Raw genomic sequence first — 227,527 nt, 5'->3', positions numbered from 1 at the left:
CACCGACCTGCTTCGCCGCGGCGCCGAGCTGGCTCGCCTGCGCCAGCGCCGCGCTCGCGCCGGATGGCAATGCCTGGGAAAGCGCGCCTTGCGCAACGCTCATCGCCTGGCCGGCCAAGGCCTGGCCGATGCCGCCGTTGGCGACCTGACCTGCGACACCCGCCAGTTGCGTCGCGCCCGAGACCGCGCTCATTGCGCCTTGCGGCAACGCGCTGGCAAGTGCACCCTGCGCAACGCTCATCGCCTGGCCGATGCCGCCCTGCGCAGCCTGTCCGGCGACGCCAGCCAGTTTCGTGGCCCCCGACACCGCGCCCATCGCGCCCGGCGGCAACAAGCCGCCCAGCTGCGACATGGCCGTCGCGGCCGCGTCGGCCGGCTGCGAAGGCTTCGCAGGCCATTGCGCCGTCTTGAATACGCTCGACGGATCGTATTGGTTGCGCGAATCCTCGCCGAACTGAACGTGTGCGGCGCCGGCAGGCAGGCCGCTCACGATCGTGTGCCCCCTCGCGTCGAGTGCGCCTTCGCGCAACACGCCGCCATTGGCATCCAGCACCGTGAACTTGCCACCCTTGAAGCCTTCGCCGTTCGCGTACTGGTGCAGCAACTCCAGTTGCCCCGGCTGATCCGGCCTCGGGCTCGGCAGCGGATACCCCATGCTCGCCGGCCCGCTGAACGTATGCGACGCGCCCTTCACGTCGATTTTCCCCGGCGCATGGATCTCGATCTGTCCACCCTTGATGCGGATGTATGCGCCGCCGCTCGTCAGCAGGATTTCCTGGTCGGCGGCAACATCGATCTTGTCGGTCGCCGACAGCACCTTGACCGTCTTCTGCGCGGTCACCTCGACGTTGTCCGACTGCGCCTGGATCTCGACCTTGCCCTTGCCCGCGAACAGCTTGATCCCCGCGTTCTGCACGAACAGGCTCAGCTTCTGGCCGATGCTCGCCAGCAACGACTTGCCGGCCGCGACATGCACGCTCTGCCCGCTCGCAACGTTCACATGATCGTTCGCGACCACGTGCACCGACTGCTGCGTCGACATCCCGATCCCGGACGGGCTGCCGAACAGCATCACCGGTTCCTTGAACGCGTTCGCGCTGCCGGTGCCGCCGCCCGCCGTGCGGCCGCCCGATGCGCTGCCCGACGCGCTGTCCTGCGTCGCATCGGTGAACGCGCGCATCGTGTCGTGCGCGTCCTTCAGGCTTTCCGCCTGGTGCTGTTCGCTCACGCCCGACAGCGACTCGACGAGGCTCTCGGCATTCACGAGCTGCTGCTGCGTTTCCTTTACGTCCAGCGGCTGGCTGTTCGGGGCCTTCGGGTGCGTGGTCACGTACAGGCCCTGGCTCGCGCGCACCGCACCGTATGCATCCGAGCGCAGGTCGAACCCGCTGCCGAGATACGACCCGCGCGAATTGCCGTTCTGGTCGATCAGGTAGCCGAGATGCAGCAGGCTGTTCGCGCTGCTGCTCATCAGCTGCACGCGGTTCTGGCCGGTCGCATCGTCCATCACGAGCTGGTTGTAGCCGCCGCCCGAATATTCCTTCGAGCGGTAGCCGGACAGAATCCCGTCGCTATGCCATTGCGGCTTGGTCGCGCCGTTGTACACGCGGCCGACGGCCAGCGGCCGGTCGCAATCGCCGCCGATGTAGTCGATCAGCACTTCCTCGCCGATGCGCGGCATGTGCACGCCGCCATAGCCGCCGCCGGAATCCGATTGCACGACGCGCACCCAGCACGACGCGTTCTCGTCGCCCGGGTTCACACGATCCCAGACGAACCGCACGCGGATGCGGTTCAGCTCGTCGGTGTAGACCTCCTCGCCCCGCGGCCCGACCACGATCGCCGTCTCGAGATGCATCTCCGGCTTGCGATGCTCGAACGGGCTGCGATACGGCACGCTCGCGCGCTGCGCTTCGACCTCGACGAGATAGAAACCCACCGAGCCGTCGCCATGCGGCACCTGAAGCGCAGACGCGCCTTGATACCTCGCACGGATGCGCTCAAGCTCTGGCCCCAGGCCATGTGGAAAGTGCGGACCGTCGCTCGACACCGGCAGGTTGTTCTCGATCCACCACGCCACTTCGATCGTCGCGAACTCGCGCTGGTCGGCCGGGTCGCGATCGTGCTCGGGATGGTCCGACAGCGTGAAGCGCCGCCCCGCGTCGATACCGCGCACGCCGCCCGCGGCGTGGAAGCGCTTCGCCTGCGACTCCCATTCCTCCATCCGGACCTTCGTCAGACGGTCGCCGCGCGACTGGTCGAGATAGGTATACGCGCCGGTGTACTCGTAGACCTCGAGCTGGTCCGGCAAGGCGCCTTGGCCCGCCATCGTCGGCACGTTGGTGCCTTTCGGGTTGGTGGATACCGATGGATTCTTGTAGTCGAACGTCCGGGTCGACAGCGTCACGCTTTGCAGCGTGCGGGTGCCCGACCATTGCGTGAACGCATCCGTCTCGCTCGAGGCGCCCGCGCGATAGAAGCGCACCGTCTCCGGCGACAGCGGCGCGCACGTCTGCAGGTTATCGGTGATCACGAGCGTATGCGACGTGCCGTCGCCCGCCTGTTCCCAGCAGGCGAACAGCCCTTCGCTCTCCATCAGCCGGTGCACGAAATCCCAGTCCGTCTCGCTCTGGCGCGTATACGAACGGCTCGGCAGCGGCTGCGACAGCGCGAAGCGGTATCGGCCCCGCGCTTCGGGGTGCATGTCCAGGACCTCGGAGATGATCTCGTCGACGTGCTTGTCGATCCAGATCTTCTGGTCGCGGCGAAACCGTAGCACGTGCATCCACGCGCGCAGTTCGATCTGGTAAGTCGTTATGCCACCGTTCGCGCCCAGCCGGCGCACGGTGTAGATGTAGCCGCTCACCGGCCGGTACGACTTGTCTGCCTGTTGAATCCAGAGCGTCGCCGGCTGGGCGATCAGCTTCTTCAGCTCGAGACCGCCATCCGTCGACATGACGTCGAGCGTGAATGAATAGTCTCGTCCGATTCGCGATCGCCCCACTGCCCGCTGGACGGCGAGTGCGTTCTCGCCGAGCGGGGTTGCGAGCTTGAGTAAACGGTCCTGCTGAATCAGGCCGCCACGAATCGCAGCGGCTATGTCCGGCATGTTCATATTGCGGCCCTTTTTATTTCAGCACCCTCGGATGGTGTCTGTTGCGCTATCGCGCGGAATTCTACAGTCGAATCAGGGCAGTAAGGTAACGCCGCGCGAATCGGCCAGCGGATTTATTTCAGGGCGTGAAAGGATGTGTCCGTGGCGTCGGGACATCGCGTGTCCGCGACGTGATGCCGGTGCCGCGCGATGGCGGTCCTCTTGGCTGAACCACAGCATTCCGCTTCTTCTATGCACCGCTCACAGTCGCCGCCCTGTGGTTATCCAATGGTTTTGAACCGATATGTATATAAACGTAGTAGTAGTTAACAAGCCGCGCGCCAATCTGTGGATAACTCCCCAAACCCCCTGAGAAATCAACACGCTGCCGGATTCATAACCCCCCGAGACTCGGGTGCAAAGTTCTGTGGAGCACAGAACAACTTTCGCCCCGGCTCACAGCCGCCACAGATATCCCGAATCGTTCCACTGTGAATCCAGAGGCTTGCAGGGCGGTTATCCAGAAGGAAATGTGGATAACCCCGCGGCACGGACGCGTCGCGCTGTGCACCCCCACACGCGCCCGCGAAAGAATTTTCACCAAACCCCTTGTGCTCCGCACAAAGCCTGCCTATAATCTGCGGCTTCTTAGGCTCGTAGCTCAGTTGGTTAGAGCACCACCTTGACATGGTGGGGGTCGTTGGTTCGAATCCAATCGAGCCTACCAACGCACAATCGAAGGGGTCCGGCAGTGTGCATCGCCCGCAGGCGAAGCGACTAGCCAATCGTATAAACGCCGCGCGACAGGTTCGCGCGGCGTTTTTTTTATTGCGCCTTCACTACGCCTTCACGCCGAACGCAGCGCATGCAGCCCCATCGCGAGCGCGTTGTACGGCATCTCCCCCGCCCCCATCCCGAAGTTCACGATGTTCGGCAGCGCATGCGGCCGGTTCAGCAGCGCATGCACGATCCGCTCGCACGCATGGCCGTCGCCGTACGGGTTGCTCGCATGCGCCATCTCGTCGTACGCGCGGTCGTTGCCGATCAGGCGCGACGCCTCGTCCACCAGGCGTTCCGCATCCGTGCCGACGAGCCGCGCATTGCCGGCCTGCACGGCCTCCGGCCGCTCGCACGTGTCGCGCGTGACGAGCACCGGCTTGCCGAGCGCCGGCGCCTCCTCCTGGATCCCGCACGAGTCGGTGATGATGAAGTGCGCGCGCGACATCAGGAACACGAACGACAGATACGCCTGCGGTTCGATCACGTGCAGGTTCGCAATCCCTTCGAGCAGCGCCTGCATCGGCTCGTCCACGCTCGATTCGCCATGCAGCGCATAGACGAACTGCACGTCGCGGTGCCGGCCCGCGAGGATCCGCAGCGCATGGCCGAAGCACGCGCGCATCTCGCCGGTGTAGAAGTGATGGCCGGACACCAGCACGAGGCGCCCGGTGCCGTCGACGAACGGATAGCGTGCGGCGATCGCGCGCGCGAACGCGTCGTCGCGCTCGAGGATGCGCCGCACGCCCTGCAGCGCGTCGATCAGCGTGTCGCCGCTCAGCACGACGCTGTCGGCCGGCACGCCCTCGCTGTACAGGTTGCGCCGCGCGCGCTCGGTCGGCGCGAAATGCCAGCTCGACACCGCATCGGTGATGCGGCGGTTCAGCTCCTCCGGCCACGGCGACCAGATGTCGCCGCTGCGCAGGCCCGCCTCGACGTGCGCGACCGGCAGATACCGGTAAAACGCCGCGAGGCTCACCATCAGCGTCGTGATGGTGTCGCCGTACACCACCACGCTATCCGGGTGCAGCCGGTCGAACAGGCCGCCGATCGCCTGCAGCAGGCCCGACGTCGAGTCGGCCTGCGCATGGCCGGCGTCCGTCAGGTTCAGCGTGTAGTCGGGCATCACGTCGAACAGCGCGAGCAACGGCTCGAAGGTCTCCCGGCGCCGCACGGTGACGCACACCTTCGCGTCGACGTTGCCGTGGGCCCGCAGCGCGCGCACGAGCGGCGCCATCCCGACCGCCTCCTGGCGCGTGCCGAATACAAACAGGAATTTCCGCATGTCGAACCTCGAATCGCTCCCTGATTCCGTTCGTCCAGGCGCGCGAGGCGAGCCCGCGCGCAAGCACGGGTGGATCGGCGGCGCAGTGCGGCCATGAGCTGCCGGGCCGCCGCCCGGTTGACAAGCGGCAACCGGCGGCCGGCAGGCCGCGCTGCGTTAAAGGCCGGGGCCGTTTCGTCGTGGGGGCATGCGCCGGCGAAGCGTCCTCGTGCCCGCCATCTCATTGCGAGTGGCAAGTCATGTCATTTGTCGTACCTCGTCATCCCATCGGGATCATCGGCCCAATGTGTCGCGGCGCCGCGAATGCGAGCGCGGGCTGCGTGCGGTGTATCGGATGCTGCAAGTTTCAAACCAGCCGCGCCGTGCCCGGCAACCGCGTCGCGTGGCGCGCGCGGGCGTCGTGCGGCCCGCACCGGAACGTTACACACGTGATACGGCGCAAGGCCGGCTGCATGCACCCGCGATGCATCGCGAAGCGCTACGCGCGCCGCCGCCGCCATCCGTGCCGGAAGGATGTGCGCACGTCTCATGCCTGCGCGCGACTCGCAGGGTCGACCGTTGCGCATGCATGGGGATTTTCCCCACGCCGGCGTATGTCGGCGGCGATGGTGCGGAAACGTTGCGTCGGTGAAACGGGCGCTGGTGCCCGTGTGGCGGCCGCTGCATGGAGACGGCGGGCAAGCGCTATTTGCAAACGCGCGGCGAATCGTCAGGCACGCCCATGCGCATGCGGCACGCCGATTGCGCATGCTTCGGCTGCACGACGGCCCGCCGTCGGCCGAAGGACATGCGCGCCGCGGCCCGTAAAACGCTGATACGCCGATGAATCAAAAACCTTTCACGCACACGGCCACGCACGCCGCGAACCCGCGCCTGCACCTTGCCGGACGGGGCGCGCCGCGCGATGGCTCGGCCTTTGCTTCCAATGAAACATGCCCCGTCCCGGCAGCGCGAACGACTAGCGGTACACATCGGGACGGCTATATGCAGTTGATACGAGGCCGGGAAACGGCGTGAGGGACCAGCATCCGCGGCGCCGCTGGCGGGAAACGGCGCCGCGAACCGATGCCTGCTCCGCCTGCTCCTCTTGAATCCTGTCCGTCCGCGACGGCGATCCTGGCGCGGACACGGGGACGAACGATGAAGGACTGCCGGGCGGGTTCGTTCTGCGTCGACGAGGTGTGGCTGCTCGCGCTCGCGTGCGCGCTGGCGCCATGCGATGCGGCGCTGGCGTGCCGCGCATGTCGCGACGTCGCGTTCCTGCCGACCTGCTCGGCTGCCTGGCTGTGGCTCGCGGCGCTGCTGCTCTGCGGGCGCGACGTGTGCCCGGTGTCGCGTTGCCCCGCCCTGTCCCTGCGCACCTGGCCGTTTCCGCCGCTCGTCGACCTGCCGGGCTCGCGCGCCGCGTCGGGCGTGCCGTGCCGCGAATGGCCCGTGTCGATCGTCCCTGCTCTCGCCTGCGTCATGCCGGCCACGCTGCCCGTACCGGTCGTCGACGACAGCCGCATCCGCGAGTCGCTGTCGCCGCCGCGCCGCGCGGCCGGCCAGTTCGACGGCACGCCGACGCATCGCATCGTGCGGCACGTGCCCGCAAGCCGCCGTCGCGCGGCCTTGCTCGCGTTCGGCCGCACCCGCCGAACCCGCCGCGCATCCACGCGCCGCACGCCCGCCCGGGCGCTGCCATGCAGCGCGCTCGCGTGCCTGCTGTCGCTGGATCTGGATGCGCCGCGCTCGCCGTGCGCGAGCCTCGGCATCGCGGCCGGCACGCTCACGCGGGTCACACGCGCACGCCGTATCGCCGCGCGCCAGCATCACGACGGCCGCGGCCGTCACGCCGGATTGTTTCGCTTGCGTGCCGAGCGCTCGTGCGCACGGCACCGGTCTTTTCACTGGAGGTAACGCGTCATGTGTGGCATCGTCGGCGCGGTCGCGCAACGGAACATCGTTCCGATCCTGATTGAAGGCTTACGCCGCCTCGAATACCGCGGCTACGATTCATGCGGCGTCGCGACTGTCGTCGACGGCATCGCGCGACGCGAACGCAGCGTGTCGCGCGTCGCGGATCTCGAGGCGCACGTGGAAAGCGCCGGGCTGTCCGGCAGCACGGGCATCGCGCACACGCGCTGGGCGACGCACGGCGCGCCGGCGACCTGCAACGCGCACCCGATCTTCTCGCGCGACGAGATCGCGCTCGTGCACAACGGCATCATCGAGAATCATGAAACGTTGCGTACGCAACTGTCTGACGAGCACTACGAGTTCGACGGCCAGACCGACACCGAGGTCGTCGCGCACCTGATCCACAGCAAGTACCGCGGCGACCTGCTCGCGGCGGTGCGCGACGCAACCACGCAGCTGCATGGCGCGTATGCGATCGCGGTGTTCAGCAAATCGGAGCCGCAGCGGCTCGTCGGCGCGCGGGTCGGCTCGCCGCTCGTGGTCGGGCTGAAGGACGGCGAATGCTTCGTCGCGTCGGACGCGCTCGCGCTCGCGGGCATCACCGACCGCTTCATCTTTCTCGAGGAAGGCGACATCGTCGAGCTGACGGCCGGCCATGCGCGCATCTTCGATCGCAACGGCGTGCAGGTCGAGCGGCCGGTGCAGACGGTCACGTCGGGCGACGGCGTGGTCGAGCTCGGCCCGTATCGCCATTTCATGCAGAAGGAGATCTTCGAGCAGCCGCACGCGGTGGCGGCGACGATTCCCGATGCGGGGCTGTTCGATCCCGCGGTGTTCGGGCCGGACGCGCGGCAGGTGTTCGAGCAGATCGACAACGTGCTGATCCTCGCGTGCGGCACGAGCCATTACTCGGGGCTCACCGCGCGCCGCTGGCTGGAGACGATCGCGCGGATGCCCGCGCACGTCGAGATCGCGAGCGAATACCGCTACAGCGATGCGCTCGCGATGCCGAACACGCTGGTGGTCGTGGTGTCGCAATCGGGCGAGACGGCCGACACGCTCGCGGCGCTGAAGTATGCGCAATCGCTCGGCCATCCGGACACGCTCGCGATCTGCAACGTGCCGACCAGCGCGATGATGCGGCAGACGGGCCTGCGGTTCCTCACGCGCGCGGGCCCGGAGATCGGCGTGGCGTCGACGAAAGCCTTCACGACGCAGCTCGTCGCGCTGTTCATCCTCGCGGTCACGCTCGGGCGGCTGCGCGGCTTCGTCGACGACGCGCAGCTCGCGCGCTACACGACGCAGCTGCGGCGCCTGCCGGACGCGCTCGCCGACGTGCTCGCGCTCGAGCCGCAGGTCGAACGCTGGGCGCAGGAATTCGCGCGCCACGAGAACGCGCTGTTCCTCGGCCGCGGGCTGCATTATCCGATCGCGCTGGAAGGGGCGCTGAAGCTGAAGGAGATCTCGTACATTCACGCCGAGGCGTATCCGGCGGGCGAGCTGAAGCACGGGCCGCTCGCGCTCGTCACGCACACGATGCCGGTCGCGACGATCGCGCCGAACGACATGCTGCTCGAGAAGCTGAAGTCGAACATGCAGGAGGTGAGGGCGCGCGGCGGGCAGCTGTACGTGTTCGCCGATGCCGATACGCGGATCGACAACGGCGACGGCATCTCGGTGCTGAGGATGCCGGACTATTACGGGCTGCTGTCGCCGATCCTGCACGTCGTGCCGCTGCAGTTGCTCGCGTATCACGCGGCGTGCGTGCGCGGCGCGGACATCGACAAGCCGAGGAATCTCGCGAAATCGGTGACGGTCGAGTAGGGGGAGGAGAGGGGAGCGGCGCCCGCCTGCGTGCGGGCGCGTCCGCTCAATGCAGGTGCTGCAGCTTGTCCGGGTTGCGCACCACGTAGATCGCCACGACCTTGCCGTCCTCGATCTCGAGCGCGGTGGTCTGCAGCTCGCCGTCCGCTTCCCGCGTAACGAAGCCGGGCAGGCCGTTGACGAAGCCCGCATGCACGAGCGTCGAACCGTGCTTGCTGAACAGCGCGGCCAGCGTTTCGTGCACCCGCATCACGGCTTCGAAGCCGAAGATCGGCCGATTCGCGGCCGGGCGCTTGCCGCCGCCGTCCGCGTGCAGGCTCACGTCCTCGGCCAGCAGCGCGCCGAGCACGCGCATGTCGCCGCTGCGCGACGCCGCGAAAAACGCCTCGGCGATCTCGACGCCGCGCTGTTTCTCCACCTTGAAGCGCGGCCGCGCGTCGCGCACGTGGGCGCGCGCCCGCGCGGCGAGCTGCCGGCATGCGGCCGGCTCGCGCCGGATGGTCGCGGCCACTTCGTCGAATTCCAGCCCGAACACGTCGTGCAGCAGGAACGCCGCGCGTTCGAGCGGCGACAGGCGCTCGAGCGCGAGCATCAGCGGCAGCGTGACGTCCTCCTGCGCGTCCTCCTCGACGACGGGATCGGGCAGCCACGGGCCGATGTAGGTCTCGCGCTGGTGCCGCGCGGACTTCAGCTGATCGAGGCACAGCCGCATCACCATGCGGCGCAGGAACGCCTCGGGCACGCGCACCTCGGCGCGCTCGACGTCCATCCAGCGGATGAACGCCTCCTGCACCATGTCCTCGGCATCGGCGACCGAGCCGAGCATCCGGTACGCGACGCGCACGAGCGTGCGGCGCAGCGGGTCGAAGCTCGCGGCCGCGTCCGCCGCCGGGTCGAGGTCCGTCATCAGGCGGCTGCCTGGGCAGCGGGGGCCTTCGCCGCGGCCGGTTCGACCCACATGCCGAAGCCGACGGCGAGCCGGTTCCAGCCATTGATCACGTTGATCATCAGCGTGAGTTTCACCTGTTCCTCCTCGGTAAAGTGCGCGTTGAGCGCCTCGTATGCGTCGGCATGCGTGTGGCCTTCGGAGAGCCGCGTCAGCGCATCGGTCCAGCCGAGCGCCGCGCGTTCGCGATCGGTGTAGCAGGGTGCCTCGCGCCACGCCGGCAGCAGGTACAGGCGTTGCTCGGTTTCGCCGTTCGCGCGCGCTTCGACGGTGTGCATGTTAATGCAGTTGGCGCACGCGTTGATCTGCGACGCGCGGATCTTGACCAGCTCGATCAGGGTCGGCTCGAGGCTCGCCTGCGCGGCGAGCGACGTGCTCATCCAGCTCTTCATCAGCGACGGGGCGGCGGCGAACGGGTCGAATTTAGCGGTCATGGTTCCATCTCCTGGGTTGGGTTCCGATGACATGACGAGCGAGCCCCCGCGTGTGTGACATTCACGTCAGATTTTTTTGCATGGGTGCTGTTCTTCGGACAAACCGGCGCGTCATGCGAGTGTCACGAGCGGTCTCGCCGCCTGCTTTCATTTTTCTTGCGATGCGGTTTCAGCCCACGCGCGGTTCGCGACATTCACATTTCTAGGCCATACTCCTCTGCACGGGCGGACGAAGCGATGCAACTTCGGCCGCCCGTCGCAGCATCGCAGGTCGCATCAGCCGCGCGCGTCGAGCGCGGGGCATCCTTTTCCGGCAACGCAGCGCAGCGCGACGTGGACGGTAAACCGATGAGCCTCCTTGCATCCCAGCTTCAGCGCCGCTATCGCGACGTGCGCGCGTGCAGCGTCGAACTGACGGCGACGCTGTCCGCCGAAGACCAGGCCGTGCAGTCGATGCCCGACACGAGCCCGACCAAGTGGCATCTCGCGCATACCACGTGGTTCTTCGAGACGGTCGTGCTGATGCGTCGCGTCGAGGGCTACGCGCCGTTCGACGACGCGTTCCAGTTTCTCTTCAACTCGTACTACGAATCGCTCGGCCCGCGCCATCCGCGGCCGCAGCGCGGGCTGCTGACGCGCCCGTCGCTCGACGAGGTGCGCGCGTACCGTCATTACGTCGACGAAGCGCTGCTGCGCGCGATTGCGAGCGCGGACGCGGCGCTGCTCGAAACGATCGCGCCGGAGATCGAGCTCGGCCTGCATCACGAGCAGCAGCACCAGGAGCTGATCGTCACCGACATGCTGCACGCGTTCTCATGCAATCCGCTGCTGCCGGCGTTCCGGCCGCGTGCCGGCGACGGTGGCGCCGCAGTGCACGACGAAGCCGCCGCGCCGCGCTGGCTGCGCCAGCCGGGCGGGCTCGTCGAGATCGGCCACGACGGCAACGGCTTCTCGTTCGACAACGAGCGGCCGCGGCACACGGCGCTCGTGCGGCCGTACGAGATCGCGGAGCGCCTCGTGACCAACGCGGACTTTGCCGCGTTCATCGCCGACGGCGGCTACGCGCGCCCCGAACTCTGGCTGTCGGACGGCTGGGCGACGGTGCTGCGCGACGGCTGGTGCGCACCCGCGTACTGGCTCGCGCGCGACGGCGCCGACGCCGCACGCGCCGTGCCGCCCGACACGCCGTTGCGTGCGTGGCAGGCGTTCGGGCTGCACGGCGTGGAGCCGCTCGCGCCTCATGCGCCGGTGTGCCACGTGAGCTTCTACGAAGCGGCCGCGTACGCGGAATGGGCGGGCGCGCGGTTGCCGACCGAATTCGAATGGGAGGCCGCGTACGGCGCGGACGGCATCCGGCAGATGACGGGCCACGTATGGCAGTGGACGCGCTCGTCGTACGAGCCGTATCCGGGCTTCCGGCCGCTCGCGGGCGTGGCCGCCGAATACAACGGGAAGTTCATGGTCGGCCAGCAGGTCCTGCGCGGCAGCAGCGTCGCGACGCCGCCGGGCCACGCGCGGCCGACGTACCGCAATTTCTTTCCGCCGGCCGCGCGCTGGCAATTCACGGGGGTGCGACTTGCGAGAGACGCCTGATCTGGCCGCCACGAGCGGCGGCCTGCAAGCAGCCCGCGACCCGCGGCCGAGCGCGTTCGAGCGCGACCTGATCGACGGGCTGTCGCGACGGCCGCGCAGCATCCCGCCGAAATACTTCTACGACGCGGCGGGCTCCGCGCTGTTCGACCGCATCTGCGCGCTGCCGGAGTACTACCCGACGCGCACCGAGCTCGGCATCCTGCGCGCGCATGCGACCGACATCGTGCGGCGCGTCGGCCCACACGCGGACATCGTCGAGTTCGGCGCGGGCTCGCTCGCGAAGATCCGCATCCTGCTCGACGCGTTTTCCGCGGAGCGCGCGCCGGCGCGCTACGTGCCGGTCGACATTTCCGCGGACTACCTGCACGGCGCGGCCGCGCGGCTGCGCGCCGCGTATCCGTGGCTCGACGTCGCGCCGCTCGCGGCCGACTACACGAAGGCCGAGCAGCTCGCCGCGCTGGCGGCCGAGCCGCGCCGCCGCATCGGCTTTTTTCCCGGCTCGACGATCGGCAACTTCTCGCCGGACGAAGCCGATGCGTTCCTGCGCGACGCGGCGCGGCTGCTGCGCGGCGGGGCCTTGCTGGTGGGCGCGGATCTCGTGAAGGACGAAGCGACGCTGCACGACGCGTACAACGACGCGCAGGGCGTGACCGCGGCCTTCAACCTGAACCTGCTCGCGCGCGCGAACGCCGAACTCGGCGCGGACTTCGACATCGACGCGTTCGCGCATCACGCGTTCTACGATTCACGCGAGCAGCGCATCGAGATGCATCTCGTCAGCATGCGCACGCAAACCGTGCGCGTGTGCGGCCGCACGTTCCGCTTCGAGGCCGGCGAGCGCATCCATACGGAGAACTCGTACAAGTTCACCATCGACGGTTTTCACGCGATCGCGCGGCGCGCGGGCTTCGAGCCCGACACCGTGTGGACCGACGACGCGCAGCTGTTCAGCGTGCACTGGCTGCGCAGCCCGGGCGACATTCGCGCGTGACGGCGTGCGGTGAGTGCCGACGCCGGCACGCATCGCGCACGACCGCTGCGGCGCCGTAAACACCCGTTACCAGTCTCGCAGACCGGTTTCACCTGTATCGACGACCCCGACCTACACTCCGAACCGTATTCACTGGAAGCACGTCGAGTGCAGGGAGTCGCGAGATGAACAAGAAACTTCTCGGTGCAGTTCTCGGTATCGCGGTACTGGCGGCGTCGGGCGCCGCGTCGGCGCACGTCGACGTCGCGGTCGGCATCGGCGTGCCGGGCGTCTACGCGGCACCGGCTCCGGTGTACGCGGCACCTGCCCCGGTGTATGCGGCGCCGCCGCCCGTCGCCTATGCGCCGCCGGTGGCGTACGCGCCGGTCGGCTATCGCTACGACGACTGGCGTGCCCGCGAATGGCGTGAACGCGCGTGGCGCCGCCATGAATGGCGCGAGCACGAGTGGCGTGAGCGTGCATGGCGCGATCGCGGCCGCTGGGACTGATCCCGCTGAGCGGTTCGCCAACCAACAACCGACGACGAGGAGCGTGAGCGCATGGTCACCACCCATCGACACATCAGGCAATGGGCGCTCGCCGCCGGCGTGGCGCTCGCCACGATCGGCAGCGCGCATGCGGTGGGCTGCATGAAGGGCGCGGTCGTCGGCGGCGTCGCCGGCCACTACGCGGGCCACCATGCGGTGGCCGGCGCGGTCGGCGGCTGCATCGTCGGCCATCACATGGCGAAGAAGCACGCGGAGGAACTCGCCGCGCAACGCCGGGCCGCCGCGCAGGGCACGCCGCCGGCGCAATGAGTCCGTCACCGTCGCACGGCTTCGCGCCGTGCGCATCGTTCGCGAGCGTCAGCCCGCATTCCGTCCCGGCGCGAACCCGCACATCGCGAGCGGCACGAGCACGATCGCCGCGCCGGTGAAGAACATCGCCGGCGCGCCGAAGCGCTGCCACACCCATCCCGCGATCACGCTCGCCAGCAGCATCGCCAACCCGGCCGCGAGATTGAACAGCCCGAACGCGGTGCCGCGCCATTCGGCCGGTGCGGTATCGGCGACCATCGCGGCGAGTATCCCCTGCGTGAACCCCATGTGCAGCCCCCACACCGCGACGCCGGTCAGCACCGTCGCGACGTCGGCGCGCGTGCCGAGCAGCAGGTCCGCGCCGATCAGCAGCGCCATGCCGATCGCGAGCAGCGCGCGCCGGTCGAGCCGGTCCGACACGACGCCGACCGGATATGCGGCGAGCGCATACGCGGCGCTCATCACGACCATCACCGACGGCACCCACGCGACGTCCATGCCGGTCTGCTGCGCGCGCAGCACGAGGAACGCCTCGCTGAAGCGCGCGAGCGTGAAGGTCGCGCCGATCGCGACGACGAACCAGTAGCGGCCGGAGAACGCGCGCAGCGCGCGCAGGTCGAGCGGCGAACGGAACGGGCGCGCGGCGCCTGCGCGCCCGGCCGCCGCGGCGTCGGGCTCGCGCACGCCGAACAGCAGCACCGCAAGCGTCGCGAACGCGGGGATCGACGCGAACCACAGCACCGTGCGGATCTGGTCCGCGAACGCGAACATCAGCGCGATCGCGAGCAGCGGGCCGCCGACCGCGCCGACGGTATCCATCGACTGCCGCAGCCCGAAGCACGCACCGCGAATCTCGGGCGGGGCGACATCGGCGACCAGCGCGTCGCGCGGCGCGCCGCGAATGCCCTTGCCGAAGCGGTCGACGAGGCGCGCGGCGATCACGAGGCCCGGCCCGTGCGCGAGCGGGAACAGCGGCTTGGTCAGCGCGGCGAGCCCGTAGCCGGCGAGCAGCAGCGCCTTGCGGCGGCCGAGCCAGTCGCTGAGCGCGCCGGAGAAGATCCGCACGAGCAGCGCGGTCGCTTCGGCCGCGCCCTCGAGCATGCCGAGCGCGGCGACGCTCATCCCCATCGTCGTCACGAGATAGACGGGCAGCAGCGCGTGCACGAGTTCCGACGACAGGTCCATCAGCAGGCTGACGAACCCCAGCGCCCACACGGTGCGGGGGATCGCGGGACGGGACGACACGGCGGTGCGCGATTCCATCGGAACTCCTTGACGCGCCGCATGGGGGCGCGGCCGGCTACGCCATCTTGAAGGTCGATCGACGGCATGGGGCCGGTACAGGGCAGATAGCACGAGTGTCGCGCGGGGCGGCATCCGTTTCAACAGCGGGCGACGCCTGAATTGGTCTGATAAATGGCCGCCCGATGCCGCGTTACGAATACTTACAACGCGCGATGGCCGCGCGCCGGCCCGTTCGTACAATGAATCATCTCAATGCGCTCCAAGGAGCACCACGATGAAACAACGACGCTTCCTGTCCGTGCTCGCAGCGGCATGTCTTGCGCTCGGCGCGGTATCGGCCCACGCGGCGGCAGGCGGTAATGGAGGAGGGAACGGCGGCGGTCACGGCGCGGGCGGCAGCGGCGGCAATGCCGGCGGCCTGTCGGGCGGCCACATGAGCGGCGAGGCGATGTCGAACTCGAACGGCATCCACGCCGGCGACCGCGACCACGGCCTGTCGCGCGCGGCCGACCGCTCCGGCACGATCGCCGGCCGCGCGGGCGTGCAGCCGGGCCACGGCCATGCGCATGGTCACACCGCGCACGCGACCACGCATACGAACCACGAGAAGCGCAACGCGTTCGGCCATACGCTTTAAACGGCCTGCGCGGATCGCAGAAGCGGAAAAGGCGCCCTCGGGCGCCTTTTCTCGTTCATGCATGCGCATTGCGCTCAGCAATTGCCTTTCTTGGCCTGTCCCGGCGGGCAGAAGCCGTTGCCGGGGCCGCCTTGCGGCGCAACCACCACCGGCGGGCCCGGCACGTAGACCGCGCATCCGCTCAATGCGCCCAGCACGCCGACAGCCGTCAGCAGCGTGATGACCTTCTTCTTCACTGCATTCTCCATGGTCGTTTGGGCAGGGCCGCGTGCGGCCCCGCCCGGTCAAGCCGTCAGAACGAGAAATTGACGTTCGTCTGGCTGGTCGTCGCGTTGACGTTCGTCGCCTGCGTCGCACCCGATGCCGCATCAGCCTCGATCGTGTACTGGCCGGCGGCCGCCGGCACCGCGGCCAGCGCGACCGGCAGCGCACCCGTGTAGGTCCCGACGATCGGCGCGGCGGTCGGCACCGACAGCGCGTAGAAGCCGGTATCCAGGTTCGCGTTGGCCGACGTGATCTCGTAAGCGTTTGCATTGATCGTCTGCAGCGCACGCACCAATGCGTTCGCGCTGGCCGTCACGGTGCCGCTGACGGTGCTCATCGCGGAAGCCGGCAGCGCGATCGGCACGTTCGACGTCGACACCGCGGTGCTCGTGTTCACGACCACCGGCACCGCGCGGACGATGCCCGACGCGACGTTGTTCTGCACGATCACGACGTCGTAGTTGCCCTGCGTCGAGCTCTGGATCAGCGGCGACAGCACGAACTTGCCGGTGCCGTCGGCGACGGTGCCGCGCACCACCTTGCCGCCCTGTTCGGCGTAGACGGTCGCGCCCGCTTCGGCCTGCGCGACGTAGCCGGTGATCGCGCCGCTCACCACCGTCGGCGTCGCGGTCACGACCGGCTTCAGCCCATACGTGCCGTTGCCGCGCTGCACGATCGACTTGCACGCGTTGAAGTCGAGCACGAGGTCGACGAGCGTGTTCGGCTGGACCGTGAACGGGCTGATGATCTTGTAGCCGCTTTGCGTCGCGCTCGGCGTCGCGAGCGGCTGTTCGCTGCCGCCGGTCGGCACGACCGAGTTCGCGAGCGTGTTGCCCTGGTTCTGCGCGAGCACGAGGCGAACCTGCTGGTACTGGCCGGCCGGCAGCGCGGTCTGGCCGAGGTCGGCGAGCGCGCCGTTGGTCAGCGACAGCAGGTCGATCTTCTGCGGCACCGGCAGCGAGACCGTCGACCAGCCGCCATCGTTGTCGCCGGCGTTCGAATTCATGTTGACGCGAACCTGGGACACGGTGACGTAGACGTGATCGAAGCCGCACGACGGCGCGTCGGTCATCGCGACGTGCAGCGTGCCGGTTTGGGTGCTGCTGCCGCCGCCATCGCCGCCGCCGCAGCCGACCAGCGCAAGCGAGAGCACGGACGCGCCGGCGAGCGCCTTAAGCAAGTTGTTCATGACAACCCCTCCTTCGGATTCTTGTGTGGGTGCCCGGAGCATAGTGCGAGCCCGGTGTTGCATCGCTTCGAATTTGCAACGAGGCGTAACGGCCGGGGACAACTGCTTGCGACGGCAAGCATTCCGGCCGCCGGATCGTGCGCGGCATCGGGCGGAAAAGGGAGGAGAGCGGGGAGAGCGGGGAGAACGGGCGGGTTGTTGCGATGCAGCATGAGGGCCGCCGGCGCGGCGCGAGCATCGGCCCGCGCCGCGCGGCCGGTCAGCCCGCGTCGGCCGCCTGCGCGGTGCGCGCGAACAGCGCGTCGACGCTGTGCGCCCGCACGTACCGCGCCGGCGTATCGCCGTCGGCGAGCGCGCGGAAATGCGCGTCGCCGCACGCGAGCTTCGCGCGTTCGTGCTCGCGCGGCGCGTCGTCGTCGGCGCTGCGCGGCGTATCGACGACGAAGTACAGGCGCGCGTCGCCGTCCTGTTCCGCGAGCACGGCCCAGTCGGGGTGATAGCTGCCGAGCGGCGTCGGCACGTCGAACCAGCGCGGCAGCTTCGCGTACAGCTTCACCGCGTCGTGCGCCTCGAGCGCATCGGCGAACGCGCGCTCGGCATCGGTCTCGCATACCACCGCTTCGTGAGTCGCCTTGCGCGCGTCCGTGCGCAGGTTGCGCAGGTAGCCCGTCAGCGCCTCGCTCTCGAACGATTCGAGCGCGTGCACGTGCCGGTCGCCGAGCTTGCGGTACGCAATGCCGCTAACGAGCGCGAGCCGCTTGCAGCGGTTGATCGCATCGGCCGCGAGCGCGATGAACTGCTGCGGGTTGAGCCGGAAATCGTCGAGCCGGCCGCTGTCCGCGAGGATCGTCGCGAGCGAGCGGCGCGTGAGCTGCGTGCGGTCCTGCAGCTCGGTGAGCAGGTCGGGCAGCAGCAGCGCGCCTTCGTCGATCAGCACCGTGCCGGCGCCCGCCACCTCGATCGCCTCGACGCCGGCCTTGCCGATGTCGATCTCGGCCTTGCGCCACTGCAGCCGCGCGCGCGCGACTTCGGGCGCGTCGCGCAGCGCGGCCGCGCAATCCTGCACGAGCTTCGCGTTGTCGAACTGCACGCGGTACACGGTGCGATGCTTGATGCGATCCCACAGCGCGCGGAACTCGCCGCCGAGCACCACCGCCTTGCCCGACGCGTCGCGGCGCAGCGCGATCTCGCGGCGCTCGTCCGCGTTGCGCACCGCGAAGCGGCCCGACAGCTTGCGCAGCGTCGCGACGACCGCCGCGCGCAGCGTCTCGAACGCGTCCGGCAGCACGAGCGCGCTTTGCCGCAGCGCGTCCTTCAGCCGGTCGAGCACCTTGCCCTGCGCGTCGATGTAGCCGTGCGCGTGCAGGTGGGCCCACAGCACGCGCGACAGCTCGATGCCGAGCGCATGCGCGGGGCCGTCGCCTTCGCGCACCGGCAGCGCCGCGAACTGGTGTTCCTCGACGATCCCGAAGCGGATGCCCGTGTCGGCCTCGATTTCCTTCTGCAGGTTCTCGGCGAAGCTCTCGTAGCGCTCGGTCGCGATCACGGTGAGCGTGTTCACGCCCGGGTCGCGCACCCGTTCGCCGTCCTGGTCGACCGCGAGCCGCAGCCCGCGGCCGAGCGTCTGGCGGCGCTCGCGTTCGGTCTGGATGTCGCGCAGCGTGCAGATCTGGAACACGTTCGGGTTGTCCCAGCCTTCCTTCAGCGCCGAGTGCGAGAAGATGAACTTCAGCGGCGTGTCGAACGACAGCAGCGCTTCCTTCTCGCGCATGATCAGCCCGTACGCGCGCTCGGCGTTCTCGCGGCTCGCGGCGCTGCTCTCGCTGGTGTCGGTCCAGCCGCCCTTGCGGTCGATCGAGAAGTAGCCGTTGTGCGCGGCTTCGATCTCGCGCGCGACGTCGACGCCGTCGAACAGCGCGCGATACGCGGGCACGCGCGCCGCGCGCGCGTATTCCTCTTCGAAGATCAGCGCGTAGTCGCCCTTCACTGGCGCGCCGTTCGCGTCGTATTTCCGGTAGCGCTCGACCGAATCGACGAAGAACAGCGACAGCACCTTCACGCCGCGCTCCGAGAGCCGCAGCTCCTTGTCGAGGTGCTCGCGGATCGTGCGGCGGATCATCTCGCGCTGCACGGCGAGCGTGTCGATGTCGCCGTACGCCTCGCCGAGCGACAGGAACGCCTCGCCGGCCGGATGGCGCAGCTCGAGGTATTCGGCGCCCTTGGCCGCCTGCACCTCGCCGATCCGCAGGCCCGCGTACAGCGCGCGCCTGGTCACGCGCTCGAGTTCGTCGCCGTCGGTCACGGACACGATCTGGCGCTTCACGCCGGCCGTGGTCGCGACGTCGAGCTCGACGCGCGCGCTGATCGCGCCGCGCCGGTTCGACACGCCGACGAGCCGCAGGTACGGCTTGTTGTGCGCATCCTCGACGATCGCCGACGCGATCTCGATCTGCTTGACGAGCTTGCGCTCGTACGCGTCGACCGCATCGAGCCGGTACACCATGTGGTGGCGGTCGACGTGCGTCGCCGAATAGCGCAGCGTGCACAGCGGGTCCATCGCCGCGAGCGCCTCGCGGCCGCGCCCCTCGAGGCCGCCGTCGACGCTCTGCGGCTCGTCGACGATCACGATCGGGCGCGTCGCGCGGATCAGGTCGATCGGCTTCTCGCCGCCGGTCTTCTCGCTGTCCTTGTACAGGTTGTTGACGTCGCGCTTGTTGATCGCGGCGACCGTCATCACCATGATCTGGATCGTCGCGCTCGCCGCGAAGTGGCGCACCTGGCCGAGCTTCGCGGAGTCGTACAGGAAGTAGTCGTACGGCACGCCCGCGTACAGGCCGCGGAAATGGTCCTCGGTGATCAAGAGCGTCTTGTGCACGCCTTCCTTGATCGCGACCGACGGCACGACGATCACGAACTTCGTGAAGCCGTAGCGGCGGTTCAGCTCGAACACCGTGCGCAGGTACACGTAGGTCTTGCCGGTGCCGGTCTCCATCTCGACCGTGAAATCGCGCGAGGCCGGGTCGCCCGACGGCGGCAGGCCGCCGCGCAGCTGCACGTCGGCGAGGTTGCGCGCCAGTGCGTCGTCGGTGATCGACAGCCGGTTGCCGACGCCGCGCTCCGACAGCGCGAAGCCGAGCGCCGCCTGCGCGGCGGCCGACGTGCCGGGTGCCGCGTTCGCGAGCACGCTGAAGTCGCCCTGGCACGCCTCCTGGCCGCGGAACAGGTCGCAGACGGCGTCGATCGCCTCGCGCTGGTAGTCCAGATCCGCTTCGAAATGCAGGCGCATCACAGGCTCCGCACGCGCTTCACGCCGTGCTGCTCGAGCAGCGCGGCGAGATTGAGCTTCGCGACGTCGTCGGCGAAGCCGCTGTCGCGGAACAGGCAGGTGACGTCGCGCGTCGTGCCGTGCGCGTCGAGCAGCGCGACGATCCCTTCGGCGAGCGGCTCGGCGTCGTCGCGCGTGACGCGCGCGTCGAAGCACGCAACCACCGTCTGGCCGATCAGGTGCACCGTCTTGCCGGCCACCGCGTGATGCGTGACCGGCGTGCACAGGTCGAGGCCGAGCTTCAGCGTCAGCTCCGCGAGCAGGTCGTCGTCGCTGCGGCCGGTCTTCACGTGCTCGACGGACGCGAAGAGGGCGTGATCGAAATCGTCGCGGCGCGGATCCCACTCGATCACGTTGGTCGTGTCGAGCCGGTACACGCGGAAGCCGAGATCGCCATAGCTTTCCGGATAGTCGCGCGCGACCTGCTGCGCGGCGCGGCGCAGGCGCTCCTTGGTCAGCTCGGCGAGCGTCGCGGGCTTCTTCAGCTTCGCGCAGAACTCGGCCGCGGCCTGCTGCGTCTTGTCGTGCTTGTCGAGCGGCTCGGGCAGCTGCACGAGCACGTAGCGGCGCGAGCCGCCGTCGGTCGCGTTCAGCTGCATCACCGCATGGCCGGTGGAGCCGGAGCCCGCGAAGCAGTCGACCACGATGTCGTCGACGCGCGTGCACCAGCCGATCACCGATGCCGCGAAATCGACCGGCTTCGGCTGCTCGAACGGCACGCCGAGCGCCTTCAGCAGCGCGTCGTCCGAACCGCCGAACGGCAGCACCGACGGCACGTTCTCGTACATGTTCTCGTCGAGGTAGTAGATCCGCTGCGGCTGCGTGGTTTCGTCCGCGCCGAACTCGATCAGGCCGCGCTCCAGCAGCGCCTGCATCGTCGCCGGCGGGTTGCGCCAGCCGCGCTCCGGCATCGCGCACGGCTTGCCGGTGACGGGGTGCACGAGCGGCACGAAGTATTCGTCCGGCGCCTTCTTCTTGTTCGGCCACGCCATCGACACGAGGCGGTACACGCGCCCGTCGGCCGACAGCCGGTCGTACATCAGCTCGCCGCCGGACAGGCCGGTCTGCGTCCGGACCCACGCGCGGTACTCTTGCGCGGCGTCCGCAGCGGTGCCGTTGCGGCGCACGAGGTCGTACGCGGCGTCGAGCATGCGCTGCGCGTTGCGCTTCGGGCGCTTGAGCGGGGTCGCTTCATGCAGCGCCTCCGCGTTGCGCGCGAACAGCACGAGCGATTCGTGCTGGTACGCGACGCCGCGCGCGTCGCCTTTCGGGTTGCGCTTGTCCCACACGGCCACGCCGAGCTCGTTCTCCTCGCCGAAGATCTCGCGCAGCATCAGCACCAGCGCATGCACCTCGTGCTCGTCGATGTGCACGGCGATCACGCCGGCGTCGGACAGCAGCGCGTGCGCGAGCTTCAGCCGCGGGTACATCATGTTCAGCCAGTCGGTGTGGAACCGGCCGTTCGCCTCGGTGTTGGTGCTGCGCTTCACGCCGCCTTCGGTCTGGCCGGTGACGGCCAGGTAGTGGCGCAGGCTGTCGCTGAAGTCGTCCGGGTAGACGAAATCGCTGCCGGTGTTGTACGGCGGATCGATGTAGACCAGCTTGACCTTGCCCGCGTAGCTCTTGTGCAGCAGCTTCATCACGTCGAGGTTGTCGCCCTCGATCACGAGGTGGCGGGTGTCGTCCCACGCGACGCTGTCGGCCGGGCAGGGCCGCAGCGTGCCGGTGGACGGCGTGAGCGCGGCCTGCCGCGCGCGGCGCTTGCCGTGCCAGTGGAAGCCGTATTTTTCGTCGGCATCGCCGACCGTGCGATCGCCGACCAGCGCCTTCAGCGCGTCGACGTCGACCGACGCGCCGTCAGGGCCTTCGGTCACGAGTTCGGGGAACAGCGCCTTCAGGCGCGCGACGTTGTCGGCGGTGAAATCCGTCGACATCGCCTGCGGGCTGGCCGCATCGAGTTTCTGCATCGTCCTTTTCCATCCTGGGCCCGTCCGCGCCGCGCCCGGGCGTCGGGCGCTGTCGCGGCGCCGGCGGCCGGGGAGGGGGCCGCCGCGGGCGAACCCGAAACGCTAGCGAGTCGGTCGGCGCAGGTCAAGCGCCCGATAGGCGCCGATGCACGCCGCAAACCGGCGGATCGGGCCGGATCGCCCGCCTGGCGGGCGCTGCGCGGCTTCGGGCCGGTGATGGGCCGGTTGTCGCACCGGGCGGCCGCGCGGGCCGATCCGCTGCGAGAAAAAAAGGGCACGGACGGCGCGGTGCGCCGGCATGCCCTGCATGGAGCCTCGGGAACGATGCACGCGGGCGGGCGCCCGCGCGGGGTCAGAAGCGGGTGCGGATGCCGGTCGTCAGCTCGAGCTGGTTGTTCGAGCCGAACGTCGACGACACCTTGTAGCCGCCGTGCAGCTTCATGTAGTCGCCGGCCAGGTAGACCTCGGTGCGCTTGCTCAGGTGGTAGAAGATCGAGCCGTAGATCGTCTCCTTGAAGCCGTTGCCGACGCCGTTGGTCAGGCTGAACGCGCCGAGGTTGGCGTTCGGCGTGAAGCCGTCCGCGTTGTACGCGGCGTTCTTGATGCGCATCTGCTGGTAGCCGAGCTCGTAGTCGAGCGGGCCCTGCGGCGCGAGCTTCATCGACACGGTCCACGCGTTGTCGTGACGCTGGCCGAGCGCGCCCTGGTCGCCGTTGTAGCGGAAGTAGCCCGCATTCAGGCGCACGATGCTGAACGTGTAGTTGCCGCCGGCCGAGAACGTCTGGTTCCGGAAGCCGTTGTGGTTCACGTGGCTGTAGAAGCCCGACACGTTGAACGGGCCGCCGTTGTAGCCGAGCGCGACCTGGTACGCGGAGCCGGTCGCGAAGCTGGTCGAGTTGCTGAACTGGTAGCCCGCGCTGGCGAAGATGCCGTTGCTGAACAGCTTCTTCCACGCGAGGCCGTTGTTGTAGCGCGTGCCGGTCGGGCCGGCCGCGTAGAAGATCATCTGCTTGAAGTTGTTCGAGTTGGTCCAGCCGCCTTCCTCGGTGGTCAGCTGCGCGGTGCCGTACGGGTCGCCGTAGATCGCCGCCGCGTCGCGCGCGATCGAGTTCTGGAAGCCGGCCGTCAGCTTGCCGAAGCGGTCGTCCTGGATGCCGACCCACGCGTCGCGGTCGAAGATCTGGCCTTCGTCTTCCATCTGGCCGTTCGCAACCACGAATTCGCTTTCGAGGCGGAAGATCACCTTGGTGCCGCCGCCGATGTCCTCGGCGCCGCGCAGGCCCCAGCGGCTGCCGCTGAACCACGGCTCGCCCTGGTTGCCCATGCCGATTACGTGCTTGCCGTTCGCATCCGCGTGCGTGCGGTAGGTCGGGAAGCTCAGGTCCATCAGGCCGTAGAGCTGCACGCTCGATTGCGCATGCGCCTGCGTCGCGGCGCACAGCCCCGCCGCGATGGAAAGGGCCAGGTATTTTCGTTTCAAGATCGTCTCCTCCGAGCTGCCGCATTGAAATTCGCTTGTTGGCAGTACCTAACGTATGCCGCGTCCTGCCGGCCCCTGCGAGATGACCGACGCCTAGCATCGTAGAGAGGGCAATCCTTCACGCCGCTTTCCCGGCCCGGCGAATCGGATCGGTGAAAACACCGAACGGCGGCGTCCTGACGAGTGCCGAATGCCGTGTGGGCAGGGGAGAGCAGGAACATCGGCGCCGCGTGCCGGGATCTGCGGCGTTTGCGTGAATACAACAGTGAGCGCGGTCGGCCCATGGCGATTGCGCGGACGTGCGAAAGCGCTGCCGCGCCGGCGGCAGGCCGTTGGGGGCGCGCGGCGTCAGCCCTGCGCGGCCTTCTCGCGCAGGATGTAGCCGAGCCCGCGCAGCGTGATGATCTCCGCCGTGCTGGGCGCGAGATGCTTGCGCAGCCGGTGGATGTAGATGTCGATCGCGTCCGCGCTCGGCTCGTCGTCGAGCGCGAACACGCTGTCCATCAGCCGCGCCTTCGATACGGTCTTGTTCTGCTGCAGCATCAGCGTCTCGAGGATCGCGTGCTCGCGGCGGCGCAGCGCGAGCGGCACGTCGTGGCAGCGGAATTCGCGCGTGCCGAACGCGTAGACGAGATCGCCGCACACCAGCTGCGTCGCGCCGACGCCCGCTTGCCGGCGGATCAGCGCGCGGATCCGCGCGACCAGCTCGCGCGACTCGAACGGCTTCACCACGTAATCGTCGGCGCCCGCGCCGAAGCAGTCGACCTTGTCGTCGACCGAGCCGTGCGCGGTCAGCATCAGCACCGGCACGTTGTCGTTGCGGCGCCGCAGGCGCGCAAGCACTTCCTTGCCGCTGATGCCCGGCAGCCGCATGTCGAGCAGCACTGCGTCGTAGCGCTCGGTCTTCAGCACCGCGTCCGCGCCTTCGCCGTCGCCGACGCTGTCGACCGCGAAATCCTCGCCGCGCAGCAGGTTCACGATCCAGTGCGCGAGTTCGGCGTTGTCTTCGACCAGCAGGAGTTTCATTGCAGCGTCTCTTCGAACTCTTCAAACATACGCAGGCAGCCGCACCGTCACGACGATCCCGCGGTTGCCGGGCCCCGGCGCGAGCGACGCCATCCCGCCGTGCGCCTGCGCGATCTCGCGCACGATCGCGAGGCCGAGGCCCGAGCCTTCGGTGTCGCTCGACACGCGGTAGAAGCGCTTGAACACGTGCGGGCGCGCCTCGGCCGGAATGCCCGGGCCGTTGTCGATCACGTCGAGCACGACGGTATCGCCGTCGCGGCGCGCGGCGACCGTCACGCAGCCGCCCGGCTGCGTATAGCGTACCGCGTTGTCGACGAGGTTCATCACGAGCGCCGTCAAGAGGCTCGCGCTGCCCGTCACGTCGAGCTGCTCGCCGAGGTCCGCGCCGAGGTCGATGTCGCGCCGCTGCGCGAGCACGATCGTTTCCTCGAACACGCTCGACACCACCGCGGCGAGATCGACGCGCTGGGTCAGCAGCGTCGGCGGCGTCGCCTCCGCGTGCGCGAGCAGCAGCAGCTTGTCGGTCACGTCGGCCATCTTGCGGCTGCTGCGCTGCATGCTGTCGAGCATCGCGCTCAGCTCCGGGTCGTCGCGCTCGCGCTGCTGCGCGTACTGGATCTGCGTGTCGAGCACCGCGATCGGCGTGCGCAGCTGGTGCGCGGCATCGGCGATGAAGCGCCGCTGCGTCGCCGTGTGCGTGTTCAGCCGCGCGATGCACTGGTTGATCGCGTCGACGATCGGCCGCAGCTCGTGCTGCAGCCGCTCGGGGCGGATCGGCTCCAGCTCCATCGGCCCGCGGTCGGCCACGTCGTCCTTCAGCTTCATCAGCGGCCGCAGCTCGAAGGTCAGGCCGAGATACACGAGCACGACTGCGAGCAGCAGCATCAGCGACAGGCGCACGAGCTGCGGCCGCCAGATCGTGTCGAGCATCGCGCCGCGCGAGCGCGTCGTCTTCGCGACCACGACCGTCACCGTCTCCACCTGGCCTTCGTTGTACAGCTGCCGGTCGTACGCGACCGCGCGCAGCGCGATGCCGTCGAGCGCCGTGCGGTACAGCGTCGGCTCGGCGCCATGCCGAGCGGGCAGGTCGAGCTCGGGATTGCCCGCGAGCAGCCGGCCGTGGCCGTCGATCACCTTGTAGAACACCGAATCGCGCGACGGCGATTCGAAAATCTCCAGCGCGGCGGGCGGCACGTCGGCCGCCAGGTAGCCGTTGCGCCACTCGACGTCCTCGCCGATCGTGCGCGCGGACGCGACGAGCGCGCTGTCCTGCACGAGGTCGGCGGTGCGCCGCGCGGTGTCGTACGACATCGCGCCCGCGATCAGCACGAACGCCGCGAGCGGCAGCAGCAGCCACCAGAGCAGCCGCCCGCGCAGGCTGTGCGTCATTCGTTCCCGCTCCTTTCCCTGAATGCCGAACCGCGCCGGGGCCGGGGCGGCCTCGGGCGCGGTCGGGGTCGAACGCGATCGTGCGGCGTTCAGAACGCGGCCGGCCGCCACTTCAGCAACCGCCTCTCGAGCCAGGTCAGCAGGTAGTCGGCGGCGAGCGCGACCACGGCCAGCACGATCATCGCCGCGAACACGCCGCTCGCGTTGAACGCGCCCTGCGCGGTGGAGATCAGCAGGCCGATGCCCTGCTTGGAGCCGAGGAACTCGCCGACCACCGCGCCGACCAGCGCGAAGCCGAAGCTCACGTGCAGGCTTGCGAGAATCCAGGAGAGCGCCGACGGAATCACGACCGACGTGGTGATCTGCCGGCGCGACGCGCCGAGGATCTGCGCGTTCGCGATCAGGTAGCGGTCCGCTTCGCGCACGCCCTGGAACGCGTTGCCGAACACGACGAAGAACACCATCACGACGGCCAGCGCGATCTTCGACGCCATGCCGAGGCCGAGCGCGATCACGAAGATCGAGCCGAGCACGACGCGCGGGATCGAGTTGGCGATCTGGATGTAGAGGCCGAACACGTCGGCCATCAGCTTGTTGCGGCCGAGCACGATCCCGCAGATCACGCCGGCCACCGAGCCGATCACGAAGCCGATCGTGGTTTCCTCGAGCGTCACCCACACCTGCGTGAGCAGCGGCCCCTGCGACGTGCCGTTGACGAACCAGTCCTGGAGCTGCGCGAAGATCAGCGTCGGCTGCGAGAAGAAGAACGGATCGATCCACTTGAGCCGCGCGGCGAGTTCCCAGCCGCCCAGCACGACGACGAGCACGGCGATCCGCAGCCCGATGATCAGTTGCCGGCGGCGGCGCAGCCGGGTTTGCGCGGCGCGCTGCGCGTCTTCCAGCGAGCCCGCGTTCATGGCGGAAGTGGGAAGCGTCATGTCGGTCATGCTCCTGTCCTTGCTCTGTCCTGTTGCTGTTGCTGCGTTCAGCCGATCTGCACTTCTTCGCGCAGGTCGTGCCAGATGTCCTTGGAAATCTCGATGAAATGCGGGTGATAGCGAATCTCCGACGTGACGCGCGGGCGCGGCAGGTCGATCTCGTACACGCGCTTGAGCGTCGCGGGGCGCGCGGTCAGCACGAACACGCGGTCGGCAAGCGCGATCGCCTCCTCGAGGTCGTGCGTGACGAACACCACCGAGCCCTTGTTCGCGGACCACAGCTGCAGCAGCTCGTCCTGCATCAGCGTGCGGGTCTGCATGTCGAGCGCGGAGAACGGCTCGTCCATCAGCAGGATTTCCGGCTGGTTGATGAAGGTCTGCGCGAGCGCGACGCGCTTCCTCATCCCGCCCGACAGCTGGTGCGGGTAGTGCTTCGTGAACTTGTCGAGGCCGACCTTGCGGATCCATTCCTCGGCCTGCCCGTACGCGACGTCCTTCGAGCGGCCGCGGAACAAGGGGCCCGCGGCGACGTTGTCGATCACGTTGCGCCACGGGAACACCGCGTCGGCCTGGAACACGAAGCCGATGCGCGGGTCGATCCCGTCGACCGGGCGGCCCATCACGCGCACTTCGCCCGACGCGGGCTTGAGCAGCCCGGTGATCAGGTTGAGCGTCGTCGACTTGCCGCAGCCGGTCGGCCCGACGATCGCGATGAACTCGCCGCGCGCGACGCTCATGCTGAAATCGCGCAGCGCGATGGTTGCCTTGCCTTCCGGCGAGATGAAGCGGCACGACACGTTGCGAAACTCGATCGCCGGTGTGCTCGGTGAAACTGCCTGGGTCATCGCATTCGTCCTGCGGGTGGAAGGCGCCGCCTGTGCAGGCCGCGCCGGGGCCGGTCAGCCGGGCCGGAACGGGGGAGCGCGGCGGCGGGATCGTCCGCCGCCGGCGCTTATTTCGCGCTCACGTACTCGTTGGTGTAGGTCCGCGCGAGGTCGATGTGCTTGCCCTTCACCGACGGGTTGAACGCCGACAGCACCTTCAGCACCGTCGCCGGGCCGTCGGCGGGCATCTTCGCGTCGGCGGTGTACATCGGCAGCGACGCCTTCAGCGCGCTCACGTACAGCGCCTTGTCCTTCTGGTAGTCGGCCGGCATCTTCGCGGCGATCTCCTCGGCGCTGTGCGTATGGATGAACTGCATCGTCTTCGCGAACGCATGCGCGAGCTTCGTCGCCTGCGCCTTGTGCGAATCCGCCCACGCGGACTGCACGTACAGGCTCGCGGCCGGATAGGTGCCGCCGAGCGCCGCGCGCGTGCCTTCGAGCGTGCGCAGGTCGACCAGCACCTTCGCGTCGCCCATCTTCTCGAGCGCGGACACGGTCGGCTCGGTCGTCATCCCGGCGTCGATCCGGCCCTGCTTGATCGCCGCGATGAAGCTCGCGTCGGCGCCCACCGGCAGCATCGTGTACTGCGTCGACGGCACGCCGTGCTGCAGCGCAAGGTATTGCGTGAGGAAACTCGTCGACGAGCCGAGGCCCGTCACGCCGAGCGTCTTGCCTTTCGCGTCGGCCATCGACTTGAAGGACGGCGCGGCCTTGGTCGACACCATTTCGACCTCGCCCGGCACCTGGCCGAACACGGCGATCGCCTTCACGTCCTTGCCCTTGCTCTGCAGGTCGATCGTGTGGTCGTAGAAGCCCACCACGCCCTGCACCGCGCCCGCGAGCAGCTCGTTCTCGGCGTCGACGCCGGCCGGCTGCGACAGCAGCTCGACGTCGAGCCCCTGTTCCTTGAAGTAGCCGAGCTCCTGCGTCAGGCGCGCCGGCAGGTAGATCAGCTTCGCGATGCCGCCCACCATGATCGTGATCTTGCCGCCGTCGTCGGCCGCGACGGCGGGGTGCGCGGCGAACGCGCAGGTCAGGCTGGCTGCAACGGCGAGGTGGCGCAGGATGGGTCGCATCGGGGTGTCTCCGGTCGTTATCGGTATGGCGCGGTCATTGCGCGCATCGTTGTAACGAGTATAGGGACGCGAAACCTTCCGCAACCTTTCGCGGACCCGTCATTCCTTTAGGGGTTTTCCAGCAATCCGGCAGCCGGCCCGGGCTGCCCGGCCTGCGACAGGCGGGCGGGCGCAAGGTCTGGCGATTAGGCACGATTTAGGATGCTGATCGGATTATTCGATCTGAAATAGGACAAGTTCCATAAAAATGAAACGCATCAAAGCGCGAATCTTGCCGATTTATTTTTTGAGATTTCTCGTTTGATATATTCGGGCAATGCATTTTCGGTTTGAGTCATTATTCATGCGCTTATCCATGAATAATCGCGCCTTCCTTCGATTCGCCCGCGCACGAACTCCGGAAAAGCAGGCTGCTCTCCCACCGGCGCCGTTGCACAAGGCGTCGCCGTATCGATGATCGACGAAGCATTTTTCAATTCGAGATATGAATGCAATATCCGTCGCCATTGCCGACGACCATCCCGTGGTACTGGAATTACTCGATCGCCTGCTGGAACGGACGCCGCCGTTTCGCGTCACGCATACATGCCGCAGCGGCACGGCATTGATCGCCGCGCTGATGCAGGCCCCGGTCGACATCGCCGTCGTCGATTATTCGATGAGCCGCGGCGAGCGCCCGCTCGACGGGCTTCCGCTGCTGCGCAAACTGCGCAGCGTCGCGCCGCGCACGCGGTGCGTGATGTTCACCGCGCAGTCGAACCCCAGCGTGCTCGCGGCGGCGCTCAGGCTCGGGGTGGTCGCGATCGTCAGCAAGGAAGACCCGATCGACGAGATCGTCCGCGCGTGCCGGCGGCTCGACACGTCCGGCGCCTGCTACCTGTCGCCGACGGTCCGCGCCACGTTCGAGCGCGGCGACGCGGGCCCGCCCGGGCAGGAATCGGCGCTCACGGCCCGGGAACTCGATGTCGTGCGGCTGTTCGCGTCCGGGCATACGCTGCAGGACATCGCGAAGCAGCTCGGCCGCTCGGTCAGCACCGTGTCGACGCAGAAGCACACGGCGATGCGCAAGCTGCAGGCCGATACGAACATCCACCTGATTCGCTATGCATACGAAAACGGCCTGATCTGATTGCGCCGCGCGCGTTGCGACGCATGCGCGTCAGCGCAGGCCCGCGACGACCCGGCCCATCGTATCGAGCCCCATGTCGAACAGCCGGCCGAAGAACGGCACCATGTTCGGCACCATCAGCTGCACGAGCAGCAGGCCGACCAGCATCGTGACCGGGAAGCCGACCTGGAAGATGCCGATCTGCGGCGCCGCGCGGTTCAGGATGCCGAGCGCGAGGTTCGCGATCAGCAGCGCCACGACCACCGGCAGCGCGAGCAGCAGCCCCATCTGGAATACCGCCGCGCCGGACGCGGCGAGCGTGCGCCAGCCGGGCGCGTGCAGCAGGTCGGCCGAGATCGGCAGCGTCTGGAACGACGCGGTGAGCGCGGCGAACACCTGCAGGTGGCCGTCGAACGCGAGGAAGGCGAGCAGCGCGACCGCGTTCAGGAAGCGGCCCATCACCGGCGTCGCGCCGTTCGAATGCGGATCGAAGAAGGTCGCGAAGCCGAGGCCCATCGACAGGCCGATCGCATCGCCCGCGGCCTGCGCGGCGGCGAACACGACCTGCATCGTGAAGCCCATCGCGACGCCGATCAGGAACTGCGTGACGATGATCCAGATGCCCTGCGCGGAAAACACCGTGGCGGCCGGCAGCGGCCCGAGCGTCGGCGCGACGACCAGCGCCATGAACGCGGCGAGGCCGACCTTCGCGCGCGCGGGCACCGACGGGTGGCCCGTCACCGGCGCGGTCGCGACCAGCGCGAGCATCCGCACGAACGGCCACAGGAAGGCCGTGAGCCAGACGTTGAGCTGCGCGTAGGTGACCGAGAACATCGCCGGAGTCGAGAAGCGGGCGCGCCGCTCAGCCCACGCCGAGCGTCGCGACGTGCAGCAGCGTCTGGCGCAGGTAGTCGAGCAGCGTCGTCATCATCCAGGGGCCGGCGATCACGAGCGTCGCCGCGACCGCGAGCAGCTTCGGGATGAACGACAGCGTCGATTCGTTGATCTGCGTCGCCGCCTGGAACAGGCTCACGACGAGGCCGACCGCCAGCGCGACGAGCAGCAGCGGCGCGGAAATCAGCAGGCCGATCATCATCGCCTGGTGGGCGAGCGTCATCACTTGTTCGGGCGTCATCGCACGCTCCCGGGGGTCAGGCGAAGCTCTGCGCGAGCGAGCCGAGCAGCAGCTGCCAGCCGTCGACGAGCACGAACAGCATCAGCTTGAACGGCAGCGACACGGTGGACGGCGACACCATCATCATCCCCATCGACATCAGCACGCTCGCGACCACCATGTCGATGATCAGGAACGGGATGAAGATCGTGAAGCCGATCTGGAAGCCCGTCTTCAGCTCGCTCGTGACGAACGCGGGCACCAGCAGCGACAGCGGCACGTCCTCCGGGCCCTGCATCGGCCCGGCCTTCGAGATCTTCGCGAACAGCGCGAGATCGGTCTCGCGGGTCTGCTTCAGCATGAAGGTCTTGAACGGCGCGACGCCGCGCTGCACCGCCTGCTCCATCGGCACGCTGCCGTCGGAGAACGGCTTGTAGCCGTCGTTGTACGCGCGGTCGAGCACCGGCGACATCACGAAGAAGGTGAGGAACATCGCGAGGCCGACCAGCACCTGGTTCGGCGGCGTCGACGCGGTGCCGATCGCCTGGCGCAGCAGCGACAGCACGATGATGATGCGCGTGAAGCTCGTCATCATCAGCAGCATCGCCGGCAGGAACGACAGCATCGTGAGCAGCAGCATCGTCTGCACGCTCAGCGAGTAGGTCGTGCCGCCGTTCGGGCCCGGGGCCGCGTTGAAGGCCGGCAGGCCCGCCTGCGCGCATGCGAGCGCGGGGGCTAGGCCGAGGATCAGCACGGGCGCGAGTTGCGCCGCGCGGCGCAGGAAGACGTGTTTCATCGAAGTGCGGTGTAGGGAAGAGGGCGCGCGGGCCGTGGCGGCGCTGGGCGCCGGGCGGGCGGCGTCGCGGCGCGGCGGCATGTCAGCGATCCTTGTCGCGCCCGAGGCGTTTCGCGGCTTCGCCCGCGAGCGCGCTGCGAAAGCGCTGGCCGAACGTGCCGTGCAGGCCGCCGCCGGCGGCGGACGGCGCGGCGCCCGCCGGGGCGTCCGCCGCCATGGCCGCGGCCGAGCCGGCCGGCAGCGTGTGCAGCAGCCGCACGTTGCCGGGCGCGACGCCGAGCACGAGCCAGGTGTCGCCGATCTCGACGATCGTCGCGCGCTCCTTCGTGCCGACCGCGACGCTCGACACGACCTTCAGCGGGCCGCCGCGCCCCGCCGGCTGGAAGCCGAAGCGGCGCGCGAGCCATGCGCAGCCGAACACGAGGCCGATCACGAGCGCGAGCCCGACGAGCGTCTGCAGCACCGCGCCGACGCCGAGCGACGGCGCGGCCGAGCCGACCACCACGCTCGACGCGATCTGGCCCGCGTGGTTCACCGCGTTCATGTCCGCGGCGGCGGCCGTGCCGGCGTGCAGCGCGACGGCGGCGGCGCAGGCCGCGAACGCGATCGCGCGGCGGCCGGACGGCGCGCAGGTCATCGATTCAGCTTCCGGATGCGCTCGGACGGCGTGATGATGTCCGTCAGGCGGATGCCGAACTTGTCGTTGACGACCACCACCTCGCCCTGCGCGATCAGGCAGCCGTTCACGAGCACGTCCATCGGCTCGCCGGCCATGCCGTCCAGCTCGACGACCGAGCCCTGCGCGAGCTGCAGCAGGTTGCGGATCGCGATCTTCGTGCGGCCGAGCTCCACGGTCATCTTGACCGGGATGTCGAGGATCATGTCGATGTCGTTGTGCGTCGCGTTCGACGCGGCCTTCGACAGCGGCTGGAACACGCCGGCGCCCGTCGCGCTGGCCGGCGCCGGCTGCTCGTTCTGCTCGGCGAGCGCGGCGGCCCAGTCGTCCAGGCCCTGTTCGCCGTCGGCGTCGGCCACGGCCACGGCAGCCGCCGCGGGGGCCGTCTCCACCAGCGCGGCGTCGGCGAGCGCTTGCGGGTCGAGCTCGGGTGTCGGATTCAGCTCACTCATATCCACCTTCCTTCAGTGCGTCGGCCGCGCTGATCATCTTCTGCACGCGCAACGCATATTGACCATTGAAAATCCCGTAACCGCATTCCATCACCGGCACGCCGTCGACCTTCGCGGTGATCGTGTCCTCGATCGCGAGCGGCAGCACGTCGCCTGCGCGCAGGTTGAGGATCTGCTCGAAGGTCACCGGAATCTCGGCGAGATTCGCGCTCAGCTCGACCTCGGCCGACTGCACCTGCTGCGACAGCACGCGCACCCAGCGGCGGTCGACTTCGAGCGCCTCGCCCTGGATCGGCGACGCGAGCACGTCGCGGATCGGCTCGACCATCGAGTACGGCATGCAGATGTGCAGCGTGCCGCCCGTCGGCCCGAACTCGATCGAGAACTGGGTGACGATGACGATTTCGTTCGGCGTCGCGACGTTCGCGAACTGCGTGTGCATTTCCGAGCGCACGAACTCGAACTGCAGCGGCCGCACGCTCTTCCATGCGGTCGTGTAATGCTCGAACACGAGGTTCAGCAGCTTGCCGATGATGCGCTGCTCGGTCGCCGTGAAATCCCGGCCCTCGACGCGCGTGTGGAAGCGCCCGTCGCCGCCGAACAGGTTGTCGACGACGAAGAACACGAGGTTCGGGTCGAACACGAACAGCGACGTGCCGCGCAGCGGCTTCACGTGCACCAGGTTCAGGTTCGTCGGGATCGGCAGGTTGCGGGTGAATTCGCTGTACTTCTGCACCTTCACCTGGCTGACGGAAATCTCCGCCGTGCGCCGCATGAAGTTGAAGATGCCGATGCGCAACAGCCGCGCGAAGCGGTCGTTGATGATCTCGAGGCCGGGCATCCGGCCGCGGACGATCCGCTCCTGCGTCGCGATGTTGTACGGGCGAACGCCGGCCGACTCGCGCTTGTCGTCATCCGCGTCGGCTTCGCCCGTGACGCCCTTGAGGAGTGCATCGACCTCCTCCTGGGACATGAACTCCGAGTGGCCCATCTGCGTTCCTTTGTCGGCGAGTTACTGAACGACGAACTCGGTGAACAGCACGTCGTCGACCTTCGCATGCTGGTTGCCCGGCTGCGTCGGCTGCTCGATCAGGCCCTTCAGCTCGCCGGCGAGCGCGCGCTTGCCGTCGGGCGTCGCGAGTTCCTCGGGACGCTTGTTGCTCAGCGCGAGCAGGATGCGGCTGCGGGTTTCCGGCATCCGCGCGGTCAACTGCTCCTGCGCCTTCGGGTCGGTGAGCTTCAGCGACAGGCCGACGCGCAGGTAGTGCTGGATGCCGTCGTCGGACTGCAGGTTCACGGTGAGCGGGTCGAGCGGGAAGAACACCGGCGCGGCCAGCGGCGGCGGCTCGACGGGCCCGCTCGCATGGCCGACGCCCTGCTTGCTCAGGAACACGTACATGCCGCCCGCGGCGGCAGCCGCCGCGCCGAGCGCGATGACGGCGAGAAGCGCGATGCGCTTGAGCTTGCCGGACGAAGCGGGCTTGTCGGCGGGCGGATTTGCGGTCGTGGAGGCCATGTGAATGCGTGCGTGGTGACTCGTAGCATGCATTGTTCGGCATCCGGCCCGAAGCCGATGGGCGGAAAAGAGGGGGGAATTGCGGCTATCTCAGGCGATTGTCGGGCGGGTGGCCCGGCCGGCGGCATGGAAACGGGGCATGATCGCCGCGGGCGGGCCGACGCCCGGGGCAGGGTGGCCGCACACCGCGCGGTGCGCGGCGGCGGCGCCTGATCAGATCGGCAGCAGCGACAGCAGCGGCGCGAGCAGCACCATCGCGACGCCCGCGATCATCATCGTCAGGCTCGACACGACGCCTTCCTCGCTGCCGATCTCGCGCGCCTTCGCGGTGCCGACCCCGTGCGCGGCCGCACCGAACAGCGCGCCGCGCGCGAGCCGCGTGCGCATCGGCACGAGCGCGAGCACGATTTCGCCGAGCAGCATCCCGCAGATGCCGGTCGCGATCACGAACAGCGCGGTGAGATCCTTCGGCGCATGGATCTTGTCGGAGACGGCCAGCGCGAACGGCGTCGACACCGAGCGGGTCATCAGCGAGCGCTGCAGCTCCGGCGACAGGTGCAGCAGCTTCGCGAGCAGCAGCGACCCGCACACGCCGGCGGCGATGCCCACCGCGACGCCGACCGACAGCGACAGCCAGTGGCGGCGGATCAGGTCGCGATAGTCGTAGATCGGCACCGCGAACGCGATCGTCGCCGGGCCGAGCAGCCACATCAGCCAGCGCGTGTCGCGGAAGTAGACCGAGTACGGGATGCCCGTCAGCGCGACGAGCGCGACCAGCACGCCGGGCACGAACACGAGCGGCGAGAACAGCAGCGTCTTCTTGTACGCGTAGAGCCGCTTCGACGCGAAGTACAGCGCGACCGTCAGCACGAAGCAGCCGACGGAGATCGCGGCATTCGTCTGGTCGGCGGACAGGTTCGACAGCAGCGCAAGCATCGCAGGCTCAGTGGGCGGACACGGTCGCGAGGCGCGCGCGGCGGCGTTCGGCGAACACGCGCTGCGCGGCGAGCCGGCGTTCGAGCTTCGCGGCGAGGTCGACGGCGACGGCTACCGCGACCATCACGAACGCGGTGCCGGCGAGCATGACCAGCGCGATGCGCCAGCCGTCCTCGCGGAACAGCCCGCCGTACTGGACGGCCGCGACGGCGGCCGGCACGAAGAACAGCAGCATGTCGGACAGCAGCCAGTTCGCGCCGTCCTTGACCCACGCCGGCGCGACGCGGCCCGAGAACAGCAGCACGAGCAGCACCGCGAGGCCGATCACGCCGGACGGCACCGGCAGCCCGACCGCACGCACGGCCCAGTCGACCGCCATCCACAGCACGCCGAGTGCGGCGGCCTGCAGCACGATCCGGCCCGTGCGCGCAACGTTGCCCGAAGCGGCGAGGTGGGCGGCGGTGGCGGTCGGTGTGGTCATGGCGGGCTCCCTGCATGTTTCATTGATGATGGGAGTATAGGGTTTCCCCTAACCATAAATAAAATGACTTGTCTCTATCCTTGTCATTCCAATTCGGAATTCGCTTTGTGTTCGCCGCACCAACCTGGGGAGTGATCGATGGAATTGCGCGCGCTGCGGTACTTCGTCGAGGTGGTCCGTCAGCAGAGCTTCACGGCGGCCGCCGACCGCCTGTTCGTCACGCAGCCGACCATCAGCAAGATGGTGAAGGCGCTCGAGGACGAGATCGGCTCGCCGCTGCTGCTGCGCGACGGCCGGCAGATGGTGCTGACCGACGCCGGGCGGATCGTGTTCCAGCGCGGCCAGGACGTGCTGGCCGCGCAGGCGCAGCTGCAGTCGGAGCTGAACGACCTCGGCACGCTCGGCCGCGGCGAGCTGACGATCGGCATCCCGCCGCTCGGCGGGTCGCTGTTCACGCCGATCATCGCCGCGTACAAGCAGCGCTACCCGAACATCGAGCTGAAGCTGTTCGAGCAGGGCGCGCGCATGATCGAGGCGGCGCTGATGTCGGGCGAGCTGGAGCTGGGCGGGCTGCTGGAGCCGGTCGATCCCGCCGTGTTCGACCGGCTGCCGATGGTGCGCGCGCCGCTGTGGCTGGTCGCGCCGCGCGAGTCGCGCTGGGAGGATCACGCGGCGGTGCCGCTCGCGGATCTCGCGCGCGAGTCGTTCGTGTTCTACGCGGAAAGCCTCGCGCTGCACGACGCAGTGCTCGACGCGTGCCGGCAGGTCGGCTTCACGCCGTCGATCGTGAGCCGCAGCGGCCACTGGGATTTCATGGCCGCGCTCGTGCACGCGGGCGTCGGCATCGCGCTGCTGCCCGAGCCGTATTGCCGGCGCCTCGACGTGGGGCAGTTCACGTGCCGGCCGATCGTCGAGCCGGAGATCACGTGGGCGATCGCGCTCGGCTGGCTGAAGAAGGGTTATCTGTCGCACGCGGCGCGTGCGTGGCTCGACGTCGCGCGGGCGACGCTGCCGGTCGCGCCGGTCGACGATCTCGCGTTCGGCGGGTTGCGGGCGCGGGAGTGAGGGGCGGGCGCGGCGCGCGATCAGACGTGCTGGACGGGGCCTGGATACCGGGCAACGGTGTAGTCGTGCGTGAGCAGGGTGACGCCCTCCGAAATCGCCTGCGCGATCAGCAGGCGATCGAACGGGTCGCGATGAACCGGCGGCAACTGCTCGACCGCGAGGACGTGTGTGCTGGTGATCGGCAGCTCCACATAGCCGGCGTCGAGCAGATTGCGGCGAAGGACATGTGGCTCGACCTGAAAATCGTCTCGATCCAGCCCGCGCTTGATGACGATCTCCCAGAGACTCACCACGCTGAAGAGCAGGGTATGGGCGGAATTCTCGATGAGCGCACGGGCGCGGCTCGGCAGCTCCGCCGCATCAGCGGCGGCCCAGAGGATCAAATGGGTGTCGAGCAGCAGTTTCACGCGTCGCCCTCGAACAGCTTCCGGATGTCGTCCCCGCCCATCGAGTCGAAATCGTTCGGAACGCTGATCTGTCCCTTCATGAAGCCAATCCGACTCGGCGGAGCCGGTTCCCGCGTATCGATCGGCACGACTTTGACAAGCGGCTTGCCGGCTTTTGCGATGACGAACGGCTCGCCGGCATGCACGGCCTCGTCGATCAGACGCGACAGGTTCGTTTTCGCTTCATGCATGTTGTAGGTCTGCATTGCACCCTCCAAATGAACTAAGTCCAGTTAAATCTTAGACTTAGTTTATTTGAGCAATGCGAGCCGCGCAATCATCCGGAAGATATAGGACACGCCCCGCGACGCCGCCCCACCCATCAATGCCCCATCGCCGGCCCCGCGCCCTTTCTCGGCTTCGTGATCCACACGAGCGCCGCGAGCGCGATGAACATGATCGCCGACAGATGGAAGAAGTCGTTGGTGGCCATCATGAAGCCCTGCTGCGTGACGATCTGGTTGAGCTGCGCGTTGGCCGTCTGCCCGACGATGCCGAGCTGCGACAGCGCGCCCTGGTAGTCGGTCGTGTTCTGCGCATAGACGCTCACCGATTCCGACAGCCGCGCGTGGTGGTAGATCGCGTCGTTCTCCCAGAACGTCGAGCTGGCCGCGGTGCCGATCGCGCCGGACAGCGTGCGCAGGAAGTTCGACAGCCCCGACGCGCTCGCGAGCCGGTCGTCGGAGATGCTCGACAGCGTGATCGTCGTCATCGGCACGAAGAAGCACGCCACGCCGATCCCCTGCACGAGGCGCGGCAGGATCACGTGGTTGAACGGCACGTCGAGCGTGAACGTCGAGTTCCAGATCGACACGCCGGCGAACACGATGAACGCGAAGCTCGCGACCATCCGCAGGTCGAGCCGGTGCATGTTGCGGCCGATCAGCGGCGACAGCACCAGCGCGAGCAGCCCGACCGGCGCGGTCGCGAGGCCGGCCTTGCCGGCCGTGTAGCCCATCACCGTCTGCAGCCACAGCGGGAAGATCACCACCGAGCCGAAGAACGCCATGAAGCCGAACGAGATGATCAGCGCGCCGAGCGCGAAGTTGCGGTCCTTGAAGAGCGTGAGGTCGACGACGGGCTCCTTCTCGGTCGCCTCCCACACTAGCATGAACGCGAGCGACACCACCGCGATCAGCGCGAGCGCGACGATGAACGACGAGCTGAACCAGTCGCGGTCCTTGCCGAGGTCGAGCATCATCTGCAGGCACGACACGCCGATCACGAGCAGCGCGAGGCCGACCGCGTCGATCCGCTGCTTGGTCGTCTTCGTCTCGCGGCCGCGCAGCAGGAAGTACGCGCAGGCCGCCGAAAAGATGCCGATCGGCAGGTTGATGTAGAAGATCCACGGCCACGTGTAGTTGTCGCTGATCCAGCCGCCCAATAACGGGCCGAAGATCGGCGCGACGATCACCGTCATCGCCCACAGCCCGAGCGCGAGCCCGCGCTTCGCGGGCGGGTAGCTGCGCATCAGGATCGTCTGCGACAGCGGCACCATCGGCCCCGACACGAGCCCCTGCAGGAGCCGGAACGCGATCAGCGTCTCGAAGTTGGTCGCAAAGCCGCACAGCGCCGACGCGATCGTAAACGCGAGCACCGACAGCGTGAAGAGGCGCACCTCGCCGACCCGCCGCGCGAGCCAGCCGGTGAGCGGCACTGCGATCGCGGACGCGACCGAGTACGACGAGATCACCCAGGTGCCCTCGCTCGTCGCGACGCCGAGGCTGCCCGAGATGGTCGGCACCGCGACGTTCGCGATCGACGTGTCGAGCACTTCCATGAAGGTGCCGAGCGCGAGCCCGATGGTGAGCAGCGCGAGCGTCCCGCCGGATAGCGGCGCGGGTTCGGCGGGACGGGAGGCGGGAGCGGCGGAAGCCGTGGTGGCGGACATCGGAATCTCCTAGGTCAGATCGCGCCCGGGCGCGGGCCGGCGGAATCGACCGGACGACGGGCGAACGGTGAAGCGTGACTTGTCATCATCTGCCCAGACAGACATATAAACGAACGTTTAACCCAGACATCGGCCCCTCCTGTATGTCAGCAGCCCGGTGCGCCGGGCGCGTCGCACGCGAGCGTGCCGGGGCCGTTCGCGATGAAGCGCTGCAGCAGGCCCGTGAGCAGCGCGAGCTCGTCGGCCGAGAAGCCGGCGAGCTGCGCGTTGAGCGCGGTCGCGATCACCGACGGCAGCGCGCGGGCCGCCTCGGCGCCGTGCGCCGTCAGCGACAGCTCGATCACGCGGCGGTCCCGCTCGCTGCGCGCCCGGGTGATGAAGCCCTTGCGCTCGAGGCGGTCGAGCAGCCGCGTCATCGAGCCGCTGTCGTACGACATCTTGCGCGACAGCTCGAACGGCGTGCGCGCGTAACCGCGCGACAGCAGCAGGATCACGCCGATCTGCTGCGCGGTCAGGTCGAGCGGCTCGAGCGCGCGGTCCATCCGCTCGACGAGCGCCTGGCGCGCCTTCGTCAGGTAGTAGCCGAGGCTCGTTTCCAGCTCGATGCTGGCGGGATCGTAAAGGCCGTCGTTCATTCGATTGCGCGTGCTGCAACAGTGTCTTGACGGAAAAACGCGCCCAGTATCTTGAAAATTGATTGCTTAGTCAATATTATTTCAGGCAACCAGTTACGACGTGCGCCTGCACTGCCGGAGACGATGTTCTGACCTGCCTTGCCCGCGTTGCCGGGCCCCCGAGGATGTTCGCGATGCTGTCCCTGAAAAATGCCGCCGGCGCACTGCGCCGCAACCTGACCGATACCGCTCACCATGTATTCTCCGGGCCGCACCGCGGCTGGAAGATCGCGCTGTACGTCGCGATGCTGGTGTTGCCGGGCGGATCGCTCGCGGCGCTCGGGTTCGCCTGGTTCGATCATCGCCGGCAGCGGGGCGCGAAGGGCGCGCGCCAGGGCGAACGCAAGGCCGCCGCCACGGAGCCGTCGTCATGGCGCGCGGCCGCCATCGAGCCCGCCCGCTGACGCCGGGCCGCGAGCGCGCGCCGCGGCCGGCGCACGCGATGCGTAATGCCCGGTAAACCGGCCCGCCGCGCCGGTAACACATTCCTGCCGCCGCGCGCCTTACCCTAACGGCTGCGCGGCTTTCCCGCCGTCAGTTACCATTTGTCCGCCTGCGGCCTGCCGGCCGCCCCACGCAGGTTCGCCAGCCGGCCTCGCGTCCAGACAGGAAACCACCATGCCGTACGCCCCCTCCCCACGCGAGCGCCGCCCGCTTGCCGCCGCCGTCGCCTTCGCGGCCGCCGTGCTGCTGGCCGGCTGCGCCGTCGGGCCCGACTATCACCGTCCCGACGCGCCGATGCCGGCCGCGTTCAAGGAAGCGCCCGCGGGCTGGAAGGTCGCGCAGCCGGCCGACCGCGCCGATCGCGGCGCGTGGTGGACCGTCTACGGCGACGCCGAGCTGAACACGCTGGTCGACCGGCTCAACGCGTCGAACCAGACCATCGCGCAATCGGCGGCCGCGTACCGGCAGGCGCGCGCGCTCGTCGACCAGGCGCGCGCCGCGTATTTCCCGACCGTCGGGCTCACCGCGTCGGGCTCGCGCGCCCGCACGCCGCGCTCGTCGCTGTCGTCCGGCTCGTCGTCGAGCGGCGGCGGCAGTTCCGGGTCGATCAGCAACAGCTACAGCGTCGGCCTCGACGCGTCGTGGGAGCCCGACCTGTGGGGCAAGGTGAGCCGCACGGTCGGCGCGCAGCGGGCGGGCGAAGCGGCGGCCGCGGCCGACCTCGCGAACGCGCGGCTGTCGCAGCAGGCGACGCTCGCGCAAACCTACTTCCAGCTGCGCACCGCCGATGCGCTGCAGAAGCTGCTCGACGACACCGTCGCGTCGTATCAGCGCGCGCTGCAGCTCACGCAGAACCAGTATGCGCAGGGCGTCGCCGCGCGCGCGGACGTGATCCAGGCGCAAACGCAGCTGCAGAGCGCACAGGCGGCGGCGATCGACAACGGCGTCGCGCGCGCGCAATACGAGCATGCGATCGCGACGCTGATCGGCGAGCCGGCGTCGACGTTCTCGCTGGCGCCGCTTCCGCTCACCGCCGAGCCGCCCGTCACGCCGGTCGACGTGCCGTCGGCGCTGCTCGAGCGCCGGCCCGACATCGCGGCGGCCGAACGCCGCGCGGCCGCGGCCAACGAACAGATCGGCGTCGCGATCTCGGCGTTCTTCCCGACGCTCACGCTGTCCGCGCAGGGCGGCGTGCAGAGCTCGGTGTGGTCGAACCTGTTCACGCTGCCGGCGCGCTTCTGGACGGTCGGCCCGCAGCTCGCGGCGACGCTGTTCGACGCGGGCCTGCGCGCCGCGCAAACGGACGCCGCGCGCGCGACCTACGACCAGGATGTCGCCGCGTACCGGCTCGCGGTGCTGACCGCGTTCCAGGACGTCGAGGACAACCTCGCGTCGCAACGCATCCTCGCGCAGGAAATCGACGTGCAGCGGCAGGCCGTGGACAGCGCCGAGCATGCGCTCGCGATCGTCACGAACCAGTACAAGGCGGGCACGGTCGGCTACCTGAACGTGCTGACCGCGCAGACCACCGCGTTCACCGCGCACCAGAAGCTCGCGACGATCTCCGGGCAGCGGATGGTGTCGTCGGTCGGGCTCGTGAAGGCGCTCGGCGGCGGCTGGGACGTGTCGCAGATGGCGCGCGAGACGGGCAGCGTGGCCGCGCCCGCGCCGGCAAGCGGCGCGATGCCCGTGGCGTCGGCCTCGTCGGCCGCACCGGCCGCGCAGAAATAGGCAGGGTGGGTGACGCGGCGTCAGCGCGCCGCATCACCGTAGATCAGCGACACCGACCCGTCGCCGATCGGGTGGCCGAGCAGGTTCAGCAGGCCCGCGAGGTTCGCGAGCTGCTCGGGCGCCGCATGCGCGGTGCCGCGAAACGATCCGCCGCCCGCGCCGAACGTGCCGTGCCCGTCGAGAAACAGCGGGCCCTTGGCCGTCGTCAGGTCGAGATCGGCGCCCGCGCCCTTCGCCTGCAGCACCGCGCGGTACGAGCCGAGCGGCTTCACGCGCGACACGCGCGAGCTCATCTCGTCGATCGTCACCGTCAACTGGCCGAACGCGTTGCTGCCGATCAGCCGCCAGTCGCTCCAGCCGAGCCGCACGTCGCCTTGCAGGTCGAGCGTGTTGAACGGCGTGCCGAGCCCGGCGAGCAGCGACGCGGGCACCGCCATCGCGCCCGCGGACAGCACCGCGCCGCGCCACGTCGCGTCGAGCGTGACCGGCTCGGGCATCGCTTCGGTCTGCCGCATCTTCATCTGCACGCGCCCGGTCAGCAGCGGCCAGAAGCCCGTCGTCCATTCGACCCGCCCCGGCAGCAGCGTCGCCGTGCTTTGATCCGCGCCCGGCGCGAGCATCAGCGCGCCCGAGCCGTGCCACACCGAGCCTTCCGGCTCGACGAGGTTCACGTGCCCGCTCGTCGCGCGCGCGAACTGCGGCGCGATCCACGCGGCGGGCGCGAGCGCGACGAGCGTGACGACGCTCGCGGCGCCGCCCGCCACGATCCACGGCAACGCGGCCACGAGCCGCTTCAACCCGGGCCTCATCGGCGCTCCGCCACCGGCCGCGTCATTTCTGCGTGGACGGCTGCATCACGGCCGTCAGGTCGACCTGGCCGTCGTCCTTCAGCGCACTCACGTGCGCCTCGCCGACCTGCACCTTGAACTGCTTGCGCGCGTCGTCGAGCCATTGGGTCCACGCCGGGAACGACACGTTCTTCATCTGGATCTGCACGCCGGTGCCGATCACCTGGGTCTGCGCGCCGGGCATCCCGTGGTCGGACAGCGACGCCGTCAGCGCATCCTTCAGCGCGACGCCGGTGGGCGCGACGCCCTGCGCGGCGGCCGCGAGCGAGCGCGCCTCGTTCGCCTGCGCGGTCATCTTCGCGAGTTCGTTGCGCATCGTCGGCAGCTCGCGCGTGATGCGCGCGCGGCCTTCCTGCGCGGGCGACCACAGCACCGAATACGCGATCGCGACGGCCAGCACGGCGCCGCCCCAGCCGAGCAGGTTCTTTTCCCGCGGGGTGCGCTCGCCCCAGAATTGCGCGAGGGTCTGGTTCAGTTCGGCCTTCATGAGGTCTGCTCCGAGAAACCCCGTCTTTCAGGGCGGGGAGTGAAAGGGGTGCGGCCAAGTGGCCGCTTCTCCAAGGCTTGCGGCTCATACGAGCCTATGACATGGTGTAGCGCATGGATATCAAGCGTGCCTACCGATTCCGGTTCTACCCGACGCCCGAGCAAGCAGCGATGCTTGCCCGGACATTCGGATGCGCGCGCTTTGTGTACAACCACATGCTGCGGATGCGAAACGATGCGTGGCAGCTGCGCCAGGAACGTATCGGTTATCACGCAACCTCCGCCGCGCTCACCGCGCTGAAGAAAACGCCAGAACATGGCTGGCTGAACGAAGTCAGCTCAGTACCGCTCCAGCAGGCGTTGCGCCATTTGCAGACGGCGTTCGCGAACTTCTTTGCCAAGCGCGCAAGGTATCCAAACTTCCGGCGCAAGGACGGTGCGCAATCGGCCGAGTACACGACGAGCGCGTTCAGATGGGATGGCACGTCGCTGAAGCTGGCGAAGATGGAGGCGCCGCTCGCGATCCGCTGGTCGCGCAGGATTCCGGCGGGAGCGAAGGTGACCACCGTCACGGTGTCGAAGGACGCCGCAGGCCGATACCACGTATCCCTGCTTTGCGACGACGTGGTTTGCGCAAAATCCGCCTCAACCGGCACGGTCGGTATCGACCTCGGGTTGACAGATTTTGTCGTTCTTTCGACCGGCGAGAAGATCGCTGCGCCGAATGCATTTCGCAAGAACGAAGCCAGGCTCGCCAAGCTGCAACGAAGGCTGGCAACGAAGCAAGCAGGCTCCGCCAATCGCAGGAAGGCGAGACTCAAAGTCGCACGCATGCACGCCCGGATAGCAGATTCCCGCAGGGATTTCCTGCACAGGCTATCGACCCGATTGATCAACGAAAACCAAGTGATCGCGATCGAAAGCCTTGCTGTCCGCCACATGCTGAAGAATCGACGACTTGCGAAATCGATCAGCGATGCCGGCTGGTCGGAATTCGTGCGGCAGCTGACGTACAAGGCCCAATGGTACGGCCGCACGTTAATTGGGATCGATCGCTGGCACCCCTCCAGCAAACGCTGCGCCGATTGCGGGCATACCGTCGCCAGCCTGCCGTTGAAGGTGCGATCGTGGAATTGTCCGGGATGCGGAAAGAACCACGATCGCGACGTCAACGCCGCACGCAACGTTTTGGCCGCCGGACTGGCGGTGTCAGCCCATGGAGAAAGCGTAATGCCCATGTCTCTTTGAGGCGATGTCGGGTTGCATTCGGTGAAGTGGGAATCTTCTTCCTTTAGGGAGGAGAGTAGTCAAGAGCGGCTCCGGATGGTCCATTTACCCGTGCTGCTGTCGACTTCGCCGGCGAGCCCGTTGCGCGCGAGGCGCTGCGTGAAGTCGGGATCGACCTTCACGGTGGGCTTGAAGCCGACGTCGAGCCGCCGGTCGTGATAGTCGAGCGACGCGATGCCGTTCAGCGGCAGCGTGCCCATCGAACGCGACAGCCCGCTCGCGAGCGCGAGGAAATCGTTCGGCGACAGCTCGCCCGCCGCGAGGCGCAGCTGGTCGAGCTGGCGCTGCATCTGCGCGGGCGGATCGAGCACCGTCGTGGTTTTCGGGAACGCGGACAGCAGCGTCTCGGTGATCTGCGCGGACAGCGCGTCGCGCTCCCGCGACAGCTTCCACCAGTGCAGGTTCATCCCGATCACCGCGACGCCGAGCGTCGCCGCGGCGATCGCGATCGGCACGCGCAGGCGCTTGAGCGTCGCGCGGTCGAAGCGCCACGGCTGCGACTCGAATTCGAACTGGCACAGATCGAAACGCTCGGCCGTCGCGCGGCGCGCGAACGTCTCGAACGGCAGCGGCGCCGCGCCCGGCAGCAGCGCTTCGGCGTCGGCCCCTTTGACCGACGCGAGGCGCGGCTCCGCGCCCGGCTCGCCGAGCTCGTACAGCTCGACCGGCGCACCGCCCGCGAGCGCGGCGAGCGTGCCGGCCGCGCGCTGCGCGGGCGCCGCGAAGCCTTCGCCCAGCGCACCGCGCGCGATCGCCAGCTCGAGACGCGGCGCGCCGGACGGGCCCGGCTGCGCGCCCGCTTCGACGAGGATCGGCTCGACCGACGCCGCGACGCCCAGCACCGCGGCCACCGCGGCCGGGCGCGCCGGCGGGGCGGCGTCGCCGTCCGCCGCGACGGCTTCCGCTTCGGCCCCGGGCGCCGGATCGGCCGCCACCGTGGTGGCGACCAGCGGCGACGGCAGGCAGCGCGTCGCGGGCACCGCGCTCAGGTGGCGGTGGCCGGCGGCGGTGAACGCGTCGCAGATCGTGCGGAACCACGCGCGATCGACGACCGCCAGCACGCGGCGCCCGTCGGGCAGCGGGGCCGGGTCGACCGCGATGTGGCAGCCTTGCGGATCCTGGATCAGCTGATCCTCGACGATGTTCGGCAGCGCCTGGCGCAGCTTCGGCCCCTTGAGGGGCGGCATCGTCGCGGCCAGCAGCAGCACGTCGCGCGCGGCGACCACCAGCACCGTCGCGGCCGCGCGCGGCAGCAGCGTGAGCGCGGCGCGGCCGGCGCGCTGGGTGTGGCCGCCCTTGTCGACGAGCATGAACGGCAGCTCGGGCCATTGCCATTCCTGCAACGGCACGGCGGGCTCGCGCGGCGGCAGTAAAACAATCAACGTGCTCAAGAGCTCCTCTCCCGGATGGCGTTGTTATAGCTGATCGCGGATGCGCACGACCCGCGTGGAGTGCGTGGTCGGATCACGATACACGAGCGAGGTGCGGTCGACCTCGGCGCGCTCGTGCTGGATCCGGCCGTGTACGACGAAATAGTTCGAATTGACGTCGATCAGCGTCGAATCGAGCTGGATGTTCGGCGGTGCGCCGGCGCCGCGCAGCGCGAGCGTCACGTCGCCGGTGTTGCGGAAGAACACGGTCTCGCGGCGCGACACGAGCGCCTGCGCGGACGCGACGCTCATCCCCGGCACCAGCGCCGCGATCACCTCGGCGGGCGCGGTGTTCATGTTCACGGGCGTCGTGGTCGGCAGCACCGTGACGAACGGGCGCAGCCGCTCGACCATTTCCGGCGTGACGCCGTCGACGTCGAGCAGGCTGTCGACGCTCGTCATCATCAGCGGCGCCGGCCCGCGGTCGCCGCCGGCGAGGCCCGGCTCGTCGGTGAAGGTCGACTGCGGGCCGGTGCCCGCTTCCGGCACCACCGGCACGCTCGCGGTGCCCGGCAGCGCCGCCATCTGGAAGCGCTGCGCCGAGTGCAGCAGGCCCGCGCGCACCTGCAGCGCGATCCGCTTCGCGAACGCGGCGTCGTAGCCGAGCGTCGTCAGCAGCCGCTGGAACACCTGCAGCTGCGCGCCGTTGAGCTGCAGCACGCCGGGCGCGGGCGTCGACACGAGGTTGCGCAGGTTGAACTTCGCCTGCGCGTCCTCGATCGAGCCGGACAGGTTGGTGTCCTGGCTGCCGCTGTTGTCGTTCATGCCGATCCGGCCCATGAAGTCGGACAGCTTCGTCTTCGCGATCGGCACGCCCCAGATGCCGCCGAGATAGGTGATGCCCGGCGCGGTGTCGCCTTCGGAGCGCAGGATCATCCGCGTCCAGTCGAGCGCGCCGCGCGCGACCCACTGCGCCTGCGCGATCGTGCGCTGGTTCTCGATGCGGCGGATCTGCACCTGCTGGCGCCACAGCATCCCCGACACGAGGATCGCCGACAGCGCGACCACCAGCAGCGCGGTGATGATCGCGGCGCCGCGTTGCCGGCGTGTGAAACGGGCGCGAGGGGAGCGAGGGGAGCGGGGGGCGGGCGCGCGCATCGTCATTCCCCGACGAGGAAGATGCGCGTCACCGGCACGCGCAGCGACGTCGCGCCGATGCTGACCTGCAGGCCCGTCACCGCGCGCGGCGGCGGCGCATTGCCGAGCTGCGGCACCTTGAGCGCGTCGTTGTTCTGCGCGAGCGCGTCGTCCGCCGTCTGCAGATTGGTGGTCCAGCCGACGCGCGGCACGTAGAGCTTCGCGTCGATCGCGCCGACGCCGCCCATCAGCGCGACCGAGCTCCAGCCGTCGACGTCCGATTCCTTCAATGTGTTGCGCAGCCGGTTCGCGTCGTCGATCGGCGGCGACGCATAGCGCACGACGCGGCCGCCCGCGATCCGGTAGCGGATCACCTGCAGCCGCGGCGCCGCGCCCGGCGCGTCGAATTCGCGCACGATCTGCAGCGTATTGCCCGCGACGCCGAGCGCCGGCTGGCCGGCCTCGTCGTCGGTCGCGGCGCGCCGCACGTCGATGCGCATCTGGTCGAACATCTGCGCGAAGATGCGCTCGTCCTCCATCGCGGCCGCGACCTTGTCGCGGCCGCGCATGATCTGGTCGAGCCCGCGCCACGCGAGCACGGCGACGACCGCGAGAATCGCGATCGCGATCATCAGCTCGATCAGCGTGAAGCCGCGCGCGCGCAAGCCGCCCGCCGTGAGCCGGGCCCGCGTCGCCGGGCGCCGCATCGGTGCGTCAGAGCGAGCGGCTGGTTTCATTCGCCACCACCGTGACCATCTGCGCGAGCTTGCCGGACAGCCCCGGCGCGCTCACCGACACTTCGACGCGCCGGAACACCGGGTTCGGCGTCGCGCTCACGCGCTGCGTGCAGACCAGCTGCACGTTGCCCTGCGAGCAATCGAAGCTCTGTTCGCCGATCGACGGCCACGCATGCGCGAGCCGCAGCTGCGCCAGCGCGTTGTCGGCGCTCCAGCCGGCCAGCAGCCGGCGGTGCAGGTCCGACGAGTTGGTCGCCATCGTGCCGACCGCGCGGATCGACGCGGCGAGCGCGACCGCGATGATCGCGAGCGCGACCAGCACCTCGATCATCGTGAAGCCGCGTGCGCGACGGGAGCCGGACGCCCGCGCGGAAAGAGAAGGGAAGGGGGGCCGTCGACGCATCGTCACTGCACCTCGTAGCGGCCGTTGCCGGTGCCGACGATCGTCACGCTGCCGGCGGCCGAGTGCAGCGTCACGCGCACCGGCGTGTCGATGCTCTCGGTGCCGAACACGACGCGGTTCACGTGCGTATCGGAACCCGGGTAGTCGATGTCGGCGCCCGTCACGCCGCCGTCCCAGTCGCGCGGGCGCAGCAGGTCGTCGCGCAGCGTGCGCCAGCCGTCGGCGGTATTCATGTCGAAGCGGAAGCCGCGCGCGGTCGGCAGCCATGCGATCGGGCGCGCGCGCACCTGCGCCTCGTCGCCCGCGGTCTCGAACAGCAGCGCGAGCCGCTGCGCCTCCTCGCGCAGGTCGGTGCGCGGGTTGCGCGTGAGCGACAGCGACGCGAGCGATACGAGCAGGCCCGCGATCACCAGCACGACGAGCATTTCGAGCAGCGTGAAGCCGCGTGCCCGCGCCGCGTGCCCGTGGAACGCACCGGCGCGGCGCCCGAAGCGGGAGGTCGTGCGGCTGGCTTGCATGGACAGGCGTCGCGCGTGGGGAGTGTCAGCGGCCGGTTACTGCCACGAACCGATGTCGGAATCGTTGCTTTCGCCGCCTTCCTTGCCGTCGGCGCCGTAGCTGAACACGTCGATCTCGCCGTGCACGCCCGGGTTCAGGTACTTGTACCCGTTGCCCCACGGATCGTTCGGCAGGCGCTCGAGGTAGCCGCCGTCCTTCCAGTTGTTCGGGATCGGATCGGTGGTCGGCTTCTGGATCAGCGCGTTCAGACCCTGGTCCTGCGACGGATAGCGGCCGTTGTCGAGACGGTACAGCTTGAGTGCCTGCATGATCGTGCCGATGTCCTGCTTCGCGGCGATGCGGCGCGCCTCGTCCGGGCGGCTCATGATCTTCGGCACGATCAGCGCCGCCAGGATCCCGAGGATCGCGACCACCACCATGATCTCGATCAGCGTGAAACCGCGCTGACGACGCACGGCCCCGTTGCGGCGAGTGATCCACGTTTGCATGACTGACTACCTCTTTCTAAAAAATATCGTCGATTGGGTGACGGTTCCGATACAACCGGGCCATCTCGCCCCGGTTTCCCCGGGGCGCGGAGCACGCATTGTAAGGTGCGCCCCGTCGAGGGCTTTCACTCAACGCAAATTTCACATACATCCGTACAATAGCGCGCATGAACGCGCTCTCGATCCGGATCCTCTCCCTCGCCCTCTTCGCAGCGCTGTGCGCGACGGCCACCTATTGGGTCGTCACGCTGTCGGCTCGCGAAGCGCCGCTTCCCGCCGCCGCCGCGCGGCCCCCGATCCGCACCGAGGACGCCGCGGCGTTGTTCGGCGGCCAGCTCGACAAGAATCCCGTACAGGACATCCATCTGTTCGGCATTCTCGCGCTGCAGCGCGGCGCCGCCGCGATCGTCGGCATCGGCGGCGAGCCGCCCCGCGCGGTGTCGCTCGGCACCGAGCTCGCGCCCGGCGCGAAGCTCGCCGAAGTCCGCGAACGCTCGATCGTCGTCGAGCGCAACGGCGCCCGCGCCGAAATCGCACTGCCCGCCAACACGCCGTCCCCGGCGATCTACGTACGCTGAGCGCAGCACGGTGACGGCGGCACTCGCCGTCACTGCACCATGTTGTTCAGCTCGATGATCGGTAGCATCACCGCCAGCACGATCACGAGCACGATGCCCCCCATCGCGAGAATCAGGAGCGGCTCGAGCAGGCTCGTCAGGAACATCGTGCGGCGCTCGAGCTCGCGCGCCTCGCCTTCGGCCGCGCGGTCGAGCATCGTCGTCACGTCGCCGGTCGCCTCGCCCGAGCGGATCAGGTGCACGAGCACCGGCGGAAACGTCTTCACGTTGTTCAGCGCGCGCGACAGCGCCGAGCCCTCACGCACCCGCACGATCGCATCGTCGATGTTCGCGCGCATCGCGCGGTTGGAAAGCGTCTCGCCGGCCGCCTGCAGCGCGCGCAGGATCGGCACGCCGGCCGCGGTGAGAATCCCCAGCGTGCTCGCGAAGCGCACCGTGTTGTAGCCGCGCACGAGCTTGCCGGCGAGCGGCGCGGTGAGCAGCCAGCGGTCGAACGCGAGCCGCGGCCCGTCGCGCGACAGCGTCGCCCGCACCAGCCAGACGACGAGCGCGACCGCGATCAGGATCGCCCACCACCAGTGCCGCACGAAATCCGACAGCGCCATCATCACGACCGTCAGGATCGGCAGCTGCTGCTTGGTGCTGGCGAACACGTTGACGACCTGCGGCACCACGTAGCTCAGCAGGAACGTGACGATGCCGAACGCGATCAGCGTGACGATGCCCGGATACGTGAACGCGAGCAGGATCTTCTGCTTCAGCGCGTTGCTCTGCTCGATGTAGTCGGCGAGGCGCGACAGCACGAGGCCGAGCTTGCCCGTGTGCTCGCCGGCCGCGACGAGCGCGCGATAGATCTCCGGGAAGTCGCGCGGATGCTGCCCGAGCGCATTCGCGAGCGAATGGCCGCCCAGCACCTCGGCGCGGATCGCCGCCATCAGCTCGCGGATGTAGTCGCGCTCGGCCTGCTCGGTCAGCACGCCGAGCGCCTCGTCGAGCGGCAGCCCTGCGATCAGCAGGCTCGCGAGCTGGCGCGTGAGGATCGCCTGTTCGCGCTGCGACAGCTTGCGGCCGAGCGCGAGGCGCTGCGAACGCGCGCCGCGGGTCGCGCTGGCCGCCGGCTCGACGACGAGCGGCGTCAGCCCCTGCGTGCGCAGCTGGCCGCGCGCGGCGCGCGCGCTGTCGGCTTCGACGACGCCCTTTTGCGCATGTCCCGCCGCATCGATCGCTTCGAAACGGAATGCCGGCATCGCGCTATGCGCCTCCCGTCACGCGCAACACTTCCTCGAGCGACGTCGCGCCCGCCGCGAGCCAGCGCTCGGCGTCGTCGCGCAGCGTGCGCATCCCTTGCGCGCGGCCTGCCGCGAGAATCTCCGCGTCGGCCGCGTTGCGGTGGATCAGCGTGCGGATCGACTCGTCGACGATCAGCAGCTCGTACACGCCGCGCCGGCCCGCATAGCCCGAGTGCCCGCACTTGTCGCAGCCCACCGGATGCCAGACCGAGCGGCCCTCCTCGTGCCGTTCTTCCTTGCACACCGGGCACAGTTGCCGCACGAGCCGCTGCGCGAGCACGCCCAGCAGCGACGACGCGAGCAGGTACGGCTCCACGCCCATGTCGGTCAGGCGCGTGACCGCCGATGCCGCATCGTTCGTGTGCAGCGTCGCGAGCACGAGGTGGCCCGTCAGCGACGCCTGCACCGCGATCTGCGCGGTTTCCAGGTCGCGGATTTCGCCGATCATGATCACGTCCGGATCCTGGCGCAGGATCGAACGCAGCGCACGTGCGAAGGTCATCCCGATCCGCTCGTTCACCTGCGTCTGGCCGATGCCGCCGAGGTCGTATTCGATCGGGTCCTCGACGGTCATGATGTTGGTCGTCGCGGTTTCGAGCCGCGACATCGACGCGTACAGCGTCGTCGTCTTGCCCGAGCCGGTCGGGCCCGTCACCAGCACGATGCCGTGCGGGCGCGCGATCAGCTTGTCGAACTCCATGAGCGTGTCGCGGCCCATGCCGAGCGCTTCGAGGTTCAGCCGCTGCGCGTCCTTTTCCAGCAGACGCAGCACCGCGCGCTCGCCGTGGCCCGTCGGCAGCGTCGACACCCGCACGTCGACCGGCCGCCCGCCCACCCGCAGCGTGATGCGGCCGTCCTGCGGCAGGCGCTTCTCGGCGATGTCGAGCTGCGCCATGATCTTGATCCGCGAGATCAGCGCGCCGTGCAGCGCCTTCTTCGGCCGCACGACGTCGCGCAGCGTGCCGTCCACGCGGAAACGCACGACCGACGCGTTCTCGAACGGCTCGATGTGGATGTCCGATGCGTGTTCGCGCGCGGCCTGCGTGAGCAGCGCGTTGATCATCCGGATGATCGGCGCGTCGTCTTCCGATTCGAGCAGATCCTCGACTTCGGGGATGTCCTGCATCAGCCGTGACAGGTCGACTTCGCCCTCGACCTCGCCGACCACCTGCGCGGCGCTGCCGTCCTGGCGCGCGTACGCCTGGTTGATCGCGAGCGCGAGTTCGTCGGCCGGCAGCCGGTGCACCGAGATCGAGCCGAAATTGCGCGCGATCTCCGCGAGCGCCGCGTCGTTCGTGCGTTCGCTGATCCACACTTCGAGCGTGTCGTCGTGCTGATGCGCGATCAGCACCTGGCCGCTCTTCGCGAAGCCGTAGGGCAGCAGCCGCGCAGCGAGCGGCGACGGCGGCTGGCGTTCGCCCGGCGCGCCGTCGTGGGGGGACGCGAGCACGTCGCTCACTGCGAAACTCCCGACGGGGCCGTCAACGGCTGTTGCTGCATCTGCGGCTGCGGCACGGCCTGTTGCTGCACGGCCGGTTGCGCTTGCTGCGCCGGCTGTTGCGGCGCGCTCGGCTGGCCCTGCTGACGGCGCATCTTCGTCAGGTCGAACAGGTTCAGCGCCGAGCCGCCTTCGGCCGGGCCGAGCGGCATCGTCGGAACGATCGGATCGTCCTTGTCGCGCATGACGTTGTTGTCCGACTTGTACGAGCCCGTCACGCCCTGGATATAGTCGTAGCGGTTCGACGAGATCGCCTGCGCGGTCTGCCGGTCGTTGATGATCACGGGGCGCAGGAACACCATCAGGTTGGTCTTCTGGCGGTTCTTCGATTCCGAGCGGAACAACTGGCCGATCCACGGGATGTCGCCCAGCAGCGGCACCTTGCTGTTGGTCACGTTGTAGTTGTCCTGCATCAAGCCGCCGAGCACGATGATTTCACCGTTGTCCGCGAGAATCGTCGACTGGATCGAGCGCTTGGTGAAGGTCGGGCCGTTGACCGCGGTCGCCGTGGAAGTCACGACCGCCGAATCCTCGGTGTAGAGCTGCAGCTTCAGAATGCCACCGTCGGTGATCTGCGGCTTCACGTGCAGCGTGAGGCCGACGTCGCGGCGATCGTAGGTATTGAATGCGTTGTTCGTGTTGCCGCTCGTCAGGTTCGAATACGAACCGGTCGGGATCGGCACGTTCTGGCCGACGACGATCTTCGCTTCTTCATTGTCGAGCGTGATGAGGTTCGGCGTCGACAGCACGTTCGCGTCGCTCACGCCCGCGAAATAATTCAGCAGCGCGCCGAGGCCCTGCACGCCGAACATGTTGTGCAGCCAGCCGACGTTGAGGCCCGGCATGAGCGTCTGCCCCAACGCGGCGAGACCCGTCGTACCACCGGCCGCAACCGCGCCCGACACCCCGAGGATGTTGCCGGTGGGCGTACCGGGGGAGCTGAAGTTCGTGCCGCCGAGAAACTGGCCGTTCGCGATCTGCCACTGGATGCCGAGGTTGCCGGACGTGTTCGAGTTCAGCTCGACGATCAGCGCCTCGATATACACCTGCGCGCGCCGCGCGTCGAGCTGGTCGATCACCGCGCGCAGGTTCCGGTACACCGGGTCCGATGCGGTGATGATCAGCGAGTTCGTCGCCGCGTCGGCCTGGATCATGCCGCCCGGCTGGTTGTCGTCGCCCTTGTCCTTGTCGCCGCCGAGCAGGCCGCCGGTGCCGAGGCCGCCGCCTTGCGACGAACCGGTGCCACCGTACGACGAAGACGACGAGCCGCCGAGGCCGCCCGACGGCAGCGGCGGGGTGCCCGCGGTGCCGGTCGAGAAGTTGCCGCTCGACGACGAGCCGCCCTGGTTGAACGCGTTCGCGTCGTTCGACGTCGCCGACGCGCCGGTTTCGCCGCCGCCCTTGCCGAGCATCCCGCGCAGCGTCTTCGCGAGCTTCGTCGCCTCGGCGTTCCTCAGCGGCACCACGTGCATGTTGCCGGGCACCGCGCTCGGCGCATCGAGCTGCTGCGCGAGGCGCTTCGCGGCCGCGAGACGCGACGGGTTCGACGCGCGCAGCATCAGCGAGTTGGTGCGCGGGTCGGCCTGCACCAGCACCTTGAGCGTCGCGTCGCTGTTGCCGATCGCGCCCGGATCGAGCAGCTTCTGCAGCTGCGTCGCGGCATCGATCGCGTTCGCGTTCCTGAGCGGCACGACCTGCACCTGCGCGCCCGCCGCGCTGTCGACGCCGGAGATGATCTGCGCGATCCGGCGCACGTTGTCCGCGTAGTCGGTGACGACGATCGTGTTGTTGGCCGGGTAGGCGGTAACGGTGTTGTTCGGCGAGATCAGCGGCCGCAGCACCGGCAGCAGGTTGTTGGCCGATTCGTTCTTCAGCACGAACACCTGCGTGACGATCTGGTCGCCGCGCGCCTGCGGCGTGTTGCCGACGTAGGTCGGCACCCCCTGCAGCTTCGCGTCGGCCTCCGGCACGACCTTCAGCACCCCGTGATCCTGCACCAGCGCGAAGCCCTGCATGCGCAGCGCGGATTGCAGCGTCTTCAGCGCCTGGTCTTCCGGCACCGCGCGCTCGGCGACGAGGTTGAGCTGACCCTTCACGCGCGGATCGACGATGATGGTCTTGCCGGTCGCCGCGCCGATCGCCTTGGCGACCTGATCGATGTCGGCGTTGACGAAATTGAGCGTGACCTGGGCGTGGGCGGCCTGCGAAACGATGATGCCGGCGACGATCAACGTCGTGGCAATGCGCCGCATAACGAAGCGATTTCTTGTCATGGATGAATGGGTCGATGCCGGTTCAGGTCACCATCCGGCGGTAGAACTGGATCCAATTCCGAAAAAAGCGACATTAGCAGTTTTTCATGTCCGAAATATCACATCGATCCGAGGAATGTCTCATATACGACAGTATTCACGACACCCGTATGAAAAATGTAAGCTTCGGTCTCTGCGCCGTCCGTTCGGCTCTCGTCATCATTTCAGGATGAACTGAAACGAAAATGCGGTATAACCCGGCATTCGATGCCTGTCCTGTCGCAATACGGCAGGCTCTCGGTATGATACGAGCGTCGCGATGCGCGTCGCGCGATTTCCGGACACGGGTTTTCCCGCCCCCGGTTATTTTTCCGTTTACTGAACAATGAACAGACGGTTCGTTTCGATTGCGTGGTTGATCGGCGCCTGCCTCGCCAGCGGAAACGCACGCGCCGATTGTTTCGACGAAGCCGCTAAATATCAGCAGGTCAATCCGCTGATCCTGCGCGCGATCGCATGGCAGGAATCGCATAACCGGCCGGATGCGAAGAACAAGAATGCGAACGGCTCGACCGATTACGGCCTGATGCAGATCAACTCGATCCATCTGCCCGTGCTGTCGCGCTACGGCATCGGCCGCGACACGCTGATGGAGCCGTGCAAGAACGTCTACATCGCCGCCTGGCACCTGCGCCAGAAGATGAACCGGTACGGCAACACCTGGCAGGCGATCGGCGCCTATCATTCGGAAACGCCCGCGCTGCGCGACAAGTACGCGAAGCAGATCGCCGGCATCCTCACCCAGTGGAAGCTGCTGCCCGCGCAATGACCGGGCGCGCGGCCGCGTAAGACGCCGCGCCGGCAGGCCGGCGCGCGTTTGATGCACAATGCGGGCTCATGCCGCAGTTTTCCCCGGCGCCCGGCCCGAGCGGCTGGCGCCCGACCGGGCCGCCGCGGCCGCTTTTTCCATTTTTCCGTTGGTGCGTACCGCAATGAACCAGCCGTTGCCCGTCACCGTGCTGTCCGGCTTCCTCGGCGCCGGCAAGACCACGCTGCTCAACCATATCCTCGCGAACCGCGCGGGCCTGAAGGTCGCCGTGATCGTCAACGATCTCGCGGCGGTGAACATCGACGCGTCGCTCGTGCGCGATGCGCAGGCGCTGTCGCACGTCGAGGAACGCCTCGTCGAGATGACGAACGGCTGCATCTGCTGCACGCTGCGCGACGACCTGCTCGTCGAGATCCGCAAGCTCGCCGCGGACGGCCGCTTCGATGCGATCCTGATCGAGTCGACCGGCATCGCCGAGCCGATGCCGATCGCCGAGACCTTCACGTTCGTCGACGAAGAAGGCACGTCGCTCGGCGAGCTCGCGCGGCTCGATACGCTCGTCACCGTGGTCGACGCTTTCAATTTCCTGCGCGACTACGGCTGCGACGACGCGCTCGCCGCGCGCGGCATCGCGGCCACCGAGGACGACGATCGCACGCTCGTCGAACTGCTGATCGAGCAGATCGAGTTCTGCGACGTGCTCGTGATCAACAAGGCCGACCTCGTCGACGCGAACGAACTGACGCGCTTGCAGCACATCCTCGCGCGGCTGAACCCGCGCGCGCACCAGGTCGTCTCGACGTTCGGCAACGTGCCGCTGCGCGACGTGCTGAACACCGGCCGCTTCGATTTCGACGAAGCGGCGAATGCGCCGGGCTGGCTCGCGTCGCTCGAGCATGCGCACGACCACGACCACGACCACGACCACGACCACGACCATGGCCATGACCACGCGCATCCGCACGTGCATGGCGAAGCCGACGAGTTCGGCATCGGCAACTTCGTCTACCGCGCGCGCCGGCCGTTCCATCCGGCGCGCCTCTGGGAACTGCTGCACCAGGAATGGCCGGGCGTGCTGCGCAGCAAGGGCTTCTTCTGGCTCGCGACGCGCAACGACATCGCCGGCTCGCTGTCGCAGGCGGGCGGCGTCTGCCGGCATGGGCCGGCAGGCTCGTGGTGGGCCGCGCAGGATCGCGCGGAATGGCCGGACGACGACGAACTGCTCGCCGAGATTCGCGCGGAATGGCAGGGCGACCTCGACGATCGCTCGATCGGCGACCGCCGCCAGGAACTCGTGCTGATCGGCATCGGCCTCGATACGGACGCATGGCGCGCGAAGCTCGACGCATGCCTGCTGAGTGATGCGGAATTCGCGCGCGGCGCAGCGGGGTGGGCGGCATTCGACGACCCGTTCCCGGCATGGGACATCGACGACCATGACCATGACCATGACCATGACCACGATCACGACGACGATGACCACGGCGACGCACAGATCGTGCATCGCTCGTAACAACCGTTAAATCTTGCAAGAGCGGCGCGGACTGTGGCAAAAAAGCCGCGCGCGCTCATAAAAAAACCCGCCGAGTGGCGGGTTTTTCTTTAACAGGCGCTGGGTTTAACGCTTGTTGACGGCGTCCTTGAACGCCTTGCCAGCCGTGAACTTGACCGTCTTGGCTGCCGGGATCTTGATGGTTTCGCCGGTCTTCGGGTTACGGCCCGTACGTGCTGCGCGCTTGCCCGAACCGAAGCTGCCGAAGCCGATCAGCTGAACCGCGTCGCCCTTCGACACGGCTTTCTTGATGACTTCGAGCAGCGTGTCCAGCGTTTCGCCGGTTTGAGCCTTGCTGGCGCCCGTTTGAGCGGCGACGGCGTCGATCAGTTCCTGTTTGTTCATTAAGGTTCCTTTTTCAGGTTAGGTTGACACGAACAGCGCGAACGCGCCGATTATACGTGCGCGAACCGTGCCGTCGAGAGTCGGACTCCGACGGCACAGCGCCGAATCCTGGCCCGCACGGGGTGGCTTCCGGCAACCCGAAAGCCGCCCCGCGTTACGGCGCTTGCTATGATAGCGCAGCGCAAACCCAATAACGACAAGGGTTTCAAAGATTTTCATCGGTATTTCGCCGAATGAATCACTGGTCGCCTGTTTTTTGACCCACGCCAACCGGACAGGATACGCAGCCCGCTCGACCCATGCGCACGGCCGTTGGTTTTTGCCAACGGCCGACCGGACGGGGCCGCGCAATCCCTTGCCAGGCTTGGCTGCCACGATTTTTGTTTCGCATGCCCGACCGACTCGTACCCGCCACGCTCGCGTTCCGCGACGACGGCACGCTCGTCTCGCCCGCATACGGCGACATCTATCACAGCGCCGCCGGCGGAATCGCGCAGGCGAGCCATGTGTTCGTCGCGGGCAACGGCCTGCCCGCGCGCTGGCAGGGCCGGCGCACGTTCACCATCGTCGAGACCGGGTTCGGCGCCGGCTGCAATTTCCTCGCGACCTGGGCCGCGTGGCGCGACGACGCCGCGCGCTGCGAGCGGCTGCATTTCGTATCGGTGGAGAAGCATCCGTTCACGCGCGAGGACCTGCGCCGCGCCGCATCGCATGTGGTTGCGCACACAACCATTTCGGCGGATCTCGATGCGCTCGTCGATGCGTGGCCGATGCTCGTGCCGGGCCTGCACCGGCTCGAATTCGACGAAGGGCGCGTCGTGCTCACGCTCGTGTTCGGCGATGCGCTCGCGATGCTGCCGAAGCTCGCGGTGCGTGCCGATGCGTTCTATCTCGACGGTTTCTCGCCGGCGAAAAACCCCGACTTGTGGTCGGTCGACGTGTTTCGCGCGCTCGCGCGCCTCGCAGGCGAAGGCGCGACGTTCGCGACGTATACGAGTTCGGGCGACGTGAAGCACGCGCTCCTGGAAGCCAGCTTCGCCTATCGCAAGGTCGACGGCTTCGGGGGCAAGCGCGCGATGCTCGTCGGCGAATTCGCGCCGCGCTGGCAGATGCGCCGGCATGAGCCGCCGCGCGCGCTGCCGGTCGCGGCGCGCCGCGCGATCGTGATCGGCGCGGGCCTCGCGGGCTGCGCGGTGGTCGAACGGCTCGCCGCGCGCGGCTGGGACGTCACGCTGATCGAGCGGCGCGAGCGGATCGCAGCCGAAGCGTCCGGCAACCCGGCCGGCGTGTTCCATCCGCTGATGACGCGCGACGACAACGTCGCGAGCCGGCTCACGCGCAGCGGCTTCGTCCACGCGCTCGCGCGCTGGCGTGCGCTCGAACGCGCGGGCCATCGGTTCGGGCGCAGCACGCGCGGCATGATCCATCTCGCGGAATCGGGCGACGACTTCGAGCGGATGCGCGCCGCATACGACGCGCTCGGCGTCCCGCCCGACTATGCGCAGTTGCTGAGCGCCGACGACGTGCGCGCGCGCCTGAACCTGCCGGTCGCGCACGGCGGCCTGCTGTTTCCGCACGGCGGTGCGGTGCGGCCGGCCGAATTATCCACCGCGCAGTGCGCGGCGGCCGGTGAGCGCGTGCGAATCCTCACGCGCACCGAAGTCGCGCGCCTCGAACGGCACGACTCGGGCTGGCGCGCACTCGACGACGCCGGCCGGACGCTTGCCGAGGCGCCGGCCGTCGTGCTCACGAACGCCGGCGACGCGGTGCGGCTCGCGGGCCTGCAGCACGTCGCGCTGCAGCCGGTGCGCGGGCAGCTCACGCTGCTGCCGCCGGGCAGCGCCGCGCCGCTCGACTGCCCGGTGATCGGCGACGGCTACGCGGTGCCGCTCGAAGACGGCACGCTGCTGATCGGCGCGACGTTCGAACCGGACGATGTCGACCCCGCGCTGCGCCCGGCCGGCCACGCGGAAAACCTCGAGCGGGTGCGGCACCTGCTGCCGGGCCTGATCGGCGACGTGCCCGACGTGGGCGCGCTGCACGGCCGCGTCGCGTTCCGCTGGGTGGCCGGCGACCGGCTGCCGCTGATCGGCCCGCTCGCGGACGAAACGCACGCGCTCGCGAACGCCCGCGCGCTGAGCGGCGCGAAAGCGCGCGACCTGCCGCGCACCGAAGGCCTGTACGGCGCGTTCGGCTACGGCTCGCGCGGCCTCGTGTGGGCGGCGCTCGGCGCCGAGCTGATCGCGTCGCAGCTCGAAGGCGAACCGTGGCCGCTCGAACGCGAGCTCGCGGAAGCGATCGATCCCGCGCGGTTCCTGATCCGCGCGCTGCGCGCCCGCCGGGTGAGCTGACGCGACGCGCAGCCGCGTCACAGTGCCCCGATTCCCTCTCGCCAGGTTATCCACGCAAGTCTGTGGATAACCGCGCGGAATCCGCGCGCATTCCGCGCGCATTCCGTGTGCAATCACAGTGGACGTAAACTGGGCAACTCGGCACAGCTGTGAAGCGGCCCGAAAGTTGCTCAACTCAACTTGCTGTGCGCGCACAGCCTGTGCAGCGGGTTATGGTTTCGCCAACGCGTTGATCTGCCAGCGTAAACCGAAGTTATCCACAGAATTCCGCGTGCCTTGTTAACTTCTACTACGTATATATACAGGTAAACCTTTGAATCGAAAGGCAAGCCGTCCTGCCGGCCGGCCAATCTGCCGATCATTGGATAGCCGACCCGAAAACCTGTGGCACAATCGGTTTCCTTCGCGTTCGTCCGGCCAGGCGCCGGACATGCTTCAATGGAACGGTCGGCAGGATTTCGAATCTGAGTCTTCGAGATCGCGCTGTCCATTCACACACCAGGCCGACAATCCAGATCGGCGAATCTGAACGACATCCCCGCCAGGCGGCGGAGCAGGCAGTTCCCATGTCCTGCCGTCGTACACAACAATCATCTTCGGGGCGACACCCAGCCGGCGTGCATCTCAGCGTTGACGCTTGACCCCGCGTCGCTGGCGGTTGCTTCCAACCAAGGAGAAGTCACCACGATGAAGTCGGCGTTCTCATTCCTGCCCAATTGGCCGCTCGCACCGGATGCCGTGTTCTGGGCCGGGCTCGCGCTGTTCGCCGCCGGCCTGTGCGGCGAGCTGTGCTATCGCGCATGGCGGCTGCCGCGCATCACCGGGTATGCGGTGATCGGCCTCGTTGCGGGGTCGTTCGGGTTCGGCGTGATCGACGCCAGCACCGACGAAACCTCACGCCTGCTGATCGACGTCGCGCTCGGCCTGCTGCTGTTCGAGCTCGGCAGCCGGCTCGACCTGCGCTGGATCCGCCGCAATCCGTGGCTGATCGCGTCGAGCCTCGCCGAAGCCACGCTCACCTTCCTGTTCGTGCTGTTCGTGCTGCTCGGGCTCGGCGTGTCGGGCATGGTCGCGCTCGTGCTGGCGGCGATTTCGATCGCCACGTCGCCGTCGATGGTGATCCAGCTGAAGACCGAACTGCGCGCGGAAGGGCAGGTATCGCAGCGCCTGATCACGCTGACCGCGCTGAACAGCGTGTATGCGGTCGTGCTCACCAAGCTCGTGACGAGCTGGCTGCACCAGGAGGCGTACGGCAACGTGTTCGCGACGATCCTGCAGCCGGTTTACCTGTTGGCGGGTTCGTTCATCGTTGCGTACATCGTCGCGCGCGCGTGCAATTACCTGTTCCGCCACATGACCGCGACGATGCGCGACGAGCATTCGTTCGTTGCGCTGTTCGGCCTCGTGATGATCGCGATCGCGGTCGCACAGGCGCTGAAGCTGTCGACGCTGCTCACGCTGCTGCTCGCCGGCATCATCGTGAAGAACCTCGAGGCGCGCCCGCAACTGTGGCCCGAGCATTTCGGCACGGCCGGCTGGCTGCTGACGGTGGTGCTGTTCGTGCTCACGCTGACCTCGTTCACGTGGGGCGACATCGCGCTCGGCGGGCTGCTTGCGATCGCGCTGATCGTCACGCGGCTCGTCGCGAAACTCGCCGGCGTGGTCGCGTTCGCGAAGCCGAGCGGCATCGGGATGAAGCAGGGCGTCGCGCTCGGCCTCGCGCTGTCGCCGATGTCCGCGCTCGCGTACCTGCTCGTCGACGACACCTACCAGCTCTACCCGAATTTCGATCCGCACCTGCGCGCGATCGTGATGTGCGCGATCGTGGTCCTGCAGCTCGTCGGCCCGTTCCTCGTCTACCGCTGCCTGTCGGCGGTCGGCGAACGCAGCGACAGCAACTGATTTACGGAAACTGCCATGGCACTCGAAACCTTCGTCAATTCCGAACCGTTCACGTTCGGCGTCGAACTGGAAATCCAGGTCGTCAACACGCACAACTACGATCTGACGAAAGCGGCGTCCGACCTGATGCGGCTGATCCAGGGCGAAACATTTCCGGGCAACATCACGCCGGAAATCACCGAAAGCATGATCGAGCTGTCGACCGGCATCTGTCATACGCACGAGCAGGCAGTCGGCGAACTGCGCGCGATTCGCGACGTGCTCGTCAAGGCGGCCGACCAGCTCAACGTCGGCCTGTGCGGCGGCGGCACGCACGCGTTCCAGCAGTGGAGCGAGCGGCAGATCTACGACGCGCCGCGCTTCCAGTACATCTCCGAGCTGTACGGCTATCTCGCCAAACAGTTCACCGTGTTCGGCCAGCACGTGCACATCGGCTGCCCGGATCCGGACAGCGCGCTGTTCCTGCTGCACTCGATGTCGCGCTTCATTCCGCATTTCATCGCGCTGTCCGCGTCGTCGCCGTTCGTGCAGAACGTCGACACGGGCTTTCATTCAGCGCGGCTGAACTCGGTGTTCGCGTTTCCGCTGTCGGGCCGCGCGCCGTTCGTGCTGACCTGGAACGGCTTCGAGGAATACTTCACGAAGATGGTGAACACCGGCGTCGTCAATTCGATGAAGGACTTTTACTGGGACATCCGGCCGAAACCGGGCTTCGGCACGATCGAAGTGCGCGTGATGGATACGCCGCTGTCCGTCGACCGCGCGGCGGCAATCGCGTGCTACATCCAGACGCTCGCCCGCTACCTGCTGACCGACCGGCCGCTCACGCTGTCCGAGGACGACTACCTCGTCTACACGTTCAACCGCTTCGAGGCGTGCCGCTTCGGCCTCGAAGGCACCTGCGTGAATCCTCAGACTGGCGAGCGGCGCACGATCGCCGAGGACATCCTCGACACGCTCGACCGGATTGCGCCGCACGCCGCGGCACTCGGCTCGCGCGCGGCGCTCGACGAGATCGGTGCGCTCGCGAAGGCGCGCGTAAACGACGCGTCGTGGCTGCGCACGGTCTACAAGCAGGAAAAATCGCTGAACGAGACTGTCCGGCAGCAGTGCTTACGTTGGCGTGAATGAAAATATGTTTTGCCAATTACAGGCTCGACCGGCCGGCGATTCGCTGAACGAAGGTTGACGCAGGTCAATCGCGAAATCGTTTGCCGGGCACGCGCCGGTCTGTGGATAACCCGGGATTCTTCAGCAAAGTCAATGGCATGCCGAACGGATAACCCGGTGGATCGCCAATCCGCGGCGCCCGCCCGGCCGAGGCGCGAAAATGCATGCCGATGCCGCCTCGCCGGTTGGAGTTAATCCTCGCACAATCGATTTCCGGTCTTATTCAGCCGTTATCCACAGATTGGAGGGGATAACTTAGCTGTGCGATTTTCCGCTCTCGCTTAGAATGTCGGCTTTGCGGACGCCGGAACGACGCGTGTCTCACCGGTGCCGCGCTGGCGGCCGCCGTGTGTGCCTCGCGACGGCCGTGTTGGATGCGTTCGATGGAGCGCGTTCCTTTTGAGATAGAAACTCGATCTCCACACTACGGCTGCCCGGGATGACGGGCGGCGTCAAAGCGAAAAGACTATGAGCGAAGGCGTTTACGGGAATCAGGCTGCGGGGCGCGTGACCCACAGTTTGCTGCGATTGAGTACGGCCATGCGGAGCCAGGCATGGGATTGGGCGGAAGGCGCGGGCCTCACGCCGACGCAGGGCGAGATCCTCGTGCTGCTCCTGCAGCGCAAGGGCCCGATGCGGCTCGGCGAGATCGCACGCGAGACGCAGCTCACCGCGGCGACCACGAGCGACGCGGTCAGCACGCTCGAGACCAAGGGCCTCGTCGAGAAGCGCCGTGCGCTGGACGACGGCCGCGCGCTGGCGGTGCGGCTCTCCGCCCGCGGCCGCACCGCGGCGAAGAAGGCGCTGCAGTGGCCGGAATTCCTGACCAAGGCCGTCGGCACGCTCGGCACGGACGAGCAGGGCGCGCTGTACCGCGCACTGCTGAAGACGCTGCGCGAGCTGCAGGTGGCCGGCGCGACGCCGCCGCACCGGATGTGCGTGACGTGCGCGCACTTCCAGCCGTCGAAGGCGCCGAAGAAGGGCGCCGCCGCGCACTATTGCGCGGCGCTCGACCTGACGCTCGCCGACAGCGACCTGCGCCTCGATTGTTCCGTACACGAAGAAGCCGACGCCGCGACGCAGAAGAAGATCTGGAAGATCTTCGCGGCCTGACGTCCGTCGATCGACCGGGAGGCCGATGATGAGCGCTGAAGTCGTGGCGATTCGCCATGTGCATTTCGAGGATCTCGGCAGTTTCGAGCAAGTGCTCGGCGAACGGGGCCGGCGGGTGCGTTACGTCGACGTCGGCGCGTCACGGTTCGAGGTGCTCGACGTCCTGCAGCCATCGCTGCTGGTCGTGCTCGGCGGGCCGCTCAGCGTGTACGACGACGCGCAGTATCCGACCATCGCGCCGCTTGCGGCGCTCGTCAGGCAGCGCATCGACGCGGGGCTGCCGATCCTCGGCATCTGTCTCGGTGCGCAGTTCATCGCTCATGCGCTCGGTGCGCGCGTCTATCCGGCCGCGCAGAAAGAGCTCGGCTGGGCGCCGCTCACGCTGACCGACGCGGGCCGCGCGTCCGCGCTGCGGCATCTCGACGGCGCGTCGACGTCGATGCTGCACTGGCACGGCGACACCTTCGACCTGCCGGGCGGCGCGATCCACCTCGCGTCGACGCCCGCGTGCCGTCACCAGGCGTTCGCCTGGGGGCAGCACGTGCTGGCGCTGCAATGTCATCCCGAGATCCGCGCCGATCGCTTCGAACCCTGGCTGATCGGCAATGCCGGCGAAATCGCCGCGACGCCGGGCATCGACGCGCACCAATTGCGCTGCGACACCGTGCAGCACGGCCCGGTGCTGGAGGCCGCCGCACGCCGCATGTTCGCGGAATGGCTCGACGGCGTCGGCGTCTGACGCGCACGCCGCGGGCGTGACGCCGGCGGCGATTTCGGTCGCTGGCCGCACTTCGCAGGCCGCACCTGGCTGGCCATACCTCGCCGGTCGCACCTCGCCGGTCGTACCTCGCTGACCGTACCTCGCCGGTCGCACCTCGCCGGTCGTACCTCGCTGGCCATACCTCGCTGGCCATACCTCGCCGGCCATACCTCGCCGGCCACGCCTCGCTGGCCGCACCTGACCATCCGTTTACGGCCGACCCCGCGTCCTGCACGCTTCGCACCCGCGTGCTACGCTCAGCCGCTCCTTTCCTTTCCCAGCGAGCGGCATCCATGACTGCGCTGTTTTCTCCGTTCACGCTGCGCGGCGTGACTGTTCCGAACCGTATCGTCGTATCGCCGATGTGCCAGTATTCCGCCGAGCGCGGCGAGGCGACCGACTGGCACATGATCCACCTCGGCCATCTCGCGCTGTCGGGCGCGGGCCTGCTCTGCATCGAGGCGACCGCGGTCGAGCCGGACGGGCGCATCACGCATGCCGACCTCGGCCTGTGGGACGACGTCACCGAAGCCGCGCTGAAGCCGGTGCTGGCGGCGATCCGCAAGCATGCGCCGATCCGCGTCGCGATGCAGCTGTCGCACGCAGGGCGCAAGGCGTCGAGCCAGGTGCCGTGGGACGGGGGCCAGCTGGTTCCGGTCGCCGACGGCGGGTGGCTGCCGCATGCGCCGTCCGACGTGCCGCACAAGGACGGCGAGACGCCGCCGCTCGCGCTCGACACCGCGGGCCTGAACCGGATCCGCGACGCGTTCGCGGCCGCCGCGAAGCGCGCAGCGCGGCTCGGCATCGACGCGATCGAAGTGCACGCGGCGCACGGCTACCTGCTGCACCAGTTCCTGTCGCCGCTCGCGAACCGGCGCACCGACGCGTACGGCGGCTCGCGCGAGAACCGGATGCGCTTTCCGCTCGAGATCTTCGAGATCGTGCGCGCGGCGTTTCCGGAGGACCGGCCGGTCGGCGTGCGCGTGTCGGCCACCGACTGGGTCGAGGGCGGCTGGGAGCTCGACGATACGATCGCGTTCGCGCATGAACTGAAGCAGCGCGGCTGCGACTGGATCGACGTGTCGTCGGGCGGCGTGTCGCCGCTGCAGAAGATCCCGCTGTCGCCGGGTTACCAGGTGCCGTTCGCGCAGGCGGTGAAGCGCGCGGTCGACATGCCGACGATCGCGGTCGGCCTGATCAACGAGCCCGAGCATGCGAACCGGCTGGTCGAGGCGGGCGACGCGGACTTCGTCGCGATGGCGCGCGCGATGCTGTACGACCCGCGCTGGCCGTGGCACGCGGCGGCCCAACTCGGCGCGCAGGTGACGGCGCCGCCGCAGTACTGGCGCTCGCAGCCGCGCGAGCACAAGGCGCTGTTCGGCGATATCGCGTTCGGTCAGCGCTGAATGCGTGCGCGATGTTGAACGAAGCAAGCACGACCGTGTAGGATGCGGGTGATTCGCCGCATGCCCTGACGCGGCGCCGATCGGCGCCGCGTTTTCATTTCCGGCGTGCGGTGCGTGCGCGAAGCATGGCCGCCGCGGCGGCCGGTTCCCTTTCAAGTCGTCTTCACAAGGATTCGTTCGATGAGTTCACGCAGGATCGCGGTGCGCCGCTCGGGAGTACACGGCAGGGGCGTGTTCGCCGTGGCGCCGCTCAAGGCCGGCGAGCGCGTTGTGGAATACAAGGGCGAACGAATTTCGTGGAAGGAAGCGCTGCGCCGCCATCCGCACGATCCGAACGAGCCGAACCATACGTTCTACTTCGCGCTCGAGGAAGGCGGCGTGATCGACGGCAAGGTCGACGGCAACAGCGCGCGCTGGATCAACCATTCGTGCGCGCCGAACTGCGAGGCGGAGGAGCTCGAAGGCCGCGTGTACATCCACGCGCTGCGCGACATCGAGCCGGAAGAGGAACTGTTCTACGACTACGGCCTCGTGATCGATGCGAAGCTGACCAAGAAGCTCAAGCGCGAATACGCGTGCCACTGCGGCGCGCAGGCGTGTCGCGGCACGCTGCTCGCGACGGCCGACGCGGACGCGAAGAAGAAAAAGAAGAAGGCCGACGCGAAGCCGAAGGACAAGTCGAAGGACAAGAAAAAGAAGAAGTGAGCGGCGGCGCACGCCGTGCGCCACCCGTCTTCAGTGCGTCTGCGCGGCCGCGGCCGGCGCGTCGCTCGCCGGCGACGCCGCACTCGCGGCGAGCGGCACCTTCACCACGAACCGCGAGCCGCCTTCCGGCGCATCCGCATACGACACCGTGCCGCCGTGCATCGCGATGATGTCGTGCACGATCGCGAGACCGAGGCCCGCGCCCGTCTCGACGCCATTGCCGCTTTGCGCATCGCCGCGGAAGAACCGTTTGAACAGGTCGGCCTGCTGGCTCGCGGGCACGCCCGGGCCGTTGTCCTCGACGACGATCTCGGCGGCCGGCGCGCCCGACGCGAGCACCGAGCGCGCGACGTTCACCGTGATCCGCGCGCCGTGCGGCCGCGCGAGCGGCACGTATTTCAGCGCATTGTCGAGCAGGTTCGCGATCACCTCGCGCAACAGCACCGGATTGCCGCGCACCAGCAGCGGCGCGGCGTCGTCCGGCTGGTCGTTCAACTGGCCGTCGGAATCGTCGCTGCGCTGGAAGCCGAGATCGACGTGCGCGGCGAGCGCGCGCGGCACCCATTCGGCGCCGGTCTCGAACGCCATCGCGGCCAGGTCGACGTCGACGAAGCGCGCGGCCTGTTCGCCCGGCTCCGCGCGCGCGAGCGACAGCAACTGGTTCGACAGCCGCACCGCGCGGTCGGCGGCCGCGCGCAGTTCGCGCACCGCGGCGAGGGTTTGGTGCGGGTCGCGCGCGACCGCGGCCTGTTCCGCGTGCAGCTTCACCGCCGTGAGCGGCGTGCGCAGCTGGTGCGCGGCGTCGGCGATGAACTTGCGCTGCGCGTCGAGCGCGGTCTTCAGGCGCCCGAGCAGCGCGTTCATCGCGCTCGTCAGCGGCCGGATCTCGAGCGGCACGTCGGTTTCGTCGACCGGTTCCAGCGACGTGTGGGTCTGCCGGTTGAGCGAATCGGCGAGATGCGTGAGCGGGTCGAGCTGCTGGTTGACGACCCGCCATACGATGCCCCAGCCGGCGAGCAGCAGCAGCAGCAGCGGCATCATGATCGCGACCAGGAATTCGGCCGCGATCCGGTAGCGGTGCCGCACCGGCTGCGCGACCTCGACGACCATCGGCTTGCCGCCGTCCACTTCCTCCACGCGCACCTGCGCGACCCGCACCGCGCGGTTGTCGTATTCGGCCTCGAACACGTATGCGTGATGCATGCGCCGCACGTTGGTGCCCTGTAGCGGCAGCTTCGGATCGCCGGCGAGTTCCTGCTCGCCGTCGCTGATCCGGTAGATCAGCGCCTCGGCCGGATCGGAGAACATCGCCTGCGCGAGCGGCGGCACCGTGAACGGCGCGTCGGGGCCGGCGATCTGGATCTGTTTCGAGATCGCGGTCGCGAGATCCGCGAGCGAGCGGTCGATCACGTGCTGCGTGTATTGCCACGCAAGCCAGTACGCGATCAGGCCGCTCATCAGCGCGAGCATCGACAGCGGCGCGGCGAGGCGCCGAAGCAGCGAGCGGCGCAGGCTGGTCACAGCCGGATCAGGAGACATTGCGAGAAGGAAATGGATGAGCGCCGCTCACGGGGAGCGGCGCGGTCGGGCAGCGGCGGGCGGGCGAGGCCCCGGGCGCGAGGCTGCGCCGGCCGCCTGGCTTCGCTCAGACGCTGGCCGTCTGGCGGATTTCCTGCAGCAGGTAGCCGAAGCCGCGCACCGTGACGATCTCGACACGGCACTGCTCGAGTTTCTTGCGCACGCGGTGCACGTAGACTTCGATCGCGGTGTCGCCGAGGTCGCCGCCGAAGTGCGTCAGGTGATCCTGCAGTTGCGCCTTGCTGACCACGCGGCCGTGGCGCAGCAGCAGCATTTCGAGCACCGCGAATTCGCGCGGCGACAGCTCGAGCGGCTTGTCGTCGTTGAAGATGCGGCGGTCGACGCCCGACAGGCGGACGCCGCCGAGCGACACTTCCGGACGCGGCATGTCGCTGTGCGGGCCGCTGCGGCGCATCACCGCGCGGATCCGCGCTTCGAGCTCGGCCGGCTCGAACGGCTTCAGCATGTAGTCGTCGGCGCCGGAATTCAGGCCCTGGATCCGGTCGTTCAGCTCGTCGCGCGCGGTCAGCACGATTACGGGCGTATGCCGGTTGGTCTGGCGAAAGCGGGTCAGGAGCGTCATGCCGTCGATGCCGGGCAGGCCGAGGTCGAGGATCACGAGCTCGTGGCGGTTCTGCGCGAGCGCCTGCTCGGCAAAGATGCCGTCGTGCACCATGTCGACGGTGAAGCCAGCCTGTTCGAGGCTGCTCTGGATACCGCGTGCGATGGGGCGGTCGTCTTCGATCAGAAGGAGTCGCATGAAGTTCGCTCAAGTACAATGGGTTGGCGGTTCAGGCACGCGGACAGCACGACGCCGTTTCCACAGGGGCGCCGCGAGCCAGACATCGAGCAGGCGGCCAGCGAACGAATCAATCCAACAACCATGTCCGATATTTCGATCCACGACCTTGAAGCCGCGATCAATTTCTGGCGCGCCCGCTCGCCGTCGAGCGGCGACGAACTCAAACTCTGCGAAGAGGCTAGCGCGCTCTCCAAGCCGTATGCGCTGCTGATTGTACAGCGGCAAAGCACCGTGCAACTGGAAGGTTTGGACCCCAAGGCACGGAAAGCGTACGACACTTACGTGCGCCTTAAGGAAGGCTTGGAAAGCTGAAGGCTTTCGCAGATTCCATCGTAGAAAACGTTCAGCGAAATGAAAAGTTGACGCGCCGCGCGCCGAAATGCGCGCGGCGGGGGAATCGTCAGGCAGCGGGTTTCGCGTGCGCGCCGGCCTGGTCGATGAAGTGGGCCAGCGCGATGTCGCGTTCGGTCAGGCCGTTCGCGTCATGGGTCGACAGCGTGACGTCGACGCGGTTGTACACGTTGAACCATTCGGGATGGTGGTCCATTTCCTGCGCCTTGATCGCGACGCGCGTCATGAAGCCGAACGCCTCGTTGAAATCGGCGAAGCGCAGGCTGCGCTGGATCGCGTCGCGGCCCGGCACGGCCGTCCAGTGCGGCAGGCGCTCGAGTTGGGTCTTGCGTTCTTCTGATGTGAGTTTGTGGATCATCGTGCACCTCGTTCGGAAACGGCGGGCCGCGCGCGACCTGCGTCGCCCGGCAGCGCCGCCGGCACCGATCATTCTTCCATAGTTGTGTGTCAGGTGCGCGCGCGATCGGGCCGGCCCTCACCGGCGCCGCGATGCAGCACGCGATCGGTGTCGAGCACGGCGTCGGCCGGATGCTCGGGCAGCCCGGCGAGCCGGTCGGCGAGCGCACGCGCGTCGACGTGCGCGAGCGCGAACAGCTGCGCGAAATCGTCGATCACGAAATAGGTCTGCTGGAACGTGTCGATCCGGTATTGCGTGCGCATCACGCGCTCGAGATCGAAGCCGAGCCGGTTCGGCACCACGCTCTCGAGGCTATACAGGCTCTCGCCCTTGCTCGACACGATCCCCGCGCCGTAGATCGACAGGCCGCCGGCGGCGCGCGGGTCGCGGATCAGCCCGAACTCGACCGTGTACCAGTAGAGGCGGGCGAGCCGCGCGAGCGCGTCCGCGTCGTCCGCCACCGCGAGCGCGACGCGGCCGTACGCCTGCATGTAGTCGGCGAACACCGGGTCGATCAACAGCGGCACGTGGCCGAACAGGTCGTGGAAGCAGTCCGGTTCCTGCAGGTAGTCGAGCTGGTCGGGGCGGCGCATCCACCAGGTGACCGGAAAGCGCCGGTTCGCCAGGTGCTCGAAGAACACGCGGTCGGGCACGAGCCCCGGCACCGCGACGATCTCCCAGCCGGTGGCCGGCTTCAGCTGGCGGTTGACGTCGGCGAACGACGGCACGCGGTCGGCGGGCAGGTCGATCTTCGCGAGGCCGGCGACGAACGCGTCGCATGCGCGCCCCTGCAACAGCGCGCACTGGCGCGCATAGAGCTGCTTCCACACCGCGTGGTCGACCTGGCCGTAGCGTTCGAGCGGCTGGTCGATGGTGAAATCGGCGCGGGTTTCGAGGCCCGCATCGAACTGCTCCTGCAGTTTCGCGGTGACGACGGTGGACATGTTCAGCTCTGCACGTTGCGGTTGGGATGCATGCAAGTGTAGAGCGGCATACGCGCGGAATGGGCGCAAAATTGGCGCTGATTTCTATGTTGATGCGATAATCGCGCATCAAATCACGAAATCACGCGGAGAATCCCCATGTTGGAACTCGATCACTTCGATCTGGCGCTGCTGGACGTGCTGCAGCGCTTCGGGCGGGCGACGCATCAGCAGCTCGGCGAGGAGGTGCCGCTGTCGCCGTCGCAGATCGGCCGGCGCCTGCAGCGGCTCGAGGCCGCGGGCGTGATCGAGGGCTACCGGGTGATGCTGCGGCCCGAGAAGCTCGGGCTCGGCGTGACCGCGTTCACGAGTCTGAAGCTCAAGCACCACGGCGATTCGATCATCGAGCAGTTCCAGCAGCAGATCGACGTGCTGCCGGAGGTGCTCGAATGCCATGCGGTGGTCGGCGATGCGGACTACCTGCTGCGGATCGTCGCGCCCGACCTGAATGCGCTGTCGCAGTTCGTGATGAAGAAGCTGATGCGGGTGCCGGGCGTCGACAGCGTGCGCTCGAACATCGTGCTGACGACCTTCAAGCGCAACGGGCCGCTGCCGCTCGCGCACCTGGAGCCGGGCACGGCGTGAGCGCCAGCGCCGGCTCGCGCCGGCGGGCTCAGGCGGCCGTTTCCGGCGCGTCGGCGTTCAGCAGGTCGACGTAGGCAACCGCGACGAGGTCGTCGTGCGATACGCCGAGCTTCGCGAACACGTCGTGCGCCTCGGCTTCGCCGCCCGCCTCGTCGTCGTCCGGCGCGAGCACGACTTCGAGCTCGATGAAATCGCCGAGGCCGTCGACGCGGTCCAGGTGAATGCGCGTGCGGCCCGCCAGGTACACGTGCCGCTCCTTCGTGACGATGCCGCGCGTCGTCAGCGCGGTTGCGAGCAGCGCGTGCATCGCATCGGGGTTCGTCACCGGGCTGCGCGTGTAGTACGACGCCTTCGGGCCGTCGCGGTCGTCACGCTGGTAGAAGATCAGCTCGGCCGGCGTGCCGTCCTCGAAGCGGCGCAGCTTCAGCCGGCCGCGCGGCACGTCGTAGAAGAAATCCTGCTGGCGATAAAACAGCGGCGCTTCGGCCGCGAGCGATGCCGCGCGTTCGCGCAGCTGGTCGAAATCGCGGGCGCGGGCTTTGATCTCGATATTGCGGGCCATGCGGATCTCCTTCGATCGGTGAGGGTCTGGGAAGCGCAAACGCACAATCTAGCAAAAAGCGCGCGACGGCGGCGTGACGCGGATCGTCGCGGAATCATTGGCGGCGCTCATGGCCGGTGAGGTGAGCTGCCGCAGGTTCGGCATCGCACCGCAATCGCACGCGGGCCGCGGTGGATAACGCGCGCCGCAGGCCCGATGCCCGCGCTCATTCCGCCCACTGCGCATCGATCAGCCGCAGCGCCGCCGCGATCGCCGGCTCGTCGCGCCGCGCGGCGAGCGTGACGAAGGTCAGCGCGGTCGGCACCGTCACGCGCTCGACGATCGTCAGCGCATGCGCGTGCGCCTCGGCCAGCGCGGTCGCGTCGCGCGCGAGCGTGAGCCCGATGCCCGATTTGACCAGATCCAGCATCGACTGCTCCTGGTCGACCTCGGCGACCTTCGCCGGCTGCGCGCCGGCTTCGCCGAAGCGGCGCGACAGCAGCCGGTGATGCGCGGACTGCGGCGGCGTCCAGATCCACGGCAGCGCGGCGAGCGCGCGCCAGTCCTGCGCGCGCTGCACGCGCTCCTTCCAGCCGGCCGGCGCGAGCACGCGGTACTGGAAATGCGTGAGCGTGACGGTGTGGAACAGCGCACCGTCGCGCGGATCGTCGTCGTCGGGCCGGCCGATGTAGTAGCCGACATCGAGCGCCTGCGCGCGCACCTGGTCGAGCACCCAGCCCGACATGCCGTGCCGCAGCGCGGTCTCGATCTGCGGATGGGTTTCGACCAGCGTGCGCAGGAAGCCGCCCAGGCGCAGGAATTGCGGGTCGAGGATCGTGCCGATCCGCAGCCGGCCGCGCACTTCGTGGCGCAGCGCCGCGGCCGCGCGCTGCACGTCGGCGGCCGCCGCGAGCGCGCGCTCCGCGTGCGGCAGCAGCGCCTGGCCGTCGCGCGTGAGCGCAAGCCCGCGCGACGTGCGCGTGAACAGCACGACGCCGAGCGCCGCCTGCAGGTGCTTGATCTGCAGGCTGACGGCCGGCTGCGTCAGGTGCAGCTGCTCGGCGGCGCGCGTCAGGTTGCCTTCGCGGGCGACGGTTGCGAAGGCGCGGAGCAGGGTGAGGTCCATCGTCGTGATCGGTCCTGATATAAGCGCGGCTTATGACGCAATTGAGCATAACTCATTGGATCGGCGGCCGGCGGCGGGAGTACGCTTGTCCGGCCGCTTCGTCCGACGGATCCCGCCGGGGCCGGGCAGGCGGCATGGGCGACGCGCACCAGGGCGTGCGGCGATGCAGGCGCGGCCCGGCGCACTATGCTGGAACAAGGCCGCGGCGCATTGCGCCACGCGGCGCAAGACATACGAGGGGACACGCCGTGACGACTGAACGGACGCTCGAGGGCGAATTCGATTACGTGATCGTCGGCGCGGGCACCGCGGGCTGCGTGCTCGCGAACCGCCTGACCGAAGACCCGGAAATCAGCGTGCTGCTGCTCGAGGCGGGCGGCAAGGACGACTATCACTGGATCCATATCCCGGTCGGCTATCTGTATTGCATCGGCAACCCGCGCACCGACTGGCTCTACAAGACGCAGCCGGAAGCGGGCCTGAACGGGCGCGCGCTCGCGTATCCGCGCGGCCGCGTGCTCGGCGGCTGCTCGTCGATCAACGGGATGATCTACATGCGCGGCCAGCGCGAGGATTACGACGGCTGGGCGCGCGAGACGGGCGACGCCGGCTGGTCGTGGGACAGCGTGCTGCCGATCTTCAAGCGCAGCGAGGATCACCATGCGGGCGCGAGCGACGCGCACGGCGCGGGCGGCGGCTGGCGCGTCGAGAAGCAGCGGCTGCGCTGGGAGATTCTCGAATCGTTCGCGCAGGCCGCGCAGCAGACGGGCATCCCGGCGACCGACGATTTCAACCGCGGCGACAACACCGGCGTCGGCTATTTCGAGGTGAACCAGAAGCGCGGCGTGCGCTGGAACGCGTCGAAGGCGTTCCTGCGCCCCGCGATGTCGCGGCCGAACCTGACCGTGATCACCGGCGCGCAGGCGCAGCGCGTGACTTTCGACGGGCGGCGCGCGACCGGCGTCGAATATCGCGGCGGCGGCGCGGAATTCGTCGCGCGCGCGCGCGCCGAGGTGCTGCTGACCTCGGGCGCCGTCAATTCGCCGCAACTGCTGGAGCTGTCCGGCATCGGCGACGGCCGGCGGCTGCAGGCGCTCGGCATCGACGTCGTGCAGGATCTGCGCGGCGTCGGCGAAAACCTGCAGGATCACCTGCAGCTGCGGATGGCGTTCCGCGTCGAAGGCGTGCGCACGCTCAACACGCTCGCCGCGCACTGGTGGGGCAAGCTGATGATCGGCGCCGAATATGCGCTGCTGCAGCGCGGGCCGATGTCGATGGCGCCGTCGCAGCTCGGCGCGTTCGCGAAATCCGATCCGGACGACCCGGCGCTCACGCGCCCCGATCTCGAATACCACGTGCAGCCGCTGTCGCTCGAACGCTTCGGCGAGCCGCTGCACGGCTTCAATGCGTTTACCGCATCGGTCTGCCATCTGCGGCCGACCTCGCGCGGCAGCGTCCACGTCGCGAGCGCCGATCCGGGCGCGGCGCCGGCGATCGCGCCGAACTACCTGTCGACCGACTACGACCGCCGGGTCGCCGCGCGTGCGCTGCGGCTCACGCGCCGGATCGCATCCGCGCAGGCGCTCGCGCGATACCGCCCCGAGGAAATCCTGCCGGGCGCGCGTTACCAGACCGAAGCGGAACTGATCGAGGCGGCCGGCGCGGTCGGCACGACGATCTTCCATCCGGTCGGCACCTGCCGGATGGGCCGCGCGGACGACGACGGCGCGGTGGTCGACAGCCGGCTGCGGGTGCGCGGCATCGCGGGGCTGCGGGTGGTCGACGCGTCGGTGATGCCGACCATCACGTCCGGCAACACCAATTCGCCGACGCTGATGATCGCGGAGCGCGCGAGCGACATGATCCGCGCGGACCGGCGGGCGGCGCGCGACGCCGCGCAGGTGCGCACCGATGCGGCGGTGCCTGCCGCATGACGGCCGCCTGACGGCCGCGACAGCGCGGCGACAGGCCGGCGCCAGCTCATTCGCGATGCATATCAAGTCCGCGCCCGCCGATTATTCCGGTTTAAAAAATATTCGGCGCCGCGCAGGGTGTAATGGCGCGCCGGATTCTTGTTGCGTAATCGTGCGCAAATCGAATGCGAATATGGCCGGATACGCGGCGCACGTTGGCATGCGGCCGCGTACGCATGCATGACGCAATCGGCATGCCTGCCGAAAAAAACATGCGTGAAACGCGGTTTCGATCCGTTCGATATGGCGGCCAGCCCTATAAGTGCAAATCCCGATGATTGCACTGCACCAACGGGGCGACAATGTCCCGCAGTGTGAAGACGCGTCGGCGCGGGAGACCACCCTCGAGGCGCGACACCGAGCTCGGGGGCAGCCACTCATCCGCTGACATGTTCGCGGCCGCATGCGCGACGCTTCCCGGTGCTTCGGCCGATTTCGTACGGAAGGGAACATGATTCTCGGCGACACGATTCTCGAAACACGCGGGCTGACGAAGGAATTCAAGGGCTTCACCGCCGTGAACGGCGTGAACCTGCGCGTGCGCCGCGGCTCGATCCATGCATTGATCGGACCGAACGGCGCGGGCAAGACGACTTGCTTCAACCTCCTGACGAAGTTCCTGACGCCGACGGCCGGCCAGATCGTCTTCAACGGCATCGACATCACCGACGAGCGGCCCGCGCAGGTGGCGCGGCGCGGCATCATCCGTTCGTTCCAGATCTCCGCGGTGTTCCCGCACCTGAGCGCGTTGCAGAACGTGCGCATCGGCCTGCAGCGCGCGCTCGGCACCGAATTCCATTTCTGGCGCAGCGAGCGCACGCTGAAGACGCTCGACGATCGCGCGATGGACCTGCTCACGCAGGTCGGCCTGACCGACTTCGCGCACGTGCCGACCGTCGAGCTCGCGTATGGCCGCAAGCGCGCGCTCGAGATCGCGACGACGCTCGCGATGGAGCCCGAACTGATGCTGCTCGACGAGCCCACGCAGGGGATGGGCCACGAGGACGTCGATCGCGTGACCGCGTTGATCAAGAAGGTCGCGGCCGGCCGCACGATCCTGATGGTCGAGCACAACATGAACGTGATCGCCGGCATCTCCGACACGATCACCGTCCTGCAGCGCGGCGAGGTGCTCGCCGAGGGCTCGTATGCGGAGGTATCGAAGAACCCGCTCGTCGTCGAGGCGTACATGGGCAGTGCGGACGCGGCGCTCGCGGGGGCGCACGCATGAAGCGCAGCGAACGGGAGGAACGCGAATTGAGCGGCGTCGAAAACGGTACGCCTGCGCTGGACATCTCGGGCCTCGAGGCCTGGTACGGGGAATCGCACATCCTGCACGGCGTCGACCTGACCGTGCAGCGCGGCGAGGTCGTGACGCTGCTCGGCCGCAACGGCGCCGGCCGCACGACGACGCTGCGCGCGATCATGGGCATGACCGGCCGCCGCAGCGGCTCGATCAAGGTCGCGGGCAACGAGACGATCGGCCTCGCGACGCACCGCATCGCGCATTTCGGCGTCGGCTATTGCCCGGAGGAGCGCGGCATCTTCTCGAGCCTGTCGTGCGAGGAGAACCTGATGCTGCCGCCGATGATCGGGCCGCGTGATCACGCGATGTCGCTCGACGACATCTACGCGATGTTCCCGAACCTCGCATCGCGCCGGCAGAGCCAGGGCACGCGGCTGTCGGGCGGCGAGCAGCAGATGCTCGCGGTCGCGCGGATCCTGCGCACCGGCGCGAACCTGCTGCTGCTCGACGAGATTTCCGAGGGCCTCGCGCCCGTGATCGTGCAGACCCTCGCGAAGATGATCGTCGCGCTGAAGTCGCGCGGCTACACGATCGTGATGGTCGAACAGAACTTCCGCTTCGCCGCGCCGCTGGCCGACCGCTTCTACGTGATGGAGCATGGCCGGATCGTCGAGCACTTCGGCGCGGCCGAACTGGAAAGCAAGATGCCGGTCCTGCACGACCTGCTCGGCGTGTGACGCCGCTCCCGAGCCGCTAGCCGTGGGCGGCCATCGAATAACCACAACGCAGGAGACGTCAATGAAAATGAAGACCCTCGCACACGCCTGTCTCGCGCTCGCGGGCGCCGCGTTCGCAGCCGGCGCCGCGCAGGCCGCGGATACCGTGAAGATCGGTTTCGTCACCGACATGTCGGGGCTTTACGCGGACATCGACGGCCAGGGCGGCCTCGAGGCGATCCGCATGGCGGTGGCGGACTTCGGCGGCAAGGTGCTCGGCAAGCCGATCGAGGTGGTGTACGCGGATCACCAGAACAAGGCGGACATCGCGGCGTCGAAGGCGCGCGAGTGGATGGATCGCGGCGGGCTCGACCTGCTCGTCGGCGGCACGAACTCGGGGACGGCGCTGGCGATGAACCAGGTCGCAGCGGAGAAGAAGAAGGTCTACATCAACATCGGCGCGGGCGCCGACACGCTCACCAACGAGCAGTGCACGCCGTACACGGTGCACTACGCGTACGACACGATGGCGCTCGCGAAGGGCACCGGTTCGGCGGTGGTGAAGCAGGGCGGCAAGTCGTGGTTCTTCCTGACCGCCGACTACGCGTTCGGCAAGGCGCTCGAGAAGAACACGTCGGATGTCGTGAAGGCGCACGGCGGGCAGGTGCTCGGCTACGTGCGGCATCCGCTGTCCGCGTCGGATTTCTCGTCGTTCCTGCTGCAGGCGCAGGCGTCGAAGGCGCAGATCCTCGGCCTCGCGAACGCGGGCGGCGACACGATCAACGCGATCAAGGCGTCGAAGGAATTCGGCATCACGAAGACGATGAAGCTCGCCGCGCTGCTGATGTTCATCAACGACGTGCACAGCCTCGGCCTCGAGACGACGCAGGGCCTCGTGCTGACCGACAGCTGGTACTGGAACCGCGATCCGGTGTCGCGCCAGTGGGCGCAGCGCTACTTCGGCAAGATGAAGAAGATGCCGTCGAGCCTGCAGGCGGCCGACTATTCGTCGGTGACGACCTACCTGAAGGCGGTGCAGGCGGCCGGCACCACCGATTCCGACAAGGTGATGGCCGAGCTGAAGAAGGCGAAGATCAACGACTTCTACGCGAAGGGCTACATCCGCGCGGACGGCAGCATGATCCACGACATGTATCTGATGGAGGTGAAGAAGCCGGCCGAATCGAAGGAGCCGTGGGACTACTACAAGGTGCTCGCGACGATTCCGGGCGAACAGGCGTTCACGACCAAGCAGGAAACGCGCTGCGCGATGTGGAAGTAAGCGCGATGCGGCGGCGCGCGCGGATGCGCGCCGCAGCGGCGGATGGGGCAGGGCGGCGGCAGCGCGCCCGGCGCTGCGCCGCATGCGTGCGCATCGCATGGTGGTTGTGCACGCAACGAACCTCACTCTGACGGCAGATGCGATGGAAATATTCGGCATTCCGTTGCCGGCGATGCTGAGCCAGCTGTTGCTCGGCCTCGTCAACGGCTCGTTCTACGCGATCCTGAGCCTCGGGCTCGCGGTGATATTCGGGCTGCTCAACGTGATCAACTTCGCGCACGGCGCGCTGTTCATGCTGGGCGCGATGCTCGCATGGATGGGGCTGTCGTATTTCGGGCTGCCTTACTGGGCGATGCTCGTGCTCGCGCCGGTGCTCGTCGGCGCGTTCGGCATCGCGATCGAGCGCTCGATGCTGCGCTGGCTGTACAAGCTCGACCACCTGTACGGGCTGCTGCTGACGTTCGGCCTGACGCTCGTCGTCGAGGGCGTGTTCCGCTCGATCTACGGCGCGTCCGGCCAGCCGTACGACGTGCCGTCGCAGCTCGCGGGCGCGACCAATCTCGGCTTCATGTTCCTGCCGAACTACCGTGCGTGGGTCGTGGTCGCGTCGCTCGCGGTGTGCCTCGCGACCTGGTTCGTGATCGAGAAGACGCGCCTGGGCGCGTACCTGCGCGCGGGCACCGAGAACCCGAAGCTCGTCGAGGCGTTCGGCGTGAACGTGCCGATGATGATCACGCTCACCTACGGCTTCGGCGTGGCGCTCGCCGCGTTCGCGGGCGTGCTGGCGGCGCCGGTGATCCAGGTGTCGCCGCTGATGGGCCAGCCGATGATCATCACCGTGTTCGCGGTGGTCGTGATCGGCGGGATGGGCTCGATCCTCGGCTCGATCCTCACCGGCCTGATGCTCGGCGTGATCGAGGGCTTCACGCGGGTGTTCTATCCGGAGGCGTCGGCGACGGTCGTGTTCGTGATCATGGCGATCGTGCTGCTGATCCGCCCGGCGGGCCTCTTCGGCAAGGAAAAATGATGCAGAGAAAAGTGCTTTATGGCGTGCTGCTCGCCGCACTGCTCGTCGCACCGTTCATCGGCGCGTATCCGGTGTTCGTGATGAAGGTGCTGGCGTTCGCGCTGTTCGCCGCCGCGTTCAACCTGCTGATCGGCTACACGGGGCTGCTGTCGTTCGGCCATGCGATGTTCCTCGCGACCGCCGGCTACCTGACCGGCTACGCGCTGCAGACGCTCGGCGCGACGCCCGAGCTCGGCGTGCTGCTGGGCACCGCCGCGGCGACGCTGCTCGGGCTCGTCGTCGGCCTGTTCGCGATCCGCCGGCAGGGCATCTACTTCGCGATGATCACGCTCGCGTTCGCGCAGATGGTCTACTTCATCTACCTGCAGGCGCCGTTCACGCACGGCGAGGACGGCCTGCAGGGCGTGCCGCGCGGCAGGCTGTTCGGCGTGCTCGACCTGTCGTCGGACCTGACGCTCTACTACGTCGTGCTCGCGGTGATCGTCGCCGCCTGCGCGTTCATCGTGCGGATCGTCCATTCGCCGTTCGGCCAGGTGCTGGTCGCGATCAAGGAGAACGAAGCGCGCGCGATCTCGCTCGGCTACGACACCGATCGCTTCAAGCTGCTCGCGTTCGTCCTGTCGGCCGGGCTCGCGGGCCTGGCCGGCTCGCTGAAGGTGCTCGTGCTCGGCTTCGAGACGCTCAGCGATGCCTACTGGACGATGTCGGGCCTCGTCGTGCTGATGACGCTGGTCGGCGGGATGGGCACGCTGTTCGGCCCGCTGCTGGGCGCGGCGCTGATCGTCGCGCTCGAGGACAGGCTCGGCGACATCGGCGAATGGCTCGCGTCGCTGACCGGCGTCGGCTGGTTCCGCTCGCTCGGCGAGTCCGCGACGATCGTGACCGGGCTGATCTTCATCGCGTGCGTGCTCGCGTTCCGGCGCGGGATCGTCGGCGAAATGATCGCGCGATACAAGCCGCTGAAGGCGTCGTGACACGTTGATGCGAAGCACCATCGGGCACCGGTTCCGGCCCGCGTGCGCACCGCCTCGGGCCCGCGCCGCACGGCAAATTGGTGCCCCATTTTCGTGCGGCGATGCACCATAGGGGTAAATGCTAAGTTGCCGCAGTATGAAAGCTCCTTTAATCTTCGTCTCAGTTCTGATGCACCGCGAAACGAATTTTGCAGGTGGAGAACGAGGAGACAATCGAGGCACAAAGTGCCCGGACCCAAAGCGCTGTTGGACGGAATCCAACAGCGCTTTTTCATTTGTGCGCGCGTTTTTTGTGCCGCGCCTTCGTTCAGCGTTTTTGTGCCGGTTTCACGCCGATGGTGCATCGGCCAGCCGCACCCGCACCCGTCTCCATCTCTCCCGCAATACGATCGCGCCACGGCGCGAACCGCGCGCCTGCGTTCTTCGGGCTTACCCGGTTAGCGCGCGCAATAGGCGTCCGTTACACTCGCCTTTCACCGACCGAGCGGTCGGGAATTCGGTCGGCAGTCCTCCTACAAGCAGAATGCAGAAGACGGAGTGCGGTTTGATGAGAAGCGCAGCGCGAAGGATCGGCGTGGAGAGGGCGGCAGGGGCCGCCGGGTCGTTGCCTTGCGCGCGGGCCTGCGCGGCCCGCTGGCGCGTTCCTGGGCGGCCGCCGAAGGCGCGTGCCGCCACTGCTGCCGAACCGGCGGATGCGCCGCGCGCATGAGCGCTCCGTGCCCCGTGGAACGCCTTTCCGATCGGGCGCGCTCCGCACCGTGCGCCGGCATGCATTCCGGCATCGATTTCAATCCCTTCATCCCGGCGACATGGCCGCCGCAGCGCGCATGCCGTGTACGTCGCGGGAAAACGAGCGTTGGCGCGGCCATGCGAGATAGTTAAATTATTAACTTGTTTGTTGAGAACGGGCGCCGCCCGAGCGACCCGCGGATTTTTCGAGCAGCGTTTGGAGACACGCATGAAAAAGAATCGATGGATGGAAGCCGCGCTCGCCGCGGGCCTGGTGTGCGCGGCGGCGACGGCGTCGGCGCAGGTGAAGATCGGCGTGACGCTGTCGGCCACCGGGCCGGCCGCGTCGCTCGGCATTCCGGAAAAGAACACGATCGCGCTGCTGCCGAAGGAAATCGCGGGCAAGAGCGTGCAGTACATCGTGCTCGACGACGCGTCGGACACGAGCCGCGCGGTGCAGAACGTGCGCAAGCTGATCGACGAGGATCACGTCGACGCGATCATCGGTTCGTCGGTCACGCCGAATTCGCTCGCGATGCTCGACCCGGTATCGCAGGGCAAGACGCCGACGATCTCGCTCGCCGCGAGCGCGCAGATCATCGCGCCGATGGACGCGAAGCGCGCGTGGATGTTCAAGGTGCCGCAGAACGATCGCCTGATGGCCGACGCGATCGCCGGCTACATGGCGAAGCACGGCGTGAAGACGGTCGGCTTCATCGGCTTCGCCGATGCGTACGGCGACAGCTGGTACAACACGTTCAGCGCGGCGGCCGCCGCGAACGGCATCAAGGTGGTGTCGAACGAGCGCTTCAACCGCACCGACGCGTCGGTGATGGGGCAGGTGCTGAAGCTCGCGAGCGCGAACCCGGACGCGGTGCTGATCGGCGGCTCGGGCACGCCGGCGGCGCTGCCCGCGAAGACGCTGAAGGAGCGCGGCTACAAGGGCAAGGTGTACCAGACGCACGGCGTCGCGAACAACGACTTCCTGCGCGTGTGCGGCAAGGATTGCGAAGGCGAGATCCTGCCGGCGGGCCCCGTGCTCGTGACCGACCAGCTGCCCGATTCGAACCCCGTGAAGAAGCCGTCGCAGGCGTACCGGACGGCCTACGAGAAGGCGTACGGCGCCGGCTCGGTGTCGACGTTCGGCGGCCATGCGTGGGACGCCGGGCAACTGCTGCAGCGTGCGATTCCCGATGCGCTGAAGAAGGGCCAGCCGGGCACCGAGGCATTCCGCGATGCGCTGCGCACGGCGCTCGAGAACGTGAAGGACCTGCCGGTGTCGCACGGCGTGATCAACATGACGGCGGCCGATCACAACGGCTTCGATGCGCGCGCGCGCGTGATGGTGCAGATCGTCGACGGCAAGTGGAAGCTGCAGGCCGAGTGAGTTCCACGTGAAGGGCGGCGGTGCGCGCGGGGAAGGGTGCCGCGCGTGCCGTCGTCGCGCTTTTCCCGGACGGCGAGTCATTGATCCTGCGCGCACCGCGCGACGGACTGCGCTCGCCGTTTCCCCGCAGCATTCTCGACACACGAATCGTATGGATCTCTCTATTGCGGCGATCCTCGCGCAAGACGGCATCACGACCGGCGCCATCTATGCGTTGCTGTCGCTGGCGCTCGTGCTGGTGTTTTCCGTCACGCGCGTGATCTTCATTCCCCAGGGCGAGTTCGTCGCCTACGGTGCGCTGACGCTTGCCGCGTTGCAGGCGCAGAAATTCCCCGCCACCTGCTGGCTGCTGTTCGTGATGGGCATCGCGTGCTTCCTGCTCGAAGTCGGCGATCTGATCCGGCACCGCGAGCGGCGCCACGCGCTTGGCCGCACGCTGACGACGCTCGGCAGCCGCTACGTGCTGCTGCCGCTCGCGGTGTTCGCGGTGACGCGCAGCTTCGCCGCGCAGCCGCTGCCGATGCTCGCGCAGATTGCGCTGACGCTCGCGATCGTCGTGCCGATGGGGCCGTTCGTATACCGGCTCGCGTACCAGCCGATCGCCGAGGCGACCACGCTGCTGCTGCTGATCGTGTCGGTGGCCGTCCATTTCGCGATGGTGGGCCTCGGGCTCGTGATGTTCGGCGCGGAAGGCTCGCGCACCAATGCGTTCTCGGATGCGTCGCTGGCGGTCGGCAGCCTGACGGTCTCGCTGCAGAGCGTGCTGGTGGTCGTCACCGCGCTCGTGCTGATCGCCGCGCTCTACGTGTACTTCGGCCGCACGATCGCGGGCAAGGCGCTGCGCGCGACGTCGGTGAACCGGCTCGGCGCGCGGCTCGTCGGCATCGGCACGACGGAAGCGGGGCGGCTCGCATTCACGCTCGCGGCGGGGCTCGGCGTGCTGTCGGGCATCCTGGTCGGCCCGCTGACCACGATCTACTACGACTCGGGCTTCCTGATCGGCCTGAAGGGCTTCGTCGGCGCGATCATCGGCGGGCTCGTCAGCTATCCGCTCGCGGCGGCCGGGTCGCTGCTGGTCGGCGTGCTCGAATCGTATTCGTCGTTCTGGGCGAGTGCATACAAGGAGGTGATCGTATTCACGATGATCATTCCGGTGCTGCTGTGGCGCAGCTTCGCGACGCCGCATGCGGAAGAGGACGAGGAGTGACGCGATGAAGACGATGGTGCGCAACAAGGCGTTCTGGCTGTTTCTCGTGGTGCTGTTCGCGCTGCCGGTGTTGCCCGGCGTGCTGCAGGTGCCCGAATACTGGATCACGCTGCTGAACTACATCGGCCTGTACGCGATCGTCGCGATCGGGCTCGTGCTGCTGACGGGCGTCGGCGGGATGACGAGCTTCGGGCAGGCGGCATTCGTCGGCGTGGGCGCGTATGCGACGGCCTACCTGACGACGCGCTACGGCGTGTCGCCGTGGCTCGCGCTGATCGTCGGCGTCGTGCTGACGGCGCTCGTCGCGCTCGTCCTCGGCGTGGTGACGATGCGGCTGTCGGGCCACTTCCTGCCGCTCGGCACGATCGCGTGGGGCCTCGCGCTGTTCTACCTGTTCGGCAACCTCGAGCTGCTCGGCAAGTACGACGGGATCAGCGGCATTCCGGCGCTGAGCCTGTTCGGCATCGCGCTCGACAGCGGCCGCAGCCTGTATTTCCTGATCTGGGCGGTGGTGCTGGCGGCGATCGTGTCCGTGCAGAACCTGCTGAACAGCCGGCCCGGCCGCGCGATCCGCGCACTGCGCGGCGGCGGCGTGATGGCCGAGGCGATGGGCGTGAACACCGCCTGGATGCGCGTGGTGATCTTCGTCTACGCGGCGGTGCTCGCGGCAATTTCCGGCTTCCTGTACGCGCACCTGCAGCGTGCGGTGAACCCGACGCCGTTCGGCCTGAACCACGGGATCGAGTTCCTGTTCATGGCGGTGGTGGGCGGCGTCGCGCACGTGTGGGGCGCGGTGCTCGGCGCGGCGATCCTCACCGTGCTGCTGGATTACCTGCAGACGCTGCTGCCGAAGCTGCTCGGCTCGGAAGGCAACTTCGAGATCATCGTATTCGGCGTGCTGATGGTGTTGCTGCTGCAATACGCGCGGCAGGGCGTGTGGCCGTTCGTCGCCCGGCTGTTTCCACGTGGACCGCGTGCGCATGTGCCGCGCCAGGCCGATCCTTTGCCGCAGCGCACCAGGCCGGCGACGGGCGAAGCGCTGCTCGTGGTCGACAACGCGCGCAAGCAGTTCGGCGGGCTGGTGGCCGTCAACGACGTCAGCTTCGAGGTCAAGGCGGGGCAGATCATTGGCCTGATCGGCCCGAACGGCGCCGGCAAGTCGACCACGTTCAACCTCGTGACGGGCGTGCTGCGGCCGACGCGCGGCGCGATCACGTTCCGCGGCGAGCGGATCGACGGCCTGACGTCGCGCGAGATCGTCCGGCGGGGTATCGGCCGCACGTTCCAGCATGTGAAGCTGCTGCCCGGCATGACGGTGCTCGAGAACGTCGCGCTCGGCGCGCATTTGCGCGGCACGACCGGTGTGTGGCGCAGCATCGCGCGGCTCAACGCGCACGAGGAGGCGCAGCTGCTGGCCGAAGCGGCGCGCCAGATCCGCCGCGTCGGCCTCGAAAGCCACATGTACGACGAAGCGGGCAGCCTCGCGCTCGGCCAGCAGCGGATCCTCGAGATTGCCCGCGCGCTGTGCTGCGACCCGACGCTGCTGCTGCTCGACGAGCCGGCCGCCGGCCTGCGCTACAAGGAAAAGCAGCAGCTCGCGGACCTGCTGCGGCGGCTGAAATCGGAAGGGATGAGCGTGCTGCTCGTCGAACACGACATGGATTTCGTGATGAATCTCACCGATCGGCTGGTGGTGATGGAGTTCGGCACGCGGATCGCGGAAGGGCTGCCGCAGGACGTGCAGCAGGATCCGGCGGTGCTCGAAGCGTACCTGGGCGGGGTGGAATGATGGTGGACACGACGATGCCGATTCTCGACGTGCATGGGCTGGCGGTGCGGTACGGCAAGGTGGAGGCGCTGCATGGCGCCGCGATCAAGGTCGGCGCCGGCCAGATCGTCAGCGTGATCGGGCCCAACGGCGCCGGCAAATCGACGCTGCTGAACGCGATCATGGGCGCGCTGCCGTCGACCGGGCATGCATCGGGCGCGGTCGTGTACCGCGGAACCGACGTCGGCGCGCTGCCGATCGAGCAGCGGGTCGCGCGCGGGATGTGCCTCGTGCCGGAAAAGCGCGAGCTGTTCGGCACGATGTCGGTGGAGGACAACCTCGTGCTCGGCGCGTATCGGCGCAAGCAGGCCGGCGAAGCGAACTTCCTCGATCAGCTCGACCACGTATTCGCGCTGTTTCCGCGGCTCAAGGAGCGGCGCAACCAGGCGGCCGGCACGCTGTCCGGCGGCGAACGGCAGATGCTGGCGGTGGGGCGCGCGCTGATGGGCAAGCCCGACCTGCTGATGCTGGACGAGCCGAGCCTAGGCCTGGCGCCGCTGATCGTGAAGGAGATTTTTCATATCATCAGCGCGCTGCGCGGCACGGGCGTCGCAACCCTGCTGATCGAGCAGAACGCGCGGGCGGCGCTGCAGATATCCGACTACGGGTATGTGCTCGAGACGGGGGAGTTCGCGCTGGAAGGCCCGGCGGCCGAATTGGCGCAGAACCCGCAGGTGATCGAAACATACCTTGGCTTGGCCAAGAAAACCGCCTGACGCGAAGGAGGCGGCGGAAATCGGACGGCGTGTTTCACGTGAAACACGCCGTTTTTGTTTGAGGTTGGACGTGAGGATGGTGAATGGCCGGGCGTGGATAAGTGCCGGATGATCAGTCGATCACGCTGTGAGGCGGAGAGGGCGGTTCACAGGCTGGCCACTTCCCGAGCCTGTCGTCGCACAGTACCGACTGCGTTACACGCACCCGCAGATGCGCCACCGGCACGGGTTTGGCCGCACAGCTTTGCCGATTGGCCAGAAAAAAACGGCGAAATGAACGGGCCCTACCATTCGGACGGCATTCGGGCGAAAAGCGAACCCGCTATAATTCGGCCCATACATTTCTCAGATAGGTTCGTGCGCTGTCCTGCGTACGGAATCCACCATGCTTTATCCCACAGAATTTGACGTGATCGTCGTTGGTGGCGGTCATGCCGGCACGGAAGCCGCGCTGGCGTCGGCCCGCATGGGCGTGAAGACGCTGCTGCTGACGCACAACATCGAAACCCTCGGGCAGATGAGCTGCAATCCGTCGATCGGCGGCATTGGCAAGGGCCACCTGGTCAAGGAAGTCGATGCATTGGGCGGCGCAATGGCTGCCGCGACGGATGAGAGCGGGATCCAGTTCCGGATCCTCAATTCGTCGAAGGGGCCGGCCGTGCGGGCGACGCGCGCACAGGCCGACCGTATCCTGTACAAGGCTGCGATCCGTCACCGCCTCGAGAACCAGCCCAATCTGTGGCTGTTCCAGCAGGCGGTCGACGACCTGATGGTGGAAGGGGATCGTGTGGTGGGCGCCGTGACGCAAATCGGCCTGCGTTTCCGCGCGCGCGCCGTGGTGCTGACCGCTGGAACCTTCCTCGACGGCAAGATCCACGTCGGCCTGAACAACTACACGGGCGGCCGGGCAGGCGATCCGGCGGCCGTGTCGCTGTCGGCGCGCCTGAAGGAGCTGAAGCTGCCGCAAGGGCGGCTGAAGACGGGTACGCCGCCGCGTATCGACGGCCGCTCGATCGACTTCTCGAAGCTTGACGAGCAGCCCGGCGATCTGGACCCGATTCCGGTGTTCTCGTTCCTGGGCCGCGCGGAGCAGCATCCGCAGCAGATGCCGTGCTGGGTCACACATACGAACGAGCGCACGCACGACATCATCCGCGGCGGCCTCGACCGCTCGCCGATGTACACCGGCGTGATCGAAGGCGTCGGTCCGCGTTACTGCCCGTCGATCGAGGACAAGATTCACCGTTTTGCGTCGAAGGAATCCCACCAGATCTTCCTCGAACCGGAAGGGCTGACGACCAACGAGTTCTACCCGAACGGGATTTCGACGAGTTTGCCGTTCGACGTACAGCTCGAGCTCGTGCATTCGATGCGCGGCCTCGAGCAGGCGCATATCCTGCGCCCCGGCTACGCGATCGAGTACGACTACTTCGACCCGCGCGCGCTGAAGGCGTCGCTGGAAACCAAGGCGATCAACGGCCTGTTCTTCGCGGGCCAGATCAACGGGACGACCGGCTATGAGGAAGCGGCGGCGCAGGGCCTGCTGGCCGGCGTCAATGCCGGCCTGTACGTGCAGGAGAAGGATGCGTGGTGCCCGCGTCGCGACCAGGCCTACCTGGGCGTGCTGGTCGACGATCTGGTGACGCGTGGCGTCGCCGAGCCGTACCGGATGTTCACGAGCCGGGCCGAATACCGGCTGAGCCTGCGTGAAGACAATGCGGACATGCGTCTGACCGAGATCGGCCGCGAGCTTGGGCTGGTCGACGACGTGCGCTGGGATGCGTTCTGCCGGAAGCGCGACGCTGTTTCACGTGAAACCGAGCGCCTGAAATCGACGTGGGTCACGCCGAAGACGCTGCCGCCCGAAGAAGCCACCGCGCTGCTGGGCAAGGCGATCGATCACGAATACAGCCTGGCCGAGCTGCTGCGCCGCCCGGGCGTCGACTACGACGGTGTGTGCGGCCTGAAGGGCGGCGAGTGCGGCCCGGCGGAACCGTTGACCGACGATCCGGTGCTGCTCGCGCAGATCAAGGAGCAGGTCGAGATCGGCATCAAGTATCAGGGCTACATCGAGCGCCAGGCGAGCGAGATCGAGCGCAACGACGCGAACGAGAACACGCGTTTGCCGGATGGCATCGACTACCGTGAAGTGCGCGGCCTGTCGTTCGAAGTGAGCCAGAAGCTGAATCAGTTCCGGCCGGAAACGATCGGCCAGGCATCGCGGATCTCGGGCGTGACGCCGGCAGCGATCTCGCTGCTGATGGTGCACCTGAAGCGCCGCGGCCTCGGCCGTCGCAACGGTAACGCCGACGCGGCAATGGAGCAGGGGGACGGCACCGTCCCGACGCAACAATGACGGCGCGTCGCGCGCCGGCGGTTAATCGGGACGGCCTGGAGAAGATGCTCGTCGACGGCGCGAACGCACTCGGCGTCGCGCTGACGGATACCCAGCGGAACCAACTGCTCGACTATGTCGCGCTGCTCGCGAAGTGGAACGCGGTCTACAACCTGACCGCGATCCGCGACCCGCAGCAGATGCTGATCCAGCACATCCTTGATTCGCTATCGATCGTTCCCCATCTCGGTGACCGTGCATCCACGCGGGTGCTCGACGTCGGGTCGGGCGGCGGGTTGCCGGGCATCGTGCTCGCGATCGTGCGGCCGGACTGGCAGGTCACGCTGAACGACATCGTCCAGAAGAAGTCCGCATTCCAGACACAGACGCGTGCGGAGCTGAAGCTCGCGAACCTGTCGGTCGTGACCGGGCGCGTGGAAACGTTGCAGCCGGGCGTCGAGGTGCCGGAAAAATTCGACGTAATCGTGTCGCGCGCTTTCGCGGACCTCTCCGACTTCGTTAAACTTGCTCGACATCTCGTTGCGCCGGGCGGAGCGATCTGGGCAATGAAGGGCGTTCACCCGGGCGACGAGATTGCGCGGCTGCCGGACGGCAGCCACGTGAAGCAGACCATTCGGCTGGCGGTACCGATGCTGGATGCCGAACGGCATCTGATCGAAGTCGCTGTCGACGATGCGATTTGACGGCGCGCGGTGCGGCGCGCCGATTGTTTGAAGGTACGAGGAACACACCAACGATGGCAAAGATCTTCTGCGTTGCGAACCAGAAGGGGGGCGTCGGCAAGACGACGACAACGGTCAATCTCGCCGCAAGCCTTGCAGCGCAGGAGCAACGTGTCCTGCTGATCGACCTCGACCCGCAGGGCAATGCGACGATGGGCAGCGGGATCGACAAGGCCGGTGTCGAGGCGACCGTGTACGAAGTGCTGGTCGACGGCGTGTCGGTTGCGGATGCGCGCATTCGCCCCGAAGCCGTGACGTACGACGTGCTGCCGGCGAACCGCGAGCTGTCCGGCGCGGAAATCGAGCTGATCGGCATCGAGAACCGCGAGCGCCAGCTGAAGGCGGCGCTCGAGCGCGTGGCCGACGATTACGATTTCGTGCTGATCGACTGCCCGCCGACGCTGTCGCTGCTGACCCTGAACGGCTTGTGCGCCGCCCACGGCGTCGTGATCCCGATGCAGTGCGAGTACTTCGCGCTGGAAGGCCTGTCGGATCTCGTCAACACGATCAAGCAGGTGCACGCGAACATGAACCGCGACCTGAAGATCATCGGGCTACTGCGGGTGATGTTCGATCCGCGCATCACGCTGCAGCAGCAGGTTTCCGATCAACTGAAGGCGCACTTCGGCGACAAGGTGTTCGACGTGGTGATTCCGCGCAACGTGCGTCTGGCGGAAGCGCCGAGCTACGGGTTGCCGGGCGTCGTGTTCGATCGCAGTTCGCGTGGTGCGCAAGCGTATCTCCAGTTCGGCGCCGAGATGATCGAGCGCGTGCGCGCATTCGATGCGTGATCCGGACACGAGCGAAGCGAGGAAGAAAGACATGAACGCGGTGCCAAAGAAGAAAGGGTTGGGGCGTGGCCTCGAAGCGCTGCTCGGCGGCAGCGCCGACATCACCGAAGCGGTGAAGATCGAAGGCGCGCCGAACACGCTCTCGCTGGCGAAGCTGCAGGCCGGCAAGTATCAGCCGCGCACGCGGATGGACGAGGGCAGCCTGCAGGAACTGGCGGCCAGCATTCGCGCCCAGGGCGTGATGCAGCCGATCCTGGTTCGCCCCATTTCATCAGACAAATACGAGATCATCGCGGGCGAGCGGCGTTTCCGTGCGGCGCGCCTGGCGGGCCTCGAGGAAGTGCCGGTCCTGGTGAAGGATGTGTCCGACCAGGCCGCCGCCGCGATGGCGCTGATCGAGAACATCCAGCGCGAGGATCTGAATCCGCTGGAAGAGGCGCATGGCATCCAGCGCCTGCTCGACGAGTTTCACTTCACGCACGAGCAGGCGGCCGAATCGGTCGGCCGCTCGCGCAGCGCGGTGTCGAACCTGCTGCGCCTGCTGAATCTCGCGGCGCCGGTGCAGACGATGCTGCTCGCCGGCGATCTCGACATGGGGCATGCGCGTGCGCTGCTGGCGGTCGATGCGGCCACGCAGATCACGCTCGCGCACCAGGTCGTCAACAAGCGGATGTCGGTGCGCGAAACCGAGAAGCTCGTCGCGCAGACGACGAAGGAAGCGCCTGCGGTGAAGGCGCGCGCGAAGGACGACGGCGGCCGCGACACGCGTCGCCTCGAAGAGGCGTTGTCCGACCTGTTGGCGTCGACGGTGAAGATCAAGATGGGCCGGCGCGGGCGAGGGCAGGTGACGATCGATTTCGGCAATCTCGACGCGCTCGAGGGCATTCTCGCGCGCCTGCGCGGCAACGTGGCGGCGGAAGAGTAACGGGGCATCATCGATGGACAATGCGGGGGCGCCGGCGGTGCGCCGGTGGTTGGGCTGGCTGGCGCAGGAACCCGTGTTGTCCGCGCTGGCCATCGGCCTCATCTTGCTGCAATGGATGCATCCGCAACCATTCGCAGTACTGGCGAATCGGGTCGACTGGCAGACGGTTGCGACGCTCGCCGGCTTGCTGATGCTGACGAAGGCGCTCGAGCTGTCCGGGTGCCTGATGTGGCTCGCGCACCGCATCGTGCACCACGTCCATTCCGAGCGCGCGCTCGCGATGCTGCTCGTCGTGTTCGCGGCGGTGCTGTCGATGTGGCTCACCAACGATGTCGCGCTGTTCGTCGTCGTGCCGCTGATGATATCGCTGCGCGCGCTGGCGCCGCTGCCGTTCCGGCGGCTCGTGATCGTCGTCGCGCTGGCCGTCAATGCGGGCTCGGTCGCGACGCCGCTCGGCAATCCGCAGAACCTGTTCCTGTGGCAATTGAGCGGCGTGTCGTTCGGCCGCTTCGTGCTCACGCTCGGGCCGCTCGCGATCGCGCTGATGGCGCTGCTGCTGGCGGTCACCGCGTGTGCGTTCCGCGCGAAGCCGCTCGACCTGTCCGGCGATGCCATCGCGCTGCCGATGCAGCGTATGCATGCGCTCGTCGCGGCGGTGCTGTTCGTCGCCTTCGTGCTGCTGGCCGACGCGCATCGCGCGCTGCCCGGGCTGATCGCGGTTGCCGTCGTGCTGTTCGCGGTGCGGCGCGATGCCGTGTTGCGGATCGACTGGCTGCTGCTGCTGATCTTCGTGTTGATGTTCGTCGTGCTGCGCAGTGCGGCCGCGCTGCCCGCGGTGCACGACGCGATCGCGCATGCGCGCCTCGACACGCCGCTGCGCGTGTTCGCGGCGGGCGCGGCGTTGTCGCAGGGCATCAGCAACGTGCCGGCCGCGATCCTGCTGTCGGAGTTCACGCGCGACTGGCGCGCGCTTGCGTTCGGCGTATCGGTCGGCGGCTTCGGCATCGCGATCGGCTCGCTGGCGAACCTGATCGCGGTGCGGCTCGCGAAGGAGCCGCGCATGTGGCTGCCGTTTCACCTCGTGTCGATTCCGTTTGCGATCGCAAGTGCCGCGCTCGGTGCATGGCTGCTCACCCACGGCTGAGTGGTGCGCCCCGTGCATTCGTGAGCGGGTCATCCACAGCGCCTGACTGTGGATGACGCTGGCGTGGCGTCTCGTCGTCGGCGATGCGTTCACAGCGACGTGTCTGTGGTGAGTCCCCCACAGCGATCAAGACATCACAGCCGGCTCGCAGTGGGGTGATCGTTGCGACTCGCGTCGCGATGACTCGCCCGCACCGAGCCGTCTGCGGCGACCCATCTTGCACAGTTCGCGACTCCCGTCGCAGTCAGCCCGCGATCTTCTCCGGGGGCGAAATACCTGTGCAAAAAATTGTCCTTACAACTGTCATCGTACGTCGCCGAATCGTGCATTTTTCACATCATGAGCGGTCGTTTTACGCAGGTTTTTGTCGCGTCTAAAGCCTTGAATCACCTGCAACTATCGCTTACAATCGCCCGGATTTGTTAGCTAGGCACCCCTGAAAGCTTTCGGAAAGCATGGGGCCGGGTTCAGGATTTTGCGGAAGGCTGCGATGGCGGGTCAGGCGCCGAACGATAGGCACGATGATCAACGCACGCGACGCACCGCTTCAGCGGCCGGCGAGCGGCGCGAGTCCGACGGCGACGACTGGGATGCCGAGCAGCAAGAAGACAACATCGTTCCGCTGACGCGGGCAGACGCCGAGAGGCTGTTCGGCCCGAACGTGAGCCGGCCCTCGCGTATCACCCCCTACAAGGTGGTGATCGCGCAAGTGGCCTTGTCCCTGGTTGCAACGCTGGCGTGGTGGCTGTTTTCGAAGTCGCCGGGCGCCGCTGCGCAATCCGCGTTTCTGGGCGGAGCGATCGGCTGGGTGCCAAGTGCGCTGTTCGTGGCACGACTGAAGGCAGGTGGCTCGGCCACCGTGATGAGCTGGGTGGCGGGCGAAGCCCTCAAGCTCGGCGTGACGATCGGGATGTTCGCCGCGGTGGCGTACGGCTATGCCGGCGTGCACTGGGTGCCGCTCCTCGTCACGTACCTCGTCGTGCTGAAGACGTACTGGATTGCACTGGCCTGGCGGTAAGGAACAAGCAGTGCGCGATTTCGACACGAAGCCGCGCCGGTCCGTTCCCGCAATAGCGTGTTGCGGAATCGGGCAAAACGATTTTCGACAATTTGGGTGGCATTAACGATATGGCAGCTAGCGAAGGCACGCGCGGTCCGGATCCGTCCGAGTACATTGCGCACCACTTGCAGAACTTCTCCACCTCGCATCAGACGTCGATTTTCGACATTCATGTCTGGAATCTCGACACGCTGTTCTGGTCGATCGTGTGTGGCGTGATCACCATCCTGCTGCTGCGCCTGGCCGCCCGCAAGGCGACGTCCGGCGTGCCGGGCCGTTTCCAGTGCGCCATCGAGATGCTCGTCGAAATGGTCGAAGACCAGTCGAAGGCCATCGTCCACGGCAATCGCACGTTCATCGCACCGCTCGCGCTCACCGTGTTCGTGTGGGTCGCGCTGATGAACGCCCTTGACTTCCTCCCCGTCGACCTGCCGGGCCGCGTGATCGACCTGATCGGTCTGTCGGGCATCGTCTCCCACCATCGCATCGTGCCGACGGCGGACCTGAACGGTACGCTCGGCATCGCGCTCGGCGTGTTCGTCCTGATGATCTATTACAGCATCAAGATCAAGGGCGCGGGCGGCTTCGTGCATGAACTGCTGTCGGCGCCGTTCGGCGGCCACCCGGCACTGTGGATCCCGAACCTCGCGCTCAACATCGTCGAATTCGTCGCGAAAACCGTCTCGCTCGGCATGCGGTTGTTCGGCAACATGTACGCGGGTGAGCTGGTGTTCCTGCTGATCGCCTTGCTCGGCAGTATGTGGAGCTTCGGCGGCGATGCAACGTTCCTCGGCTTCATTGGCCACGTGATCGCGGGCAGCGTCTGGGCAATCTTCCACATCCTGATTGTTCTGTTGCAGGCATTCATCTTCATGATGCTGACGCTGGTGTATCTCGGCCAGGCGCACGACAAGCACTAAGCGCGGCGTGCAAAAAAGAGTCTTCGTTTTAGTTTTTTAAATCTCAGTTCCAAGTCTTTTCACAAAGGAGTGATCATGCAAGCTTACATCGCCAACATCCAGGGTCTGACCGCCATCGGTATCGGCATCATCATCGGCCTGGGTGCAATTGGCGCCTGTATCGGTATCGCGCTGATGGGCGGCAAGTACATCGAAGCCTGCGCACGTCAGCCGGAACTCATCAACCCGCTGCAAACGAAGATGTTCCTGCTGGCTGGCCTGATCGACGCGGCATTCCTGATCGGCGTGGGCGTTGCAATGCTGTTCGCATTCGCGAACCCGCTCCTGTCGAAGCTCGTCGCCGGCTAAGCTTCCTCGGAAACATGCGACCGGCGCGAGCCGGCGCAGGGCGGAACGGAGACTTGGGGCGCTGATCGAATGCAACTCGATGAGCGCCTTACCGTTTCATTTTTCCGGAATAGCAGATAAGGAAACACCGTGAATCTCAACGCAACCCTGTTTGCGCAAATGGTCGTGTTCCTGGTCCTCGCGTGGTTCACGATGAAGTTCGTGTGGCCGCCGTTGATCAACGCCCTCGACGAACGCTCGAAGAAGATCGCCGACGGCCTCGCCGCCGCGGAAAAGGGCAAGGCGGAACTCGACGCAGCGCACAAGCGCGTGGACCAGGAACTCGCGCAGGCCCGCAACGACGGCCAGCAGCGCATCGCCGACGCCGAAAAGCGTGCCCAGGCGGTCGCCGAGGAAATCAAGGCCAACGCCCAGGCTGAAGCCGCCCGCATCGTCGCCCAGGCGAAGGCGGAAGCAGAACAGCAAATCGTGAAGGCGCGCGAAGCGCTGCGTGGCGAAGTCGCTACGCTGGCCGTGAAGGGCGCCGAGCAGATCCTGAAGCGCGAAGTCGATCAAACGGCCCACGCCCAACTGCTGAATCAACTGAAAGCCGAGCTCTGATCATGGCCGAACTTGCAACCATCGCCCGCCCTTACGCAGAAGCGCTGTTCCGCGTGGCCGAGGGAGGTGACATCGCCGCCTGGTCCACGCTCGTGCAAGAGCTGGCCCAGGTTGCGCGTCTGCCCGAAGTGCTCTCCGTGGCGTCGAGCCCGAAGGTGACCCGCGCGCAAGTGGCCGAGCTGCTGCTTGCCGCGGCAAAGTCGCCGCTCGCGACGGCCGCCGAGGCGAAGAATTTCGTGCAGATGCTGGTCGACAATCATCGCATCGCGCTGCTGCCGGAAATCGCCGAGCAGTTCGAAGCGCTCAAGAACGAGCGTGAAGGCGCCGCCGACGCATCGATCGTCAGCGCGTTCCCGCTGAACGGCGCTGACCTCGAAGGTCTCGTCGCGAGCCTCGAGCGCAAGTTCAAGCGCAAGCTGAAGCCGACGGTCGAAGTCGATTCGTCGCTGATCGGCGGCGTGCGCGTGACGGTCGGCGACGAAGTGCTCGACTCTTCGGTTCGCGCGCGCCTTGCTTCGATGCAGGCTGCCTTGACCGCCTGAGCGCCGCGCCGGCACGCAACAGAATTGACTATCAGGAGCGAATAATGCAACTCAATCCCTCTGAGATCAGCGAGCTGATCAAGAGCCGGATCCAGGGCCTTGAAGCGAGCGCGGACGTTCGCAACCAGGGCACCGTGATCTCCGTGACCGACGGTATCGTGCGTATCCACGGCCTGTCGGACGTGATGCAGGGCGAAATGCTCGAGTTCCCGGGCAACACGTTCGGCCTCGCGCTGAACCTCGAGCGCGACTCGGTCGGCGCGGTGATTCTCGGCGAATACGAACACATCTCGGAAGGCGACATCGTCAAGACGACGGGCCGCATTCTCGAAGTCCCGGTTGGCCCGGAACTCGTCGGCCGCGTGGTCGATGCGCTCGGCAACCCGATCGACGGCAAGGGCCCGGTCAACGCGAAGCTGACCGATGCGATCGAAAAGATCGCCCCGGGCGTGATCTGGCGCAAGTCGGTGTCGCAGCCGGTGCAGACCGGCCTGAAGTCGATCGACTCGATGGTGCCGATCGGCCGTGGCCAGCGTGAGCTGATCATCGGCGACCGTCAGTGCGGCAAGACCGCGGTGGCGCTCGACACGATCATCAACCAGAAGGGCAAGGACCTGATCTGTATCTACGTCGCGATCGGCCAGAAGGCTTCGTCGATCATGAACGTGGTTCGCAAGCTGGAAGAAACCGGCGCGATGGAATACACGATCGTCGTCGCCGCTTCGGCATCGGATTCCGCCGCGATGCAGTACCTCGCACCGTATGCGGGCTGCACGATGGGCGAATACTTCCGCGACCGCGGCCAGGACGCGCTGATCATCTATGACGACTTGACCAAGCAGGCTTGGGCATACCGTCAGATCTCGCTGCTGCTGCGCCGCCCGCCGGGCCGTGAAGCATACCCGGGCGACGTGTTCTATCTGCACTCGCGTCTGCTCGAGCGCGCGGCTCGCGTGTCGGAAGAGTACGTCGAGAAGTTCACGAACGGCGAAGTGAAGGGCAAGAGCGGCTCGCTGACGGCACTGCCGGTCATCGAAACGCAAGCGGGCGACGTGACCGCGTTCGTTCCGACGAACGTGATCTCGATCACCGACGGCCAGATCTTCCTGGAAACCGACCTGTTCAACGCAGGCATCCGCCCGGCAATCAACGCCGGCGTGTCGGTGTCGCGCGTCGGTGGCGCCGCGCAGACGAAGGTCGTGAAGAAGCTGTCGGGCGGTATCCGTACCGACCTCGCGCAGTACCGTGAACTCGCAGCGTTCGCGCAGTTCGCGTCGGACCTCGACGAAGCGACCCGCAAGCAGCTCGAGCGCGGCCGCCGCGTGACGGAACTGCTGAAGCAGCCGCAGTACCAGCCGCTGCAGGTGTGGGAACTGGCCGTGTCGCTGTACGCCGCGAACAACGGCTACTTCGACGACCTCGACGTCAAGCAAGTGCTGCCGTTCGAGAAGGGCCTGCGCGAATTCCTGAAGACCAGCCACGCTGACCTCATCAAGCGCATCGAAGACACCAAGGATCTCTCGAAGGACGACGAAGGCGCGCTGCGCGCGGCGATCGAATCCTTCAAGAAGTCGGGTGCCTATTGATCCGCGCGTGAACACTGAGGCCGCGCGGGCCGCTTGACGCGCCCGCGCTGCTTCGGTCAAGGAGCAAGCTATGGCTGGAATGAAGGAAATTCGCGGCAAGATCAAGAGCGTGCAGAACACGCGCAAGATCACGAAGGCGATGGAGATGGTGGCTGCATCGAAGATGCGCCGCGCGCAGGAACGCATGCGCGCCGCTCGTCCGTATGCGGACAAGGTCCGTGCCATCGCCTCGCACATGAGCCGCGCGAACCCCGAGTACCGTCACCCGTTCATGGTGGCGAACGAAGGCGCGAAGACGGCCGGCATCATCCTCGTCACGACGGACAAGGGTCTGTGCGGCGGTCTGAACACGAACGTGCTGCGCGCGACGGTTCAGAAGTTCAAGGAGCTGGAAGAGAAGGGCCAGAAGGTCGAAGCCACCGCAATCGGCGGCAAGGGCCTCGGGTTCCTGAATCGCTTCGGCGCGAAGGTGATGTCGCAGGTCGTGCATCTCGGCGACACCCCGCACCTCGACAAGCTGATCGGCGCGGTGAAGACGCAGCTCGACCTGTACTCGGAAGGCAAGCTGTCGGCGGTTTATCTCGCGTACACGCGCTTCGTCAACACGATGAAGCAGGAAGCGGTGATCGAACAGCTGCTGCCGCTGTCGTCGGAGCACTTCGAGGCGAATGACGGCACGCCGGCCACGTCGTGGGATTACATCTACGAGCCGGATGCGCAGGCGGTGGTCGACGAGCTGCTCGTGCGTTACGTCGAGGCGCTGGTGTACCAGGCCGTCGCGGAAAACATGGCGTCGGAGCAATCGGCGCGGATGGTCGCGATGAAGGCTGCGTCGGACAACGCGAAGACCGTGATCAGCGAGCTGCAACTGGTCTACAACAAGAGCCGTCAGGCCGCGATCACGAAGGAACTGTCGGAGATCGTCGGCGGCGCCGCAGCTGTTTAAGCGCGAGCCGCGAGACCACCCGAAACTGCGCCTTTGCGCGAGTAAAGAATCAGGTATTTAAAGGAAAAGCGATGAGTACTGCTGCTTTGGTAGAAGGCAAGATCGTACAGTGCATCGGCGCCGTTATCGACGTGGAATTCCCGCGCGACAGCATGCCGAAGATCTACGACGCGCTCATTCTCGATGGCTCGGAACTGACGCTCGAAGTCCAGCAGCAGCTGGGCGACGGCGTGGTCCGCACCATTTGTCTGGGTGCATCCGACGGCCTGCGCCGCGGCCTGACCGTGAAGAACACGGCAAAGCCGATCTCGGTGCCGGTCGGCAAGCCGACCCTCGGCCGGATCATGGACGTGCTCGGCCGTCCGATCGACGAGGCTGGCCCGATCGAAAGCGAAACGACGCGTTCGATCCACCAGAAGGCGCCGGCGTTCGACGAACTGTCGCCGTCGACCGAACTGCTCGAAACGGGCATCAAGGTCATCGACCTGATCTGCCCGTTCGCAAAGGGCGGCAAGGTCGGTCTGTTCGGCGGTGCAGGCGTGGGCAAGACCGTCAACATGATGGAGCTCATCAACAACATCGCGAAGGAGCACGGCGGTTACTCCGTGTTCGCGGGCGTGGGCGAGCGTACCCGTGAAGGGAACGACTTCTACCACGAAATGAAGGACTCGAACGTTCTCGACAAGGTCGCGCTGGTGTACGGCCAGATGAACGAGCCGCCGGGCAACCGTCTGCGCGTCGCGCTGACCGGCCTGACGATGGCCGAGCACTTCCGTGACGAAGGCCTCGACGTGCTGTTCTTCGTCGACAACATCTACCGTTTCACGCTGGCCGGTACCGAAGTGTCGGCACTGCTCGGCCGTATGCCGTCGGCAGTGGGCTACCAGCCGACGCTGGCTGAAGAAATGGGCAAGCTGCAAGAGCGCATCACGTCGACCAAGAAGGGCTCGATTACGTCGGTCCAGGCCGTGTACGTCCCTGCGGACGACTTGACCGACCCGTCGCCGGCAACCACCTTCGGCCACCTTGACGCAACCGTCGTTCTGTCGCGTGACATCGCTTCGCTGGGTATCTACCCGGCGGTCGACCCGCTCGACTCGACGTCGCGCCAGATCGACCCGAACGTGATCGGTGAAGAGCACTACTCGATCACCCGTCGCGTTCAGCAGACGCTGCAGCGCTACAAGGAACTGCGCGACATCATCGCGATTCTGGGCATGGACGAACTGTCGCCGGAAGACAAGCTGTCGGTCGCGCGCGCACGTAAGATCCAGCGTTTCCTGTCGCAGCCGTTCCACGTCGCTGAAGTGTTCACGGGCTCGCCGGGCAAGTACGTGCCGCTGAAGGAAACGATCCGCGGCTTCAAGATGATCGTCGACGGCGAGTGCGACCACCTGCCGGAACAGGCGTTCTACATGGTCGGCACGATCGACGAAGCCTTCGAGAAGGCCAAGAAGATCCAGTAAAGGTCGGGTGTAACGCAGCGGGTGCCGGCCCGCGGCGTATCGATACGCGTGATGTATCGGTGCGCCGCTTCGGCACCCACGTAATACGCTCAACCGTGCCTTGCATGGGACGGGGGTAAGCGCTGAAGCGCTCACTCCCGCCGACAGGAGTCGATATGGCAACCATCAAAGTAGACGTCGTCAGCGCGGAAGAGCAGATCTTCTCGGGCGAGGCGAAATTCGTCGCGCTGCCGGGCGAATCGGGTGAGCTGGGCATTCTGCCGGGCCACACGCCGCTGATCACGCGGATTCGTCCGGGTGCGGTGCGCATCGAAGCCGAAAACGGCAACGACGAATTCGTGTTCGTCGCGGGCGGCATTCTCGAAGTGCAGCCGGGCGCCGTGACGGTGCTCGCCGACACCGCGATCCGCGGCAAGGATCTCGACTCGGCGAAAGCCGAGGAAGCGCGCAAGCGCGCCGAGGAGACGCTGCAGAACGCGAAGTCGGACATCGACCTCGCGAAGGCGCAATCCGAGCTCGCGACCGCGATGGCGCAGCTCGAAGCGATCCAGCGTCTGGCGAAGATCCGCAGCCGGCACTGAGCCAGCCGCGCATCACGCGAAAGAAAGCAGCCTCCGGGCTGCTTTTTTTTCGTCCGATTTCAGGCCGAGTGTGCTTTTCCGTCCGGTCGCCGGGGATCGATGTCAGAGTGTCGTCAGCGGAGCGCGTTATCGTCCGCTGGATCAGGCTGACACAAGAGACGGAGACATCATGGCTGCAGACTCACGCGTGGGGGCGCTGATCGCGCCCGAAAACGGCTTGTCGTACGTGCGCGGCGCGACCGACGTGCCGCTATCCGAAGCGACGATCGGACAGTTCCTGCGGGAGACCGCCGAACGCTTTCCCGACCGGCCGGCCGTGGTGTTTCGCGAGCAGCGCGTGCGCTGGACCTGGCGTGCGTTCGCGGACGAGGTCGACGCGCTGGCCGCGGGCCTCGCCGCGCTCGGCATCGGCAAGGGCGACCGCGTCGGCATCTGGTCGCCGAACCGCAGCGAATGGCTGCTGACCCAGTTCGCGACCGCGCGCATCGGCGCGATTCTCGTCAACCTCAACCCCGCCTACCGGCTCGCGGAACTCGAGTATGCGCTGAACAAGGTCCGCTGCACGGCGGTGATCACCGCGGAGCGCTTCAAGTCGTCCGGCTACGTCGAGATGCTGCAGACGATCGCGCCGGAGCTGGCGAGCGCGGCGCCGGGCGCGCTGCATGCCGCGCGCGTGCCGAGCCTGCGCACCATCGTGTCGATGGGCGACGTCGCGCCGGCCGGCATGTTCCGTTTCACCGACGTGATCGCGCGCGGCCGCGACGCGCTCGACCCCGCGGCGCTCGACGCGCTCGGCGCGACGCTCGCATCGACCGACCCGATCAACATCCAGTTCACGAGCGGCACGACCGGCAGCCCGAAGGGCGCGACGCTCACGCACCGCAACGTCGTCAACAACGCGCGCTCGATCGCGATGGCGATGCGCTTCAGCGAGCAGGACGCGCTCTGCATTCCGGTGCCGCTGTATCACTGCTTCGGGATGGTGCTGTCGGTGCTCGCCTGCGTGTCGACGGGCGCCGCGATGGTGTTTCCCGGCGAGGCGTTCGACCCGGCGGCGACGCTCGCCGCGGTCGCGGAGGAGCGCTGCACCGCGCTGCACGGCGTGCCGACGATGTTCATCGCGGAGCTCGACCATCCGGATTTCGCGAAGTACGACCTGTCGACGCTGCGCACCGGCATCATGGCCGGCTCGCCGTGCCCGATCGAGACGATGAAGCGCGTCGTGTCGCAGATGCACATGTCCGAGGTGACGATCGCGTACGGGATGACGGAGACGAGCCCCGTGTCGTTCCACAGCTCGACCGACGATCCGCTCGAGAAGCGCACGACGACGGTCGGCCGCATCCAGCCGCACCTGGAAGTGAAGGTCATCGATCCGAGCGGCGGCACCGTGCCGGTCGGGGAGACGGGCGAGCTGTGCACGAAGGGCTACTCGGTGATGCTCGGCTACTGGGACGACGACGAGAAGACGCGCGACGTGCTGGTGGACGGCTGGATGCACACGGGCGACCTCGCGACGATCGACGCGGACGGCTACTGCAACATCGTCGGCCGCCTGAAGGACATGCTGATCCGCGGCGGCGAGAACATCTACCCGCGCGAGATCGAGGAGTTTCTGTTTCGGCATCCGAAGATTCAGAGCGCGCAGGTGTTCGGCGTGCCGGACGCGAAGTACGGCGAGGAAGTGTGCGCGTGGATCGTGCTGCGCGCGGGCGAGCAGATGAGCGAGGACGACGTGCGTGCCTTCTGCAGCGGGCAGATCGCGCACTACAAGATCCCGCGCTACATCCGCTTCGTCGACGAGCTGCCGATGACGGTGACGGGGAAGGTGCAGAAGTTCATCATGCGCCAGCGCATGATCGACGAGCTGAAGCTCGACGTGCAGAAGACCGCGTGATGCGCGCAACGTGACGGCCTGCGGGCCGTTACGTTTTCGATGGACGAAAAAAAGCGGGCTTATTAGCCCGCTAAAAACCACACGCTACGGGGTTAGCGCGAGGAGACCAAAGATGGAACGCGTCCGGAGGGAAGACCGGAAACGACTCCAACAAGGATGCCCCTGGGTAGGGCTTCGGTACATGACCGACGGGCTCGCAGCGCTTCGCGTCCGCTCACACTTGGCACACGAGACCGCATCCGTGTTGAAACCGTTGAAGGCCATTGTGGGCGAATTGATGTGCCCTCGCGGTAACAAAGTGTTTCAGGTTGTAACGCCCGCCAGATAAGGCTTTCCGGGATTTTTTGCTGTTTTATGTGATCCTGAAAAGGTCATTTTTACCAATATTTCCGCAACTGTTTTCATGGCGTGCGCGTGATGCGTTTTTCATGCGTGTTAGGCTCGACGAAGTTCACAATCACACGCGAAAAAATGCATCGCGCCGGGGCCTCGGTCGAGAACGATTCAATCATCAGAAAGATTTTGAAACGTGATCGGGTGATCGAGTAGTCGGCCTTTCGGATAAACCTGATCATCCGAACCATGGCGTCGCCGAAACCAGGCAGCAGGCCGGCTGCCGGATCGTGGCGGTCAACCCGGTGCTCGGGTGCTCCACGGGCCGCGCGTCGGCCGCCGCCTTCCCGGCACGCGCGGTGCCGCGTGCGCATCACTTCAGCCACTTGTCCGAGATCGCCTGGAATTCGCCGTTCGACAGCGCCAGGTGCAGCCATTGATCGACGTATTGCTGGAACACGACGTCGCCGCGCGGCACCATGTACGCCTTCTCGCCGAACTGGAGCGGCTTGTCCGGGTGCACCGAGCACAGGCCCGGATTCAGCTTTTGCTGCAGCAGCGTCTCGGACGCGTCGGTGACCATCACGTCCGCCTTGCCCGCGAGGATCTGCTTGAAGATCGTCACGTTGTCCGGGTAGACGGTGACGTTCGCGTGCGTGAAATGCTGCTTCGCAAAACGCTCGTTGGTGCCGCCGGGATTCACGATCACGCGCGTCTCGGGCCGGTCGATCTGCGCGACGCTCTGGTATTTGTCGGCATCCGCGCAGCGCACGATCGGCGTCTTGCCGTCGGTCATGTACGGCTGCGTGAAGAACGCGCGCTTCTGGCGCTCGAGCGAGGTCGATACCCCGCCCACCGCGATGTCGCATTTCGCGACGAAATCGGCGGTCAGGGTCGGCCAGCTCGTCTTCACGTAGTCGGCCTTCACGCCGAGCGATTTCGCGAGCGCGTCCGCCATGTCGATGTCGATGCCCTCGAACCGGCCGTCGGTGCGGTAGTACGAATACGGCTTGTAGTCGCCGGTCGTGCACACGCGCAGCGCGCCGCGCGCGAGCACCTCGTCGAGCCGCGAGCCGGCGGCGGGGGCCGCGCCCGCGTCGGCCGCGCAAGCAGTGCCCGAGGCGCTCGTCAGCAGTAGTGCGGCCGCGGCGAACGCGGCAAGCTTCGGCATCGTCATCGTGTCTCCTCCTTCATCTGGTTCGATATGAGCGACGATCATAACGGAGCCATCGCGCGCGTCATATGGCCGCCATCGGCCGCCGCGCGCGGCGCAAGCGCCCCGGTCCGGTAAAATGCGCTTTTGCCTCTCGCATCGTCGCTTCCACCGTGGCCCATACCCTGCTCAACGACACCTTCCTGCGTGCGCTCCTGCGCGAGCCGACCGACTACACGCCGATCTGGCTGATGCGCCAGGCGGGCCGCTACCTGCCCGAGTACAACGCGACGCGCGCCCGGGCCGGCAGCTTCCTGGGCCTCGCGAAGAACCCCGACTACGCGACCGAAGTGACGCTGCAGCCGCTCGAGCGCTTCCCGCTCGACGCCGCGATCCTGTTCTCGGACATCCTGACGATTCCCGACGCGATGGGCCTCGGCCTCGACTTCCAGGTGGGCGAAGGGCCGAAGTTCGCGCATCCGGTGCGCACCGAGGCGGACGTCGCGAAGCTCGCGGTGCCGGACATCGGCGCGACGCTCGGCTACGTGACCGACGCGGTGCGCGAGATCCGCCGCGCGCTGACCGACGGCCAGGGCCGCCAGCGGGTGCCGCTGATCGGCTTCTCGGGCAGCCCGTGGACGCTCGCGTGCTACATGGTCGAGGGCGGCGGCTCGGACGATTTCCGCACCGTGAAGACGATGGCGTATGCGCGGCCGGACCTGATGCACCGGATCCTCGACATCAACGCGCAGGCGGTGGCCGCATACCTGAACGCGCAGATCGAAGCCGGCGCGCAGGCCGTGATGATCTTCGATACGTGGGGCGGCGCATTGGCGGACGGCGCATACCAGCGCTACTCGCTCGACTACATCCGGCGTGTGGTCGCGCAGCTCAAGCGTGAGCACGACGGCGCGCGCGTGCCGGTCATCACCTTCACGAAGGGCGGCGGGCTGTGGCTCGAGGAGATCGCGGCGACGGGCGTCGACGCGGTCGGGCTCGACTGGACGGTCAACGTCGGCGCCGCGCGCGAGCGCGTGGCGGGGCAGGTCGCGCTGCAGGGCAACCTCGACCCGACGATCCTGTTTGCGCCGCCGGCCGCGATCCGCGAGCAGGCGCGCGCGGTGCTCGACAGCTACGGCAACCACCCGGGCCACGTGTTCAACCTCGGGCACGGCATCTCGCAGTTCACGCCGCCGGAGCACGTCGCCGAGCTGGTCGACGAGGTGCACAACCACAGCCGCGCGATCCGTAGCTCGGCCGCGCGCTGATTGCAAGCGGGGCCATGCTGCGGTGCGGAGCGGCGATGTTTCGCGATCCGGGCTAAACAGGGCGCAACCCCGCCCGGACGGCCGATCCGCCGCTTGTCAAGACTTGACTTATACACATTTTCCACGTTGCAGCGCGGTAGAGCCCCGTATCGGTCAAATTACCTCGCTATTGTCGGGTAATTTGAATAGCAGCCTTATGGAATAAGGCTTCGCGGCGACCGGCCGTATACCGGAAAAAGCAGTGGAAGGCACGACCCGACGCGCTTTCCGGGTGGTGGGCGGCGAGTTCTCAACAAAGTTATCCACAGGCCGGTCAGGGTATACGGCGATTCCTAATGCGAATCCAAAACTTAGCGCCGAATCTGAAGTTTTACTTTAAGTTCGCCGGCCCCGCCCATGCATTGGGGGGCGGAACCCGAACGGCGCGCGCCGGCGCGGGGTGCCCGTGACGGACGGCACCTATCTGCGGGTCGCGCTCGACCATCCGCTCGCGACCCTGTTCGATTACCGCTGCGATGCGCAGCCGGCGCCCGGGCCCGGCACGCTCGTGCAGGTGCCGTTCGGCAGGCGGCAGGCGGTCGGGCTCGTCTGCGAAGTGACGACTCACACTGACGTGCCGCCGTCGCGGCTGCGCGCGGTCGACGCGATCTGCACGGAGCTGCCGCCGCTGTCGGCCGACTGGCTGGCGCTCGTCGGGTTCGCCGCCGATTACTACCAGCGCGGCCGCGGCGAGGTCGCGCTGCCCGCGCTGCCGCAGGCGCTGCGCGATGCCGGGCGCTGGGGGCGGCTGCTGGCGCCGGAAGTCCGCTATCGGGCGTCCGAGGCCGGCCGCGCGGCGCTGCCCGACGCGCTGCCCGCGCGCGCGGCGGCACTGCGGCGGCTCGCGCAGGCGCTGGCCGACGCCGAGTCGCTGAGCCTGCCCGATGCGCGCGCGCTGCACCCGAAGGCGGCGGCGACGCTCGACGACTGGGCCGCGCAGGGCTGGGTCGACGTCGAGACGATCGGCTGGGCGGATAACCCTGTGCCCAAGCCTGTGGATAACCTGTCGACAAGCGGTGGGCAAAGTAGCGGGCAAAACGGCGGACGAACCGAGCCGCCGCCGCTGACCGACCAGCAGGCCGAGGCGCTCGACGCGATTCGCGCCGCGCAGGGCTTCGCGCCGTTCCTGCTGCACGGCGTGACCGGCAGCGGCAAGACCGAGGTCTATCTGCATGCGCTCGCGTCGCTGCTGGACGCGCGGCCCGATGCGCAGGCGCTCGTGCTCGTCCCCGAAATCAACCTGACGCCGCAGTTCGAGGCCGCATTCCGCGCGCGCTTCGCCGGCACGCTTGCGCCGGACGCGATCGTCACGCTGCACAGCGGGCTGGCCGAGGGCGAGCGCGCGCGCAACTGGCTGGCCGCGCATACGGGCCGCGCGCGGATCGTGCTCGGCACGCGCCTCGCGGTGCTCGCGTCGCTGCCGACGCTCGCGCTGATTGTCGTCGACGAGGAGCACGAACCCGCGTACAAGCAGCAGGAAGGGCTGCGCTATTCGGCGCGCGACCTCGCGGTGTGGCGCGCGAAGCAGCTCGGCATCCCGGTCGTGCTCGGCTCGGCGACGCCGTCGCTCGAAAGCTGGTGGCAGGCCGAGCAGGGGCGCTACAGGAAGCTCACGCTGTCGCGGCGCGCGGTGGCCGACGCGGTGCTGCCGAGCGTGCGGCTGATCGACCTCGAGGAGGAGCGGCGGCGCGGGCGCGCGTCGATGGGCGGGCTGTCCGGGCCGCTCGTCGCGGCGCTGAAGGCGCGGCTCGAGCGCGGCGAGCAGAGCCTCGTGTTCCTGAACCGGCGCGGCTACGCGCCGCAACTCGCATGCGACGCGTGCGGCTGGGTGGCCGGCTGCCCGCGCTGCAGCGCGTACGTCGTGCTGCACAAGCCCGAGCACGCGCTGCGCTGCCACCACTGCGGCTGGGAAGCCCGCATCCCGCGGTCGTGCCCCGAGTGCGGCAACGTCGATATCGCACCGCTCGGCCGCGGCACGCAGCGCGTCGAGGAAGCGCTCGCCGAGGCGGTGCCCGGCGCGCGCATCCTGCGGATCGATGCCGACAGCACGCGCCGCAAGGGCAGCGCGCAGGCGCTGTTCTCGGACGTGCACGCGGGCGAGGTCGACATCCTGGTCGGCACGCAGATGATCGCGAAGGGGCACGACTTCCAGCGCGTGTCGCTGGTCGGCGTGCTCAACGCCGATACCGCGCTGTTCTCGCACGATTTCCGCGCGAGCGAGCGGCTGTTCGCGCAGCTGATGCAGGTGAGCGGCCGCGCGGGCCGCGCCGGGCTGCCGGGCGAGGTGCTCGTGCAGACGCGCTACCCGCGCCACGCGCTCTACCACGCGCTCGCGCGGCACGATTACGTCGGCTTCGCGAATTCGACGCTCGGCGAGCGGCGCGATGCGCATCTGCCGCCGTTCGTCTACCAGGCGCTGCTGCGCGCCGAGGGGCGCACGCTCGACGCGGCGCTCGGCTTCCTGCAGCAGGCCGCGGCGGCGCTGCCGGGGCTGCCCGGCGCGGACCGCGTCACCGTGTACGACGCGGTGCCGATGACGATCGTGAAGGTCGCGAACGTCCATCGCGCGCAGTTGCTGCTCGAAAGCGCGTCGCGGGCGGCGCTGCAGCACGCGCTGCACGCGTGGCACTTCGAGCTGCGCGCGCTGAAGGGCGTGCTGCGGTGGAACGTCGAGGTCGATCCGCTGGACGTCTGACGGCGCCCGGCGCCACGCGCGCGCACCGGCTGGTTTTCCCGCTATTCCCATTCCCCCTTGTCATCCCGCTTCGCGCGGCCGTTCCGGCGCGTGTGCAACCGGGTTCCGTCCCGCGCCATACCGGGCCCGGGTTGCCCGCGCGTGTCCGCACGCGGCGGATCAGGGAAAATCCCGATCCCCCGACCACGGGCAACTCCTAGGTTGCGATCTCATAAGTAGCTGATTATATTCAATAAAATTGAGGTGCAACCATATACGAAATTGGGTTGCACCTTTTTATTGTGTGCCGTAGGATTTCGCGCATCCTCTCACGTCACTGGCCGGCTTCCCGTCGGCGCACGAACCCACCATGGCAAGCACCACCCTTGGCGTCAAAGTCGACGACCTGCTCCGCTCGCGCCTGAAAGACGCAGCCACGCGGCTCGAACGCACCCCCCACTGGCTCATCAAGCAGGCGATCTTCGCGTATCTCGAACGCATCGAGCACGGCCAGCTGCCGCCGGAGCTGTCCGGCCACAGCGGCGTGACCGATCTCGCCGACGGCCAGGCCGGCGAGGGCGACGACGACAACTCCCCGCACCCGTTCCTCGAGTTCGCGCAGAACGTGCAACCGCAATCGGTGCTGCGCGCGGCGATCACGGCCGCGTACCGCCGCCCCGAGCCGGAGTGCGTGCCGTTCCTGATCGGCCAGGCGCGGCTGCCCGCGAACCTGTCGGCGGACGTGCAGGCGCTCGCCGGGCAGCTCGTCGAGGCGCTGCGCGAGAAGAGCTCGGGCGGCGGCGTCGAAGGGCTGATCCACGAATTCTCGCTGTCGAGCCAGGAAGGCGTCGCGCTGATGTGTCTCGCCGAGGCGCTGCTGCGCATTCCCGACCGCGCGACCCGCGACGCGCTGATCCGCGACAAGATCAGCAAGGGCGACTGGCGCTCGCACGTCGGCCACGCGCCGTCGCTGTTCGTGAACGCGGCGACCTGGGGGCTGATGATCACCGGCAAGCTCGTCACGACCAATAGCGAAGCGGGGCTGTCGTCGGCGCTTACGCGCCTGATCGGCCGCGGCGGCGAGCCGCTGATCCGCAAGGGCGTCGACATGGCGATGCGCCTGATGGGCGAGCAGTTCGTCACCGGCGAGACGATTTCCGAAGCGCTCGCGAACAGCCGCAAGTTCGAGGCGCGCGGCTTCCGCTACTCGTACGACATGCTCGGCGAAGCGGCGACGACCGAAGAAGATGCGCAGCGCTACTACGCATCGTACGAGCAGGCGATCCACGCGATCGGCAAGGCGGCCGGCGGCCGCGGCATCTACGAAGGCCCCGGCATCTCGATCAAGCTGTCGGCGCTGCACGCGCGCTACTCGCGCTCGCAGCAGGACCGCACGATGAGCGAGCTGCTGCCGCGCGTGCGCGCGCTCGCGCTGCTTGCGCGCCGCTACGACATCGGCCTGAACATCGACGCGGAAGAAGCCGACCGTCTCGAGCTGTCGCTCGACCTGCTCGAGGCGCTGTGCTTCGACCCGGAACTCGCGGGCTGGAACGGCATCGGCTTCGTCGTGCAGGGCTACCAGAAGCGCTGCCCGTTCGTGATCGACTACCTGATCGACCTCGCGCGCCGCAGCCGTCACCGCCTGATGATCCGCCTCGTGAAGGGCGCGTACTGGGATACCGAGATCAAGCGGGCGCAGGTGGACGGCCTCGAAGGCTACCCGGTCTACACGCGCAAGATCTACACCGACGTGTCGTACCTCGCGTGCGCGAAGAAGCTGCTTGCCGCGCCGGACGCGGTCTATCCGCAGTTCGCGACGCACAACGCGTACACGCTGGCCGCGATCTATCACCTCGCGGGCCAGAACTACTACCCGGGCCAGTATGAATTCCAGTGCCTGCACGGGATGGGCGAGCCGCTGTACGAGGAAGTGACCGGCCGCGACAAGCTGAACCGCCCGTGCCGCGTGTACGCGCCGGTCGGCACGCACGAGACGCTGCTCGCGTACCTCGTGCGCCGCCTGCTCGAGAACGGCGCGAACACGTCGTTCGTGAACCGCATCGCGGACAAGACCGTGTCGGTGAAGGAGCTGGTCGCCGATCCGGTGGAGGAAGCGCTGAAGGTCACGCCGCTCGGCGCGCCGCATGCGAAGATCCCGCTGCCGCGCAACCTGTACGGCGACGAGCGCTTCAACTCGATGGGCCTCGACCTGTCGAACGAGCATCGCCTCGCGTCGCTGTCGTCCGCGCTGCTCGCGAGCGCGCACCACCCGTGGCGCGCCGCGCCGATGCTCGCCGACGACGCGCTCGCCGACGCGCCGGCCCGCGACGTGCGCAACCCGGCCGACCAGCGCGACGTGGTCGGCGCGGTCAGCGAAGCGACGGCCGAGCACGTGAGCGCCGCGCTCGCGCACGCGGTGGCCGCCGCGCCGATCTGGCAGGCGACGCCGGTCGATGCGCGCGCCGACTGTCTCGCGCGTGCCGCCGACCTGCTCGAAGCGCAGATGCATACGCTGATGGGCCTGATCGTGCGCGAAGCGGGCAAGTCGCTGCCGAACGCCATTGCGGAAATCCGCGAGGCGGTCGATTTCCTGCGCTACTACGCCGCGCAGATCCGCGACGAATTCTCGAACGACACGCACCGTCCGCTCGGCCCGGTCGTCTGTATCAGCCCGTGGAACTTCCCGCTCGCGATCTTCATGGGCCAGGTGGCCGCGGCGCTGGCCGCCGGCAACACGGTGCTCGCGAAGCCCGCCGAGCAGACGCCGCTGATCGCGGCCCAGGCCGTGCGCCTCTTGCGCGAGGCCGGCGTGCCGGCCGGCGCGGTACAGCTGCTGCCGGGCACCGGCGAGACGGTCGGCGCGGCGCTGGTGGCCGACGCGCGCACCCGCGCGGTGATGTTCACCGGCTCGACCGAAGTCGCGCGCCTGATCAACAAGACGCTGTCGGCGCGCCTCGACCCGGACGGCAAGCCGATTCCGCTGATCGCCGAGACGGGCGGCCAGAACGCGATGATCGTCGATTCGTCGGCGCTCGCCGAGCAGGTCGTCGCGGACGTGATGCAGTCGTCGTTCGACTCGGCCGGTCAACGGTGTTCGGCGCTGCGCGTTCTGTGTCTGCAGGACGATGTCGCCGACCGCACGCTGACGATGCTGAAGGGCGCGATGCAGGAACTCGCGCTCGGCAACCCCGACCGCCTGTCGACGGACGTCGGCCCGGTGATCGACGGCGAGGCGAAGCAGACGATCGACACGCACGTCGCCGCGATGAAGGACAAGGGCCACGGCGTCACGCAGCTCGCGATGCCGGACGCGTGCGCGCACGGCACCTTCGTGCCGCCGACGCTGATCGAGATCGGCAGCATCGACGAGCTGAAGCGCGAAGTGTTCGGCCCGGTGCTGCACGTGGTGCGGTATCGCCGCAGCGCGCTGGACAAGCTGCTCGAGCAGATCCGCGCGACCGGCTACGGCCTCACGCTCGGCATCCACACGCGGATCGACGAGACGATCGCGCACGTGATCGAACGCGCGCACGTCGGCAACATCTACGTGAACCGCAACGTGATCGGCGCGGTGGTCGGCGTGCAGCCGTTCGGCGGCGAAGGGCTGTCGGGCACGGGCCCGAAGGCCGGCGGCGCGCTGTACCTGCAGCGCCTGCTCGCGACGCGCCCGTCCGGCCTGCCGCGTTCGCTCGCGGACATGCTGGTGGCCGACGCTGCCGTTGAAGGCGAGTCGCGCGAGAACCCGGCGTCCACGCTGACGGCGCTGCGCGACTGGCTGATCGAGCAGCGCGAGCCGGCACTGGCCGCGCGCTGCGACGGTTACCTGGCACAGGTGCCGGCCGGCGCCACCGCGGTGCTGACCGGCCCGACGGGCGAGCGGAATACGTATACACTCGGCCCGCGCGGCACGGTGCTGTGCGTGGCGGCCACGCCAGGCGGCGCGCGTGCGCAGTTCGCGGCGGTGCTCGCGACGGGCAACCGCGCGCTGTTCGCCGGTGCCGCGGGCGAGGCGCTGTTCGCCGCGCTGCCGGCGGCGCTGAAGGCGCATGCGAGCGTGCGCAAGCAGGCGGACGCGGCGTTCGACGCGGTGCTGTTCGAAGGCGACAGCGACGAACTGCAGACGCTCGTGAAGGAGGTCGCGCAGCGGCCGGGCCCGATCGTGTCGGTGCAGGGCGTGTCGGCCGGTGCGTTCGAGCACGGCGACGCGGAAGACTACGCGCTCGAGCGGCTGCTCACCGAGCGCTCGGTCAGCGTGAACACCGCGGCGGCGGGCGGCAATGCGAATTTGATGACGATCGGCTGACCATCCTTGCCGTTCGGATCAAACAAAGGAAGCGGCAAGGCGATCCCGAAGCCGCTCCATTTACACCTGGTACCAAGGAGATGCAATGGAACACACGATGAAAAAGCTGGCAGGCGCGACGTTCGTCGCGGTCATGTCGCTGGCGGGGACTGCGCACGCGGATGACGTGAAGGTCGGCTACGCAGGCCCGATGACCGGTGCACAGGCGCATTACGGCAAGGATATGCAGAACGGCATCGTGCTCGCGATCGAGGACTTCAACGCGACGAAGCCGACGATCGGCGGCAAGCCGGTCAAGTTCGTGCTGGACACGCAGGACGACCAGGCCGACCCGCGCACGGGCACGACGGTCGCACAGAAGCTCGTCGACGACGGCATCAAGGGCATGCTCGGCCACTTCAACTCGGGCACGACGATTCCGGCCTCGCGCATCTACGCGAACGCGGGCATTCCGCAGATCGCGATGGCGACCGCGCCGGAATACACGCAGCAGGGTTACAAGACGACCTTCCGCATGATGACGTCCGACACGCAGCAGGGCTCGGTGGCGGGCGCGTTCGTGTCGAAGGATCTCGGCATGAAGAAGATCGCGATCGTCGACGACCGCACCGCGTACGGCCAGGGCCTGGCCGACCAGTTCGAGAAGTCGGCGAAGGCGGCCGGCGCGACGATCGTGATGCGTGAATTCACGAACGACAAGGCCGTCGACTTCAAGGCGATCCTGACCAAGCTGAAGGCTGCGCAGCCGGATCTCGTCTACTACGGCGGCGCGGATTCGCAGGCGGCGCCGATGGTCAAGCAGATGAAGGCGCTGGGCTTCAAGGCGCCGCTGATGGGCGGCGAAATGGTGAAGACGCCGACCTTCCTGAAGATCGCGGGCGACGCGGCGGAAGGCACGATCGCGTCGCTGGCGGGCCTGCCGCTGACCGAAATGCCGGGCGGCAAGTCCTATGCGGACAAGTACAAGAAGCGCTTCGGCGAAGACGTGCAGACCTACTCGCCGTATTCGTACGACGGCGCGATGGCGATGTTCAACGCGATGAAGAAGGCCGATTCGACCGATCCGGCGAAGTACCTGCCGGTGCTCGCGAAGAGCGACATGGCGGGTGTCACGTCGTCGCACGTCGCGTATGACGCGAAGGGCGACCTGAAGTACGGCGGCATCACGATGTACAAGGTCGAGAAGGGCGAGTGGAAGCCGCTGAAGAGCATCGGCGGCAAGTAAGCCGACGAGTGTAGCGGGGCCACCGGCCCCGGCCGACGCCACCGCGACGCGCAAGCGTCCGGTGGCGTTTTTCATTGTCGGGCGCTCAGCCGGGCCGCCGGCGCAGCAGGAACTTTTGTACCTTGCCGGTCGGCGTGCGCGGCAGCGCGTCCGCGTACACGACCTCGCGCGGAATCTTGTACGCGGCGAGCCGCTCGCCGCAGAACGCGCGCAGCGCCTGCGCATCGCGTGCCGCGCCCGCCCGCACGACGACGTGCGCGACCACCGTCTCGCCCCATTCCGGATGCGCGATGCCGACCACCGCCGCTTCCAGCACGTCCGGATGCGCGCCCAGCACGTCCTCCACTTCCTTCGAATAGACGTTCTCGCCGCCCGTCACGATCATGTCCTTCAGCCGGTCGACGAGGAACAGGTAGCCATCCTGATCGATGCGCGCGACGTCGCCGGTGCGGTACCAGCCGCCCGGCGCGAACGCGGCGCGCGTCGCGGCCGGATCGTCGAGATAGCCGATCATCATGCTGTCGGCCTTCAGCCAGATTTCGCCCGCTTCGCCCGGCCGCGCGTCGCCGCCGTCGGCGCGCACGACGCGCAGGTCGACGCCGGGGCCGCCGTGGCGGCCGATCGAGCCGGCCTTCGCGAGCTGCTCGTCGGGGTACAGCGTGGTGCCGGCGGGGCCCGTCTCGGTCATCCCGTACACCTGGTAGAACACGCCGCCGCGATACGCGTGCGCGAGCCGTTCGGCCTGCGCGGCGCCGATCGGGCCGCCGCCGTAGAGCCACGCGCGCACGCTCGACAGGTCGAACGCGGCGAAGCCGTCGATCGTGTCGAGCGGCAGCGTGTACGACACCGGCGCGCCGAAATACAGCGTCGCGCGCTCGCGCTCGACCGCCTGCAGGAAGCGCAGCGGATGGTATTCGCGCAGCAGCACGACGGTGCCGCCCGCGTACAGCGTGCCGCCGAACCAGTTGTTGAGCGGCGACGCATGCCAGATCGGCATCGCCATCAGCGTGCGTTCGTGGCGGCCGATGCCGATCGCCAGCGCGGCGTGCATCGCCGCGAGCGTCACCGTGCGGTGGCTGTGCACGCAGCCTTTCGGGTGGCCGGTGGTGCCGGACGTGTAGAGGATCTGCGCGATGTCGTCGTCGGCGGGCTCGATGCCGGCGACGCCGTCCATCGCGTCGCGCATCGTGTCGAAGCACGGCAGGCCCGCGAGCGTGCCTTCGGTCGACAGCCGCCGCGCCGGATGCGCGACGCGTTCGAGCACGCCCGCGAGCGCCGCGTCGAACAGGATCACCTTGGCGCGGCTGTGTTCGAGCACGTAGTCGACTTCCGGCGCCTGCAGCTTGTGGTTGACCGGCACGAACGCCGCGCCGAGCCGCCACGCGCCGAACATCGCGTCGATGAAGGCGGGCGTGTTGAAGCACATCGCGGCGACGCGCTCGCCGGCCGCGATGCCGAGCGCACTCAGCACGGCCGCCGCGCGGTGCGAGCGCTCGCGCGCGTCGGCGTACGTGATCGTCGTGTCGTCGTGGCGCAGGAACGGCTTGTCGGGTGTCGCGCGAGCGGCGCGGTCGAGGGCGGAAAGGAGGTTCATCCGGACTCCCGAGCGAGTGACGAGGCGGCGCCGTCAGGCGGGATACGCGCGCTGCAGCAGCGCGGCGACGTCGATGCCGCGCGGATCGAAGCCGCCCGCGATGCGGCCCCACGCGGGCTCGGCGAGCCGCGTCGCGACGAACGCATCGGCCACCGCGGCCGGCGCGTCGCGCCGCAGCAGGCACGCTTGCGCGACGAGCGCGAGGCGCTGCGCGAACAGGCGGCCCGATGCCTCGAGCGTATCGGCCGGCGCGGCGAGCATCGTGCGCAGCGTGTCGAGCGCCGCCCGGATCCGTGGCTCGCCGGCAGCTGCTTCGTTCAGCTCGTCGAGCAGCGCGGCGGCCGCATCCGGCTCGCGCGACACCGCGCGCAGCACGTCGAGGCACATCACATTGCCGGAGCCTTCCCAGATCGAGTTGACGGGCGCCTCGCGGAACAGCCGCGCGATCGGGCCGTCGTCGACGTAGCCGTTGCCGCCGAACACTTCCATCACTTCGCCGGTCAGCTCGACCGCGCGCTTGCAGACCCAGAATTTCGCGGCGGGCGTGACGATGCGCTTCCACGCGCGCTCGCGCGGCGAGTCGTCGCGTTCGAATGCGGCGGCGAGCCGCATCGCGAGCGCGAGCGCGGCCTCGCTTTCGAGCGCGAGATCGGCGAGCACGGTGCGCATCAGCGGCTGCTCGGCGAGCGCGCGGCCGAACGCGTGACGCTGCCGCGTGTAGGCGATCGCCTGCACGACGCCCTGGCGCAGCATCGCCGCGCTGCCGAGCACGCAGTTCAGGCGCGTGTAGGTCGCCATCTCGATGATGGTCGGGATGCCGCGGCCTTCGTCGCCGAGCATGATGCCCCACGCGTCGTTCAGCTCGATCTCGCTGCTCGAGTTGCTGCGGTTGCCGACCTTGTTCTTCAGGCGCTGGATCTCGACCGCGTTCTTGGTGCCGTCGGGCCGCCAGCGCGGCACGTAGAAGCACGACGGGCCGCCGGCGTCGGTGCGCGCGACGACGAGGTGCGCATCGCACATCGGCGCGGAGAAGAACCACTTGTGGCCGCGCAGCAGATATTCGCCGCCGCGGCCGCCCGCGCCGAACGGCGTCGCGAGCGTCGTGTTCGCGCGCACGTCGGAGCCGCCCTGTTTCTCGGTCATGCCCATGCCGAACCAGATCGAGCGCTTCTGCGCGACCGGCACGTCGCGCGGGTCGTACGCGTCGCTGTACAGCCGCTCGCGCAGCAGCTCCCACAGCGCGGGCTCCTTCTGCAGCACGGGAATCGCGGCCTGCGTCATCGTCGCCGGGCACAGCGTGCCGGCCTCGATCTGGCCGTGCAGGTAGAAACCGGCCGCGGTGGCCGCCCAGCGGCCGGGGCGCGTGTCGCGGAACGCGAGCGACACGAAGCCGGCCTCGCGGTACATGCCGAGCAGCGCGTGCCACGCCGGGTGAAAATCGACGCGGTCGATCCGCCTGCCGCGCCGGTCGAACGTGTTCAGTTCCGGCGTATGCCGGTTCGCGTCTTCCGCGAGCCGGGCGGTGTCGGCGCTGCCGAGCCGCGCGCCGTACGCGTCGAGCTGCGGCGCGGCCCAGCCGGCGCCGGCGCGCGCGAGCGCCTCGCGCAGCGGGGCGTCGGTGGCGAAGAGGTTATAGTCGACCAGTTCGTCGAACTGGTTTGCAACGGCGTGCGTCGGCCCGGCCATCGGTGTGTCTCCCTGTTCCCTGCGTCGCGCTCGATCTGGGGTGGCGCGCTGGCGCGTGCCCCGGCCCCATGCAAAGCTCGTGCTGTCCTGATTCCAGAGTAGCAAATATGCCGCCGCGACATGTTCAGGTTCCGGCGCCGCCCGGCCCGCCGGCGGCGCAACCCCGGCCCGCCTTGCGCCGCCGGCCGCGCCAGCCGCGCGCGCAGGCGAGCTCCGACGCGCTGCAGCAGGCGTTCGTTCAGCTTTGGCTCGAGCGCGGCTACGCGAAGACGACGATCCGCGAGATCGCGGCGGTCGCGGGCGTGAGCGTCGGTACGTTCTACGAGTATTTCGCCGACAAGCAGAGCCTCGCCGCGCTGTGCATCCACCGGCGCGTGCAGGCGATGGCCGACCGGCTGCGCGCCGCGGCCGGCACGCTGCGCGGCGCGCCGCGCGCGGCGCTTGCCGCCGCGCTGGTCGACCTGCAGGTTGACGCGATCGGCGCCGATGCGGCGCTGTGGAGCGCGCTGTTCGCGCTGGAGCGGCAGGTATCGCCGCTCGCCGCCTACCGGCGGCATTACGACGCGTACGTCGCGCTGTGGCGCGATGCGCTCGCGCAGGCGGCCGACCCGCCGCCGGCCGCGCGGCTCGACGGGCTCGCGCGGATGGCGCATTCGACCTGCTACGGCTGGATCTCGCAATCGCTGCTGACGCTCGGGCCGGCGCTCGACGCGGCCACGCTGCGCGGCGAGCTGCGGGCGGCGCTGCACGCGTACCTGGCGGCCGCGCCGACGGCGCCGCGTGGGCCCCGCCGCGCGATCTCAGGGAATTCCCGTACCGCATGAGAGCCTGCCGGCTGCCATCAGCCGGCAGGCGTGGCATGGCGTAGGCCATGACTTGAATGCATGGCGCCCATGCAGAACTTTCGGTTGTTCGCCGATATTGGATCGGGCTAAATCCTCCTGCATGCACGGGCCGCGCGAGCGCGCCCGTGGTTCGGAACATCATCAGGAGGACTCATGCGAAGCGCCACCGCGCCCCGTTCGAAGCTGCCCGACGTCGGGACGACGATCTTCACCGTGATCGGCCAGCTTGCCGCGCAGCACGACGCGCTGAACCTGTCGCAGGGCGCGCCGAATTTCGCGCCGGATCCGGCGCTCGTCGAGGGCGTCGCGCGCGCAATGCGCGACGGGCACAACCAGTACGCGCCGATGGCCGGGCTCGCGCGGCTGCGCGAGCGGCTCGCCGAGAAGACCGAGGCGCTGTACGGCGCGCGCTACGACCCGGCGACCGAGGTCACGGTGATCGCGAGCGCGAGCGAGGGCCTGTACGCGGCGATCAGCGCGCTCGTGCATCCGGGCGACGAGGTGATCTACTTCGAGCCGGCCTTCGACAGCTACGCGCCGATCGTGCGGATGCAGGGCGCGACGCCGGTCGCGATCAAGCTGTCGCCCGCGCATTTCCGCGTCGACTGGGACGAGGTGGCCGCGGCGATCACGCCGCGCACGCGGATGATCATCGTCAACACGCCGCACAACCCGACCGCGACGGTGTTCTCCGAAGCCGATCTCGCGCGGCTCGCGCAACTGACGCGCGACACCGGCATCGTGATCCTGTCCGACGAGGTTTACGAGCACGTCGTGTTCGACGGCGCGCTGCACCAGAGCATGGCGCGGCATCGCGAGCTGGCCGAGCGCAGCGTGATCGTGTCGTCGTTCGGCAAGTCGTTCCACGTGACCGGCTGGCGGGTCGGCTACTGCGTCGCGCCGGCCGAGCTGATGGACGAGATCCGCAAGGTGCACCAGTTCATGGTGTTCTCGGCCGACACGCCGATGCAGGTCGCGTTCGCGGAGATGCTCGAGCAGCCGGCCAGCTATCTCGGCCTGTCGGCGTTCTATCAGGCCAAGCGCGACCTGCTCGCGCGCGAGCTCGCCGATTCGCGCTTCGAGCTGCTGCCGAGCGAAGGCTCGTTCTTCATGCTCGCGCGCTTCCGGCACTTCTCCGACGAGCGCGACAGCGATTTCGTGCTGCGCCTGATCCGCGACGCGCAGGTCGCGACGATTCCGCTGTCCGCGTTCTATACCGACGGCACCGACGCCGGCGTGATCCGGCTCAGCTTCTCGAAGGACGACGCGACGCTGATCGAGGGCGCGCGCCGGCTGCGCAGCATCTGAAGCACGCGGCGCGAGCCGTTCGAACCCCGCCCCGCGAACCGGGCTTTGCATGGGGCCGGTGCAAGCGCGCAAGCGCCGACGCCGGCCGACACTGGAGATCACGATGAAGGTCCTGAAGCAGTTGAAATTCTCGCTCGCGCTCGCCTGCGCGCTCGGTTCCGGCGCGGCATTCGCCGATGCGCAGCAGACGCTGCGCTTCGGCCTCGAGGCGCAATATCCGCCGTTCGAATCGAAGGCGCCCAGCGGCGAACTGCAGGGCTTCGACATCGACGTGGGCAATGCGGTGTGCCAGGCCGCGAAGCTGTCGTGCAAGTGGGTCGAGACGTCGTTCGACGGGCTGATTCCCGCGCTGCAGGGCCGCAAGTTCGACGCAATCAACTCGGCGATGAACGCGACCGAGCAGCGCCGCCAGGCGATCGACTTCACGACGATCATCTATCGGGTGCCGACGCAGCTGATCGCGCGCAACGGCAGCGGCCTGCTGCCGACGACGGAAGCGCTGAAGGGCAAGCGCGTCGGCGTGCTGCAGGCGTCGATCCAGGAAACGTACGCGAAGGCGCACTGGGCGCCGGCCGGCGTCGCGGTGGTCGCGTACCAGGACCAGAACCAGGCCTATGCGGACCTCGTCGCGGGCCGCCTCGACGCGACGCTGGTGCTGGCCCCGGCCGGCCAGCGCGGCTTCCTGTCGCGTCCGGACGGCAAGGATTTCGCGTTCGTCGGCCAGCCGGTGCGCGACGACCGGATTCTCGGCAGCGGCATCGCGTTCGGCCTGCGCAAGGGCGACGACGCGCTGAAGGCGAAGCTGAACGCGGCGATCGACAAGCTGAAGGCGGACGGCACGGTGAAATCGCTGGGCCAGAAGTATTTCGGCAACATCGACATTTCCCCGCAGTGACGGCGGCGATGCGCAGCGACGGCGACAACGATCGAACGGCGGCCGGCGGCGACATCGTCGCCGCGCTTGCCGCCGAACTGGGCACGGCGGCCGTCACGCCGCCGGCCGACATCGAGCCGCGTTTCTTCACCGCCTACAACGAGCCGCCGGGCGTACGGCCGCGCGCGCTCGTGCGGCCGCGCAGCGTCGACGAGGTGTCGCGCACGCTCGCGCTTTGCACGCGGCTCGGCCAGCCGGTGGTGCCGCAGGGCGGCCTGACGGGGCTCGCGCGCGGCGCGGTCGCGCTCGGCGGCGAGGTCGTGCTGTCGATGGAGCGCTTCGCGGGCATCGAGGCGCTCGACGCGGCGGCGGGCACCATCACCGTGCGCGCCGGCACGCCGCTGCAGGCCGTGCAGGAGGCGGCGGACGCGGCCGGTTTCACGTTCGGCGTCGATCTCGGCGCGCGCGGCTCGTGCCAGATCGGCGGCGCGCTCGCGACCAACGCGGGCGGCACGCGCGCGATCCGCTACGGGATGATGCGCGAGCAGGTGCTCGGGTTGGAGGCCGTGCTGGCGGACGGCACCGTCGTGTCGTCGATGAACCGGATGCTGAAGAACAACGCGGGCTACGACCTGAAGCAGTTGTTCATCGGCAGCGAAGGCACGCTCGGCGTGATCACGCGCGCGGTGCTGCGGCTCCATCCGAAGCTCGCGGAGCCCGCGACCGCGCTGTGCCGGGTCGCCGATTACGACGCGGTCGTCCGGCTGTGGGATCGCGTGCGCGCGCTGCCGGACGTGGTCAGCTTCGAGGCGATGTGGCCGGCGTTCTACCGGTACGTCGCGAATCACACGCCCGGGGTCGTCGCGCCGTTCGCGGCCGACGACGGCTTCGCGGTGCTGATCGAATGCGCGACCAGCGCGCCGGGCGGCGATGCGCAGCAGGCACTCGAAACCTGCCTCGCCGATGGCTTCGACGCGGGGCTCGTCGACGATGCGGCGCTCGCGACGTCGGCGCGGCAGGCGCGCGACCTGTGGACGCTGCGCGAAGGGCTCGCGATCGACGCGCTGCCGCATCTCGTCAACTTCGACGTGAGCCTGCCGACCGGCGAGCTCGGCGCGTTCGCGCAGCATTGCGAGGCGGCGCTGCGCGCGCGCTGGCCGGACATCGTGTGCCTGTTCTTCGGTCACGTCGGCGACGGCAACGTGCATATCGGCGTGTCGCATGCGGGGCCGGACGCGGCGAGCGAGGCCGAGCTGGATGAAGTCGTCTACGCGGTGGTGCGGGCGATGGGCGGCTCGATTTCCGCCGAGCACGGCATCGGCGTGCTCAAGCGGCCCTATCTCGGCCATACGCGCAGCGACGCGGAAATCGCCGTGATGCGCCGGCTGAAGGACGCGCTCGATCCGCGTCACATCCTGAACCCCGGCAAGGTGCTTTGACGGGCGGCGCGGCGCCGCGCCGCTCAGCCGTCGACCCAGTTCAGCGCGCCGATCCGCAGGTGCTCGACGATGCTGCGCGCCCAGCGGAGCTCGGCGTCGAGCAGCACCAGCGCGTGCTCGTTCTGCAGCAGGAACAGGCGCGGCACCTGGTTGGCTTGCGCGGCGTTGCGCAGCGCATCGAGACGCGCGCGCTCGGCTTCGAGCGCGGCGATGCGGTGTTCGAGCTGGTGGCGTGCGTCGTCGGCGTCGAGCAGCGGCAGGAACGCGAGCCCCGCGCCGAACGCGGGGAATTCGCGCGCGGGCTCCGAGAGGAGTGCGCGCAGCCATGTTTCCCCGGCCGTGCGCCCGGCATCGGTGAGCGTGTAGAGGGTGCGTTCCGGAAACGCGCCGTCACGTTCGGTGTCGTGCACGGCGATCAGGCCGTCGCGCAGCAGGCGGTCGATCGCCTGGTAAAGGCTCGTGCGCTGCCGCACGTTGACGACTTCGTCGTGGCCGCGCGCTTTCAATTGCTGCAGCATCCCGTACGGATGCATCGGGGCTTCGGTGAGCGTCGCGAGGATCGCGAGCGCCAGCGGCGACGGGCGGCTCATGGGGATAAATAGTCTGGATATGTCTAGTTAGATAATGACTAGTCTAATCTCAACTATCATATCCGGCAAGGCTTTCAGCCGAGGTGCGAGCGTTTCGCGGCCGGCGCGACCGTCTCCATCGTCACGAGCCCGTGCACGATTCCGCAATCCTCGACCGAGTGCTCGCCCACACATTGGCGGCGCAGTTCGGTCAACTGGTCGCGCAGATGCGTGAGCTCCGCAAGCCGCGCGTCGACGTGGCCGATGTGCTCGTCGAGCAGCGCGTTGATCGAATCGCAGCGATCGGCGGGCGTATCGGTGAGCCGCAACAGCGCGCGGATCTCGTCGTGCGCCATGTCGAGCGCGCGGCAGTTGCGGATGAAGCGCAGCCGTTCGACGTGTACTTCCGTGTAGTTCCGGTAATTCGCGTCGGTGCGCTCCGCATCGGGCATCAGCCCTTCCTTCTCGTAGAAGCGGATCGTCTCGGGCGTGCAGCGCGCCGCCTTGGCCAGTTCGCCGATCTTCATGCTTTTCTCCTGCCGAAGGGTTGACCTTGTAGTGGCTTCAGGGTGTTAACTCTACACCGTCAAGCTATCGAGGAGGTTCTGATGACCGACGCCCAGCGTACCCACGGCGAACGACCCCGCGCGGCCAGCGGCGACGGCGCATGTTGCGCCGATGCGCGCGAGATGCACGCGGCCGGTGTCGCCGCCGCGGTGCCGGAGGCCGGCCGGACGGCGCATGGCAACGCGCCCGCAGTGCAGTCGACGAAGCCGTACGCCTGCGCCCACGACCATGATCACGTGCATGCGGAAGGTCGCGGGGCCGCTGCCAGCCATGCGCACGTGCACGATCACGAGCATGCGCATGACCATGACCATGACCATGGCGCGAAGTCCGGTGAGGCCCGGGCACACGATCACGAGCATGCGCATGACCATGGCGCGAAGTCCGGCGAGGCCCGGGCACACGATCGCGAGCATGCGCATGACCATGGCGCGAAGTCCGGCGAGGCCCAGGCACACGATCACGAACATGCGCATGCCTGCAGCCACGACCACGCGCATGACGACGGCCACAACAGCCACGATCACGGCCACGACCATGCACACGCTCAAGACCACGACCACACCCACGCCGCCGCCGACTGCTGCACGCCGGCGGCGCTGACGCTCGCGCCGCTGCCCGCCGCGCAGGCGACTGCGTCCGGCCACGTGCGCACGTCGTTCCGGATCATGCAGATGGACTGCCCGACCGAGGAGACGCTGATCCGCAAGAAGCTCGGCGGCATGCGCGAGGTGTCGGCACTCGAATTCAACCTGATGCAGCGCCTGCTGACCGTGGACCACGTGCCCGGCGCGCAGGCGGCGATCGACGGCGCGATCCGCACGCTCGGCATGACGCCGGAGGCCGCGTCCGCGGATGCGCCCCCGGCGGCCGCGAAGCCGCAACCCGCGAAGCCGTGGTGGCCGCTGGCGCTGGCCGGCGCCGCCGCGCTCGCGTCGGAAGCGGCGAGTTGGCTCGGCCTGCCGTCGTGGGTCGCCGCGGCGCTCGCGCTCGCGGCCGTGCTGTCGTGCGGGACCACCACCTACAAGAAGGGCTGGATCGCGCTGCGCAACGGCAACCTGAACATCAACGCGCTGATGAGCATCGCGGTGACCGGCGCGATGGCGATCGGCCAGTGGCCGGAAGCCGCGATGGTGATGGTGCTGTTCACGATCGCCGAGCTGATCGAGGCGAAGTCGCTCGACCGCGCGCGCAACGCGATCCAGGGGCTGATGCGGCTGGCGCCGGACACCGCGACCGTGCGCGACCTGGACGGGTCGTGGCGCACGATCGAGGCCGCCCAGGTGGCGCTCGGCGCGATCGTGCGCGTGAAGCCGGGCGAGCGGATCGGCCTCGACGGCGAAGTCGTCGCGGGCAGCTCGACCGTGAACCAGGCGCCGATCACCGGCGAGAGCCTGCCCGTCGAGAAGACGGCCGGCGACACCGTGTTCGCCGGCACGATCAACGAAGCGGGCTCGTTCGACTACCGGGTGACCGCGGTCGCGTCGAACACCACGCTCGCGCGGATCATCCACGCGGTCGAGGAGGCGCAGGGCGCGAAGGCGCCGACGCAGCGCTTCGTCGACCAGTTCGCGCGCGTCTACACGCCGATCGTGTTCGCCGTCGCGCTGCTGGTCGCGATGGTCCCGCCGCTCGTGACGGGCGGCGCGTGGCATGAATGGATCTACCGCGCGCTGGTGCTGCTGGTGATCGCGTGCCCGTGCGCACTGGTGATCTCGACGCCGGTGACGATCGTGTCGGGCCTCGCGGCCGCCGCACGGCGCGGGATTCTCGTGAAGGGCGGCGTCTATCTCGAAGAGGGGCGCAAGCTCGTGTGGCTCGCACTCGACAAGACCGGCACGATCACGCACGGCAAGCCGGTGCAGACCGACTTCGTGCCGCGCGCGGCCGACGTCGACGCCGCGCGGGTGCGCCATCTCGCCGCAAGCCTCGCCGCGCGCTCCGATCACCCCGTGTCGCAGGCGATCGCGGCGGCGGCGCGCGAGGCGGGCGCCGCGCCGTTCGCCGACGTGCAGGACTTCGAAGCGCTGCTCGGGCGCGGCGTGCGCGGCGCGATCGACGGCGTGCGCTACTGGCTCGGCAACCACCGGCTCGTCGAGGAGCTGGAACGGTGCTCGCCGGAACTGGAAGCGCAGCTCGACGCGCTCGAGCGCGAGGGCAAGAGCGTCGTGATGCTGATCGACGACACGCGCGTGCTCGGCGTGTTCGCGGTGGCCGACACGATCAAGGACACGAGCCGCGCGGCGATCGCCGAGCTGCACGCGCTCGGCATCCGCACCGCGATGCTGACGGGCGACAACCCGCACACCGCGCAGGCGATCGCGAAGGAAGCCGGCATCGACGACGCGCGCGGCAACCAGCTGCCCGAGGACAAGCTCGCGGCGGTCGAGGAACTCGCGACGGGGGCCGGCGCGGTCGGGATGGTCGGCGACGGGATCAACGACGCGCCGGCGCTCGCACGCGCCGACATCGGCTTCGCGATGGGCGCGATGGGCACCGACACCGCGATCGAGACCGCGGACGTCGCGCTGATGGACGACGACCTGCGCAAGATTCCCGCGTTCGTGCGGCTGTCGCGCGCGACGCATCGCGTGCTGGTGCAGAACATCGGTTTCGCGCTCGGCGTGAAGCTCGTGTTCCTCGGCCTCACGGTCGCGGGGCTCGGCACGATGTGGATGGCGGTGTTCGCCGACGCGGGCGCGAGCCTGATCGTCGTGGGCAACGGTTTGCGCCTGCTGTCCCGCAGCAGGCATGCGTGACGGGCGCGCATGCGGCGCGAAGGAGCGAGCGATGGGTTTCCTCAAATGGATCACCGGCGGCCACGGCGGGCGTGGCCATCATGGCGGCGGGCAGCGTAGCGGACACGGCAGCCACGGCGGTGGCTTCGGCAACGAACGCGTCGGCAGCCATGGCGGCGGCTTCGGCAGCGAACACGCCGGCAGGCACGGCGGCGGCTTCGGCAACGAACACACCGGCAGCCACGGCGGCGGCTTCGGCAACGAACGCGCCGGCAGCCACGGCGGCGGCTTCGGCAGCGAACACGCCGGCAGCCATGGCGGCGGCTTCGGCAACGAACGCGCCGGCAGCCACAGCGGCGGCTTCGGCAACGAACACACCGGCAGCCATGGCGGTGGCTTCGGCAACGAACACGCCGGCAGTCATGCCCGCGGCGACGGCCATCTCGGCTGGGGCCGTCAGGCGCCGGCCGCCGGGAGCGCCGCGCCGCTGCGTCAGCTCGCCTGCGCCGGCTGCGGCGCGCTCAACGATGCGAGCGCGCGTTTCTGCGCCCAATGCGGCGCGGCGCAGCAGAGCGCCGCGTGCCGCCGCTGCCATGCGGCGCTGGCCGCCGGCGCGCGCTTCTGCCCGGCATGCGGCACGCAGGCGGCATGAGCGCGGGCGGGCATCAGCGCAGCGGCAGGTAGAGCTCCGTCAGCAGGTCGGCCGGCGCCGTATCCATCGGCGTGTTCAGGTACAGCTCGAACGGCGGCGCATCGGCGGCCTCGCGGCCGGAATGGCGCAGCCAGTCGCCGTACAGCCACTGATAGGCGGCCTTCAGGTCCGCATACGGCCCGGTGTGCAGCAGCACCGCATACTCGCCGCCCGCCACGGTGACCCGCTCGACGGGCGGGGCCGGCTCGATGTCCGCGGCGCCGCTGCCCGGCACGAAGCACGCCTTCGAACGCAGCTGCGCCTCCGGCGTGGTGTCCGGATCGTCGTAGTAGATCCCGAGCATCTTCGCGCCGGGCGCGAACAGCCCGTGCTGCGCGACCCAGCCGCCGAGCCGCGCGAACGCTTCGTTCACCTGCAGGTAGGAACCGGTATGGCCGATCGCGTAGCCGTGCAGCTCCGGCATCCGGCGAATCGCCACTTCGTGCTTGAACATGTCTCGATCTCCAGTGGGTAAAGGGTAGATGGCCCGGTGCACGCCGGCCCGCCGGTGTTGCACGGGCGGCACGCCGTAGGCGTCGCGGAACGCCCGCGTGAACGCATGCGTCGAGCCGTAGCCCGCGCGCCGCGCAATCCGTGCAATCGGCAGCGCCGTGCACACGAGGTCCTCCGACGCGCGCACGATGCGCATCCGCCGCACCGTCATCAGGATCGATTCGCCATACAGCGCGCGATAGACGCGGTGCCAGTGATACGGCGACAGGCACGCGATCTCGGCGAGCCGGTTCAGGTCGAGCGGTGTGTCGAGGTGGGTGTGGATGTAGTCGTGGACGCGCGCGAGACGGCTCGCGTAGCGCATCCAGCAAGGTGTCTCGTCGGCTGTCATCGGAGGCTCGCGGGAAGGACCGACGTCACGGTAGCACGCTGTGGTGTGACAAATCTTGCTGAGTTGGCTGACTCTGCCCCATTTCTTTTTTGAAATGGGGTCTCGTCCTCAGCGATCTATGACTAAAGTTAAAGACGGTGAAATCGGCTGAAGCCGTCATTTTTCTGCGCTAAGTTGCAACTGCGGTTGCAATTGCGGTTGCCCGCAGCGGGATCGCGCGTCATTTCGAAGTACGCAGGTAGTTCGTCGATGTTCAATCGCAACGCCACGTTTTTCGGGAGGAAGAAGAAATGGATGCATCCAGCTTCGTCACAACGCTGCAGGCCACGCTAGGCGGGTACCTGCCCAAGATCGCGGGCGCGATCGGCATCCTGGTGATCGGCTGGCTGATCGCCGTCGCGGTGCGGGCCGGCACGCTGCGGCTGCTCGGTGCGCTGAAGGTCGACCAGCGGATCGCCGAAAGCACCGGCCAGGGCGCCTACGTCGAGCGTATCGTCGCCGGCGGCCTGTTCTGGCTCGTGCTGCTCGTCACCGCGGTGGGCATCTTCAACGTGCTCAACCTGTATGCGGTGTCGAACCCGTTCTCGCTGCTGGTCACCCATATCGTCGACTACCTGCCGAACCTGATCGGCGGCGCGGCACTGGCGCTGATCGCGTGGCTGATCGCGTCGCTGCTGCGCAGCCTCGCGAACCGCGCGCTGAGATCCTGCAAGGTCGACGACGCGCTGGCCGCGAGCGCCGGCATGCGGCCGATGAGCAGCTACCTCGGCGACGTGCTGTTCTGGCTCGTGATCCTGATGTTCCTGCCGGCGATCCTGTCCGCGTTCGCGCTGTCGGGCCTGCTGTCGCCGGTGCAGGGGATGGTCGACAAGCTGCTCGCGATCGTGCCGAACCTGTTCGCGGCCGCGGTGATCGGCGTGGTCGGCTGGATCGTCGCGCGCGTGCTGCGCGGGCTCGTCACGAACCTGCTGATCGCGGCCGGCGCCGACCGGCTCACCGAGCGCGTCGACAGTCCGACGCCGGTGCGCGTGTCGAGCTTCGTCGGCACCGTCGTCTACGTGTTCGTGTTCGTGCCGACGCTGATTTCCGCGCTCGACGCGCTGAAGATCGACGCGATCTCCGGCCCCGCGACCAACATGCTGAACCAGTTCCTCGCCGCGGTGCCGGACATCGTCGCCGCGCTCGTGATCGTGCTCGTCACGCTCTATTTCGCGCGCTTCGTCGCCGCGCTCGCGCAGAAGCTGCTGGTCGCGGCGGGCGTCGACGGGCTGCCGGCGGTGCTCGGCGTCGAGCGCGTGTTCTCCGGGATGCTGCAGCCGTCGGTGCTGGCCGCGCGGCTGATCGTGTTCTTCGCGATGCTGTTCGCGGCGGTCGAGGCCGCCAACCGGCTCGGCTTCACGCAGGTGCGCGACGTCGTCACGCTGTTCATCGAATTCGGCGGCCACGTGCTGATGGGCGGCGTGATCCTCGTGATCGGCGTGTGGCTCGCGGGGCTCGCGCGCCGCGTGATCCAGCAGGCCGACAGCGAGCACAGCGTGCTGTTCGCGCGCATCGCGCAGTTCGCGATCCTCGGCCTCGTGTTCGCGATGGGGCTGCGCGCGATGGGCATCGCCAACGAGATCGTCCAGCTCGCGTTCGGCCTCGTGCTCGGCGCGATCGCGGTGGCGGTCGCGCTGTCGTTCGGCCTCGGCGGCCGCGAGGCGGCCGGCAAGCTGCTCGACCGCTGGTTCAACCAGCGCAACGGCGGCGGCCAGTAGCCGGTAAGGCCAGCCAGCGGCACGGCGGGCGGCGCGGCCCGCCGGCCGGCGTTTCCGTAAGCGAAATGTCGGCATGGACCTTTGCCGAATTTCGATAACACGTCGTTTAATGACTCACTAGCATCGATTCTCAGAAGTGCAGACCGCCCGCCGCACGGGCGGCGGCCTGCCACCCTTGAGGAGAAACCGATGAAAGCAGAGTCGAATGGCCGGCCCGCCGCCGGCGGCAAGTCGTCCGGCCAGCCCGCGCTGCAGCAGACGCTCGGAACCTGGCAGCTGTGGGGCATCGCGGTCGGCCTCGTGATTTCCGGCGAGTACTTCGGCTGGAGCTACGGCTGGGCGAGCGCGGGCACGCTGGGCTTCGTGATCACCGCGCTGTTCATTGCGGCGATGTACACGACCTTCATCTTCAGCTTCACCGAGCTGACCACGTCGATTCCGCATGCGGGCGGGCCGTTTGCCTACGCACGCCGCGCGTTCGGCCCGACGGGCGGCTATCTGGCCGGCGCGGCGACGCTCGTCGAATTCGTGTTCGCACCCCCTGCGATCGCGCTTGCGATCGGCGCGTACCTGCACGTGCAGTTCCCGGGGCTGGAGCCGAAGCACGCGGCGATGGGCGCGTATCTCGTGTTCATGGCGCTCAACATCGTCGGCGTGCAGATCGCCGCGACCTTCGAGCTCGTCGTCACGCTGCTCGCGATCTTCGAGCTGCTGGTGTTCATGGGCGTGGTGTCGCCGGGCTTCGCGTGGAGCAACTTCGTGAAGGGCGGCTGGTCCGGCGCCGATCACTTCAGCGTCGGTTCGTTCCACGGCATGTTCGCGGCGATCCCGTTCGCGATCTGGTTCTTCCTCGCGATCGAAGGCGTCGCGATGGCCGCCGAGGAGGCGAAGAACCCGAAGCGCTCGATCCCGATCGCGTACGTGGCCGGCATCCTGACGCTCGTCATTCTCGCGATCGGCGTGATGGTGTTCGCCGGCGGCGCGGGCGACTGGACCAAGCTCGCGAACATCAACGACCCGCTGCCGCAGGCGATGAAGTACATCGTCGGCGAGAACAGCGGCTGGATGCACATGCTCGTGTGGCTCGGCCTGTTCGGCCTGGTCGCGTCGTTCCACGGGATCATCCTCGGCTATTCGCGCCAGATCTTCGCGCTGGCCCGCGAAGGCTACCTGCCGGAGTGGCTCGGCAAGGTGCACCCGCGCTTCAAGACCCCGCATCGCGCGATCCTCGCGGGCGGCGTGGTCGGCATCGCGGCGATCTACAGCGACGAGCTGATCCAGTTCGGCGGCCAGACGCTCACCGCGAACATCGTCACGATGTCGGTGTTCGGCGCGATCGTGATGTATATCGTCAGCATGGCCTCGCTGTTCAAGCTGCGCCGCACGCAGCCGAACATGGCCCGCCCGTTCCGCGCGCCGCTGTATCCGCTGTTCCCGGCGTTCGCCATCATCGCCGCGCTGATCTGCCTCGGCACGATGGTGTACTTCAACGGGCTGGTCGCGATGGTGTTCGTCGTGTTCCTCGCGCTCGGCTACGCGTACTTCCTCGCGACCCGCGCGCAGCGCGCGCATGCGCCGGGCGACGCGCTGCTCGAGGAATGAAGGTGAAGGGCCGTTGAAACGGCACCCGGCGCGCCCGCGACAGCGGCGCGCCGAAGGTTTTTGCAAGGAGACTCGCACGATGTCCTACACGGAGACGATCGGTTCGCGCACCTACCGCTTCGCGGACCTGAAGACGCTGCTCGCGAAGGCGAGCCCGCTGCGCTCCGGCGACCAGCTCGCCGGCGTCGCGGCGGCGAGCGAGGAGGAGCGCGTCGCCGCGAAGATCGCGCTCGCGGGCGTGCCGCTCAAGGCGTTCCTGAACGAAGCGCTGATTCCCTATGAAGACGACGAGGTCACGCGCCTCATCGTCGACGATCACGATGCGCAGGCGTTCGCGGAGATCTCGCACCTGACGGTCGGCGATTTCCGCAACTGGCTGCTGTCGCCCGCGGCCGACGGCGCGGCGCTCGAGCGCATCGCGCCGGGCCTCACGCCGGAGATGGTCGCGGCCGTGTCGAAGCTGATGCGCAACCAGGACCTGATCGCGGCGGCGAGAAAGCGCCGCGTCGTCACGCGCTTTCGCAACACGGTCGGGCTGCCGGGCCGGATGTCGGTGCGGCTGCAGCCGAACCACCCGACCGACGACGTGAAGGGCATCGCCGCGTCGATGCTCGACGGGCTGATGTACGGCTGCGGCGACGCGATGATCGGCATCAACCCGGCAACCGACAGCCTCGCCGCGATCGTCAAGCTGCTCGCGATGATCGACACGTTCCGCGAGCGCTACCGGGTGCCGACGCAGTCGTGCGTGCTCACCCACGTGACCAACACGATCGCGGCGGTCGAGAAGGGCGCGCCGGTCGACCTGGTGTTCCAGTCGATCGCGGGCACCGAGAAGGCGAACGCGAGCTTCGGCATCTCGCTCGCGCTGCTCGGCGAAGCGCGCGAGGCGGCGCTGTCGCTCAAGCGCGGCACGGTCGGCAACAACCTGATGTATTTCGAAACGGGCCAGGGCAGCGCGCTGTCCGCGAACGCGCACCACGGCGTCGACCAGCAGACCTGCGAGGTGCGCGCGTATGCGGTCGCGCGCAAGTTCGAGCCGTTCCTCGTCAACACGGTGGTCGGCTTCATCGGGCCCGAATACCTGTACGACGGCAAGCAGATCATCCGTGCGGGGCTCGAGGATCACTTCTGCGGCAAGCTGCTCGGCGTGCCGATGGGCTGCGACATCTGCTACACGAATCACGCGGAGGCCGACCAGGACGACATGGACACGCTGCTGACGCTGCTCGGCGCGGCGGGCATCAACTTCATCATGGGGATTCCGGGCGCGGACGACGTGATGCTGAACTACCAGAGCACGTCGTTCCACGACCAGCTCTACGTGCGCGAGGTGCTCGGCCTGCGCCGCGCGCCGGAGTTCGAGGAGTGGCTGGAGACGATGGAGATCGCCGACGCGCACGGCGCGCTGCGCGCCGCGTCGGCCCGCGTGCCGCTGCTGGCCGGCGCGAACGAGTGGATGGGGTTGTCAGCATGAGCGACGCTGTCGAAAAGAACCCGTGGGGGCAGCTGAAGTCGTTCACGAACGCGCGGATCGCGCTCGGCCGCGCGGGCAGCAGCCTGCCGACCGCGCCGCTGCTGGCGTTCAACCTGTCGCACGCGCAGGCGCGCGACGCGGTGCACCAGCCGCTCGACGCCGATACGCTGCGGCGCGAGATCGAGGCGGCCAGCCTGCTGCCGACGCTCGGCGTGCAGAGCGCGGCGCCGGATCGCGACCACTATCTGCGCCGGCCCGATCTCGGCCGCAAGCTGTCCGACGACAGCCGCGCGCAGCTCGCCGCGCACGGCGCGGCGCTCGATGCCGCGCCCGACGTGGTGTTCGTGGTCGGCGACGGGCTGTCCGCGTTCGCGGCCGCGAAGCAGGCGCTGCCGCTTTTGCAGGCGGTGCGGCCGCGGCTCGATGCGGATGGCTGGCGCATCGGGCCGGTGGTCGTCGCGCGGCAGGCGCGCGTCGCGCTCGGCGACGAGATCGGCGAGCTGCTGCGCGCGAAGCTCGTCGCGATGCTGATCGGCGAGCGGCCGGGGCTCAGCTCGCCGGACAGCCTCGGCGTGTATCTCACCTGGGCGCCGCAGGTCGGCTGCCACGACGCGCTGCGCAACTGCATTTCGAACGTGCGGCCCGAAGGGCTGCCGTACGCGGCGGCCGCGCACAAGCTGCACTACCTGATGACGCATGCGCGCCGGCTCCAGCTGACGGGCGTCGGGCTCAAGGACGACAGCGACGCGCTGCTGCCGGACGCGGAAACGGCGCGGCTCGGCGCGGCGTGAGGCCCGCGCGCCTGCGTCACTTGAACAGCCGCTCGCACAGGAAATCGACGAACACCCTGAGCTTCGGCGACAACTGCCGGCTCGACGGCCACACGATCGAGAACTGCCCGGGCGCGATCCGGTAGTCGTCGAGCACGGTGACGAGCGCACCGCGCTCCAGCGCGTCGCGCGCGAGGAAGTCGGGCATGTAGCCGATGCCGAGGCCTGCGAGCACCGCGCCGCGCAGCGCTTCCATGTTGTTGCAGGTCATCGCGGCGCGCAGCTTCAGCGGCGCGCCGTCGTCGGCCGCGAGCGCCCAGTCCTGCAGCTTGCCCGTCGTCGGGAAGCAGTAGCGCACGCAGTCGTGCGCCGCGAGGTCGCGCGGCACGCGCGGCGTGCCGGCCTGCGCGAGATACGCGGGCGTCGCGCACAGCACGAACCCGAACGGGCCGAGCCGCCGCGACATCAGGCTCGAATCCGACAGCTGCCCGCTGCGGATCGCCGCGTCGAAGCCGCCTTCGACGACGTCCACCATCCTGTCGTTGAAATCCAGGTCCAGCTCGACGTCCGGGTACTGCTGCTTGAATGCGGGCAGCACCGGCAGCAGGAACCGGTAGCCGATCACCGGCAGGCTCACGCGCAGCTTGCCGCGCGGGCGCTGCGCGGATTCGGTCACCATCGCCTCGGCGTCGCGGAAATCCTCGAGGATCTGCTGGCAGCGCGCGTGGAAATGCCGGCCCTCGTCGGTGAGCGTCACGCGGCGCGTGGTGCGGTGGAACAGGCGCACGCCGAGCGAGTGTTCGAGCTTCGCGATCGTCTTGCCGACCGCCGACGCCGAGATGCCGAGCGTGCGGCCGGCCGCGACGAAGCTCAGCGTTTCCGCGGTGCGGACGAACGCGACGATGCCGTTCAGGTTGTTCATCGAGGTTTCGGCGGCGGCCTTCATTTTTGAGATTAAGGAATTCTAGTCCGCTATATCCGGAATCCTGCATGGTTTTTCCGCGATTCAATCCGAATTATCGTGTGTCGCTTCGATGGCGCCCCGGCGCCGAGTCTTCGAGGAGCAACGATGGATTCCACCTTTTCCGCCACACCCGCGCACCGTCGCATGCTGGTGCTGGCCGCCGTGTGCGCGGCGGCCGTCGCGCTGCCGTTGAGCTTTTCCGGCGGCGCGGTCGCGACCCCCGCGATCGGCCGCGACCTGCACGGCGGGCCGGTCGCGCTGAACTGGATCACGAACGCGTTCATGCTCGCGTTCGGCAGTTTCCTGATGGCCGCCGGCGCGCTCGCGGACCAGTTCGGCCGCAAGCGCGTGTTCGCGATCGGCGTGGGCGGCTTCACGCTGCTGTCGGTCGCGCTCGCGTTCGCGCCGTCGATGCGCGCGCTCGACCTGCTGCGCGCCGCGCAGGGGCTGGCCGCCGCGGCGGCGCTGGCGGGCGGCACCGCCGCGCTCGCGCAGGAGTTCGACGGCCCGGCGCGCACGCGCGCGTTCAGCCTGCTCGGCACGACCTTCGGCATCGGCCTCGCGTTCGGCCCGGTGCTGGCGGGCTGCCTGATCGCGCGCTACGGCTGGCGCGCGATCTTCCTGACGGGCGCCGTGGCCGGCGCGCTGTCGCTCGGGTTCGGGCTGCCGCGCATGCGCGAGTCGCGCGACCCGCATGCGACGGGGCTCGACTGGCCCGGCACTGCCGCGTTCACGGCCGCGCTGACGCTGTTCACGTTCGGCGTGATCGAGGCGCCGGCGCGCGGCTGGACGAGCCCGCTCGTCGTCGGCCTGCTGGCCGGCGCGGCGCTCTTCGCGGCCGCGTTCGTCGCGATCGAGGCCCGCGTCGCGCGGCCGATGCTCGACCTGTCGCTGTTCCGCATTCCGCGCTTCGTCGGCGTGCAGGTGCTGCCGGTGTCCACCTGCTGCTGCTACATCGTGCTGCTGGTCGTGCTGCCGCTGCGCTTCATCGGCATCGACGGCTTCAGCGAGATCGACGCGGGCTGGCTGATGCTCGCGATTTCCGCGCCGATGCTCGTGGTGCCGCTGGTCGCGGCGACGCTCACGCGCTGGCTGTCGGCCGGCGTGATCTCGGGCGTCGGGCTGCTGGTCGCGGCGGCGGGGCTCGGGTGGCTGAGCGTTGCGCTGCGCGGCGGCGCGGGGCCGGCGGCGATCGCGCCGATGGTCGCGATCGGCGTCGGCGCCGGGATGCCGTGGGGGCTGATGGACGGGCTGTCGGTGAGCGTCGTGCCGAAGGAGCGCGCGGGGATGGCGACCGGCATCTTCAGCACGACGCGGGTCGCGGGCGAGGGGATCGCGCTCGCGATCGCCGGCGCGGTGCTCGCGGCACTTGCGCAGGCGGGGCTGCGCGCGGCGGGCGTGGCCGGTGCGGAGAGTGCGGCGGGCGGTGCGCCGGACGCAACCGCCACGAGCGATGCGATCGTGCGGGCCGCCTCGCGGCTCGCGACCGGCGACCTCGGCGGTGCGGCCGCGGCGCTGCCGCATGCGGGGCGCGCGGTGCTGCTGCAGAGCTACACGCAGGCGTTCGATCATCTGCTGATCGGGCTCGCGGGCGTGACGGTGCTGTGCGCGGCGGTGGTGTTCGCGTTTCTCGGCGGGCGGCGCGCAGGGGCCGCGTGACGCATCTTCAGGCTGGAACGAGATTCGGCAGTCCGGCATCCGCCCGCGCGTGCGCATCGTCGACCGCGACGACGACATAGCGCTGCGCATCGGGCCACAGATGCGCCCAGCGGCGCGCGTCTTCGTCGATCGTCGCGCGGCCCTGCACGAGCCACGACGTCTCGCGCGGGAAATCGACGAACAGCAGCGCGATGGCCGGATTCACGAGCAGGTTGCCGATCGTGTTGAACAGGTTGTTGCCCGCGAAATCGGGCAGCACGAGCGTACCTGCGTCGGGGATGTCGACGAGCGGCTCGAACGTGCCGTCGGCGCGCGGCTGGCGGCCACGGTACGAGCAATCGCTGTCGCCCGCCGGATTCGCGGTCGCGACGATCAGGAACGCCTGCGCGCGGATGAACGCGATCGCGTCGGCGGAAAGGGGGCCGTGACGAGTCATGGGTCGGTGAGCGTGTCCGGATGCACCGCACGCAGACGCAAGCGACATGCCACGCGCCGCGCTCGCAAGCGACGCGCATCCGGCGTGCCTCAGGCGTGCCTTCGGCGCGCGCCGCCCCGCCGGCACTGTTGGAATTTCGAACGCTCCGCACGGCGCGGATCACGCCGGGTGTTCAGGTTTGGCGCAGTCGCCCGCGACACGCGCGCGGGGCGCACGGCGCAACGCCGTGCCGGCCGCATGCGGGGTGTTTGGCATGCAAGTTGCGTAAACGGACACGCGCAACCAACCGGCGCCGCATTCCGACAAGCAAAGCATGATGAACAGGAGACACTGATGAACCCGTTTGACCTGAAACAACTGGGCCTCGACGTCGAATACCCGTACCGCCAGCAGTACGACAACTACATCGGCGGCAAGTGGGTGCCGCCGGTCAAGGGCGAGTATTTCGAGAACGTGTCGCCGATCAACGGCCAGCCGTTCTGCCGCATTCCGCGCTCGAGCGCGGACGACATCGAGGTCGCGCTCGATGCCGCGCACGCCGCGCGCCGCAAGTGGGGCAAGACGTCGGTGACGGAGCGCGCGAACCTGCTGCTCGCCGCGGCCGACCGGATGGAAAAGAACCTGAAGCTGCTCGCCGTCGCGGAAACGATCGACAACGGCAAGCCGCTGCGCGAGACGATGGCCGCCGACCTGCCGCTCGCGGTCGACCACTTCCGCTATTTCGCGGGCTGCATCCGCGCGCAGGAAGGCGGCATCTCCGAGATCGACGACAACACGGTCGCGTACCACTTCCACGAGCCGGTGGGCGTCGTCGGCCAGATCATTCCGTGGAACTTCCCGCTGCTGATGGCCGCATGGAAGCTCGCGCCGGCGCTCGCGGCCGGCTGCTGCATCGTGATGAAGCCGGCCGAGCAGACGCCTGCTTCAGTGCTGGTGCTGATGGAATTGATCGGCGACCTGTTCCCGCCGGGCGTGATCAACATCGTGAACGGTTTCGGCAAGGAGGCCGGCGAAGCGCTCGCGACCAGCAAGCGCATCGCGAAGATCGCGTTCACGGGCTCGACGCCGGTCGGCAAGCACATCCTGCACGCGGCCGCCGACAACCTGATCCCGTCGACGGTCGAGCTGGGCGGCAAGAGCCCGAACATCTTCTTCGCCGACGTGCTCGACCAGGACGACGCGTTCCTCGACAAGGCGCTCGAAGGGCTCGCGATGTTCGCGCTGAACCAGGGCGAGGTGTGCACGTGCCCGTCGCGCGTGCTGATCCAGGAATCGATCTACGAGCGCTTCATCGAGAAGGCGGTCGCGCGCGTCGAGCGCATCAAGGCCGGCCATCCGCTCGACCTGCAGACGATGATCGGCGCGCAGGCGTCGCAGCAGCAGCTCGACAAGATCCTGTCGTACATCGACATCGGCCGCGGCGAAGGCGCGCAATGCCTGACGGGCGGCGAGCGCACGGCGCCGGCGGCCGAACTCGGCACGGGCTATTACGTGAAGCCGACGATGCTGCTCGGCAACAACAAGATGCGCGTGTTCCAGGAGGAGATCTTCGGGCCGGTCGCGTCGGTGATGACCTTCAAGGACGAGCAGGACGCGATCGAACTCGCGAACGACACGTTCTACGGCCTCGGCGCGGGCGTGTGGACCCGCAACGGCACGCGTGCGTACCGGATGGGCCGCGAGATCGAGGCCGGCCGCGTGTGGACCAACTGCTATCACCTGTATCCCGCGCATGCGGCGTTCGGCGGGTACAAGCAGTCGGGCATCGGTCGCGAGACCCACAAGACGGCGCTGTCGAACTACCAGCAGACGAAGTGCCTGCTGGTCAGCTACCAGGCCGAGGCGCTCGGGTTCTTCTGATCGGGGCGGGGGGGCGGGCGCGGGCCGGCCGCAGCGATGCAGGTTGCGGCTGGCCCGGCGCGGCCGGCCAGGCGCCGGTGGCTCGCCGGTGGCGGTGTCGCCGGCGCAACCCGCAAGGAGCCGACATGGCGGAACCCGTTCGACCGGCCTCCCGGCATCCGGTTTTTCACGACGGCGAACTCGACGCGCATCGCCGCTTCGGCGTCGCGGACGAAGCCGAGCGCATGCGCGATGTCGTCACCACGCGGGTGAGCATCGGCGTGCGGCAATTCATCGAGGCGCAGCCGTTCATGTTCGTCGCCGTCGGCGCCGGTGGCGACGCGCGCGTGAGTTGCGACATCGTGCAATCGATGCGCGACGCGCAGGGCGAACGGCTGCCGGTCGTCCGGGTGGTTGACACGAAGACGCTGCGCTTCGCGCTGCCGCGCGCGGCCGGGCCGCAAGGGCGGATCTGCGCGGCGCGATGCGACGGCAACGGCGTCGGGCTGCTGTTCGTCGATTTCCTGCGCGGGATTCGCTACCGGATCAACGGCCGGGCCGTCGTGCGCGAGGGTTTGCCGGACAGTGACGCGATGCCGTGGCCGGCGGATTGCCCGATCGTCGAGCTGACGGTCGCGCAGGCCTACGGCGATTGCGGCACGCGCGTCGTGCGGCTGCGGCCCGGCGGCGGCGCGTGACCGGGCCGGCGGCGCGCACGACGCCCGGCGGCCGCACCAGCCGGGTGCGCGCGGCGCGCCATCCCGGTCAGTACGCATTGCGCGGCCGGGCGCGCCGTCGTTGAATGACGGGCATTCCGCCGGATCGCGTATCGAATATGCGCGATTCGGCACGGGACTTGCATGGTTTGCGGGGTTCCGGGGCGACAGGAGAAGGACGATGAACGATCGAGTGGCAGGCGCCGGCGAACCGACCGCCGAGGACACGCGGTGCAGCGCGCAAGGCGACGACGTGCCGGCCGGGCAGGCCGTCGTCAGCGTCGCGCACGATGCCGACGAGCAGGCGCGCAACCTGATCGGCTGGCGGCAAACTTACGACCAGCTTGCGGCGGGCCGCTTCGTCGGCACGCTGACCGAGCTGCCGCTCGACACGATGAAGCTGTTCCGCGAATCGACGAGCCACACGCTGCGCCAGGCGTGCGAAGTGCGCGGCGATGCGTACTGGTTCGGCATCCCGCTCGTGCGCGACGGCGGCGCGCGCGTCGACGCGCAGCGGATCGACGCCGGCGCGCTCGCATTCCGCCCCGGCAACGTCGAATTCGAATTGCTGACGCCCGCGCAGTTCGCGATCTATGGCGTGGTGGTGCGCGGCGACGTGCTGCGCCGCTATGCGGAGCAGGTCGAGCACTGCGGGCTCGACGAGCGGCTGCCGACGCAAAGCGTCGTGCAGGTCGGCGAGGCGCGGCTCACGCGGCTGTGCACGCTGCTCGGCCAGCGGCTCGACGACGCGGCCGCCGCCGTCGCGCCGCTGCCGGACCCGCAGCGCAACGACCTGCAGGCCGAGGTGCTCGCCGCGCTGTTCGACGTGTGCGCGCTGCCCGCCGACGGCGCGGCCGGCACGGCGCTCGCCCGCCGGCGCTGGATCGTCGAGCAGGCGCGCGACTACGTGCTCGCGCATCGCACGCGCCCGGTCGGCGTGCCGGAGCTGTGCGAGCAACTGCACGTGAGCCGCCGCACGTTGCAGTACTGCTTCCAGGACGTGCTCGGAATGGCGCCCGCGACCTATCTGCGCACGCTGCGCCTGAACGGCGCGCGGCGCGACCTGTGCGGCCGCGCGGCGGAATCGGTGCAGGACGTCGCCGAGGCGTGGGGCTTCTGGCACCTGAGCCAGTTCGCGACCGATTACCGGCGGATGTTCGGCAAGCGGCCGTCGGAAGCGCTGCGCGACAGCGCGGTGATGGTCGCGGCGGGGTGAGTCGGGCGCATTGCCTCCGGAACGTCACCCCTGATCGACCGCCGCCCGGCGCGGTGCCGGCCAGTCGAGCGCATCCCAATCGAGCGCGCGATACGCCGCGTCGACTGCCGCGAGATCGTCCGGTGCTTCGCTGCGATGAATCCCGCGCAGCGCGTCCGGCACGTCGAGGGCGACCGGCACGCAATGCGGATAGTCGCGCATGCGCAAGCCCGGCGCGATCGTCGTGAAGCAGGCGAGCGTCGGCACGTCGAAACCGTCGGCGAGATGGAGCGCCGCCGTATCCGACGAGAACAGCATGTTCGCGCCCCTGACCCACGCGATGAAGGCCGCGGTATCGCGGGCGAACGGGCTCACATCGGTATAAGCCGGATGCGCGAGCGGCTCGAAGCCGACGACGGGCAGCCCGTAGCGCTGCGCGAGCCGCTCGACGCACGCGGCGCGCAACGCGGGCGGCACGCTGCGCACGGCGGTGCTCGCGCTCGGGCAGAACAGCACGTACGGCCGCCGCCAGGCATCCGGCAGCGCGGGCAGCGGCAGCCGCGCGAGCCAGCGGTTGCGCTTCGCTGCTGCGGGCACGGCGGCCGGCTCCGCGCCGAGCGCCGCGAGAAAGAAGTCGATCATCGGCAGCCGCGCGAAATCCGGCCAGTAAAGGTGGTTGCCGACATCGATGCGGATCGCGCCGGCCGGCAGCGCATCGGCCGGCCACGGCAGCGTGTGCGCCGGCGCGACGACGCCGGCCGCGAGCGCGTACAGCGCGTCGACATGGCGTGGCGCACGGGCCGGGCGATACAGCGTGAAGCGCAGCCCCGGGTGCGCGTCGCGCAGCGCGGCGAGCGCGGTCAGGCCGATCACCGAATCGCCGAGCGCGACGCCCATCCCGTTGATCACGTGCACGTGCAGCGTGCCGTCGTAAGCGAGCCGGAACGGCTGCGTGGCGGCGTGCAGCAGGCCCAGCGCGGGCGCGGCCGGCACGTGGCCGGCCGCGGCGCCGTGATCATGTTCGAGATCGTAGGGGGCGACGAGCGTGCGGTCCGGCGCGAGCAGCGTGCCGGGCCAGACGAGCGCGTCGCCTGCCGACAGCGCGGTGCCCGCCGCGCACGCGCCCATCGTCATGCGCCGCGCGCGCGGCGGCCCTGTTCGCGGATCTGTTCGAGCGTCGCGGCCGGCGTGCTCGCGTCCTGCGGCACGCGGATCTCGATCAGCGCCGGCAGCCCGCAGGCCAGCGCGCGCTCGAGCGCGGGCGCGAACTCGGCGGTGCGCTCGACCGTCTCGCCGTGCGCGCCGAACGCGCGCGCATACGCGGCGAAATCCGGGTTCGTGAGCCCGGTGCCGTGCACGCGGCCCGGATAGTTGCGCTCCTGATGCATGCGGATCGTGCCGAAATGCCCGTTGTTGACGACGATCGCGACGATGTTCAGCCCGTACTGCATCGCGGTCGCGAGCTCGTTGCCGGCCATCATGAAGCAGCCGTCGCCGGCGAGCGCGACGACCGTTCGCGACGGGTACAGCGACTTCGCGGCGAGCGCGGCCGGCACCCCGTAGCCCATCGCGCCGCTGGTCGGCGCGAGCTGCGAGCGGAAGTGCCGGTACGCGAAGTGCCGGTGCAGCCAGATCGCGTAATTGCCCGCGCCGTTGGTCAGGATCGCGTCGTGCGGCAGGCGCTCGCGCAGCTGCGTCATCACGTCGCCGAGCTGGACGTCGCCGGGCATCGGCAGCGGCGCGTGCCAGTCGAGATAGGCGCGATGCGCGTCGGCCGCGCTGCCGGCCCACGCGGGCGCGGCCGGCGGCTCGAGCGCGGCGAGCAGCGCCGTGATTTCCGGCATGCCCGACACGATCGGCAGGTCGGCCGCGTAGACCCGGCCGAGCTCGTCCGCGCCCTGGTGGACGTGGATCAGCGTCTGGCGCGTCTTCGGGATCTCGAGCAGCGTGTAGCCGCCGGTGGTCGCCTCGCCGAGGCGGGGGCCGAGCGCGAACAGCAGGTCGGCTTCGCGGATGCACCGCGCCAGCGCAGGGTTGATGCCGAGGCCGACGTCGCCCGCGTAGTTCGGGTGCGCGTTGTCGAAGGTGTCCTGATAGCGGAACGCGCACGCGACCGGCAACTGCCAGCGCTCGACGAAGCTGCGCAGGTTCGCGCACGCGTCGGTCGTCCAGCCGCTGCCGCCGACCACGACGAACGGCCGTTCCGCGCGCGCGAGCCGCTCGCGCAGCTCGTCGATCTGCGCGGCGGACGGCGCGGCCACAATGCGCTTCGCGGGCGGCGCGACCGGCTGCGGCGCGCACGGCTCGGACAGCACGTCCTCGGGCAGCGCGAGCACGACCGGGCCGGGGCGGCCGGCGGTCGCGACGTGGAATGCGTGGCTCAGGTATTCCGGCAGGCGGCGCGGATCGTCGATTTGCGCGACCCATTTCGCCATCTCGCCGAACATGCGGCGGTAGTCGATTTCCTGGAACGCCTCGCGATCGAGATGCTCGCGCGCGCACTGGCCGATGAACAGGATCATCGGCGTCGAATCCTGGAAGGCGGTGTGCACGCCGATCGACGCGTGCGTCGCGCCGGGCCCGCGCGTGACGAACGCGATGCCGGGGCGGCCGGTCAGCTTGCCGACCGCCTCCGCCATGTTCGCGGCGGCCGCCTCGTGGCGGCAGACCACCGTCTGGATGCGCGCGGTGTGGTCCGCCAGCGCATCGAGCACGGCGAGAAAACTCTCGCCCGGCACGCAGAACACGCGTTCGACGTGATTGGCGAGCAACGCATCGACGAGCAGGCGCGCGCCGTTGACGCCGCGCGGCTCGAGATCCTCGGAATGCGACATGGGATGCCGTCTCCCTGGGTAGCGGGACGTACAGCTTACGCCGGTTGGGGGGAGGGTGAAAAGTGTCGGAACGCGGATGGAGAAGGATCGGCGATTGGCCGGAAGGCCAGCTTGCGCGCGTGTTGCGACCGATCAAAAGTGTCACATCGGGTGCCGAGTCGAATGCCGACCCGGATCGCTGAAACGATGCTGCCAATTAACAGTAAGACGGTCGATCATTCAATAGTAAAGTGTCCCTCTGAATCATCGATGGGGTCGAGCATCATCATGGCAACCGAAACGATCGACCAGAAGACACTCACGCAGCTTGTCGAGGCGGGCGCCGTGCGCGACGCGCGCGTGGTGGGCCGCGGCAACGGCTGGGCCGTCGCGGCCTGCTATGGCACCACCGAGCGCTATCTGTCGGCCAGACGCGGCGACGTGCGCGTGTTTCGCCGATTCGAAACGCTGGTGGGTTTTCTGCGCGAGATCGGCATCAGCCGATTCGACGTGGACGCGTCGGATTTCGATCCCGATGCTGCCGGTCGGGCCACCCGGCCCGATCGCGCGGTCGCGCTGAAAGCGGCGCACGAGGCGGCGGCTTACGATCGCTGGTTGCGCGAGCAGGTGCAGCAGGCCCTGGACGACCCGCGGCCGTCCATTCCCGACGCCGAGGTCAAGGCCGAGTTTGCTTCGCGTCGTGAGGCGCTGCGACAGCGGATCGCGAAGCAAGGGGGCAAGGCTTGACGTTCGCGCTGCACTGGAATCCGAACGCATGCGAGGATCGTGGCGCCATCATGGACTTCATCGGCCAGGACAACCCGGTGGCCGCGCTGGAGCTGGACGAACGGATCGATGAAATGGTCGAGGCACTGCCGGCGCATGCCGAGCTGTGTCGGCCGGGGCGCGTGCAGGGCACTCGCGAGTTGGTGATTGCGCCGAACGACGTGCTCGTGTATCGCATTCGGCGCGCTGAAGGCGCCATCGAGATTCTGCGCGTGCTGCATGCGCGACGGCAGTGGCCGTAACAAAAATGGGAGACGGCAATGAAACTCACCCGAATGTTCACATCCGGCAACGCCCAAGCCGTGTGCATCCCCGCCGATCTGGCCTGCGAGCGCAGCGACATCGAACGCGAAATCGAGCGCGTGGGCGATGAAATTCGTATTCGACCGATGCGGCGTTCGTTGGCGGGCGTGCTCGAGAAGTTTGCGACATTCGGGCCGGATTTCATGGCCGACGGCCGCGGCGGGCAGGAGCACGCCAGGCGCGAGGGCCGGTGATGCCGTGCCCGCGCCTGCCCGACCGTGCCGCCATCAGCACTCGACGATATTCACCGCGAGCCCGCCGCGCGACGTTTCCTTGTACTTCGTCTTCATGTCGGCGCCGGTTTCGCGCATCGTCTTGATCACCGAGTCGAGCGACACGTAGTGCGTGCCGTCGCCGCGCAGCGCCATGCGCGCCGCGTTGACGGCCTTCACCGACGCCATCGCGTTGCGCTCGATGCACGGGATCTGCACCATCCCGCCGACCGGGTCGCAGGTGAGGCCGAGGTTGTGCTCCATGCCGATCTCGGCTGCGTTCTCGACCTGGCGCGGCGTGCCGCCGAGCACCGCGGCGAGCGCGCCCGCCGCCATCGAGCACGCGACCCCGACTTCGCCCTGGCAGCCCACTTCCGCGCCCGAAATCGACGCGTTCAGCTTGTACAGCACGCCGATCGCGGCGGCCGTCAGCAGGAAGTCGATCACGCCCTGTTCGTTCGCGCCCGGCGTGAAGCGCGTGTAGTAGTGCAGCACCGCCGGGATGATGCCGGCCGCGCCGTTGGTCGGCGCGGTCACGACGCGCCCGCCGGCCGCGTTCTCCTCGTTCACCGCGATCGCGTACAGGTTGATCCAGTCGATCATCGACAGCGGATCCTGCAGCGCGCGCTCCGGGCTGCCGGTCAGCGCGCGGTACAGCTGCGGCGCGCGGCGCTTCACCTGGAACGGGCCGGGCAGGTTGCCCTCGGCGTCCGGGTTGCCGATTCCGCAGCCGCGCGACACGCACGACTGCATCACGCTCCAGATCTTCAGCAGGCCGTCGCGGGTTTCTTCCTCGGTGTGCCACGCGCGCTCGTTTTCCCACATCAGCTGCGCGATCGACTTGCCGGTCGCTTCCGTCAGCGCGAGCAGCTCCGCCGCCGAGCGGAACGGGTGCGTCATCTGCTCGGCCGCGCTCAGCACCTTGGTGTTCGGCGCGCCGGCCGTCACGACGAAGCCGCCGCCGACCGACAGGTAGGTGCGCTCGACGAGCACCGCGCCGCTCGCGTCGGTCGCGCGCAGCTTCATCCCGTTCGGGTGCTCGGGCAGCGCCTGGCGGTAGAACGCGATGTGTTCCTTGAGGACGAACGGAATCGGGTGCTTGCCGAGCAGCGCGAGCGTCTTCGACGCGCGCACCGCGTCGAGGCGCTCGGCGATCGTGTCGGGATCGACGGTGTCGGGCGCGTCGCCGAGCAGGCCGAGCATCACGCCGCGGTCGGTGCCGTGGCCCTTGCCGGTCGCGCCGAGCGAGCCGTACAGCTCGACCTTCACGTTTGCCGTGGCGTCGAGCTGCCCGTCGCGCTCGAGGCCCTGGACGAACATCAGCGCGGCGCGCATCGGGCCGACCGTGTGCGAGCTGGACGGGCCGATGCCGATCTTGAAGAGGTCAAACACGCTGACTGCCATTTCGTTTCCTGTATTGCTGTAATGAGTCTAGCGCGCCTGCAGCGGCAAGCACGCGGCTAGCCATGCGGGCGGCGTCGGGGAGAGCTGCCGCGCGACGCGGGCGTAGCGCCCGTCGAGGCGCGCGGCCAGATGAAACAGTTCGGTGGCGTTTTTCGGGTCCCACTGCCCCGTGTAGCCCGGAATCCCGGCTTCGCGGCGCTTCGCGTCGAACGGCACCGGCGAGTGCACGAATTCCTCGTGCGTCTTCTCGCCGAGCGCATACGGCACGAGCCAGTCGAGCGCGGCGGCGAGCGTCGCGCCGTTCGAGCCCTTTTCGCGCAGCCAGTTGCGGTTGAAGCGGCGCGCGGCCAGCGCGGCGGTCGCGAGCGGCTGCAGGTCGTAGACGGCGTAATGCAGCGCGTCGCGTTCCGTGAAGTCGTAGGTCGTGCCGTCCGCGCCGATGTTGTCGGCGAGATGCTCGACGAACAGCCGCTGCGCGGCGTTCATCATCTTGCGGTCGCCGAGCGTGAACGCGGACAGCGCGATCAGCTTGATCCGGTGGCTCTGCCAGTTGTTGCGCCAGGTGCCGGCGAGCGGGCGCGGCTGCGCGTCGATCCGCTCGACGTAGCCGGCGCCGAGCTTCGCGATGAACGCCGACGCCGCGTTGCGGGTCTTCACCGGCAGCGCGCTCGCCGTCATGTCGTACGCGAGGATCAGGCCGTCGAAGCGCGTCTCGTCGATCGGGTTGAAACCCGGCTGGTAGGTTGCCACCCACGCGGACAGGAAGCGGTCGACGAACTGCAGGTAGCGCGCGTCGTTCGTCACGCGCCACGCGAGCGCGGCGTCGCGCATCAGCTCCATGTCCTTCAGCGCGGCGGCGCTCTGGTCGTAGATGCCTTCGTGCGGCAGCGTGCCTTCGGTGTGCACGCGCGGCTGCGCCTTCGGCTGCTCGCCGAGATGCGCGTCGACGCCGTGGATCAGCGCCTGCACGCCCGGCTCGCCCTGCGTCGTCTCGCTCGACTGCAACGCCGGCGCCGCGCAAAAATTCATCGCCGCGCGCGCGCTGCCCGCCGCGCCGAAACCGGCGGCGGCGATCGACAGCGACGCGGCGAGCGTCGGCACCCACGCGCGGGCGCGCGCGCGCCGCGCGCCGTGGTCCGGAAACATCGAACGCACCATGCGGAACTCCTTCATTGGCTGGATCGCGTGTGATGTTAGCCGGATTGACGCGCGCGCGTGAGCCGCTTCGGCTGCGCATGCAAAAACCGCACGCAACCGGGGTTGCGTGCGGTGTGCCGTCAGCATGGTGCGGGCGAACCCTGGAACGGCGCGCGCGTTACGCGTATTCCGACATCGGCACGCACGAGCAGAACAGGTTGCGGTCGCCATAGGCGTTGTCCGCGCGGCCGACCGGCGGCCAGTACTTGTTCGTGCCGAGCGACGCGACCGGGTACGCGGCCTGCTCGCGCGAATACGCGTGCGGCCAGTCGTTCGCGGTGACCACGGCCGCCGTGTGCGGCGCGTGACGCAGCGGGTTGTCCTCGCGGTCGGCGCGGCCTTCCTCGACGGCGCGGATTTCCTCGCGGATCGCGATCATCGCGGCGATGAAGCGGTCGAGTTCCTCCTGCGATTCCGATTCGGTCGGCTCGACCATCAGCGTGCCCGGCACCGGGAAGCTCATCGTCGGCGCGTGGAAGCCGTAGTCCATCAGGCGCTTGGCGACGTCGTCGACGCTGATGCCGCTCGATTCCTTGATCGGACGCAGGTCGAGAATGCACTCGTGCGCGACCAGCCCGCCCGGGCCCGAATACAGCACCGGGTAGTGCGGCGCGAGGCGCTTCGCGATGTAGTTCGCGTTGAGGATCGCGGTTTCCGTCGCGGCGGTGAGGTTCTTCGCGCCCATCATCGCGATGTACATCCACGAGATCGGCAGGATCGACGCCGAGCCGTACGGGGCGGCCGACACCGCGCCGATGCCTTCCTCGCCGCGCGCGTAGCCGGTCGAGCGCTGGTTCGGCAGGAACTTCGCGAGGTGCGCGCCCACCGCGACCGGGCCGACGCCCGGGCCGCCGCCGCCGTGCGGGATGCAGAAGGTCTTGTGCAGGTTCAGGTGCGACACGTCGCCGCCGAACTGGCCCGGCGCGGTCAGGCCGACCATCGCGTTCATGTTCGCGCCGTCGACGTACACCTGGCCGCCGTGCGCATGCACGATCTCGCAGATCTCGCGGACGTTCTGCTCGAACACGCCGTGCGTCGACGGATACGTGATCATGATCGCCGCGAGGTCCTTCGCATGCTCGTCGGCCTTCGCCTTCAGGTCGGCGATGTCGACGTTGCCCTGCGCGTCGCACGCGACCACCACGACCTTCATGCCGGCCATGTGCGCCGAGGCCGGGTTGGTGCCGTGCGCCGATGCGGGGATCAGGCACACGTCGCGGTGGCTCTCGCCGCGCGACGCGTGGTACGCGTGGATGATCAGCAGGCCCGCGTACTCGCCCTGCGAGCCCGCGTTCGGCTGCAGCGACACGGCCGCGTAGCCGGTTGCCGCGACGAGCATCTGCTCGAGCTGGTCGATCATCTCGCGGTAGCCGACGGTCTGCTCGGCCGGCGCGAACGGGTGGATCTGGCCGAATTCCGGCCACGTGACGGGCAGCATCTCCGACGTCGCGTTCAGCTTCATCGTGCACGAGCCGAGCGGGATCATCGAGCGGTCGAGCGCGAGATCCTTGTCCGACAGGCTGCGCAGGTAGCGCAGCATTTCCGTTTCTGAATGATGGCGGTTGAACACGTGGTGCGTCAGGTACGCGCTCGTGCGTTCGAGGCCGGCCGGCAGCGCGGCGATGCCGGCGAGGCCGGCGTCGAGCGCGTCGACGTCGGGCGCGGTGCCGCCCGCGGCCTGCGCGAACACGGCGAGCAGGTCGGCGAGGTCGTCGCGGGTGGTCGTCTCGTCGACCGAGATGCCGACCTGCGTGGCGCTCACGCGGCGCAGGTTGATGCGCTTCGCGTTCGCGAGCGCGTGGACCTGTTCGGTGCGTGCGCCGGTGTCGATCGTCAGCGTGTCGAAGAACGTGTCGTTGACGGTCGCGAAGCCGAGCTGCTTGACGCCGGCCGCGAGCAGCGCCGCGATGCGGTTCACGCGCAGCGCGATCGTCTTCAGGCCGTGCGGGCCGTGGTAGACCGCGTACATGCTCGCCATGATCGCGAGCAGCGCCTGCGCGGTACACACGTTCGAGGTCGCCTTCTCGCGGCGGATGTGCTGTTCGCGGGTCTGCAGCGCGAGGCGCAGCGCGGGCTTGCCCTGCGCGTCGACGGTCACGCCGACGAGGCGGCCCGGCATCTGGCGCTTGAATTCGTCGCGCACCGCGAGGTACGCGGCGTGCGGGCCGCCGAAGCCCATCGGCACGCCGAAGCGCTGCGTGTTGCCCACGGCGACGTCCGCGCCCCATTCGCCGGGCGGCGTCAGCACGGTGAGCGCGAGCAGGTCGGCCGCGACGACCACGTGGCCGCCGGCCGCGTGGATCGCTTCGGTGAGCGCGCGGTAGTCGCGCACGTCGCCGTTCACGCCCGGGTATTGCAGCAGCACGCCGAACGCGTTCGACTGCGCGGCGTCGGCCGCCGGGCCCGTGACGACTTCGATGCCGACCGGCAGCGCGCGGGTGCGGACCACTTCGAGCGTTTGCGGCAGCACGTCGTCGGCGACATAGAAGAGGTTCGACTTCGGCTTGCCGGTGCGCTGCAGCAGCGTCATCGCCTCGGCCGCGGCGGTCGCTTCGTCGAGCAGCGACGCGTTCGAGATCGCGAGGCCCGTCAGGTCGGCGACCATCTGCTGGAAGTTCAGGAGCGCCTCGAGGCGGCCCTGGGAAATTTCGGGCTGGTACGGCGTGTAGGCCGTGTACCACGCCGGGTTTTCGAGCACGTTGCGCAGGATCACCGCGGGGGTGTGCGTGTCGTAGTAGCCCTGGCCGATGTAGGAGCGGAACACCTGGTTCTTGCCTGCGAGCTCGCGCAGCGCGGCGAGCGCCTCGGCTTCGCTTTTCGGCTGCACGAACGGGCCGAGCGGCAGCGTTTCGGCGCGGCGGATCGACGCGGGAATCACGGCGTCGATCAGGGCGGCGCGCGACGCGAAGCCGAGCGTGTCGAGCATGGCCTGCTGGCTGGCGGCGTCGGGGCCGATATGGCGTTCGGCGAACGCGTCGTGCGTTTCGAGCGCGGCGAGCGAGAGGGGCGTGCGGTTCATCAGGCGGTCCGGGTGTTCGAGCTTCATGGCGTGACTCTGGTCCCGCGCGGGCCGGCTGGCCGGCCCCGCGCGGTTTCGGGTGAGGGGATTAGTCGATCAGCTTGCTGTAGGCAGCGGCGTCGAGCAGGTTGTCGGTCGATGCGCCGTCGGCGAGCTTGATCTTGAACAGCCACGTGTCGTACGCGTCGCTGTTCACTTCTTCCGGCGTGTCGACGGCGTCCGCGTTGATCGCGACCACTTCGCCCGTCACGGGCGAATAGATGTCCGACGCGGCTTTCACCGATTCGACGACGCCGATCGCGTCGCCTGCCTTCACCTGCTTGCCGACTGCCGGCAGTTCGAGGAAAACGATGTCGCCGAGCGTGCTTTGCGCGTGGTCGGTGATGCCGATCGTCAGCGTGCCGTCGGCTTCGGTGCGGATCCACTCGTGTTCGTCGGTGTACTTGAGTTCGGCCGGAACGTTGCTCATCGGATGCTCCTGAATAGAAAGGGTGTGATTCTTCGTTCTGGCGCACCGTGACGGTGCGCCGGGTGTGGGTCGCCGGGCGCCATGCCGCCCGGCCCTCGGGGTCGTTACGCAGCGAGGACCTTGCCGTTGCGCACGAACGGCAGTTTTACCACGCGCGCGGGAAGTTGCTTGTCGCGAATCTGCACGTGCACGGTGTCGCCGATCTGCACGGCCGCGGGCACGCGCGCGAAGGCGATCGATTCCTGCATCGACGGCGAGAAGGTGCCGCTCGTGATCTCGCCTTCGCCGTGCGGCGTGACGACTTTCTGGTGCGCGCGCAGCACGCCGCCCGCCTTGCCGTTTTCCTTCTGCAGGATCAGGCCGACGAACGCGGCGCGCGAGCCGTCGCGCTCCAGCGCGTCGCGGCCGACGAACGCGCGCGGCGCGCTGAGGTCGACCGTCCACGCGAGGCCCGCGTCGAGCGGGGAGACGGTTTCGTCCATGTCCTGGCCGTACAGGTTCATGCCGGCCTCGAGGCGCAGCGTGTCGCGCGCGCCGAGCCCGCACGGCCGCACGCCGTTCTGCTGCAGCGCGTTCCACAGCGCCTCGACGTGCAGCGCCGGGACGATCACCTCGAAGCCGTCCTCGCCGGTGTAGCCGGTGCGCGCGATGGTGAGATCGCCGAACGGCGTGCCCGCGACCTGCGCGGCATTGAACGGCTTCAGCTCGCTCGTCGCGGCGCGCGCGGCGGGCAGCGTCGCCCAGGCCTTTTCACGGGCGTTCGGGCCCTGCACGGCGACGATCGCGAAATCGCGGCGCGGCGCGATCGTCAGGCCGTAGCCGCCTTGCTCGTTGAGCTGGTTGAACCACGCGATGTCCTTCTCGGCGGTGCCGGCGTTGACGACGACGCGGAAGAAATCCTCGGTGAAGTAATAGACGATCAGGTCGTCGATGACGCCGCCCTGCGGGTTGAGCAGGCACGAGTAGAGCGCCTTGCCGGGCGTCTTCAGCTTGCCGACGTGGTTCGCGATCGCGTGCTCGAAGAACGCGCGCACGCGGCTGCCGGTGAAATCGACGACGCACATGTGCGACACGTCGAACATGCCGGCGTCGGTGCGCACGGCCTGGTGTTCGTCGATCTGCGAGCCGTAGTTGACGGGCATGTCCCAGCCGCCGAAATCGACCATGCGAGCGTTGAGCGCACGGTGCGCGGCGTTGAGCGGGGTATGTTTGAGTGCGGTCATCGGGGTCTCAGGCAAGGCGCTTGCGCGCGGGACAATACGGCGATGTCGTCGACTGCCGCGGCCCATGGCCTGCGGACGGTCCTGTACATGCCCCTCTGTCCTCGATACCTGAGAGATTGCGCCGCGGGCGTGGCCCGGCGAACGCGCGCCCCTTCGGTGGGCAGCTTGCCCGCGCTGCTTGTGCGCAACGGGCTACTGCCGCTCTCCAGAGTGCGAAACTCGCGGCCTGCGCGATGCGCAGGCGGGTTGCTTCGACGCGGCCGGTCCTTTTGCCTGAGAGTTTGCGGGTGTGCCCCTTCGGCGGCGCGACCGGCGTTGCAGCGATGCGGTCACGCGCTCTCCCGACGCGTGCGGGCGACTGTACGCGAGCGGGTGAGGCTTGTCAATTTGGTCAAATCCTTGTCGCTTCGCGACAAGCGGCGGCACGGGCGCCGCCGCTTTCCGGCCGGCCGCCGGCGCGGGCCTCACTCGCCGATCGCGCGCGCCGCGGTGTCGAGTTCCTGGTTCAGCACGCGCTGCTCGTCGGCCGACAGGCCGCCGCCGTGCTGCGTGGCCATGTCGGTCGATTCCTGGCGGATCACGTCGAGCCGGCGATGCAGCGCGGCGCCCTGCGGCGGCGGGTAGTAGCCGCCGTTGACGCGCGCGTCGATCCGGCGGCCGAGGTTGTCGATGCGGTTCTGGATCTGCTGCATCCGCTCGTAGCCGACGACCGGCGGCGGCGGGCTGACCGGCGGGGCCACCGGCGGATTGACCTGCGGGGCGGGGCGGGGCTGGGGCGCCGGGCGACGCTGCTGCGGCTGCACGATACACGCCGCGAGCGCGGAAACCAGGGCGCAGCACACTGCCGCGCGAATCAACCGTTGCATCACTTTCTCCTGACGGTTTGGTGTCGGATCGACTTTTTCGAGAAACGCTTCAGACCGGGGCACCGCTGACTTTCGTTCCCGCACCATTTGTAACGGATTGTTCCGGCGGCGGCGACGCGCGCGGTTTCAGACCGTCTTGCGCACGAACGGCAGGCGGCGGCCGTCGTGCTCGCTTTGCGCGGCGAGCTCGATGATCGTCATCACGTCGACCGCGTCCTGCGGCGTGACCGGGAACGGCGCACCGTCGCGGACCGACGCGGCGAGCGCGCGATAGAACTCCGCGTACTGGCCGTCGAGCGTCGGCAGCGGGCGCTCGGTTTCGATATCGCCGTCGAGCACGCGCAGCACGCCGGGCGGGTTGCCGCCGCCGAATTCGACGTGGTCGGGCGTGAGCCCCGCCTTCAGCTGGTCTTCCTGCGTGTCGAGCCCGAACTTCTGGTAGCTGCCGCGCGTGCCGTGCAGCGTGAAGCGCGCCGGCTCGATCGCCGCCAGCGCGCTGGCGTGCAGCGCGACGTCCTTGTCCGGATAGCCGAGCAGCAGGTGCACGAAATCGGGCGCGGTGCCGTTGTCGCGGCGGGTCTTGACGGTCGCGCTCACCGTGTCGGGCAGGCCGAACAGCGCGAGCGCCTGGTCGATCAGGTGCGGGCCGAGATCGAGCAGCAGGCCGCCGCCGCGCGCGGCTTCCTCGCGCCAGCGCACGCGCACCTGCGGCCGGAAGCGGTCGAAGTGCGACGCGACATACGTGATGCGGCCGAGCTCGCCGGAATCGACGAGGCGGCGCACGGTGAGGAAATCGCCGTCCCAGCGGCGGTTGTGGAACGGCGCGAACACGCGGCTGCGGGCGTTCGCGAGGCGCGCGAGCGCGAGCGCCTCGTCGGAGGTGAGCGTCACCGGCTTGTCGACCACCACATGGCGGCCGGCTTCGAGCACCCGGCGCGCGAGCGGGAAGTGGGTGTCGTTCGGCGTGGCGATCACCACGCATTCGATGTCGTCGAGCGCCAGCAGCGCGTCGAGGTCGGCCACGATGCGGGCATCGGGATACGCGGCGCTCGCGCGCGCCGGCTGCCCGGTGGCGATCGCGGCGACCTGCGTGCGGCCGCTCGCCGCGATCACCGGCGCGTGGAACGTCGCGCCGGCGAAACCGAAACCCATCAGACCAATCCTGAGCAATGACGACATGGCAATCCTTGGCAACGAGCGAAACGAGGGCGGCGCGCCGGAAGGGGCGCGGTGACGACCGGCTATTTTGGCATGGCGCCGATGCGTGGTCGGTCGCTTTTCGTCGAAGGGGACGGGATGGCGAACAGGGCGGGCGGGCAAAGGGCCGGGGCCGCCGCGCTGCCTGCATGGTCGTGCGGCGCCGCCCCTCGCGGCGCAAAACCGGCTGAACGAAAGAGCCCGCGCGCCGCGATCCGCCCGCCCGGCCCCGTCCGGCGGGGCTCCGGAATTCGCCGCTCCGGGCGTGTTAACATGCGCGTCCTGCCCGCGCGTTCGCATGCTCGACCTCGCGCCCCGCGCACGGCATCCTCCCGGCGTCCCGCCGTCAACCGCAACACCATCCGCAATCATGTCCGCAGGCCTCAATCCCGCCCAGAACGAAGCGGTGCGCTATCTCGACGGTCCGTGCCTCGTGCTCGCCGGCGCAGGCAGCGGCAAGACCCGCGTGATCACGCAGAAGATCGCGCACCTGATCGAAGCGAAAGGCTTCGAGCCGCGCCACATCGCCGCCGTCACGTTCACGAACAAGGCGGCCGCCGAAATGCGCGAGCGCGTGTCGAAGCTGCTCGAGGGCAAGACGCTCACCACGCCCGGCAAGGAAGGCCGCAAGGTGCCCGTCAACCAGCTCACCGTGTGCACGTTCCACTCGCTCGGCGTGCAGATCCTGCGCCAGGAGGCCGAGCACGTCGGCCTGAAGCCGCAGTTCTCGATCATGGATTCGGACGACTGCTTCGGGATGATCCAGGAGCAGATCGGCACGACCGACAAGGGCCTGATCCGCAAGATCCAGAACATCATCTCGCTGTGGAAGAACGGCCTCGTCACGCCCGAGGAGGCGATGACGATCGCCGCCAACGAGGACGAGCATCAGGCCGCGCTCGTGTACCGCAACTACGTCGCGACGCTGCATGCATACCAGGCCGTCGACTTCGACGACCTGATCCGGCTGCCGACCGAGCTGTTCGCGAAGAACGAGCAGGTGCGCGACCGCTGGCAGAACAAGCTGCGCTACCTGCTGATCGACGAGTACCAGGACACCAACGCGTGCCAGTACGAGCTGCTGAAGCTGCTCGCGGGCCCGCGCGCGGCGTTCACCGCGGTGGGCGACGACGACCAGGCGATCTACGGCTGGCGCGGCGCGACGCTCGAGAACCTCGCGCAGCTCGGCAAGGATTTTCCGAAGCTGCACCTGGTCAAGCTCGAGCAGAACTACCGGTCGACGGTGCGCATTCTCACCGCCGCGAACAACGTGATCGCGAACAACCCGAAGCTGTTCGAGAAGAAGCTGTGGTCCGAGCACGGGATGGGCGATTCGATCACCGTCACGCCGTGCAACGACGAGGAGCACGAGGCCGAATCGGTGGTGTTCCGGCTGTCCGCGCACAAGTTCGAGCGGCGCACGCAGTTCCGCGACTACGCGATCCTGTATCGCGGCAACTTCCAGGCGCGCATCTTCGAGCAGGTGCTGCGGCGCGAGCGGATCCCTTACGTGCTGTCGGGCGGCCAGTCGTTCTTCGACAAGGCCGAGATCAAGGACCTGTGCGCGTACCTGCGGCTGATCGCGAACGCCGATGACGATCCCGCGTTCATCCGCGCGGTCACGACGCCGCGCCGCGGGATCGGCAACACCACGCTGGAAGCGCTCGGCTCGTTCGCGGGGCAGGCGAAGGTGTCGCTGTTCGAGGCCGTGTACATGGGCGGCATCGAGGCGCGGCTGTCCGCGCGCCAGATCGAGCCGCTGCGGATGTTCTGCGACTTCATCCAGCGCCTGACCGACCGCGCGGACAAGGAGCCCGCGACCGTCGTGCTCGACGACATGATGGAGGCGATCCACTACGAGGCCTACCTGTACGACGCGTTCGACGAACGGCAGGCGCAGTCGAAGTGGCAGAACGTGCTCGAATTCCTCGAATGGCTGAAGCGCAAGGGCACCAAGCCGGAGGCGGCCGAAGCCGTCGACGGCGAGGCCGAAGGCTTCCACAACGCGGACGGGCTTGCCGACACCGGCAAGAACCTGCTCGGCCTGATCCAGACCGTCGCGCTGATGTCGATGCTCGAAGGCAAGGACGAGGACCCTGACGCGGTGCGGCTGTCGACGGTCCACGCGTCGAAAGGGCTCGAGTATCCGCACGTGTTCCTGGTCGGCGTGGAGGAAGGCATCATGCCGCATCGCGGCGGCAGCGAGGACGACGGCCCGATCGACAGCGAGCGGATCGAGGAGGAGCGCCGGCTGATGTACGTCGCGATCACGCGCGCGCAGCGCAGCCTGCACCTGAACTGGTGCAAGAAGCGCAAGCGGGCGCGGGAGACGGTGGTCTGCGAGGCATCGCGCTTCATCCCCGAGATGGGGCTCGACGATGCGCCGCCGCCGACGCCCGAGGAAGCGCCGATGTCGCCGAAGGACCGGCTTGCGAGCCTGAAGGCGCTGCTGCAGAAGTGATCGCGGCCGTGTGACGGACGGTCAAGGTCAAGCAAAACCCCCGCGATGCTCGCGCAGCGCGGGGGTTTTTCGTTGCGGCGGCGCTTACTTCGACGCGTTGACCATGTAGTCGACGGCGGCCTTCACGTCGGCGTCCGACGCGGTCGATCCGCCCTTCGGCGGCATCGCGCCCTTGCCGTGCAGCGCGTAGTTGTAGACCGTGTCCATCGATTCCTTCAGGCGCGGCGCCCAGTCCTCCTTGCTGCCGAACTTCGGTGCGCCGAGCACGCCGGCCGCGTGGCAGGCCTGGCAGACCTGCGTGTACAGCGCCTTGCCGGCCGACGCGGCGTCGGCGCTCGTCGGCGCGGCCGCGGGCTTTTCGCCGGCCTTCGGGATCGCGGCAAGCGCGGCCTGCGCGGCGGCGATCTGCGCGTTCGCGGCGTCGGCCGCGCCCGATGCGCCCGCTGCGGCACTCGCGGCCTGCGGCGCGTTGGCGGCCGGCGCGGCCGGTTCGGGGAAGTTCGCGCCGTCGTTGTTCGCCATGTAGACGATCGCGCGGGCAATTTCGTAGTCGCTGTAGTCGTCGGGGCTCGTGCCGCCGCGCGGTGGCATCGCGCCCTTGCCGGCCAGCGCCGTTTTCAGCAGCGTGTCGAAGCCCTGCGAGATGCGCGGCGCCCAGTCGTCCTTGCTGCCGAACTTCGGCGCGCCGGCGGCGCCCGTGCCGTGGCAGGTCACGCAGACCGCCTTGTACACTGCCTCGCCGGTCTTGTAGGTGCGTGGCGCGTTGGCGTCCTTCACGTCGACCTGCGCGAGTGGCGCGATGCGCTTCGCGACCTGTTCGTCGGACAGCGCGTCGGTGCCCGCTCCGGAACGGAACGCAACGTTGGCGTAGGTGGCGAACAGGATGATGATGACGATCGGAACCGCGAACGACGCGATGATCAGGGCAATCAGCTGCCCGGGCGTTTTGACGGGAGATTCGTGGGGTGCTTCGCTCATGCTTGCCTCGTCTCCGTGAATAGGAATTGTGAGCGGTGCAACGGCAAAATGGCTGTCCAAAGAAGCACGGACGATTATAGACGGAACGTTTACATCACGGGGAGCGGCGCGAAGGCGCGTGTTTACCCGCACCGAGCCCGCCCGGCGGCCGATTCGGCGACAAGGTGGACGCGTCATGGGAAACCGGGTATCCTTGCCGTCTTGCCATTCGTGGGCGGCCGATTATTCGGGGTCGCTCCACTGTCACAGGCGCCCGTAGCTCAATGGATAGAGTACTGCCCTCCGAAGGCAGGGGTTGCTGGTTCGATCCCAGCCGGGCGCGCCAAGTCTAGTCAGTCTCTCAGCGGTTTCCTCCCCTCGTCAGGCACCTTCGTTGCAGCTAAATTGCAGCCAGCATCGGCGCGGGCTCGGCCGTCAGCGGCGTGACCCACTGCGCCAGGTGATCCGCCGACAGGTGCGCGTACCGCTGCACCATCTCCATCGTTTCCCAGCCGCCCAGCTCCTTCAGCACCTGGAGCGGCGTGCCGCGCTGCACGTGCCAGCTCGCCCACGTGTGCCGCAGGTCGTGCCAGCGGAAATCGCGGATGCGAGCGCGTGCCAGCGCCTTGCGCCAGGCGGCCGTCGCGGTCTGGTAGACCGGCTTGCCCTGGTACACGAACACGTGGTCCGCGCAGCCGGGCGCACGCTCGTGCGCGCGCTGGCGGCTCAGCACCGCGATCGCCGTGTCCGACAGCGGCACCGTGATCGCCTTCTTCGCCTTCGCCTGGTCCGGGTGAATCCACGCGACGCGTCGCGCGATATCGACCTGCGACCACTGCAGCCCCGTCACGTTCGAGCGGCGCAGCCCCGTCTCGAGGCTGAAGCGCGCCATCTCGGCCAGGTGGCCGGGCAACTCGGCCAGCAGCCGTTCCGCTTCCGCCTGGTTCAGCCAGCGGATCCGCTTCTGCACGACCTTCGCGCGCTTCGTCACCGGCGCGCGGTCCAGCCATTCCCACTCGACGGCCGCGTTCAGCACGGCCTTCAACACGCCGATCACGCGGCGCACCGTGCCGGCGCTGGCGGTCCGGTCGGTCGTCACGATCCCGCGCTTCGTGCGGATCACGAGCGGCTCGCGGCGCTTCTCCAGTGCGATCGCGTCGACGCGGTCGCGGTCGATGTCGGCCAGCGCGACGCCGGCGAGGTGCCGGTCGAGCCAGCGCAGGTGCGTCTTCGACGTTTCCAGGCTCGGCAGCCCGTCGCGCTCGCCGACGTAGCGCACGACCGCATCGTTCCACGTGTAGCGCGGCTTCCTGCCTAGCCGCGCCTGGTTCCACAGGTCCACCTTCAGGCGGTCGTGGAATTCCTGGGCCTGCTCCTTGTTGCTGGTGCCAGTGCTTCCCTGTACCGGCGTTCCGCCGCCAGGGGGGTACAGCTTGTATTGCCAGTTCGGGCTGGTTTTGCGTTTGTAGAGCGACAAGGTTCAACTTCCTCCTGCTGATCGCCCTGCGCGCCGCGCGGGAGCCATTCTCCGGCGAGGTAGCGCTGCAGGGCGACGGTCGAGAACATCCAGCGCTTGCCGACCTTGCGGCCCGGCAGCGCGCCGGCTTTGGCTTTCAGGCGCACCGTCTCGGGATGGGCGCCGAGCATCGCCGCCGCGCCGAGCAGGTCGATCGTGTGCAGCGGCGACGCGTCGGCGCCCTGCGCGGGGGGCGCACACGCAGCGCAACCCGTGGATTCGTGGTTCTGGCCCATTGCTTTCATAACCGTATGATTTTTATGGGATAGCTATGCCGCGATGCGCCACGGGTCAGCCGTGGATACCGTTGCCGACCCGTGGCACGAAAAACAGGCAGGCGCGCCGACCCGTGGCAAATCGTCGATCACCCGTGGCACGGCCGCCGGACGGATTCCGTGCCTCTCTCCCTGTTCTTTCTTCTTCTTTTTCAATGAATTAGAGAGAAGAAGGGAAGGGGCGACGGCGCTCGCCACGGAAACCGCACGCGTGGCAAAAACGGCCCGACCCGTGGCGAAAACCGAGTGACGCGTGGCGGCACTTTCTTCTGAAATCAAGCACTTAGGAGCGCGCGCCCACGAAAGCCACGGGTTTTTTGCGCTGCCTGCGCCGCCCCCGCGGCCATCGACGCCCGGGCGCAGCCGCTGCATCGTCCGGGCGCGGCTCATGCGCGCGCTCCTTGCCGCGCATCGGTCGCGAGATCCTCGCGCACTGCGACGTACAGCCCGAACGCGGCCAGGCGCTCGAGCGACACCGGCACGAGGTGCGCGACGCGCCGCGTATAGATGCGGCGCTCGACCTCCTTGTCGCCGACGACCACGCCCGCGTGCTTGAGCTGCGCCTTGAACACGCGGTCGGACTTCACCGGCAGCCCGTTCCACTTGTCGCGCAGCGCGCTCGTGTGCGCGATGTGATCCATCACGTGCCCCGTGCGCAGCAGTAGGCAGAACTCGCCGTCGACGGTGTCGAACGTGTACGGATGCTGGTAGTTGCCGCCGTCGATCTCCGACAGCACCGTTTCCATGATCCATACCCACGGCTCCCGATCGGCGCTCGTCTCGGCGACGTGGCCGTTCATCTCGGCGATCAGGTCGCGCGGGAAGTCGCCTTCGCTCGGGTCCATGCCGGCGAATTCGCACAGGTAGCGCCACGCGAGCGCGACGGCCGCGTAGTTGCCGGCCATGCGCCGCGCGCCGTCGTCCTCGCCGCTCGCGCGGCAGTGGGCCAGCGCCTTGTCGCGCAGCGTCGCGTACTGCTCGAGCGCCGCGCGCCGGTCGAGGCCCGCGAGGAACGCGAGCCATTGCCGCACCGGGAAGCGCGGCAGGTCGTCGGGCAGCAGCGGGCCGCGCTTGCCGGTCAGCGTCGTGCGCACGAGCTTGCCAAGCAGGCTGCGCACCGGCACGTCCTCGCCGGCCAGCATCACCGGCGCGCACAGCAGGTATTCGGTCATCTCGGCGCCGCGCCGCGTCACCGTGTACTGGTAGTTCTCCTGCAGCAGCCCGACCGCCTTGTCGATCACGTCCTGCCGGCGCGCGGACAGTTCTTCCCAGCCGACCGGGTGGCTCGTGTGGCTGATGCTGGTCAGCAGCCGGAACTCGGTCTGCAGTGACTGCCCGGAAAACATCGTGAACGCGAGCGAGCGCTCGAGCCGCTTGATCAGCGTCGACTTGCCCGCGCCCTTGTTCGCCTGGATCGTGATGTGCGGCCAGAAGCCGAGCAGCGCCTTCAGGTGGCCGCCGAGCGCCCACACGAGCGGGATGGTCGCGGCGTTCTGCCGGAACGTCGCCTGGTACGCGGTGATCACGCGGCGCGCGTCGCCGACCGGGCCGCTCGGGAACGTCAGGTTGTGATACGGGCACTGCTTGTCCGCTTCGGTGAAGTAGCAGTCGGGGCCTTCGTTGACGATCAGCCGGCCGTCGCGCCACGCGAGCCCGACGAAATTCGCGGCCTGGCGCGCGCCGAGATCCGCGCCGCGCTCGAGGATGTTGACCATCCGCTTGAACGGCGCCGGCGCCCAGATCGGGCCGAACTTGCCCCACTGGTCGACGTTGTGCAGCTGGTCGTCGAGCATCACGCGGCGGATCAGCTGCGCGCCGTGGCGCGGCGCTTGAACGGAGACGGCGAAGTAGACGGTGGGCGCCTGGTCGGCGTCGCCCGTCATCGTCGACGTCGCGCTCGCGACCGACACGCGGCTGATGCCGGCGATGCGGAAGCCGCACAGGTCCGTCATCACGGGCGTTTCGACGCCGGATTCCTCGTTGCGGTCCATTTTCGTGATGTAGCTCGTGAAATCCGGCCGCGTGCGGAAGCGCCAGTACTGCGCGAAATCGTGCGGCGGCAGGAAGATGCGCGGCCGGCCGCGGCGCGTGGCGTCGCCGGCGAGGCCCGCGATCAGCCACGGTTCGAGCTGCTCGAGCGCGCGGGTCAGCTCGGCCGGGCCGCGCAGCTGCAGGTAGTCGTTCACGTCGTTGATGGGCTGTCGCGTCTTCTCGCCGTCCGCGAGGTCCGCGAGCCAGCCGGCCTGGTCGACGAGCACCGCGCTGATGTTCAGCGCGGTGAGCCGCTCGTACAGGGCCCACGCGGCTTCCGGGCCGGGGCGGCGGCCGGCGCGCGGGTGGCCGTCCGCGAACGGCTCGTCGTTGTCGAGGCAGATCACGACCTGCTTGCCGCGCAGGAACGCGAAGTCGATCGCGTCGACGTTCGCGAGGCCGCGCAGCGCGAGCGCGGCCGTGCCGGGCAGCGCGCAGGTGTCGACCGACAGCGCGTTGATCGCGCTCTCGACGAGGTACACGCGCTTCGCGCGCTCGAGCCGGCGCGCATCGGCGGTCCAGCCGTAGCCGGCCTTGTCGCCCTGGGTCTGCGTCTTTACGCCGCCGTTGAGCGCGGGGTCGACGTAGCGCATGTCCACCGCGACCACGCGCGCGTCGCCGGGCGCGCGCACCACGAACGCGGCAGCCGGGCCGCCGTGGCCGACGTCGCCGGCGGCGACCTTCGGGCTCGTCCATGCGTTGAAGCCGAGCGTGCGCGCGGCGAGCGCCGCGTCGATCGCCGAGTCGGCAATGCCGCGGCCGCCGAGGTACGCGCGCACGCGGTCGCGCTCGGCGAGGCACCGGTCGGCGATGTATTCGACGGTCGATTTCTCGCGGCGCTCCGCCGGCGCCGGCCGGTCGGCGGGGATCCCGTAGGCGTCATGGAGGTAGCGCACGGCGTCGGCGACGGTGCCGCCGCGCGCGTGCATCACGAGGTCGATGCACGAGCCGCCGGCGTCGGCGCTGTGGTCGCGCCAGCCGCTGCCGTGCTTCGGGTGGTTCACGAAGATCGACAGGGACGGGCTGCGGTCCTCGTGCTGCGGCGAGTGGTAGAGCGCCTTGTCGCCGCCGCGGCCGCGCTGCAGGCCGAGGCGGCCGGCGAGGTCGTGCAGGTCGATGCGCTGTTTCAGTTCGTCGATCGTGGCCATCGTCGTTGCGGGTTTATTGCTGTTGCTCGAATTGACGGCGCAGCGCGTGCACCGGATTGCCTGTGGTGGCGGGCGACGCGGCGAGCGCATGCAGCGCGGCGGCGGCGTGCGGGAAGCCGAGCGCGAGGCGATCGCCGAGGGCGGCGACGAAGCGGGCGAGTGCGCACTGCCGCGCGGCGCTGTCGGCCGGGTGGTCGAAGCTCAGCGCGTCGGCGGCCGCCTCGATGGCGGCGCGCAGTGCCGCGTCGTGCGGTGCGGGGGCGGGGTGGCGGTTCATGTGCGCGCCTCCCCGGCGAACGCGCCGGTGCGCGGCGCGAAGCGGTGAAACATCGGCTCGCGCATCGCGCGGCCAGGGCGGGTCGAGGTCATCGGTGTCCTTTTCGACGGCAAAAGCAATCCCTCGCGCCGCACAGGCACGATGCGAGGGACCAGCAGGGAGCGGGGCTGCAGCGGCCGGTCGTTCGCGAGAACCGGCCCTACGGCGTCAGACGGGCAGCTCGAGCTGCGCGGCCATGCGCTCGCGCACGTGCGGCGAGAGCGGCAGCTGCAGCGACAGGTTCGGGATCGCGGACGGCGACAGCGTGCGGGCGAACTCCATGTTCACGACGTACGTGTGGCCGCACTCGGGGTTGGTGCACTGGAAGGTGATTTCGCGGAAGGTCAGCGACATTTCGCGGCTGCTGCGCGCGGTGGCGCGCGTGCGGCAGTGCGGGCAGCGGTTCAGGATTCGCATTTCGTGTTACTCCGGGCGAGAGACCGCGCGCGGGCGTGCCGGCGCGCTGCAACGTTGGCCGATCGGCGAATGGGCACGCGCGCGGATGCGCGGCAGAATCGGCACACCGGATCTGGCGTGCAGGCGGGCGCGTGCGGGATCGGGGGGCATGAAGGCGCGCAGCTTCATCGGCGTGCGGTGCGCGAGCGGGGCGCGGCGATCGCGCGCAGGTGGCTCGCGCCGATGCGGATCAGTTCGCGCGCCATGCTCGACATCGAGCGGTTGCGCTGCGCGGCGAGCTGCTCGAGCTCGCCGCGTTCGGCGGGCGTCAGCCCGACGTAGACGGGCTTGTCCGACATCGTGCCGCGCGGCGAACGGCGCGGGCCTGAGGTGGTGGTCATGGTCGGTATACTTTGGAGAGTTAGTCTTGCGTTACGGTAAGGCCAGTGTAATGAGCAAAAAACAGCTCGTCAATTGTTAATGGGTAATTTATGGCACATATCGGAAGTCGCTTGCGGGATGAGCGCTTGCGGATCGGGCTCAGCCAGGACGAGTTTGCGACGGTAGGCGGCGTCGCGAGACGCTCGCAGTCCGCATATGAGTCGGACGAACGCGCGCCGGATGCGGCCTATCTGCTGGCCGTTCGCGAGATCGGCGTCGACATCGGCTACGTGCTGACCGGCGAACGGGCCGCCGGCGGCGCGGCGGCGGAGCAGGGCGCCCGCGACGCGGACGAGGCCGACGTGCTCGCGATGTACCGGCAGCTCAACGACGCCGGCAAGGCATCGCTGCATGCGTTCCTCACGAGCTGCATCAACACGGGCGCGATGCTGCAGCCGGCCACGCCGCGGCGAGCGAAGCGCCTGCCGGAGAATCGCCGTGCGGCACTCGATCAGCGCACCGCCGAGAACGTCGATCGCGCGAAGGCCGAGCTCGAGCGGCTGAAGGCCGAGCGGGCGGCGAAGGGATCGGGCAAGTAGCCGCGGCGCGCGGCCGGCGCGTTCGCCGGCGCGCCGGCGAGCGGCCGGGAACCCGTCGGCCATCGGCCCGAACCGGGCAGGTCGCGGCGTGCTTAATCCTGAAAACATGCTCCTGACACATCGGATAAAATCCGAACAATCACTGTATATCCATACAGTATTGGTTTAGCATTCTGAAAGCCGGTGAGGCTGGCGACGGTGGGAATTCCGAGGCTACCCCGTCGTGTCGGGCGGCCTTGCGGTCGATGATTGTGTTTGTGGAGACCGGAAGAATGAACAGCGACATGCAGCACAACAACAGTACGACTGGCGCGGCGGCGCCTGCTGATCATCATGCGGACACAGGCGGGGCGCCGGCGTTCTCGCCGCAATGTCGTACGAACCTGACCGACGACGAACGGGCCGACGCGCATGCCGCGATCGACTGCGCGATGCAGTCGGTCGGCCAGGTGCTCGAGGCCGCGTTGCAGGCGATGGCGAACCTGCGCAATGCGCGCGCCACGCTGGCGCCGCCCGACGACGGGCGAGACGCGCGCCTGAATCTCGGCGTGAGCCAGCAGGCGCGCTGAGCGTCGACCAAGCCGCACCGTCGCGACCGGGTTACGCGACGACGTGCGGCGCCCGCTCCCGGCTGCGCGTGCGCTGCGCCACGCGAACGGGATCCGGAATCGCCACGCAGGCCGGCTTTCCGTCCGGCCCTTCTTCCCTCCACACGTCAGTCGCGCGTTTCCGCGCCTTTCCCCCCTCGCCTGAATGCCCCGCGTGCCCGATCGAACGACGCGCCGTCAGGGCTTGCCGGCCGGCTTGCGGTGCGACTTGTCCTGCTTGTCCTTCTTGTTCTTCGAATCGTCGCGCACCTCGAGCTCGAGTTCCGTCGTGAAGCCCGTATCGGCGAACTTGTGCGTCGCCTTCTTCACGAGCCACGGCGTGTCGTCGATTTCCGGCTTGAACCCAGACACGCTGACGGGCATCTCCGGAAACAGCTCGGGCCGGCCGAGCGCGAGCGCGTAGGTCATCGTCGCCTGAAGGCGCTGGATGCGCCTGAATTCGGCCTGCGCGGCCGCGCGCGCTTCTGCTTCGGTCGCATAGTCCTGCGGCAGCACCTTCGTGTTCTTGCCCTTCTCGTCGCCGACCACCACCGACTTGCGCTGCGCCTTGCCGTTCGAGTGGTAGTTCGCGCGCACGGCCGCGTAGCTGTCGCGCTGCTCGATCTTGTAGTGATGCTGGTCGCCGCTCGCGCGCGTGAGCGGCAGCACGTCGAGCGGCCTGCCGCTCGCCGTCTTGCCGCCGCCGATCGGCAGGAACAGCAGGTGGCGGGTCTTCACGGTCATCACGGCGTCGTAGCGCTTCGCGAGGCGCGTCAGGAACGACAGGTCGGATTCGTGCGTCTGGTCGATGTGCTCGATCAGGATCTGCGCGAGCGTCGCGTCGATGGCCGTCTTCAGCCCGTGGCGCGCCGCGATGGCCTGCACGATCGCGCCGATCGTCTGCTGGTGCCAGCTCTTTTCGCGGCGCTCCTGCATGCCGTTCGTCATCGATGCCGAGCGCGCCGTGATCCGGATGGTGTCCGGCGCGCCGGTGTGCTCGACCGTGTCGACGGTGAACTTGCCCTTGTCGACGAGCGGCTCGCCGACCCAGCCGATCGACACATCGATGTTCGCGCCGCGCAGCGGAATCGCGAACGTGTTGCGCGTGTCGTCGACCGTCAGCTCGAGCGTGTCGGCTTCGTCGGCCCGCGATTCCGTCAGTTGCAGGCTGACCAGGTTCGGCGCGATCAGGCGCGACAGGTCGCGGCCGTCGAGCGTGATCCGGTAGTCGGCCTGCGGCTGGACGCGCCCGGTGCGGGTCGGGTGTTGGCCCGGCTTGCAGTCGAAGGTGCTCATCGGTCGGATGCTCCGTCGTGCATCGCCGGCGGTGCGTCGCCCGGTGCGTTGTCGTCTTCTGCTGGCGGCGGTGCGGCCAGCGCGCTGTCGTCGACGCGCTTGAGCGTCAGGTTGAAGTCGATCTTGCGCGGCACGCCTTCCTTCGTGTGATACGTGCCCGTCACGTCCATCGACTCGATGACGTACGCGCCGTAGACATAGCCCTGGCCGTCGACGAGCACGTAGGCATCGCCGACGTCGCCCATCTGCGCGAGCGCCTCGACCGACGCGATCTCGCCGATGCCGTTGTCGGGCGCGACCGAGCCGGACAGGGTGATCGCGTCATTGCCGACGCCGGCGAACTGGCTCGCATCGCGCACGCCGATGCGCGAGCTGGTCGGGTGCTTCCAGCTGCGCTGGCGCTTGAGCTCCCGGTACGGCGCGGTCGCCAGGCTGAAGACGAACTGGTTGAGCGACATCATCATGGGCAGGTTTCCTTTCCTTGCAGCGGACAATCAATCGGACAGGCGCGAGCCGGCGCGCATGGCCTTCTCGCGTTCGCGGCGGTCCATCTCGGCGCGCATCGCGCGAACGAAGTCTTGCTCGTTGGCGCCCGGCGGCGTCGTGATGTTGATGGTGACCGGGCCGGACGCGGGCACGGCGCTCGCGGCGGCCGGCGCCCTGAGCGGCTGGTGGTAGTCGAGCGACGTATTGAAGCGCGCCAGCGGCCCGGTGGCGGCGGGCGAGTTGGCGGCGAAGGCGGGCGTGCCGACCAGGCTTGCGGCGGTCGCGATCGTGCCGACGGTGCGCGCGGCGCGTGCGGCGCCGGCCGCCGCGCCGTCGCCGGCCGCGTCCGACGCCTGCAGGCCGAGCTTTTCCCGGAGCCAGCCGAGCGCCGAGGTGCCCAGGTTGCCGATCGTGTCCTTCAGCGCGCCAAGGCGATTCGTGATGCCGTCGATCAGCGCGGTAATCATGCCGCTGCCGATTTCCATCAAGCCGGCACCGAGGCCGCTGAACCAGTCGCTGATGCCGCCCACCGCGCCCGTCACCCACTCGACGGTGGCGTTCCATTTCGCGGCGATCCAGTCGACTGCCGCGCCGAACGCGCCCTTGATCCCTTCCCATATCGAGATGAACATCGGGCCGAGCGTGTCCCAGTGCTGCCAGATGTAGACCGCGATCATTGCAAGCGCGCTGAAGAAAAGCAGCAGCGGATTTGTCGCCACCGCCACCCTGATCATGTTGAGCGCGCTGACCATCGACATCGCGAAGCGCAGCACCGCGATCGATCCGAGCACGGTGCCGAACACGCTGGCGAGCGTGCCGACGGCGACGAACAACCCGGCGAGCACCGTCAGCGTGGTGACGATCACGTTCGCGGCCGTGCGGTGCTCGCGCATGAACCCGACGACCTTCCCGATCGCGGTTGCCGTGAGGTCGAGCGCCTTGTTGTAGATCGGCGTGACCCGCTCGCCGATCTCGAGCTTCAGGTCGCGCAGCTGCGCGTACATCGCAAGCTCGCGGCCCTGCGTCGACTCCATGCCTTTCGCCTTCATCGCGCCGATGCCGTCGGTGGCGGCGGCCTGCTTCTCGGTGTCGTGGATCTGTGCGCTCTGCTCGTACAGCGTCGTGAGCAGCTTGCCGGCGGCCTGGTCGGGGAACAGTTTCGCGATCGTGTCCTTGATCTTCTCGGGGCTGGTGATCCCCTTGGCGGCGAGTTTCGGCAGCAGCACCTTTTCGAGCCATTCGAGCGGCGACGCCTGCAGCTTGTCGCTGCCCGTCAGCGCGCCGGACTTGAGCCCGGTGATCTTGCCGTTCTTGTTGTGCTCGACGAGCTTCGGGTCGACCAGGCCGAGCGCCGTCAGCTGCTGCACGGCGGGCGCGCTCGCCTTGCTCTTGAAGAGGGCCGCGAGGCCCTGGCCGGCCGCCTTTCCGCCCAGCTTCTCGATGATCGGCTGCATCTGGTAGTAGAACGCGTCCGTGCGCAGCTTCTTGGCGGCATCGCCGCCCTCGTCGGCGAACTTGCCCCACTCGTCGCCGCTGACCTTGGCGCCGGTCGCCGTCATCATCTTCTGCACGATGTCGGCTTCGGCGCCCAACGCCGCCTCGTCCTTGGTGCCGCCGCGCAGGTCGATCACCTTCATCATGCTGATGAACTTTTCGACGTTCTTCTTTCCCTCGTCCTTGCCGTACAGCGACTCGTTCGCGAATTTCATGTCCGCGAGCAGCGGCATCGCGACCTTGGCGCGCGCCTCGTCGCCGCCCACTTCCGCCAGCGCCTCGCGCATCAGGGTCAGGTTGTCGACGGTCGACTGGCCGTACGCCTGCTGCGCGCGCGCGAACTTCACCGCGTCGGCCGACGCACCCATCGCGCGGATGCGCAGCGTTTCGCTTTCGGCCTGCTTCGCGGCGTCGATCGGCTCGGACAGCATGCCGAACATCTCCTTGCCGGTGCCGGTGATGGCCTTGCCGCGCGCGGCCATCTTCTCGCCGACGCCGCGCAGCGATTCGATCCGCGCGCGCCGGGCTTCGGCGCGCTGCTCGCGCTCGGCGTCGTAGCCGCGCACGCCGGCGTCGATCATCGACCTGCGCGACGCCATGGTGTCGCGCAGGTTGCGCTCGTCGCGCGACAGGTTGCGCGTGTCGATGCCCGCGCCGGCGAGTTGCGCGCGCAACTGCCCCACGCTGGCGGCCTGCCGGTCGTGCGTGGCCGCCAGGTCCGCGGCCGCGCGTCGCGCGCTCTCGAAATCCTGGATCATCCGGCGCGACGGCGGGCCGGACGCGTTCAGCGCCTGGCCGAGCGCATCGACGCGTGCGCGCGCGCCCTTGAGCGCCGTTTCGGTATCGGCGAGGCCGCGGCGCATCTCGCGAAACTCGCCGACGCGCTGCTGCGTCTTCGCCATCTCATCCAGCTCGCGTCGGCTTGCCTTCAGCGAGTCGGCCAGCCCCTTGTTGCCGGTCAGGATCATTTGCAGGGGCTTCGTCATGTTGTCGACCATGTCGAGCATGACGCGCAGTTTCAGGGTGTTGTCCATCGTCGATCGTTTCGCTCATTCGGCGCCGGCGCGCACGCGTGCGCGCTCGCGCCAGTCCATCAGCTCGGCCAGGCTGAAGGCATCCATCACGGGCGGGGTCCAGCCGAACACCGTCGCGATGTCTGCCATCGGGTCTTCTATGCGGTCTGGGAGGCCAGTCGGGATTTCACGGCCTTCGGCATCAAAAAACCGGCGAAGATGCCCCCCAGTTGCACGAGGTCGGCGGGGTCGATGTTCGCGACATCGGCTTCCGTGAGCATCGGCGTGCTGATGCGCGGCAGCACCTTCGACAGCGCGGCGACGTCGAGGCTGACGAGATCGGACAGCGACACGCCGCGCAGCTCGCCCGCTTTCGGCTTGCGCAGCGTGATCGCGTCGATCGTCTGGTTGCCGCGCACGAGCGGGGTGTCGAGCGTATGCGTGGCCGGATCGTCCTGCGCGGGCGCTGCGGCCACTGCGGCAGGTGCGCTCACGGCGGCGGGTGCGCTCACGGCGGCGGGTGCGGCGGCCTGCAGGTCGGTCACGGCCGGGTCGTCGGATTGAATCGGGTTCATGGTGGTCCTGTCGGATAAGAAGGGGGTGACGCGGGTTCAGGCCCGGCCGGTGGAGCCGGCCGGGCGCGGGATTACAGGCCGATCGCCTTGCGCAGTGCCGAGAACAGGTCGTTGCCGTTGACCTTCTCGACCATGTTGATGAAGTCGATCTCGATCAGGTCCTCGCCGTTGACGGACAGCTTGTAGTAGCTGGCGACGGTCGTGACCTTGAACGCGTTCTCGTCCTTGGTCTTCGCCGTGCCCATGTCGATCACGCTGTGACGGCCCTTGATGATGATTTCGATCGCGTCGACGCTGGTCGAATCCGCGGCCTGGTAGCCGCCGGCGAAGCGCAGCAGCACGCCGTCGTGCTTCGTGATCGCGTACTGGCTGAGCACCGAGCGCATGAAGCCGCCGCAGGTCCATTCGATCTGGATCGCTTCCTGGCCCATGTCGATCTTGATCGGGCCGTTCATGCCGCCGGCCTGATAGTCCTCCATCTTGCGCGTGAGCTTCGGCAGCGTGACGTCGACAACCTGGCCGACGAAGTTCTCGCCGTTCTGGAACAGGTTGAATCCCTTGAGTTTGCGAGGCATACCCATTGTGTGTGACTCCTGGTGAGGCCGGACGTCAGGCGCTGACGCGCGTGGCGAAATCGGCGAGATAGCGGTCGGTGATGCGCTGGCGCAGCATCAGGTTTTCGAGCGGCGGCACCGGCGTGTATTCGTAGTCGATGTACGCCTTGCCGGACTTCAGCACGTCGGTGGTGTTCGGCTCCGGGTCGTACCAGGCCGAGCCGCCGATCAGGTAGCCCTGCGACGTCCATTCACGGAACTTGCCGTTGATGGTCTCGATGATGTCGCGCGGCAGCGACGGGTTGAGCGGGCCGTCGATGATCGTCATCTGCGCTTCGGCGATCGAATCGGCGATCACGTGCGCGGTGCGCGTGTAGTTCTCGAACGCGAACAGCGGATCGTCCGAGCACGTGCGCGAGCCCCAGAAGCGGAAGCCGTTGCGGTTCACGAGCGTGGTGACGTCCTGCTCGTTCAGGAAGCCCGCGTCGGTCGCCGGATCCTGCAGATCCCACGACACGTCCGCGCTGATGCCCGTCACGCCGTTCACGCCGACGTTCGACAGCGTCTTGTGCCAGCCCGTGTCGTTGTCGATCTTCGCGCGCAGGCCCGCGGCGTACGCGGTGGCCGGCACGACGACGGTCGAGTTGGTCGTGTCGTCCCACGCAAGGAAGTCCGGCCAGATCACCATGATTTCGCGCTGGCTGAACTGCTTGCGATATGCAACGGCTTCTTCCTTCGTCTTGGCGCCGTTGGCCGACACGTACGCGAACGCGCGCAGCGATTGCGCGATCGACGCGAACGCGGCGGCGACCGGCTGCGTGTCGAGGCCCGGCGCCGCGAGGATGCGCGGCTTCACGCCGAAGCGCGCCTGCGCGGTGAGCAGCGCCTTCATGCCGGTGTACTTGCCGTCGGCGGTGACGGCGCCGATCACGTTGGTGTTCGTTTCGGCGGCGTCCTTGCCTTCGGCGACGCGCACGACGATCGTGACGGGCTTGGTCTGTCGGCCGATCGCGTCGAGCGTGCGGCGCAGCGTGCCTTTCTTGCCGGCCTTGCCGAGCGCGGCGACGACGTTGGTCAGGAGGACCGGCGTGTTGAGCGGGAAGGCGGCGGCGTCGGCGTCGTCGGCCGTGCAGACGATGCCGACGACGGCCGTCGAGATCGTGCGGATCGGACGGCTGCCTTCGTTGATTTCGATGACGCGTACGCCGTGGTGGTAATCCTGCGGCATGGTGTGCGACTCCTATGTGGTCAAGTGAGAGAAACGGGAGGATTCCCGGGCGGATCAGGCCGCGCTATCCGCGACCGGAACTGCGGGTGTGGCTGGCTCGGCGGGCGGGGCAGGCGGAGGCGGCACGTACGGCGCCGGCGTGGCGGGCCACGTCACGGCATCCGGGAACGTCTCCGCCTGGATCGCCGAGACGAGTGCCATCTGGTACGCCGACCAGGCCTTGAAGTAGTAGATGCCTTCGTCGTCGAGCAGGCCCGCGGCGTAGGCATCGGCCTTGCCGACGTTCGCCTTGCGCGCGGTTTCGAGCCGTCGTTCGAACTCGGCCATAGCCGCGGCGCGCTTCTCCTGCTCGATCAGCTCGGGCGGGACGGTCCAGGCGCCGTTGATCCATGCGTGGCGCGGCGACGGGCGCGGCTCGGTGGTCAGCCCGAGTTCGTCGGGGGTCTTGCCCGCGACGGTGATTTCGACGGGCTCGCCGGTATCGGTGCGATAGCAGACACGGCCACGAAAGTCCGGCAGGAGGATCCACGCGTCGTCGCGATAGAACGGCCAGGTGGTCGGCGTGCGCGGCGGCGGCGCGTCGACAGTTGCCCATGCGGGGATGAGCCAGCGTTGGTCGTTGCGCGGGTCGGCATCGGCCTGGCTGCTGCTCAGGTATTCGCCGGTCGACTGACTGTAGTGGTGAATCAGCATGGTTCGGTATCCAGGTTAATAGGCGCGGATCATGGCGAGCAGCGCGACGTTGCGGGGGCGCGCTTCGTTGATGCCGTCAGCGTTGATGGTGATGGCGTGGCTGTGGCGGCCTGCCGCGCCGATGCCGACGTTGTGACCGTGGTTTCCGCTTCCATCGGTCCCGAACGGCGGGCCGCCGCCGGCATCACTCATTTCGGCTCCGTTTGATCCATTGACCGGACTGCCGGCGGACGTTATGAGTGCGTGTCGAGAGATCGTGTGACCGTGCCAGCCCTGCACGTCTGTCCACGCCGAGTGGGCGTGATCGCCGACTTCACTCGCACTTGCGCCGTGGGCGTGCCATCGGTTCGCGCTGTCCTGCCACGAGCCGATCGCGCGATTTGTGTCGGTACCGCGGGCATCGTCCCAACACCGGACGAACTCGCCGCGCATCTCAGGGAGACGGAAATTCGTCGAGCCATCGCCGGTCGAGAAGCAGCCCGAACGACCGTTCACCCAATCCTGTTCCGATACGAGCGCGCCGCTCGCCTGCGCATACGCCCACAGACGCGGATAGTCCGCGCGGTTCACGAGCGTGCCGTTCGCCTTCAGAAAGCCGGCTCGTACCGTCGTGCGAGGTTCGAAGACGATCTGACCGACCAACGCGGTCAGCACGGCGTCTGCCACAAACTGCGCCGGATTGAGGTTGGCGCTGTCCCAGGGGGTTGCGCCGGCGAAGGTCGGCCGCTTCGTGAAGTTCGCTACCTGCGTCGTCCGCGAAATATCCAGCACGCGGCTTTGCGTCGTGCCGTCGTCGGCGAATGCAGAGACCGCGAAGTCGTCTGCATCCGACTTACCGAGCGTCCAGCGATTCTTGCCACCGTTTTTGAGGTATAGCGTGGACCAGCTCGCGCCATTGTCGATAGCCAAATAGCCCGCCGACGCCCAGCCGAACTTTGCCCCGCCACTTACCTGGAGCAGATTCGAGCCGTCATCGCTGACGTCGCCGACCAGCACGCGACCGCCGTACGTGACACGCACGGCGCGCGCCTGGTTCGCATCGGTCTCGGGATCGTTGGCGGTCTTGTTGAGCCACAGATCGACGTATTCGCGCCCCCATGCCCCGTTGTCGAAGCCTGCCCGCACCGTCGCGACCAGACGCGTGCCGGTATCGGCGTTGTTGGCGCCGAACGTGCCGTGCAGGCGCACGCGGCTTTCCCGGCCGGTCTTGCCGGACGGCGGGCGAACGGTGACGTGCGCGGTGTCCGGACCTGCATCGAACTCGGTGACGACCGGGCCTGTGAACTTCGCGCCGGTCAGTGCCGCGTACCGCGACGCGGCGGTCTTCGGCGTCAGCACGCGTGTCTCGTCGGCGCCGTTGTTCACCTCCGTCTGCGTCGCCAGCTCGACCACCCCCTGCCGCTCGGTCGTCGCCGGCGGGTTCAGGAACGACGCATCGCCGAACACGAGCTGCGTCGCATCGATCGTCGCGAACTGCATGTCGGTCGACAGCAGCAGCAGCGCGGCCGGCGACTTCTCCATGATCGGCGTCGCCTGGCCGTAGGCGGCCAGCAGCACACCGTTCTCGAGGTAGAGGCCGAACCCGTACAGCGAGTACTGGTCCGCCGTGTCGTCCTTCAGCGTCGCGTGGATCGTGTCCGGCGCGATGTTGGCGCCGCCGAACGTCGTGACGCGCTTCAGCTCGTTCGGCAGCTTCACGAGCCCCTTGTCGGCGACGAACGGCGCGTTCGCCAGGCCGATTTCCACGACCTGGTGGGCGCTGGTGCCGCCGTTGCCGGGTGCGACCAGCGCTGCGCGGCCGGCGTCGGTGATGATGATCTGGGTTGCCATGTGCGGTCAGTAGTCGGTGAGGTTCAGGCGGCGATAGGCCGCCACGCGTGCGGCGGCGCCCACGCGTTGCCGGCCCCGCATCGCGAAGCCCTGCGTGAACGTGTAGTGCGCCCGTACCGGCTTGGTCCGGTCGATTTCCGCGAGGATGTCGGCGACGTATTCGGCGGTCGGCGGTTCGCCCTCCTGGCCGCTGACCGTCATCACGATGTCGAACGTGCCGGGCCGGCCCGGCGGGTTCTGCTCGAACCATTCGCGCAGCACGAGGTTGCCGCCGAAGGTCGCGACGACGTCGCGCACGGCCGCGGCGGTGCCCTTGCGGCGCGCGATCGGAATCGCCTCGCGGACGCGCGCGCGCTTCACGTGCTCGGGCCAGTAGCCCTTCCACGCGTCGACGCCGAGGTGCCACGCAAGCCACGGCAGCAGGTCGAGCCGGATCGCGTCGGGGTTCATCAGCGTCGCGAGCGGCGTGCGCACGTCGTCGATGCGGGCGTTCACGGCCGCGAGCTTGCGCTCGAGCCGGGTCGCGTTCGGCGGCAGGATGTCATTCATTGCCGTACACCCCGCCGTCGATCAGCTCGATCCCGGTGCAGTAGGGCGCCTGCTGCCTGGTCGCCGGAATGCCGGCGAGCGGGCTTTCGAGGATCACCTTCTGCACGCCCGCCGCGCGGGCGGCCGCGTAGATGCCGTCCAGCGTGACTTCCATGCCGAGCCGGTGCATGTCGTCCGCGTACTTGCGCATCGCCTTGTTGGCCTGCGCGAGCGCGACAGCGCGATCGGGGCCGGCGAAGAACACCAGGCGCGCGCGGATCGCGTAGCGCAGCACCTCCGCGCCGCGCACCGTCACCTTGTCGGTGAGCGGGCGCACGTCGTCGGCCTGCAGCGCGGCCGTCACGGCCTTGAGCAGCGCAGGATCCGCGGTGCCGTCGCCGCCGCGCGCGAGCACCGTGACGAGCACTTCGCACGGCGCGGGGCTGACCGCCGACGCGTCGAGCACGCCACCGTCCGCATTGCGCGCGTGCGACACGTATGCGCCCTCGGGGCCGGCGACGGAGAAGCGCTGCGGCGCGAGCTGCGTGCGGGCGCGCAGATCGGTGTCGCTTTCCATGACGGCCTCGATGTCGTGCTCCGGATCGGCGGGCGTGATCGTCAGGCGTTCGATGCCGAACAGTGCCGCGAGATTGTCGAGGTCGCGGCCCGTTGCGTACGCGAGCATCACCGCGCGCGCCGCGTCGTTTACGCGCTGGCGCAGCACGAGCTCGCGGTAGGCGTTCTCCTGCAGCAGCCGCACCATCGGCTCCGATTCGAGCGCGAGCGTGGCGGCGATCTCCGCTTGTTCGTCCGCCGGGTACAGCGCGACGAGCCGCGCCTTGCGCTCGGCGAGCAGCGCTTCGTAGGCGAGCGTCTCGACGACGTCGGGCGACGGCAGCTGCGACAGGTCGATCGGGGTCACGCTCATGCCGCGCTCCCGTGTGCGACCGGCACGCGCGTCGACACGGCCGCGCCGCTCTCGCTCGTCCAGCCTTCGATGTCGAGATAGACCGTGCCGGATGCCGCGTCCGCGTCGTCGGACGAGAGCACGACGCGGGTGAGCGTGAGGCGCGGCTCCCAGCGCATCAGCGCGGTCGCGATCGCCGCGTACAGGCGCGTGCGCACCGCGCCGTTGCCCGGCGCATCGATCAGGTCGGGCAGCTCGGAGCCGAACGTGCGGCGCATCACGCACGACGCGAGCGGCGTCGTCACGATCTTGCCGATCGACTGGTAGAAGTGGCCGAGGCCCGAGATCGAGCGGCCGGTGTTTGCGTTCATGCCTTTCATTGCGGTTCGCTCACCAGTTGTCCATCGCCTTGTTCGCGGTGCTTGTGATGCGGCAGGCTGATGCCTTGCGACGTCACTTCGCGCGTGAAGGTGGCCGCGCCGTCGATCTGCATCGTGGCGCCGCCGCCCGCACCGCCCGTGCCGGTCATGCCGGCTTCGAACGCGAACGGGCCCTTGACCGTCATCGCGCCGGTGCAGGTCGTCTGCTGCGCATCGAGCGTGATGGTCTCGGCCTGCACGGTCGCGGCCTTGGTCTGCACGACGATCGATTCGGGCGCGACGACGAGCACGGTCGCGCCGGCCGGCAGCGAGGCCTTCAGCGCATGCGCGGCGTGGTCGTATTCGATCGATGCGCCGTCGGGGTAGACGCGCGTGTGCGTGTCGGGGCTCGATGCCGGCGCAGGTGCGGCGTCGGAAAAGAGGCCGCGCAGCGCGACGCCTTGCGCCGGATCGCCCATCGGGCAGAGCAGGACGACCTGCTCGCCGACGCTCGGCGGCAGCCAGTCGCGCGTCGTGCCGGCCGCGCAGGCGATCCACGGAATCCAGTTGGTCTGCAGGCCGCCGCCGTCGGTGTCGGGGTCGCCCACCGAGACGCGGCACAACGCGCGCGCATGGTTGATCGCGAGGATCGTTCCCTTGCGCACCGCGTTGCGTGCCTGCCGTTGAGTTTCGTTAGCGTCCATGGGGTCAATGGTGCCGGGGGGAGGCGTGGGGGGCGAGTGATGGCGTGTGTGGTGGAGGTGAGGACGGAAGGGGGAGGCGTGGGTGGTGATGCGTGTCGAGAGTCGCAAATCGAGCGATGGGATGACCGATGTCGTCTCTGCGTTCGACACGGCATCTCGTTCGATGGGTTACGTGGACCACCGGGCCGACGTTTCGCGGAATCGGGGTGGGGGCGCAGGACGTCGGGACGCGTAGCGCGGTGGTCTTGATGTGTGCAGCAGTCCCGGTTCATTGCGTTGGTGCGTCGTGACGCATGGGCGTGGCACGGCATGTCGGCGCCGACGTATTCACCCGAAATGGCGAGTGACAGGGAAGCTGATCGAGCCCGCACGCGAAATCGTTCGGCATAGCGTGCCGAACTGGCCGGGCGTGGCGAATACGTTGGTCGGAAGGACCGACGTGTTGGGAGGGAGTGCGAAGGCGTCGTCGGCGATGCCGACGACGGCCGTCGGGGTGATGCGGATCGGGGTGGCGGGAGCGGTGGCGCTTAAGCCATCTCGGCCACGAAATCTGGCGCAGGCGGAAGGGCGACGTAGGGCCACCCGTCCGCATCGCTGAGATTGCGCAGTTCTTGACGATATTTGATGAGCGCCGAGAACTGTGCAGCCGTCAGCGTCGTGCCGTTGGCGATCAGCTTTTCGTCCTGGTGACGCGATACGAGCCAGTCGGTCGCGCTCATTGCCGAGTCGCGCTTTCCGCGTATGGATGCTGCCACGTCGTCACGTGTCGGCGCTGGTGGGTCGATCAGCACCGGACGCATATTCACGTCCAGTGTTCCCAGCTTCCCGCGTGAATGACCGACGATCAATTCACGCCACTCGTCGTCCGTAATGTCGACGACGTTTGCGCCCGGTGGGGCGGGACTGTCGACCGTATCGTAGAAGGCAACGATTCTGCTTTTCGCGTCGTATGCCGCTTGCTTTTGTCCCATGCCTTAAATCCCCCAAGCAATCCACGAGCCGCCAATGGGCCCGCTTGGCCAGTTATTGACGATGTTGATGGTCGAGCGCGTGCGCGCACCGGCCGTCCATCGGTATTGAGTCCCATTCGCCGCAGGATCGTCCGCTGCGCACGCTACGCCGAAGTTCGCGTTTGGAAAGGTGATCGGCAGAGGAACAGTTAGAAGCGAACTTGCTTGAACGGCGGTATAGCCCCACTGGAGAATCAATCCGCTCGGCAGCTTCTGATAACCGTTGGGCGAGAGGCTTGCGCCAAACCCAGCCGAATACCGCAAGTTCGCCGTTGTCACTTCGATATTGATGTTTGACGCGTCGACGACGAACGAGATCGCGTCACCGGGATTCAGCGTGATGGTCGGGTCCATCATCCTTGTCACGGCGACAAACTTCGCCGATCCGTTGATCGCCAACGTCGTCGGTCCTGCAGCGGTGTAGTTGGCGTAGACGATCATCCGCACGCCGTCCTTCAGTTCCGCGAAGTTGATCGTCTGGGTCGTGCCGGGCGCCAGGACATACACCTGCATGCCGGCTTGTGCTGCGCCCAATATCCCGCTGGTCGAGGTCGTGTAGCTGCCGCGCATGTTGCCAAGCGATGCCTGCACGAACGCTGTCGACGCCAGCTTTGTGCTGCTGTCGAACTGCGCCGGCGTCGTCCCCTTCGCCACCCCCGTAAAAACCGGCGACTCAATCGGCGCCTTCTGCGCCAACGCATTCGTCACCGTCGTCGCGAAGCTCGGATCATTGCCGAGCGCGTTCGCCAGCTCCCTGAGCGTATTGAGCGCCTCGGGCGACTGATCGACGAGCGCCGCCACCTTCTGCGCGAGATCCGCTTTCGTCGCGTATTGCGGATACGGATCGACGGCGCCCTCGTGCGCCTCCTGCCTGTCCTTCAAAAACCGCGTCCGATTCGCCAGCTGCCGCAGCGGCACGTTATCGATCCCGTCCGGCCCACCCTCCACCGGGTCGGACGTTTCGAACTGACGAATACCGGGCGTCCAGCTCGAGCTTTCGACCAGATCAGTCATGCGTTGATACTCCCTCTGTTGTACTGGCCATCGCGGCGTGCGAAGCCGTTGTAGCGAATCGGTGCCTCGCGATAGTCGAGCGACGCGAGCATCGAGCGTCGCGGCGCGTAGCGTTCGAGCACCGCCTTCAGGTTGTCCGCCTGGTCGCGGGTGATCGGCCGCGACAGCTTGACGATGTATTCCGCCCACGCCGTTTCGCGGCCGTGCACGTAGTCGCCGTTGTACCGGGCCGAGCCGTCGCGACGCCGCACGCGCCGGCCTTCGACGATCGTCACCTCGCCGAAGCCGAGCCGGCGGATCACTTCGCGAATGGCCCACGGCGTGCCGCGCTTCTGGTGCAGCGCGATCGCCGAGCGGATCAGCGCGCGGCGCGCGTCGTCCGACTCGGCGAGCTCCCACCCGTCGACCGACACCTCGGCCGCGAGATACGGCAGCAACGCCGCCGGGCAGTCGTCCGGGTTCCAGTAGCCGCGCACCGGCACCGACAGGTCGACGCTCGCGGCGAGCGCCGTCGCGGCGCGCCGCTCGAGCGGCGTCGCGTTCGGCGGCAGCAGCTCAGACATAGATGCCGCCGTACTCGATGACGACGTCGACGCAGAACGACGCCTGGGTCGGGCCGATCGGCAGGTCGCCGGCCGGCTCGATCAGCTCCGTCCTCGACAGCCCGGCGGCCTGGCAGACCCCCTTGATCGCCGATTCCGCGACGCCGACGCCGAGGCGGCGCACCTTGTCCGCATACGCGCGGGCGTTTTTCGTCGCCTGCGCGATCAGCACGTCGGCGCCGACCGCCGAGCGCGTGTAGCCTTTCGCGCGGATCCGGTAGCGGACGATCTCCGCGGGCCGCGCGAGCACGGTGTCGTTCAGCGGCCGTTGATCCTCCGCCGCGAGCGCGGCTTCGACCTTGCGGCAGAGCGCGTCGTCGGCGGTGCCGTCGCCGTCGCGCGACAGCAGCGTGACGAGCACGTCGCCCGGCTGCGGGCGCGTGGCCTTCGCATCGAGCAGGCGGCCGTCGACGGCGAGCGCCTTCGACTCGTACGCGGCGGACGGGCCGGCCACGCTGAAGCCCTGCGGCGCGAGCTGGATGCGACGGCGCAGCGCGTCGTCGTCCTCGTAGACGGCCGGAATGTCGTTGGCCGGGTCGGCGGGCGTGACGACGAGCCGCTGGATCCCGAACAGCGCCGCGCGCTGGTCGAGGTCGCTGCCTTGCGCATACGCGAGCATCACGGCGCGCACGGCATCGTTGATGCGCTGGCGCATCACGAGCTCGCGATAGCAGTTCTCCTGCAGCAGGCGCGCGAGCGGCTCGGATTCGAGCGCCACCGTCGCGGCGATTTCCGCCTGCTCCGGCGTCGGCCAGAGCGCGATCAGCGCGGCCTTGCGGCGCGCATACAGCGTTTCGAAATCGAGTGCGTCGAGCGCATCGGGCACCGGCAGGCTCGACAGGTCGATGAGCGCGGACGTCGTCATGCGGCGCCTCGCTGCGGCATGGCCACCCACGTCAGCGTGTCGTGCGCATCGACCTGCGTATCGTCGACGTGCGTGACGACGCGCTGGCCGTCCGGCCCGGTGGTCACGACGACGCTTTCCGTCAACGCGAGCCGGATCGACAGGTCGGTCGCGGCCGGTTCGCGCGCGATCGCCTCGAAGACGATGCCGCTCGCCTGCGCCGCGGGGTTGGTCACGAGATCGGGCTGGTTCGCGCGCACCCAGTCGACCAGCGCGACGAATACGGGATCCGTGTCGCCCGTGAAATCCGTGACGAGCACGCGCGCGACGTACCGGTATTCGAATGACGCGGACAGGGTGCCGGTCGCGGCGATCGTGCCTTGCTCGATGCGCACGGTCAGCTTGTCCGGCGTGGCGCCGAGCGCGGGAACCGCGGCGACGAGCGCGCGCCGCAGGCTGTCGGGCTTATTCATGGGGGCGTGCCTCCGTATTGGCTTGCATGGCCGGCCGTGCGCTGGCCTGGCACGCCGCGATCATGTCGACCCGGGCCGCACACGTCGCCCACGCGGCCGTCACGCTCGTGAGCGCCGCGTCGAGATCACCGTTGGTGCGCGGCGCGAGCGCCGGCAGCGTGCACGGGCTCACCGTCTGGCACGCGTTCGACGTAATCGTCGGCGCCGGTGAGAGCGGGATGGGTTTGCAGGCGGACAACATCGTCAGGCAAAGGAGCGTCAGCCCAGGCGCGAAGCGCGGCGTTTTCATCGGTCAATCTCCGGTTTTCAAGGCGAACGGCATCGAGCTTCGACGCGATCGCGGTTTGCGTGCGGTCGAGCCGCGCCTGCTGTCGGGCCCGGTCGGCGGCGTCCTGCTGCAGGCGCTCGATCGCGGTGTCACGCGCGGCGAGCGCCTGCTGCGCGCCGGCGAGCTGCTGTCGGGATGTCGCCAGATCGGCGTGCAGCGCGCGCACGTACAGCACGGCGGCGACGCAGGCGGCAAGCGCGATCAGGCCCGCGGCGAGCTTCACGGCGAGTGCGCTCATGCGGCGGCCGCGTCGTCGTCCGGCCCGGCGCTCGCCGCCGCAAGCGGCTGCTGCGACGCATACCGGCCGTACGCGCGCGCGAGCTTCACGTCGTACAGGTTCGCCGCGTAGTCGGGCCCGTTGTAGCCGCGCGCGAACGCGGCCCAGTTGCGCGCGCGCAGCGCGGCGAGCAGCGCGTTGTCCGCGGCGACGAAGCGCACGAATGCGTCGAGGTGTTCCGCTTCGCCGCTTTCCATGCGCGCGACGAACTCGTCGACGCTTGCGTAGCCGAGGCGCTGCCAGTGGCAGCCCATCACCTGGAACGCGCCCCAGCTCGCGGATTCCCAGGCCGCGCCGGCGTCGGTCTGTTCGGCCGCGGCGAGGCGCGTGTACTCGGCGACGCCGCCGCGATAGCCGCCGCGCGCAGTCGACACGATGTCGGGCTGGCGGGCCGCGAGCGGCGCCGGATCGATGCCGCGCGCCTGCAGGCGTTTCCAGAACACGTGGCGCTCGAACAGGATCGCCGGCCGGCCGTCGGGCAGGAAGCCGGCGCCGCGCGATTCGACTTCGTTCACCGCGCGAATGCACGCGAGCGGGACGGCGAGCGTGCGGGCCGCGCGTTCGAGGTCGGCGATGCCGAGGTGCTGCGGATCGCGCTGGCCGGTGGCGAGCGCGGCGTAGGTCTTGGGGCCGGCGATCCCGTCGTCGACGAGCCCGGTCTTCCGTTGCAGCGCGATCACGGCGGCTTCGGTCGCGTCGTCGTAGACGTGCGTCACCTGCACCGGATAGCCGGCGCGGATCAGCCGGCGTTGCAGCAGGCCCACGTCGTCGCCGTGGTCGCCGAGGCGGCGGCTCTTCATCGTTCATTCGCTCCGCAGAAGACGCGCGACGTTGCCGCGCGTGCCGTATACGAACATCGCCAGCAGCACCGCGGTGGCCGCGTCGAAGAAGCGCACCGATTGCGCATGCAGCACCAGCTCGATCGATGCGCCGCCCGTCACCGCGACGAGCGCCCACGCGACCCACGACGCATGGCGGCGGTGCCGCGCGCCGTTGCGGCGGTAGGTGAGCACGCGCGCGAGCGCGGCGAGGTGCGCGGCGAGTGCGACCAGCGCGAGCGGGAGGTGCATGTCATTCCCCTTTGCGGAACAGCGACAGCAGGTCGAAGGTCTTGACCCGTTCGATCAGCTGCAGCGTGACGGCGATCACGAGCGCGGCCGCGAAGAACCCGGCGACGCCGGTCGAATGGATCGGCGTGGCGTTGACGATTTCCGGCGCGGCGAGGTAGCCCATCACGAGCGAGATCAGCATGTAGGCCGCGCGCCGCGCGGCGCCGATCTCCTTCGACGTGACGACGACGAGCGCGGCGCCCGTGAACGCGCCGATCAGCGCATTGCCGTCGATGCCGGGCGCGAGGCCGGCGAGCCCGATCGCGGTCGACAGCGCGGCGGCGGTGGTGGTGTTGGGTTCGGCCATGGCGGTTCCGGGGTCAGTCAAACAGTTGCAGCAGCGGCTTCGTGCTCGTCACCGTGTCGAGTGCCGGCAGGTAGACGGCCGTGCCGGTCGGCAGCACGACGCCCCGATCGGCGAGCCCGGTGTTCGCCTCGAGCACGGCTTCGACGGTGCCGTCGGTGCGGCCGTAGTAGCGCCAGCACAGCGCGTCGACCGTGTCGCCTTGGAGTGCGCGCACGATCATGGGCGGCTCCGGCGATGCGTGATGGCGCGAGCGTCGATGGCCGCGCGTTCGGGCGCGGCGCTGAAGCCTGTCGATGTCGTGTCGTGTGCCATGGCGAGGTGTCGAGCCGTGAGTCAGTGGAGATGACGCTCATGTTCGACGGTCGTGCGCGATGGCTCAACGCGCGGCGTGCGTCGCCCGCGCGGGGACACAGTGCAGCGCGTGCCCGCGCCGGCAGCGCGTTTTACGCTTCAGCCTGGCGTGTCGCGATCGCGATGGGCGCGGGGCGCGTGCAGCTGGATTGCAGACTGGGTGGGATGGATTGGCCTTGCGCGAGCTTGTGCAGCCTTGGTTTTGCTGTGGGCGTGTGGCGCAGGGCCTTGATAGGCAAGGCGGGGTGGGGCGTACGTAAAACTCCGAAGGCAGGGGTTGCCCACCCTGCCTCCGGCCAATACCACCATCAGCCCCCGAAGTAGCACAGCCCCATCGCACGCTTCACATCCGCGAGCGTCTGCGCAGCCACTTCCCGCGCGCGCAGCGTGCCGCGCTGCAGGATAGCCATCACCTCGCCGCGCTCGTTCTCGAACGCGCGGCGCCGCGTGCGAATCGGTTCGAGCAGCGCCTGCAGCCGCTCGTTCAGCATGCGCTTGACGACGCTGTCGCCGAGCCCGCCGCGGCGATAGTGCGCCTTGAGTTCATCGACCTTCTGCACATCGGGTTCGAACGCATCCAGGAACGCGAACACGACGTTGCCCTCGACCTGGCCCGGGTCGCTCACGCGCAGGTGGTTCGGGTCGGTATACATGTCGTTGACCGCTTTCGTGATCTCGTCCGGCGACGCGCCCAGCGCGATCGCGTTGCCGAGCGACTTGCTCATCTTGGCCTTGCCGTCCGTGCCGGGCAGCCGCGTGACCGACGACAGCACGGCCTCGCATTCGACCAGCACCTGCTGGTCGACCGTATGGTTGAAGCGGCGCACGAGTTCGTTGGTCTGCTCGATCATCGGCAACTGGTCGTCGCCGACGGGCACGTGCGTGGCCCGGAACGCGGTGATGTCGGCCGCCTGGCTGACGGGGTAGGTGAGGAAGCCGGCGGGAATGTCGCGCTCGAAGCCGCGCAGGCGGATTTCTTCCTTGATGGTCGGGTTGCGTTCGAGCCGCGCGACGGTGACGAGGTTGAGCAGGTATTGCGCCAGCTCCGCCAGCTCGGGCACCTGCGACTGGATCAGGATCGTCGACTTCTGCGGATCGATGCCCGCCGCGAGATAGTCGAGCGCGACTTCGACGACGTTGTCAGTGACCTTGCGGTGCCGGCCGACGTTGTCGGTCAGCGCCTGCGTGTCCGCGAGCAGCAGGAATTGCCGCGCCTCGTGCTGCAGCCGCACGCGCGCGCTCAGCGAGCCGATGTAATGGCCGAGGTGCAGCGGGCCGGTCGTGCGGTCGCCGGTGAGGATGACGGGAAGGGGCGTTTGAGTCATGGTCTGGGGCTCCATGGTCAGACACCACCAGCCGCCAGCGCAGAAACGACAATGCCGCCAGGACTGGCGGCATCGCGTTGGGAAAAGACAGGAAGAAACGGGCCGCCGGGTTCAGGCGCGCCACCAGCGTTGCAGCTTCGACGAGGTCGGTTTCAGGTCCATCGGGCGAGTATAGCGGAGCGCGGCCGCCGCCGCATCGGGCCGGGCGCTGCGTGCCGCCTCAATCGAGTTGCGCGAGCCTTGCACGCAGCGCGTCGATCTCCGACTCCGCGAACACCTCGATGCCATGCTGCCGCAGCAGCGCGGCCGTCACGCCCGCGCCGGGATGCTTCCGGCCCGCGAAGCTGCCGTCGTAGATGAAGCGGCTGCCGCACGACGGGCTGCCGTCGGCCAGCAGCGCGAAACCGCAGCCATGCGCGCGCGCGAGGCCCAGCGCGACCTGTGCGCCCGCGATGTAAGGCGCGGTGACGTCCTTGCCCGTTGTCTCGACGACCCGCGCGCCGCCCGCCAGCACCTGCTGGCCCGATGCGCCATCCGCGATTTCCGCCGGCGGGCGAGGCACGCCGAAGCCCGCCGCCAGCTCGGGGCAGACGGGCACGATGCGCCCGTCTTGCCGCCATTCGTCGAGCGCGCGATGCGCGGCGGTCTTGGCCGCGCCGTTGTAACGCACCGGCTGGCCGAGCAGGCATGCGCTGACCAGGATCTTCTGCTTCGTCTGCAATGTCGCCCCCTTGTGCGGGACCGTGGAACGGACGGGGAATTTTACGTGAGCCTTACTGGCGGAGCGCCGCGTTCGCCGGGATACAATTCGCGCGAATCATCAGACGGTATCCGGGGCGCTGCAATCACGACGCGTACCGATCGACGAAGACAAGGACGCCATGAAGCATTCGATCGCCAGTCTTTCCGTTCTGGTGGCCGCCGCATTCGGTACGGCCGCGCACGCCGCGCGTGCCGAGGACATTCCGCTCGGGATGCCCGACGGATTCATCGCATCGTCGGTCGACAAGGTCGCCGACGGGCAATACTGCGTCACCGGCGAAGTCATGGACGAGATGGGCACGAAGCACGACGCATGGGTCGCGCTGGTCGATGCCGGCGCGAAGCGCGTCGCATGGCGCACGCGGCTGCCGTTCGAGCGCCCGTACGTCGGCAACGACGCGGTGCGCTGCGCGGCCGGGCAGGGCGCGTATTTCGTGCTGACGCAGGAGCGCACCCACATCGAGGAAAGCCTCAACCAGACCAAGGTGGTGCTGAACAAGCTCGGCGCGGACGGCAAGCTGCTGAAGCGCGAGCCGGTCGGCGCCGGGTTCGACGAGTGGGCCTACCTGCTCGACGTCGACGGCAACGCTGTGACGGTCGCGGGCGGCACGAGCGACGCGCTCGAGCGCAAGGGCAAGCTCGGCAATTACGTCGCGCGCTTCGACACGCAGCTTGCGCGCGCTGGCGTGACGACGATCCCGAACGGCGCGTTCTGGACCGGCACGACCGCGGCGCTTTCCGCGAACCAGTTGCGCGTCGCCGGACAGTTCATGCCGAACGCGGGCGGCGCGTCGGGCGGCCGCGAGGGCTTCGCGGTGTCGCGGATCAACGTCGACCAGCACAAGTACCAGTCGTCGACTTACGTGTCGCCACCCGACGCGCGTGTAGAGGCATCGGCGTTCAGCGCGGACGGCGCCGCGTACTACGTCGCGACCACGCCGACGGCGCTGTCGGTGGCGGTCGTCTCGCCGGCCGGCAAGCTCGCGCAGCAGTTCACGACGCGCAAGATCGTGTGCGATCTCGCATCGATCGGCGTGACCGGCTCGACGATCACCGTGATCGGCACGACATGCGACAAGCCGGCGGCCGGCACGCTCGCGACGATCGACCTGTCGACGCGCCAGGCCACGACGACGCGCCGCATCGCGGGCGACGTGCGCGTCGCGCGTGTCGACGGCAATGCGTGGGTCGGTGTGGTCGATGCCGGCAAGCGCGGCCTCGTGCTGCGGCGTGACGCGCCATAGCGTGGCGTGGCGCGCGACGGCACACCGAACGCCGGGCCATCGCGCATGCAGGCGGACGATGCACCCCGTATTCCACCCGCCGCACCCCCATGCGAGAATCCCCCGCAACGACAACAGCAAGCGTCGATCGCGGCGGCCGTCCGCGCATCGCGCGACCCCTCCGATGGCTCGCTTCCCGTCTTCCCCGGCCGCGGCCGATGCACGCGCGCTGACCGAACCGCAGCGCGCGCTGCTCGCGCGCCTGCAGGCCTATTCGCCGGACGCGCCCGATGCGCCGCAGCCTTACAGCCGCCGCCTCGCCGACGCGCAAGGCTGGACGCACGCGCACGCGCTGGGCGTCATCGACGAATACAAGCGCTTCGCGTTCCTCGCACAGGCGGCCGGCCATCCGGTCACGCCGTCGCACGCGGTGGACGCCGCGTGGCACCTGCATCTGCAGTACACGCGCGAATACTGGGACGTGTTCTGCGCCGACGTGCTGCGCGCGCCGCTGCACCACATGCCCGGCACCGGCGCACCGGACGAAGCCGACCGGTACGCGCGGCACTACCGGCGCACGCTCGACAGCTATCGGCGGCTGTTCGGCAGCGAGCCGCCCGAGACGATCTGGCCGCGTCCGGCGCCCGAACCGGCGGCGCGCACGCCCGATGAGCCGCACACCGTTGCGCACACCGTTGCGCACACCGAACCCTCCCGCCGCGAGCGCATCGCGCACCGCCTGCGCCGCCTGACGAGACTGTCATGGCCCGCCGCGCTGGCGAGCGTCGCGGCAACCTGCGCATCCGCGCGGGATTTCAACGTGCTGAACTTCTCCGGCCCGCAGTTCCTCGCGTTCTACGTGCCGGCCTGCGTGGCCGCACTGCTGCTGATCGCGGGCCTGCAGCGGCTCGAACACCGCTGCCGCCCGTGGGGCGCACGCCACCGTGAATCGTCACCCGACCTGAGCGCGGAGGAAGCCGGGTATCTCGCGGGCGGCGCGTCGCGGATGACGCAGGTCGCGACGCTGTCGCTCCTCCATGCGGACGCGATCTGGCTCCAGGTCCACAAGCGCGGCTCGCGGGTGCGGGTTGCCGATTCGGCACGCGCACACACGGGCCACCTGGCGGACGAATGGGCCTGGCTGAACGCGCAGCCCGGCCGAGAAACGACCTATGGGGCGTTTCGCGCGCGTCTCGCGCAGCGCGAGTCCGGCATCGTCGCCGGGCTGCGCCGCAACGGCTGGCTGTGGGCGCCCGGCGACATGCGTACGGCGCGGATCGCCGCGCGCGCGATCGCGCTGCTCGTGTTCGGCACGGGCGCGGCGAAGCTCGCGATCGGCCTGAGCCGCGGGCGGCCGGTGCTGCTCCTCATGATCTGCATGGCCGGGTTCTCGATCGGGTATCACCTCGTGAGTGCGCGCCTGAGCGGGTTCGGGCGCGGCGGCATGACGCGCGGCGGCCAGGCGGCACTGGATGCGCATGGCGAGGCGCGCCGGGACGACCGCGCCACGCCGGACGCGCTGCTGTGGGCGACCGCGCTGTTCGGTGCCGGCGCGCTCGCCGGCACCGCGTGGGCCGCGTATGCGAATCCGCTGATGGCGCCGCTGGCGATGCCTGCCGCGGCGAAAGGCGGCGGGTCGTCCGATTCGGATGGCGGCGACAGCAGTTGCTCGAGCGACTCGGGATCGAGTTCGTGCAGTTCGAGCTCATGCGGCTCGAGCGGCTGCGGCGGGTGTTCGAGCAACTGAACGGCGGGCGGGGCCGGCGGACCTCCGCGACGGCCCCGCCCGCGCAACGCTACACAGTCGTCACATCGACGGGCGCATGCGCGCCCGCATTGCCACGATCCCCCGCCTCCATGATCAGCTTCCAGTCGAAGGCCGGCAGCGCGCACAGCTGCTCGACGGTTGCCGCGTACTCCTGCGTCGTCGTGCCGAGGTAGCGCACCTTGTCGGTCCACCCGGGCAGCGCGGCCTGCGACGTGGTCACCACGACCGCGAGCAGATCCTGCTCCGGCAGCGCCGCGACTTCGTCGAGATTGAGCCGCACCTTCTCCAGGTCGCCGTGGGCGTCGAGGATCAGCACGCCGGGAATCGGCGCGTCCGTGCTTGCGGCCGGCGCGGCGGCAGGCTGGCCGGCGCATTGCAGATAGACGTCGCGATAGCGCGGCAGCGCCTGCTGCAGCGCGTGATGCTTGCGCACCTTCGCCTGCGCGGTGCGGGCGATCCGGCGGCGCAGCGCGGGTTGCGCGATCAGCCGCTCGATCGCGTCGAGCCATGCCGCCGCCGTATCGTCGACGAGCAGGCCGTCGCACCCGTCGTCGAGCGAGCAGCGATAGGCCGGCCGGTCGCTGACGATCGTCGCGATGCCGGCCGCCGCGTATTCCTGCCACCGGATCGTGCTCTTGCCCGCGTTGTAGTCGGTGTCGGCGAGCGGCAGCAGCGCGATGTCCCAGCGCCGCTCCAGCAGGCGCTGCGCGTACGCGCGGTAGTCGGCGGCCGCGGGTGCGCAGGTAGCCGCCGGATGGGACGCCCAGCCGGCCGGCACGTGCGCGCCGATGAAGCAGATCCTCACCTTGCCCGGATGGCGCGCGCAGATCGCCTGCAGCGCCGCGTCGACGAGCGCGAAATTCTCGTCGCGCAGCGCCGCGCCGGCGATGCCGATCGTCACGTACGCATCGTCGCGCGCGGTCACCGGCTGATGGAAGCGATCGAAATCGACGCAGTCGGGCAGCACGTGCACGCGCGGGTTCGACAGCCGGTAGCGGCCCGCGAGGAACGGCGTCGACACGATCACGGCCGCCGCGTTGAGCAGCGCGTACTCGAGCCCGGCGCGCGCCATGCCGCCCGGCGCGGCGAGCGGATGCGCGGCGGGCAGGTCGGTCAGCAGGTCGTCGGTTTCGTAGATCACCGGCTTCCTGAGACTGAAGATGGCCCGCAGGCCGTCGTCCGTCAGCACGCCGGGCGTCATCCGGTGCAGCAGGATGGCGTCGGCGTCAGCCAGCACGCTGCTGTCGATCCGGCCGTCGCGAATGCCCCAGACGAACTCCCACTCGTCGCGCAGCCGGTCGAACGGCTGCACGAGGCGAACCCGCGCCGACGCGCTTTCGGGCGGCTCGACCGAATACACGACGAGCCGCCTGCGGCGCGGCGCGGCGTCCGCGCTCGCGGCGCCGGGCGCCGGTGTCCGGTTCTGCTCCAGCAGCCGCGCATACAGCGCGCCGTGGCGCGCGGCGTTGCGGTTGACGTCGTGCCGCGCGCGGATCGCGTCCTGCGCGGCTGTGGCGAGCTGCGCGCGCGCCTGCGGATGCTCGATCAGGTGCGCGATCGCGTCGACCCACGCGTCGACGGCGTCGGCGACGAGCCAGCCGGTGCGGCCGTGGACGATCGCGCTGCCTGGCGCGGGCGCGGCGACGAGCACCGTGGCCGCGCCGGCCGCCGAGCATTCGAGCCACGCGCGCGGCGGATCGTCGTCGCGCAGCGTGACCGGCGACGCGACCAGCGCAATGTCGAGGTCGGCGTGCTTCAACTGGTCCGCATACGCGTCATAGGGCGCGGGCGCGGCGATCAGCGTGACGTCCGGATCGCCTTCCCAGCCGGCCGGCAGCGCCGGCCCGACGAACGACACGCGGAGCCTGCCCGGATACCGGCGGCGCAGCTCGGCCAGCGCCAGCCGGGCCTGTTCGAGACGGGGGCCGTCGAGCCCGGCGCCGGACACCGCGAGGTTCACGTGATCGCGCACGCCGGGCGCCGCACGGTGCAGCCGTTCGACGTCGATATCGGTCGGCAGCACGTGGACCGACGCGTTGACCTGCCGGTACTGCCGCGCCAGATCCTCCGACGGCACGACGAGCGCGTGCGCGCGCTGCGCGGCGTAGCGCACGTTCGCGCTGCGGCGCGCGTTGTCGGCGGCCCCGGGCGTGCCGGCGAGCAGCGTTTCGAGCGGGGCGTCGATTTCGTGGACGATCGGCTTGCCGAGCGCGAACAGCTGTTCCAGCGCGGCCGGCGACAGCAGGCCCGGCGTGTCGCCTTGCAGCACGATCAGGTCGGCGCGCTGCAGCGCGTCCGCATCGATGCCGGCGTGCGTGACGGGAAAGCTCAATTCCCATTCGTGCGCCAGCCTGGCGAACGGCTGCACGAAGCGCACGCCGGCGCGCGCGTGCTCGGCCGGCTCGGCGGTCACGACCGCGAGGCGCTTGCGCGGCGAGGCCGGCTGGCGGCCGGCGGCGCCGGCCGCCACGGCCAGCGCGTCCAGTTCGTCCGCGCGGGCCTGGGTCTTGTCGATGAACGTCTGCAGCTGCCGCCAGAACGTCTCTTCTTCCTGCAGGTACGCGTCGCGCGCTTCGTGAACGGTGGCCTTCGCGTGGGCGATCTCCTGTTCGTCGAGCGCCCACGCGATGCCCTTGCCGTCCATCACCCAGCGGTACGGCTCGGGCAGCGATGCGTCGTTCGGAATGCACACCACCGGGCAACCGCACAGCAGCGCCTCGAACGCGGCGGTCGACCACTCGTACAGGTACACGCACTCGACCTGCCGGAACAGCGCCGCGAGTTCGTGCGCGGAGCGTTCCGGCACGCGGTTGGAGATCTCGATCGAATCGGCGGTGACGGGATGCAGGCTGCCGCCGCGTATCAGATGCCGGTTGATGACGACGGCCGTGCCGCTGCGGCGCGCGTCGTCGACGCCGTCGCTGTTGAAGATGCGCGTGTCGACCAGCGGCATGCGCAGCAGGTCCGCCTGCCATCCTGCGGGCACCAGCGAGGGCCCGAACGTGAACACGAGGTCGCTCGGCTGCAGGTCGATCGCGTTGCCCTCGATGCGGCCGGGTTCGGCGAGCAGGTAGCGCGCGACGGTGCGCGTGCCGAACGGATTGCCGGAGACGATTTCCGGATAGACGGCGATCGCGCTGCGATTCGCGTCGGCGTGCGACTGCACGATGTCGTTGGTCAGCCGCGGCGTGCGCAGGTCCGGATGCATGCCATCCGTGTTGACATACGCTTCGTGGCCGAGCAGGTTCAGCACGTGGCACAGGTAGTGCATCGCGCGGACCCCGCCGGACGTCTGCCGGTATCTCGGCGCGCATACGTAGTACGGGTGGTCGAGCCGCGCAAAGATGCGCGACCCGCGGTGCGTCGGGCCGGAAGTCGGAATCGTCGTCGTCATCGGGTGCGGTAGAAATCGAAGACCACCTCGAGGATGCGGTCCTGTTCGGCTTCGGTCATGTCGTGGTACAGCGGCAGCCGCACGAGCCGGTCGGCGACGAGCTCCGTCACCGGCATGCCGGACCCGCAGCGCCCATAGCGCTGGCCGGCCGGCGAACTGTGCAGCGGCACGTAATGGAACACGGCGTTCACGCCCGCGTCGCGGATCTGCTGCAGCAGCGCGCTGCGCTCGGCGAGGTCGCGCGCGAGGAAATAGAACATGTGGCCGTTGCCGCGCTCGGCCAGCGAAATCGCGGGCAGCGCGATCAGCCCGTCCGCGTGCAGCGGCTGCAGCGCGTCCTGGTAGCGCTGCACGGTCGCGCGCCGCTGCGCGGTGATCACGTCCGCGTGCTCGAACTGCGCGTACAGGAACGCGGCGATCAGCTCGCCCGGCAGGAACGACGAGCCGACGTCGACCCACGTGTACTTGTCGACCTGCCCGCGGAAGAACTGGCTGCGGTTGGTGCCCTTCTCGCGGATGATCTCCGCGCGCTCGACGAGGCGCGGGTCGTTCACCAGCAGCGCGCCGCCTTCGCCCGAGATCACGTTCTTGGTCTCGTGGAAGCTGAGGCATGCGAGGTGGCCGAGGCTGCCGAGCGGCTTGCCGTTCCACGTCGACTGCAGCGCCTGCGCGGCGTCCTCGATCACCCACAGGCCGTGATCCTCGGCGAGCTGGCCGATCGTGTCCATGTCGCACGCGACGCCCGCGTAGTGCACCGGCACGATCGCGCGGGTGCGCTCGGTGATGGCGGCGGCGACGAGCGTCTCGTCGAGGTTCAGCGTGTCGCGGCGGATGTCGACGAACACCGGCGTCGCGCCGCGCAGCACGAACGCGTTGGCGGTCGACACGAACGTGTAGGACGGCATGATCACTTCGTCGCCGGGCTGCACGTCGGCGAGGATCGCGGCCATCTCGAGCGCGGCCGTGCACGAGTGCGTGAGCAGCGCGCGCCGGCAGCCGATGCGCGCCTCGAGCCACTGGTGGCACAGCTTCGTGAACGCCTGGTCGCCGGCCAGGCCGCCCTGCTCGACCGCCTTCGCGATGTAGTAGAGCTCCTTGCCGACCACGAACGGGCGGCCGAACGGAATGCAATCGAGGTTGGGTGGGCCGAACATGGTCAGGGTCCTCGGAAAGTGACGGGCGATCGGCGGCGCGGCGCGGGACGCGTGCCGCTCAGGCGTCCCGGCGGGCCGCGATCGCGCGGGCGCACGGGCCGTCGCCGTGCGGTTTCATGTGCCGGGATGCATGCGCGGGCATCGCGTCACGCTCGCGGGAACAGCGCGTAGCGGCGCGCGTCGGGGCCGCAGTTGAACAGCACGTCGAGCACCGTCACGCCGTGCACGAACGCGCCCCACTGCTGCGGATACTCGGGATAGGCCGGGTAGTCGAACCAGCGCACCGCGACGTTCGCTTGCGCGAACAGGTTCTCGTCCAGATAGCTGCGCGCGGCCGGGCCCGACAGGTATTCGGTGGCGCCGGCCTGCACGCACAGGTTCAGCAGCTTCTCGGTGCGATCGCCGTGCAGGTCGTAGTCCGACGACGACGAGATGCGCGTGCCGATCTCGAGCTGCTCGTTGACCCACGTCAGCAGCGTGCGGTTCAGCTCGCTCAGCGTGTCGTACCGGCGGCCGACGTAGAGCGCCTCGAGCGCGTCCGCATAGCGCGCGAAGTGCGGCGCGCGCGCGTAGTTCTGCTGCAGCCGCTTCCAGTGCTGCGGCGCCCAGTCGGCGCCGTCGATCTCGGTTTCGCGGATCGGCTGGTGATACTTGCCCTTCACCTTCACCGGCACGCTCAGCCATTGCACGCCCTGCGGCGTCTTGATCTGGTTGCGGTTGCGCCAGTCGCGGCGCGTGTACTGCGCGTCGTCGTACAGGATGAACTCGTCGCACGCGGCGATCAGGTCGAAGTAGCCCTTCCACGGGATGTAGTTCGACTGGAGGATCGCCACGCGCTTCGCGACGGGTCTCAGGGGCGTGCCGCTCATGCCGGGATGTGGCCGTACCGGTACATGTCGACCAGCTCGGGCGGAATGCCCCAGTCGGTCGCGCCGATCTGGTCGTGCAGCGCCTCGAGGTCCGCGCGCATCGAGCGCTGCAGCTGCTCGACCATGCGGTTGCGCGCCGGCTCGAAGTCGTGCTGGTACGCGGCGTTGATCTGGTGCCGCACCGTCTTCGCGATCGCGGCCTCGCGCGTCATGTTGCGGATCAGCGGCCGCTCCGGCGCGAGTTCCGCGTAGCGCGGGTCGATCGGCTCGCCGCGCATCGCGGCGACGAGGTCGCGGCACAGCACCGGCGACAGGTGGAAGCCGTCGCGCTTGGTGCCGCCGAGGATCCACAGGTCGCGCACGCTGGTCTCGCCGAACAGCGGATACAGGTCGGACGTCATCGGCCGCCAGCCCACGTTCACGTTGACGAGGTTCGCGCGGTAGAACTTGCTGTTGATCTGGTCCATCGCCGCCTTCAGCAGCGAGTACGCGCTGCCGACGTGGCCGTGGTCGATCGGCACCGGGCTGATGTAGTTGCTCGCGCCGATCAGCGTGCGGTCCGGCCCGTACGGCGCCGAATACACGCCGCAGGCGAGGCCGCGGTTGGTCGTGCGGATGCAGTGCGTGTGCACGTGCTCCTTGCTCTGCAGCTCGACCGACATGCCGATGCCGTAGAACAGCCGCTGCACCGGCAGCTCGGGCGCGCTCGCGCGCAGCACCTCGCCGAGGTTCGCGCCGTTGCAGAGCACGAAGCGGTCCGCGTCGAGCGTGCTGCCGTCGGACAGCCGCGCCGCGACGACGCGCCCGCCCGCGATGTCGAGCCGCTCGACTTCGGCATCGACGAGCGTCGTGTTGGCGGCCTGTGCGACGGAGGCCGTCAGCGCGTCGAGAAACTGCTTCGGATTGACCCAGCCCTCGCGCTTCAGGTAGAGCGCGTTCAGCGCGCGATAGCGCGGGTCCGGGTGATAGTTCGGGATGCCTGACGGATCGACGGCCTCGCAAGGCTCCTCGAATTCGCGGCAGAAGCGCTTCACCGCCGCGAAGTTCTCATCGTCGAGCGCGTCGGTCGCCGCGTTGTTGAGCACGTACGTGCCGAACCCGTGGGCGACCTCGCGCGCCGGCGTGCAGATCTCGGCAAACACGCCGGGCCAGGCCGCCGTCGCCGCGCGGCTCAGCTCGAACTTGAAGCGGTCGAGCGGCGTGCCGAGCGAGTCGCCTTCGAGTTCGGTGAACGAGTTGAGCATCGCCGCCGCCGCGCGCGTCGCCGAGCCCGGGCGCAGCGCCGGGCCGACGATCACGAGCTCGACGCCCGGGTCCGCGCGTTGCCATGCCCGGGCCGTCATCAGCCCGAGGATGCCGTTGCCGAGGATCGCGATCTTCATTTACTTGCGCCCCCGTCCGCCTTCCGGGAACGTCAGGTAGCACAGCGACGGGTATGCCTGCGTGCGGTGGATCTGGTGCGGGATCTTGCCGAGCACCTTTTGCAGGTAGTGGATGCCTTCCGCGGGCGCCTGATGGCCGCGCATCAGTTGCCACATCGCGACCACGCCGCCCGGCACGAGCCGCTCGAGCACCGCTTCGAACGCCTGCTCCGTCGGGAGCGGCACGTTCAGGTCGAACCACGCGAGCGCGATCGTCTCGCCCGGGTGCGCTTCATTGAATGCCGCCAGCGTGTCGCGGCAGTCGCCTTCCCACACATGGTGCTTGCCGTTCACGTGGCCCATCGCGTTGTTGCGCTCGTGCAGCGACAGCAGCTTGCGCAGCAGGTCCGCGTAGCCGCTTTCCACCGAATAGGTGCCGTCGGAGAACAGCTTGCGATCGCGCGAGTCGTTATCCGAGAAGCCTGCGTAGCCGGTGAACGTATCGAACGCGTGGATGCGGCGCTGGAAGTTCAGCGGCTCGAGGATCGCGCGGAAGTTCTCGCACAGCACCGCGGTCTGGCCGCGCCACGTGCCCATGTCGAGGATCGAGCCCGGCAGCTTCACGATCTGCTGGTACACCTCGAACGTGCCGAGGATCCGCGCGAGCAGCGAGCCGCGCACGAACAGGCCGAGCGAGCGCTCCAGTTCCTCGGGGGTCGCGGGATACGCGTGCAGCAGGTCGAACAGTTCGCGGCGCGCGGCGAGCTGGTCGTCGTTCGAGTTGGTGATGATGGAAGACTCGTGCATACAAAAGGCTCCAGGGGCTGAGGGTGAGACCGAACGAAGTGCCGTGGCGAAACGGGATCGCGTGCGCGACCGGCGTCCGATGCGGCAACCGGGCCCGTGCGCGTCGCGGCGCGCAAGCGGGGCGCCCGGTCGTTCGCACGGTGCAATCCGGTCATCTTTCGGGATCAAGTCTATCGAGCGCCGTCAGGATCGAATGTCGGATTAACGGGCTGTTTCACCCCGCATTTCGATGGATGCAGGGTGATCCGGCGCGGTTTTCGAGCGGCTTGCAGTCGCGGGAATAGCGACCAATTCCGGCACCTGATCGCCGAATTGGAACGTGGCGCGCGCGAGGAGAATTCGGACACGTCGGGGACTGTCCGTGCGTGCCGCAGCAGCAGGCGCGTGAAGGCGCTGCGACGCGATATCGACGGGTCATCCGTGCGCGGCGCCGCCCCCGGGGCGTTGCGAATCCGCGACCGGATGACGCGCCGCTCGCGCAATTTCCGGCTGCGCGCCCCGCGCGGCTGACGCGTCGGCGCAGGCCGCGTTTCGAACCCCGTATTGGCTAGCAGGACGACCGATCTCATGATGCCCATTTCCCCCGCCACCGCCACGATCGAGCACGCGCTGGCGCACCATCAGGCCGACCGCCTCGAAGAGGCCGAGACCCTGTACCGGCAGATCCTCGACGCCGATCCCCGGCACGCGGACGCGCTTCACCTCCTCGGCCTGATCGGCCATCAGTACGGGCGCTATCAGGAGGCCTCCGACCTGATCATGGCGGCGATCGGGATCCGGCCGGACGCGATCTACTACTACAACCTCGGCAACGTGATGCAGGCGGACAACCGCCATGCCGCCGCCGCCGAGTGCTTCCGCCTCGCGATCGAGCTTCGGCCCGACTACGTCGACGCGTACAACAACCTCGGCAACGCGCAGCGGCTCGCCGGCGACGCCCGCGCGGCCGTCGATGCGTTCTGCAAGGTCATCTCGCTGCAGGCGGACAACGCCAAGGCATACAACAACCTTGCGAACGCGCTGTTCGACCTGAACGAGATTCCGGCCGCGCTCGAGGCGTACCAGCACGCGGTCGCGCTGCGTCCCGATCTGCCTGAGCCGCGCAGCAACCTGCTGTTCGCGAGCCACTGCAGCGAGGCGTTCGACCAAGACGCGTATCTCGCCGAGGCCGCACGCTACGACGAACTCGTCACGCGCCGCGCGAAGCCGTGGACGGACTGGCTCGTCGACCTGACCGCCCGCGTCGGGCGGCCGCTGAAGGTCGGCATCGTGTCGGGCGACCTCAAGTCGCACCCGGTCGGCTATTTCATCGAGAGCATGCTGAAGCACCTCGACGCGAACCGGGTCGAGATGCATGCGTACCCGACGCGCGACGTCGAGGACGATCTCACCGCCCGCATCAAGCCGACCTTCTCGACGTGGACCTGCATCGCGGGCCTGAGCGACGAGGCGGCCGCCGCGCAGATCCGCGCGGACCGCATCGACGTGCTGCTCGACGCATCGGGTCACACGATCTACAACCGCCTGCCGCTGTTCGCGTGGAAGCCGGCGCCGCTGCAGGCGAGCTGGCCCGGCTACTTCGCGAGCACCGGCGTGCGCGCGATCGACTACGTGATCGGCGACCGCCACGTGCTGCCGCCCGCCGAGGCCACGCACTTCACCGAGCGGCCGTGGCATCTGCCGGACAGCTATCTGTGCTTCACGCCGCCGGCCGGTGCGATCGACGTCGGCGCGTTGCCGATGCTCGCGAACGGCCATCCGACGTTCGGCTATTTCGGCAAGCTCGCGAAGATCACCGATCGCGTCGTCGCGGTCTGGTCGCGCGTGCTGCAGTCGGTCGCGGGCGCGAAGCTGTTCGTGAAGGCGGAGCATCTCGACGATCCGCGCGAACAGCAGGCACTCGCCGCGCGCTTCGCGGCGCACGGCATCGACGCGCAGCGCCTGATCCTCGAAGGCCGCTCGCCGCGTGCCGAGTACCTGGCCGCGTACCGCCGCGTCGACCTGATGCTGAGCCCGTTCCCGTACCCGGGCGGCACGACGACCGCCGAGGCGCTGTGGATGGGCGTGCCCGTGCTGTGCCGGCGCGGCGGCCGGTTCCTGTCGCATATCGCCGAGAGCCTGCTGCATGCGGCGCGGCTGCCCGAGTGGATCGCGGACGACGACGACGCGTATGTCGCGAAGGCCGTCGCGCAGGTCGGCAAGCCGGCCGAGCTGGCGGTGCTGCGCACGACGCTGCGCGCGCAGGTGCTCGCGTCGCCGCTGTGCGATGCGCCCCGCTTCGCCCGCAACTTCGAGGATGCGCTGCACGCGATGTGGGCGCGCCACGTCGACGCCGCGCCGGAAGCGTCCGCGTGAACGGCGCCGCGGTCCTGATCACCGGCGGCGCGGGCTTTCTCGGCTCGCACCTGTGCGAGCGCCTCGTGCATGCCGGCCACGACGTGATGTGCGTGGACAACTTCCACACCGGCAGCAAGCAAAACATCGCACACCTGATCGGCCGCGTGAACTTCGAGGTGATCCGCCACGACGTGTGGCTGCCGCTGTACGTCGAGGCGGACCGCGTGTTCAACATGGCGTGCCCCGCGAGCCCGGTCCATTACCAGAGCGACCCCGTGTCGACGGTGAAGACGGCCGTGCTCGGCGCGATCAACATGCTCGGCCTCGCGAAGCGCTGCGGCGCGCGCATCCTGCAGGCGTCGACGAGCGAGGTGTACGGCGACGCGCAGCAGCATCCGCAGCAGGAGAGCTACTGGGGCAACGTCAACCCGAACGGGCCGCGCGCGTGCTACGACGAAGGCAAGCGCTGCGCGGAAACGCTGTTCTTCGACTACCACCGGCAGCACGGCGTCGACATCCGCGTGGTGCGGATCTTCAACACCTACGGCCCGCGCATGCGCGCCGACGACGGCCGCGTCGTGTCGAACTTCATCATGCAGGCGCTGCGCGGCGAGCCGATCACGCTGTACGGCGACGGCAGCCAGACGCGCTCGTTCTGCTACGTCGACGATCTCGTCGAAGGGCTGCTGCGGATGATGGACCAGGACGACGACACCGGCCCGATGAACCTCGGCAACCCGAGCGAGATCACGATCCGCGAGCTGGCCGAATGCGTGCTGCGCCTGACCGGCTCGAAGAGCCGGATCGAATACCGGCCGCTGCCGACCGACGATCCGCTGCAGCGCCGGCCGGACATCGGCCGCGCGCGCCAGCGGCTCGACTGGCAGCCGGGCGTGCAGCTCGAGGACGGCCTGAAGGAAACGATCGCCTACTTCCGCAACCTGGTGAAAGCATGAGTCTCAACCTGATCGACGCCGCCTGCCCCGTCTGCGCGCACGCGATCGCCGCGCCGTTCTTCGATGCCGGCGCCTGCACGCTGGCGACGCTCGCGTGGCCCGATTCCGCCGAAAGCGCGCGCGCGCTGCCGCGCCATGCGCTCGAGTTCGTGCAATGCCCGCGCTGCTCGCACGTGTGGAATCACCGCTTCCATTACGACGCGATTCCGTACCAGAGCAATCCGAACCGCATGTTCAACAGCGGCGGCATCTGGAAGGGGCATCTGGCGGCCACGCGCGACCTGCTGCTCGGCAGCCTGTCCGCGGCGCCGACCGTCGTCGAGATCGGCTGCGGCGAAGCGCACTTCGTGCGCGGCCTCGCGCAGGCGAGCACGGGCGGGCGCTTCATCGGCTTCGATCCGAACGCGAGCGTCGGCACCGGCAATGGCATCGAGTTCCATGCGCGCCTGTTCGAGCCGCTCGCCGACATGGCCGAATTCCGGCCCGACGCGATCGTGATCCGCCACGTGCTCGAACACCTGACCGAGCCGGCGAAGCTCGTCGAGCAGCTCGCGTGGGGCGCGGCGAGCCAGCCGAACCCGTGCTGGCTGTTCGCGGAGGTGCCGTGCATCGACCGCGTGTTCGAGACCGAGCGCCTCGCGGATTTCTTCTACGAGCACGTATCGCAGTTCACGACCGAATCGTTCCGCGCGCTGATGGCGCGCGCCGGCGAGATCGTCACGCTCGCGCACGGCTACGACGGCGAGGTCGTCTATGCGCTGGTGCGGCTCGGCGTGCCGGCGCCCGTGCGCGCGCGCGCCGATGCGGCGGCGCGCTTCGCGGCCCGCACGGTCGCGCATCGCGCCGATATCGCGCAACAGCTTGCCGAGCTGGCCGAGTCGGGCCGGCGGGTCGCGATCTGGGGCGGCACCGGCAAGGCGGCGGCGTTCATCCATCACTTCGACGCCGACGCGGCCCGCTTCCCGCTCGTCGTCGATTCCGATCCCGACAAGGTCGGCACCTGCGTGCCGGGCACCGGGCAGCAGATCGTGTTCCGCGACGCGCTGAAAGCCGCGCCGGCCGACGTGATCATCATCCCGACCCAGTGGCGCGCGCGCGACATCGTCGCCGAGATGGCCCGCGAAGGGATCGCCGCGTCGGCCGTGATGATCGAGCACGGCGGCCGGCTGATCGATTTCGGACGCGATCCGCATCCGTATTGAGCACGGCGAACGAGATGGACGGCATCGGGCAGACGTTGCAGGCGGCGCTCTCGCATCACCAGGCGGGGCGTCTCGCCGAAGCGAAGGCGCTGTACGACGCGATTCTCGCCGCGCAGCCGGGCCAGCCGGACGCGATGCACTTCCTCGGCCTGCTCGCGTGCCAGCTCAAGCAGTACGACGCGGGCATCGCGCTGATGGAGCGCTCGCTCGTCGCGCGGCCGGACGCGGCGTACTTCAACAACCTCGGCAACATGCTGCGCGAATGCGGGCGGCTCGACGACGCGATCGCGCACTACCGCCGCGCGGTGGCGCTGCGGCCGGACTATCCGGAGGCGCACAACAACCTCGGCAACGCGCTGCGCGATGCGCGCGACCCGGCGGCGGCGATGACGAGCTGCGCGCGCGCGATCGAGCTGCGCCCCGGCTACGCGGAGGCGTACAACAACCTCGGCAACGCGCTGCAGGACCTGGGCGAGCACGACGCGGCGGCCGCGAGCTACGGCAAGGCGGTCGCACATCACCCGCAGTACGCGGAGGCCTACAGCAACCTCGGCAACGTGCTGCGCGCGCAGGACAAGCTCGACGCGGCGGCCGACGCCTATCGCCGCGCGCTCGCGCTGCAGCCGGGCCTGCACGCCGCGCGTCACGGCCTGGGTCTCGTGCAGTGGTCGCAGGGTGCGCTGGACGAAGCCGTGAGCACGCTGCGCATCGCGGCGGAAAGCGGCGATGCGAGCGTCCACAACAATCTCGCCGGCCTGCTGCGCGACACCGGCGATCTCGACGGCGCCGCTGCGCACTACGGCCGGGCGATCGAGCTGGACGCGTCGATGGCGGTCGCCCACGCGAACCTCAGCGGCGTGCGCCGCCGGCAGATGCGCTACGCGGAGGCGCTCGCGCACGCGCTGGACGCGATCCGGCTCGCGCCGAACCTCGCCGACGCGCACAACAACGCAGGCAACGCGTATCACGGGCTGGAGCGGCTCGACGACGCCGAGGCCAGTTATCGCACGGCCGTCGCGCTGAACCCGGCCGACGCCGGCGCGTGCCACAATCTGTCGGTCGTGCTGCTGAAGCTGAACCGGCTCGACGAAGCGCTCGCGTTTTGCCGGCGCGCGCTGGACGCCGGCGCGCCCACCGTGTCGATGTACGTCAACCTCGGCGACATCCTGCGTGCGCAGGGCAACGTCGACGCGGCGGTCCCTGCGTATCGCGACGCGCTTGCGCTGGTGCGCGACGACGCCGGCGACGACGCGGCGGAAGTGCTGGGCCGGCTGCTGTTCAGCGCGGCGGCGTCCGCGTGCGTGAGCCCCGCCGATTACCTGGAAGACGCGCGGCGCTACGGCCGGCACCTGGCCGCGCGTTCGACGCGCTACGTGCACGATCCGCGCGAGCGGGCCGCGCGCGCGCAAGGGCGGCCGCTGCGCGTCGGCTTCGTGTCGGGCGACCTGCGCCAGCACCCGGTCGGCATCTTCCTGGAAAGCGTGCTCGTGTACCTTGATCGCACGCGCATCGACCTGCGCGTGTACGTGACGGTGGACGAGGAAGACGCGATCACCGCGCGGCTGAAGCCGCACGCGTGCGGCTGGCGCTCGATCGCGGGGCTCTCCCCGGCCGCGGCCGCGCGGATGATCCATGACGACGGCATCGACGTCCTCGTCGACCTGGCCGGCCATACGCAGGCGAGCGGGCTCGCCGTGTTCGGCTGGAAGCCCGCGCCGGTGCAGGCGAGCTGGCTCGGCTTCTTCGCGTCGACCGGCTGCGACGCGATCGACTATTTCATCGGCGATGCGCATACGTTGCCGGCCGACGAGGCGCACCACTTCGTCGAGAAACCTTGGCGGCTGCCGGACAGCTGGCTGTGCTTCACGCCGCCGCCGTACGACGTCGAGGTCGGCCCGCTGCCGATGGCGGCGCGCGGCTATCCGACGTTCGGCTGCTTCGGCAAGCTCGTGAAGATCGGCGACGACGTCGTGCGCACCTGGTCGCGGCTGCTGCATGACCTGCCGGAGTCGCGGCTGCTGCTCAAGGCGCAGGAGCTCGACCGCGCGAGCGTGCGCGACGCGACGATCGCGCGCTTCGCGCGGCACGGCATCGACGCGGCCCGGCTCGAATTCGAGGGCGCAACGCCGCGCGCCGAGTATTTCACCGCGTACAACCGCATCGACGTCGCGCTGAGCCCGTTCCCGTACCCGGGCGGCACGACCACCGCCGAGGCGCTGTGGATGGGCGTGCCGGTGCTCGGCATGAAGGGCGGCCGGTTCGTCACGCACATCTGCGAAAGCCTGCTGCACGCGGCGGGCATGGGCGACTGGATTGCCGACGACGAGGACGCTTACGTCGCGAAGGCGATTGCCGCGGTGCACGACCGCGAGCGGCTCGCCGCGCTGCGCGCCGGGCTGCGTGCGCAGCTGCTCGCGTCGCCGCTGTGCGACGCGCGACGGTTCGCGGCGCATCTCGAAGCGGCGTTCCTCGGTATGTGGCAACGCTATACAGAGACGACAAACGAAGCATGAACGATATCCTCGACACGCTGCAGGCGGCGCTCGCGCATCATCAGGCAGGGCGTCTCGCGGAAGCGAAGGCGCAGTACGACGCGATTCTCGCCGCGCAGCCGGGCCAGCCGGACGCGATGCACTTCCTCGGCCTGCTCGCGTGCCAGCTCAAGCAGTACGACGCGGGCATCGCGCTGATGGAGCGCTCGCTCGTCGCGCGGCCGGACGCGGCGTACTTCAACAACCTCGGCAACATGCTGCGCGAATGCGGGCGGCTCGACGACGCGATCGCGCACTACCGCCGTGCGGTGGCGTTGCGGCCGGATTATCCGGAGGCGCACAACAACCTCGGCAACGCGCTGCGCGATGCGCGCGACCCGGCGGCGGCGATGACGAGCTGCGCGCGCGCGATCGAGCTGCGCCCCGGCTACGCGGAGGCGTACAACAACCTCGGCAACGCGCTGCAGGACCTGGGCGAGCACGACGCGGCGGCCGCGAGCTACGGCAAGGCGATCGCGCACCACCCGCAGTACGCGCAGGCGTACAGCAACCTCGGCAGCGTGCTGCGCGCGCAGGACAAGCTCGACGCGGCGGCCGACGCCTATCGCCGCGCGCTCGAACTGCAGCCCGGGCTTCGCGTCGCGCACCAGGGGCTGAGCGCGACGCTGATCGCAGCCGGCGATCCGCACGGCGCGGTCGAGCATGCGCGCGCGGGGCTCGACCCGCACGACGCGGATGCACACTACGTGCTCGGCAAATTGCTGCGCGGCATGAACGATTTCGACAACGCGGGCAAGCTGTTCGAGCAGGCGGTCGCGATCGACCCGGCGCATGCGCCGGCGTGGGCCCGGCTCGGCGAACTGCGCGGCCAGCAGGGCGAATACGAGCAGTCGGTGCAGCTGTGCCGGCGCGCGATCGAGCTCGATCCCGAGCTGGCCGACGCGTACAACTTCCTCGGCCTCGCGTATCACAACCTCGACCGGCTGGCCGCCGCGGAGCTGAGCCACCGGCACGCGATCGACCTGAACCCCGACGACGCCGACGCGCATCACAACCTCGCCGCCGTGCTGTTCCGGCTCGACAAGCTCGACGACGCGATGAAGCATTCCGGGATCGCGCGCGACCTCGGCATCGATCCCGTGAAGATCCAGCTGACGCTCGGCGACATCCTGTGGGCGAAACGCGATTTCGCCGGCGCGGTGGACGCGTTCCGCGTGGCGATCGACCACGACCCGCATCGCGCCTACGCGCGGCTGATGTTCAACATGTCGAGCTCGCCTGCGTTCGAGCCAGAAGAGTGGATCGCGGAAGCGCGCCGCTACGGCGAATATCTCGCGCGCGACGCGGTCCCGTTCGAACACGACCGCGAAGCGCGCGTCGCGCAGGCGCGGGGGCGGCCGCTGCGCGTCGGCTTCGTGTCGGGCGACCTGCGCCAGCACCCGGTCGGCATCTTCCTGGAAAGCGTGCTCGCGCGGCTCGACCGCTCGCGCATCGAGCCGCACGCATACGTGACCTTCGTCGTCGAGGACGACGTGACCGCGCGGCTCAAGCCCGGCTTCGCGAGCTGGAACAAGCTGACCTGCATGAGCCGCGAGCAGGCCGCGCGGATGATCCACGACGACGGCATCGACATCCTGATCGACATGGCCGGCCACACCAACTGGAGCGGCGTGCCGATCTTCGGGCACAAGCCCGCGCCGGTGCAGGCGAGCTGGCTCGGTTTCTTCGCGACCACCGGCTGCGGCGCGATCGACTATTTCATCGGCGATGCGCATACGCTGCCGGCCGACGAGGCGCACCACTTCGTCGAGAAGCCTTGGCGGCTGCCGGACAGCTACCTGTGCTTCACGCCGCCGCCGTACGACGTCGAGGTCGGCCCGCTGCCGATGGCGGCCAACGGCGGCGTCACGTTCGGCTGCTTCGGCAAGCTGACCAAGGTCAGCGACGACGTCGTCGCGCTGTGGTCGCGCATCCTGCATGCGCTGCCGGACGCGCGCCTGATGCTGAAGGCGTTCGAGTTCGGCACCGGCGACCTGAATCAGGCGACGCTCGAGCGCTTCGCGCGGCACGGCGTCGGCGCGGACCGGCTGATCCTCGAGGGCGGCTCGCCGCGTGCGGAATACTTCGGCGCGTACAACCGCATCGACATTGCGCTGAGCCCGTTCCCGTACCCGGGCGGCACGACCACCGCCGAGGCGCTGTGGATGGGCGTGCCGGTGATCGGGATGAAGGGCGGCCGGTTCGTCACGCACATCTGCGAAAGCCTGCTGCACGCGGCGGGCATGGGCGACTGGATCGCGGACGACGAAGCGGCATACCTGGAGAAGGCGGTCGCGTTCGCGCGCGACCGGGAGCGGCTGGCGACGCTGCGGGCGACCCTGCGCGAGCGCACGCTGGCGTCGCCGCTGTGCGATGCGGCACGCTTCGCGCGCAACCTCGAGGATGCGCTGCACGGCATGTGGGACGTCTACGCGACGGGTGATGCGCCCGCCGGGGGCGCGCGATGAGCGAAATCGCCCGGCAGCTGGACGCGGCGCTCGCGCATCACCAGGCCGGCCGCCTGGCCGATGCGCGCGAGTTGTACGAGGCGATTCGCCGCAGCGAGCCCGACCAGCCCGACGCAACGCATTTCCTCGGCCTGCTTGCCTGCCAGCTCGGCCAGTTTCCCGCCGGCATCGCATTGATGGAGCGGTCGATCGCGCTGCGCGCCGAGCCGGTCTACCTGAACAATTTCGGCAACATGCTGCGCGCGCACGGCCGGCTCGACGACGCGATCGCGGCCTACCGGCGCGCGGTCGCGCTGATGCCCGCCTACGCGGAGGCGCACAGCAACCTCGGCAATGCGCTGTGCGACGCGGGCGATCCGGACGCCGCGATGCTGAGCTGCGCGCAGGCGCTCGAATTGCGCCCCGATTACGCGCAGGCGTACAACAATCTCGGCAACGCGCTGCGCGACAAGAACGCGCTCGACGCCGCCGCGCGCGCCTACGACAAGGCGATCGCGCTCGAACCCGCCTATGCGGACGCGCACTACAACCGCGGCAACGTGTTTCGCGTGCAAGGCCGGCTCGACGACGCGGTGCGCTGCTACCGGCGCGCGGTCGAGCTGCAGCCGCACCTGTACCAGGCGCATCACAGCCTCGGGGTCGTGCTGTTCGAGCGCGACGAGCTCGCGCCGGCGATCGAGAGCCTGACGCGCGCGTCGCAGGGCGGCAGCGCCGAAGTCCTGCTCAGCCTGGCCGCCGCGTTCGACCGCGCGGGCGATCTCGAGAGCGCCGCGGCGAGCCTGCGGCGCGCGATCGCCGCGGCGCCCGACCGCGCCGAGCTGCATCACCATCTGGCGCAGGTGCTGGTGCGGCAGGGCAAGCGGCCGGAAGCGCTCGAAAGCTGCCGGATCGCGCTCGCGCTGCCGGGCCAGACCGCGCACATGCATGCCGTGTCCGCGGAAATTCTCTGTACGCTGTGGCACTTCGAGGCCGGGCTCGCAAGCTACGATCGCGCGATCGAGCTCGATCCGTCCTATGCCGGCGCGCACTCGGGCCGCCTGTTCTACCAGGCCAGCATCGAGTGCTGCCCGCCCGCGCAGCTGCTCGACCATGCGATGCAATTCGGCGCGCGGATGGCGGAACGGGCGTCGCCGCGGCGGCACGCGCCGCGCGCGGCCGGCGGGCGGACGCTGCGCGTCGGCCTCGTGTCCGGCGACCTGCGCTCGCATCCGGTCACGGTGTTCCTGCTGGCCGTGGCGGCGGCGCTGGATCCGTCGAAGGTCGTGCTCGCCGCGTACGCGACGCAGTCGCGCGAGGACGACACCACGGCCGCGCTGAAGCGGCACTGCGCGATCTGGCGCGACATCACCGCGCTCGACGACGAGGCCGCGGCGGACCTGATCGCCGGCGACGGCATCGACATCCTGATCGACCTGAGCGGCCACACGTCGTTGAACCGCCTGCCGCTGTTCGCGTGGAAGCCCGCGCCGGTGCAGGCGACCTGGCTCGGCTATTTCGCGACGACCGGCATCGCCGAGATCGACTACATCATCGGCGACCGCCACGTGCTGCCGGCCGGCGAGGAGACGCACTTCGTCGAGCGGCCGTGGCGGCTGCCGGACAGCTATCTGTGCTTCACGCCGCCGCAGCAGCCGCTTGCCGTCGAGCCGCTGCCGGCCGCCGGCAACGGCGTCGTGACGTTCGGCAGCCTCAACAACGCGAACAAGCTCGGCGACGCGGTGATCGCGCTGTGGGCCCGCGTGCTGCATGCGGTGCCGGGGTCGCGCCTGCTGCTCAAATCGCCGCAGCTCGACGAGGCGGCGCTGCGCGTGAGCCTGGCCGCACGGTTCGCCGCGCACGGCATCGACGCGCAGCGCCTGCCGATGCGCGGCGGCTCGACGCGGCTCGCGCACCTGAGCGCGTTCAACGACATCGATATCGCGCTCGACCCGTTCCCGTATCCGGGCGGCACGACGAGCCTGGAAGGGCTGTGGATGGGCGTGCCGCTGGTCACGCGGCGCGGCGGGCGGTTCCTGTCGCACATCGGCGAGAGCATCCTGCATACGCTCGACATGCCGGAATGGATTGCGCAGGACGACGACGACTATGTCGCGAAGGCGGCGGCATTCGCGAGCGACCTGCCGCGGCTCGCGGCGGTGCGCGCGGGGCTGCGGGAGCGCCTGCTGCGCTCGCCGCTGTGCGATGCGCCGCGTTTTGCCCGTCACCTGGAAACGGCGTTCGCGCAGATGGTCGACGCGGCCGTCGAACGCGCGGAGCGGTAACGGGCGGCGTGCAGGCAAGGGTGACGCGCGACGCGATCGCGCGGCCCGGCCGGCGGCATTCCGCGAAGAACCAAAAAAAAAGCCGCATTGAAGCGGCTCGACGGTAAGGCGACAACGCGCTCCGCTCGACTGGCGGCGTCTTGTTGTTCGAAAGGCGCGGCGCCCGAAGCGCCGGGCCGGTCACAGCATGCCGGTCGTCTGGTACAGGCTCGCGGCCTTGATCCGGTCGCGAGACTGCGCAAATTCCGCGCTCAGACGCTCCCGGTCCTCATGGGCCTGCTCCGTGATCGACGCGTCGATCGCCATGATCTGCCGGAGCAGGTCCAGCGCGTCCGGCGCCTGGTCGCTGGACAGGCCCATCAGCAGCGGCGAGCGTTCGTCGGCGAGGGCGGCGACGCGCACCCAGTCGCGCGCGTCGGTCGCCGACTGCATCGCGCGGGTCAGGTCGAGGGCGCGGGACAGGGTGGCGGTCGTCATGGTTCGGCTCCGAGGGGGCGGTGCGGCGGGCGCTTACTTGTTGGTGGCGAGCGCGCCGGCGCTGTTCTGGCCGCCGAACAGCTGGGTCAGATACTTCGTGTTGTTCGCCATCGTCGCCATCAGCGTGTTCAGCGCGGTGAACTGCGCGTTGTACTGCTTCGTCAGCTGGGCCGCGTAGGTCGACAGCTGGGTCTGCTGACTCGTCAGGTTCGCCACGTCCGCGTTGATCGCCTTGGTGCGCTGGTCGATCAGGCCGTTCGTCTGCGTGTAGCCGGTGATCAGCGAATTGAGCGTCTTGCCGATGCCGTTGGTCGTGTTGAAGATCGCCGACACCGCCGAGTTGTTCGACGTGAGAGCCGTGGTCAGGGTGGCGGTGTCGACCTTCAGCGAACCGTCCGCGTTCAGGTTGATGCCGACGGAGGCGAGCGAATAGGTCTTGCCGCCCGTCGTGACGCCGCTGCTGAGCGCCGTCGCGAGCGTGTTCTGGATCGAGGTCAGCATCGAGTCGCCGAGCAGCGGGCCGGCGTTCGACGTCGTCGGATCGTAGGACGACAGCTGTTTCGCGGTGGTCACGAAGTTGCTGTACGCGGTCGCGAAATTGTTGATCGCGGTCGTCATCGCGGACGTGTCCTGCGACAGCGTGATCGTCTGCGGCGTGTTGAGCGCGAGGGTGCCCGGCGCCAGGGTCAGCGTGACGCCCGTCAGCGCGCCCGACACGCTGTTCGACGCGCTCGTGACCGGCGTGCCGTCGATCGTCAGCTTCGCGTCGGCGGCCGGCGTGGTGGTCGCGTAGCCCGACGTCAGCTTCGAATTGACGCCCGCGCCCGTGATCGCGATGGTATTGGCTGCGCCGGTCTGGTTCGATTGCAGCACGAGGTGCTGGCCGTCCGAGCCCGTGACGACCGACGCGGTGACGCCCGGATTGCCCGACGCGGCGTTGATCGACGACGCGATGTCGGACAGCGCTGCGCCGGCCGACACGTTGACGTTGAACGCGGGGTTGCTGCCGTACGTGATGCTCAGCGAGCCGGCCGTGATCGCATCGGACGACGTGAGGCCGGCCGACGTCAGCTTGTTGGCGGACGCGAACTGCGAGACATTGACCTGGTACGAGCCCGCCACGGCGCCGCTGCCGCTCTTGATCGTCGTCGTGATGCCGGTGCCGCTCGCCGTCGCGGCGAGGCTCGAGAGCGTGCTGCCGTTCGACAGGCCGGTGATCGCGGTCTGCAGCGCGGACAGGGCGGACTTCAGCTGGCCGATCGCCGTCAGTTGGGTGTTGTCGGTGGTCAGCTTGCCATTGAGGATGGCCGCTTGTCCTGCCGTCTTCGACTGAACCATCGTCGTCACGAGCGAATTGACGTCGAGCGTCGAATTGGTCGAGCCGCTGATGAGCGATTGCCCGGCCTGGGCCAGGATGCTGCTGATATCCGCGCTGCTGACGGGGGTGGTAGTAGTCATGCCGTTGCTCCGGTCGTCCGCGCAATCAACGCGCGCGATGCGGCGGGTGGCCGCGGTTCAATGCAAAGAGGGAGGCATGCCTCCCTGGAGAATTCGTGTCGGGGCTGTTGCGGCGGCGTCGCGTGCGGCATGGCGACGCCGCCGAGCCCGGAGGCGGGCGGGCGAACTGCCCGCCGCGCGTGCTTCTCGATTAGCCGAGGAGCTTCAGGACTTGCTGCGGCATCGAGTTCGCTTGCGCCAGAACCGAGATGCCTGCTTGCTGCAGCACTTGCGCCTTGCTCAGGTTCGCCGTTTCCGTCGCGAAGTCCGCGTCGGTGATCTGCGAGCGAGCTGCGCTCATGTTGGTTGCCTGGGTTTGCGTCGTCGAGATGGCAGCCGAGAACGTGTTCTGTGCTGCGCCCAGCTGTGCCTGGAACGTGTTGACTTGCTTCAGTGCCGCGTCGATCGACGTGAGTGCCGACTGAGCTGCCGTCTGGTCGCTGACGCTCAGGGTGTTCACGCTCATGCCCGAGCTGTTCCACACCGTGCCGCCGAAGTTGACGGCGACGGTCTGGTTCGCTGCCGCGCCGATCTGGAACGTGACGTTGCCGGCCGCGCTCAGGATGGTCTGGCTGTTGAACGTCGTTTGCGTCGCGACACGGTCGATTTCGCCGAGACGCGTCGTCACTTCAGCTTGCAGGTTCGCACGTGCGCCCGAATCCAGCGAGCCGTCGCCCGATTGCTGTGCCAGAACGCGGATGCGTTGCAGGTTGTCGATCGTCGATTGCAGCGCGCCGTTGGCGGTCTGGATCATCGAGATGCCGTTGTTCGCGTTTGCCACGCCTTGCGTCAGCGCGTTGATCGCTGCCGTTTGCGACGTCGAGATCGCGAGGCCTGCCGCGTCGTCAGCTGCGGTGTTGATGCGCTTGCCCGACGACAGGCGGTTGATTGCCTGCGACAGCGCGTTTTGCGTGCCCGACAGGTTCGTCTGCGTCGACAGCGACAGGATGTTGGTGTTGATGTTCAGCATTTGCTTCCTCGTTTGGGAAAACGCCTGTGTGAGGCAGGTTTTCAATCTCGGCGTCGCGCTTATCGCGAGTTGCGCTGGCCGCCTTTCCTGGTTGACGGCGGCACCCGGCGAAAACTTTAGAGGGTTGATCGATGAAATTCGGGACGGAAGCTCGAGCGGCCCCGCGGATCGCGCGCGACGCCAAGGCCGGCGGGCGTGCCGGCCGGTGCGGGCCGCCGGCCCGCGCAAGGCCCCGACCGGCCGCGGCTGTCGCGCGGCGGCGGCGGGATCACGAAAAGGGTGGTTTTGTCTGTGATTCCCTGCTATGATGGCGGGCTGAATTGAGATTTTCTGTCACGCCTGTTGCCGTTACGGCATCTCTGCTGGCAGTCAAACGCGGCGCTGCACGCGGCTGTGAAGCGTACTCGCGGTGCTTTCCGCCTCTCTTTTCCGGCCTCCGAGGCCGTATTTCCGCTCGTTTCGCCTGTTGTGGGAACGCCCGGATGGCCGGTGCGTGGCGCTTGGCCGCTACGTTTTTGACCGTTTAAGCAATTTAGGAACGACATGACGACGATTCTTCTGAAAGAAAACGAGCCGTTCGAAGTGGCGATTCGCCGCTTTCGTCGCGCTATCGAAAAAAATGGCCTGATCGCTGAACTGCGCGAGCGCCAGTCTTACGAAAAGCCGACCGCAGTCCGCAAGCGCAAGAAGGCAGCTGCCGTCAAGCGCCTGCACAAGCGCCTGCGCAGCCAGATGCTGCCGAAGAAGCTCCACTAAAAGCTTCCCCGGTTCGCCGCGAAACGGCGGAGCGTGCTTCGAAAGAAGCCGCTCCGCCGTTTTGCTTTTTGCGCGCCGTTAGGGCCGGCGCAAGCCCGTTATTAAATTAGCGTGAACAGGCCCTGGGGCGCCGTCCGGGCGGCGGGCAGCGGCGAGGCCGCGCCGCCCGCTGCCCGCAACGCCGTCAGAAGTCGAGCTTCGCGCTCACGCTCACCGTGCGCGGGTCGCCCGGCTTCACGTAGCCCGCGTACTGGAATTCCCAGTAGCGGCGGTTCAGCAGGTTATCGATCGACGCCCGCAGCGTGAGCTCGCGGCCGCCGATGCGGGTCAGGTAGCTCGCGCCCGCGTTGACGACGAGGAAGCCCGGCGCGTCGATGCCGCCGGCCGCGCGCAGCGGCGTCGCGCCCGTGAATTTCGCGTCGGCGCCGAGCGTGAGGCCCGGCACGCCCGGCACCGCATAGCCGAGCTTGCCGGCCACGACGAAGCGCGGCGCGCCCGCGACGCGGTTGCCGTTGTTGGCGGCACCCTTCGCATACCACGCGTCGAGCAGCATCACGTCGAGGCCCGCGTTCCAGTGCTTGCCGAGCTGCGCAGTCGCGCCGAGCTCGATCCCCTGGAACACCGATTCGCCGTCCTGCACATACACGTTCGCGGCGTTCGCGTATTCCGCGCGGCGCTCGATGCGGAACAGCGCGGCCGTCGCGCTCCAGCGTGCATGCTCGCTCTTGATGCCCACTTCGTATTGCTTGCTGCGCAGCGGCTTGAGCACGACGCCCGCGTTCGCGTAGATGTCGTTGACGCGGCTGCCCGGTTCGAGCGATTCGACGTAGCTCGCGTACGCGGTGGTGGTCGGCGCGATCCTGAACATCACGGCGAAGGTTGGCGTCACGACGCCGTTCTGGCTGTAGCCGGGGTTCTCGCCGCCGGTCGGCTTGAACGAGGTCTGCTCGTAGTTCATGTAGCGCGCGCCGGCGAGTACCGACCAGCGCTCGGTGAGCGCGACGGTGTCGCTCGCGAACAGCGATTTCTGCGTGATCTCGCTGTCGCGGTACTGGACGATGCCGTGCGGGCTTTCGAAGCGATACGGGTTCGGCGAGTAAATATTGCCGGCGCCGAGCGACTGGAACACGCTGTTCGTCGAATAGTCGTTCGCCTGCTTCTGCCAGGACGCGCCGAGCACGATCTGGTGGCTGAACGGGCCCGTGCGCACCTTGCCTTCGAGCATCGCCTGCCACTGGCTGAAGCGGTGGTCCTCCATCCCCACGTAGCGGCTGTCGGTGTAGTCGCCGGCCGCGTTCCGCAGGTACAGCGTGCTCTCGTTGCGCCGGCGCGTCGCCTTGCTGTAGCTGTAGGTCGTGCTGAGCTGCCAGTCGGGCGCGAGCTGGTACTGCACGCCGAACGTGTAGAGCTGCAGGTTCGTGTTCAGGTACTGGTCGTTGCTGCCGAGGTTCGTCGTGCCGCCGCTCAGCGTCGCCGGCAGCGCGCTGCCCGTGTAGCTGCCCATGTAGATCGACGGCGTCTGGCCCGTCGTGCGGCGATCCTGGTACAGCGCGTCGAACGTGACCGACAGGTCGCGCGTCAGGTTCGCCTGCAGCGCCAGCGAGACGCTGTCGCGGCGGATGTTGCCGTCGTTGTAGGTCTTGCCTTCCTCGTGCGTCGCGTTCAGCCGCGCGCCGAACATCCCGTTCGGCCCGAAGCGCTGGCCGAGGTCGGCGTGCTCGGCCCAGATGCCGGTGCTGCGATAGCCGATGTCGACGCTGCGCACCGGCGTCGCGCCCGGCTGCTTCGTCACGTAGTTGACCATGCCGCCGGGCGTCGCGAAGCCGTACATGAAGCCGCCGAGCCCCTTCAGCAGCTCGACGCGTTCGAGCTGCTCGTACGGCATCGTGATGCCATACGCGACGAACGGCAGGCCGTTGATCTTGTAGCCGTTCTGCCAGTCGAGCTGCATCCCGCGCACGGTCGTGTAGCTGGCCCACGCGCCGTACGCGCCGCTGTTGTCGGACACCGACGCGTCGCCCGCGAACACGTCGCCGAGCTTGTACGGCCGGCGCGCCTCGAGTTCGTCGCTGGTCACGATCGTCGTCGAAAATGGCGTGTCGAGCTGGCGGCGCGACCCGAGCGCGCCGCTCGAGATTTCATCGCGCAAGTGCTGCGGCGAATCGTGCGTGGCCGTGATGTCGAGGGCCGGCAGGGTGGCGGCGCCGGCGGGCGCTTCGTCGGCGCGGGCGAGCGACGCCGCGCAGAACGCGAGGGCGGCGGCCAGCCGGAGCGGATGGGCGGAACAGCGGATCAGGCGGTCGGTCATTGTGCAAGTTCAAAGAACGATAGTGCGAATCATTCTCATTACGTTAAAATGTCGCGCATCGTATCAAAACCCGTTGGCTCCGCAACAATTCCATGACGATTGCAAGGACATCCGGCCGCGCCGCGCGCGGGCGGGGCGCATGCATCCGATGGCTTTCTCGACCACACCCATGACCAGCCTTCCGACGATGATCCGGGCCGGCGCGCGTGCGCGCCGCCCGCTTTTGCGCGGTGCGCGATGAACGCGGTGCTGCGGCCTGTGCTGGTGCGCCTGCACCGCTGGTGCGGTCTCGCGATCGCGCTGTTTCTGTTCGTCGCGGGGCTGACCGGCGCGCTGATCGCGTGGGATCACGAACTCGACGCGCAGCTGAATCCCGATTTCTACGTGGCGCGCGGCAGCGGCGCGGCGCTTTCCGCGCTGGCGCTCGCGAGCCGGATCGAGGCGGCCGATCCGCGCGTGCAGGTCACCTATCTGCCGCTCGGCGTCGAGCCCGGCCGGACGCTGCAGGCCGGCGTCGTGCCGCGCGTCGACCCGGCCACCGGGCAGCCGGCGGCGCTCGACTTCAACCAGATCGCGATCGACCCGGCCACGGGCACCGTGCAGGGCCGCCGCGAGTGGGGTGCGCTGTCGCTGGCGCGGCTCGACCTGATGCCGTTCATCTACCGGCTGCACTACACGCTGTTCCTGCCGGTGCGCGGCGGCGTGAATCTCGGGTTCTGGACCATGGGCATCGTCGGCATCGTCTGGGCGCTCGATTGCCTGATCGCGCTGGTGCTGGCCTTTCCGAGCGTGAAAAGCTGGCGCAAGTCGTTCGCGTTTCGCGTGCGGCGCGGCGGCTATCCGCTCGTGTTCGACCTGCACCGGTCGGGCGGCGTGTGGGTGTGGGGGCTGCTGCTCGTCGTTGCGGTCACGTCGGTGTCGATGAATCTCTCCAACGAGGTAGTGCGCCCGCTCGTCGCGCGGTTCTCGCCGCTGGCCGCGACGCCGTACACGAACCCCGAGCGGTTCCCGCCCGCGCCGGCGGGCAGCGTGACGCTGCCGCGCGAACGGATCGTCGAGATCGCGCGCGCGGCGGGGCGCGACGCGGGCTTTGCCGCGCCGCCCGGCGCGCTGCTGTTCGTGCCGGCGATGAATGTCTATGCGGTCGGCTACTTCACGCCCGGCAACGACCACGGCGACGTCGGGCTCGGCAACGCATGGCTGTACTGGAACGCCGTGACCGGCAAGCCGGTGGCCGCCCAGGTGCCGGGGCGCGGCTCGGCCGGCGACCTGTTCATGCAGGCGCAGTTCCCGCTGCACTCCGGGCGGATCGCGGGCGTGGCGGGCCGCGCGGCCGTCAGCGCGCTCGGGATCGTGATCGCGATGCTCGGCGTGACGGGTGTCTGGATCTGGCTGAAGAAGCGTGCGGGGCGGGTGCGTGCGGCGCGCAATGCGCGGGCGGCTGCGTTGGCTGGGCCGGCTGCATCGCGCTGAGCGGCCCGTCGCGCCGCGTTCCGGCTAGCGCGCGCGTTTCGCGCGCGCCGGCTGCTTGCCGCCGAGCGCCGCGCACTGCGCGCGGCACGGGCAGCCGAGTTCGTGATCGTTGATCATGCCGGTGGCCTGCATCAGCGCGTAGCAGATCGTCGAGCCGACGAACTTGCAGCCGTATGCCTTCAGCGCCTTGCTGAGCGCGTCGGAGCGCTCGGTCGACGCGGGCGCGTCGCGATACGACTCCCATGCGTTCTGGATCGGCGCGTGGTCGACGAACGACCACATGAACGCGGCGAGCGAGCCGTGTTCGTCGCGAATCCGCTGCACGGCCCGCGCGTTGGCCACCGCGGCTTCCACCTTCGCGCGATTGCGCACGATGCCGGGATCCTCGAGCAGCTTGTCGATGCGCTTCGGCGTGAAGCGCGCGACCGCGTCGACGTCGAAATCGGCGAACGCGGCGCGGTAGCCGGCGCGCTTGTTCAGGATCGTCGACCACGACAGCCCGGCCTGCGCGCCTTCCAGGATCAGCATCTCGAACAGATGACGGTCGTCGTGAGACGGCACGCCCCACTCGGTATCGTGATAGTGAGCGTCCGCCTCCGTCTTCACCCAGTTGCACCGCTGCGCCATCGTCTGCCTCGCTTCCCATGTCGATTCGATCGCGCCAGCATAGCGGAAGCACCGGCGCGCGGCAAAGCCGGCCGAACGGCAGATGGGCGCGCGGCGCCGATCCGGTTAAGCTTGGCGCCTGTTCGAATCGGCAGGATGAAGTGATGACGGAAATTCTTTACGCGATCGGCATCGACGGCGGCGGCACCGGCACCCGCGCGGTGCTGGCGGATCGGCAGGGCCGCGAGCTCGCGCAAGGGCGCGGCGGCCCGTCGGGGCTCGGCCTCGGCATCGAGCGCGCGTGGGCGTCGATCGGGGTCGCGTGCGCGGACGCATTCACCCAGGCGGGCATCGCGTTCGACTGGTCGCGCTGCGCGCTCGGCTGCGGGCTGGCGGGCGTGAACAACGCGGGCTGGCTCGCGGCGTTTCGCGCGCAGGCGCCGCTCGATGCGCTGGCGGTCGAAAGCGATGCCTACACGACGGTCGTCGGCGCGCACGGCGGCGCGCCGGGGCTCATCGTCGCGCTCGGCACCGGCAGCATCGCGGCGGCGCTCGATGCGGCCGGCGCGTGCCGGATCGCGGGCGGCTTCGGCTTTCCGTCGGGCGACGAGGCAAGCGGCGCGTGGCTCGGCATGCGCGCGCTCGCGTACGCGCAGCAGGCGCTCGACGGCCGCGCGCCGCGCGACGCGTTCGCCGGTGCGCTGCTCGCCGAGACCGGCGCCGCGGATCGCGACGCGCTCGTCGCATGGTCGTGCGACGCGAACCAGACGGCCTATGCGCGCCTCGCGCCGCTTGTGTTCGCGCACCGCACGCATCCGTATGCGGCGGCGCTGATCGCGCAGGCGGGCGACGAGATCGGCAAGATGATCGATGCGCTCGATCCGCTGCACGCGCTGCCGGTTGCGCTATGCGGCGGGCTGGCCGACGCGCTCGCGCCCGCGGTGCCCGCGCGCCATGCGGCACGGCTGCGCGCGCCGCTCGAGGATTCCGCGCACGGTGCGCTGCGCCTCGCGCTGGCGGTGGCCGGCGGCGCTTGAGCGGCGCGGGTGCGCCACGGGTGCGGCACACGCGCTGCCCGTCGGTGCGCCCGCCGTGCTGGGGTCCGCGCGAGGCCGGCCGGTGCGGCGGTGCGGCCCCGGCTCTTCGACTCCTCGGCTCTCCGGCTCTCCGGCTCTCTGGCTCTCTGGCTCTCTGGCTCTCTGGCTCTCTGGCTCTCTGGCTCTCTGGCTCTCCGGCTCTCCGGCTCTCCGGCTCTCCGGCTCTCCGGCTCTCCGGCTCTCCGGCTCTCCGGCTCTCCGGCTCTCCGGCTCTCTGGCTCTCCGGCTCTCTGGCTCTCTGGCTCTCCGGCTCTCCGGCTCTCCGGCTCTCCGGCTCTCCGGCTCTCCGGCTCTCCGACTCTCCGGCTCTCCGGCTCTCCGACTCTCCGACTCCCCGACTCCCCGACTCCCCGACTCCCCGGCTCCCCGGCTCCTCGGCTCCCCCGCCCCCGATCCTGACAACCGCCCGACGCCGCCCGGAGCGCGACGCTAGAATGGCGGTTCCGCTGAGCCACCCGCGTCCTACTCCGTCCCATGTACAAAGCCATCGCCACCGATCTCGACGGCACCCTGCTGAACAGTGATCACCAGCTCGATCCGTACACGATCGAGACCGTCCGCCGTCTCGACCGCGACGGCCTGCAGTTCATCATCGCGACCGGGCGCCACTATGCGGACGTCGCGGGCATTCGCGACCTGCTCGGCATCCGGCCGTACCTGATCACGTCGAACGGCGCGCGCGTGCATGCGCCCGACGATACGACGATCCACGCGCAGGACATCGATCCGGCGATCGTCCGCCGCCTCGTGCAGCCCGACATCGTCGGCGCGCACGGCCGCGTGATCGTCAACCTGTTCGCGGATCACGGCTGGCTGATCGACCGCGACGCGCCGCACCTGCTCGATTTCCACCAGGATTCGGGTTTCCGCTACGACGTGATCGACATGGCCGCGCATGCGGGCTCGGACATCGCGAAGGTGCTGTACATCGGTGAGCCGGCGGACCTAGCGGTCGTGTCCGAACGGTTGCACGCGCAATTCGGCGACGCGCTGTACGTGACGTACTCGCTGCCCGACTGTCTCGAGGTGATGGCGGCGAACGTGTCGAAGGGCCGCGCGCTGCGCGCGGTGCTCGGGCGGATCGGTGTCGAAACGGGCCACTGCATCGCGTTCGGCGACAACATGAACGACATCGACCTGCTCGAAACCGCGGGCCACGCGTTCATGATGAACAACGCGAACCCCGATCTCGTCGCGCGCCTGCCGCACATTCCGCGGATCGGCAACAACTTCGACGCGGGCGTCGCGCGCCACCTGCGCACGCTGTTCGCGCTCGACGGCGGCGTGGCCGCGCGCTGAATGAAAAACGGGCGCCGATGGCGCCCGTCGAAACTGCCTGCCTCGATTTTCTTCGACAGCGTGAGGCTCGCTGCTCCTGCCCGCTTGACCCCGTAGTGTGTTATTCGCTTGTGCGGGCGGATGCCGGCGGCAGCAGGTCGAGGGCGTTGTCGCGCCCCGTGACCAGCGGGTAGACGATTCCGGCGATGGCCGCGCCGATCAGCGGCGCAACCCAGAACAGCCACAGCTGCCCGATCGCCTCGCCGCCGACGAACAGCGCCGGGCCGGTCGAGCGGGCCGGGTTCACCGACGTGTTGGTGACCGGAATCGAAATCAGGTGGATCAGCGTCAGGCACAGGCCGATCGCGATTGGCGCGAAGCCGGCCGGCGCGCGCTTGTCGGTCGCGCCGAGAATCACGAACAGGAAGAACGCGGTCATCACGACTTCGCAGATGAACGCCGCGCCGAGCGCGTAATGGCCGGGCGAGCGCTCGCCGAAGCCGTTCGTCGCGAAGCCGCTGCCCACCACGTCGAAGCCCGGCTTGCCGGTCGCGATCAGGTACAGCACGAATGCGCCGAGCGTCGCGCCGACCACTTGCGCGACGATGTACGGCGCGAGGTCGCGCGCCGGGAAGCGGCCGGCGACCGTCAGGCCGACGCTCACCGCCGGATTCAGATGGCACCCCGAAATATGTCCGATCGCGAATGCCATCGTCAGCACGGTGAGGCCGAACGCGAGCGCGACGCCAGCGAAGCCGATGCCGAGGCCCGGAAAGGCCGCGGCGAGCACGGCGCTGCCGCAGCCGCCGAGCACCAGCCAGAAGGTGCCGAAGAGCTCTGCCGCAAGGCGCTGAGAAAGATTCATGCAGGTGTTCCCGTTCAAATGAAATGGAGGGGGAAGGTGGCATCGGGATCGACGTCATATCCCGGAATTGGTCTGGATTATAGGAAATGAAGCGGGGCCGAGAGGGTCAACGATTGTTAAATTCGGATGGCTGACGAACGGCTTTTATTAGAATAAGCCCGCATTCTCGATATAGCCGTTTCGGTTAAGAATACGGGCATTTATTTCAACGGGCACGGTGGCAGTGCGGATTGCGTAACGGATGCTTTGTGTCTAGGCTGGAATTGCCGGGGCCGCATCATGGGCATCATGAAACAGGGAGCTGAAAATGTCTCAATACGCGAAACTCAAGGCGCAGATCGCCGATTTGCAGGCTCAGGCGGATGACGTGCGTCGTCAGGAAGTCGAGGCGGTGATCGCCGAAGTGCAGCGGGTGATTGCCGAATACGGCCTGACCGCCCAGGATCTCGGATTCGCCGAGCGCGCGCGGCGCGGCCGGCCGCCGAAAAAGGCGCCGCTGCCGCCGAAATACCGCGACCCGAAGTCGGGCGCCACCTGGAGTGGCCGCGGCAAGCCGCCGAATTGGATCGTCGGCAAAAACCGCGACCGGTTTCTGATCGAATAAGCGAACCGGGAAACGAAAAGAGCCGCATCGACGATGCGGCTCTTTTGCTTTTCGCGGCCGATTTCGGCGCGCATTTCGCGGCTCGTTTCCGGCCTGTTTCCAGGCCGCTGCCGCGCTGTTTTCGCGCGGTTTCCCGGCGAATTTGCGGCTTTAGCCGCCCGCCGCGCGGCGCAATGCCGGCTGCCGGGTTGCCGCGCAAAGCGTTTCGTAAGTATCGACGTAGCGCTGCGCCATGGCCTTCGCGCTGAAGCGGGTATCGAAACGCGCGCGGATCGCGTCGCGCGACAGGCTGTCGATCCGGTGCAGCGCGCCGACCGCGCCCTGCACGTCCTCGACGATGAACCCGGTCACGCCGTCCTCGATCACCTCCGGCACCGAGCCGCGGTTGAATGCGACCACCGGCGTGCCGCACGCCATCGCCTCGATCATCACCAGGCCGAACGGCTCCGGCCAGTCGATCGGAAACAGCAGCGCCTTCGCGCCGGACAGGAACGCGGGCTTTTGCGCCTCGTTGATTTCTCCGATGAATTCGACGTGCGCCTCGCCCAGCAGCGGCTCGATCACGTCCTTGAAGTAGTCGGCGTCGGCCTTGTCGACCTTCGCGGCGATCTTCAGCGGCAGCCCGCTCTGCGCAGCGATCCGGATGGCGGTGTCGACGCGCTTCTCCGGGCAGATTCGTCCGAGGAACGCGAGGTACTCGGGCTTCACGTCCGGCTGCGGCTTGAGCAGCGTGTCGGGCAGCCCGTGGTACACGGTGCCGGCCCACGCGGCCTGCGGCAGCGGCTTGCGCTGCGAATCGGAGATCGACACCACCGGGGCATCGGGGAACGCGTCGAACACCGGCTGCAGCTCGGGCAGGTCGAGCCGCCCGTGCAGCGTCGTCACGTACGGCGTGTCGAGGCGCGACATCAGCGGGAACGGCAGGTAGTCGAGGTGGAAGTGCAGCACGTCGAACTCGTGCGCGACGCGCGCCACGTGCTCGAGCAGCCGCATATGGGGGGCGATCGAATCGCGGATCGACGGATCGAGCCGCAGCGCGCGCGGCCAGGCCGCCTCGAGGCGGGCGGACGTGACCGAGTCGCCGCTGGCGAACAGCGTGACGTCATGGCCGAGTTCGACGAGGGCTTCGGTGAGATAGGACACGACACGCTCGGTGCCGCCGTAGAGCTTCGGGGGGACGGCTTCGTAGAGCGGCGCGATCTGGGCAATGCGCATGGGCGATCTCCTGTGTCGGTCGCGGGCCGGCGCTGACGCACCTGTTCCGATCCCGTACGAGGTTGCATGAGGGGCGGGACTTGCCGAAACACGCGGTTGGCGGGGCGTGGCCGGGCGCCGGGGCCGGCGTCCGTACGGCAAGCTGCGGGGGGGCGGGCCGACACGTGTCGCGCTGCCCATTGAAGTCCATTATCGGGATCGGCCGGCGGGGTTCGAGTGTTTTTTCAAACACTTAAGGCTTGTTACACGCTGAAATACGCGTGAAAGGCGATGCCCGGGGTTGAAAAAGGCGGTGGCGCAGAATGTGAGATGGCCAAGACTATTGTTGCGCCTGCGTGAAAAAGCACTATAATTTTTACCGATCCACGCGCCGGACCCCTCGTCTACCGGCCCTCCGCGGCATTCAGCCGCGTCATTTCGGCCTCCAGCCTTTCAATTTGCTTTGTCAGAAAAATTCCTACACGGTTTACAGACAAATCCTGCATGGCGCACGCCATTTCGCTGATACCGGCATAAAACCCGTTTGGCCAAAATTCGGCTGTAAGACTATAAACGTGCCGAATCGGGGCCACGAGCCATGCGATCGAGCAAACGTTTTCATAACACAAATGGCCGAAGTTCTTAACGGGGAAATCATGAGCGCTACAAGCGAAATGCTCAGTGAGATCAAAGAGGTGAACCTGTCGTACCTCCTGCTCGCCCAGCGCCTGCTGCGCGAGGACAAAGCGATGGGCATGTTCCGCATGGGCATTTCCGAGGAACTGGCCGACGTGCTCGGCAACCTGACGCTCGCGCAGACCGTGAAGCTCGCAGCGTCGAACCAGATGCTGTGCCGCTTCCGCTTCGACGATCACGCACTGCTGTCGTCGCTCGCGGACAAGGGCCGCAGCGCAGTCGTCTCGAACGCCCATTCGGCGATCCTGATGGCCGGCCAGCCGGTCGAAAGCGTCCGCTGACGCGTCCCGCCCTGCGTTCGTCCCGGTGCCTCGCGCACCGTCGGGCGGCGCATCGGCGATTCCATCCGAAGCAACGACACGCGGACAGCTATCAACTATGGCAAGCAAAAGCGTCGTGGTCGAGGTGAAGGAAATCACCCTCGCCATCGAACTGATCGAACTGGGCGCCCGGCTGCAGTTGCTGGAGGCGGAGACGAGCCTGTCGCGGGATCGTCTGATCAAGCTGTACAAGGAGTTGAAGGGCGTGTCGCCGCCGAAGGGGATGCTGCCGTTCTCCACCGACTGGTTCATGACGTGGCAGCCGAACATCCACTCGTCGCTGTTCTACAACATCTACCGGTTCATGCAGGACCACGGCCGCTGCGAGCCGATCCAGTCGATCGTGAAGGCGTACCGGCTCTACCTGGAGCACGTGAACCTGTCCGGCGACGAGGCGGCGCTGAGCCTCACGCGCGCGTGGACGCTCGTGCGCTTCTTCGATTCGGGGATGCTGCAGATGACCCCGTGCACGCGCTGCGGCGGCCACTTCGTCGCGCATGCGCATGATCCGCATCAAGGTTTCGTCTGCGGCCTGTGCCAGCCGCCGTCGCGCGCGGGCAAGACCCGCAAGGCGGCCGCCGCGCAGGCGGAACGGGCGGCGATGGCGCTCTGAGCCTCGCCGGGCCGGGCCCGGGCGGCGGCGCGGCGGGGGCGGCAGCGATGCGCGACACGGCGCGTACTGCTGGTAAACACCGTCGGGCGGCCGGCGCGCGGCGCTCAAAGTTTTCCTGCCGACTGCCGTAAACCACTTAACGGCGGTCTCCCCGCCGGCCATTCGTGAGGGACAGGGCAGTGCTGATTATCGTGGGAACACTCGTGACGATTTTGTCCGTCTTCGGCGGTTACGCGCTGGCAGGCGGGCATCTGGGCGCCTTGATCCAGCCGATCGAAATTCTGATGATCGTCGGCGCGGGCGTGGGCGCGTTCATCCTCGGCAACGGCATGAAGACCATCAAGGCGACCTTGCAAGTGCTGCCGACGCTCTTCAAGGGCTCGAAGTACAACAAGGACGTCTACATGGAGCTGATGGGGCTCCTGTACGTGCTGCTCGCGAAGGCGCGCAAGGAAGGCACGCTGACGCTCGAGGCCGACATCGACGATCCGGACAAGAGCCCGATCTTCACGCAATACCCGAAGATCCTCGCCGATCGCCACATCGTCGAATTCCTGACCGACTACCTGCGCCTGATGGTGGGCGGCAACATGAACGCGTTCGAGATCGAGAGCCTGATGGACGAGGAGATCGAGACGCATCACACGGAAGGCGAAGGCCCCGCGCACGCGCTGATGCGCGTCGGCGACGCGATGCCGGCGTTCGGCATCGTCGCGGCGGTGATGGGCGTCGTGCACACGATGGCCTCCGCCGACAAGCCGCCTGCGGTGCTCGGCGCGATGATCGCGCAGGCGCTGGTCGGCACGTTCCTCGGCATCCTGCTGTCGTACGGCCTGATCGGGCCGCTCGCGAGCGTCGCGGAGCAGCGCGTGGCCGAGTCGACCAAGATGTTCCAGTGCATCAAGGTGACGATCCTCGCGAGCCTGAACGGCTACGCGCCGGCGATCGCGGTCGAGTTCGGCCGCAAGGTGCTGTTCTCGACCGAGCGGCCGTCGTTCGCCGAGCTCGAAGAGCACGTGCGCCGCGTGAAGGCGAAGTGACGCGGAGCCCCAGATGAGCAAGAGCAAGGATCGCGCAATCGTCGTCAAGCGGGTGGCCCCGGCGAAGAAGGGCCACCACGGCGGCGCCTGGAAGCTCGCGTACGCGGACTTCATGACCGCGATGATGGCGTTCTTCCTGCTGATGTGGCTGCTGAGCTCGGTCACGCCGGTGCAGCTCAAGGGGATCGCCGAATACTTCAACACGCCGCTGAAGGCCGCGCTGTTCGGCAGCGGCGATCGCAGCGCGCAGGATTCGAGCATCCTCAACGGCGGCGGGCGCGACATCTCCAGCATCGACGCGGGCACGACGCGCCGCACCGACGGCTCGACGAGCCTCGCGGACCGCGTCGCGAAGAAGAACGACGAGAATGCGCAATCGCAGGCGCAGGGCGCGATCGAGCGCCGCGAGCAGGCGCGCCTGCACGACCTGCAGATCAAGCTGATGGCCGCGATCGAGGCGAACCCGACGCTGCGCCAGTTCAAGCAGCAGATCCGCATCGATTCGACGCTGATGGGCCTGCGCATCGAGATCGTCGATTCGCAGAAGCGGCCGATGTTCGCGATGTCGAGCGACCACGTCGAGCCGTACATGCGCGACATCCTGCGCGAGATCGGCAAGACCCTCAACGACGTGCCGAACCGCATCATCGTGCAGGGCCACACCGACGCGGTGGCGTATGCGGGCGGCGAAGGCGGCTACAGCAACTGGGAGCTGTCCGCCGACCGCGCGAACGCGTCGCGCCGCGAGCTGATCGCCGGCGGCATGGACGAGGCGAAAGTGCTGCGCGTGCTCGGCCTCGCGTCGACGCAGAACCTGAACAAGGCCGATCCGCTCGATCCGGAAAACCGCCGGATCAGCGTGATCGTGCTGAACCGCAAATCCGAAGACGCGCTGATGCGCGACGACGCGACGACGACCACGCTGTCGGCCGACGCGGCGGGCTCGAAGCAGCTTGCCCAGCAGCTGGCCGCCCCGGCGCCGGCGGCTGTGCGCCCGGCGCTCGCCCCATCCGTCGCGCCCGCCGCGTCCGCGCCGCGACCCTGATGATCCCGAGACAGACATGATCCGAACCATTCTTGCCATCGACGATTCCGCGACCATGCGCGCGCTGCTGCAGGCGACGCTGGTCCAGGCGGGCTACGACGTGACGGTTGCGCCGGACGGCGAAGCCGGCTTCGACATGGCGGCCACCAAGCGCTACGACCTCGTGCTGACCGACCAGAACATGCCGCGCAAGAGCGGGCTCGAGGTGATCTCGGCGCTGCGCCAGCTGACCGCCTACGCGGACGCGCCGATCCTCGTGCTGACGACCGAGGGCAGCGATGCGTTCAAGGCCGCCGCGCGCGACGCTGGCGCCACCGGCTGGATCGAGAAACCGATCGACCCGGCCGAGCTGATCGACCTGGTCGCGACGCTGTCCGCGCCGGCTGCTTCCTGACCTGAACGCGACGTATTTATCCGGTGACCCGGCATGACTCTCGACATCACTCAGTTCTACCAGACGTTCTTCGATGAAGCGGACGAGCTCCTCGCGCAGATGGAGCAGCTGCTGCTGAACCTCGACGTCGATGCGCCCGATCCCGAGGATCTGGCCGCGATTTTCCGCGCCGCGCACTCGATCAAGGGCGGGGCGGCGACGTTCGGCTTCTCGGCGCTTACCGACACGACGCACATTCTCGAATCGCTGCTCGACCGCGCGCGCAACCACGAGCTGACGCTGACGAAGGAAATGGTCGACGCGTTCCTGGAAACCAAGGACGTGCTGTCCGACCAGCTCGCCGACTACCGCGCGAGCGCGGAGCCCGACGCGGCCGCCGCCGCGACGATCTGCGCGAAGCTCGAGCGGCTGAAGGCCGCGAGCAGCGGCGACGCGGCCGCCGCGCCGGCGCCCGCTGCCGCACCGGCGCCCGCACCGGCCGCCGCCGCACCGGCCGAGCCGGCCGGCTCCGGCGCGCCCGACCATGTGATCGAGCAGGCGTTCGAGGTCGCGCATCCGGCCGCCGCGGCCGCGCCGGCCGATACGGGGGACGGCCCGCACCTGAAGATCACGCTGTCCGGCGTCGACGCGAAGGACCGCGAGCTGCTCACCGAGGAACTCGGCAATCTCGGCAAGATCGTCGGCCGCCAGGAGGTGGCTGCCGACCTGACGCTGTGGCTCGAATCGGACGTGTCGTCGGACGACATCGTCGCGGTGTGCTGCTTCGTGATCGACGAAAGCCAGATCCGCATCGGCCGCGGCACCGCGCCGGCCGCGAACGCGGCACCGGCCGAGGCGGCTGCCGACGCCCACGTTGCCGCGCCGGCCGCCGCACAGCCGGCCCCGGCTGCTGCCGCCCCCGCCGCTGCCGCACCGGCCGCCGAGCCGCCGGCCGCCGCCGCGCCCGCTCCGCAAGCCGAGCCGCAGGCCGCCCAGCCGGCTGCCGCGCAACCGGCCGCGCAGCCGCACCATGACGACAAGCGCGCGCGCCCGGCCGCCGCGGCCGCATCGGGCGGCGAAGGCAGCTCGATCCGCGTCGGCGTCGAGAAGGTCGACCAGCTGATCAACCTGGTCGGCGAGCTGGTGATCACGCAGGCGATGCTCGCGGAAACCGCGAGCGCGTTCGACCCGGCGCTGCACGACCGCCTGTTCAACGGGATGGCGCAACTGGAACGCAACGCGCGCGACCTGCAGGAAGCGGTGATGTCGATCCGGATGATGCCGATGGACTACGTGTTCAGCCGCTTCCCGCGCCTCGTGCGCGACCTGGCCGGCAAGCTCGGCAAGCAGGTCGAGCTCGTCACGTTCGGCCAGGCGACCGAGCTCGACAAGAGTCTGATCGAGCGGATCATCGACCCGCTCACCCACCTCGTGCGCAACAGCCTCGACCACGGGATCGAGACCGTCGACAAGCGGCGCGCCGCCGGCAAGGACGCGGTCGGCCAGCTCGTGCTGTCGGCCGCGCATCACGGCGGCAACATCGTGATCGAGGTCAGCGACGACGGCGGCGGCCTGAACCGCGAGCGGATTCTCGCGAAGGCCGCGAAGCAGGGCATGCAGATTCCCGACAACATCAGCGACGACGAAGTGTGGCAGCTGATCTTCGCGCCGGGCTTCTCGACCGCCGAGACGGTGACCGACGTGTCGGGCCGCGGCGTCGGGATGGACGTCGTGAAGCGCAACATCCAGTCGATGGGCGGCCACGTCGAGATCTCGTCGCACGCCGGCCGCGGCACGACGACGCGCATCGTGCTGCCGCTCACGCTCGCGATCCTCGACGGGATGTCGGTGAAGGTCGGCGGCGAGATCTTCATCCTGCCGCTGAACTTCGTGATGGAGTCGCTGCAGCCGTCGGCGGAAGACATCTACACGGTCGGCAACGGCGAGCGCGTGGTGCGCGTGCGTGGCGAATACCTGCCGCTCGTCGCGCTGCACGAGGTGTTCTCGGTGGGCGACGCGCGCACCGATCCGACCCAGGGGATCGTCACGATCATGGAAACAGAAGGGCGCCGCTTCGCGATGCTGATCGACGAACTGGTCGGCCAGCAGCAGGTGGTCGTGAAGAACCTCGAAACCAATTACCGCAAGGTTCACGGCATCTCGGCAGCGACGATCCTCGGCGACGGCAGCGTCGCGCTGATCGTCGACGTCGCGGCGCTGAACCGCGAAACGCGTGCGACGCACGGGGCCCATGCGGGCGCCGCGGTCGCGATGTTCTGACTCTCGCCATCAACCGATTGGGGGCAAACGTGTCTGCTGAAGTCCAAATGATCAATCCGGCCGCGGCGAACGCGGCCACGAGCCGCCGCGATGCGGAGCATGGCGATGCGACGGGTCAGGAATTCCTCGTCTTCACGCTCGGCGACGAAGAGTACGGGATCGACATCCTGAAAGTGCAGGAGATTCGCGGCTACGACAGCGTCACACGCATCGCGAACGCGCCCGATTTCATCAAGGGCGTGATCAACCTGCGCGGGATCATCGTGCCGATCGTCGACATGCGGATCAAGTTCCACCTGGGCCGCGTCGAGTACGACCACCAGACCGTCGTGATCATCCTGAACGTGTCGAATCGCGTGGTCGGGATGGTGGTCGACGGCGTGTCCGACGTGCTGACGCTGCAGACCGACGCGATCATGCCCGCGCCGGAATTCGGCGCGACGCTGACGACCGAGTACCTGACGGGCCTCGGCACGGTCGACGGCCGGATGCTGATCCTGATGGACATCGAGAAGCTGATGTCGAGCCGGGAAATGGCGCTGATCGAGACGCTCGGCGCGTAAGCACGGCCGGGCGCAAGGAATTTCGGGAGAATCTGCGATGTTGCAAAACTGGTCGATCCGCACGACGCTCACGGCGGTCGGGCTCATACTCGCGTGCCTCGCCGCGGCGGTCGGCGGGCTCGGCCTCTACGCGCTCCATCACGCGAGCGGTTCGCTCGACGAGATCGCGCACGTCGACCTGCCGGCGATCCACGCGCTCGACGACACGTCGACGTACCTGCTGCGCGCCCGCGTGTCGCTCGACCGCTTCCGCGCGCTGAGCGAAGCCGGCAACGCCGACGAGGCGGCCAAGGTGCTGGCGCGCGCGCAGGAACTGTTCACGAAGTCGAGCCAGAACTGGCAGACGTTCCAGTCGACGTCGAAGGACGGCATCGAGCCGGCGCTGCTCGACGAGCTCTCCGCCCGCTACGCGACGATCGTGAAGGACGGCGTCGAGCCGGAGTTCACGGCCGCGCGCGCGAACGACATGGCCGCGTACCACGCGATCGCCGACACGAAGATCAGCCCGATGTTCGTCGTCTACGACCAGGCCGCGGCGGCCGTCGTCAGCGCGCTGCAGAAGCGCGCCGAAACGCGCCAGGCGGCGACGCAGACGCGGATCGCGCTGATGATCGGGCTGATCACGGCCGGCATCGCGCTGGCGGTCGTGATGGTGATCGTGATCCGCTTCGCGCTGCGCGGGCTGATCGTGCAGCCGCTCGAATCGGCGGTCGCGCACTTCGAGCGCATCGCCGAGGGCGACCTGACCGCGCCGGTGCAGGCCGCCGGCGACAACGAGATCGGCCGCCTGTTCGGCGGCATCCGCCGGATGCAGGACGCCGTCACGACGATGGTGCAGGCCGTGCATCGCGGCGCCGAGTCGGTCGACGTCGGCGCGCGCGAGATCTCGACCGGCAACACCGACCTGTCGCAGCGCACCGAGGAGCAGGCCGCGTCGCTGCAGGAAACCGCATCGAGCATGGAGCAGCTGACCGGCACCGTGCGGCAGAACGCCGAGAACGCGCGCCAGGCGAGCCAGCTCGCGGTGAACGCGTCGGACATCGCGACGCAGGGCGGCGAGGTGGTCGGCCAGGTGGTGTCGACGATGCAGGACATCGCGACGAGCTCGGGCAAGGTCGTCGACATCATCGGCACGATCGAAGGCATCGCGTTCCAGACCAACATCCTCGCGCTGAACGCGGCGGTGGAAGCGGCCCGCGCCGGCGAACAGGGCCGCGGCTTCGCGGTGGTCGCGGGCGAGGTGCGCTCGCTCGCGCAGCGCAGCGCGACGGCCGCGAAGGAAATCAAGCAGCTGATCGGCGATTCGGCGGACAAGGTGCAGAGCGGCTCCGAGCTGGTCGCGCGCGCCGGCACGACGATGGACGAGATCGTGCAGGCCGTGCGCCGCGTGACCGACATCATGGGCGAGATCAGCGCCGCGTCCGAAGAGCAGTCGACCGGCATCGAGCAGGTCAACCGCGCGGTCGGCCAGATGGACGCCGTCACGCAGCAGAACGCCGCGCTCGTCGAGCAGGCCGCGGCCGCCGCCGCGTCGCTCGAGGAGCAGACGCGCCAGATGAAGGCGGTCGTGTCGGGCTGGCGGGTGATCGGCGGCATCGCGCATA

Annotated in this window: 202 protein-coding genes, 2 tRNA genes, 2 pseudogenes and 2 riboswitches (2 of these 208 running past the window's edge); of the genes and pseudogenes, 98 read left to right on the top strand and 108 right to left on the bottom strand. The window is 68.6% G+C overall.

Annotation, left to right across the window (positions count from 1 at the left end; all coding sequences use genetic code 11):
* Positions 1-3,115 carry the 5' portion of a type VI secretion system Vgr family protein gene (gene tssI, locus ABFO07_RS02440; RefSeq protein WP_069236518.1) on the bottom strand. Its footprint begins 50 nt before the window's first position, so the window shows 3,115 of its 3,165 coding nt (coding positions 1-3,115); it begins with the start codon at positions 3,113-3,115; its stop codon lies beyond the left edge, outside the window.
* A gap of 629 nt (positions 3,116-3,744) precedes the next feature.
* On the opposite strand from tssI, the gene ABFO07_RS02435 reads away from it, so the two are divergent.
* Positions 3,745-3,821, top strand: a tRNA-Val gene (locus tag ABFO07_RS02435).
* 120 nt (positions 3,822-3,941) lie between these two features.
* Here the strand turns inward: ABFO07_RS02435 and wecB are convergent.
* Positions 3,942-5,156, bottom strand: a complete 1,215-nt coding sequence (wecB, locus tag ABFO07_RS02430; RefSeq protein ID WP_060017471.1) for a non-hydrolyzing UDP-N-acetylglucosamine 2-epimerase — start codon at positions 5,154-5,156, stop codon at positions 3,942-3,944.
* 1,140 nt (positions 5,157-6,296) lie between these two features.
* Between wecB and ABFO07_RS02425 the strand changes: the two genes are divergently transcribed.
* Both ABFO07_RS02425 and glmS read left to right on the top strand, forming a co-directional pair.
* Positions 6,297-7,055, top strand: a complete 759-nt coding sequence (locus ABFO07_RS02425; RefSeq protein WP_059810894.1) for a hypothetical protein — start codon at positions 6,297-6,299, stop codon at positions 7,053-7,055.
* 6 nt (positions 7,056-7,061) lie between these two features.
* Positions 7,062-8,879 (top strand): glutamine--fructose-6-phosphate transaminase (isomerizing), encoded by a 1,818-nt coding sequence (gene glmS, locus ABFO07_RS02420; RefSeq protein WP_059810895.1) that lies wholly within the window; start codon positions 7,062-7,064, stop codon positions 8,877-8,879.
* Between the two features lie 46 nt (positions 8,880-8,925).
* Here glmS and ABFO07_RS02415 read toward each other — a convergent pair whose 3' ends face one another.
* Complete coding sequence (locus ABFO07_RS02415; RefSeq protein ID WP_060017492.1) at positions 8,926-9,786, bottom strand: sigma-70 family RNA polymerase sigma factor; 861 nt, start codon at positions 9,784-9,786, stop codon at positions 8,926-8,928.
* Positions 9,786-10,259 (bottom strand): carboxymuconolactone decarboxylase family protein, encoded by a 474-nt coding sequence (locus ABFO07_RS02410; RefSeq protein WP_347468214.1) that lies wholly within the window; start codon positions 10,257-10,259, stop codon positions 9,786-9,788. Before ABFO07_RS02410 ends, ABFO07_RS02415 begins: the two co-directional genes overlap by 1 nt.
* Positions 10,260-10,607: 348 nt before the next feature.
* Here ABFO07_RS02410 and egtB point away from each other — a divergent pair, with 348 nt between their 5' ends.
* From egtB to ABFO07_RS02390, 4 genes are all read left to right on the top strand, one after another.
* Positions 10,608-11,852: an ergothioneine biosynthesis protein EgtB gene (gene egtB, locus ABFO07_RS02405; RefSeq protein ID WP_124490529.1), complete on the top strand. Its 1,245-nt coding sequence runs from the start codon at positions 10,608-10,610 to the stop codon at positions 11,850-11,852.
* Complete coding sequence (egtD, locus tag ABFO07_RS02400) at positions 11,836-12,843, top strand: L-histidine N(alpha)-methyltransferase (protein ID WP_347468212.1); 1,008 nt, start codon at positions 11,836-11,838, stop codon at positions 12,841-12,843. Before egtB ends, egtD begins: the two co-directional genes overlap by 17 nt.
* Positions 12,844-13,007: 164 nt before the next feature.
* Complete coding sequence (locus ABFO07_RS02395) at positions 13,008-13,331, top strand: hypothetical protein (RefSeq protein WP_059960589.1); 324 nt, start codon at positions 13,008-13,010, stop codon at positions 13,329-13,331.
* A 51-nt stretch (positions 13,332-13,382) separates the two neighbouring features.
* Positions 13,383-13,640, top strand: coding sequence for a hypothetical protein (locus ABFO07_RS02390; RefSeq protein WP_347468210.1), 258 nt, complete (start codon positions 13,383-13,385; stop codon positions 13,638-13,640).
* Between the two features lie 48 nt (positions 13,641-13,688).
* Here the strand turns inward: ABFO07_RS02390 and ABFO07_RS02385 are convergent, their stop codons facing one another.
* Complete coding sequence (locus ABFO07_RS02385) at positions 13,689-14,903, bottom strand: MFS transporter (RefSeq protein WP_059810901.1); 1,215 nt, start codon at positions 14,901-14,903, stop codon at positions 13,689-13,691.
* Positions 14,904-15,159: 256 nt separating this feature from the next.
* Between ABFO07_RS02385 and ABFO07_RS02380 the strand changes: the two genes are divergently transcribed.
* Positions 15,160-15,522, top strand: coding sequence for a hypothetical protein (locus ABFO07_RS02380; RefSeq protein ID WP_347468209.1), 363 nt, complete (start codon positions 15,160-15,162; stop codon positions 15,520-15,522).
* 74 nt (positions 15,523-15,596) lie between these two features.
* Here ABFO07_RS02380 and ABFO07_RS02375 read toward each other — a convergent pair whose 3' ends face one another.
* The 10 genes from ABFO07_RS02375 to ABFO07_RS02330 form a co-directional block, all read right to left on the bottom strand.
* Entirely contained in the window at positions 15,597-15,758 is a 162-nt protein-coding gene (locus ABFO07_RS02375) for a hypothetical protein (RefSeq protein ID WP_124483003.1), read from the bottom strand.
* Between the two features lie 56 nt (positions 15,759-15,814).
* Positions 15,815-16,975: a DUF4382 domain-containing protein gene (locus ABFO07_RS02370; RefSeq protein ID WP_059892170.1), complete on the bottom strand. Its 1,161-nt coding sequence runs from the start codon at positions 16,973-16,975 to the stop codon at positions 15,815-15,817.
* 259 nt (positions 16,976-17,234) lie between these two features.
* Positions 17,235-20,261 carry a type III restriction-modification system endonuclease gene (locus tag ABFO07_RS02365; RefSeq protein ID WP_060369627.1) on the bottom strand — a complete coding sequence of 1,009 codons (3,027 nt, stop codon included), beginning with the start codon at positions 20,259-20,261 and terminating at the stop codon, positions 17,235-17,237.
* Complete coding sequence (locus tag ABFO07_RS02360) at positions 20,261-22,267, bottom strand: site-specific DNA-methyltransferase (RefSeq protein WP_347468206.1); 2,007 nt, start codon at positions 22,265-22,267, stop codon at positions 20,261-20,263. Before ABFO07_RS02360 ends, ABFO07_RS02365 begins: the two co-directional genes overlap by 1 nt.
* 352 nt (positions 22,268-22,619) lie before the next feature.
* Positions 22,620-23,747, bottom strand: coding sequence for a porin (locus ABFO07_RS02355; protein ID WP_059810906.1), 1,128 nt, complete (start codon positions 23,745-23,747; stop codon positions 22,620-22,622).
* A gap of 348 nt (positions 23,748-24,095) precedes the next feature.
* A complete protein-coding gene (locus ABFO07_RS02350) occupies positions 24,096-24,773 on the bottom strand; it encodes a response regulator (RefSeq protein WP_059564650.1) in 678 nt (225 codons plus the stop codon).
* 21 nt (positions 24,774-24,794) lie between these two features.
* A complete protein-coding gene (locus tag ABFO07_RS02345) occupies positions 24,795-26,162 on the bottom strand; it encodes a sensor histidine kinase (RefSeq protein ID WP_059923277.1) in 1,368 nt (455 codons plus the stop codon).
* Between the two features lie 89 nt (positions 26,163-26,251).
* On the bottom strand, positions 26,252-27,100 hold the full coding sequence (locus ABFO07_RS02340) for an ABC transporter permease (protein WP_059564675.1): 849 nt from the start codon (positions 27,098-27,100) through the stop codon (positions 26,252-26,254).
* Positions 27,101-27,147: 47 nt separating this feature from the next.
* Positions 27,148-27,945, bottom strand: coding sequence for an ABC transporter ATP-binding protein (locus ABFO07_RS02335; RefSeq protein ID WP_059882365.1), 798 nt, complete (start codon positions 27,943-27,945; stop codon positions 27,148-27,150).
* A 107-nt stretch (positions 27,946-28,052) separates the two neighbouring features.
* Positions 28,053-29,060: an ABC transporter substrate-binding protein gene (locus tag ABFO07_RS02330; protein WP_059882363.1), complete on the bottom strand. Its 1,008-nt coding sequence runs from the start codon at positions 29,058-29,060 to the stop codon at positions 28,053-28,055.
* A gap of 484 nt (positions 29,061-29,544) precedes the next feature.
* On the opposite strand from ABFO07_RS02330, the gene ABFO07_RS02325 reads away from it, so the two are divergent.
* Complete coding sequence (locus ABFO07_RS02325; RefSeq protein WP_060161840.1) at positions 29,545-30,189, top strand: response regulator transcription factor; 645 nt, start codon at positions 29,545-29,547, stop codon at positions 30,187-30,189.
* Positions 30,190-30,219: 30 nt separating this feature from the next.
* On the opposite strand, the gene fliR is transcribed toward ABFO07_RS02325, so the two are convergent.
* The 9 genes from fliR to ABFO07_RS02280 all read right to left on the bottom strand — a co-directional run bounded on the left by fliR (position 30,220) and on the right by ABFO07_RS02280 (position 36,139).
* Entirely contained in the window at positions 30,220-31,002 is a 783-nt protein-coding gene (gene fliR, locus ABFO07_RS02320) for a flagellar biosynthetic protein FliR (protein WP_059882359.1), read from the bottom strand.
* Between the two features lie 28 nt (positions 31,003-31,030).
* A complete protein-coding gene (gene fliQ / locus ABFO07_RS02315; protein ID WP_017334727.1) occupies positions 31,031-31,303 on the bottom strand; it encodes a flagellar biosynthesis protein FliQ in 273 nt (90 codons plus the stop codon).
* Positions 31,304-31,319: 16 nt separating this feature from the next.
* Complete coding sequence (gene fliP, locus ABFO07_RS02310) at positions 31,320-32,078, bottom strand: flagellar type III secretion system pore protein FliP (protein ID WP_059564656.1); 759 nt, start codon at positions 32,076-32,078, stop codon at positions 31,320-31,322.
* Between the two features lie 82 nt (positions 32,079-32,160).
* Positions 32,161-32,715 (bottom strand): flagellar biosynthetic protein FliO, encoded by a 555-nt coding sequence (gene fliO / locus ABFO07_RS02305; protein WP_059993871.1) that lies wholly within the window; start codon positions 32,713-32,715, stop codon positions 32,161-32,163.
* Positions 32,712-33,206, bottom strand: a complete 495-nt coding sequence (gene fliN, locus ABFO07_RS02300; RefSeq protein WP_059882356.1) for a flagellar motor switch protein FliN — start codon at positions 33,204-33,206, stop codon at positions 32,712-32,714. The genes fliO and fliN overlap by 4 nt, the downstream gene beginning before the upstream one ends.
* Entirely contained in the window at positions 33,199-34,197 is a 999-nt protein-coding gene (gene fliM / locus ABFO07_RS02295) for a flagellar motor switch protein FliM (protein WP_059564659.1), read from the bottom strand. The genes fliN and fliM overlap by 8 nt, the downstream gene beginning before the upstream one ends.
* 21 nt (positions 34,198-34,218) lie before the next feature.
* Positions 34,219-34,755: a flagellar basal body-associated protein FliL gene (fliL, locus tag ABFO07_RS02290; RefSeq protein ID WP_059810911.1), complete on the bottom strand. Its 537-nt coding sequence runs from the start codon at positions 34,753-34,755 to the stop codon at positions 34,219-34,221.
* Between the two features lie 180 nt (positions 34,756-34,935).
* Positions 34,936-35,658 (bottom strand): LrgB family protein, encoded by a 723-nt coding sequence (locus ABFO07_RS02285; protein WP_059923281.1) that lies wholly within the window; start codon positions 35,656-35,658, stop codon positions 34,936-34,938.
* 7 nt (positions 35,659-35,665) lie between these two features.
* Positions 35,666-36,139 (bottom strand): CidA/LrgA family protein, encoded by a 474-nt coding sequence (locus ABFO07_RS02280; RefSeq protein WP_059906783.1) that lies wholly within the window; start codon positions 36,137-36,139, stop codon positions 35,666-35,668.
* Between the two features lie 138 nt (positions 36,140-36,277).
* Between ABFO07_RS02280 and ABFO07_RS02275 the strand changes: the two genes are divergently transcribed.
* Positions 36,278-37,204 (top strand): LysR family transcriptional regulator, encoded by a 927-nt coding sequence (locus ABFO07_RS02275; protein ID WP_059810913.1) that lies wholly within the window; start codon positions 36,278-36,280, stop codon positions 37,202-37,204.
* A gap of 20 nt (positions 37,205-37,224) precedes the next feature.
* On the opposite strand, the gene ABFO07_RS02270 is transcribed toward ABFO07_RS02275, so the two are convergent.
* From ABFO07_RS02270 to ABFO07_RS02255, 4 genes are all read right to left on the bottom strand, one after another.
* Complete coding sequence (locus ABFO07_RS02270) at positions 37,225-37,611, bottom strand: type II toxin-antitoxin system VapC family toxin (protein ID WP_059906784.1); 387 nt, start codon at positions 37,609-37,611, stop codon at positions 37,225-37,227.
* Positions 37,608-37,856: a type II toxin-antitoxin system Phd/YefM family antitoxin gene (locus ABFO07_RS02265; protein WP_059882355.1), complete on the bottom strand. Its 249-nt coding sequence runs from the start codon at positions 37,854-37,856 to the stop codon at positions 37,608-37,610. Before ABFO07_RS02265 ends, ABFO07_RS02270 begins: the two co-directional genes overlap by 4 nt.
* 116 nt (positions 37,857-37,972) lie before the next feature.
* Positions 37,973-39,541, bottom strand: coding sequence for a DHA2 family efflux MFS transporter permease subunit (locus ABFO07_RS02260; protein ID WP_059564666.1), 1,569 nt, complete (start codon positions 39,539-39,541; stop codon positions 37,973-37,975).
* 146 nt (positions 39,542-39,687) lie between these two features.
* Positions 39,688-40,176, bottom strand: coding sequence for a MarR family winged helix-turn-helix transcriptional regulator (locus ABFO07_RS02255; protein WP_059564667.1), 489 nt, complete (start codon positions 40,174-40,176; stop codon positions 39,688-39,690).
* A 164-nt stretch (positions 40,177-40,340) separates the two neighbouring features.
* Between ABFO07_RS02255 and ABFO07_RS02250 the strand changes: the two genes are divergently transcribed.
* Together ABFO07_RS02250 and ABFO07_RS02245 are read left to right on the top strand one after the other, a co-directional pair.
* Complete coding sequence (locus ABFO07_RS02250) at positions 40,341-40,619, top strand: hypothetical protein (RefSeq protein WP_059810916.1); 279 nt, start codon at positions 40,341-40,343, stop codon at positions 40,617-40,619.
* Between the two features lie 214 nt (positions 40,620-40,833).
* Complete coding sequence (locus ABFO07_RS02245) at positions 40,834-42,390, top strand: efflux transporter outer membrane subunit (RefSeq protein WP_347468197.1); 1,557 nt, start codon at positions 40,834-40,836, stop codon at positions 42,388-42,390.
* 20 nt (positions 42,391-42,410) lie between these two features.
* Here the strand turns inward: ABFO07_RS02245 and gspN are convergent, their stop codons facing one another.
* Both gspN and gspM read right to left on the bottom strand, forming a co-directional pair.
* Positions 42,411-43,199: a type II secretion system protein N gene (gene gspN / locus ABFO07_RS02240; RefSeq protein ID WP_060351571.1), complete on the bottom strand. Its 789-nt coding sequence runs from the start codon at positions 43,197-43,199 to the stop codon at positions 42,411-42,413.
* Positions 43,200-43,221: 22 nt separating this feature from the next.
* On the bottom strand, positions 43,222-43,725 hold the full coding sequence (gene gspM / locus ABFO07_RS02235; RefSeq protein ID WP_059564671.1) for a type II secretion system protein GspM: 504 nt from the start codon (positions 43,723-43,725) through the stop codon (positions 43,222-43,224).
* Positions 43,726-43,838: 113 nt separating this feature from the next.
* Here gspM and ABFO07_RS02230 point away from each other — a divergent pair, with 113 nt between their 5' ends.
* A complete protein-coding gene (locus ABFO07_RS02230; protein WP_059882351.1) occupies positions 43,839-44,972 on the top strand; it encodes an RNA-guided endonuclease InsQ/TnpB family protein in 1,134 nt (377 codons plus the stop codon).
* 59 nt (positions 44,973-45,031) lie between these two features.
* Here the strand turns inward: ABFO07_RS02230 and gspL are convergent, their stop codons facing one another.
* From gspL to gspG, 6 genes are read right to left on the bottom strand one after another with little or no spacing between them, the layout of a single operon-like run.
* The gene (gene gspL / locus ABFO07_RS02225) at positions 45,032-46,402 is read right to left on the bottom strand and encodes a type II secretion system protein GspL (RefSeq protein ID WP_060291366.1); all 1,371 of its coding nucleotides are present in this window, start codon (positions 46,400-46,402) and stop codon (positions 45,032-45,034) included.
* A 24-nt stretch (positions 46,403-46,426) separates the two neighbouring features.
* Complete coding sequence (gspK, locus tag ABFO07_RS02220) at positions 46,427-47,539, bottom strand: type II secretion system minor pseudopilin GspK (protein WP_347468193.1); 1,113 nt, start codon at positions 47,537-47,539, stop codon at positions 46,427-46,429.
* Positions 47,540-47,541: 2 nt separating this feature from the next.
* Positions 47,542-48,255, bottom strand: coding sequence for a PulJ/GspJ family protein (locus tag ABFO07_RS02215; RefSeq protein ID WP_124490522.1), 714 nt, complete (start codon positions 48,253-48,255; stop codon positions 47,542-47,544).
* Positions 48,233-48,658 (bottom strand): type II secretion system minor pseudopilin GspI, encoded by a 426-nt coding sequence (gspI, locus tag ABFO07_RS02210; protein ID WP_059810946.1) that lies wholly within the window; start codon positions 48,656-48,658, stop codon positions 48,233-48,235. Before gspI ends, ABFO07_RS02215 begins: the two co-directional genes overlap by 23 nt.
* A 2-nt stretch (positions 48,659-48,660) precedes the next feature.
* The gene (locus ABFO07_RS02205) at positions 48,661-49,176 is read right to left on the bottom strand and encodes a GspH/FimT family pseudopilin (RefSeq protein ID WP_060291364.1); all 516 of its coding nucleotides are present in this window, start codon (positions 49,174-49,176) and stop codon (positions 48,661-48,663) included.
* A gap of 36 nt (positions 49,177-49,212) precedes the next feature.
* The gene (gspG, locus tag ABFO07_RS02200) at positions 49,213-49,665 is read right to left on the bottom strand and encodes a type II secretion system major pseudopilin GspG (protein ID WP_059563816.1); all 453 of its coding nucleotides are present in this window, start codon (positions 49,663-49,665) and stop codon (positions 49,213-49,215) included.
* Between the two features lie 167 nt (positions 49,666-49,832).
* Here gspG and ABFO07_RS02195 point away from each other — a divergent pair, with 167 nt between their 5' ends.
* Positions 49,833-50,243 (top strand): hypothetical protein, encoded by a 411-nt coding sequence (locus tag ABFO07_RS02195; protein WP_059882347.1) that lies wholly within the window; start codon positions 49,833-49,835, stop codon positions 50,241-50,243.
* A gap of 29 nt (positions 50,244-50,272) precedes the next feature.
* Here ABFO07_RS02195 and gspF read toward each other — a convergent pair whose 3' ends face one another.
* Genes gspF through gspD form a run of 3 tightly spaced genes read right to left on the bottom strand, consistent with a single transcriptional unit; the run spans position 50,273 to position 55,303 of the window.
* The gene (gspF, locus tag ABFO07_RS02190; protein ID WP_059563818.1) at positions 50,273-51,490 is read right to left on the bottom strand and encodes a type II secretion system inner membrane protein GspF; all 1,218 of its coding nucleotides are present in this window, start codon (positions 51,488-51,490) and stop codon (positions 50,273-50,275) included.
* Positions 51,491-51,494: 4 nt separating this feature from the next.
* Positions 51,495-52,991, bottom strand: coding sequence for a type II secretion system ATPase GspE (gene gspE, locus ABFO07_RS02185; RefSeq protein ID WP_059810920.1), 1,497 nt, complete (start codon positions 52,989-52,991; stop codon positions 51,495-51,497).
* Entirely contained in the window at positions 52,988-55,303 is a 2,316-nt protein-coding gene (gspD, locus tag ABFO07_RS02180; RefSeq protein WP_059882345.1) for a type II secretion system secretin GspD, read from the bottom strand. Before gspD ends, gspE begins: the two co-directional genes overlap by 4 nt.
* Positions 55,304-55,667: 364 nt before the next feature.
* On the opposite strand from gspD, the gene ABFO07_RS02175 reads away from it, so the two are divergent.
* Entirely contained in the window at positions 55,668-56,111 is a 444-nt protein-coding gene (locus ABFO07_RS02175; RefSeq protein WP_059882343.1) for a lytic transglycosylase domain-containing protein, read from the top strand.
* Between the two features lie 163 nt (positions 56,112-56,274).
* Positions 56,275-57,624 (top strand): GTP-binding protein, encoded by a 1,350-nt coding sequence (locus ABFO07_RS02170; RefSeq protein WP_347468188.1) that lies wholly within the window; start codon positions 56,275-56,277, stop codon positions 57,622-57,624.
* A gap of 105 nt (positions 57,625-57,729) precedes the next feature.
* Here ABFO07_RS02170 and ABFO07_RS02165 read toward each other — a convergent pair whose 3' ends face one another.
* Positions 57,730-58,008, bottom strand: a complete 279-nt coding sequence (locus ABFO07_RS02165; RefSeq protein ID WP_006401505.1) for an HU family DNA-binding protein — start codon at positions 58,006-58,008, stop codon at positions 57,730-57,732.
* A 389-nt stretch (positions 58,009-58,397) separates the two neighbouring features.
* On the opposite strand from ABFO07_RS02165, the gene mnmC reads away from it, so the two are divergent.
* From mnmC to ABFO07_RS02130, 7 genes are all read left to right on the top strand, one after another.
* A complete protein-coding gene (mnmC, locus tag ABFO07_RS02160; RefSeq protein WP_059987679.1) occupies positions 58,398-60,359 on the top strand; it encodes a bifunctional tRNA (5-methylaminomethyl-2-thiouridine)(34)-methyltransferase MnmD/FAD-dependent 5-carboxymethylaminomethyl-2-thiouridine(34) oxidoreductase MnmC in 1,962 nt (653 codons plus the stop codon).
* Positions 60,360-61,046: 687 nt separating this feature from the next.
* Positions 61,047-62,261: a cation:proton antiporter gene (locus tag ABFO07_RS02155; RefSeq protein WP_059960627.1), complete on the top strand. Its 1,215-nt coding sequence runs from the start codon at positions 61,047-61,049 to the stop codon at positions 62,259-62,261.
* Positions 62,262-62,276: 15 nt separating this feature from the next.
* Positions 62,277-63,392, top strand: a complete 1,116-nt coding sequence (locus ABFO07_RS02150; protein ID WP_059563825.1) for a YbdK family carboxylate-amine ligase — start codon at positions 62,277-62,279, stop codon at positions 63,390-63,392.
* Between the two features lie 507 nt (positions 63,393-63,899).
* Positions 63,900-64,544, top strand: a complete 645-nt coding sequence (locus ABFO07_RS02145) for a MarR family winged helix-turn-helix transcriptional regulator (protein ID WP_059563826.1) — start codon at positions 63,900-63,902, stop codon at positions 64,542-64,544.
* A gap of 28 nt (positions 64,545-64,572) precedes the next feature.
* Positions 64,573-65,283 carry a glutamine amidotransferase gene (locus ABFO07_RS02140; RefSeq protein ID WP_059810948.1) on the top strand — a complete coding sequence of 237 codons (711 nt, stop codon included), beginning with the start codon at positions 64,573-64,575 and terminating at the stop codon, positions 65,281-65,283.
* A 314-nt stretch (positions 65,284-65,597) separates the two neighbouring features.
* Entirely contained in the window at positions 65,598-66,710 is a 1,113-nt protein-coding gene (locus tag ABFO07_RS02135) for an NADH:flavin oxidoreductase/NADH oxidase (RefSeq protein ID WP_059906793.1), read from the top strand.
* Positions 66,711-66,890: 180 nt separating this feature from the next.
* Entirely contained in the window at positions 66,891-67,415 is a 525-nt protein-coding gene (locus ABFO07_RS02130; protein WP_059563828.1) for an SET domain-containing protein, read from the top strand.
* Positions 67,416-67,445: 30 nt separating this feature from the next.
* Here the strand turns inward: ABFO07_RS02130 and ABFO07_RS02125 are convergent, their stop codons facing one another.
* Together ABFO07_RS02125 and ABFO07_RS02120 are read right to left on the bottom strand one after the other, a co-directional pair.
* Complete coding sequence (locus tag ABFO07_RS02125; protein ID WP_059810926.1) at positions 67,446-68,954, bottom strand: sensor histidine kinase; 1,509 nt, start codon at positions 68,952-68,954, stop codon at positions 67,446-67,448.
* A gap of 106 nt (positions 68,955-69,060) precedes the next feature.
* Positions 69,061-69,753 carry a response regulator gene (locus ABFO07_RS02120; protein ID WP_006401494.1) on the bottom strand — a complete coding sequence of 231 codons (693 nt, stop codon included), beginning with the start codon at positions 69,751-69,753 and terminating at the stop codon, positions 69,061-69,063.
* A gap of 123 nt (positions 69,754-69,876) precedes the next feature.
* Here ABFO07_RS02120 and ABFO07_RS02115 point away from each other — a divergent pair, with 123 nt between their 5' ends.
* A complete protein-coding gene (locus tag ABFO07_RS02115; protein ID WP_026045314.1) occupies positions 69,877-70,107 on the top strand; it encodes a DUF3717 domain-containing protein in 231 nt (76 codons plus the stop codon).
* A gap of 88 nt (positions 70,108-70,195) precedes the next feature.
* On the opposite strand, the gene ABFO07_RS02110 is transcribed toward ABFO07_RS02115, so the two are convergent.
* Together ABFO07_RS02110 and phhA are read right to left on the bottom strand one after the other, a co-directional pair.
* Positions 70,196-70,573, bottom strand: coding sequence for a 4a-hydroxytetrahydrobiopterin dehydratase (locus tag ABFO07_RS02110; RefSeq protein WP_376697923.1), 378 nt, complete (start codon positions 70,571-70,573; stop codon positions 70,196-70,198).
* 20 nt (positions 70,574-70,593) lie between these two features.
* The gene (phhA, locus tag ABFO07_RS02105; protein WP_347468182.1) at positions 70,594-71,487 is read right to left on the bottom strand and encodes a phenylalanine 4-monooxygenase; all 894 of its coding nucleotides are present in this window, start codon (positions 71,485-71,487) and stop codon (positions 70,594-70,596) included.
* A gap of 138 nt (positions 71,488-71,625) precedes the next feature.
* On the opposite strand from phhA, the gene ABFO07_RS02100 reads away from it, so the two are divergent.
* On the top strand, positions 71,626-72,111 hold the full coding sequence (locus ABFO07_RS02100) for an Lrp/AsnC family transcriptional regulator (RefSeq protein ID WP_017334767.1): 486 nt from the start codon (positions 71,626-71,628) through the stop codon (positions 72,109-72,111).
* Between the two features lie 28 nt (positions 72,112-72,139).
* On the opposite strand, the gene ABFO07_RS02095 is transcribed toward ABFO07_RS02100, so the two are convergent.
* Both ABFO07_RS02095 and ABFO07_RS02090 read right to left on the bottom strand, forming a co-directional pair.
* A complete protein-coding gene (locus tag ABFO07_RS02095; RefSeq protein ID WP_059563832.1) occupies positions 72,140-72,673 on the bottom strand; it encodes a class IV adenylate cyclase in 534 nt (177 codons plus the stop codon).
* Positions 72,674-72,878: 205 nt separating this feature from the next.
* A complete protein-coding gene (locus ABFO07_RS02090) occupies positions 72,879-73,778 on the bottom strand; it encodes a LysR family transcriptional regulator (RefSeq protein WP_059882331.1) in 900 nt (299 codons plus the stop codon).
* A 248-nt stretch (positions 73,779-74,026) separates the two neighbouring features.
* Here ABFO07_RS02090 and ABFO07_RS02085 point away from each other — a divergent pair, with 248 nt between their 5' ends.
* The 26 genes and pseudogenes from ABFO07_RS02085 to ABFO07_RS01960 all read left to right on the top strand — a co-directional run.
* Positions 74,027-75,712 carry a GMC family oxidoreductase gene (locus ABFO07_RS02085; RefSeq protein WP_059810928.1) on the top strand — a complete coding sequence of 562 codons (1,686 nt, stop codon included), beginning with the start codon at positions 74,027-74,029 and terminating at the stop codon, positions 75,710-75,712.
* 490 nt (positions 75,713-76,202) lie between these two features.
* Complete coding sequence (locus ABFO07_RS02080) at positions 76,203-76,982, top strand: ABC transporter ATP-binding protein (RefSeq protein WP_017334771.1); 780 nt, start codon at positions 76,203-76,205, stop codon at positions 76,980-76,982.
* A complete protein-coding gene (locus tag ABFO07_RS02075; RefSeq protein WP_059563836.1) occupies positions 76,979-77,734 on the top strand; it encodes an ABC transporter ATP-binding protein in 756 nt (251 codons plus the stop codon). Before ABFO07_RS02080 ends, ABFO07_RS02075 begins: the two co-directional genes overlap by 4 nt.
* Positions 77,735-77,795: 61 nt before the next feature.
* Positions 77,796-78,995 carry an ABC transporter substrate-binding protein gene (locus tag ABFO07_RS02070; RefSeq protein ID WP_059882327.1) on the top strand — a complete coding sequence of 400 codons (1,200 nt, stop codon included), beginning with the start codon at positions 77,796-77,798 and terminating at the stop codon, positions 78,993-78,995.
* A gap of 142 nt (positions 78,996-79,137) precedes the next feature.
* On the top strand, positions 79,138-80,022 hold the full coding sequence (locus tag ABFO07_RS02065) for a branched-chain amino acid ABC transporter permease (RefSeq protein WP_059563838.1): 885 nt from the start codon (positions 79,138-79,140) through the stop codon (positions 80,020-80,022).
* Positions 80,022-80,996, top strand: coding sequence for a branched-chain amino acid ABC transporter permease (locus ABFO07_RS02060; RefSeq protein WP_059892150.1), 975 nt, complete (start codon positions 80,022-80,024; stop codon positions 80,994-80,996). Before ABFO07_RS02065 ends, ABFO07_RS02060 begins: the two co-directional genes overlap by 1 nt.
* Before the next feature lie 958 nt (positions 80,997-81,954).
* Entirely contained in the window at positions 81,955-83,112 is a 1,158-nt protein-coding gene (locus tag ABFO07_RS02055) for an ABC transporter substrate-binding protein (RefSeq protein WP_059563839.1), read from the top strand.
* A 151-nt stretch (positions 83,113-83,263) separates the two neighbouring features.
* Positions 83,264-84,319 (top strand): branched-chain amino acid ABC transporter permease, encoded by a 1,056-nt coding sequence (locus ABFO07_RS02050; protein ID WP_059563840.1) that lies wholly within the window; start codon positions 83,264-83,266, stop codon positions 84,317-84,319.
* A gap of 4 nt (positions 84,320-84,323) precedes the next feature.
* Complete coding sequence (locus ABFO07_RS02045) at positions 84,324-86,108, top strand: branched-chain amino acid ABC transporter ATP-binding protein/permease (RefSeq protein WP_059810931.1); 1,785 nt, start codon at positions 84,324-84,326, stop codon at positions 86,106-86,108.
* Positions 86,108-86,863 carry an ABC transporter ATP-binding protein gene (locus ABFO07_RS02040; RefSeq protein ID WP_059882408.1) on the top strand — a complete coding sequence of 252 codons (756 nt, stop codon included), beginning with the start codon at positions 86,108-86,110 and terminating at the stop codon, positions 86,861-86,863. Before ABFO07_RS02045 ends, ABFO07_RS02040 begins: the two co-directional genes overlap by 1 nt.
* A 385-nt stretch (positions 86,864-87,248) precedes the next feature.
* A complete protein-coding gene (gene mnmG / locus ABFO07_RS02035) occupies positions 87,249-89,219 on the top strand; it encodes a tRNA uridine-5-carboxymethylaminomethyl(34) synthesis enzyme MnmG (protein ID WP_059923294.1) in 1,971 nt (656 codons plus the stop codon).
* A complete protein-coding gene (gene rsmG / locus ABFO07_RS02030) occupies positions 89,216-89,902 on the top strand; it encodes a 16S rRNA (guanine(527)-N(7))-methyltransferase RsmG (RefSeq protein WP_059892147.1) in 687 nt (228 codons plus the stop codon). Before mnmG ends, rsmG begins: the two co-directional genes overlap by 4 nt.
* A 53-nt stretch (positions 89,903-89,955) precedes the next feature.
* A complete protein-coding gene (locus ABFO07_RS02025) occupies positions 89,956-90,732 on the top strand; it encodes a ParA family protein (protein WP_059563845.1) in 777 nt (258 codons plus the stop codon).
* 31 nt (positions 90,733-90,763) lie between these two features.
* The gene (locus ABFO07_RS02020; RefSeq protein ID WP_059564011.1) at positions 90,764-91,657 is read left to right on the top strand and encodes a ParB/RepB/Spo0J family partition protein; all 894 of its coding nucleotides are present in this window, start codon (positions 90,764-90,766) and stop codon (positions 91,655-91,657) included.
* Between the two features lie 13 nt (positions 91,658-91,670).
* Complete coding sequence (locus ABFO07_RS02015; RefSeq protein WP_059882315.1) at positions 91,671-92,801, top strand: SLC13 family permease; 1,131 nt, start codon at positions 91,671-91,673, stop codon at positions 92,799-92,801.
* A gap of 490 nt (positions 92,802-93,291) precedes the next feature.
* The gene (locus ABFO07_RS02010; protein ID WP_059563847.1) at positions 93,292-93,819 is read left to right on the top strand and encodes an ATP synthase subunit I; all 528 of its coding nucleotides are present in this window, start codon (positions 93,292-93,294) and stop codon (positions 93,817-93,819) included.
* Positions 93,820-93,929: 110 nt separating this feature from the next.
* Entirely contained in the window at positions 93,930-94,781 is an 852-nt protein-coding gene (gene atpB, locus ABFO07_RS02005; RefSeq protein ID WP_059563848.1) for a F0F1 ATP synthase subunit A, read from the top strand.
* A gap of 75 nt (positions 94,782-94,856) precedes the next feature.
* Positions 94,857-95,129 (top strand): F0F1 ATP synthase subunit C, encoded by a 273-nt coding sequence (atpE, locus tag ABFO07_RS02000; RefSeq protein ID WP_021160442.1) that lies wholly within the window; start codon positions 94,857-94,859, stop codon positions 95,127-95,129.
* A gap of 129 nt (positions 95,130-95,258) precedes the next feature.
* Entirely contained in the window at positions 95,259-95,729 is a 471-nt protein-coding gene (locus tag ABFO07_RS01995; protein WP_021160443.1) for a F0F1 ATP synthase subunit B, read from the top strand.
* Between the two features lie 2 nt (positions 95,730-95,731).
* A complete protein-coding gene (locus ABFO07_RS01990) occupies positions 95,732-96,271 on the top strand; it encodes a F0F1 ATP synthase subunit delta (protein ID WP_017334789.1) in 540 nt (179 codons plus the stop codon).
* A 44-nt stretch (positions 96,272-96,315) separates the two neighbouring features.
* Positions 96,316-97,857 carry a F0F1 ATP synthase subunit alpha gene (gene atpA, locus ABFO07_RS01985; protein ID WP_010093097.1) on the top strand — a complete coding sequence of 514 codons (1,542 nt, stop codon included), beginning with the start codon at positions 96,316-96,318 and terminating at the stop codon, positions 97,855-97,857.
* Positions 97,858-97,927: 70 nt separating this feature from the next.
* Positions 97,928-98,803 carry a F0F1 ATP synthase subunit gamma gene (gene atpG, locus ABFO07_RS01980; protein ID WP_059563849.1) on the top strand — a complete coding sequence of 292 codons (876 nt, stop codon included), beginning with the start codon at positions 97,928-97,930 and terminating at the stop codon, positions 98,801-98,803.
* Between the two features lie 71 nt (positions 98,804-98,874).
* A complete protein-coding gene (atpD, locus tag ABFO07_RS01975; protein WP_031397079.1) occupies positions 98,875-100,269 on the top strand; it encodes a F0F1 ATP synthase subunit beta in 1,395 nt (464 codons plus the stop codon).
* Between the two features lie 155 nt (positions 100,270-100,424).
* Entirely contained in the window at positions 100,425-100,850 is a 426-nt protein-coding gene (locus ABFO07_RS01970; protein WP_017334793.1) for a F0F1 ATP synthase subunit epsilon, read from the top strand.
* Positions 100,851-101,019: 169 nt separating this feature from the next.
* Complete coding sequence (locus ABFO07_RS01965; RefSeq protein ID WP_322237850.1) at positions 101,020-102,747, top strand: AMP-binding protein; 1,728 nt, start codon at positions 101,020-101,022, stop codon at positions 102,745-102,747.
* A gap of 605 nt (positions 102,748-103,352) precedes the next feature.
* A pseudogene (locus ABFO07_RS01960) lies at positions 103,353-103,520 on the top strand (hypothetical protein); the annotation flags it as partial.
* Here ABFO07_RS01960 and ABFO07_RS01955 read toward each other — a convergent pair.
* Positions 103,454-104,251, bottom strand: a complete 798-nt coding sequence (locus tag ABFO07_RS01955; RefSeq protein WP_347468638.1) for a transporter substrate-binding domain-containing protein — start codon at positions 104,249-104,251, stop codon at positions 103,454-103,456. The pseudogene ABFO07_RS01960 and the gene ABFO07_RS01955 sit on opposite strands and share 67 nt — an antisense overlap.
* Positions 104,252-104,406: 155 nt before the next feature.
* Here ABFO07_RS01955 and hemE point away from each other — a divergent pair, with 155 nt between their 5' ends.
* The 4 genes from hemE (at position 104,407) to ABFO07_RS01935 (ending at position 113,742) form a co-directional block, all read left to right on the top strand.
* Positions 104,407-105,501 carry a uroporphyrinogen decarboxylase gene (gene hemE / locus ABFO07_RS01950; protein WP_059810937.1) on the top strand — a complete coding sequence of 365 codons (1,095 nt, stop codon included), beginning with the start codon at positions 104,407-104,409 and terminating at the stop codon, positions 105,499-105,501.
* A 445-nt stretch (positions 105,502-105,946) separates the two neighbouring features.
* Entirely contained in the window at positions 105,947-108,235 is a 2,289-nt protein-coding gene (locus ABFO07_RS01945; RefSeq protein WP_347468173.1) for a primosomal protein N', read from the top strand.
* A gap of 349 nt (positions 108,236-108,584) precedes the next feature.
* Positions 108,585-112,517, top strand: a complete 3,933-nt coding sequence (gene putA, locus ABFO07_RS01940) for a trifunctional transcriptional regulator/proline dehydrogenase/L-glutamate gamma-semialdehyde dehydrogenase (RefSeq protein WP_059563853.1) — start codon at positions 108,585-108,587, stop codon at positions 112,515-112,517.
* Positions 112,518-112,602: 85 nt separating this feature from the next.
* A complete protein-coding gene (locus ABFO07_RS01935; RefSeq protein ID WP_059810939.1) occupies positions 112,603-113,742 on the top strand; it encodes a branched-chain amino acid ABC transporter substrate-binding protein in 1,140 nt (379 codons plus the stop codon).
* Between the two features lie 85 nt (positions 113,743-113,827).
* On the opposite strand, the gene ABFO07_RS01930 is transcribed toward ABFO07_RS01935, so the two are convergent.
* Both ABFO07_RS01930 and ABFO07_RS01925 read right to left on the bottom strand, forming a co-directional pair.
* Positions 113,828-115,336 (bottom strand): AMP-binding protein, encoded by a 1,509-nt coding sequence (locus ABFO07_RS01930; RefSeq protein WP_059906804.1) that lies wholly within the window; start codon positions 115,334-115,336, stop codon positions 113,828-113,830.
* Between the two features lie 33 nt (positions 115,337-115,369).
* A complete protein-coding gene (locus ABFO07_RS01925; protein ID WP_059882308.1) occupies positions 115,370-117,022 on the bottom strand; it encodes an acyl-CoA dehydrogenase family protein in 1,653 nt (550 codons plus the stop codon).
* Positions 117,023-117,129: 107 nt separating this feature from the next.
* Here ABFO07_RS01925 and ABFO07_RS01920 point away from each other — a divergent pair, with 107 nt between their 5' ends.
* The 4 genes from ABFO07_RS01920 to ABFO07_RS01905 all read left to right on the top strand — a co-directional run bounded on the left by ABFO07_RS01920 (position 117,130) and on the right by ABFO07_RS01905 (position 121,488).
* Positions 117,130-117,846: a TetR/AcrR family transcriptional regulator gene (locus ABFO07_RS01920; protein ID WP_347468170.1), complete on the top strand. Its 717-nt coding sequence runs from the start codon at positions 117,130-117,132 to the stop codon at positions 117,844-117,846.
* Between the two features lie 174 nt (positions 117,847-118,020).
* Positions 118,021-119,175: a pyridoxal phosphate-dependent aminotransferase gene (locus ABFO07_RS01915; RefSeq protein ID WP_059563858.1), complete on the top strand. Its 1,155-nt coding sequence runs from the start codon at positions 118,021-118,023 to the stop codon at positions 119,173-119,175.
* A 103-nt stretch (positions 119,176-119,278) separates the two neighbouring features.
* On the top strand, positions 119,279-120,070 hold the full coding sequence (locus ABFO07_RS01910) for an ABC transporter substrate-binding protein (protein WP_059564015.1): 792 nt from the start codon (positions 119,279-119,281) through the stop codon (positions 120,068-120,070).
* 8 nt (positions 120,071-120,078) lie between these two features.
* Positions 120,079-121,488: an FAD-binding oxidoreductase gene (locus ABFO07_RS01905; RefSeq protein ID WP_347468637.1), complete on the top strand. Its 1,410-nt coding sequence runs from the start codon at positions 120,079-120,081 to the stop codon at positions 121,486-121,488.
* 23 nt (positions 121,489-121,511) lie between these two features.
* Here the strand turns inward: ABFO07_RS01905 and ABFO07_RS01900 are convergent, their stop codons facing one another.
* Entirely contained in the window at positions 121,512-122,084 is a 573-nt protein-coding gene (locus ABFO07_RS01900; protein ID WP_059563859.1) for a PadR family transcriptional regulator, read from the bottom strand.
* Between the two features lie 68 nt (positions 122,085-122,152).
* The gene (cadR, locus tag ABFO07_RS01895) at positions 122,153-122,584 is read right to left on the bottom strand and encodes a Cd(II)/Pb(II)-responsive transcriptional regulator (protein ID WP_017334808.1); all 432 of its coding nucleotides are present in this window, start codon (positions 122,582-122,584) and stop codon (positions 122,153-122,155) included.
* An 81-nt stretch (positions 122,585-122,665) separates the two neighbouring features.
* On the opposite strand from cadR, the gene ABFO07_RS01890 reads away from it, so the two are divergent.
* Together ABFO07_RS01890 and ABFO07_RS34650 are read left to right on the top strand one after the other, a co-directional pair.
* Positions 122,666-125,383 (top strand): heavy metal translocating P-type ATPase, encoded by a 2,718-nt coding sequence (locus ABFO07_RS01890; RefSeq protein WP_347468168.1) that lies wholly within the window; start codon positions 122,666-122,668, stop codon positions 125,381-125,383.
* Positions 125,384-125,669: 286 nt separating this feature from the next.
* A pseudogene (locus ABFO07_RS34650) lies at positions 125,670-126,014 on the top strand (zinc ribbon domain-containing protein); the annotation flags it as partial.
* A 13-nt stretch (positions 126,015-126,027) separates the two neighbouring features.
* On the opposite strand, the gene ABFO07_RS01880 reads toward ABFO07_RS34650, so the two are convergent.
* Positions 126,028-126,897: an AraC family transcriptional regulator gene (locus ABFO07_RS01880; protein ID WP_059906811.1), complete on the bottom strand. Its 870-nt coding sequence runs from the start codon at positions 126,895-126,897 to the stop codon at positions 126,028-126,030.
* Positions 126,898-127,187: 290 nt separating this feature from the next.
* Here ABFO07_RS01880 and ABFO07_RS01875 point away from each other — a divergent pair, with 290 nt between their 5' ends.
* From ABFO07_RS01875 to eutC, 4 genes are all read left to right on the top strand, one after another.
* Positions 127,188-128,654, top strand: a complete 1,467-nt coding sequence (locus ABFO07_RS01875) for a mechanosensitive ion channel (RefSeq protein WP_059804153.1) — start codon at positions 127,188-127,190, stop codon at positions 128,652-128,654.
* A 189-nt stretch (positions 128,655-128,843) separates the two neighbouring features.
* Complete coding sequence (eat, locus tag ABFO07_RS01870) at positions 128,844-130,256, top strand: ethanolamine permease (protein WP_059804156.1); 1,413 nt, start codon at positions 128,844-128,846, stop codon at positions 130,254-130,256.
* A gap of 79 nt (positions 130,257-130,335) precedes the next feature.
* Complete coding sequence (locus ABFO07_RS01865; protein WP_322237820.1) at positions 130,336-131,733, top strand: ethanolamine ammonia-lyase subunit EutB; 1,398 nt, start codon at positions 130,336-130,338, stop codon at positions 131,731-131,733.
* A complete protein-coding gene (eutC, locus tag ABFO07_RS01860) occupies positions 131,730-132,524 on the top strand; it encodes an ethanolamine ammonia-lyase subunit EutC (RefSeq protein WP_059906813.1) in 795 nt (264 codons plus the stop codon). Before ABFO07_RS01865 ends, eutC begins: the two co-directional genes overlap by 4 nt.
* 16 nt (positions 132,525-132,540) lie before the next feature.
* Here eutC and ABFO07_RS01855 read toward each other — a convergent pair whose 3' ends face one another.
* Entirely contained in the window at positions 132,541-133,425 is an 885-nt protein-coding gene (locus tag ABFO07_RS01855; RefSeq protein ID WP_059804350.1) for a LysR family transcriptional regulator, read from the bottom strand.
* A gap of 147 nt (positions 133,426-133,572) precedes the next feature.
* On the opposite strand from ABFO07_RS01855, the gene ABFO07_RS01850 reads away from it, so the two are divergent.
* Positions 133,573-135,126, top strand: a complete 1,554-nt coding sequence (locus tag ABFO07_RS01850; RefSeq protein WP_060017424.1) for an MFS transporter — start codon at positions 133,573-133,575, stop codon at positions 135,124-135,126.
* Between the two features lie 7 nt (positions 135,127-135,133).
* On the opposite strand, the gene ABFO07_RS01845 is transcribed toward ABFO07_RS01850, so the two are convergent.
* Entirely contained in the window at positions 135,134-135,562 is a 429-nt protein-coding gene (locus ABFO07_RS01845; protein WP_059563869.1) for a pyridoxamine 5'-phosphate oxidase family protein, read from the bottom strand.
* A 333-nt stretch (positions 135,563-135,895) separates the two neighbouring features.
* Between ABFO07_RS01845 and exaC the strand changes: the two genes are divergently transcribed.
* The 3 genes from exaC to ABFO07_RS01830 all read left to right on the top strand — a co-directional run bounded on the left by exaC (position 135,896) and on the right by ABFO07_RS01830 (position 139,333).
* Positions 135,896-137,422 (top strand): acetaldehyde dehydrogenase ExaC, encoded by a 1,527-nt coding sequence (exaC, locus tag ABFO07_RS01840; protein WP_017334821.1) that lies wholly within the window; start codon positions 135,896-135,898, stop codon positions 137,420-137,422.
* Positions 137,423-137,547: 125 nt separating this feature from the next.
* Positions 137,548-138,099, top strand: a complete 552-nt coding sequence (locus tag ABFO07_RS01835) for a hypothetical protein (RefSeq protein ID WP_347468163.1) — start codon at positions 137,548-137,550, stop codon at positions 138,097-138,099.
* A 199-nt stretch (positions 138,100-138,298) separates the two neighbouring features.
* The gene (locus tag ABFO07_RS01830) at positions 138,299-139,333 is read left to right on the top strand and encodes a helix-turn-helix domain-containing protein (RefSeq protein ID WP_059804173.1); all 1,035 of its coding nucleotides are present in this window, start codon (positions 138,299-138,301) and stop codon (positions 139,331-139,333) included.
* 24 nt (positions 139,334-139,357) lie between these two features.
* Here the strand turns inward: ABFO07_RS01830 and ABFO07_RS01825 are convergent, their stop codons facing one another.
* Positions 139,358-140,446, bottom strand: a complete 1,089-nt coding sequence (locus ABFO07_RS01825; protein WP_347468162.1) for an ADP-heptose--LPS heptosyltransferase — start codon at positions 140,444-140,446, stop codon at positions 139,358-139,360.
* The gene (locus ABFO07_RS01820; protein ID WP_347468161.1) at positions 140,443-142,146 is read right to left on the bottom strand and encodes a thiamine pyrophosphate-binding protein; all 1,704 of its coding nucleotides are present in this window, start codon (positions 142,144-142,146) and stop codon (positions 140,443-140,445) included. The genes ABFO07_RS01825 and ABFO07_RS01820 overlap by 4 nt, the downstream gene beginning before the upstream one ends.
* Positions 142,147-142,413: 267 nt before the next feature.
* Between ABFO07_RS01820 and ABFO07_RS01815 the strand changes: the two genes are divergently transcribed.
* From ABFO07_RS01815 to ABFO07_RS01805, 3 genes are read left to right on the top strand one after another with little or no spacing between them, the layout of a single operon-like run.
* Entirely contained in the window at positions 142,414-142,872 is a 459-nt protein-coding gene (locus ABFO07_RS01815; RefSeq protein ID WP_347468159.1) for a hypothetical protein, read from the top strand.
* Positions 142,869-143,153 (top strand): type II toxin-antitoxin system RelE/ParE family toxin, encoded by a 285-nt coding sequence (locus tag ABFO07_RS01810; protein WP_059892132.1) that lies wholly within the window; start codon positions 142,869-142,871, stop codon positions 143,151-143,153. The genes ABFO07_RS01815 and ABFO07_RS01810 overlap by 4 nt, the downstream gene beginning before the upstream one ends.
* Before the next feature lie 18 nt (positions 143,154-143,171).
* Complete coding sequence (locus ABFO07_RS01805; RefSeq protein ID WP_059563875.1) at positions 143,172-143,408, top strand: hypothetical protein; 237 nt, start codon at positions 143,172-143,174, stop codon at positions 143,406-143,408.
* Between the two features lie 33 nt (positions 143,409-143,441).
* On the opposite strand, the gene ABFO07_RS01800 is transcribed toward ABFO07_RS01805, so the two are convergent.
* From ABFO07_RS01800 to ABFO07_RS01770, 7 genes are all read right to left on the bottom strand, one after another.
* Positions 143,442-144,830: an L-serine ammonia-lyase gene (locus tag ABFO07_RS01800; protein ID WP_059563876.1), complete on the bottom strand. Its 1,389-nt coding sequence runs from the start codon at positions 144,828-144,830 to the stop codon at positions 143,442-143,444.
* Between the two features lie 27 nt (positions 144,831-144,857).
* Positions 144,858-145,988, bottom strand: a complete 1,131-nt coding sequence (locus ABFO07_RS01795) for an alginate lyase family protein (RefSeq protein WP_059564017.1) — start codon at positions 145,986-145,988, stop codon at positions 144,858-144,860.
* A 157-nt stretch (positions 145,989-146,145) separates the two neighbouring features.
* Positions 146,146-149,073 (bottom strand): aminomethyl-transferring glycine dehydrogenase, encoded by a 2,928-nt coding sequence (gcvP, locus tag ABFO07_RS01790; protein ID WP_059923310.1) that lies wholly within the window; start codon positions 149,071-149,073, stop codon positions 146,146-146,148.
* Between the two features lie 61 nt (positions 149,074-149,134).
* Positions 149,135-149,515, bottom strand: a complete 381-nt coding sequence (gcvH, locus tag ABFO07_RS01785) for a glycine cleavage system protein GcvH (RefSeq protein WP_059563878.1) — start codon at positions 149,513-149,515, stop codon at positions 149,135-149,137.
* Between the two features lie 104 nt (positions 149,516-149,619).
* Complete coding sequence (gcvT, locus tag ABFO07_RS01780; protein ID WP_059563879.1) at positions 149,620-150,738, bottom strand: glycine cleavage system aminomethyltransferase GcvT; 1,119 nt, start codon at positions 150,736-150,738, stop codon at positions 149,620-149,622.
* An 85-nt stretch (positions 150,739-150,823) separates the two neighbouring features.
* A riboswitch (glycine riboswitch) is annotated at positions 150,824-150,957 on the bottom strand.
* Positions 150,958-150,989: 32 nt separating this feature from the next.
* A riboswitch (glycine riboswitch) is annotated at positions 150,990-151,091 on the bottom strand.
* A gap of 111 nt (positions 151,092-151,202) precedes the next feature.
* Complete coding sequence (locus ABFO07_RS01775) at positions 151,203-151,604, bottom strand: hypothetical protein (protein ID WP_059563880.1); 402 nt, start codon at positions 151,602-151,604, stop codon at positions 151,203-151,205.
* A 126-nt stretch (positions 151,605-151,730) separates the two neighbouring features.
* Positions 151,731-152,783, bottom strand: coding sequence for an oxidoreductase (locus tag ABFO07_RS01770; protein WP_059892130.1), 1,053 nt, complete (start codon positions 152,781-152,783; stop codon positions 151,731-151,733).
* A gap of 388 nt (positions 152,784-153,171) precedes the next feature.
* Here ABFO07_RS01770 and ABFO07_RS01765 point away from each other — a divergent pair, with 388 nt between their 5' ends.
* Positions 153,172-155,262, top strand: coding sequence for a UvrD-helicase domain-containing protein (locus tag ABFO07_RS01765; protein ID WP_059882274.1), 2,091 nt, complete (start codon positions 153,172-153,174; stop codon positions 155,260-155,262).
* 84 nt (positions 155,263-155,346) lie between these two features.
* Here ABFO07_RS01765 and ABFO07_RS01760 read toward each other — a convergent pair whose 3' ends face one another.
* Positions 155,347-156,240: a c-type cytochrome gene (locus ABFO07_RS01760; RefSeq protein WP_059563883.1), complete on the bottom strand. Its 894-nt coding sequence runs from the start codon at positions 156,238-156,240 to the stop codon at positions 155,347-155,349.
* Positions 156,241-156,489: 249 nt separating this feature from the next.
* Here ABFO07_RS01760 and ABFO07_RS01755 point away from each other — a divergent pair.
* Positions 156,490-156,565 (top strand) — tRNA-Arg (locus ABFO07_RS01755).
* 54 nt (positions 156,566-156,619) lie between these two features.
* Here ABFO07_RS01755 and ABFO07_RS01750 read toward each other — a convergent pair.
* Both ABFO07_RS01750 and ABFO07_RS01745 read right to left on the bottom strand, forming a co-directional pair.
* Positions 156,620-157,651, bottom strand: a complete 1,032-nt coding sequence (locus tag ABFO07_RS01750) for a tyrosine-type recombinase/integrase (RefSeq protein WP_230948360.1) — start codon at positions 157,649-157,651, stop codon at positions 156,620-156,622.
* A complete protein-coding gene (locus ABFO07_RS01745; protein ID WP_230942006.1) occupies positions 157,564-157,866 on the bottom strand; it encodes a helix-turn-helix domain-containing protein in 303 nt (100 codons plus the stop codon). The genes ABFO07_RS01750 and ABFO07_RS01745 overlap by 88 nt, the downstream gene beginning before the upstream one ends.
* A 166-nt stretch (positions 157,867-158,032) precedes the next feature.
* Here ABFO07_RS01745 and ABFO07_RS01740 point away from each other — a divergent pair, with 166 nt between their 5' ends.
* Positions 158,033-158,260: a hypothetical protein gene (locus tag ABFO07_RS01740; protein WP_124490501.1), complete on the top strand. Its 228-nt coding sequence runs from the start codon at positions 158,033-158,035 to the stop codon at positions 158,258-158,260.
* Positions 158,261-158,396: 136 nt separating this feature from the next.
* Here ABFO07_RS01740 and ABFO07_RS01735 read toward each other — a convergent pair whose 3' ends face one another.
* The 4 genes from ABFO07_RS01735 to ABFO07_RS01720 all read right to left on the bottom strand — a co-directional run bounded on the left by ABFO07_RS01735 (position 158,397) and on the right by ABFO07_RS01720 (position 162,302).
* The gene (locus tag ABFO07_RS01735; RefSeq protein ID WP_347468154.1) at positions 158,397-161,189 is read right to left on the bottom strand and encodes a toprim domain-containing protein; all 2,793 of its coding nucleotides are present in this window, start codon (positions 161,187-161,189) and stop codon (positions 158,397-158,399) included.
* A gap of 13 nt (positions 161,190-161,202) precedes the next feature.
* Positions 161,203-161,466 (bottom strand): hypothetical protein, encoded by a 264-nt coding sequence (locus ABFO07_RS01730; RefSeq protein WP_060291327.1) that lies wholly within the window; start codon positions 161,464-161,466, stop codon positions 161,203-161,205.
* Between the two features lie 207 nt (positions 161,467-161,673).
* Positions 161,674-161,922: an ogr/Delta-like zinc finger family protein gene (locus ABFO07_RS01725; protein WP_059804212.1), complete on the bottom strand. Its 249-nt coding sequence runs from the start codon at positions 161,920-161,922 to the stop codon at positions 161,674-161,676.
* 164 nt (positions 161,923-162,086) lie between these two features.
* The gene (locus tag ABFO07_RS01720; protein WP_059563888.1) at positions 162,087-162,302 is read right to left on the bottom strand and encodes a hypothetical protein; all 216 of its coding nucleotides are present in this window, start codon (positions 162,300-162,302) and stop codon (positions 162,087-162,089) included.
* 90 nt (positions 162,303-162,392) lie between these two features.
* On the opposite strand from ABFO07_RS01720, the gene ABFO07_RS01715 reads away from it, so the two are divergent.
* Positions 162,393-162,881, top strand: a complete 489-nt coding sequence (locus tag ABFO07_RS01715) for a helix-turn-helix domain-containing protein (protein WP_375782264.1) — start codon at positions 162,393-162,395, stop codon at positions 162,879-162,881.
* Between the two features lie 272 nt (positions 162,882-163,153).
* Positions 163,154-163,450, top strand: a complete 297-nt coding sequence (locus tag ABFO07_RS01710) for a hypothetical protein (protein ID WP_059563890.1) — start codon at positions 163,154-163,156, stop codon at positions 163,448-163,450.
* 216 nt (positions 163,451-163,666) lie between these two features.
* On the opposite strand, the gene ABFO07_RS01705 is transcribed toward ABFO07_RS01710, so the two are convergent.
* The 26 genes from ABFO07_RS01705 to ABFO07_RS01580 form a co-directional block, all read right to left on the bottom strand.
* Positions 163,667-164,764 (bottom strand): phage late control D family protein, encoded by a 1,098-nt coding sequence (locus tag ABFO07_RS01705; protein WP_059923316.1) that lies wholly within the window; start codon positions 164,762-164,764, stop codon positions 163,667-163,669.
* A complete protein-coding gene (locus ABFO07_RS01700; protein ID WP_059993789.1) occupies positions 164,761-165,228 on the bottom strand; it encodes a phage tail protein in 468 nt (155 codons plus the stop codon). The genes ABFO07_RS01705 and ABFO07_RS01700 overlap by 4 nt, the downstream gene beginning before the upstream one ends.
* A gap of 30 nt (positions 165,229-165,258) precedes the next feature.
* Positions 165,259-167,778 (bottom strand): hypothetical protein, encoded by a 2,520-nt coding sequence (locus ABFO07_RS01695; protein WP_322246547.1) that lies wholly within the window; start codon positions 167,776-167,778, stop codon positions 165,259-165,261.
* A 15-nt stretch (positions 167,779-167,793) separates the two neighbouring features.
* On the bottom strand, positions 167,794-167,907 hold the full coding sequence (locus ABFO07_RS01690; RefSeq protein WP_017334850.1) for a GpE family phage tail protein: 114 nt from the start codon (positions 167,905-167,907) through the stop codon (positions 167,794-167,796).
* 8 nt (positions 167,908-167,915) lie between these two features.
* Positions 167,916-168,332, bottom strand: a complete 417-nt coding sequence (locus ABFO07_RS01685; RefSeq protein ID WP_081081525.1) for a phage tail assembly protein — start codon at positions 168,330-168,332, stop codon at positions 167,916-167,918.
* A 71-nt stretch (positions 168,333-168,403) separates the two neighbouring features.
* On the bottom strand, positions 168,404-168,913 hold the full coding sequence (locus ABFO07_RS01680; RefSeq protein WP_059563895.1) for a phage major tail tube protein: 510 nt from the start codon (positions 168,911-168,913) through the stop codon (positions 168,404-168,406).
* A gap of 28 nt (positions 168,914-168,941) precedes the next feature.
* Positions 168,942-170,114, bottom strand: a complete 1,173-nt coding sequence (locus ABFO07_RS01675) for a phage tail sheath protein (RefSeq protein WP_059906837.1) — start codon at positions 170,112-170,114, stop codon at positions 168,942-168,944.
* 54 nt (positions 170,115-170,168) lie between these two features.
* Positions 170,169-170,807 carry a tail fiber assembly protein gene (locus ABFO07_RS01670; RefSeq protein WP_060351687.1) on the bottom strand — a complete coding sequence of 213 codons (639 nt, stop codon included), beginning with the start codon at positions 170,805-170,807 and terminating at the stop codon, positions 170,169-170,171.
* Between the two features lie 15 nt (positions 170,808-170,822).
* Positions 170,823-172,637: a phage tail protein gene (locus ABFO07_RS01665; RefSeq protein WP_347468149.1), complete on the bottom strand. Its 1,815-nt coding sequence runs from the start codon at positions 172,635-172,637 to the stop codon at positions 170,823-170,825.
* Between the two features lie 6 nt (positions 172,638-172,643).
* Positions 172,644-173,186: a phage tail protein I gene (locus ABFO07_RS01660; RefSeq protein ID WP_059563899.1), complete on the bottom strand. Its 543-nt coding sequence runs from the start codon at positions 173,184-173,186 to the stop codon at positions 172,644-172,646.
* On the bottom strand, positions 173,179-174,093 hold the full coding sequence (locus tag ABFO07_RS01655) for a baseplate J/gp47 family protein (RefSeq protein ID WP_059563900.1): 915 nt from the start codon (positions 174,091-174,093) through the stop codon (positions 173,179-173,181). The genes ABFO07_RS01660 and ABFO07_RS01655 overlap by 8 nt, the downstream gene beginning before the upstream one ends.
* Positions 174,090-174,452, bottom strand: coding sequence for a GPW/gp25 family protein (locus tag ABFO07_RS01650; protein ID WP_059563901.1), 363 nt, complete (start codon positions 174,450-174,452; stop codon positions 174,090-174,092). The genes ABFO07_RS01655 and ABFO07_RS01650 overlap by 4 nt, the downstream gene beginning before the upstream one ends.
* Complete coding sequence (locus ABFO07_RS01645; RefSeq protein ID WP_347468146.1) at positions 174,449-175,135, bottom strand: phage baseplate assembly protein V; 687 nt, start codon at positions 175,133-175,135, stop codon at positions 174,449-174,451. Before ABFO07_RS01645 ends, ABFO07_RS01650 begins: the two co-directional genes overlap by 4 nt.
* Before the next feature lie 527 nt (positions 175,136-175,662).
* A complete protein-coding gene (locus ABFO07_RS01640; protein WP_059804231.1) occupies positions 175,663-176,106 on the bottom strand; it encodes a phage tail assembly chaperone in 444 nt (147 codons plus the stop codon).
* 3 nt (positions 176,107-176,109) lie between these two features.
* Entirely contained in the window at positions 176,110-177,159 is a 1,050-nt protein-coding gene (locus tag ABFO07_RS01635; RefSeq protein ID WP_155631768.1) for a gp53-like domain-containing protein, read from the bottom strand.
* Entirely contained in the window at positions 177,156-177,722 is a 567-nt protein-coding gene (locus ABFO07_RS01630) for a phage tail protein I (protein WP_347468144.1), read from the bottom strand. Before ABFO07_RS01630 ends, ABFO07_RS01635 begins: the two co-directional genes overlap by 4 nt.
* The gene (locus ABFO07_RS01625; protein WP_059563906.1) at positions 177,715-178,626 is read right to left on the bottom strand and encodes a baseplate J/gp47 family protein; all 912 of its coding nucleotides are present in this window, start codon (positions 178,624-178,626) and stop codon (positions 177,715-177,717) included. The genes ABFO07_RS01630 and ABFO07_RS01625 overlap by 8 nt, the downstream gene beginning before the upstream one ends.
* On the bottom strand, positions 178,623-179,078 hold the full coding sequence (locus ABFO07_RS01620) for a phage tail protein (RefSeq protein ID WP_059804243.1): 456 nt from the start codon (positions 179,076-179,078) through the stop codon (positions 178,623-178,625). Before ABFO07_RS01620 ends, ABFO07_RS01625 begins: the two co-directional genes overlap by 4 nt.
* On the bottom strand, positions 179,071-179,319 hold the full coding sequence (gene lysC / locus ABFO07_RS01615; RefSeq protein ID WP_230944907.1) for an Rz1-like lysis system protein LysC: 249 nt from the start codon (positions 179,317-179,319) through the stop codon (positions 179,071-179,073). Before lysC ends, ABFO07_RS01620 begins: the two co-directional genes overlap by 8 nt.
* A complete protein-coding gene (gene lysB / locus ABFO07_RS01610; RefSeq protein WP_059804246.1) occupies positions 179,204-179,644 on the bottom strand; it encodes an Rz-like lysis system protein LysB in 441 nt (146 codons plus the stop codon). The genes lysC and lysB overlap by 116 nt, the downstream gene beginning before the upstream one ends.
* Complete coding sequence (locus tag ABFO07_RS01605) at positions 179,641-180,483, bottom strand: N-acetylmuramidase family protein (protein ID WP_347468141.1); 843 nt, start codon at positions 180,481-180,483, stop codon at positions 179,641-179,643. The genes lysB and ABFO07_RS01605 overlap by 4 nt, the downstream gene beginning before the upstream one ends.
* A gap of 3 nt (positions 180,484-180,486) precedes the next feature.
* Positions 180,487-180,753, bottom strand: coding sequence for a phage holin family protein (locus ABFO07_RS01600; RefSeq protein ID WP_059804250.1), 267 nt, complete (start codon positions 180,751-180,753; stop codon positions 180,487-180,489).
* Position 180,754: 1 nt separating this feature from the next.
* Positions 180,755-181,099, bottom strand: coding sequence for a putative holin (locus ABFO07_RS01595; RefSeq protein ID WP_059563911.1), 345 nt, complete (start codon positions 181,097-181,099; stop codon positions 180,755-180,757).
* 13 nt (positions 181,100-181,112) lie between these two features.
* Entirely contained in the window at positions 181,113-181,319 is a 207-nt protein-coding gene (locus tag ABFO07_RS01590) for a tail protein X (protein ID WP_059563912.1), read from the bottom strand.
* Between the two features lie 439 nt (positions 181,320-181,758).
* Positions 181,759-182,775: a tryptophan--tRNA ligase gene (gene trpS / locus ABFO07_RS01585; RefSeq protein ID WP_060017477.1), complete on the bottom strand. Its 1,017-nt coding sequence runs from the start codon at positions 182,773-182,775 to the stop codon at positions 181,759-181,761.
* 220 nt (positions 182,776-182,995) lie between these two features.
* On the bottom strand, positions 182,996-183,496 hold the full coding sequence (locus tag ABFO07_RS01580; protein WP_059892111.1) for a DUF523 domain-containing protein: 501 nt from the start codon (positions 183,494-183,496) through the stop codon (positions 182,996-182,998).
* A 160-nt stretch (positions 183,497-183,656) separates the two neighbouring features.
* Here ABFO07_RS01580 and ABFO07_RS01575 point away from each other — a divergent pair, with 160 nt between their 5' ends.
* A complete protein-coding gene (locus ABFO07_RS01575) occupies positions 183,657-184,781 on the top strand; it encodes a hypothetical protein (RefSeq protein ID WP_347468138.1) in 1,125 nt (374 codons plus the stop codon).
* 163 nt (positions 184,782-184,944) lie between these two features.
* Positions 184,945-186,507, top strand: coding sequence for a TIGR04222 domain-containing membrane protein (locus ABFO07_RS01570; protein WP_347468136.1), 1,563 nt, complete (start codon positions 184,945-184,947; stop codon positions 186,505-186,507).
* 49 nt (positions 186,508-186,556) lie between these two features.
* Here ABFO07_RS01570 and ABFO07_RS01565 read toward each other — a convergent pair whose 3' ends face one another.
* The 5 genes from ABFO07_RS01565 to ABFO07_RS01545 form a co-directional block, all read right to left on the bottom strand.
* The gene (locus ABFO07_RS01565) at positions 186,557-189,922 is read right to left on the bottom strand and encodes a glycosyltransferase family protein (RefSeq protein ID WP_347468135.1); all 3,366 of its coding nucleotides are present in this window, start codon (positions 189,920-189,922) and stop codon (positions 186,557-186,559) included.
* Positions 189,919-191,076: a dTDP-4-amino-4,6-dideoxygalactose transaminase gene (rffA, locus tag ABFO07_RS01560; RefSeq protein WP_059563917.1), complete on the bottom strand. Its 1,158-nt coding sequence runs from the start codon at positions 191,074-191,076 to the stop codon at positions 189,919-189,921. Before rffA ends, ABFO07_RS01565 begins: the two co-directional genes overlap by 4 nt.
* Before the next feature lie 146 nt (positions 191,077-191,222).
* The gene (locus tag ABFO07_RS01555) at positions 191,223-191,945 is read right to left on the bottom strand and encodes a WbqC family protein (protein ID WP_060351695.1); all 723 of its coding nucleotides are present in this window, start codon (positions 191,943-191,945) and stop codon (positions 191,223-191,225) included.
* Positions 191,942-193,327 (bottom strand): NAD(P)/FAD-dependent oxidoreductase, encoded by a 1,386-nt coding sequence (locus ABFO07_RS01550; protein WP_347468132.1) that lies wholly within the window; start codon positions 193,325-193,327, stop codon positions 191,942-191,944. The genes ABFO07_RS01555 and ABFO07_RS01550 overlap by 4 nt, the downstream gene beginning before the upstream one ends.
* Entirely contained in the window at positions 193,328-194,113 is a 786-nt protein-coding gene (locus ABFO07_RS01545; protein WP_059563920.1) for a class I SAM-dependent methyltransferase, read from the bottom strand.
* Positions 194,114-194,680: 567 nt separating this feature from the next.
* Between ABFO07_RS01545 and ABFO07_RS01540 the strand changes: the two genes are divergently transcribed.
* From ABFO07_RS01540 to ABFO07_RS01515, 6 genes are read left to right on the top strand one after another with little or no spacing between them, the layout of a single operon-like run.
* Positions 194,681-196,468: a tetratricopeptide repeat protein gene (locus ABFO07_RS01540; protein WP_060017392.1), complete on the top strand. Its 1,788-nt coding sequence runs from the start codon at positions 194,681-194,683 to the stop codon at positions 196,466-196,468.
* On the top strand, positions 196,465-197,406 hold the full coding sequence (locus tag ABFO07_RS01535) for a UDP-glucuronic acid decarboxylase family protein (protein ID WP_059564019.1): 942 nt from the start codon (positions 196,465-196,467) through the stop codon (positions 197,404-197,406). The genes ABFO07_RS01540 and ABFO07_RS01535 overlap by 4 nt, the downstream gene beginning before the upstream one ends.
* Entirely contained in the window at positions 197,403-198,608 is a 1,206-nt protein-coding gene (locus ABFO07_RS01530) for a methyltransferase domain-containing protein (RefSeq protein WP_059563922.1), read from the top strand. The genes ABFO07_RS01535 and ABFO07_RS01530 overlap by 4 nt, the downstream gene beginning before the upstream one ends.
* Before the next feature lie 14 nt (positions 198,609-198,622).
* The gene (locus tag ABFO07_RS01525; protein WP_347468636.1) at positions 198,623-201,121 is read left to right on the top strand and encodes a tetratricopeptide repeat protein; all 2,499 of its coding nucleotides are present in this window, start codon (positions 198,623-198,625) and stop codon (positions 201,119-201,121) included.
* The gene (locus ABFO07_RS01520) at positions 201,118-203,607 is read left to right on the top strand and encodes a tetratricopeptide repeat protein (protein ID WP_347468129.1); all 2,490 of its coding nucleotides are present in this window, start codon (positions 201,118-201,120) and stop codon (positions 203,605-203,607) included. The genes ABFO07_RS01525 and ABFO07_RS01520 overlap by 4 nt, the downstream gene beginning before the upstream one ends.
* Positions 203,604-205,868, top strand: coding sequence for a tetratricopeptide repeat protein (locus ABFO07_RS01515; protein WP_060149349.1), 2,265 nt, complete (start codon positions 203,604-203,606; stop codon positions 205,866-205,868). Before ABFO07_RS01520 ends, ABFO07_RS01515 begins: the two co-directional genes overlap by 4 nt.
* Before the next feature lie 180 nt (positions 205,869-206,048).
* On the opposite strand, the gene ABFO07_RS01510 is transcribed toward ABFO07_RS01515, so the two are convergent.
* The 3 genes from ABFO07_RS01510 to ABFO07_RS01500 all read right to left on the bottom strand — a co-directional run bounded on the left by ABFO07_RS01510 (position 206,049) and on the right by ABFO07_RS01500 (position 208,812).
* Entirely contained in the window at positions 206,049-206,345 is a 297-nt protein-coding gene (locus tag ABFO07_RS01510; protein ID WP_059804283.1) for a flagellar protein FliT, read from the bottom strand.
* Positions 206,346-206,378: 33 nt separating this feature from the next.
* Positions 206,379-207,803, bottom strand: a complete 1,425-nt coding sequence (fliD, locus tag ABFO07_RS01505; RefSeq protein WP_059882172.1) for a flagellar filament capping protein FliD — start codon at positions 207,801-207,803, stop codon at positions 206,379-206,381.
* A gap of 190 nt (positions 207,804-207,993) precedes the next feature.
* On the bottom strand, positions 207,994-208,812 hold the full coding sequence (locus tag ABFO07_RS01500) for a flagellin domain-containing protein (protein ID WP_347468126.1): 819 nt from the start codon (positions 208,810-208,812) through the stop codon (positions 207,994-207,996).
* A 543-nt stretch (positions 208,813-209,355) separates the two neighbouring features.
* Here ABFO07_RS01500 and rpsU point away from each other — a divergent pair.
* Positions 209,356-209,568: a 30S ribosomal protein S21 gene (gene rpsU / locus ABFO07_RS01495; RefSeq protein WP_006401410.1), complete on the top strand. Its 213-nt coding sequence runs from the start codon at positions 209,356-209,358 to the stop codon at positions 209,566-209,568.
* 184 nt (positions 209,569-209,752) lie between these two features.
* On the opposite strand, the gene ABFO07_RS01490 is transcribed toward rpsU, so the two are convergent.
* A complete protein-coding gene (locus tag ABFO07_RS01490; RefSeq protein WP_347468123.1) occupies positions 209,753-211,876 on the bottom strand; it encodes a TonB-dependent siderophore receptor in 2,124 nt (707 codons plus the stop codon).
* Between the two features lie 237 nt (positions 211,877-212,113).
* Here ABFO07_RS01490 and ABFO07_RS01485 point away from each other — a divergent pair, with 237 nt between their 5' ends.
* Positions 212,114-213,349, top strand: a complete 1,236-nt coding sequence (locus tag ABFO07_RS01485; RefSeq protein ID WP_060161561.1) for a PepSY-associated TM helix domain-containing protein — start codon at positions 212,114-212,116, stop codon at positions 213,347-213,349.
* Positions 213,350-213,373: 24 nt separating this feature from the next.
* Here ABFO07_RS01485 and ABFO07_RS01480 read toward each other — a convergent pair whose 3' ends face one another.
* Positions 213,374-213,976 (bottom strand): DNA-3-methyladenine glycosylase I, encoded by a 603-nt coding sequence (locus ABFO07_RS01480; protein WP_059563931.1) that lies wholly within the window; start codon positions 213,974-213,976, stop codon positions 213,374-213,376.
* 143 nt (positions 213,977-214,119) lie between these two features.
* Here ABFO07_RS01480 and ABFO07_RS01475 point away from each other — a divergent pair, with 143 nt between their 5' ends.
* Both ABFO07_RS01475 and ABFO07_RS01470 read left to right on the top strand, forming a co-directional pair.
* Positions 214,120-214,992 carry a BadF/BadG/BcrA/BcrD ATPase family protein gene (locus ABFO07_RS01475; RefSeq protein WP_059882164.1) on the top strand — a complete coding sequence of 291 codons (873 nt, stop codon included), beginning with the start codon at positions 214,120-214,122 and terminating at the stop codon, positions 214,990-214,992.
* Positions 214,993-215,526: 534 nt separating this feature from the next.
* Positions 215,527-216,351, top strand: coding sequence for a Cof-type HAD-IIB family hydrolase (locus ABFO07_RS01470; RefSeq protein WP_059923339.1), 825 nt, complete (start codon positions 215,527-215,529; stop codon positions 216,349-216,351).
* 100 nt (positions 216,352-216,451) lie between these two features.
* Here the strand turns inward: ABFO07_RS01470 and aqpZ are convergent, their stop codons facing one another.
* Positions 216,452-217,195: an aquaporin Z gene (gene aqpZ, locus ABFO07_RS01465; protein ID WP_059804308.1), complete on the bottom strand. Its 744-nt coding sequence runs from the start codon at positions 217,193-217,195 to the stop codon at positions 216,452-216,454.
* A gap of 307 nt (positions 217,196-217,502) precedes the next feature.
* Between aqpZ and ABFO07_RS01460 the strand changes: the two genes are divergently transcribed.
* Positions 217,503-217,799, top strand: coding sequence for an H-NS histone family protein (locus ABFO07_RS01460; protein WP_017334900.1), 297 nt, complete (start codon positions 217,503-217,505; stop codon positions 217,797-217,799).
* A 150-nt stretch (positions 217,800-217,949) separates the two neighbouring features.
* Here ABFO07_RS01460 and ABFO07_RS01455 read toward each other — a convergent pair whose 3' ends face one another.
* Positions 217,950-219,014, bottom strand: a complete 1,065-nt coding sequence (locus ABFO07_RS01455; RefSeq protein ID WP_059906862.1) for a glycosyltransferase family 4 protein — start codon at positions 219,012-219,014, stop codon at positions 217,950-217,952.
* A gap of 635 nt (positions 219,015-219,649) precedes the next feature.
* Here ABFO07_RS01455 and flhD point away from each other — a divergent pair.
* The 8 genes from flhD to ABFO07_RS01415 form a co-directional block, all read left to right on the top strand.
* Complete coding sequence (gene flhD / locus ABFO07_RS01450) at positions 219,650-219,970, top strand: flagellar transcriptional regulator FlhD (RefSeq protein WP_026045348.1); 321 nt, start codon at positions 219,650-219,652, stop codon at positions 219,968-219,970.
* Positions 219,971-220,067: 97 nt separating this feature from the next.
* Positions 220,068-220,622 carry a flagellar transcriptional regulator FlhC gene (gene flhC, locus ABFO07_RS01445; protein WP_017334903.1) on the top strand — a complete coding sequence of 185 codons (555 nt, stop codon included), beginning with the start codon at positions 220,068-220,070 and terminating at the stop codon, positions 220,620-220,622.
* A 179-nt stretch (positions 220,623-220,801) separates the two neighbouring features.
* The gene (gene motA / locus ABFO07_RS01440; RefSeq protein ID WP_059563936.1) at positions 220,802-221,662 is read left to right on the top strand and encodes a flagellar motor stator protein MotA; all 861 of its coding nucleotides are present in this window, start codon (positions 220,802-220,804) and stop codon (positions 221,660-221,662) included.
* 13 nt (positions 221,663-221,675) lie between these two features.
* Complete coding sequence (gene motB, locus ABFO07_RS01435) at positions 221,676-222,707, top strand: flagellar motor protein MotB (protein ID WP_059804312.1); 1,032 nt, start codon at positions 221,676-221,678, stop codon at positions 222,705-222,707.
* Positions 222,708-222,723: 16 nt separating this feature from the next.
* Positions 222,724-223,101, top strand: coding sequence for a response regulator (locus tag ABFO07_RS01430; protein ID WP_026045349.1), 378 nt, complete (start codon positions 222,724-222,726; stop codon positions 223,099-223,101).
* Positions 223,102-223,134: 33 nt separating this feature from the next.
* Positions 223,135-225,360: a chemotaxis protein CheA gene (cheA, locus tag ABFO07_RS01425; RefSeq protein ID WP_347468118.1), complete on the top strand. Its 2,226-nt coding sequence runs from the start codon at positions 223,135-223,137 to the stop codon at positions 225,358-225,360.
* A gap of 47 nt (positions 225,361-225,407) precedes the next feature.
* Positions 225,408-225,923, top strand: a complete 516-nt coding sequence (cheW, locus tag ABFO07_RS01420; protein WP_059563939.1) for a chemotaxis protein CheW — start codon at positions 225,408-225,410, stop codon at positions 225,921-225,923.
* A 37-nt stretch (positions 225,924-225,960) separates the two neighbouring features.
* Positions 225,961-227,527: the 5' portion of a methyl-accepting chemotaxis protein gene (locus tag ABFO07_RS01415; protein ID WP_059882151.1), read on the top strand. Its footprint extends 311 nt past the window's final position; 1,567 of the gene's 1,878 nt are visible here — the first part of the coding sequence; its start codon is at positions 225,961-225,963; the stop codon falls past the right edge of the window.

Source organism: Burkholderia stagnalis (genome assembly GCF_039848545.1).
Taxonomy (GTDB): Bacteria; Pseudomonadota; Gammaproteobacteria; order Burkholderiales; family Burkholderiaceae; genus Burkholderia; species Burkholderia stagnalis.
This window is presented reverse-complemented; position numbering and strand designations above follow the sequence as displayed.

Bases quoted from the DNA above. Each gene is read 5' to 3' on its own strand.
- ABFO07_RS01620 (WP_059804243.1), bottom strand. From the start codon at position 179,078: ATGAATAAGCCCGACAGCCTGCGGCGCGCGCTCGTCGCCGCGGTTCCC.
- ABFO07_RS01475 (WP_059882164.1), top strand. From the start codon at position 214,120: ATGACGGAAATTCTTTACGCGATCGGCATCGACGGCGGCGGCACCGGC.
- ABFO07_RS01510 (WP_059804283.1), bottom strand. From the start codon at position 206,345: ATGACGACCGCCACCCTGTCCCGCGCCCTCGACCTGACCCGCGCGATG.
- flhD (WP_026045348.1), top strand. From the start codon at position 219,650: ATGAGCGCTACAAGCGAAATGCTCAGTGAGATCAAAGAGGTGAACCTG.
- ABFO07_RS02330 (WP_059882363.1), bottom strand. From the start codon at position 29,060: ATGCGACCCATCCTGCGCCACCTCGCCGTTGCAGCCAGCCTGACCTGC.
- flhC (WP_017334903.1), top strand. From the start codon at position 220,068: ATGGCAAGCAAAAGCGTCGTGGTCGAGGTGAAGGAAATCACCCTCGCC.
- ABFO07_RS02285 (WP_059923281.1), bottom strand. From the start codon at position 35,658: ATGCTTGCGCTGCTGTCGAACCTGTCCGCCGACCAGACGAATGCCGCG.
- cheW (WP_059563939.1), top strand. From the start codon at position 225,408: ATGATCAATCCGGCCGCGGCGAACGCGGCCACGAGCCGCCGCGATGCG.
- gcvP (WP_059923310.1), bottom strand. From the start codon at position 149,073: ATGAAGCTCGAACACCCGGACCGCCTGATGAACCGCACGCCCCTCTCG.
- rpsU (WP_006401410.1), top strand. From the start codon at position 209,356: ATGACGACGATTCTTCTGAAAGAAAACGAGCCGTTCGAAGTGGCGATT.
- ABFO07_RS01775 (WP_059563880.1), bottom strand. From the start codon at position 151,604: ATGCAACGGTTGATTCGCGCGGCAGTGTGCTGCGCCCTGGTTTCCGCG.
- ABFO07_RS01735 (WP_347468154.1), bottom strand. From the start codon at position 161,189: ATGGCCACGATCGACGAACTGAAACAGCGCATCGACCTGCACGACCTC.
- ABFO07_RS01770 (WP_059892130.1), bottom strand. From the start codon at position 152,783: ATGTCGTCATTGCTCAGGATTGGTCTGATGGGTTTCGGTTTCGCCGGC.
- ABFO07_RS01455 (WP_059906862.1), bottom strand. From the start codon at position 219,014: ATGCGCATTGCCCAGATCGCGCCGCTCTACGAAGCCGTCCCCCCGAAG.
- ABFO07_RS02205 (WP_060291364.1), bottom strand. From the start codon at position 49,176: ATGCAAGCCAGCCGCACGACCTCCCGCTTCGGGCGCCGCGCCGGTGCG.
- ABFO07_RS01575 (WP_347468138.1), top strand. From the start codon at position 183,657: ATGAAGCATTCGATCGCCAGTCTTTCCGTTCTGGTGGCCGCCGCATTC.
- ABFO07_RS01970 (WP_017334793.1), top strand. From the start codon at position 100,425: ATGGCAACCATCAAAGTAGACGTCGTCAGCGCGGAAGAGCAGATCTTC.
- ABFO07_RS02140 (WP_059810948.1), top strand. From the start codon at position 64,573: ATGAGCGCTGAAGTCGTGGCGATTCGCCATGTGCATTTCGAGGATCTC.
- ABFO07_RS01695 (WP_322246547.1), bottom strand. From the start codon at position 167,778: ATGGACAACACCCTGAAACTGCGCGTCATGCTCGACATGGTCGACAAC.
- ABFO07_RS01730 (WP_060291327.1), bottom strand. From the start codon at position 161,466: ATGAACCGCCACCCCGCCCCCGCACCGCACGACGCGGCACTGCGCGCC.
- ABFO07_RS01865 (WP_322237820.1), top strand. From the start codon at position 130,336: ATGTCCTACACGGAGACGATCGGTTCGCGCACCTACCGCTTCGCGGAC.
- ABFO07_RS02025 (WP_059563845.1), top strand. From the start codon at position 89,956: ATGGCAAAGATCTTCTGCGTTGCGAACCAGAAGGGGGGCGTCGGCAAG.
- ABFO07_RS02380 (WP_347468209.1), top strand. From the start codon at position 15,160: ATGAAACAACGACGCTTCCTGTCCGTGCTCGCAGCGGCATGTCTTGCG.
- ABFO07_RS01825 (WP_347468162.1), bottom strand. From the start codon at position 140,446: ATGACGATGGGCGCGTGCGCGGCGGGCACCGCGCTGTCGGCAGGCGAC.
- ABFO07_RS01905 (WP_347468637.1), top strand. From the start codon at position 120,079: ATGCGCAGCGACGGCGACAACGATCGAACGGCGGCCGGCGGCGACATC.
- ABFO07_RS01430 (WP_026045349.1), top strand. From the start codon at position 222,724: ATGATCCGAACCATTCTTGCCATCGACGATTCCGCGACCATGCGCGCG.
- lysB (WP_059804246.1), bottom strand. From the start codon at position 179,644: ATGAGCGCACTCGCCGTGAAGCTCGCCGCGGGCCTGATCGCGCTTGCC.
- fliD (WP_059882172.1), bottom strand. From the start codon at position 207,803: ATGACTACTACCACCCCCGTCAGCAGCGCGGATATCAGCAGCATCCTG.
- ABFO07_RS02365 (WP_060369627.1), bottom strand. From the start codon at position 20,261: ATGCGCCTGCATTTCGAAGCGGATCTGGACTACCAGCGCGAGGCGATC.
- ABFO07_RS01600 (WP_059804250.1), bottom strand. From the start codon at position 180,753: ATGCACCTCCCGCTCGCGCTGGTCGCACTCGCCGCGCACCTCGCCGCG.
- ABFO07_RS02215 (WP_124490522.1), bottom strand. From the start codon at position 48,255: ATGAAACCAGCCGCTCGCTCTGACGCACCGATGCGGCGCCCGGCGACG.
- ABFO07_RS02410 (WP_347468214.1), bottom strand. From the start codon at position 10,259: ATGACCGCTAAATTCGACCCGTTCGCCGCCGCCCCGTCGCTGATGAAG.
- ABFO07_RS02120 (WP_006401494.1), bottom strand. From the start codon at position 69,753: ATGCGACTCCTTCTGATCGAAGACGACCGCCCCATCGCACGCGGTATC.
- ABFO07_RS02065 (WP_059563838.1), top strand. From the start codon at position 79,138: ATGGAAATATTCGGCATTCCGTTGCCGGCGATGCTGAGCCAGCTGTTG.
- ABFO07_RS01605 (WP_347468141.1), bottom strand. From the start codon at position 180,483: ATGAAGAGCCGCCGCCTCGGCGACCACGGCGACGACGTGGGCCTGCTG.
- egtB (WP_124490529.1), top strand. From the start codon at position 10,608: ATGAGCCTCCTTGCATCCCAGCTTCAGCGCCGCTATCGCGACGTGCGC.
- ABFO07_RS02165 (WP_006401505.1), bottom strand. From the start codon at position 58,008: ATGAACAAACAGGAACTGATCGACGCCGTCGCCGCTCAAACGGGCGCC.
- ABFO07_RS01910 (WP_059564015.1), top strand. From the start codon at position 119,279: ATGAAGGTCCTGAAGCAGTTGAAATTCTCGCTCGCGCTCGCCTGCGCG.
- ABFO07_RS01530 (WP_059563922.1), top strand. From the start codon at position 197,403: ATGAGTCTCAACCTGATCGACGCCGCCTGCCCCGTCTGCGCGCACGCG.
- ABFO07_RS01915 (WP_059563858.1), top strand. From the start codon at position 118,021: ATGCGAAGCGCCACCGCGCCCCGTTCGAAGCTGCCCGACGTCGGGACG.
- ABFO07_RS01850 (WP_060017424.1), top strand. From the start codon at position 133,573: ATGGATTCCACCTTTTCCGCCACACCCGCGCACCGTCGCATGCTGGTG.
- ABFO07_RS02050 (WP_059563840.1), top strand. From the start codon at position 83,264: ATGGATCTCTCTATTGCGGCGATCCTCGCGCAAGACGGCATCACGACC.
- ABFO07_RS01460 (WP_017334900.1), top strand. From the start codon at position 217,503: ATGTCTCAATACGCGAAACTCAAGGCGCAGATCGCCGATTTGCAGGCT.
- ABFO07_RS01765 (WP_059882274.1), top strand. From the start codon at position 153,172: ATGTCCGCAGGCCTCAATCCCGCCCAGAACGAAGCGGTGCGCTATCTC.
- ABFO07_RS02230 (WP_059882351.1), top strand. From the start codon at position 43,839: ATGGATATCAAGCGTGCCTACCGATTCCGGTTCTACCCGACGCCCGAG.
- ABFO07_RS02325 (WP_060161840.1), top strand. From the start codon at position 29,545: ATGAATGCAATATCCGTCGCCATTGCCGACGACCATCCCGTGGTACTG.
- ABFO07_RS02130 (WP_059563828.1), top strand. From the start codon at position 66,891: ATGAGTTCACGCAGGATCGCGGTGCGCCGCTCGGGAGTACACGGCAGG.
- ABFO07_RS01965 (WP_322237850.1), top strand. From the start codon at position 101,020: ATGGCTGCAGACTCACGCGTGGGGGCGCTGATCGCGCCCGAAAACGGC.
- ABFO07_RS02080 (WP_017334771.1), top strand. From the start codon at position 76,203: ATGATTCTCGGCGACACGATTCTCGAAACACGCGGGCTGACGAAGGAA.
- ABFO07_RS01470 (WP_059923339.1), top strand. From the start codon at position 215,527: ATGTACAAAGCCATCGCCACCGATCTCGACGGCACCCTGCTGAACAGT.
- ABFO07_RS01675 (WP_059906837.1), bottom strand. From the start codon at position 170,114: ATGCCGCAGGATTACCACCACGGCGTACGCGTCATCGAAATCAACGAA.
- ABFO07_RS02010 (WP_059563847.1), top strand. From the start codon at position 93,292: ATGGCGGGTCAGGCGCCGAACGATAGGCACGATGATCAACGCACGCGA.
- ABFO07_RS01690 (WP_017334850.1), bottom strand. From the start codon at position 167,907: ATGGCAGACATCGCGACGGTGTTCGGCTGGACCCCGCCCGTGATGGAT.
- ABFO07_RS01555 (WP_060351695.1), bottom strand. From the start codon at position 191,945: ATGAGCGGCACGCCCCTGAGACCCGTCGCGAAGCGCGTGGCGATCCTC.
- fliL (WP_059810911.1), bottom strand. From the start codon at position 34,755: ATGCATGCTACGAGTCACCACGCACGCATTCACATGGCCTCCACGACC.
- ABFO07_RS02090 (WP_059882331.1), bottom strand. From the start codon at position 73,778: ATGGACCTCACCCTGCTCCGCGCCTTCGCAACCGTCGCCCGCGAAGGC.
- fliP (WP_059564656.1), bottom strand. From the start codon at position 32,078: ATGAAACACGTCTTCCTGCGCCGCGCGGCGCAACTCGCGCCCGTGCTG.
- ABFO07_RS02170 (WP_347468188.1), top strand. From the start codon at position 56,275: ATGAACCAGCCGTTGCCCGTCACCGTGCTGTCCGGCTTCCTCGGCGCC.
- ABFO07_RS01570 (WP_347468136.1), top strand. From the start codon at position 184,945: ATGGCTCGCTTCCCGTCTTCCCCGGCCGCGGCCGATGCACGCGCGCTG.
- ABFO07_RS01545 (WP_059563920.1), bottom strand. From the start codon at position 194,113: ATGCACGAGTCTTCCATCATCACCAACTCGAACGACGACCAGCTCGCC.
- ABFO07_RS01875 (WP_059804153.1), top strand. From the start codon at position 127,188: ATGGATGCATCCAGCTTCGTCACAACGCTGCAGGCCACGCTAGGCGGG.
- ABFO07_RS01845 (WP_059563869.1), bottom strand. From the start codon at position 135,562: ATGACTCGTCACGGCCCCCTTTCCGCCGACGCGATCGCGTTCATCCGC.
- ABFO07_RS02100 (WP_017334767.1), top strand. From the start codon at position 71,626: ATGTTGGAACTCGATCACTTCGATCTGGCGCTGCTGGACGTGCTGCAG.
- ABFO07_RS01880 (WP_059906811.1), bottom strand. From the start codon at position 126,897: ATGACAGCCGACGAGACACCTTGCTGGATGCGCTACGCGAGCCGTCTC.
- ABFO07_RS01485 (WP_060161561.1), top strand. From the start codon at position 212,114: ATGAACGCGGTGCTGCGGCCTGTGCTGGTGCGCCTGCACCGCTGGTGC.
- ABFO07_RS01700 (WP_059993789.1), bottom strand. From the start codon at position 165,228: ATGATGATGTCGCTCAACCAGTTCGTCTTCAGCCTGGCGACCGCGCCG.
- ABFO07_RS01565 (WP_347468135.1), bottom strand. From the start codon at position 189,922: ATGACGACGACGATTCCGACTTCCGGCCCGACGCACCGCGGGTCGCGC.
- gspF (WP_059563818.1), bottom strand. From the start codon at position 51,490: ATGCCGGCATTCCGTTTCGAAGCGATCGATGCGGCGGGACATGCGCAA.
- wecB (WP_060017471.1), bottom strand. From the start codon at position 5,156: ATGCGGAAATTCCTGTTTGTATTCGGCACGCGCCAGGAGGCGGTCGGG.
- ABFO07_RS02125 (WP_059810926.1), bottom strand. From the start codon at position 68,954: ATGTCTCCTGATCCGGCTGTGACCAGCCTGCGCCGCTCGCTGCTTCGG.
- ABFO07_RS01520 (WP_347468129.1), top strand. From the start codon at position 201,118: ATGAACGATATCCTCGACACGCTGCAGGCGGCGCTCGCGCATCATCAG.
- ABFO07_RS01720 (WP_059563888.1), bottom strand. From the start codon at position 162,302: ATGACCACCACCTCAGGCCCGCGCCGTTCGCCGCGCGGCACGATGTCG.
- ABFO07_RS02145 (WP_059563826.1), top strand. From the start codon at position 63,900: ATGAGCGAAGGCGTTTACGGGAATCAGGCTGCGGGGCGCGTGACCCAC.
- ABFO07_RS02265 (WP_059882355.1), bottom strand. From the start codon at position 37,856: ATGCAGACCTACAACATGCATGAAGCGAAAACGAACCTGTCGCGTCTG.
- ABFO07_RS01550 (WP_347468132.1), bottom strand. From the start codon at position 193,327: ATGAAGATCGCGATCCTCGGCAACGGCATCCTCGGGCTGATGACGGCC.
- gspG (WP_059563816.1), bottom strand. From the start codon at position 49,665: ATGCAAACGTGGATCACTCGCCGCAACGGGGCCGTGCGTCGTCAGCGC.
- rffA (WP_059563917.1), bottom strand. From the start codon at position 191,076: ATGTTCGGCCCACCCAACCTCGATTGCATTCCGTTCGGCCGCCCGTTC.
- fliQ (WP_017334727.1), bottom strand. From the start codon at position 31,303: ATGACGCCCGAACAAGTGATGACGCTCGCCCACCAGGCGATGATGATC.
- ABFO07_RS01670 (WP_060351687.1), bottom strand. From the start codon at position 170,807: ATGCTGATTCACCACTACAGTCAGTCGACCGGCGAATACCTGAGCAGC.
- ABFO07_RS02040 (WP_059882408.1), top strand. From the start codon at position 86,108: ATGGTGGACACGACGATGCCGATTCTCGACGTGCATGGGCTGGCGGTG.
- cadR (WP_017334808.1), bottom strand. From the start codon at position 122,584: ATGAAGATCGGCGAACTGGCCAAGGCGGCGCGCTGCACGCCCGAGACG.
- ABFO07_RS02280 (WP_059906783.1), bottom strand. From the start codon at position 36,139: ATGACCACACCGACCGCCACCGCCGCCCACCTCGCCGCTTCGGGCAAC.
- ABFO07_RS01680 (WP_059563895.1), bottom strand. From the start codon at position 168,913: ATGGGTATGCCTCGCAAACTCAAGGGATTCAACCTGTTCCAGAACGGC.
- ABFO07_RS02275 (WP_059810913.1), top strand. From the start codon at position 36,278: ATGGAATTGCGCGCGCTGCGGTACTTCGTCGAGGTGGTCCGTCAGCAG.
- ABFO07_RS01590 (WP_059563912.1), bottom strand. From the start codon at position 181,319: ATGATCGTGCGCGCACTCCAAGGCGACACGGTCGACGCGCTGTGCTGG.
- ABFO07_RS02245 (WP_347468197.1), top strand. From the start codon at position 40,834: ATGCCGTACGCCCCCTCCCCACGCGAGCGCCGCCCGCTTGCCGCCGCC.
- ABFO07_RS02335 (WP_059882365.1), bottom strand. From the start codon at position 27,945: ATGACCCAGGCAGTTTCACCGAGCACACCGGCGATCGAGTTTCGCAAC.
- ABFO07_RS02250 (WP_059810916.1), top strand. From the start codon at position 40,341: ATGTTCGCGATGCTGTCCCTGAAAAATGCCGCCGGCGCACTGCGCCGC.
- ABFO07_RS02425 (WP_059810894.1), top strand. From the start codon at position 6,297: ATGAAGGACTGCCGGGCGGGTTCGTTCTGCGTCGACGAGGTGTGGCTG.
- ABFO07_RS01665 (WP_347468149.1), bottom strand. From the start codon at position 172,637: ATGGCAACCCAGATCATCATCACCGACGCCGGCCGCGCAGCGCTGGTC.
- ABFO07_RS01815 (WP_347468159.1), top strand. From the start codon at position 142,414: ATGGCAACCGAAACGATCGACCAGAAGACACTCACGCAGCTTGTCGAG.
- ABFO07_RS02370 (WP_059892170.1), bottom strand. From the start codon at position 16,975: ATGAACAACTTGCTTAAGGCGCTCGCCGGCGCGTCCGTGCTCTCGCTT.
- ABFO07_RS02260 (WP_059564666.1), bottom strand. From the start codon at position 39,541: ATGTCCGCCACCACGGCTTCCGCCGCTCCCGCCTCCCGTCCCGCCGAA.
- ABFO07_RS01595 (WP_059563911.1), bottom strand. From the start codon at position 181,099: ATGGCCGAACCCAACACCACCACCGCCGCCGCGCTGTCGACCGCGATC.
- ABFO07_RS01805 (WP_059563875.1), top strand. From the start codon at position 143,172: ATGAAACTCACCCGAATGTTCACATCCGGCAACGCCCAAGCCGTGTGC.
- ABFO07_RS01650 (WP_059563901.1), bottom strand. From the start codon at position 174,452: ATGAAAGGCATGAACGCAAACACCGGCCGCTCGATCTCGGGCCTCGGC.
- ABFO07_RS02060 (WP_059892150.1), top strand. From the start codon at position 80,022: ATGCAGAGAAAAGTGCTTTATGGCGTGCTGCTCGCCGCACTGCTCGTC.
- ABFO07_RS02045 (WP_059810931.1), top strand. From the start codon at position 84,324: ATGAAGACGATGGTGCGCAACAAGGCGTTCTGGCTGTTTCTCGTGGTG.
- mnmC (WP_059987679.1), top strand. From the start codon at position 58,398: ATGCCCGACCGACTCGTACCCGCCACGCTCGCGTTCCGCGACGACGGC.
- ABFO07_RS01635 (WP_155631768.1), bottom strand. From the start codon at position 177,159: ATGACTGATCTGGTCGAAAGCTCGAGCTGGACGCCCGGTATTCGTCAG.
- ABFO07_RS01715 (WP_375782264.1), top strand. From the start codon at position 162,393: ATGGCACATATCGGAAGTCGCTTGCGGGATGAGCGCTTGCGGATCGGG.
- ABFO07_RS02095 (WP_059563832.1), bottom strand. From the start codon at position 72,673: ATGGCCCGCAATATCGAGATCAAAGCCCGCGCCCGCGATTTCGACCAG.
- gspM (WP_059564671.1), bottom strand. From the start codon at position 43,725: ATGAAGGCCGAACTGAACCAGACCCTCGCGCAATTCTGGGGCGAGCGC.
- ABFO07_RS02135 (WP_059906793.1), top strand. From the start codon at position 65,598: ATGACTGCGCTGTTTTCTCCGTTCACGCTGCGCGGCGTGACTGTTCCG.
- ABFO07_RS01640 (WP_059804231.1), bottom strand. From the start codon at position 176,106: ATGGGACAAAAGCAAGCGGCATACGACGCGAAAAGCAGAATCGTTGCC.
- ABFO07_RS01515 (WP_060149349.1), top strand. From the start codon at position 203,604: ATGAGCGAAATCGCCCGGCAGCTGGACGCGGCGCTCGCGCATCACCAG.
- ABFO07_RS02340 (WP_059564675.1), bottom strand. From the start codon at position 27,100: ATGACGCTTCCCACTTCCGCCATGAACGCGGGCTCGCTGGAAGACGCG.
- ABFO07_RS01540 (WP_060017392.1), top strand. From the start codon at position 194,681: ATGATGCCCATTTCCCCCGCCACCGCCACGATCGAGCACGCGCTGGCG.
- gspI (WP_059810946.1), bottom strand. From the start codon at position 48,658: ATGCGTCGACGGCCCCCCTTCCCTTCTCTTTCCGCGCGGGCGTCCGGC.
- ABFO07_RS01725 (WP_059804212.1), bottom strand. From the start codon at position 161,922: ATGCGAATCCTGAACCGCTGCCCGCACTGCCGCACGCGCGCCACCGCG.
- lysC (WP_230944907.1), bottom strand. From the start codon at position 179,319: ATGTTGTCCGCCTGCAAACCCATCCCGCTCTCACCGGCGCCGACGATT.
- ABFO07_RS01935 (WP_059810939.1), top strand. From the start codon at position 112,603: ATGGAACACACGATGAAAAAGCTGGCAGGCGCGACGTTCGTCGCGGTC.
- trpS (WP_060017477.1), bottom strand. From the start codon at position 182,775: ATGACTCAAACGCCCCTTCCCGTCATCCTCACCGGCGACCGCACGACC.
- ABFO07_RS01925 (WP_059882308.1), bottom strand. From the start codon at position 117,022: ATGGCCGGGCCGACGCACGCCGTTGCAAACCAGTTCGACGAACTGGTC.
- fliR (WP_059882359.1), bottom strand. From the start codon at position 31,002: ATGTTCTCGGTCACCTACGCGCAGCTCAACGTCTGGCTCACGGCCTTC.
- atpD (WP_031397079.1), top strand. From the start codon at position 98,875: ATGAGTACTGCTGCTTTGGTAGAAGGCAAGATCGTACAGTGCATCGGC.
- fliN (WP_059882356.1), bottom strand. From the start codon at position 33,206: ATGAGTGAGCTGAATCCGACACCCGAGCTCGACCCGCAAGCGCTCGCC.
- ABFO07_RS01710 (WP_059563890.1), top strand. From the start codon at position 163,154: ATGAACAGCGACATGCAGCACAACAACAGTACGACTGGCGCGGCGGCG.
- ABFO07_RS02195 (WP_059882347.1), top strand. From the start codon at position 49,833: ATGAACGCGCTCTCGATCCGGATCCTCTCCCTCGCCCTCTTCGCAGCG.
- glmS (WP_059810895.1), top strand. From the start codon at position 7,062: ATGTGTGGCATCGTCGGCGCGGTCGCGCAACGGAACATCGTTCCGATC.
- ABFO07_RS02345 (WP_059923277.1), bottom strand. From the start codon at position 26,162: ATGACGCACAGCCTGCGCGGGCGGCTGCTCTGGTGGCTGCTGCTGCCG.
- atpG (WP_059563849.1), top strand. From the start codon at position 97,928: ATGGCTGGAATGAAGGAAATTCGCGGCAAGATCAAGAGCGTGCAGAAC.
- fliM (WP_059564659.1), bottom strand. From the start codon at position 34,197: ATGGGCCACTCGGAGTTCATGTCCCAGGAGGAGGTCGATGCACTCCTC.
- atpE (WP_021160442.1), top strand. From the start codon at position 94,857: ATGCAAGCTTACATCGCCAACATCCAGGGTCTGACCGCCATCGGTATC.
- ABFO07_RS01830 (WP_059804173.1), top strand. From the start codon at position 138,299: ATGAACGATCGAGTGGCAGGCGCCGGCGAACCGACCGCCGAGGACACG.
- ABFO07_RS02350 (WP_059564650.1), bottom strand. From the start codon at position 24,773: ATGAAACTCCTGCTGGTCGAAGACAACGCCGAACTCGCGCACTGGATC.
- ABFO07_RS02115 (WP_026045314.1), top strand. From the start codon at position 69,877: ATGTCCGATATTTCGATCCACGACCTTGAAGCCGCGATCAATTTCTGG.
- ABFO07_RS02360 (WP_347468206.1), bottom strand. From the start codon at position 22,267: ATGCAGAAACTCGATGCGGCCAGCCCGCAGGCGATGTCGACGGATTTC.
- ABFO07_RS02015 (WP_059882315.1), top strand. From the start codon at position 91,671: ATGGACAATGCGGGGGCGCCGGCGGTGCGCCGGTGGTTGGGCTGGCTG.
- ABFO07_RS01820 (WP_347468161.1), bottom strand. From the start codon at position 142,146: ATGTCGCATTCCGAGGATCTCGAGCCGCGCGGCGTCAACGGCGCGCGC.
- eat (WP_059804156.1), top strand. From the start codon at position 128,844: ATGAAAGCAGAGTCGAATGGCCGGCCCGCCGCCGGCGGCAAGTCGTCC.
- ABFO07_RS01930 (WP_059906804.1), bottom strand. From the start codon at position 115,336: ATGAACCTCCTTTCCGCCCTCGACCGCGCCGCTCGCGCGACACCCGAC.
- ABFO07_RS02150 (WP_059563825.1), top strand. From the start codon at position 62,277: ATGGCACTCGAAACCTTCGTCAATTCCGAACCGTTCACGTTCGGCGTC.
- ABFO07_RS01685 (WP_081081525.1), bottom strand. From the start codon at position 168,332: ATGAACCCGATTCAATCCGACGACCCGGCCGTGACCGACCTGCAGGCC.
- aqpZ (WP_059804308.1), bottom strand. From the start codon at position 217,195: ATGAATCTTTCTCAGCGCCTTGCGGCAGAGCTCTTCGGCACCTTCTGG.
- ABFO07_RS01480 (WP_059563931.1), bottom strand. From the start codon at position 213,976: ATGGCGCAGCGGTGCAACTGGGTGAAGACGGAGGCGGACGCTCACTAT.
- ABFO07_RS02415 (WP_060017492.1), bottom strand. From the start codon at position 9,786: ATGACGGACCTCGACCCGGCGGCGGACGCGGCCGCGAGCTTCGACCCG.
- ABFO07_RS01490 (WP_347468123.1), bottom strand. From the start codon at position 211,876: ATGACCGACCGCCTGATCCGCTGTTCCGCCCATCCGCTCCGGCTGGCC.
- ABFO07_RS02075 (WP_059563836.1), top strand. From the start codon at position 76,979: ATGAAGCGCAGCGAACGGGAGGAACGCGAATTGAGCGGCGTCGAAAAC.
- ABFO07_RS02155 (WP_059960627.1), top strand. From the start codon at position 61,047: ATGAAGTCGGCGTTCTCATTCCTGCCCAATTGGCCGCTCGCACCGGAT.
- atpB (WP_059563848.1), top strand. From the start codon at position 93,930: ATGGCAGCTAGCGAAGGCACGCGCGGTCCGGATCCGTCCGAGTACATT.
- gspN (WP_060351571.1), bottom strand. From the start codon at position 43,199: ATGAGGCCCGGGTTGAAGCGGCTCGTGGCCGCGTTGCCGTGGATCGTG.
- ABFO07_RS01955 (WP_347468638.1), bottom strand. From the start codon at position 104,251: ATGCCGAAGCTTGCCGCGTTCGCCGCGGCCGCACTACTGCTGACGAGC.
- exaC (WP_017334821.1), top strand. From the start codon at position 135,896: ATGAACCCGTTTGACCTGAAACAACTGGGCCTCGACGTCGAATACCCG.
- ABFO07_RS02255 (WP_059564667.1), bottom strand. From the start codon at position 40,176: ATGAACGACGGCCTTTACGATCCCGCCAGCATCGAGCTGGAAACGAGC.
- fliO (WP_059993871.1), bottom strand. From the start codon at position 32,715: ATGACCTGCGCGCCGTCCGGCCGCCGCGCGATCGCGTTCGCGGCCTGC.
- ABFO07_RS01745 (WP_230942006.1), bottom strand. From the start codon at position 157,866: ATGCTCGGCGCCCATCCCGAGACGGTGCGCCTGAAAGCCAAAGCCGGC.
- gcvH (WP_059563878.1), bottom strand. From the start codon at position 149,515: ATGAGCAACGTTCCGGCCGAACTCAAGTACACCGACGAACACGAGTGG.
- ABFO07_RS01890 (WP_347468168.1), top strand. From the start codon at position 122,666: ATGACCGACGCCCAGCGTACCCACGGCGAACGACCCCGCGCGGCCAGC.
- gspK (WP_347468193.1), bottom strand. From the start codon at position 47,539: ATGCGCGCGCCCGCCCCCCGCTCCCCTCGCTCCCCTCGCGCCCGTTTC.
- ABFO07_RS01655 (WP_059563900.1), bottom strand. From the start codon at position 174,093: ATGAGCGTGACCCCGATCGACCTGTCGCAGCTGCCGTCGCCCGACGTC.
- gcvT (WP_059563879.1), bottom strand. From the start codon at position 150,738: ATGACCGCACTCAAACATACCCCGCTCAACGCCGCGCACCGTGCGCTC.
- ABFO07_RS02055 (WP_059563839.1), top strand. From the start codon at position 81,955: ATGAAAAAGAATCGATGGATGGAAGCCGCGCTCGCCGCGGGCCTGGTG.
- ABFO07_RS02385 (WP_059810901.1), bottom strand. From the start codon at position 14,903: ATGGAATCGCGCACCGCCGTGTCGTCCCGTCCCGCGATCCCCCGCACC.
- ABFO07_RS02390 (WP_347468210.1), top strand. From the start codon at position 13,383: ATGGTCACCACCCATCGACACATCAGGCAATGGGCGCTCGCCGCCGGC.
- cheA (WP_347468118.1), top strand. From the start codon at position 223,135: ATGACTCTCGACATCACTCAGTTCTACCAGACGTTCTTCGATGAAGCG.
- phhA (WP_347468182.1), bottom strand. From the start codon at position 71,487: ATGTCCACCGTCGTCACCGCGAAACTGCAGGAGCAGTTCGATGCGGGC.
- ABFO07_RS01660 (WP_059563899.1), bottom strand. From the start codon at position 173,186: ATGAATGACATCCTGCCGCCGAACGCGACCCGGCTCGAGCGCAAGCTC.
- ABFO07_RS02020 (WP_059564011.1), top strand. From the start codon at position 90,764: ATGAACGCGGTGCCAAAGAAGAAAGGGTTGGGGCGTGGCCTCGAAGCG.
- ABFO07_RS01835 (WP_347468163.1), top strand. From the start codon at position 137,548: ATGGCGGAACCCGTTCGACCGGCCTCCCGGCATCCGGTTTTTCACGAC.
- atpA (WP_010093097.1), top strand. From the start codon at position 96,316: ATGCAACTCAATCCCTCTGAGATCAGCGAGCTGATCAAGAGCCGGATC.
- ABFO07_RS01500 (WP_347468126.1), bottom strand. From the start codon at position 208,812: ATGCTGAACATCAACACCAACATCCTGTCGCTGTCGACGCAGACGAAC.
- ABFO07_RS02175 (WP_059882343.1), top strand. From the start codon at position 55,668: ATGAACAGACGGTTCGTTTCGATTGCGTGGTTGATCGGCGCCTGCCTC.
- ABFO07_RS02070 (WP_059882327.1), top strand. From the start codon at position 77,796: ATGAAAATGAAGACCCTCGCACACGCCTGTCTCGCGCTCGCGGGCGCC.
- ABFO07_RS02395 (WP_059960589.1), top strand. From the start codon at position 13,008: ATGAACAAGAAACTTCTCGGTGCAGTTCTCGGTATCGCGGTACTGGCG.
- ABFO07_RS01920 (WP_347468170.1), top strand. From the start codon at position 117,130: ATGCCGCCGCGACATGTTCAGGTTCCGGCGCCGCCCGGCCCGCCGGCG.
- ABFO07_RS01760 (WP_059563883.1), bottom strand. From the start codon at position 156,240: ATGAGCGAAGCACCCCACGAATCTCCCGTCAAAACGCCCGGGCAGCTG.
- ABFO07_RS01795 (WP_059564017.1), bottom strand. From the start codon at position 145,988: ATGGTGCGTTCGATGTTTCCGGACCACGGCGCGCGGCGCGCGCGCGCC.
- gspD (WP_059882345.1), bottom strand. From the start codon at position 55,303: ATGACAAGAAATCGCTTCGTTATGCGGCGCATTGCCACGACGTTGATC.
- ABFO07_RS01705 (WP_059923316.1), bottom strand. From the start codon at position 164,764: ATGAGCACCTTCGACTGCAAGCCGGGCCAACACCCGACCCGCACCGGG.
- mnmG (WP_059923294.1), top strand. From the start codon at position 87,249: ATGCTTTATCCCACAGAATTTGACGTGATCGTCGTTGGTGGCGGTCAT.
- ABFO07_RS01800 (WP_059563876.1), bottom strand. From the start codon at position 144,830: ATGGCAGTCAGCGTGTTTGACCTCTTCAAGATCGGCATCGGCCCGTCC.
- ABFO07_RS01525 (WP_347468636.1), top strand. From the start codon at position 198,623: ATGGACGGCATCGGGCAGACGTTGCAGGCGGCGCTCTCGCATCACCAG.
- ABFO07_RS01855 (WP_059804350.1), bottom strand. From the start codon at position 133,425: ATGAACAACCTGAACGGCATCGTCGCGTTCGTCCGCACCGCGGAAACG.
- eutC (WP_059906813.1), top strand. From the start codon at position 131,730: ATGAGCGACGCTGTCGAAAAGAACCCGTGGGGGCAGCTGAAGTCGTTC.
- motB (WP_059804312.1), top strand. From the start codon at position 221,676: ATGAGCAAGAGCAAGGATCGCGCAATCGTCGTCAAGCGGGTGGCCCCG.
- putA (WP_059563853.1), top strand. From the start codon at position 108,585: ATGGCAAGCACCACCCTTGGCGTCAAAGTCGACGACCTGCTCCGCTCG.
- ABFO07_RS01645 (WP_347468146.1), bottom strand. From the start codon at position 175,135: ATGGACGCTAACGAAACTCAACGGCAGGCACGCAACGCGGTGCGCAAG.
- ABFO07_RS01630 (WP_347468144.1), bottom strand. From the start codon at position 177,722: ATGTCTGAGCTGCTGCCGCCGAACGCGACGCCGCTCGAGCGGCGCGCC.
- ABFO07_RS01625 (WP_059563906.1), bottom strand. From the start codon at position 178,626: ATGACGACGTCCGCGCTCATCGACCTGTCGAGCCTGCCGGTGCCCGAT.
- rsmG (WP_059892147.1), top strand. From the start codon at position 89,216: ATGACGGCGCGTCGCGCGCCGGCGGTTAATCGGGACGGCCTGGAGAAG.
- ABFO07_RS01990 (WP_017334789.1), top strand. From the start codon at position 95,732: ATGGCCGAACTTGCAACCATCGCCCGCCCTTACGCAGAAGCGCTGTTC.